Source organism: Marinobacter maroccanus, assembly GCF_002933275.1.
Classification (GTDB): Bacteria; Pseudomonadota; Gammaproteobacteria; order Pseudomonadales; family Oleiphilaceae; genus Marinobacter; species Marinobacter maroccanus.
Genome location: NZ_PSSX01000004.1, coordinates 1 through 230,686, shown reverse-complemented (window position 1 = coordinate 230,686; position 230,686 = coordinate 1). Strand labels below are relative to the sequence as shown.

General features: G+C 58.9%; 198 protein-coding genes (1 of these 198 cut by a window edge). 124 read left to right on the top strand and 74 right to left on the bottom strand.

From position 1 onward, the window contains the following. From KEHDKFFH_RS07130 to pilG, 12 genes are all read right to left on the bottom strand, one after another. Positions 1 to 293, bottom strand: the start of a protein-coding gene (locus KEHDKFFH_RS07130) for a PAS domain-containing protein (protein WP_104321274.1). It extends 715 nt beyond the left edge of the window; 293 of the gene's 1,008 nt are visible here — the first part of the coding sequence; it begins with the start codon at positions 291 to 293; its stop codon lies off the left edge, out of view. A gap of 93 nt (positions 294 to 386) precedes the next feature. Then, complete coding sequence (locus KEHDKFFH_RS07125; protein ID WP_104321273.1) at positions 387 to 1,199, bottom strand: iron chelate uptake ABC transporter family permease subunit; 813 nt, start codon at positions 1,197 to 1,199, stop codon at positions 387 to 389. Beyond that, complete coding sequence (gene znuC, locus KEHDKFFH_RS07120) at positions 1,186 to 1,974, bottom strand: zinc ABC transporter ATP-binding protein ZnuC (protein ID WP_104321272.1); 789 nt, start codon at positions 1,972 to 1,974, stop codon at positions 1,186 to 1,188. The genes KEHDKFFH_RS07125 and znuC overlap by 14 nt, the downstream gene beginning before the upstream one ends. Then, positions 1,967 to 2,458, bottom strand: a complete 492-nt coding sequence (locus KEHDKFFH_RS07115) for a Fur family transcriptional regulator (RefSeq protein ID WP_104321271.1) — start codon at positions 2,456 to 2,458, stop codon at positions 1,967 to 1,969. Before KEHDKFFH_RS07115 ends, znuC begins: the two co-directional genes overlap by 8 nt. A gap of 80 nt (positions 2,459 to 2,538) precedes the next feature. After that, positions 2,539 to 3,000, bottom strand: a complete 462-nt coding sequence (locus KEHDKFFH_RS07110) for a chemotaxis protein CheW (RefSeq protein ID WP_104321270.1) — start codon at positions 2,998 to 3,000, stop codon at positions 2,539 to 2,541. 11 nt (positions 3,001 to 3,011) lie between these two features. Next, positions 3,012 to 4,064, bottom strand: coding sequence for a chemotaxis protein CheB (locus KEHDKFFH_RS07105; RefSeq protein WP_104321269.1), 1,053 nt, complete (start codon positions 4,062 to 4,064; stop codon positions 3,012 to 3,014). Beyond that, on the bottom strand, positions 4,064 to 11,656 hold the full coding sequence (locus KEHDKFFH_RS07100) for an Hpt domain-containing protein (protein WP_104321268.1): 7,593 nt from the start codon (positions 11,654 to 11,656) through the stop codon (positions 4,064 to 4,066). Before KEHDKFFH_RS07100 ends, KEHDKFFH_RS07105 begins: the two co-directional genes overlap by 1 nt. An 11-nt stretch (positions 11,657 to 11,667) precedes the next feature. Then, on the bottom strand, positions 11,668 to 12,567 hold the full coding sequence (locus tag KEHDKFFH_RS07095; RefSeq protein ID WP_064229598.1) for a CheR family methyltransferase: 900 nt from the start codon (positions 12,565 to 12,567) through the stop codon (positions 11,668 to 11,670). 27 nt (positions 12,568 to 12,594) lie between these two features. Beyond that, a complete protein-coding gene (locus tag KEHDKFFH_RS07090) occupies positions 12,595 to 14,670 on the bottom strand; it encodes a methyl-accepting chemotaxis protein (protein WP_192875757.1) in 2,076 nt (691 codons plus the stop codon). Positions 14,671 to 14,761: 91 nt separating this feature from the next. Next, on the bottom strand, positions 14,762 to 15,307 hold the full coding sequence (locus tag KEHDKFFH_RS07085; RefSeq protein WP_064229600.1) for a chemotaxis protein CheW: 546 nt from the start codon (positions 15,305 to 15,307) through the stop codon (positions 14,762 to 14,764). A gap of 20 nt (positions 15,308 to 15,327) precedes the next feature. Then, positions 15,328 to 15,690, bottom strand: a complete 363-nt coding sequence (gene pilH / locus KEHDKFFH_RS07080; protein ID WP_104321266.1) for a twitching motility response regulator PilH — start codon at positions 15,688 to 15,690, stop codon at positions 15,328 to 15,330. A 32-nt stretch (positions 15,691 to 15,722) separates the two neighbouring features. Then, on the bottom strand, positions 15,723 to 16,115 hold the full coding sequence (pilG, locus tag KEHDKFFH_RS07075) for a twitching motility response regulator PilG (protein ID WP_008175635.1): 393 nt from the start codon (positions 16,113 to 16,115) through the stop codon (positions 15,723 to 15,725). A 297-nt stretch (positions 16,116 to 16,412) separates the two neighbouring features. On the opposite strand from pilG, the gene gshB reads away from it, so the two are divergent. From gshB to KEHDKFFH_RS07035, 8 genes are all read left to right on the top strand, one after another. Next, positions 16,413 to 17,366 (top strand): glutathione synthase, encoded by a 954-nt coding sequence (gene gshB / locus KEHDKFFH_RS07070; protein ID WP_104321265.1) that lies wholly within the window; start codon positions 16,413 to 16,415, stop codon positions 17,364 to 17,366. A 48-nt stretch (positions 17,367 to 17,414) separates the two neighbouring features. Next, positions 17,415 to 18,281, top strand: coding sequence for an energy transducer TonB (locus KEHDKFFH_RS07065; protein ID WP_104321264.1), 867 nt, complete (start codon positions 17,415 to 17,417; stop codon positions 18,279 to 18,281). Beyond that, positions 18,278 to 18,844, top strand: a complete 567-nt coding sequence (locus KEHDKFFH_RS07060; RefSeq protein WP_192875756.1) for a YqgE/AlgH family protein — start codon at positions 18,278 to 18,280, stop codon at positions 18,842 to 18,844. Before KEHDKFFH_RS07065 ends, KEHDKFFH_RS07060 begins: the two co-directional genes overlap by 4 nt. After that, positions 18,837 to 19,259 (top strand): Holliday junction resolvase RuvX, encoded by a 423-nt coding sequence (ruvX, locus tag KEHDKFFH_RS07055; protein ID WP_104321262.1) that lies wholly within the window; start codon positions 18,837 to 18,839, stop codon positions 19,257 to 19,259. Before KEHDKFFH_RS07060 ends, ruvX begins: the two co-directional genes overlap by 8 nt. Positions 19,260 to 19,266: 7 nt before the next feature. After that, positions 19,267 to 19,776 (top strand): bifunctional pyr operon transcriptional regulator/uracil phosphoribosyltransferase PyrR, encoded by a 510-nt coding sequence (gene pyrR, locus KEHDKFFH_RS07050; RefSeq protein ID WP_064229604.1) that lies wholly within the window; start codon positions 19,267 to 19,269, stop codon positions 19,774 to 19,776. Between the two features lie 27 nt (positions 19,777 to 19,803). Next, positions 19,804 to 20,817 (top strand): aspartate carbamoyltransferase catalytic subunit, encoded by a 1,014-nt coding sequence (locus tag KEHDKFFH_RS07045; RefSeq protein ID WP_104321261.1) that lies wholly within the window; start codon positions 19,804 to 19,806, stop codon positions 20,815 to 20,817. Next, positions 20,814 to 22,118, top strand: coding sequence for a dihydroorotase (locus KEHDKFFH_RS07040; RefSeq protein WP_104321260.1), 1,305 nt, complete (start codon positions 20,814 to 20,816; stop codon positions 22,116 to 22,118). The genes KEHDKFFH_RS07045 and KEHDKFFH_RS07040 overlap by 4 nt, the downstream gene beginning before the upstream one ends. A gap of 285 nt (positions 22,119 to 22,403) precedes the next feature. Beyond that, on the top strand, positions 22,404 to 23,369 hold the full coding sequence (locus KEHDKFFH_RS07035) for a putative solute-binding protein (protein ID WP_241956454.1): 966 nt from the start codon (positions 22,404 to 22,406) through the stop codon (positions 23,367 to 23,369). A gap of 42 nt (positions 23,370 to 23,411) precedes the next feature. Here the strand turns inward: KEHDKFFH_RS07035 and KEHDKFFH_RS07030 are convergent, their stop codons facing one another. Then, positions 23,412 to 23,684: an HU family DNA-binding protein gene (locus KEHDKFFH_RS07030; protein WP_064229608.1), complete on the bottom strand. Its 273-nt coding sequence runs from the start codon at positions 23,682 to 23,684 to the stop codon at positions 23,412 to 23,414. Positions 23,685 to 23,979: 295 nt separating this feature from the next. Between KEHDKFFH_RS07030 and KEHDKFFH_RS07025 the strand changes: the two genes are divergently transcribed. Together KEHDKFFH_RS07025 and KEHDKFFH_RS07020 are read left to right on the top strand one after the other, a co-directional pair. After that, positions 23,980 to 25,044 carry a hypothetical protein gene (locus KEHDKFFH_RS07025; protein WP_104321258.1) on the top strand — a complete coding sequence of 355 codons (1,065 nt, stop codon included), beginning with the start codon at positions 23,980 to 23,982 and terminating at the stop codon, positions 25,042 to 25,044. A 26-nt stretch (positions 25,045 to 25,070) separates the two neighbouring features. After that, a complete protein-coding gene (locus KEHDKFFH_RS07020) occupies positions 25,071 to 27,134 on the top strand; it encodes a TRAP transporter large permease subunit (protein ID WP_104321257.1) in 2,064 nt (687 codons plus the stop codon). A 21-nt stretch (positions 27,135 to 27,155) separates the two neighbouring features. On the opposite strand, the gene KEHDKFFH_RS07015 is transcribed toward KEHDKFFH_RS07020, so the two are convergent. The 7 genes from KEHDKFFH_RS07015 to mutM form a co-directional block, all read right to left on the bottom strand. Then, positions 27,156 to 27,434: a hypothetical protein gene (locus KEHDKFFH_RS07015; protein WP_104321256.1), complete on the bottom strand. Its 279-nt coding sequence runs from the start codon at positions 27,432 to 27,434 to the stop codon at positions 27,156 to 27,158. A gap of 116 nt (positions 27,435 to 27,550) precedes the next feature. Beyond that, positions 27,551 to 29,086, bottom strand: coding sequence for a phosphoenolpyruvate carboxykinase (locus KEHDKFFH_RS07010; protein WP_104321255.1), 1,536 nt, complete (start codon positions 29,084 to 29,086; stop codon positions 27,551 to 27,553). 172 nt (positions 29,087 to 29,258) lie between these two features. Then, positions 29,259 to 30,113, bottom strand: a complete 855-nt coding sequence (gene hslO, locus KEHDKFFH_RS07005; protein ID WP_104321254.1) for an Hsp33 family molecular chaperone HslO — start codon at positions 30,111 to 30,113, stop codon at positions 29,259 to 29,261. 66 nt (positions 30,114 to 30,179) lie between these two features. After that, complete coding sequence (gene hslR, locus KEHDKFFH_RS07000) at positions 30,180 to 30,587, bottom strand: ribosome-associated heat shock protein Hsp15 (RefSeq protein ID WP_104321253.1); 408 nt, start codon at positions 30,585 to 30,587, stop codon at positions 30,180 to 30,182. A 41-nt stretch (positions 30,588 to 30,628) separates the two neighbouring features. Next, positions 30,629 to 31,318 carry a GMP/IMP nucleotidase gene (yrfG, locus tag KEHDKFFH_RS06995; RefSeq protein ID WP_104321252.1) on the bottom strand — a complete coding sequence of 230 codons (690 nt, stop codon included), beginning with the start codon at positions 31,316 to 31,318 and terminating at the stop codon, positions 30,629 to 30,631. A 95-nt stretch (positions 31,319 to 31,413) separates the two neighbouring features. Then, positions 31,414 to 31,743, bottom strand: a complete 330-nt coding sequence (locus tag KEHDKFFH_RS06990; protein ID WP_104321251.1) for a hypothetical protein — start codon at positions 31,741 to 31,743, stop codon at positions 31,414 to 31,416. A gap of 137 nt (positions 31,744 to 31,880) precedes the next feature. Beyond that, positions 31,881 to 32,693 (bottom strand): bifunctional DNA-formamidopyrimidine glycosylase/DNA-(apurinic or apyrimidinic site) lyase, encoded by an 813-nt coding sequence (gene mutM, locus KEHDKFFH_RS06985; protein WP_104321250.1) that lies wholly within the window; start codon positions 32,691 to 32,693, stop codon positions 31,881 to 31,883. A gap of 139 nt (positions 32,694 to 32,832) precedes the next feature. Here mutM and KEHDKFFH_RS06980 point away from each other — a divergent pair, with 139 nt between their 5' ends. Then, a complete protein-coding gene (locus KEHDKFFH_RS06980) occupies positions 32,833 to 34,011 on the top strand; it encodes a DesA family fatty acid desaturase (protein WP_104321249.1) in 1,179 nt (392 codons plus the stop codon). 79 nt (positions 34,012 to 34,090) lie between these two features. Here KEHDKFFH_RS06980 and rsmD read toward each other — a convergent pair whose 3' ends face one another. Beyond that, positions 34,091 to 34,741 carry a 16S rRNA (guanine(966)-N(2))-methyltransferase RsmD gene (gene rsmD, locus KEHDKFFH_RS06975; protein WP_104321248.1) on the bottom strand — a complete coding sequence of 217 codons (651 nt, stop codon included), beginning with the start codon at positions 34,739 to 34,741 and terminating at the stop codon, positions 34,091 to 34,093. Between the two features lie 161 nt (positions 34,742 to 34,902). Here rsmD and ftsY point away from each other — a divergent pair, with 161 nt between their 5' ends. From ftsY to KEHDKFFH_RS06935, 8 genes are all read left to right on the top strand, one after another. Further along, positions 34,903 to 36,072, top strand: coding sequence for a signal recognition particle-docking protein FtsY (ftsY, locus tag KEHDKFFH_RS06970; protein ID WP_104321247.1), 1,170 nt, complete (start codon positions 34,903 to 34,905; stop codon positions 36,070 to 36,072). 29 nt (positions 36,073 to 36,101) lie between these two features. Then, positions 36,102 to 36,794 (top strand): cell division ATP-binding protein FtsE, encoded by a 693-nt coding sequence (ftsE, locus tag KEHDKFFH_RS06965; protein WP_104321246.1) that lies wholly within the window; start codon positions 36,102 to 36,104, stop codon positions 36,792 to 36,794. Beyond that, positions 36,784 to 37,791, top strand: coding sequence for a permease-like cell division protein FtsX (ftsX, locus tag KEHDKFFH_RS06960; RefSeq protein ID WP_104321245.1), 1,008 nt, complete (start codon positions 36,784 to 36,786; stop codon positions 37,789 to 37,791). The genes ftsE and ftsX overlap by 11 nt, the downstream gene beginning before the upstream one ends. A gap of 192 nt (positions 37,792 to 37,983) precedes the next feature. Further along, the gene (gene rpoH / locus KEHDKFFH_RS06955) at positions 37,984 to 38,844 is read left to right on the top strand and encodes an RNA polymerase sigma factor RpoH (RefSeq protein ID WP_104321244.1); all 861 of its coding nucleotides are present in this window, start codon (positions 37,984 to 37,986) and stop codon (positions 38,842 to 38,844) included. A gap of 244 nt (positions 38,845 to 39,088) precedes the next feature. Further along, the gene (locus KEHDKFFH_RS06950; RefSeq protein ID WP_104321243.1) at positions 39,089 to 40,000 is read left to right on the top strand and encodes an NAD(P)-dependent oxidoreductase; all 912 of its coding nucleotides are present in this window, start codon (positions 39,089 to 39,091) and stop codon (positions 39,998 to 40,000) included. Between the two features lie 7 nt (positions 40,001 to 40,007). After that, positions 40,008 to 40,787, top strand: coding sequence for a hydroxypyruvate isomerase (gene hyi, locus KEHDKFFH_RS06945; RefSeq protein ID WP_104321242.1), 780 nt, complete (start codon positions 40,008 to 40,010; stop codon positions 40,785 to 40,787). A gap of 103 nt (positions 40,788 to 40,890) precedes the next feature. Beyond that, complete coding sequence (locus KEHDKFFH_RS06940; RefSeq protein WP_104321241.1) at positions 40,891 to 41,571, top strand: winged helix-turn-helix domain-containing protein; 681 nt, start codon at positions 40,891 to 40,893, stop codon at positions 41,569 to 41,571. Next, positions 41,558 to 43,048 carry a HAMP domain-containing sensor histidine kinase gene (locus tag KEHDKFFH_RS06935; protein WP_104321240.1) on the top strand — a complete coding sequence of 497 codons (1,491 nt, stop codon included), beginning with the start codon at positions 41,558 to 41,560 and terminating at the stop codon, positions 43,046 to 43,048. Before KEHDKFFH_RS06940 ends, KEHDKFFH_RS06935 begins: the two co-directional genes overlap by 14 nt. Here the strand turns inward: KEHDKFFH_RS06935 and KEHDKFFH_RS06930 are convergent. Next, positions 43,042 to 43,323 (bottom strand): hypothetical protein, encoded by a 282-nt coding sequence (locus tag KEHDKFFH_RS06930; RefSeq protein WP_104321239.1) that lies wholly within the window; start codon positions 43,321 to 43,323, stop codon positions 43,042 to 43,044. The genes KEHDKFFH_RS06935 and KEHDKFFH_RS06930 overlap by 7 nt on opposite strands. Positions 43,324 to 43,625: 302 nt before the next feature. Between KEHDKFFH_RS06930 and greB the strand changes: the two genes are divergently transcribed. Beyond that, positions 43,626 to 44,141 (top strand): transcription elongation factor GreB, encoded by a 516-nt coding sequence (gene greB, locus KEHDKFFH_RS06925; protein ID WP_104321238.1) that lies wholly within the window; start codon positions 43,626 to 43,628, stop codon positions 44,139 to 44,141. 111 nt (positions 44,142 to 44,252) lie between these two features. Then, a complete protein-coding gene (locus tag KEHDKFFH_RS06920) occupies positions 44,253 to 44,714 on the top strand; it encodes a hypothetical protein (protein ID WP_104321237.1) in 462 nt (153 codons plus the stop codon). 9 nt (positions 44,715 to 44,723) lie between these two features. Here the strand turns inward: KEHDKFFH_RS06920 and KEHDKFFH_RS06915 are convergent, their stop codons facing one another. Then, positions 44,724 to 45,041 carry a site-specific integrase gene (locus KEHDKFFH_RS06915; protein WP_104321236.1) on the bottom strand — a complete coding sequence of 106 codons (318 nt, stop codon included), beginning with the start codon at positions 45,039 to 45,041 and terminating at the stop codon, positions 44,724 to 44,726. 133 nt (positions 45,042 to 45,174) lie between these two features. After that, positions 45,175 to 45,435, bottom strand: a complete 261-nt coding sequence (locus tag KEHDKFFH_RS06910; RefSeq protein ID WP_104321235.1) for an acyl-CoA-binding protein — start codon at positions 45,433 to 45,435, stop codon at positions 45,175 to 45,177. Between the two features lie 277 nt (positions 45,436 to 45,712). On the opposite strand from KEHDKFFH_RS06910, the gene tssB reads away from it, so the two are divergent. From tssB to KEHDKFFH_RS06785, 25 genes are all read left to right on the top strand, one after another. Then, complete coding sequence (tssB, locus tag KEHDKFFH_RS06905; protein ID WP_104321234.1) at positions 45,713 to 46,210, top strand: type VI secretion system contractile sheath small subunit; 498 nt, start codon at positions 45,713 to 45,715, stop codon at positions 46,208 to 46,210. A 56-nt stretch (positions 46,211 to 46,266) separates the two neighbouring features. Then, the gene (tssC, locus tag KEHDKFFH_RS06900) at positions 46,267 to 47,748 is read left to right on the top strand and encodes a type VI secretion system contractile sheath large subunit (RefSeq protein ID WP_008175710.1); all 1,482 of its coding nucleotides are present in this window, start codon (positions 46,267 to 46,269) and stop codon (positions 47,746 to 47,748) included. Positions 47,749 to 47,751: 3 nt separating this feature from the next. Further along, complete coding sequence (gene tssE / locus KEHDKFFH_RS06895; protein ID WP_104321233.1) at positions 47,752 to 48,192, top strand: type VI secretion system baseplate subunit TssE; 441 nt, start codon at positions 47,752 to 47,754, stop codon at positions 48,190 to 48,192. 223 nt (positions 48,193 to 48,415) lie between these two features. Beyond that, on the top strand, positions 48,416 to 50,188 hold the full coding sequence (tssF, locus tag KEHDKFFH_RS06890; RefSeq protein WP_104321232.1) for a type VI secretion system baseplate subunit TssF: 1,773 nt from the start codon (positions 48,416 to 48,418) through the stop codon (positions 50,186 to 50,188). After that, positions 50,152 to 51,168 (top strand): type VI secretion system baseplate subunit TssG, encoded by a 1,017-nt coding sequence (gene tssG / locus KEHDKFFH_RS06885; RefSeq protein WP_104321231.1) that lies wholly within the window; start codon positions 50,152 to 50,154, stop codon positions 51,166 to 51,168. The genes tssF and tssG overlap by 37 nt, the downstream gene beginning before the upstream one ends. 20 nt (positions 51,169 to 51,188) lie before the next feature. Then, positions 51,189 to 52,505: a type VI secretion system-associated FHA domain protein TagH gene (gene tagH, locus KEHDKFFH_RS06880; RefSeq protein ID WP_104321230.1), complete on the top strand. Its 1,317-nt coding sequence runs from the start codon at positions 51,189 to 51,191 to the stop codon at positions 52,503 to 52,505. After that, the gene (gene tssJ / locus KEHDKFFH_RS06875) at positions 52,502 to 53,035 is read left to right on the top strand and encodes a type VI secretion system lipoprotein TssJ (protein WP_104321229.1); all 534 of its coding nucleotides are present in this window, start codon (positions 52,502 to 52,504) and stop codon (positions 53,033 to 53,035) included. The genes tagH and tssJ overlap by 4 nt, the downstream gene beginning before the upstream one ends. Beyond that, the gene (gene tssK, locus KEHDKFFH_RS06870; RefSeq protein ID WP_104321228.1) at positions 53,035 to 54,369 is read left to right on the top strand and encodes a type VI secretion system baseplate subunit TssK; all 1,335 of its coding nucleotides are present in this window, start codon (positions 53,035 to 53,037) and stop codon (positions 54,367 to 54,369) included. Before tssJ ends, tssK begins: the two co-directional genes overlap by 1 nt. A gap of 3 nt (positions 54,370 to 54,372) precedes the next feature. Then, the gene (icmH, locus tag KEHDKFFH_RS06865; RefSeq protein ID WP_104321227.1) at positions 54,373 to 55,200 is read left to right on the top strand and encodes a type IVB secretion system protein IcmH/DotU; all 828 of its coding nucleotides are present in this window, start codon (positions 54,373 to 54,375) and stop codon (positions 55,198 to 55,200) included. Positions 55,201 to 55,210: 10 nt separating this feature from the next. Beyond that, positions 55,211 to 57,844, top strand: coding sequence for a type VI secretion system ATPase TssH (gene tssH, locus KEHDKFFH_RS06860; protein ID WP_104321226.1), 2,634 nt, complete (start codon positions 55,211 to 55,213; stop codon positions 57,842 to 57,844). 178 nt (positions 57,845 to 58,022) lie between these two features. Further along, complete coding sequence (locus tag KEHDKFFH_RS06855) at positions 58,023 to 59,594, top strand: sigma-54-dependent Fis family transcriptional regulator (protein ID WP_104321344.1); 1,572 nt, start codon at positions 58,023 to 58,025, stop codon at positions 59,592 to 59,594. Next, positions 59,591 to 60,238, top strand: coding sequence for a type VI secretion system-associated protein VasI (gene vasI / locus KEHDKFFH_RS06850; RefSeq protein ID WP_104321225.1), 648 nt, complete (start codon positions 59,591 to 59,593; stop codon positions 60,236 to 60,238). The genes KEHDKFFH_RS06855 and vasI overlap by 4 nt, the downstream gene beginning before the upstream one ends. 34 nt (positions 60,239 to 60,272) lie before the next feature. Then, a complete protein-coding gene (tssA, locus tag KEHDKFFH_RS06845) occupies positions 60,273 to 61,709 on the top strand; it encodes a type VI secretion system protein TssA (RefSeq protein ID WP_104321224.1) in 1,437 nt (478 codons plus the stop codon). Between the two features lie 32 nt (positions 61,710 to 61,741). Beyond that, the gene (gene tssM, locus KEHDKFFH_RS06840; protein ID WP_104321223.1) at positions 61,742 to 65,335 is read left to right on the top strand and encodes a type VI secretion system membrane subunit TssM; all 3,594 of its coding nucleotides are present in this window, start codon (positions 61,742 to 61,744) and stop codon (positions 65,333 to 65,335) included. Between the two features lie 117 nt (positions 65,336 to 65,452). Next, positions 65,453 to 67,558 carry a type VI secretion system Vgr family protein gene (locus KEHDKFFH_RS06835; RefSeq protein ID WP_104321222.1) on the top strand — a complete coding sequence of 702 codons (2,106 nt, stop codon included), beginning with the start codon at positions 65,453 to 65,455 and terminating at the stop codon, positions 67,556 to 67,558. Further along, positions 67,530 to 68,291: a DUF4123 domain-containing protein gene (locus KEHDKFFH_RS06830; RefSeq protein WP_158253187.1), complete on the top strand. Its 762-nt coding sequence runs from the start codon at positions 67,530 to 67,532 to the stop codon at positions 68,289 to 68,291. The genes KEHDKFFH_RS06835 and KEHDKFFH_RS06830 overlap by 29 nt, the downstream gene beginning before the upstream one ends. A 15-nt stretch (positions 68,292 to 68,306) precedes the next feature. Next, positions 68,307 to 71,729 (top strand): hypothetical protein, encoded by a 3,423-nt coding sequence (locus KEHDKFFH_RS06825; RefSeq protein WP_104321220.1) that lies wholly within the window; start codon positions 68,307 to 68,309, stop codon positions 71,727 to 71,729. 100 nt (positions 71,730 to 71,829) lie between these two features. Then, on the top strand, positions 71,830 to 72,735 hold the full coding sequence (locus tag KEHDKFFH_RS06820; RefSeq protein ID WP_146084195.1) for a hypothetical protein: 906 nt from the start codon (positions 71,830 to 71,832) through the stop codon (positions 72,733 to 72,735). Positions 72,736 to 72,941: 206 nt separating this feature from the next. Continuing rightward, complete coding sequence (locus tag KEHDKFFH_RS06815) at positions 72,942 to 73,136, top strand: type II toxin-antitoxin system VapB family antitoxin (protein ID WP_104321218.1); 195 nt, start codon at positions 72,942 to 72,944, stop codon at positions 73,134 to 73,136. Then, a complete protein-coding gene (vapC, locus tag KEHDKFFH_RS06810) occupies positions 73,133 to 73,534 on the top strand; it encodes a type II toxin-antitoxin system VapC family toxin (RefSeq protein WP_104321217.1) in 402 nt (133 codons plus the stop codon). The genes KEHDKFFH_RS06815 and vapC overlap by 4 nt, the downstream gene beginning before the upstream one ends. Positions 73,535 to 73,693: 159 nt before the next feature. Beyond that, entirely contained in the window at positions 73,694 to 74,143 is a 450-nt protein-coding gene (locus tag KEHDKFFH_RS06805) for a DUF4124 domain-containing protein (RefSeq protein WP_241956446.1), read from the top strand. Between the two features lie 74 nt (positions 74,144 to 74,217). Further along, positions 74,218 to 75,072 carry a DNA ligase gene (locus KEHDKFFH_RS06800; RefSeq protein ID WP_104321215.1) on the top strand — a complete coding sequence of 285 codons (855 nt, stop codon included), beginning with the start codon at positions 74,218 to 74,220 and terminating at the stop codon, positions 75,070 to 75,072. A 115-nt stretch (positions 75,073 to 75,187) separates the two neighbouring features. After that, complete coding sequence (locus KEHDKFFH_RS06795) at positions 75,188 to 75,445, top strand: HP1242/YdcH family protein (protein ID WP_104321214.1); 258 nt, start codon at positions 75,188 to 75,190, stop codon at positions 75,443 to 75,445. A 93-nt stretch (positions 75,446 to 75,538) separates the two neighbouring features. Then, positions 75,539 to 76,852 carry a glycerophosphodiester phosphodiesterase family protein gene (locus tag KEHDKFFH_RS06790; RefSeq protein ID WP_104321213.1) on the top strand — a complete coding sequence of 438 codons (1,314 nt, stop codon included), beginning with the start codon at positions 75,539 to 75,541 and terminating at the stop codon, positions 76,850 to 76,852. Between the two features lie 179 nt (positions 76,853 to 77,031). Beyond that, positions 77,032 to 77,610, top strand: a complete 579-nt coding sequence (locus KEHDKFFH_RS06785) for a porin family protein (protein WP_104321212.1) — start codon at positions 77,032 to 77,034, stop codon at positions 77,608 to 77,610. A gap of 39 nt (positions 77,611 to 77,649) precedes the next feature. Here KEHDKFFH_RS06785 and cysK read toward each other — a convergent pair whose 3' ends face one another. From cysK to KEHDKFFH_RS06770, 3 genes are all read right to left on the bottom strand, one after another. Beyond that, positions 77,650 to 78,621, bottom strand: coding sequence for a cysteine synthase A (gene cysK, locus KEHDKFFH_RS06780; protein WP_104321211.1), 972 nt, complete (start codon positions 78,619 to 78,621; stop codon positions 77,650 to 77,652). A gap of 49 nt (positions 78,622 to 78,670) precedes the next feature. Then, on the bottom strand, positions 78,671 to 81,580 hold the full coding sequence (locus KEHDKFFH_RS06775) for a transporter substrate-binding domain-containing diguanylate cyclase (protein ID WP_104321210.1): 2,910 nt from the start codon (positions 81,578 to 81,580) through the stop codon (positions 78,671 to 78,673). A gap of 68 nt (positions 81,581 to 81,648) precedes the next feature. After that, complete coding sequence (locus KEHDKFFH_RS06770; RefSeq protein ID WP_104321209.1) at positions 81,649 to 82,092, bottom strand: methylglyoxal synthase; 444 nt, start codon at positions 82,090 to 82,092, stop codon at positions 81,649 to 81,651. Positions 82,093 to 82,175: 83 nt separating this feature from the next. On the opposite strand from KEHDKFFH_RS06770, the gene KEHDKFFH_RS06765 reads away from it, so the two are divergent. Beyond that, complete coding sequence (locus tag KEHDKFFH_RS06765; RefSeq protein WP_104321208.1) at positions 82,176 to 82,967, top strand: ATP-binding protein; 792 nt, start codon at positions 82,176 to 82,178, stop codon at positions 82,965 to 82,967. Here the strand turns inward: KEHDKFFH_RS06765 and KEHDKFFH_RS06760 are convergent, their stop codons facing one another. The 3 genes from KEHDKFFH_RS06760 to pdsR are packed head-to-tail and all read right to left on the bottom strand — an operon-like array spanning position 82,968 to position 87,029. Then, on the bottom strand, positions 82,968 to 84,275 hold the full coding sequence (locus KEHDKFFH_RS06760) for a DUF3422 family protein (RefSeq protein ID WP_104321207.1): 1,308 nt from the start codon (positions 84,273 to 84,275) through the stop codon (positions 82,968 to 82,970). Between the two features lie 18 nt (positions 84,276 to 84,293). Continuing rightward, positions 84,294 to 86,324 carry an ATP-binding protein gene (locus tag KEHDKFFH_RS06755; RefSeq protein ID WP_104321206.1) on the bottom strand — a complete coding sequence of 677 codons (2,031 nt, stop codon included), beginning with the start codon at positions 86,322 to 86,324 and terminating at the stop codon, positions 84,294 to 84,296. Between the two features lie 3 nt (positions 86,325 to 86,327). Next, complete coding sequence (gene pdsR / locus KEHDKFFH_RS06750; protein WP_104321205.1) at positions 86,328 to 87,029, bottom strand: proteobacterial dedicated sortase system response regulator; 702 nt, start codon at positions 87,027 to 87,029, stop codon at positions 86,328 to 86,330. Positions 87,030 to 87,462: 433 nt separating this feature from the next. On the opposite strand from pdsR, the gene KEHDKFFH_RS06745 reads away from it, so the two are divergent. The 5 genes from KEHDKFFH_RS06745 (at position 87,463) to KEHDKFFH_RS06725 (ending at position 91,535) form a co-directional block, all read left to right on the top strand. Continuing rightward, a complete protein-coding gene (locus tag KEHDKFFH_RS06745; RefSeq protein WP_241956445.1) occupies positions 87,463 to 89,460 on the top strand; it encodes a marine proteobacterial sortase target protein in 1,998 nt (665 codons plus the stop codon). Continuing rightward, on the top strand, positions 89,457 to 90,047 hold the full coding sequence (locus KEHDKFFH_RS06740; RefSeq protein WP_104321203.1) for a class GN sortase: 591 nt from the start codon (positions 89,457 to 89,459) through the stop codon (positions 90,045 to 90,047). Before KEHDKFFH_RS06745 ends, KEHDKFFH_RS06740 begins: the two co-directional genes overlap by 4 nt. Before the next feature lie 48 nt (positions 90,048 to 90,095). Further along, complete coding sequence (locus KEHDKFFH_RS06735) at positions 90,096 to 90,794, top strand: lysophospholipid acyltransferase family protein (protein ID WP_104321202.1); 699 nt, start codon at positions 90,096 to 90,098, stop codon at positions 90,792 to 90,794. A gap of 94 nt (positions 90,795 to 90,888) precedes the next feature. Beyond that, positions 90,889 to 91,131: a GlsB/YeaQ/YmgE family stress response membrane protein gene (locus tag KEHDKFFH_RS06730; protein ID WP_008175780.1), complete on the top strand. Its 243-nt coding sequence runs from the start codon at positions 90,889 to 90,891 to the stop codon at positions 91,129 to 91,131. Positions 91,132 to 91,133: 2 nt separating this feature from the next. Continuing rightward, positions 91,134 to 91,535 (top strand): MAPEG family protein, encoded by a 402-nt coding sequence (locus tag KEHDKFFH_RS06725; protein WP_104321201.1) that lies wholly within the window; start codon positions 91,134 to 91,136, stop codon positions 91,533 to 91,535. Between the two features lie 69 nt (positions 91,536 to 91,604). Here KEHDKFFH_RS06725 and KEHDKFFH_RS06720 read toward each other — a convergent pair whose 3' ends face one another. Further along, positions 91,605 to 92,258: a DUF2202 domain-containing protein gene (locus KEHDKFFH_RS06720; RefSeq protein ID WP_158253186.1), complete on the bottom strand. Its 654-nt coding sequence runs from the start codon at positions 92,256 to 92,258 to the stop codon at positions 91,605 to 91,607. A gap of 308 nt (positions 92,259 to 92,566) precedes the next feature. Further along, complete coding sequence (locus KEHDKFFH_RS06715; protein WP_064229667.1) at positions 92,567 to 93,007, bottom strand: OmpA family protein; 441 nt, start codon at positions 93,005 to 93,007, stop codon at positions 92,567 to 92,569. A gap of 323 nt (positions 93,008 to 93,330) precedes the next feature. On the opposite strand from KEHDKFFH_RS06715, the gene KEHDKFFH_RS06710 reads away from it, so the two are divergent. Further along, entirely contained in the window at positions 93,331 to 94,779 is a 1,449-nt protein-coding gene (locus tag KEHDKFFH_RS06710; protein ID WP_104321199.1) for a rhomboid family intramembrane serine protease, read from the top strand. A gap of 120 nt (positions 94,780 to 94,899) precedes the next feature. Here the strand turns inward: KEHDKFFH_RS06710 and KEHDKFFH_RS06705 are convergent, their stop codons facing one another. After that, positions 94,900 to 96,354: a hypothetical protein gene (locus KEHDKFFH_RS06705; RefSeq protein WP_104321198.1), complete on the bottom strand. Its 1,455-nt coding sequence runs from the start codon at positions 96,352 to 96,354 to the stop codon at positions 94,900 to 94,902. Positions 96,355 to 96,498: 144 nt separating this feature from the next. Here KEHDKFFH_RS06705 and KEHDKFFH_RS06700 point away from each other — a divergent pair, with 144 nt between their 5' ends. The 5 genes from KEHDKFFH_RS06700 (at position 96,499) to KEHDKFFH_RS06680 (ending at position 104,264) form a co-directional block, all read left to right on the top strand. Next, a complete protein-coding gene (locus KEHDKFFH_RS06700) occupies positions 96,499 to 98,322 on the top strand; it encodes an ABC transporter ATP-binding protein (protein ID WP_104321197.1) in 1,824 nt (607 codons plus the stop codon). 167 nt (positions 98,323 to 98,489) lie between these two features. Continuing rightward, positions 98,490 to 99,077 (top strand): SCO family protein, encoded by a 588-nt coding sequence (locus KEHDKFFH_RS06695; protein WP_104321196.1) that lies wholly within the window; start codon positions 98,490 to 98,492, stop codon positions 99,075 to 99,077. Beyond that, complete coding sequence (locus KEHDKFFH_RS06690; RefSeq protein ID WP_104321195.1) at positions 99,074 to 100,594, top strand: methyl-accepting chemotaxis protein; 1,521 nt, start codon at positions 99,074 to 99,076, stop codon at positions 100,592 to 100,594. Before KEHDKFFH_RS06695 ends, KEHDKFFH_RS06690 begins: the two co-directional genes overlap by 4 nt. A 258-nt stretch (positions 100,595 to 100,852) precedes the next feature. Continuing rightward, positions 100,853 to 103,612 carry an aconitate hydratase AcnA gene (acnA, locus tag KEHDKFFH_RS06685; protein ID WP_104321194.1) on the top strand — a complete coding sequence of 920 codons (2,760 nt, stop codon included), beginning with the start codon at positions 100,853 to 100,855 and terminating at the stop codon, positions 103,610 to 103,612. A 112-nt stretch (positions 103,613 to 103,724) separates the two neighbouring features. Continuing rightward, on the top strand, positions 103,725 to 104,264 hold the full coding sequence (locus KEHDKFFH_RS06680) for a ferritin-like domain-containing protein (RefSeq protein ID WP_104321193.1): 540 nt from the start codon (positions 103,725 to 103,727) through the stop codon (positions 104,262 to 104,264). Between the two features lie 45 nt (positions 104,265 to 104,309). On the opposite strand, the gene KEHDKFFH_RS06675 is transcribed toward KEHDKFFH_RS06680, so the two are convergent. Both KEHDKFFH_RS06675 and KEHDKFFH_RS06670 read right to left on the bottom strand, forming a co-directional pair. Next, positions 104,310 to 106,379 (bottom strand): GAF domain-containing protein, encoded by a 2,070-nt coding sequence (locus KEHDKFFH_RS06675; protein ID WP_104321192.1) that lies wholly within the window; start codon positions 106,377 to 106,379, stop codon positions 104,310 to 104,312. After that, positions 106,366 to 108,159, bottom strand: a complete 1,794-nt coding sequence (locus tag KEHDKFFH_RS06670; RefSeq protein WP_104321191.1) for a sensor histidine kinase — start codon at positions 108,157 to 108,159, stop codon at positions 106,366 to 106,368. Before KEHDKFFH_RS06670 ends, KEHDKFFH_RS06675 begins: the two co-directional genes overlap by 14 nt. 104 nt (positions 108,160 to 108,263) lie before the next feature. On the opposite strand from KEHDKFFH_RS06670, the gene KEHDKFFH_RS06665 reads away from it, so the two are divergent. The 8 genes from KEHDKFFH_RS06665 to KEHDKFFH_RS06630 all read left to right on the top strand — a co-directional run bounded on the left by KEHDKFFH_RS06665 (position 108,264) and on the right by KEHDKFFH_RS06630 (position 116,552). Beyond that, on the top strand, positions 108,264 to 109,952 hold the full coding sequence (locus tag KEHDKFFH_RS06665) for a diguanylate cyclase (protein WP_104321190.1): 1,689 nt from the start codon (positions 108,264 to 108,266) through the stop codon (positions 109,950 to 109,952). A gap of 27 nt (positions 109,953 to 109,979) precedes the next feature. Then, the gene (locus KEHDKFFH_RS06660) at positions 109,980 to 111,128 is read left to right on the top strand and encodes a response regulator (RefSeq protein WP_104321189.1); all 1,149 of its coding nucleotides are present in this window, start codon (positions 109,980 to 109,982) and stop codon (positions 111,126 to 111,128) included. Further along, positions 111,118 to 111,531 (top strand): response regulator, encoded by a 414-nt coding sequence (locus KEHDKFFH_RS06655; RefSeq protein WP_104321188.1) that lies wholly within the window; start codon positions 111,118 to 111,120, stop codon positions 111,529 to 111,531. Before KEHDKFFH_RS06660 ends, KEHDKFFH_RS06655 begins: the two co-directional genes overlap by 11 nt. A gap of 40 nt (positions 111,532 to 111,571) precedes the next feature. Then, positions 111,572 to 111,892, top strand: coding sequence for a DUF2288 domain-containing protein (locus KEHDKFFH_RS06650; protein WP_104321343.1), 321 nt, complete (start codon positions 111,572 to 111,574; stop codon positions 111,890 to 111,892). 12 nt (positions 111,893 to 111,904) lie between these two features. Then, positions 111,905 to 112,273: a PA4575 family protein gene (locus KEHDKFFH_RS06645; RefSeq protein ID WP_104321187.1), complete on the top strand. Its 369-nt coding sequence runs from the start codon at positions 111,905 to 111,907 to the stop codon at positions 112,271 to 112,273. A gap of 31 nt (positions 112,274 to 112,304) precedes the next feature. Further along, positions 112,305 to 113,213 carry a LysO family transporter gene (locus KEHDKFFH_RS06640; RefSeq protein WP_104321186.1) on the top strand — a complete coding sequence of 303 codons (909 nt, stop codon included), beginning with the start codon at positions 112,305 to 112,307 and terminating at the stop codon, positions 113,211 to 113,213. A 103-nt stretch (positions 113,214 to 113,316) separates the two neighbouring features. After that, a complete protein-coding gene (locus tag KEHDKFFH_RS06635; protein ID WP_104321185.1) occupies positions 113,317 to 114,276 on the top strand; it encodes an ABC transporter substrate-binding protein in 960 nt (319 codons plus the stop codon). Beyond that, on the top strand, positions 114,273 to 116,552 hold the full coding sequence (locus KEHDKFFH_RS06630) for a diguanylate cyclase domain-containing protein (protein ID WP_104321184.1): 2,280 nt from the start codon (positions 114,273 to 114,275) through the stop codon (positions 116,550 to 116,552). The genes KEHDKFFH_RS06635 and KEHDKFFH_RS06630 overlap by 4 nt, the downstream gene beginning before the upstream one ends. Here KEHDKFFH_RS06630 and KEHDKFFH_RS06625 read toward each other — a convergent pair. The 3 genes from KEHDKFFH_RS06625 to KEHDKFFH_RS06615 form a co-directional block, all read right to left on the bottom strand. Then, the gene (locus tag KEHDKFFH_RS06625; RefSeq protein WP_104321183.1) at positions 116,522 to 118,138 is read right to left on the bottom strand and encodes a Na/Pi cotransporter family protein; all 1,617 of its coding nucleotides are present in this window, start codon (positions 118,136 to 118,138) and stop codon (positions 116,522 to 116,524) included. The genes KEHDKFFH_RS06630 and KEHDKFFH_RS06625 overlap by 31 nt on opposite strands. A gap of 68 nt (positions 118,139 to 118,206) precedes the next feature. Further along, positions 118,207 to 119,415, bottom strand: coding sequence for an HD-GYP domain-containing protein (locus KEHDKFFH_RS06620; RefSeq protein WP_104321182.1), 1,209 nt, complete (start codon positions 119,413 to 119,415; stop codon positions 118,207 to 118,209). Then, on the bottom strand, positions 119,412 to 120,221 hold the full coding sequence (locus KEHDKFFH_RS06615) for a TatD family hydrolase (RefSeq protein ID WP_104321181.1): 810 nt from the start codon (positions 120,219 to 120,221) through the stop codon (positions 119,412 to 119,414). Before KEHDKFFH_RS06615 ends, KEHDKFFH_RS06620 begins: the two co-directional genes overlap by 4 nt. Positions 120,222 to 120,350: 129 nt before the next feature. Here KEHDKFFH_RS06615 and KEHDKFFH_RS06610 point away from each other — a divergent pair, with 129 nt between their 5' ends. Both KEHDKFFH_RS06610 and KEHDKFFH_RS06605 read left to right on the top strand, forming a co-directional pair. Continuing rightward, complete coding sequence (locus KEHDKFFH_RS06610) at positions 120,351 to 121,184, top strand: polyphosphate kinase 2 family protein (RefSeq protein WP_104321180.1); 834 nt, start codon at positions 120,351 to 120,353, stop codon at positions 121,182 to 121,184. Between the two features lie 17 nt (positions 121,185 to 121,201). Further along, positions 121,202 to 122,473, top strand: coding sequence for a D-amino acid dehydrogenase (locus KEHDKFFH_RS06605; protein WP_104321179.1), 1,272 nt, complete (start codon positions 121,202 to 121,204; stop codon positions 122,471 to 122,473). A gap of 125 nt (positions 122,474 to 122,598) precedes the next feature. On the opposite strand, the gene KEHDKFFH_RS06600 is transcribed toward KEHDKFFH_RS06605, so the two are convergent. After that, a complete protein-coding gene (locus tag KEHDKFFH_RS06600) occupies positions 122,599 to 123,321 on the bottom strand; it encodes a tRNA/rRNA methyltransferase (protein ID WP_104321178.1) in 723 nt (240 codons plus the stop codon). On the opposite strand from KEHDKFFH_RS06600, the gene KEHDKFFH_RS06595 reads away from it, so the two are divergent. Further along, positions 123,320 to 124,594, top strand: a complete 1,275-nt coding sequence (locus KEHDKFFH_RS06595) for a methyltransferase (RefSeq protein ID WP_104321177.1) — start codon at positions 123,320 to 123,322, stop codon at positions 124,592 to 124,594. The genes KEHDKFFH_RS06600 and KEHDKFFH_RS06595 overlap by 2 nt on opposite strands. Here the strand turns inward: KEHDKFFH_RS06595 and KEHDKFFH_RS06590 are convergent. The 3 genes from KEHDKFFH_RS06590 to KEHDKFFH_RS06580 form a co-directional block, all read right to left on the bottom strand. After that, positions 124,551 to 125,030 carry a DUF4124 domain-containing protein gene (locus KEHDKFFH_RS06590; protein ID WP_104321176.1) on the bottom strand — a complete coding sequence of 160 codons (480 nt, stop codon included), beginning with the start codon at positions 125,028 to 125,030 and terminating at the stop codon, positions 124,551 to 124,553. The genes KEHDKFFH_RS06595 and KEHDKFFH_RS06590 overlap by 44 nt on opposite strands. 77 nt (positions 125,031 to 125,107) lie before the next feature. After that, the gene (locus KEHDKFFH_RS06585) at positions 125,108 to 126,307 is read right to left on the bottom strand and encodes an OmpA family protein (RefSeq protein ID WP_104321175.1); all 1,200 of its coding nucleotides are present in this window, start codon (positions 126,305 to 126,307) and stop codon (positions 125,108 to 125,110) included. Between the two features lie 160 nt (positions 126,308 to 126,467). Beyond that, positions 126,468 to 128,789, bottom strand: coding sequence for an ATP-dependent helicase (locus KEHDKFFH_RS06580; protein ID WP_104321174.1), 2,322 nt, complete (start codon positions 128,787 to 128,789; stop codon positions 126,468 to 126,470). 190 nt (positions 128,790 to 128,979) lie between these two features. Here KEHDKFFH_RS06580 and KEHDKFFH_RS06575 point away from each other — a divergent pair, with 190 nt between their 5' ends. The 3 genes from KEHDKFFH_RS06575 (at position 128,980) to KEHDKFFH_RS06565 (ending at position 132,086) form a co-directional block, all read left to right on the top strand. Beyond that, positions 128,980 to 129,357, top strand: coding sequence for a DUF2237 family protein (locus KEHDKFFH_RS06575; protein WP_064229690.1), 378 nt, complete (start codon positions 128,980 to 128,982; stop codon positions 129,355 to 129,357). Beyond that, entirely contained in the window at positions 129,357 to 131,516 is a 2,160-nt protein-coding gene (locus KEHDKFFH_RS06570) for a tRNA(Met) cytidine acetyltransferase TmcA (RefSeq protein WP_104321173.1), read from the top strand. Before KEHDKFFH_RS06575 ends, KEHDKFFH_RS06570 begins: the two co-directional genes overlap by 1 nt. 72 nt (positions 131,517 to 131,588) lie before the next feature. Continuing rightward, a complete protein-coding gene (locus KEHDKFFH_RS06565; protein ID WP_104321172.1) occupies positions 131,589 to 132,086 on the top strand; it encodes an ankyrin repeat domain-containing protein in 498 nt (165 codons plus the stop codon). Positions 132,087 to 132,096: 10 nt separating this feature from the next. Here the strand turns inward: KEHDKFFH_RS06565 and KEHDKFFH_RS06560 are convergent, their stop codons facing one another. Next, positions 132,097 to 133,200, bottom strand: coding sequence for an enoyl-CoA hydratase/isomerase family protein (locus tag KEHDKFFH_RS06560; RefSeq protein ID WP_104321171.1), 1,104 nt, complete (start codon positions 133,198 to 133,200; stop codon positions 132,097 to 132,099). 219 nt (positions 133,201 to 133,419) lie between these two features. Here KEHDKFFH_RS06560 and KEHDKFFH_RS06555 point away from each other — a divergent pair, with 219 nt between their 5' ends. Then, positions 133,420 to 133,755 carry a c-type cytochrome gene (locus KEHDKFFH_RS06555; protein WP_053113218.1) on the top strand — a complete coding sequence of 112 codons (336 nt, stop codon included), beginning with the start codon at positions 133,420 to 133,422 and terminating at the stop codon, positions 133,753 to 133,755. Between the two features lie 24 nt (positions 133,756 to 133,779). Here the strand turns inward: KEHDKFFH_RS06555 and ppnN are convergent, their stop codons facing one another. After that, a complete protein-coding gene (gene ppnN / locus KEHDKFFH_RS06550) occupies positions 133,780 to 135,162 on the bottom strand; it encodes a nucleotide 5'-monophosphate nucleosidase PpnN (protein WP_104321170.1) in 1,383 nt (460 codons plus the stop codon). Between the two features lie 110 nt (positions 135,163 to 135,272). Between ppnN and thiI the strand changes: the two genes are divergently transcribed. Then, a complete protein-coding gene (gene thiI / locus KEHDKFFH_RS06545) occupies positions 135,273 to 136,727 on the top strand; it encodes a tRNA uracil 4-sulfurtransferase ThiI (protein ID WP_064229695.1) in 1,455 nt (484 codons plus the stop codon). A gap of 4 nt (positions 136,728 to 136,731) precedes the next feature. On the opposite strand, the gene KEHDKFFH_RS06540 is transcribed toward thiI, so the two are convergent. Next, positions 136,732 to 137,745 (bottom strand): histone deacetylase family protein, encoded by a 1,014-nt coding sequence (locus KEHDKFFH_RS06540; RefSeq protein ID WP_104321169.1) that lies wholly within the window; start codon positions 137,743 to 137,745, stop codon positions 136,732 to 136,734. A 186-nt stretch (positions 137,746 to 137,931) separates the two neighbouring features. On the opposite strand from KEHDKFFH_RS06540, the gene KEHDKFFH_RS06535 reads away from it, so the two are divergent. Then, entirely contained in the window at positions 137,932 to 139,383 is a 1,452-nt protein-coding gene (locus tag KEHDKFFH_RS06535) for an NAD-dependent succinate-semialdehyde dehydrogenase (protein ID WP_014578583.1), read from the top strand. Between the two features lie 388 nt (positions 139,384 to 139,771). Next, entirely contained in the window at positions 139,772 to 141,937 is a 2,166-nt protein-coding gene (gene uvrD / locus KEHDKFFH_RS06525; protein WP_104321167.1) for a DNA helicase II, read from the top strand. 41 nt (positions 141,938 to 141,978) lie between these two features. Here uvrD and corA read toward each other — a convergent pair whose 3' ends face one another. The 3 genes from corA to arsB all read right to left on the bottom strand — a co-directional run bounded on the left by corA (position 141,979) and on the right by arsB (position 144,973). Beyond that, positions 141,979 to 142,932 (bottom strand): magnesium/cobalt transporter CorA, encoded by a 954-nt coding sequence (gene corA / locus KEHDKFFH_RS06520; RefSeq protein ID WP_104321166.1) that lies wholly within the window; start codon positions 142,930 to 142,932, stop codon positions 141,979 to 141,981. A 39-nt stretch (positions 142,933 to 142,971) separates the two neighbouring features. After that, the gene (locus KEHDKFFH_RS06515; RefSeq protein WP_104321165.1) at positions 142,972 to 143,772 is read right to left on the bottom strand and encodes an undecaprenyl-diphosphate phosphatase; all 801 of its coding nucleotides are present in this window, start codon (positions 143,770 to 143,772) and stop codon (positions 142,972 to 142,974) included. A gap of 130 nt (positions 143,773 to 143,902) precedes the next feature. After that, positions 143,903 to 144,973 carry an ACR3 family arsenite efflux transporter gene (arsB, locus tag KEHDKFFH_RS06510; RefSeq protein WP_104321164.1) on the bottom strand — a complete coding sequence of 357 codons (1,071 nt, stop codon included), beginning with the start codon at positions 144,971 to 144,973 and terminating at the stop codon, positions 143,903 to 143,905. A 90-nt stretch (positions 144,974 to 145,063) separates the two neighbouring features. Between arsB and KEHDKFFH_RS06505 the strand changes: the two genes are divergently transcribed. The 3 genes from KEHDKFFH_RS06505 to arsJ are packed head-to-tail and all read left to right on the top strand — an operon-like array spanning position 145,064 to position 148,073. Then, entirely contained in the window at positions 145,064 to 145,828 is a 765-nt protein-coding gene (locus KEHDKFFH_RS06505; RefSeq protein ID WP_104321163.1) for a metalloregulator ArsR/SmtB family transcription factor, read from the top strand. A gap of 45 nt (positions 145,829 to 145,873) precedes the next feature. After that, the gene (locus KEHDKFFH_RS06500) at positions 145,874 to 146,878 is read left to right on the top strand and encodes an ArsJ-associated glyceraldehyde-3-phosphate dehydrogenase (protein ID WP_104321162.1); all 1,005 of its coding nucleotides are present in this window, start codon (positions 145,874 to 145,876) and stop codon (positions 146,876 to 146,878) included. Between the two features lies 1 nt (position 146,879). Next, positions 146,880 to 148,073 carry an organoarsenical effux MFS transporter ArsJ gene (gene arsJ / locus KEHDKFFH_RS06495; RefSeq protein WP_104321161.1) on the top strand — a complete coding sequence of 398 codons (1,194 nt, stop codon included), beginning with the start codon at positions 146,880 to 146,882 and terminating at the stop codon, positions 148,071 to 148,073. A gap of 7 nt (positions 148,074 to 148,080) precedes the next feature. Here arsJ and KEHDKFFH_RS06490 read toward each other — a convergent pair whose 3' ends face one another. After that, entirely contained in the window at positions 148,081 to 148,707 is a 627-nt protein-coding gene (locus KEHDKFFH_RS06490) for a hypothetical protein (protein ID WP_104321160.1), read from the bottom strand. Positions 148,708 to 148,796: 89 nt separating this feature from the next. On the opposite strand from KEHDKFFH_RS06490, the gene KEHDKFFH_RS06485 reads away from it, so the two are divergent. The 6 genes from KEHDKFFH_RS06485 to KEHDKFFH_RS06460 all read left to right on the top strand — a co-directional run bounded on the left by KEHDKFFH_RS06485 (position 148,797) and on the right by KEHDKFFH_RS06460 (position 157,294). Continuing rightward, positions 148,797 to 149,405, top strand: a complete 609-nt coding sequence (locus tag KEHDKFFH_RS06485; protein WP_104321159.1) for an ABC transporter ATP-binding protein — start codon at positions 148,797 to 148,799, stop codon at positions 149,403 to 149,405. Then, a complete protein-coding gene (locus KEHDKFFH_RS06480) occupies positions 149,392 to 150,189 on the top strand; it encodes an ABC transporter permease (protein WP_104321158.1) in 798 nt (265 codons plus the stop codon). Before KEHDKFFH_RS06485 ends, KEHDKFFH_RS06480 begins: the two co-directional genes overlap by 14 nt. A gap of 99 nt (positions 150,190 to 150,288) precedes the next feature. Next, entirely contained in the window at positions 150,289 to 151,473 is a 1,185-nt protein-coding gene (locus KEHDKFFH_RS06475) for an MFS transporter (protein ID WP_104321157.1), read from the top strand. Between the two features lie 10 nt (positions 151,474 to 151,483). Then, on the top strand, positions 151,484 to 152,605 hold the full coding sequence (locus KEHDKFFH_RS06470) for a tRNA-queuosine alpha-mannosyltransferase domain-containing protein (RefSeq protein WP_104321156.1): 1,122 nt from the start codon (positions 151,484 to 151,486) through the stop codon (positions 152,603 to 152,605). 110 nt (positions 152,606 to 152,715) lie between these two features. Next, positions 152,716 to 156,309 (top strand): pyruvate:ferredoxin (flavodoxin) oxidoreductase, encoded by a 3,594-nt coding sequence (gene nifJ / locus KEHDKFFH_RS06465; RefSeq protein ID WP_104321155.1) that lies wholly within the window; start codon positions 152,716 to 152,718, stop codon positions 156,307 to 156,309. Beyond that, positions 156,302 to 157,294, top strand: a complete 993-nt coding sequence (locus KEHDKFFH_RS06460; protein WP_104321154.1) for a dihydroorotate dehydrogenase-like protein — start codon at positions 156,302 to 156,304, stop codon at positions 157,292 to 157,294. The genes nifJ and KEHDKFFH_RS06460 overlap by 8 nt, the downstream gene beginning before the upstream one ends. 4 nt (positions 157,295 to 157,298) lie before the next feature. On the opposite strand, the gene KEHDKFFH_RS06455 is transcribed toward KEHDKFFH_RS06460, so the two are convergent. After that, positions 157,299 to 157,703 carry an acyl-CoA thioesterase gene (locus KEHDKFFH_RS06455; protein ID WP_104321153.1) on the bottom strand — a complete coding sequence of 135 codons (405 nt, stop codon included), beginning with the start codon at positions 157,701 to 157,703 and terminating at the stop codon, positions 157,299 to 157,301. 197 nt (positions 157,704 to 157,900) lie between these two features. Between KEHDKFFH_RS06455 and KEHDKFFH_RS06450 the strand changes: the two genes are divergently transcribed. From KEHDKFFH_RS06450 to phoU, 5 genes are all read left to right on the top strand, one after another. Next, complete coding sequence (locus tag KEHDKFFH_RS06450; RefSeq protein ID WP_422385686.1) at positions 157,901 to 158,941, top strand: substrate-binding domain-containing protein; 1,041 nt, start codon at positions 157,901 to 157,903, stop codon at positions 158,939 to 158,941. Between the two features lie 136 nt (positions 158,942 to 159,077). Next, the gene (pstC, locus tag KEHDKFFH_RS06445) at positions 159,078 to 160,466 is read left to right on the top strand and encodes a phosphate ABC transporter permease subunit PstC (RefSeq protein ID WP_104321151.1); all 1,389 of its coding nucleotides are present in this window, start codon (positions 159,078 to 159,080) and stop codon (positions 160,464 to 160,466) included. Further along, positions 160,459 to 161,733, top strand: coding sequence for a phosphate ABC transporter permease PstA (pstA, locus tag KEHDKFFH_RS06440; protein ID WP_104321150.1), 1,275 nt, complete (start codon positions 160,459 to 160,461; stop codon positions 161,731 to 161,733). The genes pstC and pstA overlap by 8 nt, the downstream gene beginning before the upstream one ends. Before the next feature lie 11 nt (positions 161,734 to 161,744). Next, the gene (gene pstB, locus KEHDKFFH_RS06435; RefSeq protein ID WP_104321149.1) at positions 161,745 to 162,632 is read left to right on the top strand and encodes a phosphate ABC transporter ATP-binding protein PstB; all 888 of its coding nucleotides are present in this window, start codon (positions 161,745 to 161,747) and stop codon (positions 162,630 to 162,632) included. Positions 162,633 to 162,665: 33 nt separating this feature from the next. Beyond that, positions 162,666 to 163,388: a phosphate signaling complex protein PhoU gene (gene phoU / locus KEHDKFFH_RS06430; protein ID WP_064229722.1), complete on the top strand. Its 723-nt coding sequence runs from the start codon at positions 162,666 to 162,668 to the stop codon at positions 163,386 to 163,388. A 144-nt stretch (positions 163,389 to 163,532) separates the two neighbouring features. Here phoU and KEHDKFFH_RS06425 read toward each other — a convergent pair whose 3' ends face one another. From KEHDKFFH_RS06425 to mnmH, 5 genes are all read right to left on the bottom strand, one after another. After that, positions 163,533 to 163,898, bottom strand: coding sequence for a histidine triad nucleotide-binding protein (locus KEHDKFFH_RS06425; protein WP_104321148.1), 366 nt, complete (start codon positions 163,896 to 163,898; stop codon positions 163,533 to 163,535). A 41-nt stretch (positions 163,899 to 163,939) separates the two neighbouring features. Beyond that, positions 163,940 to 165,235 carry an FAD-dependent monooxygenase gene (locus tag KEHDKFFH_RS06420; protein WP_104321147.1) on the bottom strand — a complete coding sequence of 432 codons (1,296 nt, stop codon included), beginning with the start codon at positions 165,233 to 165,235 and terminating at the stop codon, positions 163,940 to 163,942. A gap of 82 nt (positions 165,236 to 165,317) precedes the next feature. Next, entirely contained in the window at positions 165,318 to 165,875 is a 558-nt protein-coding gene (locus KEHDKFFH_RS06415; protein ID WP_104321146.1) for an aminoacyl-tRNA deacylase, read from the bottom strand. A gap of 170 nt (positions 165,876 to 166,045) precedes the next feature. Further along, a complete protein-coding gene (locus KEHDKFFH_RS06410; RefSeq protein ID WP_104321145.1) occupies positions 166,046 to 166,879 on the bottom strand; it encodes a mechanosensitive ion channel family protein in 834 nt (277 codons plus the stop codon). 140 nt (positions 166,880 to 167,019) lie between these two features. Beyond that, positions 167,020 to 168,123 carry a tRNA 2-selenouridine(34) synthase MnmH gene (gene mnmH, locus KEHDKFFH_RS06405; protein ID WP_104321144.1) on the bottom strand — a complete coding sequence of 368 codons (1,104 nt, stop codon included), beginning with the start codon at positions 168,121 to 168,123 and terminating at the stop codon, positions 167,020 to 167,022. A 133-nt stretch (positions 168,124 to 168,256) separates the two neighbouring features. On the opposite strand from mnmH, the gene KEHDKFFH_RS06400 reads away from it, so the two are divergent. Next, positions 168,257 to 168,952 (top strand): class I SAM-dependent methyltransferase, encoded by a 696-nt coding sequence (locus KEHDKFFH_RS06400; protein ID WP_104321342.1) that lies wholly within the window; start codon positions 168,257 to 168,259, stop codon positions 168,950 to 168,952. Between the two features lie 405 nt (positions 168,953 to 169,357). Here KEHDKFFH_RS06400 and KEHDKFFH_RS06395 read toward each other — a convergent pair whose 3' ends face one another. Continuing rightward, positions 169,358 to 169,741: a VanZ family protein gene (locus tag KEHDKFFH_RS06395; RefSeq protein WP_338418381.1), complete on the bottom strand. Its 384-nt coding sequence runs from the start codon at positions 169,739 to 169,741 to the stop codon at positions 169,358 to 169,360. Between the two features lie 118 nt (positions 169,742 to 169,859). Between KEHDKFFH_RS06395 and cysZ the strand changes: the two genes are divergently transcribed. The 6 genes from cysZ (at position 169,860) to KEHDKFFH_RS06365 (ending at position 177,779) form a co-directional block, all read left to right on the top strand. Further along, on the top strand, positions 169,860 to 170,609 hold the full coding sequence (gene cysZ / locus KEHDKFFH_RS06390) for a sulfate transporter CysZ (protein WP_104321143.1): 750 nt from the start codon (positions 169,860 to 169,862) through the stop codon (positions 170,607 to 170,609). A gap of 16 nt (positions 170,610 to 170,625) precedes the next feature. Beyond that, positions 170,626 to 173,487: an RNA polymerase-associated protein RapA gene (gene rapA, locus KEHDKFFH_RS06385; RefSeq protein WP_104321142.1), complete on the top strand. Its 2,862-nt coding sequence runs from the start codon at positions 170,626 to 170,628 to the stop codon at positions 173,485 to 173,487. A 130-nt stretch (positions 173,488 to 173,617) separates the two neighbouring features. Next, a complete protein-coding gene (locus KEHDKFFH_RS06380) occupies positions 173,618 to 176,068 on the top strand; it encodes an acyl-CoA dehydrogenase (RefSeq protein ID WP_104321141.1) in 2,451 nt (816 codons plus the stop codon). A 17-nt stretch (positions 176,069 to 176,085) separates the two neighbouring features. Then, entirely contained in the window at positions 176,086 to 176,466 is a 381-nt protein-coding gene (gene crcB, locus KEHDKFFH_RS06375) for a fluoride efflux transporter CrcB (RefSeq protein WP_064229731.1), read from the top strand. A 239-nt stretch (positions 176,467 to 176,705) separates the two neighbouring features. Continuing rightward, complete coding sequence (locus tag KEHDKFFH_RS06370; protein ID WP_008172950.1) at positions 176,706 to 176,912, top strand: cold-shock protein; 207 nt, start codon at positions 176,706 to 176,708, stop codon at positions 176,910 to 176,912. Positions 176,913 to 177,083: 171 nt separating this feature from the next. Beyond that, complete coding sequence (locus KEHDKFFH_RS06365) at positions 177,084 to 177,779, top strand: lysophospholipid acyltransferase family protein (protein WP_104321140.1); 696 nt, start codon at positions 177,084 to 177,086, stop codon at positions 177,777 to 177,779. 54 nt (positions 177,780 to 177,833) lie between these two features. Here the strand turns inward: KEHDKFFH_RS06365 and KEHDKFFH_RS06360 are convergent, their stop codons facing one another. Beyond that, the gene (locus KEHDKFFH_RS06360) at positions 177,834 to 178,637 is read right to left on the bottom strand and encodes a dienelactone hydrolase family protein (protein WP_192875755.1); all 804 of its coding nucleotides are present in this window, start codon (positions 178,635 to 178,637) and stop codon (positions 177,834 to 177,836) included. Between the two features lie 157 nt (positions 178,638 to 178,794). Here KEHDKFFH_RS06360 and ald point away from each other — a divergent pair, with 157 nt between their 5' ends. The 13 genes from ald (at position 178,795) to KEHDKFFH_RS06295 (ending at position 195,740) form a co-directional block, all read left to right on the top strand. Next, entirely contained in the window at positions 178,795 to 179,913 is a 1,119-nt protein-coding gene (gene ald, locus KEHDKFFH_RS06355) for an alanine dehydrogenase (protein WP_104321139.1), read from the top strand. Between the two features lie 22 nt (positions 179,914 to 179,935). Beyond that, on the top strand, positions 179,936 to 180,508 hold the full coding sequence (locus KEHDKFFH_RS06350) for a glutathione S-transferase N-terminal domain-containing protein (protein ID WP_104321138.1): 573 nt from the start codon (positions 179,936 to 179,938) through the stop codon (positions 180,506 to 180,508). A gap of 232 nt (positions 180,509 to 180,740) precedes the next feature. Next, positions 180,741 to 182,153, top strand: a complete 1,413-nt coding sequence (locus tag KEHDKFFH_RS06345; protein ID WP_104321137.1) for a carbohydrate porin — start codon at positions 180,741 to 180,743, stop codon at positions 182,151 to 182,153. Positions 182,154 to 182,210: 57 nt separating this feature from the next. Further along, positions 182,211 to 183,455, top strand: coding sequence for an ABC transporter substrate-binding protein (locus tag KEHDKFFH_RS06340; RefSeq protein WP_241956453.1), 1,245 nt, complete (start codon positions 182,211 to 182,213; stop codon positions 183,453 to 183,455). Between the two features lie 6 nt (positions 183,456 to 183,461). Continuing rightward, positions 183,462 to 184,454: a carbohydrate ABC transporter permease gene (locus tag KEHDKFFH_RS06335; protein ID WP_104321135.1), complete on the top strand. Its 993-nt coding sequence runs from the start codon at positions 183,462 to 183,464 to the stop codon at positions 184,452 to 184,454. Then, entirely contained in the window at positions 184,451 to 185,293 is an 843-nt protein-coding gene (locus KEHDKFFH_RS06330; RefSeq protein WP_104321134.1) for a carbohydrate ABC transporter permease, read from the top strand. The genes KEHDKFFH_RS06335 and KEHDKFFH_RS06330 overlap by 4 nt, the downstream gene beginning before the upstream one ends. Before the next feature lie 15 nt (positions 185,294 to 185,308). Further along, the gene (locus KEHDKFFH_RS06325; RefSeq protein WP_104321133.1) at positions 185,309 to 186,925 is read left to right on the top strand and encodes an alpha-amylase family glycosyl hydrolase; all 1,617 of its coding nucleotides are present in this window, start codon (positions 185,309 to 185,311) and stop codon (positions 186,923 to 186,925) included. 51 nt (positions 186,926 to 186,976) lie between these two features. Then, positions 186,977 to 188,110: an ABC transporter ATP-binding protein gene (locus KEHDKFFH_RS06320; RefSeq protein WP_104321132.1), complete on the top strand. Its 1,134-nt coding sequence runs from the start codon at positions 186,977 to 186,979 to the stop codon at positions 188,108 to 188,110. Between the two features lie 31 nt (positions 188,111 to 188,141). Next, positions 188,142 to 189,191, top strand: a complete 1,050-nt coding sequence (locus KEHDKFFH_RS06315) for a LacI family DNA-binding transcriptional regulator (RefSeq protein ID WP_241956444.1) — start codon at positions 188,142 to 188,144, stop codon at positions 189,189 to 189,191. Positions 189,192 to 189,225: 34 nt separating this feature from the next. After that, positions 189,226 to 190,182 (top strand): carbohydrate kinase family protein, encoded by a 957-nt coding sequence (locus KEHDKFFH_RS06310; RefSeq protein WP_241956443.1) that lies wholly within the window; start codon positions 189,226 to 189,228, stop codon positions 190,180 to 190,182. 154 nt (positions 190,183 to 190,336) lie between these two features. Then, positions 190,337 to 190,948: a Yip1 family protein gene (locus tag KEHDKFFH_RS06305; protein WP_104321131.1), complete on the top strand. Its 612-nt coding sequence runs from the start codon at positions 190,337 to 190,339 to the stop codon at positions 190,946 to 190,948. A gap of 215 nt (positions 190,949 to 191,163) precedes the next feature. Then, positions 191,164 to 192,906, top strand: a complete 1,743-nt coding sequence (locus tag KEHDKFFH_RS06300) for an alkaline phosphatase D family protein (RefSeq protein WP_104321130.1) — start codon at positions 191,164 to 191,166, stop codon at positions 192,904 to 192,906. A 107-nt stretch (positions 192,907 to 193,013) separates the two neighbouring features. Next, the gene (locus tag KEHDKFFH_RS06295) at positions 193,014 to 195,740 is read left to right on the top strand and encodes a cation-translocating P-type ATPase (protein WP_104321129.1); all 2,727 of its coding nucleotides are present in this window, start codon (positions 193,014 to 193,016) and stop codon (positions 195,738 to 195,740) included. On the opposite strand, the gene KEHDKFFH_RS06290 is transcribed toward KEHDKFFH_RS06295, so the two are convergent. Next, the gene (locus KEHDKFFH_RS06290) at positions 195,721 to 198,138 is read right to left on the bottom strand and encodes a phosphoketolase family protein (RefSeq protein ID WP_104321128.1); all 2,418 of its coding nucleotides are present in this window, start codon (positions 198,136 to 198,138) and stop codon (positions 195,721 to 195,723) included. The genes KEHDKFFH_RS06295 and KEHDKFFH_RS06290 overlap by 20 nt on opposite strands. A gap of 313 nt (positions 198,139 to 198,451) precedes the next feature. Between KEHDKFFH_RS06290 and ilvD the strand changes: the two genes are divergently transcribed. From ilvD to KEHDKFFH_RS06275, 3 genes are all read left to right on the top strand, one after another. Further along, the gene (ilvD, locus tag KEHDKFFH_RS06285; protein WP_104321127.1) at positions 198,452 to 200,140 is read left to right on the top strand and encodes a dihydroxy-acid dehydratase; all 1,689 of its coding nucleotides are present in this window, start codon (positions 198,452 to 198,454) and stop codon (positions 200,138 to 200,140) included. 89 nt (positions 200,141 to 200,229) lie between these two features. Next, entirely contained in the window at positions 200,230 to 201,180 is a 951-nt protein-coding gene (pbpG, locus tag KEHDKFFH_RS06280; protein WP_241956441.1) for a D-alanyl-D-alanine endopeptidase, read from the top strand. A 19-nt stretch (positions 201,181 to 201,199) separates the two neighbouring features. After that, positions 201,200 to 201,679, top strand: a complete 480-nt coding sequence (locus tag KEHDKFFH_RS06275; RefSeq protein WP_104321126.1) for an asparaginase domain-containing protein — start codon at positions 201,200 to 201,202, stop codon at positions 201,677 to 201,679. A 2-nt stretch (positions 201,680 to 201,681) separates the two neighbouring features. On the opposite strand, the gene KEHDKFFH_RS06270 is transcribed toward KEHDKFFH_RS06275, so the two are convergent. From KEHDKFFH_RS06270 to KEHDKFFH_RS06260, 3 genes are all read right to left on the bottom strand, one after another. After that, positions 201,682 to 202,374, bottom strand: coding sequence for a pseudouridine synthase (locus KEHDKFFH_RS06270; protein WP_104321125.1), 693 nt, complete (start codon positions 202,372 to 202,374; stop codon positions 201,682 to 201,684). A 5-nt stretch (positions 202,375 to 202,379) separates the two neighbouring features. Beyond that, entirely contained in the window at positions 202,380 to 203,408 is a 1,029-nt protein-coding gene (locus KEHDKFFH_RS06265; RefSeq protein WP_104321124.1) for a metal-dependent hydrolase, read from the bottom strand. 62 nt (positions 203,409 to 203,470) lie between these two features. Continuing rightward, positions 203,471 to 204,721 (bottom strand): lytic murein transglycosylase, encoded by a 1,251-nt coding sequence (locus KEHDKFFH_RS06260; RefSeq protein WP_104321123.1) that lies wholly within the window; start codon positions 204,719 to 204,721, stop codon positions 203,471 to 203,473. Positions 204,722 to 204,950: 229 nt separating this feature from the next. Between KEHDKFFH_RS06260 and KEHDKFFH_RS06255 the strand changes: the two genes are divergently transcribed. After that, entirely contained in the window at positions 204,951 to 205,829 is an 879-nt protein-coding gene (locus KEHDKFFH_RS06255) for a response regulator (RefSeq protein ID WP_104321122.1), read from the top strand. On the opposite strand, the gene phoR is transcribed toward KEHDKFFH_RS06255, so the two are convergent. The 5 genes from phoR to KEHDKFFH_RS06230 form a co-directional block, all read right to left on the bottom strand. Continuing rightward, the gene (phoR, locus tag KEHDKFFH_RS06250; protein WP_104321121.1) at positions 205,826 to 207,145 is read right to left on the bottom strand and encodes a phosphate regulon sensor histidine kinase PhoR; all 1,320 of its coding nucleotides are present in this window, start codon (positions 207,143 to 207,145) and stop codon (positions 205,826 to 205,828) included. The two genes, KEHDKFFH_RS06255 and phoR, sit on opposite strands and share 4 nt — an antisense overlap. Before the next feature lie 53 nt (positions 207,146 to 207,198). After that, positions 207,199 to 207,891: a phosphate regulon transcriptional regulator PhoB gene (gene phoB, locus KEHDKFFH_RS06245; protein ID WP_104321120.1), complete on the bottom strand. Its 693-nt coding sequence runs from the start codon at positions 207,889 to 207,891 to the stop codon at positions 207,199 to 207,201. Between the two features lie 342 nt (positions 207,892 to 208,233). Beyond that, on the bottom strand, positions 208,234 to 209,121 hold the full coding sequence (gene ubiA / locus KEHDKFFH_RS06240; RefSeq protein WP_104321119.1) for a 4-hydroxybenzoate octaprenyltransferase: 888 nt from the start codon (positions 209,119 to 209,121) through the stop codon (positions 208,234 to 208,236). 69 nt (positions 209,122 to 209,190) lie between these two features. Beyond that, on the bottom strand, positions 209,191 to 209,769 hold the full coding sequence (locus tag KEHDKFFH_RS06235; protein WP_422385685.1) for a chorismate--pyruvate lyase family protein: 579 nt from the start codon (positions 209,767 to 209,769) through the stop codon (positions 209,191 to 209,193). Continuing rightward, a complete protein-coding gene (locus KEHDKFFH_RS06230; protein WP_104321117.1) occupies positions 209,735 to 210,292 on the bottom strand; it encodes a hypoxanthine-guanine phosphoribosyltransferase in 558 nt (185 codons plus the stop codon). The genes KEHDKFFH_RS06235 and KEHDKFFH_RS06230 overlap by 35 nt, the downstream gene beginning before the upstream one ends. A 265-nt stretch (positions 210,293 to 210,557) precedes the next feature. Between KEHDKFFH_RS06230 and KEHDKFFH_RS06225 the strand changes: the two genes are divergently transcribed. The 3 genes from KEHDKFFH_RS06225 to KEHDKFFH_RS06215 all read left to right on the top strand — a co-directional run bounded on the left by KEHDKFFH_RS06225 (position 210,558) and on the right by KEHDKFFH_RS06215 (position 212,928). Beyond that, positions 210,558 to 210,725, top strand: a complete 168-nt coding sequence (locus tag KEHDKFFH_RS06225) for a rubredoxin (protein ID WP_008173532.1) — start codon at positions 210,558 to 210,560, stop codon at positions 210,723 to 210,725. A 58-nt stretch (positions 210,726 to 210,783) separates the two neighbouring features. Next, positions 210,784 to 211,938, top strand: coding sequence for an NAD(P)/FAD-dependent oxidoreductase (locus tag KEHDKFFH_RS06220; protein ID WP_104321116.1), 1,155 nt, complete (start codon positions 210,784 to 210,786; stop codon positions 211,936 to 211,938). 132 nt (positions 211,939 to 212,070) lie between these two features. Then, entirely contained in the window at positions 212,071 to 212,928 is an 858-nt protein-coding gene (locus tag KEHDKFFH_RS06215) for an acyl-CoA thioesterase (protein ID WP_092030536.1), read from the top strand. Positions 212,929 to 212,932: 4 nt separating this feature from the next. Here the strand turns inward: KEHDKFFH_RS06215 and KEHDKFFH_RS06210 are convergent, their stop codons facing one another. The 3 genes from KEHDKFFH_RS06210 to KEHDKFFH_RS06200 all read right to left on the bottom strand — a co-directional run bounded on the left by KEHDKFFH_RS06210 (position 212,933) and on the right by KEHDKFFH_RS06200 (position 217,223). Beyond that, positions 212,933 to 215,491, bottom strand: a complete 2,559-nt coding sequence (locus tag KEHDKFFH_RS06210; protein ID WP_104321115.1) for an EAL domain-containing protein — start codon at positions 215,489 to 215,491, stop codon at positions 212,933 to 212,935. Between the two features lie 102 nt (positions 215,492 to 215,593). Then, a complete protein-coding gene (locus KEHDKFFH_RS06205) occupies positions 215,594 to 216,040 on the bottom strand; it encodes a flavodoxin (RefSeq protein WP_104321114.1) in 447 nt (148 codons plus the stop codon). A 79-nt stretch (positions 216,041 to 216,119) separates the two neighbouring features. Further along, positions 216,120 to 217,223 (bottom strand): GGDEF domain-containing protein, encoded by a 1,104-nt coding sequence (locus KEHDKFFH_RS06200; protein ID WP_104321113.1) that lies wholly within the window; start codon positions 217,221 to 217,223, stop codon positions 216,120 to 216,122. Positions 217,224 to 217,431: 208 nt separating this feature from the next. On the opposite strand from KEHDKFFH_RS06200, the gene KEHDKFFH_RS06195 reads away from it, so the two are divergent. Next, positions 217,432 to 218,991 (top strand): inorganic phosphate transporter, encoded by a 1,560-nt coding sequence (locus KEHDKFFH_RS06195; RefSeq protein WP_104321112.1) that lies wholly within the window; start codon positions 217,432 to 217,434, stop codon positions 218,989 to 218,991. Positions 218,992 to 219,080: 89 nt separating this feature from the next. Next, positions 219,081 to 219,347 (top strand): hypothetical protein, encoded by a 267-nt coding sequence (locus tag KEHDKFFH_RS06190; protein WP_069182143.1) that lies wholly within the window; start codon positions 219,081 to 219,083, stop codon positions 219,345 to 219,347. 172 nt (positions 219,348 to 219,519) lie between these two features. Here KEHDKFFH_RS06190 and panP read toward each other — a convergent pair whose 3' ends face one another. The 4 genes from panP to KEHDKFFH_RS06170 all read right to left on the bottom strand — a co-directional run bounded on the left by panP (position 219,520) and on the right by KEHDKFFH_RS06170 (position 224,207). Further along, a complete protein-coding gene (gene panP / locus KEHDKFFH_RS06185; protein ID WP_104321111.1) occupies positions 219,520 to 221,196 on the bottom strand; it encodes a pyridoxal-dependent aspartate 1-decarboxylase PanP in 1,677 nt (558 codons plus the stop codon). 188 nt (positions 221,197 to 221,384) lie between these two features. After that, a complete protein-coding gene (locus KEHDKFFH_RS06180) occupies positions 221,385 to 221,729 on the bottom strand; it encodes a DUF503 domain-containing protein (RefSeq protein ID WP_053113183.1) in 345 nt (114 codons plus the stop codon). 142 nt (positions 221,730 to 221,871) lie between these two features. After that, complete coding sequence (locus KEHDKFFH_RS06175; RefSeq protein WP_104321110.1) at positions 221,872 to 223,572, bottom strand: isovaleryl-CoA dehydrogenase; 1,701 nt, start codon at positions 223,570 to 223,572, stop codon at positions 221,872 to 221,874. 2 nt (positions 223,573 to 223,574) lie between these two features. Then, on the bottom strand, positions 223,575 to 224,207 hold the full coding sequence (locus tag KEHDKFFH_RS06170) for a TetR/AcrR family transcriptional regulator (RefSeq protein ID WP_104321109.1): 633 nt from the start codon (positions 224,205 to 224,207) through the stop codon (positions 223,575 to 223,577). Positions 224,208 to 224,479: 272 nt separating this feature from the next. Between KEHDKFFH_RS06170 and KEHDKFFH_RS06165 the strand changes: the two genes are divergently transcribed. From KEHDKFFH_RS06165 to KEHDKFFH_RS06145, 5 genes are all read left to right on the top strand, one after another. Continuing rightward, positions 224,480 to 224,701 carry a hypothetical protein gene (locus KEHDKFFH_RS06165; protein ID WP_091988402.1) on the top strand — a complete coding sequence of 74 codons (222 nt, stop codon included), beginning with the start codon at positions 224,480 to 224,482 and terminating at the stop codon, positions 224,699 to 224,701. Between the two features lie 158 nt (positions 224,702 to 224,859). Continuing rightward, positions 224,860 to 225,882 (top strand): lipase secretion chaperone, encoded by a 1,023-nt coding sequence (locus KEHDKFFH_RS06160; RefSeq protein WP_104321108.1) that lies wholly within the window; start codon positions 224,860 to 224,862, stop codon positions 225,880 to 225,882. Between the two features lie 141 nt (positions 225,883 to 226,023). Beyond that, positions 226,024 to 227,043 carry a porphobilinogen synthase gene (hemB, locus tag KEHDKFFH_RS06155; protein WP_104321107.1) on the top strand — a complete coding sequence of 340 codons (1,020 nt, stop codon included), beginning with the start codon at positions 226,024 to 226,026 and terminating at the stop codon, positions 227,041 to 227,043. Positions 227,044 to 227,094: 51 nt separating this feature from the next. Beyond that, on the top strand, positions 227,095 to 229,236 hold the full coding sequence (gene ppk1 / locus KEHDKFFH_RS06150) for a polyphosphate kinase 1 (protein ID WP_104321106.1): 2,142 nt from the start codon (positions 227,095 to 227,097) through the stop codon (positions 229,234 to 229,236). Between the two features lie 21 nt (positions 229,237 to 229,257). After that, on the top strand, positions 229,258 to 230,547 hold the full coding sequence (locus KEHDKFFH_RS06145) for a DUF945 family protein (RefSeq protein WP_104321105.1): 1,290 nt from the start codon (positions 229,258 to 229,260) through the stop codon (positions 230,545 to 230,547). A 26-nt stretch (positions 230,548 to 230,573) separates the two neighbouring features. Here the strand turns inward: KEHDKFFH_RS06145 and KEHDKFFH_RS06140 are convergent. Next, positions 230,574 to 230,686: transposase (locus KEHDKFFH_RS06140; RefSeq protein ID WP_146084194.1), on the bottom strand; the 113-nt coding region annotated here is incomplete at its 5' end.

Here is a 230,686-nt window from a genome sequence, read left to right as displayed (position 1 = left end):
CGCAGGCCGAGGGACTCGGGGAGAGTGTCGCTAAACAACGCCTGGAGCCAGGCCGAGACGGGCTGGCTGCTTTCGCCCGCTTCCGGCTGATTCGGCACGTTGGCGAGCAGGTGATTGACCAGGGCCTGATGCTGGGCATAGTAACGCGCTTCAGCCAGGGCCATGGCCCGCCGTCCTTCGATCGTTGCGGTGATTCCGGTTACCAGCAGCCCGACTGCGACCAGAACCAGGGGGATCCAGAGCCCTGGCCAAAGTACCGGTTTGCGGAACCGGGCTGGAGCTGAGCTTTCCATGCCGAGCTTCCTTTGCGGCGGGCTTTGCACCCGGGTAAAAGTAACTGCCTTTATCCCTTCACTTTAGACGAGGTGTCGAATTCAGGGAAATATTCAGGCCCGGGCCCTTCCCGCGGCACTGTATACCAGCAGAAAGGCCGCAAAGGCCGTGACCACGATCGAAGGTCCGGCGGGAGTATCAAGGTACCAGGACAGACTCAGACCGCCCGTCACCGCAATGCATCCGAAGATAACTGCCATGGCCACCATAATCTCCGGATTGTGAGCCAGCCGCCTGGCGGTCGCCGCGGGAATGATAAGCAGTGCGGTAATCAGCAGCACACCGACGATTTTCATTGCGACAGCAATGACCAGCGAAAACATCAGCATGAGAACCAGCCGGAGACGCTCCACAGGAACACCCTCAACACGGGCAAGTTCCTCATGGATCGTGCTCATAATTAGCCCCCGCCAGAGCACTGCGAGAAGAAGGAGGATGACTGTGGCGCCGCCATAAATCCAAAGTAGATCTTCGCGACTCATGGCCAACAGATCCCCGAACAGTAAGCCGGTCAGATCCACCCGCACATCCGGCATGAAGCTCAGGGTTACCAGGCCTATGGCTAACGCGCTGTGTGAGAGGATGCCAAGCATTGTGTCTGTTGCCAGGGCTCGCGTACGGGACAGCAGCACCAGTGCCATGGCCAGCACCACACAGGTAATGATGACCCCGACGTTCAGGGGCACGCTGATCAGAAAGCTCAGGGCAATGCCCAGCAGTGCCGAGTGGGCCAAGGTATCGCCAAAATAGGCCATTCTTCGCCAGACCACGAAACAGCCCAGTGGTCCCGCCACGAGAGCAACGCCGAGGCCGCCAATCAGGGCGCGCCAGAAGAAATCGTCCAGAACGGCGTTAATGATGGGCATGGTCACACTCCGCGTGTCCGGATGGGGCGTTGTGAGACTCGCTGTCCACCACATCCCCGTGCAGGTCGTGGCTGTGGTTATGGTGATGGTGGTAAACCGCCAGGGATTCGGCCACCGGCCGGCCAAACGTCTCGATGAACGCCGGGTCGTGGGAGATGTCCGCCGGGTAACCGCTGCAGCAGATATGCTGGTTCAGGCAGATAACCTTGTCAGTGGCCGCCATGACCAGGTGCAGGTCGTGGGAGATCATGATCACGCCGCAATTCAGGTCGTCCCGCAACTGGCGAATCAGGTCATACAGCGACGCCTGACCGTTGATATCGACCCCTTGAGCCGGTTCATCGAGCACCAGCAGATCCGGTTTGCGAGCCAGGGCCCGGGCCAGCAACAACCGCTGTTTCTCACCACCAGACAGATGGTGCACGGAGGCATGTAACAGGTGGCCGACACCGGTGCGGGCGAGTGCGGACTCACATTCGCTGAGCGACCGCCCGCTTAGCAGCATGAACCGCTTGACGCTGAGGGGAAGTGTGGCCTCAAGAGTCAGATGCTGTGGCACGTAGCCGATCACCAGGTTCTTTTTCACCGACACCTGGCCTGCGGACACTTTCTGGATACCCAGGACTGCCTTGATCAGCGTGGTTTTCCCGGCCCCGTTGGGGCCGATAATCGTGATGATATCGCCCCGATGGATCTTCAGGTTGACCCGGTCAACCACAGGCCGTGAGTCAAACTGGACGGTGAGATTCTGCAGGCTGACCAGAGGATCAGTCATGGTCCGGCTCCGCCTGGCAACGGGGGCAAAGGCCGGCTATTTCAAGGGTAGTGTTCTCGGCCCGGAAGCCTTCCTCAGCGGCTGCTTTGCGCACTTCCGTTGAGACTGACGGTGCGGTCAATTCTAGGACATTGCCACAGACGCGACAGATCAGAAACATGCCGGTGTGGTTTTCACCCGCGTGGGTGCAGCCGATAAACGCATTGAGTGAGGCAATACGATGCACCAGGCCGTGTTGTTGCAGGAAATCCAGTGCGCGGTAAACCGTCGGCGGGGCCGCGTTATGGCCATCAGAGGACAGCTCCGCGAGCACATCATAGGCACCCAGGGGCTTATGGGACTGCCAGATCAGTTCCAGCACCCGTTCCCGGATGGCGGTGAGACGGGCATTCTGGCGCTGGCAAATGGCTCGGGCGTCAGTCAGGGCCTGGCTGACGCACGCGTCGTGGTTGTGGGGCCGATAGGGAATGGCTCGGGCTGACATGGTCGGGATCCTGCAAAATTTGAAACATTATAACATTTGCAGGAATGTCTGCCATGCCCGGCAGTGAAACGAACAACCGGTCAGTGCCGGGATTTCACAACCAGGGATTCCAGGTATTCCAGATTCGGGATCCAGGCGTTCTCGCCCTCTACCTCAACCAGCATGAGATCAGCCGGGCCTGGCTCGCCCTCCAGCTTCCTGACCTGTTCCTCGGTCAGACGGGCCTGGCTGGGAATACCCTGGGTAACCAGTGCCATAAACGGGACTTCCTTGTGGTGATCGCCGATGGTGTTGAGTACAACAATCCGACCACGATTGTCGCCCGGAACGGTAAGGGCGCCACCGTTGGCTGCATCGTAGGAGATCACCGGGAGCTGGAGGCCCCGCCAGTCCAGGTAGCCAACCAGCCATTCCGGTGTGTTGGCGCCCGCGTCAGAGCTGGCGTAGTCGACCACTTCTGCAATCGAGACGTTTGGCAGCAACAGTTGCCGTCCGCTCATGGGAATCATGACGCAGGAGAGGGATTGGCTGTTGTCGTTCATTGCTTGTTACCTCAGGCGGAGTCCCGTTTCTGCCGGCTCTTGAGCAGGCAGGATTCTTCAATGGTTTTGACCAGTTCCCGGGCCAGCTGCTCCGGGGTGCCACAAAAACCGGCGCAACCGGTGGCGGCCACGGATTCGGGCATGGAGCTGTTGCCACAGCTTGTGCTCTCCTGCACCCAGATCCGGCTACCGTAAGCTTTCAGCAAAGGCGCCGCAATAGCGCCATCATTGCCCATGCCGGAGAAAAGAATGGCATGGCAGCGCTGGCCATAATGATCAGCGACATTCAGCAAAACCTGATCAATAGAGGGCCCATACGGACCCGGCCAGGCATTGCTGGTTTCTGTCAGCGTGCCCTGTTCGCTCAACTTCCACTCGTGTTCCACCGGGATCAGCACAACATCACCATTCTGGACCTGGTACCCTTCTTCTGCCCGCTTGAGCTGGTAGTGGGCGTGGCGCCCCAGTACCCGGGTCAGAACCTCGGTGAAGTTGCCATCAATGTGCTGGGCATAGATAAAGCCCACGGGCAGATTCGGAGGCAGGTGATCCAGGAACGTTTTTACCGCTGCCGGGCCACCCAATGAGGCGCCCAGGATCCACACTTCCTCGGCCACCGATCCGGGAACAGCCGGTGGAATCCAGTGAGGCAGGTCCGGTGAAGGTGTCGCTGCCGGTGTATCCTGCTCCAGCTGTGCCAGTGTGGCTTCGGAATCCAGCTCTTCCAGATTCCCCAGTTGCTGCTCCAGCTTGCCCAGCAGCCGTCTTTCCCAGCGAAAGTACTCAGTGCTTCCGGGTTTGGGGGCTTCGTCCAGTCCGAACAGCACCGGTGCTTCCGTGTTTTCAAGCAGGTGATCGAACAGTAACGGGTGATCGGCTTCGTCCTCGAGGGTGACCAGCCAGAGGCTGGCATCGGGAAACGCCGGATAGCCCAGCAACCGGTCCGGATCCCCGGAGAAGCACACCTCGAGACCAAACTTGGATGTGGCGGCCTGCAGCCGATGACGCTGCAGGACCACATCCGAGACGATCCCGACCTTTGGCCGGCCGCACTGGCCGGCCATCACTGTCTTCCGGTCAGCCGCTCAATGGTCTCAAGCAGCTCGGTTTCCTGGAACGGCTTGCCGAGATACTCGTTGACACCAATGGCCAGCGCACGTTCGCGGTGTTTTTCGCCGGTCCGGGAGGTGATCATGCAGATCGGAGTTTCCCGCAGGTTATCGTCGTGGCGTACAAAGCTGGCAACTTCGAAACCATCCATCCGCGGCATCTCGATATCCAACAGGATAATGTCCGGTTTGTGATCCTGAAGTTGTGCCACCGCATCCAGGCCGTCTTTCGCGGTGATGACTTCCATGCCGTTACGCTCCAGCAGTCGTGAGGTAACCTTCCGTACCGTAACCGAGTCGTCCACCACCATGACCACGGTGGCCTGTTCCTCGTAACGGGCCGACTCGCGGGCCTTCTCGAGATTGGCCAGGCGCTGACGCTCGGACAGGATGTCGGAACGGATCATGGCCGGCAGGTCGAGAATCACCACCACGTTACCGTCACCCAGAATGGTGGCACCGGAAACACCCCGGACCGAACTGAATTGCGGGCCAAGGGATTTCACAACAATTTCCCGGCTGCCCATCAGGTTGTCCACCTGCAGGGCCATGGGCTGCTCGGCACCGCGCACCAGGATCACCGGCAGCGGCAGGGCCTGCCCCTGCAACTTCGGATGGTGGTCACTGTTCAGCAGGCTGCCCAGATACTGGAGCCGGTATTCCTGGCCGGCGTATTCGTACAGCGGCGCATCCGGCTTGTAGTATTCCTCGAGCTCGTAGGTGCTGACCCGGACAATACCCTCAATGGTGTTCAGCGGAATCGCGTAGAAGTCTTCGCCGGTGGAAACCATCAGGGCCCGGTTCACGGAAACCGTGAACGGCAGGCGCACGGTGAAGGTCGTCCCGCGGCCAACAGCGGAATCGATATCCAGGCTGCCGCCGAGCTGTTTGATTTCACTGGCAACCACGTCCATGCCCACGCCGCGGCCGGAAATCTGAGTTACCTGCTGAGCGGTGGAGAAGCCGGGTTGCAGGATAAACTGCAGGATTTCCCGTTCAGACAGATCCTCATCTTCCCGCAGCATGCCCTGACGGATGGCCTTGTCGCGGATCACCGAAGAGGGAATGCCGGCACCGTCGTCGATCATGCGCAGCACTACGTCGCCGCCTTCCCGCGTCAGTGAAAGCGTGACTTCGCCCGTTTCCGGCTTGCCGGCTTGTTTACGATCGGCCGGGCTCTCGATGCCGTGATCCAGAGCGTTCCGGAGCATGTGTTCCAGGGGCGCGATCATGCGCTCGAGGATGTTCCGGTCCATCTCGCCTTCGGCGTTGCGGACATCGAAGTCCACTTTCTTGCCCAGCTCGCCGCTGATCTGGCGGACGATCCGACGCAGGCGGGGCACCATGGAGGCGAACGGAATCATCCGGGTCTTCATCAGACCTTCCTGAAGCTCCGTATTGATCCGCGACTGCTGTACCAGCAGGGTTTCAGTGTCCCGTACCCGGTCAGACAGAGTCTCTCGCAGGTCCGCAAGGTCCGAGGAGGACTCGGTCAGGGCCCGGGACAGCTGCTGGATGGACGAGTAACGGTCCATTTCCAGGGGGTCGAAGTCGTCGCCGTAATCCGGACCGTGCTCTTTCTCGGCACTGAACAGGATCTGCGCTTCGGTTTCGATTTCCATCCGGCGCAGCTGCTCACGCAGACGTTCGATGGTGGCGGCCATTTCATCGAGGGTATGGCCAAAATCACTGGTCTGCTGCTCAAGCCGGCCACGGGTAATACTGGTTTCACCGGCCAGGTTGACCAGCTCATCGAGTAGCGGTGCGGATACCCGGATGGTTTCCTGGGCCGCCCGCTGGGCTTCGGCCGCCTGTTTGCGGGCCTTGGCCGGCGATTTCCCGGGTTTCGGCGCCGGTGCCACCGGTTTCTCCGCTTTGGCGGGCGTTGTCGGCTCTTCGGGCTTCTTAGGTTCTGGCGCGGTCTGGGCCGGCGCCGGCTGCTCGGTCTTTGCCGGTTCCGGCACGCCCGAGCCGGACTCATAGCCCTTACGGATATCGGCAACCAGGGCAATGATGGCGTCGTGATCTTCGGTAATGGCCTGCCACTGTGATTCATCCGGGGCATTGCCGCCCAGATCAATCAACCGGGTTTCAAAAGCGTGGGCCTTGTCACCAAGCTGGGTAAGTTGGGACAGACGGGCACCGCCCTTGAGGGTGTGCAGTGCCCTCTGGGCTTCCTGGTTGAAGCTGTGGTTTGCCGGCTCCTTGCGCCAGTCCTCAAGCAGTTGCTCGAGCTGATCCATGATCTCGCCGGCTTCCTCCAGGAAGATTTCCAGTACTTCCGGATCGATCGCTTCCTGTCCGGATTCTTCACGGGGGGCTGCGGTCTCTTCGGCGGCGACCTCGTGGGCTGCCTGGAAGTCTTCAATAAGCGCCGTATCAGATTCGGGCTTGCTGCCATCTTCCAGGCTGTTGAGCATGGTCTTGAGGCTGCCCAGTGCCCGATCGCTGAGGCTGAGCAGAGTCTTCTGGTTATTGGAGCCGGAAATCAGCGGATCCAGGGCGTCTGACCATGCCTCTGCCAGGTTGGCAATGGGATCAACATCAGAAAGCCGTGCACCGCCCTTGAGGGTGTGCAGTTCCTGCTGGAGCTGGGTCAGGCCGGTCAGTTCTTCCGGCTCGTCTCGCCACTGATCCAGGCACTCGCTGATAGCGTCGTAGATTTCCAGGCCTTCGTCGAGGAAGATGCCGATCAGGTCGTCGTCACTGGCCTGTGTCAGAGTCTCGCTGAGGCTGGTGGCTTCTGGTGCTTCCTCGGCCGCAGACACCGCTTTCTCGGTCTCGGCCGGTTGTTCCGGTTCTTCCTCACGGGCATCTGAGGGCATCGCCTCGCCCCGCAGGATGGACTGAACGCGGGCGACCAGCTCATCGGCCGGCGGGCAGGGCTTCTGGGTGGCCACTTGCTCGACCATCTGCGCCAGCCTGTCGTGGCAGGCAAACAGCAGGTCATTCATGGAGTCGCTGGCTTCCAGCTGACCTTCCGCAACCTTCTCGAACAGGTCTTCCAGCACATGAGTCAGGTCGCCGATGGCTTCAACGCCGGCCATCCGGGCGCCACCCTTGAGAGTGTGGACATCCCGTTGCAGTTCGGCGGCGATGCTCCGGTCCGAGGGATCTTCGGTCCAGGTGTGCAGGGCACTGCCGGTGGAGTTGATCAGATCGTAGGCTTCTTCCAGGAAGATGCCGACCAGTTCCGGATCCAGGTGGGACAGGTCCGCGACACCGTCTTCTGATTCGCCGGCCTCATCGGCATTGGCAAAGTCGGCCTCTTCCGGCTCATCGACGTCAGGGAGCGGGGCCTGTTCCTCAGTGCCTGATTCGGCTTCGGGTTTTTCGTCCTGACTGGCTACGTTGGTCACCGGACGGGTTCCCGTGGCGCTGTCCATGTAAGCCTGGATTTCGCCAATGAGATCCGGAGCGGGACGTGGCGGCTCCTTGGCCTCAAGATTCTCAACCATACCCGCCAGACGGTCGTGGCAGCGGAACAACAGGTCGGACAGCTCATCGGTGATTGACAGCCGCTGTTCGGTCAGTCCCTCAAACAGGTTTTCCAGTTCATGGGAGAGATCGCCTACGGCCGGGATGTCCGCCAGCCGTGCGCCACCCTTGAGGGTATGCAGATCCCGCTGGAGCAGACGCAGGATGTCCAGGTTGGCGGTATCTTCGCTCCAGCTCTGGAGTGCTTCGGCGGTGCTATCGACGAGGTCGCGGGCTTCCTCCAGGAAGATTTCCGCCAGTTCCTCATCCATTTCATCATCGGATTTGGCCGTTTCCGGGAGCGGCGGTTGCTCGGTTGTTGCGGGCTCTTCACTGGCTGACGTCTCGGTCTCGTCCATCTCAAAGCTGAGATCGATCTCCTCAAGGTCGCCGGTGAATTCCTGCTCGAAGGCATCCGGTTCCTGGCTTTCCGGGGTCTGGGCCTGTTTCAGCCCTTCGAGGGCGGCGACCATGTCTTCGCCGGATTCAGTGGCGAGCCCGGCCGCCACCTGGTCCATCATGTTGATCAGCTGTTCATGAGCGGCCCGCACCGTCTCGAAGAAAGCCTCGTCCGGTGCTTCGTCGTGCTTCGCGGCCTCGTCATAGGTTTCTTTCAGTGCACCCGAGAGCGCGGCGACATCGCCGAGCCCGGCTTCGGAGGCGCCGGAGGTCAGCTGCTCCAGTTCCGAACGCAGCGGTTTCAACGACTCCATCTCGCCAGGGTTGTCTGCCCAGTGATCGAGAATCCGGTCGGCATCAAGAACGATGTCGAGGCCTTCATTCAGGAACAGCTGAACCAGCTGTGACGGTGCCTGCTGTGGATGCTGGCGCGGTGCTTCCTCACTGTGGCTGCGGAGTGTTTCCTCCGTCAGGTGATCCAGTTTTTCAAGGAATGCATCGGTGCCTGGCAGCGAGGCCTGCGGGTTTTCACGAATCTGGGCCAAGCCCTGGGTCAGGAAATCGCAGGCGGATTCGATCAGCGAAAGGACGTCGCGGTTGGCCCGCTTGTTCTGGGCCCGGGATTCCTTGACGAAACGCTCCAGCGGCGTGATCACGGCTGCGATCGGACCGATGCCTGCTGTATGTGCGCTGCCTTTGAGCGTATGCAGGGCCCGGGAAAGATCATCGGTGTAGGCAACGGTGGTTTTGTCGCCCGCTGCCGAGAGGAAGTCTTTCAGCGTCTGCAGGTGGGTCTCGGTTTCGCTTTCAAAAATGTCCAGCAATACCGGGTCGACCGCATCCTCTTCAGAGGCATCGGTCTCTGCGACAGCGGTGCCGGTCTCGCCTTCTGCTTCGGAACCATCCGACTCGGCAGCGGGCATCATGCTGGCATCGGGAATCTCGCCGTTGGCCAGGGCATTGGCGCGGGCTTCCAGATTGGAGGTATCCACCGACGGCGCCCGGCGCTTTTCAAAATCCTCGACCAGGGCCGGCAGATTGGCGGTGACATCCTCCAGCAGGCCGGCAATGTCATCGTTCATGAAAATGCTGCCGTCGATGACGCGGTTCAGCATATTTTCCACCGACCAGGCCAGCTCACCCACGACCAGCGCGCCAACCATACGGCCACTGCCTTTCAGTGTGTGGAAGGCACGGCGGACTTCCGACAGAGCACTGCGGTCATCGTGCTGGCGCAGAAGCATCGGCAGGTATTCACGAATGGTGTCCAGTACCTCACCGGCTTCTTCGACGAAGATTTCGAGTATTTCATCGTCAATCAGGTCGTCTTCGTCGAAGGACTCTTCAGATGCGGCCTCGGCGGTGTCTTTTTCCTCAGTGGGTGACTCTGTTACCTGTGCTTCCTCTTGCGAATCGGCCGCAGTGTCTTCCACCTCGGGAACTTCCGGTGCCTCTCCGGCCTCATCGTCAGTACGACGGGTCGTCGCCATGGCTTCGGCACGACTGATGAGCGCTTCAACGTCGCCTGCAGTCTGGCCTTCCTTGAACTCACGGATCAGCGAGGGAATGCGGGCATTGACTTCGTCCACCAGGTTAAACATGTCGTCGGTGGGGCGAATGGTCTGATCAATCACGCGATTCAGCAGGTTCTCCACAGACCATGCCAGCTCGCCAATACTGGTTGCGCCAACAAGCCGTCCGCTGCCCTTGAGCGTGTGGAAGGCACGACGGACCTCGGTGAGCGCTTCACGATCATCGTGATTCTGGCGCAGCCGGGGATAGAATTCATGGATGGTTTCGAGAACCTCCTCGGCTTCCTCTACGAAAATGCCGAGAATCTCATCGTCCAGAAGCTCCGCATCCGAGCTCTTGGTTTCTTCGGCGGCCGCAGCGGTGGTCTCCGGTTGCTCTTCAACCGACTCTACGACGGGTACATCCTCCGCGGTGGTTTCCGTCCAGGTGGGTTCGGCCCCTACCGGGAAACCGAGGGATGTGAGACTGTCTTCCGCAACTTTCAGGATCGAGTCGTTTTCGCCAATCCCGTCGGCCAGGCGCTCGAGGTAATACTCGATGCTGGTGACCGCATCGGCCAGGATATCCAGCTGCTTCCAGTCCGGAACCTGTTTGCTGCTCAGCAGCACATCGGTAATGTAGCGTTCGGCCGAGGCCAGCATGCCGGCAACCCGATCCAGCGGGATCAGGCTGAGGCCACCGCGAATGCTGTGCAGCAGACCTGGAACGTGTTCAATCTCTCGGGTATCCCATTGCGAGGCAATGAAATTCACGATGGCGGATTTAACCTGTTCCAGGGTGTTCCGGGATTCCCGGAGCAGCGCGCCACTGGCTTCGCCAAGTTCCCTGGAACCAAGGTTCACCGGGGCATCGGAGGCCTCTTCTGAGGACGACTCGTGTTGCCCTTCACTATCCAGGCCGGCGAGACTGGCTTCGACATAAAGCAGCGCGCCGGCGATGTCCATCAGAGTGCCATCATCGACCTGTTCGGTCTGGGCGCTGAGTTTTTCAACCAGTTCGACCTGCTCGGTAACCACTTTCCGCGGTATGCCCAGCCCCAGCACCGCGAGGGTATTGGCCACCTGACGCAGACCCGGCAGCAGGTCTTCAAGCTCACTGTTCTGACGCAGCTCTGAGCGAACAAACAGGTCAAGCTGATCCTTGAGTTTGGCCAGCTCTTCGTTGAGTGCGCCGACAACGGAATGAATGGCATCCCGACCCGGACCGGATACCCGGGTTCGGGCGGCATCAACGTCGTCTTCCGAAGGTAATGCCTGGTTCAGACGGTAGGCGTCCCGCAGGGCGCTGACCTGGGGTGAATCCAGATCCCGGGCACGGGCGACATAGTAGAGCAGGTGTTTGAGCAGCGCTTCCGGGGCCGGTTGCTGAAGGATATCCGCATGCTCGTCGGTCAGTCGGCGGATTTCGCTGTCCAGTTCCCTGAGCAGGGATTTCACCGCAGCATTCACCGGATTGACGTGTGCCTGCAGTGTTTCCACGAACGCACTGGCCGCTTTCCAGAGCTCGCCCCGGGGCGTTTTCTGGCACAGACGGATCAGTCGTTGAATCACCTTCTGCATGTACTCGAAATGGGCATCGAGATCCGCTTCCCGGATGACGCCGGCCAGCGCAAACTGGTACATCTGGCGCAGCTTGCGGATGTGGCCCAGAACCGTCGGGTCTTGCAGGCGCTGGGATACTTTCCCGGTCACGGTGATGCGTGAGGGAGCCAGGTCCGGTTTGAACAACGAGGTATCAGACAGCAGGGATTCGCCGCGGGCGGCCCGGAGGTCGTTGAGCAGTGGCAGCAGCACCATCGGAAAATCGTCCTGGCTGCTGGCCAGATGCTCAAGGTATTGGGGCAGCTGCAGGATGGCCTGCATCAGGACTTCAACGGCTTCGTCGGTATTGGCAACGGTTTCGTTGAGCACGGCCTGGGTGAGCTTTTCCATTTCCTCGGTGAGCAGGGCTGCACCGTAGAGCTCGACCATTTGCAGGGTGCCGTGCACCTGATGGAGATAATTCAGGCAGAAGCGCAGGCGCGCGGTGTCGTCACGATTCTCGACATACGCTTCCAGTGCATGCTGACCCTGGGTCAGCGTGTCCTGTATCTCGCCCCGAACCCAGTCGAGGGCGATGCTGTCATGGTGATTGCCCATAACCACTCCGGTTATTCTTCGTCAGTCTGGCGTTTGATCCACGCCAGCACATGTTCCGAGGGGACTCTCTGTAACCCGGGAGGCTGCCAGTCGGTCAGCTCTCCCTGGCCCAGAACCAGCAACCCCCCGGGCGCCAGCCGCTCTGCAAGTCGCTTGACAATTTCCCGTCGGCGCCAGCGACGGAAATAAATCAGCAGATTCTGGCAGAAGATAATGTTCATCCCGTGCATGGGTGCCTTATCAAGATCCAGAACATTCAGTCTGGTAAAGCACACCCTGTCACGGATGCTGTTCACAATTTCTACGGTATTCCGCTCGGCCGGGCGGAAATACCGGGATTTCATGTCTTCGTCCATTCCCAGCAGTTTGCGGGGATTGAACTGGCCGTTCCTGGCCTTCTCGATCACCGGCTTGCTGATGTCAGAGCCGGTGACACCAAACAGCGGCTGCAACGCCAGCTGACTCATGCATTCATTCAGCACCATTGCCAGGGTGTAAGGCTCTTCACCGGTGGAACATCCAACACTCCAGGCCTCCAGGGGGCGCTTTTTCAGCTGCTCCCGTGGCCGGGTCAGGACATAGTCGGAAACCAGCCGGAAGGCATCGGGATCCCGGAAAAACCGGGTTTCCTGAACCGTGAGCCGATCCACCAGCGTTGACCATTCCCTGATCGCATCGGGCCCGGATACGATTTTCTCGTAATAGGCCTGATAGCTGCTGCAACCGATTTCCCGCATCCGGATGCCGAGATTCGTTTCCAGAAACGAACGGCGCTCGGCGGACAGGGTTATGCCGGTTCGGTGTTCCAGCAGGGTTTGCCACTGGCTGAACTGCGCCTCGTCCATATCCGGGAGTCGGCGCAGTGACCAGATGCCCTCGGCAGGTGACAGGTTGTTATGCATTTGCGCCATAAACCGTCAACAGCCCTGGAACGGAAATCAGCCCACCACCGGAACGTCGCTATCTTCCTCTTCTTCCTGATCCGCCACGTCTTCTTCCGGCAAGGTGAAGCCGGCAACGGAAGACCGCAGCTCGGACGCCATTTCTGCCAGGTTACCGATGGACTTCGCGGTCGCATTGGTACCGGAGGAAGTCTGGGACGTGATTTCCTGGATAACGTTCATGGTGTTGGAAATGTGAGCGGCCGACGAGGACTGCTGACGTGCGGCGTTGGAGATGTTCTGGATCAGTTCCGCCAGAGACATGGATACGTTCTCGATTTCCTCGAGAGCGATACCCGCGTCCTGGGCCAGACGGGCACCACGGACCACCTCGGCGGTGGTGTGTTCCATGGAGATAACCGCTTCGTTGGTGTCCGACTGGATCGTCTTAACCAGCGCTTCAATCTGCTTGGTAGCCGCGGAGGAACGTTCCGCCAGTCGCTGAACTTCGTCCGCAACAACTGCGAAGCCCCGGCCCGCGTCACCGGCCATGGACGCCTGGATCGCTGCGTTCAGGGACAGGATGTTGGTCTGGTCGGCGATGTCGTTGATCAGGGATACGATGTCACCGATTTCCTGGGAAGACTCACCCAGACGCTTGATCCGCTTGGAGGTTTCCTGGATCTGTTCACGGATGTTGTCCATGCCACGGATGGTGTTCTGTACCACTTCCGCGCCTTTCTTCGCGATCGCAACCGACCGCTCCGCAACCGCAGAGGATTCGGCAGCGTTCGAGGATACCTGGTCGATGGACACAGCCATCTCGTTAACCGCGGCGGAGGCGCCGGCAATTTCCTGGGCCTGGTGCTCGGAAGCATCGGCAAGGTGCATGGCCGTGGCCTGGGTTTCCTGGGCCGCGGACGCTACCCGTACGGCGGTACCACGAATCGCCTGCACCAGCCCGCGCATCTGGTCGATCGCGTAGTTGATGGAGTCGGCGATGGCACCGGTGAAGTCCTCGGTTACCGTGGCCTCGGTGGTCAGGTCGCCATCAGCCAGGTCGGCCAGTTCGTCCAGCAGTCGCAGGATCGCGTTCTGGTTCTGCTCGTTCTGCTCCTGGGTAGTAGCCAGTCGGGCCTGCGCTTCGCGGTACAGGGCGAGACCGATGAATACAACGATCGCAACCATGGCGGCCAGGATGGCAAAGGCGAGGGTCGGGCTGACCAGTCGCGAGCCGGACTGGGTCCGGAAGTTCTCGGCCAGAACAGACAGCTCGGAAAGCAGGATCTCGGAATTCTGGAAGATGTCGCTGGCAGCAGTACGAACCTTGAAGAGGTCGGGAGAGGCTTCAAGGATCGCGTCTACGTTCTGGGAAACGAACTGGAACAGTTCATCGACGGCTTCGAGACCGTAAACGGCATCATCATCGTTAACCCTGGAGATGCCCATGGCCGGGTTGCCGTTCAGCTGGCCTTCGAGCACTCGTCCGAACAGGCTTGCATCACGACCGAAACGGTCGGCGGCAATAACCGCGTCCTCGTCACCGGAAAGTACGTTGTTGACCGAGCGAACAATACGTTCCGCCAGCAGGGATTGGCGCTGGGCCAGTGCGATCTGTTCGGCGGGTGCGTCGTTGTCGAGCAGGATCTGTACGATATCGTCGTACTCAACCTGCAACTGCGGGATGGTTTCGTTCAGGGTCCGGGCAACCTCGTGCAGGCCGAGTACCGCATCCTGGGTAGAGAGGATGCTGTCGGCGTTTTCCCGCACGGTGTTCCAGTTTTCCTGAACGCCACTCTGCTGGGCCAGTTCACTCGGTGGCAGACCGGTTTCCGGGTTACCCTCGGTTACGTTGGTCCAGAGCTGCTGGAATTCGTCACGGGAGCGGCGCAGCTGGTTGAAGGCCTCGGCGGTACCGCCGGCAGCCTCGGTCGCGTTCTTCGCAATCTCCTGAGAGAGCACCCTCAGCTCGGCGGTGTTGGCGATGTATTCCTGATCGTTCTGGCTGTCTTTGTTGATAATGAACAGCACGACAACGAGCAGGATGGTGAGTGCGATCAGCGCGGCGATCAGGCCGGCAACCAGCTTGTTGCCTCCCTGTCCCATACTGAGTCTTCCGGCTCTGTTCTTCATTTTCTGGCTCCCGGCCTCTTCAAGAAATTGGCAAGTTTGTTTTTTCGGGTTTCAGGCGGTCAGGGTGATGTTCCTGCCATTGTCACCACCCTTACCACTGTGCGACGTCCAGAAATCGTTCGTCCTCGAGCAGGTCGACGGCCGAAAACACTTTCCAGACTTCCTCGTTGCGTTCATAACCGCCTGAGACAAACGGTCGAACGTTTTCAGGTACGCCTTCAGGCGAATCCTTGAAACTGTCAGTCGCGAAGTACTGCATGCCCAGGACACTGTCGACCACCAGCCCGCTGAAAATATCGCCCTGTTCAACAACCAGCACTCGCCGCTCACGCTGGCTTCGGGATGAGCGGGGAATATCGAAAAAGCCGGCGAGATCAACCAGGGGCAGGAGACGGCCGCGGACATTGGCTGCGCCAAGCAGAAACGGGCGAACCCCCGGTATGTGGGTGAACCGGGGGACATGGAGGATTTCAGTAACTTCGCCCATGGGGGCAACGTAGCGTTCACCTGCGAGAACGAAACCGATGCCGTTCCACAGTTCAACGGCTTCCTGTTGTTCCGGCAGGCCGGCAGCCAGGGACCGGCTGCGTGCGGCGATATCCGTCAGAACAGCAAAAGGGGCGGCCTGGGCGGACATGCGTACTCCACGGTTGGGGATCAGGCAATCAGACTGTTGATTGTTTTGATCAGGTCGTCTTCGTTAACCGGTTTGACCAGGTAACCCTTGGCGCCCTGGCGGGTGCCCCACACGCGGTCAGTTTCCTGATCCTTGGTGGTTACGATGATCACCGGGATGGAAGCGGTTTCTGGTGCGCGGGTCAGTTGGCGGGTTGCCTGGAAGCCGTTGAGGCCGGGCATAACCACATCCATCAGAACCAGATCCGGGGTTTCGGCACGGGCCTTGGCAACACCGTCTGCGCCGTTGTCGGCGGTCAGCACTTCGTGCTGGTGCTTTTCCAGGATCGTGGAAATTTTCTTAACCTCGGTAGGGGAATCGTCAACAATCAGAATGCGGGCCATGGTTTCCTCGATGGTTCTTGGGGTCAGCAGGTTTACTGTTCCGCCTGTGGAACGTATTGGCGGATGGTATTGAGCAGCTCATCCTTACTGAACGGTTTGGTCAGATACTGGTCCGAGCCGACGATACGGCCCTTGGCCTTGTCGAACAGCCCGTCCTTGCTGGAGAGCATGATAACCGGCGTCTTTTTGAAGGAGGAATTGTTCTTGATAAGTGCGCAGGTCTGGTAGCCGTCCAGGCGGGGCATCATGATATCAACAAAAATGATGTCCGGCTGGGAATCGGCAATCTTGGCAAGAGCGTCAAAGCCGTCAGTCGCGGTGATGACCTCACAGCCGACCTTTTTCAGAAGGGTTTCTGCGGTGCGACGTATGGTTTTACTGTCGTCGATCACCATGATCTTCAAATTCTCGAAGTTGTCATCCATTGTCCAACTGCCTTGCGCTCAGCGACTGTCGTTATTTTAAAACGGGGGTTTTAACACAAACCTTAAGGTTCTTCTATAAACCCCGCTCATTTATAGATTATCAATGGCCGGATAAAAAGTATTAGTTTGTGACCAAATGTACTTCTGCCCGCAACGTCACGTAACTGACTGAGGATTTCTCCGGATGCATTTGCAGCTCGGGTACAATACCATCTGATTTCAAAGCATAGCACTTAATGCCCGGTCCGCTCTGCAGACCGGTTCGTGTTTTTAACCCTCAGGAGTGCAGGAACGCCCATGACCGTCAGACTCGGGATCGTGATGGATCCGATTGAAGATATCCACTTCAAGAAAGACAGCTCACTGGCCATGTTGCTGGCTGCCCAGAACCGTGGTTGGGAAATTGAGTACATGGAGCTGCCGGACATGTATCTTGATGGTGGTCGGGCCATGGCACATACCCGCGACCTGACCGTCCACATGGATCCAGAGAACTGGTACAGCTTCGGCCCGAGCCAGGACCGGGCGCTGGGCGACCTGGACGTCATCCTCATGCGCAAGGACCCGCCGGTAGATCGGGAATTCCTGATGGCCACCTATATACTGGAGGCGGCCGAGCAGCAGGGGGCACTGGTGGTTAACCCGGCATCCACGCTTCGCGACTGCAACGAGAAACTCTTTGCCACGCAGTTCGAGGACCTGACACCACCGCTGTTGGTCAGCCGTTCGGCAAGCCGTTTTCGCGAGTTCTATGCCAAACACGGCGACGTGATCATGAAACCGGTGGACGGGATGGGCGGCCATTCGATCTTCCGGATCCGGGAAAATGATTTCAACCTGGGGGTCATCATCGAAACTCTCACCAATTATGGCACCCACCAGGCCATGGCCCAGAAATACATTCCGGAAATCAGCGATGGCGACAAGCGTATCCTGCTGATCGACGGTGAGCCGGTCCCCTATTCCCTTGCGAGAATACCGTCCCACGGAGAAAATCGGGGCAACCTTGCCGCCGGCGGCCGGGGTGAGGGTCGTGAGCTGACCGCCCGGGACCGGGAAATCTGCGAGCGGGTTGCACCGGTGATTAAAGAAAAAGGCCTCATCTTTGTCGGCCTGGACGTGATCGGGGACTACCTCACCGAAATCAATGTCACCAGCCCGACCTGTATCCGGGAACTCGATGCGGCGTTCGGGATCGATATTGGCGGTCTGTTAATGGAAGCAATTGCAAAGCGCCTGGGTCAGGCATAATCCGGTAATGGCGACCGGGCAGGTTTAACGACAGGATCCGTATCAGGAATGGCAGTTCAGGTAAGCGACTTCGACCGGTTTTCCTTCACCCTTTTCATGGCGCTGGCGGTGCACGCCATCGTGGTGCTGGGAATCACCTTTGCGCCTGAGTCACCCCGTTCCTCGGCCCAGACCATGGAAATCACCCTGTCCCAGTTTGACGACGAAGAAGCCCCGGAGAAAGCGGACTTTCTGGCCCAGACCAGTCAGAAAGGCAGCGGCACCCAGGAAGAGGCTCGGGAAATGACCACGCCCCAACCGGCAGAGGTCAGTCAGCCTGAAGTGGCTCAGGTTCAGCCTGAGCCGCCGTCCCAGACCGAGCCGCAGCCGCGCCAGGAAAAACAGGTGGTGCAGACCGAGAGCTCGTCCAGCCAGAAGGTTCAGCAGCCGGAGGAGCGCACCAGGCCGGAAGAGGAGCCTCTGCCGGTGCGGGAGAAAAAGAGCCTGATGGAGCGCAGCCTAGAGATTGCCAGCCTGGAGGCGCGCTTCGATGCCCAGCAGCAGGCCTATGCCCGCAAACCCAGAGTGATGCGCGTTACCGCTGCCTCCACGCTCAAGTCCACCAACGCCTGGTACGTTCAGAACTGGGTGAGCAAGGTAACCCGGGTGGGTAATATCAATTACCCGACTGAGGCGCGCAATGCCGGAATCTATGGCACACTGAGATTGCTAGTGTCGCTGAAAAAGGACGGCACTATTAAAGAGGTGGCTATCCTGCAGTCTTCTGGCAGTACCGTGCTGGACGACGCTGCTATACGCATTGTCAGGATGGCCGCGCCTTTTGCACCATTTCCGGACGAAATGCGGCAAGAGGTGGATGAACTCGAAATCATACGTACCTGGTCCTTCCAGCGTCGGGGGCTGACATCCGGATGACAGCATCAAAGCACTCTCCCCACAGCTTGCGGCACCAATTTCTGGTGGCATCACCCTATCTCGCTGATCCGCGTTTCCACGGCGGCGTCATCTATATCTGCGAGCATTCCGACGACGGGGCCCTCGGGTTGATGATCAATCATCCGCTGGACATTCATCTGGGTGAGATTCTGGAACAGCTGGACCTGCCGGGGGGTGAACTGGATCTGCCGGTATTCAGCGGTGGTCCGGTACAGCCGGAACGGGGTTTTGTGCTGCACCCTCCCGGAACCAGTTGGCAGAATACGGCCAAGGTCACCGACGATGTTCTGCTGACCACATCCCGCGACGTATTGGCGGGCATTGGCCGCGCTGAGGGCCCCGATGAATACCTGGTGGCCCTGGGCTACTCGGGCTGGAGCGAGGGGCAGCTGGAAGAAGAGCTGGGCAGTAACGCCTGGCTGACTTGCCCGGCCACCACTGACATCCTGTTCCGTACCCCCTGGGAAGAACGTTACAAGGCGGTACTCCAGCTTATCGGCATTGATCTGAACCAGCTCAGTGAATCGGTCGGCCATGCCTGAGCCAGCCAGCCGTCGTGTTATGGCGTTTGATTTTGGTACCCGCCGGATTGGTGTTGCCGTCGGCCAGGAATTGCTGGGCACCGGGCAGCCGGTGGCGCTGATTCCCGCTCGCGACGGTATCCCGGACTGGCAGCAGATTGAATCCCTGCTCGACGAGTGGCGCCCGGATCTGGTGGTGGTTGGCCTGCCCCTCAATATGGATGACACCGAGAACGACATGTGTGCCCGGGCCCGCAAGTTCGGCAAGCGTCTGCATGGTCGCTACCATGTGCCGGTCGAGATGGTGGATGAGCGGCTCACCAGCTTCGAGGCCAAAGGTGAGGTGATGGCCGCCGGAGGCAGTCGTGATTTCGGCAGGCACGGGGTGGATGATCGGGCCGCAGTGCTGATCCTGGAAACGTTTTTTACACAGTGAGGAACTAATGACGGCATTGCTTGATATTGATCAGTTGCTGGACCAGATGGAATCCGGGCTGCGTCAGGCGCTTGAGCAACGGGGCGTGGAATCACCGGTTCTGATCGGTATCAGGACTGGAGGTGTCTGGCTGGCGGATGTGCTCAGCAAGCGCCTGGGTATCGAAGAGCCGTTCGGCGAACTGGACATTTCCTTCTATCGCGATGATTTCAGCCGCATCGGCCTGAACCCCCGGGTCAAACCCTCAAGCCTGCCCTTCGATACCGAAGGCCGGGACATCATCCTGATTGACGATGTCATCATGAGCGGCCGGACCATCCGCGCCGCCATGAATGAGATCTTCGATTATGGCCGCCCAGCCAGTATCATACTGGCCACCCTGATTGACCTTGGCGCCCGGGAACTGCCCATCCAGCCGGATGTGGCTGGCAAGACAATGGCGCTGGAATCCCATCAGCGCGTCAAGCTGCGTGGCCCCGACCCGCTCCGTATCGAGCTTCAGGAAGCCGGACAATAAACCTCCGAATCAGATAACAGGCGACCCATGACCGCGAACGACTCCTCCCCGCACCACTTGCAGCTGACCCGGGATGGTCAGTTGCGGCACTTCCTCACCCTCGACGGCCTTGACCGCGCCTTGCTGACCGACATCCTGGATACGGCAGATTCCTTTATCGAGGTCGGTGAGCGAACCATCAAGAAAGTGCCGCTGCTTCGTGGCCGGACCGTAGTGAACCTGTTTTTCGAATCCAGCACCCGTACCCGCAGCACCTTTGAGCTGGCGGCCAAGCGACTGTCTGCGGATGTGCTCAACCTGGATATCAGTACTTCCGCCACATCCAAGGGCGAATCCCTGTCGGACACCCTGCTCAACCTCGAAGCCATGGCCAGCGACATGTTCGTGGTCCGGCACTCCCAGAGTGGAGCGCCGCATTTCATTGCCGAGAGCGTTACCCCGGGGGTCGCCATTATCAACGCCGGTGACGGGCGTCATGCGCACCCGACCCAGGCTATGCTGGATATGCTCACCATTCGCCAGCACAAGGGGCAGTTCGAGGGACTGAAAGTCGCCATTGTTGGCGACGTGCTGCACTCCCGGGTGGCCCGCTCCCAGATCCGGGCCCTCAACGAGCTGGGTGCCGGGGAAGTCCGGGTCATTGCCCCGGGTACCCTGCTTCCCAAAGACGTGGAAAGCCTGGGCTGCACTGTGGAATACGATATGGCCCGGGGGATGAAGGATCTGGATGTGGTGATCATGCTCCGGCTTCAGAAAGAGCGTATGGAAGGTGCATTGCTGCCCAGCGAGAGGGAGTTCTACCGGCTCTACGGCCTGAATCAGCAGAAACTGGCCCTGGCTCACCCGGAATGCATCGTTATGCATCCCGGACCTATTAACCGGGGCGTTGAGATTGAATCGGCAGTGGCCGACGGGCCGCAATCGGTGATTCTGAACCAGGTCACCAACGGCATTGCCATCCGGATGGCGGTCATGTCCATGGCCATGGGTGGGCAGGTGGCTGAACGCCAGCAGAAACTGAGTGAGAGGGGCCAGACATGAGCAGTGTCAACACATCCGGACGCAGTCTGAAAATCACCGGAGGCCGACTGTTCGATGGTCAGGGCGAAGAGCAGGAGAGTACCGCACTGCTGATTCGGGACGGCCGTATTGCCGCGATGGGCGAAGCCGCCGCCCGGGAATCGGCCGACGAGACCATCAGCGCCGAAAACGGCGTGATCACGCCGGGGTTTATCGATCTGTGCTGTAACCTCCGTGAGCCGGGTAATGGCCAGAAAGGTAATATTGCCTCGGAAACCCTTGCAGCGGCCCATGGCGGGTTTACCACGGTGTGCGCCTCGCCGGAGACGTCACCGGTGAACGATTCCAGTGCCGTCACCCACCTGATCCGTGATGGTGCTGCCAGCCGCTCGCCGATCCGGGTCTTGCCCATCGGTGCCATTACCCGGGGGCTTGAGGGCGATCTGCTCAGCGACATGGCCGGCCTGGCCTCGGCGGGCTGTGTCGCCGTGGGTAATGGCTCCCGGGGAGTGCGCAATGCCCGCATTTTGCGCCGGTGCATGGCCTACGCCCAGACCTTTGGTTTGACGGTGATGTTCAGCCCCGAGAACCAGGCCCTGGCCGCCGATGGCTACGCTCATGATGGTCTGGTGACCTCGCGGCTGGGCCTGCTCGGTATTCCGGAAGTGGCGGAAACCGCGGCGGTGATGGAAATGCTGTTGCTGGCAGAGGAAACCGGTGTTCGTCTGCATCTGAGCCAGTTATCCTGCGGTCGCAGTGTTGAAATGCTGGCCGATGCCCGTAGCCGCGGTATTGCGGTAACCGCCGATGTGGCCATGCACCAGCTGGTGTTCACCGAGGACGCCCTGGCGGGGTTTGACAGCCGCTTCCATGTCCGGCCGCCACTACGAGGCGAGAGCGATCGAAAGGCCCTGATTGCCGGTGTCCGGGAAGGCGTGATTGATGCCATCGTCAGCCAGCATCAGCCCCATGATACCGCCGCCAAGCAGGCTCCCATGGCGGCCACCGAGCCCGGCCTGTCCAGTATCGAGAGTGTACTGTCGCTGGGTCTGGAGCTGGTTGAAATGAATGAGCTGGCGCTGCCTGACCTGATCCGTGCGCTGACCACCGGTCCGGCTTCCGTGCTTGGCCAAACGGCCCGGCTCGCGGAGGGTGAAACGGCCGATCTTTGCCTGTTCGATCCCGATGCCTTCTGGACACCAGACTCGAAAACACTGGTTTCGGCCGGTCGTCACGCCCCGGTGACTGACCGCGAATTGCCAGGTATTGTCAGACTCACCCTGTGTGAGGGTCGAAAGGCCTGGCCCCAGCCCGCGATCTGATCCTGTCATACTGTCTGAAAGTGCGGCAGAGGTTGCGGAACCTCTGTCGACACCATCACAGAATCTCTCCCTGTTGCTGAAAAACCCTTGATGGCAGGCACCTGTGCCAACGTATTCTTGTAGCCGTCGCCCTATGGTCGACCAAGGAAAACGTGGCCTGACCGGTACCTATGGATAGTCCGGCGCCCGACAATAATAACCAGGAGTCATCCCGTGAAATCAGCAAATCTCCCCCAGCGGGTAGCCAAGGCGGCTGCCCTCTGTGCCAGTCTGGTGTTCCCCTCGATGGGGCTGGCGCAGGCACAGAATGAGCCTCTGGAACGCAGTTTTTGCGTTTTTGATCCGGTTGGTGCCAATGGCCCCCTGTTTGCCATCACCAAGACCTTCCAGCCGGTTGCCCTGAAAAACGGCATCAAGCTGGAGCTTCGTGCCTACACCGATGAGAAGGTGGCCGCCGAGGACTTCAAGGCGGGGCAGTGCGATGCCGTTCTGCTTACCGGCACCCGTGCCCGGGAATTCAACAAGTTCACTGGCAGCCTTGAAGCCATGGGCGCAGTGCCTGGCGAAGAGGAAATGCGGCTGCTGTATAACACCCTGAGCCAACCCAAGGCCCGGCCGTTCCTGATTGATGGTCCTTACGAAGTGGCCGGCGTGTTCCCGGGGGGAGCCATTTACCTGCACACCCGTGACCGCAGTATCGATTCGGTCGAGAAGCTCCAGGGCAAACGGATTGCTACCCTGGACTACGATCAGGCATCCGTGCGGATGGTTCGCCATGTGGGCGCATCCGTGGTGGGCTCCAATTCCGCGAACTTTGCCGGCAAGTTCAATAACGGCAGCGTTGACCTGGCTTATGCCCCGGCTGTCGCCTACACCCCGCTGGAACTGTACAAGGGCGTGCAGCCAAACGGTGCAGTGGTCAAATATGCCCTGGGGTACATGAACTTCCAGGTGATCATCCACCGGGACCGGTTCCCGGATTCCGCCGGTCAGATGGTGCGCGACCAGGCGATCAAACGCATTGACGAGGCATACGAAATCATCGCCCAGGCAGAGGCGGAGATTCCGGAAGAGGTCTGGATGCAGTTGCCTCAGGAGGACACTGCCGAATACGACAAGATGCTGCGCAAGGTACGCCTGTCGTTACTGGAGGACGGTGTTTACGATGAGCGCGCCATCAAGTTGATGAAAGCGATTCGGTGCCGGGTCGATGCCACCCGCTCCGAGTGTGCCTCCGTTGCAGGCACCTGAGACGGGAATTTATCAGGCCCGCGTCTGCGGGCCTGAGCCTGACTAGCGTATTTCGTCTTTCAGAGCCTTGCCGGCCTTGAAGCCCACAGTTTTACTGGCAGGGATGCGAATGGTCTCGCCGGTTTGCGGGTTGCGTCCATCCCGCGCCTCGCGACTGCGGATATTGAAGGTGCCAAAGCCGATAAGGGTGACATCTTCGCCTCTTGAGGCGGCTGCCGACACCTGGTCGGTAAACGCGGTAATCACTTCGCTGGCCTTGTCTCGGGTCAAGCCTGTGCGGTCGGCAATGGCCGCGGCGAGTTCAGGTTTGCGCATCGGATACTCCTTTTTTTGTATTTATGTTTGTTCAGTCTGGTCCTGGCCGGAATCACAACGACTCACGGTTGCTTCAATCTATAGTGGCTCCTGGCCCATTGTGCAAACCCGTGGGCGGCGGAAGTGTGTGTCATTTGGCGTCATTTGCGGCATCGGTCGCATAAAAACAGGACCTCGTACGCCATAATGCGTGGCTGGTTACAGTCTGTAACAAACCGCTTCGGCCGACAGAGTCTGGACCGTGGGATCGCAGCAGAACTGCATCAGAACAAAAAACGCAAAAGGTGAAGAAGGTATGACCCATTTCCGGAATCCCTCCCGCAAGACGCTCTTTTCCGTGCGCTGTGTACGTAACCTTGTGGCGGCTTTCACGGCCAGTGTTGTCCTGAGCGGCTGCGGCGTGGTCAATCACATGATTTACAAGACCACCGGGGATGTGATGCAGGGCTTTTCCCGGAATCACACGGTGCCCTTTCTGATGGAGAGTAATGACCTGGCCATGGGCTGCGCCATGAGCGAGGCGACTGCGCCATTGCTGATGTCCTTCGGTCGTGTCACCAATGAACCGGACCAGCTGGCGGTAATGCTCTACCTCTCGGCCGGCGGTTGTGCCGAGGAAGAGGCCAGGGAGCATGAGTTGGCTGCCCTTGCCGCCATGCACGCCATGAACGGGAATGCTGCCGAAGATGCCATGATTCGCCAGAAGCGGGCCCATACCGTTGCCGCCCGGCGTTATTACACGGCCTGGCAGCGCCACAATGCCCATTACGGCAATCCCGCGGACGGCGAATGCCCGGATTTCGATGACGACATGGACGAGTTTATCTACATGGCCGGCCTGCTGTCCGGTCTTCAGGCGCTCAATGCCCAGATTCAGTCCACCTCGTCCATTGGCGTACCGGCCAACGTTGGCTCCATTGCCGCCCGTGCCACGAGCTGTCTTGATAATGAAAAATGGTGGGGCGCACCCATGGCTTTGCGGGCAACGGTCTGGGCGATGATACCCGGCGCCCAGCCCGAGGGTGAGGACGCTTTCGAGCGGCTGGCGATTGCAGATGATCAGGGCGAGGTTGCGGGCGTGCGTTTGCCGCACGTGTTCCACGCCATCGCGGCCCTGAACAAGGGTGACGAGGCCATGGTCCGGTCGGTGATCCGCGATCATGCCGAATCGATCGAGAGTACACCGGCCAACGAGGAGTGGCGGTTCGTGGACGCCATGGCCACCGATATGATTGTCGCGGTGTCTGATCGTCTTTGGGTCGAGAACACAGGGCATCGTACGCCCATGGGCCAGCTCGGCACCTTCTGGGATGACCAGCAGGAAGAGGTTGAAACCATGGATCTGGACGATCTGCTGTAACCACTCCCCACCCAGAGTAATCAGTTATGTCGAAGGGCAGTTTTCATCGTAGCGGGCTGGAGTGGTTTTCATCGCTGCCGGCCTGTCTGCTGTTGCTGGCGGTGGTCATCTTCTCCACGAGCAGTGACATCCACAACCAGATGCTGCGCGGGGGCGAGCAGCTCTGGAGTGGCTATTACAAGTTGCGGATGGACCCGGTTCAGCCCACCTGCGACCCGAACCGGGACATTGAGGCGGCGGTAGCTGCCGAAATGGCCGCCGATGCCGAGACGAACGACCCCATGGCGGCGTTGCTGGGCGCCGAGGAAAAAGACCCGGCCGATGTCCGGCTCGCGATCGAACGGGCGGTTGCTGACTGCCGCGAGGCCCACCGGAATTTCGAGAATCTCAGTGACCAGCTGACACCGGGTGTGAAAGCCTATCGGGCCGTCGAACTGTTTATTGCCGACCTGATTGCCTTTGGCCTGGAGTCCCAGCGTTTCATTCTGGTGATCCTGGTTATGTTGTGTGCGGTGACTGCGACCCTGACCCGCCACCATATCGCCATGCGTGCCATGGAGACACGGCTGGATTACACCGTCTCCCATACCCTGCAAACCATCGCCAATGCCATGTTGTTGGGCTCAAGCGCGATCTTCCGCCAATCCAGTTTGGGCTCGGACACTGCTGTTTCATCGGAAGAGTTGTTACTGCACAATTTCTGGATTGTCGGTTTCGCCTGCCTGACGCTGGCCAGCCTTTACCGGCTGTTCCGTGTGCCTGATGATCTTGAGGAAGGCGGAAACCTGAACAAGGCCTTCCTGGCCGTTCCGCTCTACACGGTCATGTGTCTGATATCCGGCACCTATTTCGCCCTGATCGGGCACGCCTCGGGGATTGGGATCTATCTCGGCAAGATGATGGAGCTGTCCGACATGTTCCTGAATGTCGGTCTGTACGTGTGGGTGGGCATGATGCTGAAGCAGACCCGCCTGGCCACCCTGGTGTTCAATGTCTTCCGGCCCTGGCGCATGCCGCCGGAGATGCTGGCGGTTGTGGCTGTTCTGGTTGCTGCCGTGCCCACGGCCTACACCGGTGCCTCCGGCATCTTTGTGATCGCGGCCGGCGCCGTGATCTACAGTGAGCTGCGTGCCGCGGGGGCCCGGCGCCATCTGGCCCTGGCGGCGACCGCCATGTCCGGCTCCCTGGGTGTGGTTTTACGGCCCTGCCTGCTGGTGGTGGTGATCGCCTATCTGAACCGGGAAGTTACCACCGACGAGCTGTTTGGCTGGGGTATCTGGGTGTTCGTGCTGACTGCCACCATGTTCGCGATGGTGGCCCTGAGTGTGAACCGCCAGAGTGAGTTCAACCTGGCGCCTTCTGCAGAGGCCTTCCCGGCGATGACGCAGGCTCTCAAACCATTGATTCCCTACGTCCTGGTAATCGCTGCCGTGGTGCTGTTCTACCGTCTGGCACTGGATGTGAGCATGGATGAGTTCTCGGCGCCAAGGCTGCTGCCTGTGATCATGCTGGCAATCCTTGTGTATGAGCACGTCAGCCTGAAAAACCGGAAAGGAAAAGCCTCGGGGGAAATCAACCACCAGGGGCTGGAACGAAGTCTCCGTGGTGCCACCAACGATACAACGGCGGAAATTGGCGCACTACTGCTGTTGCTGGGCCTGTCGGTCAGCATCGGTGGGGTGATCGAACGGGCTCACCTGATGGAGGCATTCCCGCAGTCGTTTGACAGTGCCTGGTCGGCAATGCTGCTGATGGTGGTGATCCTGGTAATCCTGGGCATGATCATGGATGCGTTCGGTGCGGTGATCCTGGTGACTGCCACGGTCGCCACGATTGCCTACTCCAGTGGCATTCATCCGATCCATTTCTGGATGGTGACCCTGGTGGCATTCGAGCTGGGCTACCTGAGCCCGCCGGTGGCCCTGAACCACCTGCTGACCCGGCAGGTGGTTGGCGAGGCGGAAGTGCTGGCGGCGCAACAGGAAACGGGGACCTTCTATCAGCGCCATGAGCGAATTATCATGCCGCTGATTGCCATGGGCATTTCGCTGGTGCTGGTGGCCTTTGTGCCGCTGTTGTTCTACGCCTGATCCGGTTACCAGGGGCAACCGCTAGCGGTTGCCCCACATCTTCGAGACAGCGACGTCCGAGCCCAGGGTTCCGACAATCACGCATACTCCGCCAATGCCCAGAAACACCAGTACCGGAATCAGGGCGCCGGCCTTGCCGGTGAACACCAGCGCTACGGCAGAGACGTTTGCCAGAAAGAGAAACAGTACCCCCACTACGTTCAGAACGGTTCGATGTGAATCCTTGTAGCTGGGACCGACTCTCCCGGATTCCAGTGGTTTGAGCAGGGGAGAAAAGAGCTGTCGCAGGCGCTGTTTCATGAGGCCATTTCCTTGATTGGTTTCCCTTATCATACAAAAAAAGCGCCGTGCTTTCGCAGGGCGCTTTTTGGTCCGGGGTCAGATAAAAGCATTCATCTGACCCCCTTCTCAGCTTTTCAGCTCAGCTTCGGACCGGCCTCGACGATTGAATCCGCCACGTCGAACTTCTTGAAGTTCTCGACGAACTGGCTGATCAATTCCTGGGCCTTGCCATCGTAGTAATCCGGGCTTACCCAGGTGTTGCGCGGGTTCAGCAGCTCGGTGTCCACGCCCGGAACATGCTTGGGCACGTCCAGATTCAGGGTTGGCAGGTGCTCGGTTTCCACGTCGTCCAGATCGCCGTTCTGGATCGAGGCGATGATGGCGCGAGTGGTCGGAATACTGAACCGCTGACCTTCCCCGTAGGGACCACCAGTCCAGCCGGTGTTGACCAGGAAGACCTTGCTGCCAAACTCGTCCATCCGCTTCATCAGAAGCTCAGCGTAAACGCCGGCCGGACGCGGGAAGAAGGGCGCGCCGAAGCAGGTGGAGAACGTGGACTTCAGCTTGGACGAAGAACCCATTTCGGTAGACCCGACCAGCGCAGTGTAGCCACTCAGGAAGTGGTAAGCGGCGCCTTCGCGGCTCAGGATCGATACCGGCGGCAGAACACCGGTCATGTCACAGGTCAGGAAGACGATGTGCGAAGGCTCACCGGCGCGATTCTCGATCACACGTTTTTCAACATGTTCGAGCGGGTAGGCGCAGCGGGAGTTTTCGGTGAGGGACACATCGGTGTAATCCGGCTCACGGGTCTCCGGGTCGATCGTTACGTTCTCAACGATGGCGCCGAAGCGGATGGCATCCCAGATGATCGGTTCGTTTTTCCGGGACAGGTCGATGCACTTGGCGTAGCAGCCGCCTTCGATGTTGAATACGGTGCCTGGGCCCCAGCCGTGCTCGTCGTCACCGATCAGGAAGCGGTGCGGATCGGCGGAGAGGGTGGTCTTGCCAGTGCCGGAAAGGCCGAAGAACAGGCAGGTCTCGCCGTCTTCACCAACGTTGGCGGAGCAGTGCATGGGCAGCACGTCTTTTTCCGGCAGCAGGAAGTTCTGTACCGAGAACATGGCCTTTTTCATTTCGCCGGCGTAGTGCATGCCAGCCAGCAGAACCTTGCGCTTGGCAAAGTTGATCATCACGCAGCCGTTGCTGTTGGTGCCATCGCGCTCGGGCACACACTCGAAGTTGGCGGCGTTGAGGATCTGCCATTCCTGCTTGTCTGCCGGGTTGTAGCTTTCCGGGCGGATAAAAAGGTTGCGGCCAAAGAGATTCTGCCAGGCGGTCTCGGTGGTCATCTTAACCGGCAGATAGTGTTCCGGGTCGGAACCGACATGAACGTGAGAGACGAACTGGTCTTTCTCGGCGATGTAGGCTTCAACGCGGTCCCAGAGGGCGTCGAATTTTTCAGCGTCGAAAGGACGATTGATCGGACCCCAGTGGATATCGTCCGAGGTGCTGGGCTCCTCGACAATATAACGGTCCTTGGGAGACCGGCCTGTGCGGTCGCCGGTTTTTACGACCAGGGAACCGTTGGATGCCAGTTGGCCTTCTTCACGTGCCAGTGCCACCTCGACCAGTCGTGCTGTACTCAGATCATTATAAGTGTTGCTCACTTCGACCTCGCCCTCGGGATGTCTTAGTGATTGCTCAGGCCGCCCCCCAAAATTGACGGAAATCTGAGCAATCGGGTCAATTCAGGCGCGCTATTATGCCAGAGACGCCGGTAAAAAACGACTGCCCGGAAAGCCTTGCTATCAGCGGTTTCCCGGCGAATCGAACGTATTTCTAGTGTAGCGTATGACCGGTGAAAAGATGATCAATATCATTTCTATCGAAGCGATAGTGAGCGTGACAGAACTGGCAGTCCATCTCGATGGAGCCCTGTTCCTCCAGAATGCTGTAGCACTCTTCACGGCCAATGGCTTCCAGGGCGCCGAGGGTGCGCTCCCGGGAGCAGCTGCACCGGAAGGCGACCGGCTCGGCATCGAACAGCCGCACAGTTTCCTCGTGGAACAGGCGATGGAGCAGGGTTTCGCTGTCCAGTTCCAGCAACTCGCCGGCTTCCACTGTCCGTGCCAGGTGGTTTACCCGGTCCCAGAGGTCTTCGTCTTCCTCTGTTGCACCCGGCAGGCGCTGGAGCATCAGTCCGGCGGCGCCGTTTTCATCGGCAAACAGGAACAGGCTGGTGGGAATCTGTTCCGAACGATCGAAGTATTCCTCAAGACAGCCGCCAAGGGTGTCCTGATCCCGGGGTACCACGCCCTGATAGCGGTTGCCGCGGTTTGGCGTAATCGTGATGGCCATACGGCCTTCACCGAGCAGATCATGGAAACTGTCCTCGCTGACCGCATGCTCGTCGAAGCGGGCCAGCCCACGGATGTGGCGGTCGTGGCTGCACTCGGCCATCAGTGTGCGCAACGGGCCTTCTCCCTGGGCCTGGACCGACAGCGTGCCCTCAAACTTCAGAGTGCTGCTCATAAGAATACTCGCCACCAGGGCTTCCCCGAGGAGTTCCCGAACGGTGTCCGGATAGGGCGCCTGGCTGCCAATTTCCTGATAGCTGTCGGCAAGTTGCACCCAGGCTCCCCGCACCTGGCTGTGTTCAAAAATAAAGCGCTGGAACTGGTCGCGGGCTGCCATGTTGTGTCTCCCGAATACTGAATGCCGGTCTGTTGCACGTTGACTGAGGGCGGGGATGAAAAAGGTTCAGAGGCCGTTCTGTTCGCGAAAGCGCTGGATATCCCTCCGGTCTTTCTTTGAGGGCCTTCTGGCCGGAGGAAGCTGCGCTGCCTGCATGGTCTTCCGCTGCCAGGCCAATTCCTCGCGTTTCTTAACGCTGGCTTCGGTTTCGTGATAGAGCTTTTGAGCTTCGGGCGCACCACGGCGCCGGTCGCTGATGTCATCAACAATAACGATTTTTTCCTGCCAGCCCAGGCGTAGCGTCAGTTTTGCGCCGGTTTCCACCAGCTTGCCGGGCTTGCAGCGCTGGCTGTTGTAATGGACCTTGCCTCCCTCAATCGCTTCCTTGGCCAGGGAGCGGGTCTTGTAAAAGCGGGCGGCCCAGAGCCATTTATCGAGTCTTACACGTTGGTCGTCAGCGGTTGATGCCGTCATGTCTCCTCACCTGATGGGCTTGTGCCCCAATTATAACCCTGTCATGGGCCGGATGGCAGGGGCGAGCGTTGGCGAAGGGCTGGAAGAATTTCATCGAAGTGATGGATACAGGGGATTTCCGGGTGTCGCTGCCGTGCCTCCTGCTGGCTGTCGGGCGCCAGTACTGCAAGGCATTGGCCAATGCCGGCTGCGAGGGCACTTTCCAGCACCGGGAAGCTGTCATCAACCATCAGGGTATTTTCAGCCCGATAGGGCGCCAGGCGCTGGAGATCGTTCCAGAACGACGGATCCTCCTTGGGCTTGCCAAGCTGATGACTGGAGACAATGGCATCCACTCGGGTATCCAGGCCTGTTCGCTGAAGCTTCAGGGCCAGTGGGTCCGGGTGGCAGTTGGTGACGATCACCGACTGGAGACCGGATTGCCTGAGTGCATCCAGAAAATCGGTGACGTGCGGCCGGTAACCAATCCGGTCGCCCACTTCTGCTTTCAGGCCGGTGATGTCCAGGGATAGTCGCTCGCTCCAGTAGTCGGTGCAGTACCAGTTCAGCGAACCACGCTCAGCCATGATCATCGGAATCAGGCGGTCTTTTGCTTCCTGGGGGTGGAGGTCGTAGTGCTCGGCGTAGCGAGCTGGCAGGTGTTCGAGCCAGAAGTGATTATCGAAATGCAGATCAAGCAGTGTTCCGTCCATATCCAGGAACACTGTTTGTAGAGAAGACCAGTCAACCATAGAGCAAAACAGCCTGAAGAATTTTCTTCAGGCTGCCGCAGTTCGCTCGTTGGGGCAAGCCGTGATAGTACGGAGGCTTGTCCGGTGGAGCCGGATCAGTCGCTGGTCTGGACCGTCTCGGGCTTCTTGCCGGTGCGGGTGCAACCAAGACAGCGTACGAAGGTCGCCTTCGCAGGACCCATCACCAGGACCTCACCGGCTTCATCGGCGTTGCCGCCCAGCAGTGAAAAGGGCAGGGATACCAGGTAGACAGCGCTGCCCACAATGGTGGTTGCCAGCAGTGCCGGGCGAACAAAAATCGCGTCGCCGGTCATGGCCAGTGCTGACGGGGTTTCATCCACGGCTTGAGCATGCCCGAGGGATGAGAATGCCAAAAGGCAGGCCGCTAAAGTGGCCACCAGGGTGCGGGAAATCTTGCGGGTCATCGTACTGTCTCCTGAGCTTTTTGGCCCTAAATACCATCCCATTATAAACCTTGGGCGTTAATCCTCTGTTAACTATGAATCATATTTGCGCATTTTCAAACGATTTTTCGTTGCTGAATGTGCCATCTCGTAAGCATTCAACGCTGGCAGCGTGGGCAATAAACCGTTGCGCGGTTGTTCATCCGGATTTCTTTCAGCGAGGTCCCACATTCCTTGCAGCGCTGGCCGCCGCGACCGTACACCAGCAGAGACTGGGCAAAATAGCCGGGCTGGCCATCACTGTTCACAAAGTCTCTCAGTGTGGTTCCGCCCATCAGTATGGCGGCGCTGAGTGTTTCACGGATGGCTTCTGTCAGCCTGTGATAGCGGTCCAGGCTGATTCGCCCGGCTTTGCGTCGGGGGTGAATACCCGATTTGAACAGGGCTTCGTTGGCGTAGATGTTACCAACCCCGACTACTACATGGTTGTCCATGATGAAGGACTTTACCGGCGTGTTTTTGCCTCGGGATAACCTGAATAGCAGGGCGCCGTTAAATTCCGGGGCAAGGGGTTCGGGGCCAAGATGGCTGATCAGCGAGTGCTCATTGGCAGAGTCGGCCCAGAGCCAGCAGCCAAACCGGCGGGGATCGTTGAATCGCAGGATGACCCCTGACTGCAACTGAAGGTCGATATGATCGTGGGTCAGAGGAGGCGTGTTGTTGGTGATGATGCGCAGGCTGCCCGACATGCCGAGGTGAACAATCACGGTGCCCTGGTCCATGTTGAGGAACAAATATTTGGCCCGTCGGTCTATACTTCTTATAACCTGACCTTCCAGTTTCTCGCCAAGATCTGTCGGAACAGGCCAGCGCAGGCTACCGTTGCGCACCGTAACACGGACAATCGTCTCGCCTTCGCAATGGGGAGCAATACCCCGTCGGGTTGTCTCAACTTCAGGTAGTTCAGGCACGGGCGGGAATCTCCGATGGTAAACAGGTAAGTGTAATCAGTAACAATTTTGCATCCAAATGCTGTTGTTGTGGCTTACAGCTGTACGCTAAAGTGGTCGTGTTGGCCTCGGGCCAAAGATAATGATTTGAGGATTTTCTATGTGGTTTAACGGTCTTCTTGACCTGTCGTGGATGCAGCTCATTCTGGTCACCCTCGGAATGACCCACGTCACGATTGTCAGTGTAACGCTCTACCTGCACCGCCACTCGGCGCACAATTCGCTGGATTTGCATCCGGCTCTGAAACACTTTTTCCGGTTCTGGCTCTGGTTGACCACCGCCCAGAACACCAAGGAATGGACGGCTATCCACCGCAAACACCACGCCAAGTGCGAAACCGAGGAAGATCCCCACAGCCCGGTAGTGTTGGGCATTCGCAAGGTTTTGTTTGAGGGCGCTGAACTCTACGCCGAGTCGGCAACTCCCGAAACCCTCGAGCGTTATGGCCAGCGGACCCCGGAAGACTGGGTAGAGCGGAATGTCTACAGCCGCTACAGGATGCTCGGCATCGCATTGATGGCGGTGATCAACCTGGCTCTGTTCGGCGTTCATGGCATCTGGATCTGGGCGGTGCAGATGATGTGGATTCCGGTGTGGGCTGCCGGTGTGGTCAACGGCATTGGTCACTGGATGGGTTACCGGAACTACGAATGTGCCGATAACGCCCGCAACATCAGTCCCCTGGGTATTCTGATCGGCGGTGAAGAGCTGCACAACAACCACCACACCTACCCGAATTCCTCCAAGCTGTCCCGTCGCTGGTTTGAAGTGGATATCGGCTGGGGTTACATCCGTCTGTTCCAGTTGTTCGGGCTGGCCAAGCCCAAGGGCTTTCGTCCGATTGCCCACCATGTACCGGGCAAGCTGGAGGTGGACGTAGAAACCGTTCAGGCAATCGCCAATAACCGCTTCGACATCATGCGCCAGTACCGCAAGCGCGTTATGGAGCCGGTGTTGCGCCAGCAGAAGTCACTGATGGATGATGAAATCCGTCCCCGCTACCGGAAGCTCAAGCAGCTGCTTTCACGGGAAATTACGCTTATCCATCCGAAAGAGAAGGAAACTCTCGAGTCTGTGCTGGAGCGTAACGCGGTGCTGCGCCAGATCTATGAGAAGAGCCACGAGCTGCAGGCGCTCTGGCGTCAGCGTGGGCTCAAGCCTCAGGACAAGTTGAATGCTCTGATGGAGTGGTGCCGGGAGGCGGAAGCCAGCGGTATCCGGTATCTTGAGGAGTTTGCCGAGCACCTCAGAGCGTACTCGCTGCGGCCCTCGGCCTGATCCGGCGCAGAAAATCGACCTGAACCTGCTTCGGCGGTGAATCCGGGGATCAGATGAAAGCTTTCATCTGATCCCTTTTTCATTCCGACCCGGAAATGATCCGGAACAGGGAGTAGGTCACCTGGCCAGCGCTTTTCTGCCGATGTAGCTGCCAGGATGCAGGCACCGCCGGGGTTGGCAATTCGCTCTCGTGTTCCACGTAAATCCAGCCGCCGGGTTTGATCCAGGCCTGCTCGTCGAGCAACGGAAACAGTTTTTCCAGCCAACCCTGACGGAACGGCGGATCCATGAAAACGATGTCGAATGGCGGGCGGTTTCTCTGGCGCAGGTAGCTCTCCACATCTGAGCACACCACCTCACCACCCTCGGATTTCAGCAGCCTGAGGTTGTCCCTGAGCGCCTTCGCCAGGGCCGGGGTGTGATCGACCAGGGTTGCTCGTGCGGCACCTCTGGACAGGGCCTCCAATCCAAGCGCGCCAGAGCCGGCGAACAGATCCAGGCAGTCGCTGCCTGCGAGGTGAAAGGCAAGCCAGTTGAACAGGGTTTCCCGGGTTCTGGCGGGCGTTGGCCGTACGCCACCGGCATCGGGAAAGCGCAGTTTCCGGCTGCGCCAGTCACCGCCGATGATTCGCAGTTCACCAGTGCCGATATTGGTGCGTGCCGGAGCCGCACCTCGACCGGAAGGGGTGCTTTTTGACGGGCTCTGGCTTGTGGATTTTCGGCGCGCCATAGTCGCGGCTCCGGGAGTGTGCTGGGTTCTGGGTATCTGCGCGCATCTTACCGGAAACCTGGCCCGGCGCGATAATCGGGGCGGCCCTCACTTCACCGGGACAGTCTGCTAGAATACCGGCTTTCTTTGTCCCGCCCATTCAGACTGATGGATAGACTTTTATGACGGCAGAGTGGATTTCAATCGGCCTTCTGGCCCTTCTTGTGCTCGTATTTGTCCTGGATATCGCTGGTAACCGAAGCCGGGCGCCACGCCCGAAGCCGGTGCCACAGCGCAAGCCCGAGGTTGCCAAAGGGCCTGCACCTGCGCCGGAAAAAGGCGAGAGTGAAGCGCCTGCCGCCGCCGAGCCGCAACCGTCACCTGGGCCCGCCCCGGCAGAAGAGCCGGAGAAAGCGCCGGAACCCGAGCCCCAGGTCAGCGTTTTCGAGCGAATCAAAAACGGATTGGGCAAGACCCGGGCAAGCCTGACCGGCGGCCTGTCGGACCTGTTTTCCCTGAGCAAGAAAATTGACGAGGACCTGCTCGAGGAAATTGAAACCACGCTGCTGATGGCCGACGTGGGTGTTACCGCCACCTCCGAAATCATTGATTCGCTCACAGACAAGCTCGAGCGCAATCAGCTCAAGGACGGCGAGGCCCTGCGCAAGGCCTTGCGGGATGAACTGCATGGGCTGCTGAAGGACGTGACCAAGCCGTTGCAGATCGACTCCGGAAAGACGCCTTATGTCATTCTCATGGTGGGCGTAAATGGCGTGGGTAAGACCACCACCATAGGTAAGCTCACCAAGAAATTCCAGAACGAAGGAAAGTCGGTCATGCTGGCCGCTGGCGATACCTTCCGTGCCGCAGCCGTTGAGCAATTGCAGGTCTGGGGTGAACGCAACAACGTTCCGGTTGTGGCGCAGCACACCGGCGCTGACAGCGCCTCGGTGATTTTTGACGCCATCCAGTCAGCCAAGTCCCGTGGCGTTGATGTGGTGATTGCCGATACCGCCGGTCGACTGCAGAACAAGGACAACCTGATGCAGGAGCTGGAGAAGGTGGTCCGGGTGATGAAAAAGCTGGACGAATCCGCGCCCCACGAAGTGATGCTGGTGCTGGATGCGGGCACCGGCCAGAACGCCCTGAGTCAGGCCCAGGTGTTCCAGCAGGCCGTCGGCGTGAGCGGCATTACGTTAACGAAACTGGACGGCACGGCCAAAGGCGGTATTGTGTTTGCCATCGCCCGTCAGTTGCAGTTGCCCATCCGGTATATTGGTGTTGGTGAGCAGGTGGACGACCTGCGTAGCTTTGATGCCGAAACCTTTGTGGACGCCCTGTTTGACGAGTAGCCCGGAATCCAGCCGCGCGGAAGCCGCCCATGATTGAGTTTCGCCAGGTCACCAAGCGTTACGACAGTGATCACACCGCCCTGCGGCAGGTCAATTTTGGCCTGGAGCGTGGCGAGCTGGCGTTTCTGACCGGCCATTCCGGCGCTGGCAAAAGTACCCTGCTGAAGCTGATCATGGTGATGGAGCGCCCCAGTGCCGGCGAGGTTGTGGTAGGCGGGCAGGTTCTGAACCGCCTGCCCCGCCGTCAGATCCCCTACATTCGGCGCCACATTGGTGTGGTCTTCCAGAATCACCAGCTGCTGTTTGACCGTACCGTTTTCGACAACGTCGCCATGCCTCTGGAAGTCATGGGTGCGTCGCCCAGAGACACGGGCCGGCGTGTGCGTGCTGCCCTGGACAAGGTGGGGCTGCTGCAAAAGGAAAAAATGAACCCGATGCAGCTTTCCGGCGGGGAGCAGCAGCGCGTGGGTATTGCCAGGGCGGTGGTGAACAAGCCCCCGGTGCTGCTGGCAGACGAGCCCACAGGTAACCTGGACCCGGCCCTGTCTGCCGACATCATGAACCTGTTCGGGCAGTTCAGTCAGGTAGGTGTTACCGTACTGATCGCAACCCACGACATCGCCCTGATTAACGAGATGGGTCGGAGAACGCTGAAGCTGGATCATGGCCGTCTGGTTACCGGCGGCGCCTCGGTTATTGGCGGAGGTGCCAGTGGCCGCTGATTCGCGCAAGAAGTCACAACCTGCACGGGGTGCCAACAAGGCCCGTTCGCCCTGGCGCGAGCAGGCTGAAAGCTATTTCACCCATCATCGCAAGGTTGCCGAGGATAGCGCCCGCCGGCTCTGGCGTAATCCGGTGGCCAGCCTGATGACGTGGACAGTGATGGGGGTTGCTCTGGCTTTGCCGGTGGCATTGCTGTTGTTGCTTACCAGCCTTCAAGGCGTTAGCGCGGGTTGGGAAAGCAGTGCCCGGGTGACCGCCTATATTGAACTGGATGTGCCGCTTGAACGGGCGCGGGTGTTGAGCAATGACATTGCCGGAGACGGCCGGGTGGCCGGCGTCGAGCTGGTTGATCGGGACCAGGCGCTGGCGGAGTTCCGGGCCTCATCGGGCCTGGAGGATGCACTGGATTATCTCGAAGACAACCCGCTGCCGCACACCCTGCTGATTACTCCGGAGGAAGGCGCCCGTTCCACCGAAGGTGTGGAGGGGCTGGTGCGGTTTATCGAGGGCATGGAAGGCGTAGAGCGGGTTCAGGTGGACCTGGGCTGGTTGCAGCGCCTGAACGCCATGACCGATCTTCTTGCCCGTGCCGTCTGGGCGCTGGCGATCCTGCTCGCCGCTGCGGTTGTGCTGGTGATCGGCAACACCGTGCGCCTCTCCATTGAGAGCCGCCGGGACGAAATCCTGGTTGCGAAACTGGTGGGCGGGACAGACAGCTTTGTTCGCAGGCCCTTTCTGTACACCGGCGCCTGGTTCGGGCTCGGTGGTGGGGTTGTGGCTCTTATATTATTGCAAATGTCACTCTGGTGGCTCAGCGGGCCCATAGAGCGGCTGGCAGGGCTGTATCGGAGCGATTTCTCCCTCGACGGTTTGCAGTTTGATGGGGCCCTGGCGTTGATAATTGTTGCGATGCTGCTAGGCTGGCTGGGCGCCTGGGTAGCGGTGAAACGTCATCTGGATGACATGGAGCCGGGTGATATTGCCGGAAGTGGGTGATCTGGATAGCGGTAAAAGCGTATTGAAGAAACAGCTTCTGCTGGCGTAGGTTGAGAGTCAGCAAAGCCACGGTGAAATTTCCAGATAGTTGATTTAAAACGTTTTACTGGAGATTTCGGGAACTTTCAGGGTTCTTGGCGGTCTAAGTGGCAATTGGTATATTTAAGGGCCGTTGGGTTCGGAGGTTAGAGCATGGGTACGAGTTTACAACTGGTTGACAGACTGGTTCCGGGTCAGAATCTCGAGTCTTATATTCAGGCTGCGAGCCGCATCCCGGTGCTCACAGTGGATGAAGAGCGGGAGCTGGCTGAAAGGCTCCATTATGAGGGCGATGTGGAAGCCGCCCGTCAGCTGGTTATGTCTCACCTGCGCTTTGTGATTCACATTGCCCGGAGTTATTCCGGTTATGGTCTGGCACAGGCCGACCTGATCCAGGAAGGCAACGTCGGCCTGATGAAAGCGGTCAAACGCTTCAATCCGGAATACGGCGTGCGCCTGGTTTCCTTTGCGGTGCACTGGATCAAGGCAGAGATTCACGAGTTCATTCTGCGCAACTGGCGGATCGTGAAAGTAGCCACTACCAAGGCCCAGCGCAAGCTGTTCTTCAACTTGCGCAGCCAGAAGAAAAAGCTTGCCTGGCTCAGTCATGATGAGCTGAACGCGGTTGCCGCGGATCTGGGTGTCGAGCCCAAGGTTGTCCGGGAGATGGAAGGCCGCTTGGCTTCCCAGGATACCGCGTTTGACGGTCCGCAGGATGACGATGACGACAACGCCTATCAGGCACCGGCGTATTATCTGGAAGACGCTCGCAGCAACCCGGCAACCCAGCTTGAGAACGCCGACTGGTCCGACGATTCCAACGGTCGTCTGATGCAGGCTCTGGAGCAGCTGGATGAGCGCAGCCAGGATATTCTGCGGGAGCGCTGGTTGTCCGAGAGCAAATCCACGCTGCATGAGTTGGCGGACAAGTACGGCGTGTCGGCGGAACGTATCCGGCAGCTCGAGAAGAATGCGATGAAGAAGATTCGCATGCAGATGTCCGAGGCGGCCTGAGTTATTGGCTAGTCTCTAAAGGCTGGAAAAGTTAAAACGCCACCACCGGTTCCGGTTGGTGGCGTTTTTGTTTGTATAATCGGCTATCTGACTTTTGTGGAAGACGTGCTTGGGTGGCGCCTCCCAAAACACGCTCCTTGCGGCACATCCATGTGGCGCTTGGGCTCCGCCATCCCTGGCTCCGCACAGTTTTGGGAGGCGCCACCCAACCACGCCCCGAACCTTTGAGTAAGGCCAACTAACCATGACCTCGACTAAACCCCATATCGCATTTCTTGGTATCGGACTCATGGGTGAGCCCATGACGCGAAATCTCCTGAAAGCGAGTTTCCCGATGACCTTGTGGAACCGCACGTCCAGCAAATGCGAGCCCTTTTCATCGGAGGCAACCATTGCCGAATCCCCGGCGGAGGCGGTTGCCAACGCGGACGTGGTGATCACCATGCTGGAGAACAGCGATGTGGTGGAGCAGGTGTTGGTGGCTCAGGGCGTGATTGATGCCCTGAAACCAGGGGCGCTGGTAATTGATATGAGTTCCATCCAGCCTTCCGTGGCCCGTCGCCATGCTGAGTTGGCTGCTGAACGGGGCGCTGGCTATGTGGATGCGCCGGTTTCCGGAGGTACTTTGGGCGCGGCTGAGGCTCGTTTGAGTATTATGGCTGGGGGTTCGGAAGCGGATGTGGATCGCGCCAGGCCGGTGTTTGAAGTGCTCGGCAAATGCACGCGGATCGGTCCTGTTGGCGCCGGGCAGCTGGCGAAGTTGGCCAATCAGGCTATTGTTGGAATCACCATTGGTGCCGTATCCGAGGCGCTGCTGCTTGCGGCGAAAGGCGGTGCGGATCCTGCGGCCGTGCGGGAGGCGTTACTGGGCGGGTTTGCCGGTAGCCGGATTCTGGAGTTGCACGGGCAGCGGATGATCGACCGGGATTTTGCGCCTGGCGCGCCAGCGCGGATTCAGCTCAAGGACATGCGGATGATTCTGGATGAGGCCCGTGCGGAAGGGTTAACCCTGCCGCTGGCCCAGCAGACTCATAATGAATACCTGTCGCTGGTGGCCAATGGCCACAGTGATGTCGACCACAGTGGCCTGCTGCTGGAGCTGGAGCATCTGAACGGTGCCCTGCTTGGCTCCCTTGGCCGCGGCCCGAAGGAGTAAATACGCCATGCCCCGTTTTGCTGCCAACCTGTCCATGCTGTTCACCGAAGTGGACTTTCCCGAGCGGTTTGCCATGGCCCGGGCCGCCGGTTTTGAGGGGGTGGAATATCTGTTCCCCTACGCCTATCCCAAAGAGCTGCTCAGTCAGATGCTGAATGACAACAAACTGACTCAGGTGCTGTTTAATCTGCCACCCGGTAACTGGGGTGCCGGTGAAAGGGGCATCGCTTGCCTGCCGGACCGGGTTGAAGAGTTCCAGGCCGGTGTGGATCAGGCGATTGACTATGCTCGCGCTCTGGGTTGCCGCCAGTTGAATTGCCTGGCAGGGCTGAAGCCAGACCATGTTTCCGATGACATTGCCTGGCAGACGCTGGTGGATAATGTCGGCTGGGCAGCGGCCAGGCTGGCGGACGAGGGCATCACCCTGTGCCTGGAAGCCATTAACTCTCGAGTGGACATGCCCGGTTTTGTTCTGGATACCTCCGGTAAGGTGCTCGCGTTGATTGAGCAAGTGGATGCAGACAACGTGCGTCTGCAATATGACCTCTACCATATGCAGATCATGGAAGGGGATCTGGTGCGCTCGATGGAATGCCTGCTGCCCTGGATCGGCCACATTCAATTTGCCGATAATCCCGGGCGGCATGAGCCTGGCACCGGGGAGATTAACTTTTCGAATGTTTTTGAGGCCATCGATGCCATGGGTTATGACGGCTGGGTAAGCGCGGAATACCGGCCCACGGGGGCGACGGGTGACAGTCTCGGCTGGTTTGCAGGTAAGGTCTGACCGTCGCCATTGGCGACACCCTCTTACAAGATCGTAACTGGCCGGGTTGCCAACTTCTTCGTACCCTTGTCGTTACTGTAATCCGCTATCGGGAGGAGAGCCGGTGAAAGCGCTGGTAATCGAAGACGATCAGGACGTTGCAAATTATCTTGTCAAAGGGCTGAAGGAATCCGACTTCGTGGTCGATCATGCGTCCGATGGCAAGGAAGGCATGATGATGGCGGCCAGCGAAGATTACGACATCATGATTGTGGACCGCATGCTGCCGGGCATGGACGGTTTGTCCATCATCAAGACGGTGCGTGCGACCGGAAACCAGGTGCCGGTTCTGATTCTCAGCGCCCTGGGTGATGTGGACGACCGTGTTGAAGGTTTACGAGGCGGCGGGGACGATTACCTGACCAAGCCGTTTTCGTTTACCGAGTTGCTCGCACGTATTGAATCCCTGGTGCGGCGTAATCGTCAGTCTGCAGAGACTGAAACGGTATTGCGGGTGGCGGACCTGGAAATGGACCTGCTGGCGCGGACCGTCAAGCGGGCCGGACAGAACATTGATGTTCAGCCCCGGGAATTCCGTTTGCTGGAATACCTGATGCGCAATGCCGGTCAGGTTGTGACCCGGACCATGCTGCTGGAAAAAGTCTGGGATTATCATTTTGATCCCCAGACCAACGTGATTGACGTGCACATCAGCCGGCTTCGAGCCAAGATCGATAAGGAATTCGATACACCCTTACTGCAGACCATCCGGGGTGCAGGGTACATGTTACGTGAAACTGCTTAGCCAGCTCAGGACCTCGTCCTTCCAGCTAGCCCTGCTGTACATGGTGGTATTTGCCACCTCGGTATTTCTGTTACTGGCCTTTATCTATTGGCGTACGGCGGGGTTCATGACCGCCCAGACCGACGAAACCATCGAAGCGGAAATCGCCGGTCTGGCGGAGCAGTACCGCGGCCGTGGCGTAAACGGCCTGATCACCATCATTCGTGAGCGTGTTGCCCGCGACCCCAACGCCAAATCCATTTACCTGCTGACCACCGACGACTTCCTCAAGCTGGCCGGCAACATCGAAACCTGGCCGGAAGGCAGCCGTTCCGAGAGTGGCTGGATCAATTTCACCCTGAATGAATCGGTAGGGTGGACAGGGCCCGAACGCCTGGCCCGCGCCCGAATCTTCGAGGTCCAGGGTGGCTTGCGCCTGCTGGTGGGGCGTGATGTCGACGAGCTCACCAACCTGAAGCGGGTGATTGAAACCGCCATCAACTGGGGGATGGGCATCACCCTTGCCCTCGCGTTACTCGGTGGTTTTTTGATGAGCCGGAGCACGACCCGGCGCATCGAGGTGATCAACAACACCTCCCGCCGGATCATGAACGGCCACCTGTCCCTGAGAATTCCAACCCGCGGCACCGACGATGATTTCGACCAGCTGGCGGAAAACCTGAACCAGATGCTGGACCGGATTGTGTATCTGATGGAAGGTATTCGGCACGTTTCCGACAGCATTGCCCACGATTTGCGCACGCCCCTGACCCGGCTTCGTAACCAGCTGGAAAACACCCTGATGTCGGTGGATAACGACGAGGCGAGGGAGCAGGCCGGCAGGGCCGTGGCAGAAGCCGACCAGTTGCTGGCTACCTTCAACGCCTTGTTGCGCATCGCCCGCCTGGAAACCCGGGGTAATACCGCGGATATGAAACCCGTGTCGCTGGATGAGCTGGTAACCGATGCCTGTGAGCTCTACGAGGCTCTGGCAGAGGATAAGGACCAGTCGTTTGAGCAAGGTCTTGAAAGCGGAGTGATGATTGAGGGCGACCGGGACCTCCTGTTTCAGATGGTCAGCAACCTGATTGATAATGCGATCAAATACACGCCCGAGCATGGCGTGATTGGCGTTTCCGTTCGGCGGGAGGGTGCTGAAGCAGTCTTTGAAGTTCGGGATAGTGGCATCGGTATTCCCGACGCCGAGAAGGACCAGGTTTTCCAGCGTTTCTACCGGGTGGGCAAGAGTCGCTCGCTACCGGGAAATGGTCTGGGCCTGAGCCTGGTGAGCGCTGTTGCGGAGATACATCAGGGGCAGATTGTTCTGAGCGATACCCACCCCGGGGAAGAGTCGCCGGGGCTGACCGTAGCGGTGAAAATTCCCGCCTTTACCGAAGCCCGTAAACGCATTCGTGCGGCCCAGGCCGAGCAGCCAGCAGATTCAGCGGCCGGGGACACCCGAGCCGCCTCTCAATCCACCGGCGTAAATACTCACTGACTGGCGCGGAACCGGTTGATTCGGGAGATCACCGGGCCGATCAGGGCGTCTTTGCGAGACTCGATTTCGTGGGTAATCCTTTCAACCTGGGAGCGGCGACGGTTCACTCGTACCTGAATGCTGTCCCATTCACCTTCCAGATGCTTCTGCTCTGCCGCCAGAAAAGCAGCAATGTTGTGGCGGTTGATCTTGCCGGTGATTCCGTACTGGTCCAGCCGGTAGCCAATCACATCCACGCCATTAAGTGCCATGTTCAGCAGCTTCTGAGTATTCATGTTGTTTTCTCCGAGAATGGAAACGTTCGAAAAGAATATGAACGCTACGCTATGCTCCGAACCTAGAGTCTGCAACCTAATTCCCAGGGCCAGCGTTGGTAGTTTCCCTGACTAAAAGGTAATTCCTCGGCCACGCCGGTGTAATCCACGCTGTGCATAATTGAAACTGTAGCTTTGGAAGCCTGCAGATTTGTTGCTTGCTTCTCCCTCCAGCACAGCGCTAGCCTTACCCCGTTTTTACGGGGTTTTTTTATGCCCTTCCATTTTCTGATTGCCAACTGGTAGAGGATGTTGCGAGACCAATGACTCAGGTTCCCGGTAATGGCGGCCCTCGCCCGAGATACATCACGCCGGAAGGCGAACGTGCCTTGCGTGACGAACTGCAGTATCTCTGGAAGGTAAAGCGCCCGGAAGTCACCCAGGCCGTGCGTGAAGCCGCCGCTCTTGGCGATCGGTCCGAGAATGCCGAGTACATATACGGCAAGAAGCAATTACGGGAGATCGACCGTCGGGTTCGGTTCCTCAGCAAGCGCCTGGAAGAGCTCACCGTCGTTGACCGTTTACCAGATGACCGGGACAAGGTATTTTTTGGTGCCTGGGTGACGGTGGAAGACGAGGACGGTGAGGAACAGACCTATCGGTTGGTAGGTGCGGATGAGTTTGATCTGAGCAAAGGCTATCTCAGCATCAACTCGCCCCTGGCTCGGGCCTTGATTGGCAAGCGCCTGGACGATGAAGTGAGCGTTCGCACCCCGGAAGGCTGGAAGTCGGTGTTCGTGGTTGGCATTCGTTACCAGGCGCCCGCCGACGACAAGTGAATGATGTCACAAAATTGCCGAGTGCCCGGGCAGGTTGTCTAATTTGTCGATAAACTGATCAAAATTTGTCACAACTGTACGCAGACAGGATCGTCTGCCGGGGTAAATGCCATGGGTATGCGTGGAGACGCGGGAAACGTTCAGAACAGGGTAAGCACGGCACTGATGTCGGCTGGGCTTTTGACAGCAGCTTTTACTGCCGGTGTGGCGGTTGCCCAGAGCAATAAACAAGACAGTGCTTTCCAGTACCAAGAGCGCTCAACCATCCACACCATCCAGCTGAATTCCATAGAAGAGGAAACTCTGGCCAATACCGTTATCGAAGGTGGTCTGACGGCGCCGGCTGCCGGTGTTCCGCTCAAGCCCCGGGTTGAGGACGATTTTTACCTGGATCCGCTGGGCCTTCGCCCCGGCGATAGCCGCACGGACCTGGGTCGCTCACAGATTCCGGTGGAGTTCCGGTTCAGCAATCCCAAGTCCATTCCCGGGCAGACCCACAGCAACAACTACGTGATCCGCCCACCCGAGAACCGCACTTACGACGCTCTGAACATCAATATGAATGAGCGTTGAGACAGGCTATCAGGCTGCGGCACAGCCATTGTCTCCGGCGGGCGTCTTACCCAATACATCTTCATAGAAAAATGTCAGGGCCTGGCTGGCCTGATTGAAACGCGCCCGGGAGACCCGCATGCGATCGCTCAGGTATTCCAGAAACAGCTGGCGGTCTTCATTGGCCAGCGCATCCGGATCTTTCAGATCGCTAAACAGTACGAATCGGGTGATCCAGTGCAGGTAGGTTTGCTCTGAGCGTTGATTGAGCTTGTGCTTGTGGATTGCGTCCTTGACCCGTGCCACCAAGCCTGGCTGGGACTGTTCCAGCGCTTCCGTGATGTCCATAAATAACTCTTGCTGATGAATTGGTCTTGTTATTTTGGGCGCATCTTATGACAAGAGATTTACGAGCGCAAAGCTTTGTAGAGAAAGATTGACTCTGGTCATTTCATGACCAGAGTCTGGGCTGGAAAAGCGATTACTTCACGGCTTCGAGTTTGTCGATGTACTTCTGCATGGCGTCATCGCTGGACATGCCTTTCAGCTTCTCCCAGGCATCAAACTTGGCGCGGCCAACAAAATCCATCATGCCCGGGCGCTTGCCGGACACATCGCCCTCGGTGGCCTGCTTGTAGAGCGCGTAGAACTCCAGTTTCATCTCGTTGGAGGGTTTGAAGTCGCCCTCAGCGGTCTGGATGTAGTTGACGGCTTCATCGAAGCGGGTTTTCAGGTCACTCATGTTGATCTCCTTATGGTTTTACTTTGGTCCTGTTTGTTGGGCGAGTATAGCCACAGCCATAGGCTCCGTCATTGACTGAATCTTCGTAGACCAGCGGCGGGAAGGAAATTCCGGGCATTCTGGCAAAAGCTTGCCCGGGCGCACATTCCGGAAAAGTGCTGGCCAGTTTTTGCTTGAGAAAGGCAAATGATCTGTGTAGAGTTTTGTTCGTTGCGCGCCAGGAGGGCGCGTACAAGGGATTGAACAATTGCAAATGATTTGCACAGGGAGCAAGCGCATGTCTTCAAAAGACGGTTCCGTCGCGCCTAAAGAGCGCATCAATATCAAGTACGTCCCCGCCACCGGAGATCAGCAGGCAGAAACCGAGTTGCCACTGAAGATGTTCGTTGTTGGCGATTTCAAGGGACACGCCGAAGAAACCCCCATCGAAGATCGCAAGGCCATTTCCGTCGACAAGAACAATTTCCGTTCGGTTATGAAGGAAGCCAGCCTGACCCTTTCCACCACCGTGACCAACAAGCTGGATGAGGAAGCCGACGAACTGCCGGTAAACCTGGAATTCCAGACCCTCGATGATTTCTCCCCCGACAGCGTTGCCCGTCAGGTTCCGGAGCTGAACAAGCTGATTGAACTGCGGGAAGCCCTCGTGGCCCTGAAAGGCCCACTGGGTAACGTACCGTCGTTCCGTTCCAAACTGCAGGAACTGCTGGACAACGACGACGCCCGGGACAAGCTGCTGGCCGAACTGGAACTGGCCACCGACAGCAACGAGTAAGCGAGCGCGCGCTCATAATTTCCGACTGAATTCAAAACGTACTAAAGGGATGTGGTATGTCTGATACTGCTGTGCAGCAATCTGCTGCCTCCGAATCCGTCACTGAAGGCTCTCTCCTCGACCAGGTCATGGCCAACAGCCGTATGGCACCGGCGGATGAGGGTTACGATGTCGCTCGCAAGGGCGTGGCAACGTTTATTGCCAACCTGTTGAAAAGCGATGAGAAAGGCCAACCGGTCAATAAGGCTCTGGTGGACCAGATGGTGGTTGAGCTGGATCGAAAGATCAGCGCCCAGATGGATGAAATCCTGCACGCGCCCAAGCTGCAGGAACTGGAGTCTTCCTGGCGTGGCCTGAAGCTCATGGTGGACCGCACTGACTTCCGCGAGAACATCAAGGTGGATATCCTCCACGCCACCAAGACCGAGCTGCTGGAAGACTTCGAGTTCGCGCCGGACGTTACCCAGACCGGCTTCTACAAGCACATCTATTCCACGGAATATGGCCAGTTCGGGGGTGAACCGGTCGGCGCGGTTGTTGGCAACTACGCCTTTACTCCGTCTACACCCGACATGAAGTTGCTGCAGTACGTGTCATCTGTCGGAGCGATGGCCCATGCTCCGTTCCTGTCCTCGGTGGCACCATCGTTCTTTGGCGTTGACAGCTACCAGGAACTGCCCGCCATCAAGGAACTGAAGGCCGTTTTCGAAGGCCCGAAATACGCCAAATGGCGGTCCCTGCGTGAATCCGAAGACGCCCGCTATCTGGGCCTCACTTCACCGCGCTTCCTGCTGCGGGTACCTTACGATCCTACCGAAAACCCGGTGCGCAGCTTCAACTACAAGGAAGACGTATCGGCGGACCACGAGCATTACCTGTGGGGCAACACCGCCTACCTGCTGGCCACCCGCCTGACTGAAAGCTTCGCCAAGTACCGCTGGTGCCCGAACATCATCGGTCCGCAGAGCGGCGGCGCGGTGGAAGACCTGCCGGTGCACCTGTTCGAATCCTTCGGCCAACTGGAAGCCAAGATCCCGACCGAGGTGCTGATCACCGACCGCCGTGAGTACGAAATGGCCGACGAAGGCTTCATTGCCCTGACCATGCGTAAGGGCAGCGACAACGCGGCGTTCTTCTCCGCCAACTCGGTACAGAAGCCCAAGCAGTTCCCGAACACCAAGGAAGGCAAGGAAGCGGAAACCAACTACAAGCTGGGTACCCAGCTGCCTTACATGATGATCGTTAATCGCCTGGCCCACTACATCAAGGTCCTGCAGCGGGAACAGATCGGCTCATGGAAGGAGCGCCAGGACCTGGAGCGGGAGCTGAACACCTGGATACGCCAGTACGTGGCCGACCAGGAAAACCCGCCCGCGGAAGTCCGCAGCCGTCGACCCCTGCGCGCGGCACAGGTCACCGTCTCTGACGTGGAAGGTGATCCGGGCTGGTACCAGGTGTCCCTGGCGGTTCGGCCCCACTTCAAGTACATGGGTGCCAACTTCGAACTGTCACTGGTTGGCCGGCTGGACAAGGATTAATCCGTGTTCCAGCACCCGGCCAGCGAAGGATCGCAGGCCGGCAGCGGCAGCCTGTTCGAGAGACTTGAGCAGGCTGCCGAACCGGCCGCCCAGAGTATGGGAGACGTCACTCAAGTTGTTGAATCCATCAAGCGCCACCTGGTTCGTCTGCTGAATGCCCACCCTGGCAACAGTGCCAGCGTACCGGACCTGGGCCTGCTGGACTTCAATGACGCCACGCTCGGCACCCACGATCTGAGTGTTCAGATCCGTGGCGCGATCCGGCAGTGCATCGAGAAGTTCGAACCCAGGGTGAAGCGGGTGGATGTGGTTAATCTGCCCCAGGGACCCGATCCGCTGCAGCTGCGGTTTCAGGTGACGGTCTATCTGAACGTCGGTGACAACGACGACAAAACAACCATAGATTTGGTTCTGGATGACAAGCGGTATTACCGCGTGATTTAGACAGCAGGGATAGGAGGGGGTGGCGACACTTTTCTTCTGGGAAAAACAACTCGCTTTGCTCAGACATCTTTTTCCCGCCAGAAAAGCATCCCCACCCCCTCCGGCAAACTGAGTGGTATTTGCTCCGGACTGTTTTGAAGGCAAGGATGAGAGCAGGGGTGTGGTTGGTCTTTCCAAAAGACCAACCACACCCCTGCTCGGAGCCAGACAAGGTGCAGTAACGATGAAGTTAAATCGATTTTACAGGGACGAGCTTAGCTTTCTCCGGCTCCAGGGCCGGGAATTCGCGGATGCCCATCCGCAGTTGACACGGTTTCTGTCCGAGCAGAGCACAGACCCAGATGTGGAACGCCTACTGGAAGGCTTCGCCTTCTTGACCGGGAAACTCCGCGAAAAAGTCGAAGATGAGTTCCCGGAAATCACGCACTCGCTGCTGAACATGTTGTGGCCGAATTATCTGCGGCCGGTACCCAGTTGCACGATCATGCGCTATGATCCGCAGTTGCATGCAATCAGTGAGCGCCAGAGGGTAGACCGCCACACCGAGATCAAGAGCCGGCCTCTGGGCGATGCCAATCGCCAGACCCAGTGCCGGTTCCGCACCTGCCGCGCGGTGGACGTATTTCCCGTGAGCGTTGCCGCGGCCCATGCCGAACACTCACGCGAGGTCTCGTCTGTCACCGTGGACCTTGCGCTGCATACCGATCAGCCCCTGTCGTCACTGGGTATGGAAAGCCTGCGCTTTTATCTGGGCGGCGAGAGTCATATCGCCGAAACCCTGTTTCTCTGGCTGAACCACTATCTGGAACACATCGATCTGGTGGTGGGCGACGCTGTTTACCGCCTGCCTGCCTCGCTGTTGCAGCCTGTGGGTTTTGGCAATGAAGAGGCTCTGCTGCCATATCCCAAGAACGCCTACCCCGGCTACCGCATTCTGCAGGAATACCTCAGCTTCCCTGAGGCCTTCCGTTTCGTGGACATCCACGGCCTGGCACGCCGGCTGCCTGCGCTGCAGGCGGACGAAATCAGCCTGCGTTTCCATTTCAGCCGTATCCTGCCGCCGGACGCCAAGGTGCGGGAAGACAATTTTCAGCTCTACTGCACACCGGCGGTGAACCTGTTTACCCATGAAGGCGAACCGGTGGACCTGAACGGCCGCCAGACCGAATACCGGATTTCGCCTTCCAGCCGCTCCCCGGACCACTACGAGGTGTTCAGCATCGAGCAGGTGGAAGGCTGGCTGGAGGGTCGGTCCGGGCGCGGTGAGCCCCGCATCTACACGGCCTTCGAGAGTTTCCAGCATGAGGTGGAACGGGACCGGGGACGTACCGCCCTGTACTACCGGGTCCGGGCCCGGGACAGCGTGCGCGGGGACGGTTTTGATCATTACATGTCATTTGTCCGGGGCGACGAATCCGAGTGCCTGAGCCGGCAAGAAGCGGTTTCCCTGACCCTGACCTGTACCAACCGCCAGTTGCCCAGCCAGCTGGCGGTTGGCGAAATCTGCATGGCGACCGAGAGCACGCCGGCGTTTGCCACCTTCAGTAACATTACCCGGCCCACCGCGACCCTGCGGCCAACCCTGGATGGCAGCCTGTTGTGGACGCTGATCTCGAATCTGTCACTCAATTACCTGTCCATGCTCGATGTGGATGCCCTGCGCACGGTGCTGCGGGTCTATGATTTCCGGGCTCTGGTGGACCGTCAGGCGGAGCGGGTGTCCCAGAAACGTCTGGCCGGCATTACCGGTATCGAGACGGCTCCGGTTGACCGGATGGTCAAGGGCCTGCCGGTGCGGGGGATCCGCTCGGTACTGAAACTGGACCAGCAGGCCTTTGCATCGGAGGGTGATCTTTACCTGTTTGGTACGGTTCTCAGCCAGTTCTTTGCTCTTTACGCCAGTATCAACGCATTTCACCAACTGGAAGTGGTGAACACCGATAATCAGGAACGGTACACATGGACGTTACAGCAAGGTCAGCAGCCGCTGATGTAGCCGAGCTGCAACCCGTTCTGGGCAATGCGCGGCGATACAGTTTTTTCCAGCTGGTGGATCTGATTCACCGGCACCACGGGGATGATCTGGAGCGAAACAGCGACGACCAGCCCTGCCAGGAACGGATCCGGTTTTCCGCCTCCGCGGGGCTGGGGTTTCCTGGCAGCGATGTGGTTTCGGCGCTGTCCCCGGAGCACGAGCATGCCCCGTATCAGATGGAAGTCAGCTTTCTGGGGTTGCACGGCTCACAGTCGCCTTTGCCGGGCTATTACCTGGAGGATCTGGCCTGGGAAGCGGGACAGAATCTGGGCATCCGGCGGCATTTTCTTGATTTTTTCAATCATCGCCTGGTCACGCTGTTTCACCGTGCGTGGCGCAAGTATCGCTACTACGTTCGGTTTCAACCCGGCGCCTCGGACGGCTTTTCAGAACTGATCTTTGCTCTGATAGGACTCGGCGACAGCCGGTTGCGGGAGGCAACACCGGTTAACTGGTCCAAGATGCTGGCCTATTCCGGCCTGATGGCCGGTCGCAGCCGGTCGCCGGAGGTGGTGAGCGGCATCGTTGCCCATTGCTTCGATCTGGACGATGTCAGTATTGAACAGTGGGTCCTGCGCAAGGTGGCCATCGCCGATGATCAACAGACCCGACTGGGCCAGGCCAACGCCTGTCTGGGCAGCGACATATTGGTGGGATCCGCCATTCGGGATCGCAGTGGCAAATTCGTGCTCCGGTTGCGGAATCTCAGCCGACAGCGCTTTGCGGATTTCCTGCCCAATGGCCAGGACCACCAGCGCCTGGTCAAACTCGTGGAGTTCGCTACACGGGAGCAACTGGCCTACGACCTGGAGCTTCAAATGCGTCCGAAAGACATCCGCCCCATGGAGCTGGGGGAAGATGTCCGGCTGGGCTGGAATTCCTTCGTGACCCCGGAAAAGGCTCGGCGCCGACCGGCGGTCCGGATTCAGATTCGCCGGTAAACCCGGCAGGGAAGGCATTCATGGATGAACAACAGGCTGCGGGCCTCAAGCTGACAGTCACCAATCCGACCGTTGCCCGCGGTGGGGCAACCATCGAGCACTGTTTCAGCGTTCGCGGCGGCTCTATCGGTACAGCAGCCAGTGATACCTGGCGGCTATCGTCCCAGCGAACGGGTGCGGTTCCCGGCCACGCGGAGATCCGTTTTCTGGACGGCGGCTTCTGCCTGATTGATCGCAGTGGCCGGACCTACATCAATAGCGCAAGTCAGCCTGTGGGTCGGGGCCGTCGGGCACGACTGAATCATGGCGATACCGTCAGTATTGGTCGCTATCAACTTCGTGCCGAGTTGGCCGAGGCTGTTGGCGACCCGTTGCTTGAGACAGGTGAGGCAGAGCAGGCCGGGCAACTGATTGATGTTGATGAAGGGCCGCTGGTGCGGGCCGAGGACCTGACCAGCCAGACCGAGAACCCGGAGCCGCTGCAGAATTTTGCCCCGGTATCCGGGGAGGCAGTCAGTGATGACCCATTGGCGCCCTGGAGCGGGCAGCCGGACGAACAGAAGTCGGATACTGACGCGCTGATGGCCAGTGAGACCTCCTGGCGCGCCGCTGAAAGGCATGTTTCGGATGAGTACCGTGAAAACCGCGACGTAGCAATGGGCCTACCCGTTCGCAAAGGAGAGAAAGACAGGATGTCTGAGATTGCAAAGAGCGCTGATCGCCGGGAGGCTTCAGATCAGAGCAGCAAACACATCAGTGGCGCCCCCCTGTTGCGGGGTATGGAAGCCGGGCTGGACTTTGCTGACAGCGATGAGATGCGTCTGTTCCTGGAGGAAGCGGGGCAGACTCTGAAGGCGACCGTGGAAGGGTTGTTGGCGCTGCACCAGGGAGAAGACAGCAGGCATCAGGCGCTGCGAACCCGCCTGCAACCCATTGAGGATAATCCACTGCGGTTGGGTGAGGGTTATGAAGATACGGTGCAGACCCTGTTCGCCAGCCACCGTAGCCCGGTTCACCTGTCGGCGCCGGCGGCGGTGCGGGAGAGTCTGCAGAGCCTGAATCACCACCAGCAGGCCACCCGTGAGGCCATCAGCGAGGCGTTGGAGGCCATCCTGCATGCCTTTTCTCCCGAGGCCTTGCTGCGTCGTTTCCATGGTTACCGTCGGGGACTGCGCCAGAACGAGGACGAGGGACGCTGGGCCTGGGATATGTACCAGCACTATTACCGAGAGTTGAAATCCAGTCGTCAGCAGGGATTCGAGCGCCTGTTCCAGGAAGTGTTCGAACAGGCTTACGACCAGAACCTGCGCCAACTACAGAGGGAGAACCCGTTGTGAAGACCTGCAAATGGAGTTTGCTGGCCATCGTCTTCGTGCTTGCCGGATGCAGCACACCCTATAACGCGGTCACCAAAACCGCAAAAGTGCTTTGGGACCCGGATATCCCGGTGGGATACCCGGAGGATTTGCCCAGCCGGGTCGGTCTGACCATGGTGGCCGAACCGGATGTAAACCCGAATGAATCCCTGGCACCCACGCCCATTGCGTTTCAGATCATCGAGATGCGCGACAGCTCACTCTTGATGGCCGGGGATTTCGACCAGCTACTGAGTGACCTCGAGTCGTCACTGGGCCAGAACTATGTCGATCACAGCGATTACTCCCTGGTGCCGGGCCAGTTCAAGTTCATCGAACCCTTTGAAATTGGCAAGGATACCCGGTTCATCGGCGTGATCGCCTTCTATGCCTATCCCAACCTGTCCCAATGGAAGAAGGTGGTGAAGGTGGATCCCATCGGCGGTCGCTACAACCTGCTGGTGAACCTGCGGGAGCGGGAAGTTCAACTCAAGCATTCGGATGACACCTGATGACCGTAACCAATCGAGTGGTCTGGAGTGATGGTCTGTTCATCAAACCCCAACACTTCCAGCAACAGCAGCGATATCTGGAACATCAGATCAATGAACGGGCACTCGCGATCTCAGATTATCTGTATGGCTTCAGCGATCTGGAACTGAACGCAGAGTACCTGAGTTTCGGCCGGGTTGGCCTGGTGCGGGCATCCGGCCTGTTCCCGGACGGGACCCGCTTCAGTCTGCCCCAGGACGACGTGATGCCTGAACCGATGGAAATCACCGATGCCTCAGTGGCCAATCAGGTCGTCTACCTGGCGTTGCCGCTGGGCAGTGAAAGCCTGGCGGAAGTGGAATGGCCGGACGCCCCCGTGGCCGGCCGGTTCCGTGCCGACTCCCGGGAAATCCGGGATCTGCATTCGATCGACGGCGATGCCCATACCATCGATGTGGGCCGCGTGGCGCCCCGCCTGATGCTGGAGCGGGAAGATCGCAGCGCCTATGCGGCCCTGGCTATCGGTCGGATTCTTGAAAAGCGCCCGGACGGAAGCCTGGTGATGGATCCGAACTTCCTCCCCACCATGCTGAGTGTGCGAGCCGCGCCCAGGCTGCAGAGATTTGTCGGTGAAATGGCGGGACTGATGCGGGAACGGGCACGCAATATCGCCGAGCGTGTCGGAGCACCGGGGCAGGGCGGTGTTGCCGACGTGGCTGATTTCATGTTGTTGCAGATGCTGAATCGGGCCCATCCCAGGTTCATGCATCTGGCCCGCCTGCGCCAGTTGCATCCTGAACGGCTGTTCGAAGCCCTGCTTGAACTGTGTGGCGAGCTGGTGACCTTTACCGATGAAGGACGCTTGCCGAGGGAGTACCCGGCCTATGACCACGATCTCCCGGAGGATTGTTTTACCCCGCTCATGCAGGTTCTGCGGCAGTCCCTGAGCACGGTTCTGGAACCGAGGGCCCTGGCTATCCAGCTCCAGCAGCGCCAGTACGGCCTGACCGTGGCCCCGGTCCAGGATGCCCAGTTGGTCCGGGATGCGGAATTCATTCTGGCGGTCAAAGCCGACATGCCACTGGACGATCTGCGCAAGCAGTTTACTCAGCAGTGCAAGGTGGCCTCTGTGGAAAAAATCCGGGATCTCATCAGCCTGCAGCTGCCGGGAATTCCGCTCGCCGCGTTACCGGTTGCACCCCGACAGTTGCCGTACCACGCCGGCTTCGTGTACTTCCGCCTGGACGACCAGAGCCAGGCCTGGCAAATGCTCGACAACGCCAGCGGCTTCGCGTTCCACGTGGCCGGCAGTTTCCCGGGTATGGAAATGCAGTTCTGGGCAATCAGGAGCTAAATCATGGCAGATGCACAGGTAATGGACTTACCCAATGGCAGCAGGAATTCCGGCAGCAGTGCGTTCAGTGATCTGATTTTTGCCGACAGCCGGGCAGCAGCTGAGGGCAACAGGGAAGGCCAGGTTGACGAGCAGTTCCAGCTCAGAGGGTTGGAACATAACCGCCTGATTGACGCCGCCACACCATTGCTCGGCCTGGTGATCAGGATACGCAGGCTGGCGGATTATCGCGCGGTGGAAACCCTCTACCAGCAGGTGGTGGATGAAATCGCTGCCATCGACCGGGAACTGGTGGAACAGGGTTACGACCGGCCGGTTGTTGTCGCCTATCGGTACGTTCTCTGCGCCTTCATCGACGAGGCCGTGCTGGGAACGGACTGGGGCGCCCATAGCGTCTGGTCTCAGCACTCCCTGCTGTCCCGCTTCCACAACGAGACCTGGGGTGGGGAAAAGGTTTTTGCCATTCTTGCCCGGATGGAGCAGGAACCGGCCCGTTATCGCGACATGCTGTCGTTTATCTACCTGTGCCTCTCCCTGGGTTTCGAAGGGCGGTACAAGGTGATGGAAAACGGCCGGGATGAATACGACCGGATTGTCCGTGGCCTGCACGAGCAACTGAAAGCGTTGCAGGAGGAACAGGACCAGCCGCCTCTTGCGGATGCCCGGGCGAACGTGACGCCAACCCGGAACCGGTTGCGCAGCGGCATGCCCGTCTGGGGCGTTGCAGCTCTGTTTGTGGCGGCCATGGCCGGCATCTACTCCCTGTATAACATGGCACTGAACGAGCGCATCACGGACGTATTGCGCGTACTCGACCAACTACCGAAATAAGGACATCAACGTGATTCGGGTAGAACTGCCGGCGCTGATCGGGCGCCTCAACGACATGTCACGCCAGGCGCTGGAAGCCTCCGCCGCGCTGTGCATCAGCCGCCAGGGCGCGGAAATCACTCCGGCCCATTTGCTGTTCAAACTGCTGGAGACACCGTTTTCCGACGTGCGCCAGATTCTGGAGCACACCGGCATTGATCATCAGCAACTGCAACCGCTGGTGGGCGACAGCCTGAACGGAGAGGCGCAAAGCGCTGAGCCCTATCCATCGTTCTCACCGCTGTTGGTGGAACTGATGCAGGATGCCTGGCTGCTGGCTTCCACTGAACTGGGTCACACCGAACTGCGCTCCGGCGTCGTATTCCTGGCCCTGCTGATGAATGCCGACCGATACCTTATGCCCCGGGTGGCACAGGCACTGATGGACATCAACCGTGAGCAGCTGCGCAAGCAATTTGACCGGTTAACCCAGGGCTCCGCGGAGAGGCTGGAACCGAGCGAACAGGAACCCGGGCAACCGGTGGCAAGCGCGGATCTGGACCCGCTCAAACGCTACGCCACCGACTTCACCGGACTGGCCCGGGAAGAAAAACTGGACCCGGTGGTGTGCCGTGACGCCGAGATCGACCAGATGATCGACATTCTCTGCCGCCGCCGCAAGAACAACCCTATTGTGGTGGGCGATGCCGGTGTGGGCAAAAGCGCCGTGGTGGAGGGCCTGGCTCTGCGCATCGTTAACGACGACGTGCCTGACCGCCTGAAAAACGTTGAGCTCTGGACCCTGGACATGGGCGCCCTGCAGGCCGGCGCCTCGGTGAAGGGCGAGTTCGAGAAACGCCTCAAAGGCGTTATCGAAGCGGTCAAAGGCTCCGCTACCCCCATCATCCTGTTCATTGACGAAGCCCATACCCTGATTGGCGCCGGCAACAGCGAAGGCGGCTCCGATGCCGCCAACCTGCTCAAACCGGCCCTTGCCCGGGGCGAGCTGCGCACCATCGCCGCGACCACCTGGCGCGAGTACAAAAAATACTTCGAAAAAGACCCGGCACTGAGCCGGCGTTTCCAGCCTGTGGCGCTGGATGAGCCCACACCCGGCGAAGCTGTCCACATCCTCCGTGGCCTGCGCACCGTCTACGAAAAAGCCCATCAGGTCCTGATCGCCGACAGCGCCCTGAAAGCCGCCTCCGACATGTCTGCCCGTTACCTTGCCGGCCGCCAGTTACCGGACAAAGCCATCGACGTACTGGACACCGCCTGCGCCCGGGTCAGCCTGAATCTGACCATGCCGCCCAGACGCCTGAGCCACGTCCGCAGCGAGCTGCATCAGTTGGCCATGGAACAGAATCTGCTGAGCCGGGAACACACCCTGGGGCAGAGCGTCGATGCCGAACGGGAAAGGGAACTGGAACAGCGCATTGCCGGGATCACTGCTGAATCCGCAGCCCTGGAACAACGCTGGAACGACCAGCGGGAACTGGTGGCACGACTGGTGGAGATTCGGGAACAGTTGCTCACCGGCGAATCCCAGGCACAAGCGGATACCTCTGAATTGACCGATGGGGATACAGAAGAACGCCCGGAGCTGAAAAGCGAAGCCGCCGCCATCGAGCAGGAACTGACTGAACTCCAGGCCGACGAGCCGCTGGTACACGCCCGCGTTGATGCCAGACAGGTGGCCGAAGTCATCGCCGACTGGACCGGCATTCCGGTCAATCGCATGACCACCGACGAACTGGAAAAAATCACCCATTTGCCGGCGTATCTGCAGGAGCACATCAAAGGCCAGGACACCGCCATCGACTGCCTGCACCAGCACCTGCTCACCGCCCGCGCCGACCTGCGCCGCCCCGGCCGCCCCATGGGCGCCTTCCTGCTGGTGGGTCCCAGCGGCGTTGGCAAAACCGAAACCGTGGTACAACTGGCCGAACTGCTCTACGGTGGCCGCCAGTTCCTCACCACCATCAACATGTCCGAATACCAGGAAAAACACACCGTCTCCCGCCTGATCGGTTCACCCCCGGGTTACGTTGGCTTCGGCGAAGGCGGCATCCTCACCGAAGCCATCCGCCAGAAACCCTACTCCGTGGTCTTGCTCGACGAAGTCGAAAAAGCCCATCCGGAAGTCCTCAACCTGTTCTACCAGGCGTTCGACAAAGGCGAACTGGCTGACGGCGAAGGCCGACTCATCGACTGCAAAAATGTCGTCTTTTTCCTCACCTCCAACCTCGGCTACCAGACCATCGTCAACCACGCCGAGTCCCCGGCCAGCCTGGACGAAGCCCTCTACCCGGAACTGGCCAGCTTCTTCAAACCGGCCTTGCTGGCAAGAATGGAAGTGGTGCCCTACCTGCCTCTGGGCGAGGAAACCCTCAACCGAATCGTTGGCGACAAACTCCAGCGCCTGGCGGACCAGATCAAGGCCCGTTATCACACCGAAGTGGAACTTCAGGACGGCCTGATCGATGCCATCCGCAGCCGTGCGACAAGAAGCGAAAACGGCGCAAGGATGCTTGAGTCGATCATCGAGGGTGAGCTGTTGCCGCCGGTTTCATTGGCGTTGCTGGAGAAACTGGCGGCGAGGGAGCCTGTTACGAAGGTCACGTTGGGTGTTGAAGACGCCAGATTCACAGGAATGGTGGTTTAGGATCACTCTAAAGTAGCGCAGCGTGGGGTTATGCTTTCCAAAACCCTGCGGAGCCAAGGATGGCGGAGCGGAGCCTACAGGGATGTATTCACGGCGTGTTTTGGAAAGCATAACCCCACGGTGTGCGGTCGACGAACACAAAAGCATAAAAATCTTAGGGAAGAGAACCATGGGACGGATGCAGATGGAACTGCACACCGGCATCGACCTGGCGGTGGCCCTGATCCAGCAGGACAACCTGCCGGATCTGCTGAAAACCGCCACAAGACAGCTGGAAAACGCCTTCGGACTGACCCGCTGCTGGGCACTCGAACTCGACCTCAGTGGCCGGACCCTGCACTGCAGCGACCTCGCCGAACAGGGCGAATTCGACTGCGGTGACTTCAGCCACCCCTTTGCCCACGTGCTGCAAACCGGCAAAGCCCGGGAACTTACCCGTGCCGCCAGCTACCGCCTGGACCACGTTGGCTTCCAGGCCCTCTTCGAGGCCAGCGACCGGGCCCGTTCTCTGTGGCTCGAGCCCCTCACCGGTAATGATGGCCGAACCCTGGGGGTGCTCGTCCTGTGTCGGGACGAACCCGACTGGGACGGCATTACCGGCCAGCCTCTGTATTGTGGCCTACGGCAACTGCTGGTTCATCAATGGATTACCCAGCTTCAAAGCCGCGACCAGGTCTGGCAACGCCGCCTGCTCAAGCGGTCACTGGATCATCTGCACGACGCCGAAACCGTTCGCACCCGGTGCGAACAACTGGCCCGAACCCTGGTCGGCAACTCCCAGGCCATGACCAGCCTACGGGCCCAGATCGTCCGGGCCGCCGGCAGCCAGCTGTCCGTTTTGGTTCAGGGAGAAACCGGCTGTGGCAAGGATGTGGTCGCCCGCGGTATCCATGAACTGTCCGACCGGGCCGATGGCCCGATGGTGGTGGTCAACTGCGCCGCGATTCCGGATACCCTCCTGGAAAGCGAACTTTTCGGGCATACCCGAGGCGCGTTTTCAGGCGCCGACCACGACAAGCAGGGGCTTCTGGCACAGGCCAACGGCGGCACCCTGTTCCTCGATGAAATCGGCGACATGCCCTTGGCCCTGCAGTCGAAACTGCTCCGGGTGCTGGAGAGTCGTCAGTTCCGCCCGCTGGGGGCCCGCGAGGAACAGCATTCGGATTTTCGCCTGGTAGCGGCCACCCACCAGCCGCTGCAGGCAGGTATTGAAGACGGCAGCTTCCGGCGGGACCTATTTTACCGCCTGAGCCAGTTTCCACTGCGGGTGACCCCCTTGCGGGAGCGCCCCGACGACCTCGAAGCCCTGAGCCGTCACTTTATCCGGTTGTATACCGAGCGTGAGGGTAGCGGGCCCATGGGCATTTCCAGCCACGCTCTGCACCTGCTGGCCGGATACGACTTCCCGGGCAATGTCCGTGAGCTGCGCAACATCATTGAAATGGCCTGCCTGCAGACCCCGGGCGGGGATGATATCCAGCCGGAAGTTCTGAGGATTAATGACCTGTTTGAAGAGTCCGATGGTTGGATCAGCGCACCCTGGGATGCCAGAGACAGAAATCCCGTTGATCTACCCGTTGTGGAAGAGATCCGGGATCTTAAAGCCGCGGCACAGGCCTTTGAAGCGGCGATTATTCGTGAGCGATTGCGCCAGTACGCTGGCAACCGGGCCCAGGCGGCGGAAAGTCTCGGCCTGCCAAAGCGGACCCTGGCCCACAAGTGCCTCAAGTACCAGGTGACAGAGTCATGATTCCCCGAAGAGTGCGATTAACCGGTGGTGTTGCAGCGGCTTTGGCGCTGCTTTCACTGGTGTCCAATGCCAGCGCTGGCCAGCTTGAGGATGCCCGCCTCTGTACCAGTGAGCCCCAGCGACTTGAACGGCTGGCCTGCTTTGACGAGGTTTTTGGCACCCCCCTGGCGGAATCAAACGGGGAACTTGCGGCTCCGGATGCCCGTCGATCCGAGCGATGGCGACAGGCCTACGCCAGCCTTGATGCAGAAAATGCCGGTGCCGGTGTGCTTTACCGGAATACCGGGCGAGCAGCTGGCCAACTGGTGACGGTTCCCGCTTTGGGGATTCAACCTCCCAGGCCTCTGCTGGCCCTTCAGTGCCACAACAACATCACTGAACTCACTCTGATGCTGCCTGAGGCAATGGACGAGGAGCGGGTTCAACTGGGGTTTGGCCGGGGACAGACCGTCTGGCGGGTGCGGGACAACGGTTTCGTGCTCAGCGGCGGCCGGGGACTGCCAGCCATTCGTACCGTGAAAGCCATGATCGACGGCACAGAGGCGCGCATTGACTCGCCCAACAGCCGCATCAATGGCCTGCTGTTTGATCTCTCGGGATACCGCCGGGCAATCGAACCGCTTCGCGAGACCTGTGGCTGGTAAATGCCGGCGGAACACAGCGATTCAGGACAGAAACATGCAGATCATTGAGCAACATCCCTACGTTGAACAGGTTGTCTCACCATTGCCCAGTGATTCGGGTGTGGGGGAAGCCCTCGGAGACGATCCGACGCTGGAGTCTCTGGAAAACGAGATCATGAAGGTGGGCTCTCTGGCCCATACTGACATCGACTGGAGCAAGGTTGAAAACGACGCCCTGACGATTCTCTCGGACCGCAGCAAGGATCTGAAAGTGCTCGGTTTTTTGCTGATCGCCCTGCAGCGTGGCGGCGACGGTGAACGGTTCGCCCTGGCCCTGTACCTGCTGCACCGGGTGCTGGACGAATGGTGGGAGCAGGCCTGGCCCTACCCTGGAGAGACGGGCAAGCGGGCCCGCAAGATGATGTTCACCCAGATGCTCCAGCGCGCCGGCAAAGGCGTAGACGCCCTGGCGTTCGATGGCAGTGTTGGCGACGGTCGGGCGTTCTGCCTTGAACTTCTGGCCAGACTGATGGACCAGGCCGCTGGCCGGGAATTGCCGGAGGAGTCACTGCAGGATCTTAAACGGGCGGTTGAAAACCTGCCCAGGGTTAACGACGCCACGGCAGCCCCCGAACCCCGTCCGCCGGCAGGGCAGGTCAGCCAGGATTCGGGAACTGAAACGCCAGAGCAGAAACCTGCATCGTCGAAGCCTTCCCTGGGGGCACTCACCCTGGACCCGGGCGATGAGCGGGCAACCCGGCAGAGTCTTCTGAAAGTCGCGGACATGCTCACCGAAACCGGGCCGGACCAGCCTCTGGGGTATCAGATTCGCCGTTACGCTATCTGGCAGAACATCACCACGGCACCACCGACACGGGACGGAAAACGCACCGATCTTGCCGCCGTGAGTGCCGATCGGGTGGCTGACTATCGCGAAGCCCTGGAAAAATCGGCGGACCTGGCATTGTGGCAGAAAATCGAGCAGAGCCTGTCGGTCAGTCCATTCTGGCTGGACGGCCATTGGCTAAGTGCCCAGGTAGCAACGGCCCTTGGCCACCACGCCTGCGCAGAGGCAATCCGTGTGTCTGCAAAGGAGTTTGTCGAGCGCCTTGCCCAGTTGCCGGAGCTCACCTTCAACGACGGCACCCCGTTCTTGTCCCGGGACGCCGAAGAGTGGCTCTGGTCCGCGCCGGCGACCGGTGGTTCCGCCGGCAGCGCCAACGCCTGGGAGCAGGCTTATGACAAAGCCCGGGAGCTGGCCGGGCAAAAGGGACTGGCTGCCGGGATGCAACTTCTGGAGGACGGGCTGGCGGAAGCGAGAGAGCCAAGAGACCGCTTTTACTGGCGTCTTGTCAGCGCCCGATTGATGAAAGACGCGGGCCTGAAATCACTGGCCACGCAGCAGATTCAGGATCTGCAAACGCAGGTTCGCGGGCTGGCTCTCGAGGACTGGGAGCCCGCCCTGATCAGGCAGCTTGAAAAGCTGGGTTGATCCCCGGAACACACCAAGGAATAACAGCAGGAATGGACACCATGTGGAGAAAAGCTTTACTCATCGGTCGCTGGCTTCTGCCATACTTCAAAAACGCAGCCCCGGTCACCCTGACACTGGGCGTTATTGCCTTGCTGGTGGCAACCTGGTGGCTGGGGCCACGCTGGGAGCTCAATGGTGAGTTTCCATTGGCGGCCTGGCAGATGCGGGCCCTGGTAACCCTGGGCGTTGTGTTGGTCGTCGCCATGGTGTGGGGCATGATGCTGGCGCGCCGCCTGCGCAAGGTGAACGTCAGGCAGGCCGAAGCGCAGAGGGAACAGGAAGATCCGATTCTGCCCATGGAGCGCAAGCAACAGCGCCTGCTGGATCGCCAGCTGGCGGCCCTGAAAAGCAACCTCCCCGGCCGCAAAGGCATTTACCGGCTGCCCTGGTATCTGGTGATGGGCCTTGAGGATGCCGGCAAGACCAGCCTGATTCAACGGTCCGGGCAGACCTACACGCTCACCAACGTAACCCGCAACAATCGGTTGGATCGCAATGCCTTCGGTTTTGACTGGTGGATCGGCGATGAAGGCGTGCTGATCGATCCGGATGGTGAACTGCTGAGCCAGAGTCAGGGTGAGGGCGCCGGCGCGGAGATCCAGCAGCGTCTTTGGCATCATTTCATCGCCTGGCTGGAGCGAAATCGCCCTCAACGTCCTCTAAATGGTGTGGTGCTGGCCATAGATCTGGCCAGTCTCAGCGTGGCAGACCCCGGCCAGAGGCGGGACCGGGCAATTCTGTTGCGCACGCGCCTGCGGGAACTGATGGAGCAGATCGGCTCCCGCCTGCCCGTTTATGTCACCTTCACCAAGATGGACCTGCTTTACGGTTTTGGCCCGCTGGTGCGGACCCTGAGCAAGCAGGACAAGGAGCGGGCACTGGGCTTTACCTACAGCCTCGAAGGTCAGATGGATAGCGATGATTGGTTGAACCAGTTCGCCGACCGATACACCGCCATGGTTGAGCGGCTTACCGATCGCTTGCCGGATGTTCTGGCCAATACCCGGGACGCTGAGGAGCGGGCAGCGGCCTATTCCTTTACCCGCCAGCTTGCCGGGCTGAAGCCTGTTCTGGAGCATTTCCTGACCGACCTGCTGTCTGCGGATGTGTTCTCGACACCGGCGATGGTTCGCGGCACCTACTTCACCTCGGTGTTGCAGGAGGGAGTGCCGGAAGATGCCTTTGTCTCGGCAGCTGCCGCCAACTACCAGATTGCCGGGCCCATTCAGCCTGCTCAACGGGCAGGGCAGTCCGCCACCCTGTTTACCCGGGCACTGTTCCCCGAGATCATCTATCCGGAGGCTGGCCTGGCCGGTGATAACCGACGGGTGATTCAGTCCCGGCAACGCCGGCTGGCCGTGGCCGCCGTGGTGGCTGTTTGTGCCGGTGCGGGTATGACCGCCGGCTGGCAGCATTTCTTTATCAAGAATGCAGAGGCCGCTGCCGCCGTGGAAGCCCGTGTTCAGGGCTTTATCGATAGCTGGCAGCCGGTGGGCTTTGAACCGGACAGCACCGGCCGGAACCTGCTCGGCCCGCTGGATGAACTTCGTGAGGCAACGCTGGCCTTTGGCGACCATCGCCGGAACTGGCCGTTGCTCAGTGATATGGGCCTGTACCGTGGCCATGAGGTGGGCCCGGAAGTTGAGGAATCCTACCTGGATATGCTGGCATACCAATATTTGCCAGCCCTGATGTTCGGTGTGATGGCCGAGATGGGTCAGGCGCCGGACAATAGCACTGAGCGCCTGGAGCATCTGCGGGTGTTGCGCATGCTGTATGACGCCAGTGGTCGTCGGGACGATATTGTGACCCGCTACATGCAGAACCACTGGCAGGAGGCGTTTCCCGGCCAGAGTGAACTGCAGCAGCGGCTACTGGGTCATCTGGACTATGCCATGGCGCATACCGATCTGGCACAGCTTACTCGCCAGGGCGATGCGGTTGCCGATATGACCCTGGCGCCGTTTCGTAGCAGTGTCCAGTGGGCACAACATGAGCTTGGTCGGATTGCCACGCCAGACCGGGTCTATCGGGATCTGGAAATTGAAGCAGAACAGGAATTCCGGGCACCGTTGGAACTGGCCAGGGCATCCGGGCCGGCATTCAGCACGGTGTTCACCCGGCTGGATGACTATGGCGAGCCGTCCGACTCGGGGGCAGCGGTGGAAGAAGATCCATTGACCATCCCCGCGTTGCTGACCCGGGAGGGACTGGAAAAATGGTTCCTGCGCAAGTCCGGCTTGGTAACGGAGCTGGCTCTGGTGGACGCCTGGGTGCTTGGCCGCCGGGACAACGTTGACTTCAGCAAGGCGGATGAAGCCAGACTGCTGGCCAGTTTGCAGACCCTCTATGCCGAGCACTATGCCGAGGCCTGGCGTACTGCGTTGAGCCGCATCGATATTCAGCGGTTTGAGGACCTGAACCACGGCGTACGTATTCTGGAGAGCCTGACCAGCGGCCACGTGCCCCTGGCAAACCTGCTCGGGCAGGTTCGCGATAACACTCGCCTCGTGCCTTCGGCAGAAGGGGAGAGTACCGCAGCCCGGGAACTTCTGGAGCAGTCGCCCCATTTCCGCATGCTGCAGGATATTGAACGGCAGTTTGCGGAACTCAACCAGTTGACCCGGGAAAATGGCGACCAGCCAACCGGGCTTGAACAGATCATGCTGGTGGTCGGGGAACTTCACGAGTACATGCGCAACATCCAGGAAGCGCCAGACAAGGGCAAGGCTGCGCTGGCCGCCGCCCGGGCCCGCATGGGCCTGCAGGGAGCCGACCCGATCTTCACCCTGCAGCGCATGGCCGCCAACCAGCCTGAGCCCCTGAGCCGACTTCTGACCCGGTTGGCCACGGAAAGCTGGCGAGTGGTTCTGGACCAGGCGGTGGCGCAGCTGGAGCGTGAGTGGTACCGCGAGGTGTATCAGCCCTTCCAGCAGAATCTGGCCCGCCACTATCCGTTCAATCCGGACTCCGGGCGGGATGTTGCACTGCAGGATTTTGAACGGTTCTTTGCCCCGGGCGGCGTACTGGACGCCTTCTATCAGGACAATCTAAAACTGTTCCTGGAGGATCACCCGGAACAGGTGGGCGATGCCCGACGTGCCGGCCTTGTGCGCGGTGCGGTAATGACTTCCCTGGAAAATGCCGACCGAATTCGCAGGGCCTACTTTACCCGGGGTGGTTCCCTCGATGTGGAGTTCGCGCTGGAGCCGCTCAACCTCTCAGCCAACAAACGCCGCAGCGTGGTCAATGTCGACGGCCAGCTGGTGGAGTTCAGCCACGGGCCGCGCCAGAGTATTCCGCTGGTCTGGCCCAATACCCTGCGGGAATCTGTTGAGAGCCGTATTACCCTGGTGCCGATCCAGGTGAACCGTTCACCACGCAGCCTCTCGGAAAGCGGCCCCTGGGCCCTGTTCCGACTGCTCGATAAAGCCGACATTACCGGCGTGAGCAGCAGCGCGGTGGATGTCCGGTTCCGGGTTGACGACGGGGAGATGCGTTATCGCCTCCACGCGGCCAGCAACACTAACCCGTTCACACAGCAGCTACTGGCGGGGTACCGCATACCCCGCAGCTTGTATTAAAATCTTTCAGTACACTAGGGCCGCCCTGATGAGAGCAGGACGTTTTCATCAGGGCTGAGTCTTCGCACAGGATGGTGCGAAAGCCCGGATTTTCTTTTTTCTTCAGGGACCGAAGACATGCCTCAGGCAAGCGAACTGCAATTTACCGCCACCATTGGCGAATACTCCTCTGACCACTTTTCCGTTGTTGGCTTTGCACTGACAGAACGGCTGTCCGAGCTGTTCCAGGGACGCCTTGACCTGGCCAGTACCGATCCGTCTGTTGGCGCCTTGAACGTGCTGGAGCAACCAGTGGATCTGGTGGTCTGGCAGGGCGGGGCACCACTGCGTCGCTTTACCGGCGTGGTCAGCGAATTCGCCCGCGGCGATTCTGGCCATCGGCGCACTCGCTACGAGCTGGTTTTCCGGCCACCGCTCTGGCGCATGGCGCTGATGCACAACAGCCGTATTTTTCAGAACCGGGGTACGGATGAGATTGTGCGTACCCTGCTGGAGGGGCGGGGGATCGTCGATACCGTCTTTGACCTAAAGCGCGGCCCCGAGGAGCGGGAATACTGCGTCCAGCATCGGGAAAGCGACCTCGCTTTTGTCGAACGTCTGGCTGCCGAGGAAGGCTGGCACTACCGCTACCAGCACGGCAGCCTCGATGGTCAGGAAGCGCCTGCCCTGATTTTTGCCGATCACCATCGCGATTCGCCGCGGCTTGAGGCCGTTCCATACAACGGCAAAGCAGGGGGCAGTAGCCGAACGCCTTGTGTGTTCCGGTTCGCGTACCGAGAGCGGGTGCGTCCCGCTTCGGTCGCCATGAAGGATTACACCTTCAAGAACCCGGCCTACGCCCTGATGCATGAACAGTCTGGCGATCAGCTCTTCCAACGGGAGGATTACCAACACTACGACTACCCCGGCCGATTCAAGCAGGACGCCAGTGGTCGGCCTTTTACTGAAGCCAGGCTTGATGCCCTGCGCAGCGACGCCAACACAGCCTTTGGTGAAAGCAATCGCCCGGATTTTGCACCTGGTGCCAGGGCGCCCCTGACCGACCACGACAACGAAGCCATGAATCGCGACTGGCTACTTACGGCGATCACCCACACCGGCTCACAACCCCAGGCCCTGGAAGAAGAGGGTGGCAGCGAACCGACGCGTTACGGCAACCACTTCAACGCCATCCCTGCAGACCGGAGCTGGCGGCCACTGTGTGAACATAAACCCCTGATGGATGGGCCCCAGATGGCGGTGGTTACCGGGCCGGATGGCGAAGAAATTCATTGCGACCAATACGGCCGGGTGAAAGTGCGATTTCCCTGGGATCGCTATGCGTCAAATGATGAATACAGCAGTGCCTGGCTCCGGGTCAGCCAGGGTTGGGCCGGCGGCCAGTATGGCTTCACCGCACTGCCGAGGATTGGCCATGAAGTGATCGTCTCCTTTCTGGACGGCGATCCTGACCAGCCCATCGTCACTGGCCGGACCTGGCACGCCACCAACACGCCGCCGTACGCGCTGCCGGAACACAAAACCCGCACCACCCTGAAAACCAAAACCCACAAGGGCGAGGGCAGCAACGAGCTGCGGTTTGAAGACGAAGCCGGCGAAGAACAGATTTATGTTCACGCCCAGAAAGACCTGGCTCTGCTCACGGAAAACAACCGCACCGAAGTCATCAGGAACGATTGCCACCTGACCGTGGGCAACGATCTCAAGGACCACATCAAAGGCAATGACCACGCCACGGTGGACGGTGAAAAACGGGAAAAAACCGGCAAAGACCGCAGTTTCAATGTCACTGGTACGTTGCACCTGAAAGCCGGTACCGCCTGGCTAACCGACTCTGGCTCTGAGCTGCACATCAAGGCCGGCCAGAAAGCCGTTATCGAAGCGGGTGCGGAAATCACCCTCAAGGCTGGTGGCAGCTTCGTGAAGATCGACCCCAGCGGTGTGGCCATGGGAGGCGCGGCGATCAAACTGAATGCTGGAGGGGCTCCGGGTAAGGGGAGTGGTCAGAAGGTTCAGGTGCCGGAGATGCCTGGATTGGTGACGGCGGCTGGTGGGGTTGTAGCTCCGGCTGAGGTGGCGGAGGTGGGGCAGCGGCCAATTGCCGAACGAGTGGATCGAAATACGCTCCTGACTGCGGCTGCGGAGCGAGCACCAGCAATAAAAACATGCCAGAAAAAACAGGATGGAAGCTGCGATGTCGACAATTGCCCCTGCGTTGCCTAGCCGTGAATGTCTGGAGACATTTCAGGAGGCAATCCGTGAATGGCAGCTTCAGCCGAGCCAGCGTTGCCTTTTGATTATTGATGCGGCCCAGTTTGACGAAAATGAAATCACCAATGCGTTGTATGCTAAATGCAACGAACCGAACTGGTGCTGGTTGTTTGAGAACAGCCCATTGGAGGCCTTCGCTGATGCAGGGCCAGTCATCATTGAGACGGTGGCTGACAGTCCTTTCTGTCAGCATGCTCTGACACTATGGGCTGAGAAGGGATTGTTGTTTCTGTTTACCGACAGTGACGTTGATAAAGCCGTGGTTGGTTTGCGCGGCATGCTGTCGGTTGACCTGGAAACGGCAGGCCCATGTCTGCTCAGAACTTATGACACCCGATTTCTTCAGGTGTTGTCAGCCTGCCAACCCGATCAAATGGCAGAATTAGCTGCTGTCGATAGCCTATGGATTTGGTCTATAGATCTCTTGAATCACGTGCAGTGGTCAGGATTTCAGTCAACAGGCGCGGCTCGACAGATTAAAGCTTATAAAGGTCGTGACTTTGAGCGCTTGCTGAGTTGGGTAGCTGGCTGGCCTGCCTGTTTGCCTCATTTGGCCAGGGATCGGCAGGCAGATGCCACTACGCTCACGCGTTATATCGTCAATCAGTGGCATTCTGGGTTGGCCTGCGACGGCCAGTCAGTGGAGCTCGAGACGCAATGGACAGCGTTTCGCGAATTATCATGAAAAGGATTTCATAGCATGTCAGCGGTTAAAGCACCTTCCTGCGCCCCTTCAGAGACGTTCTGGCTGGAACTGACGGGGCAGCAATCACTTGCCGGTCATGAATATGTTCTGAGCGAAATCGCCGACGACGGCAATGAAGTTGTTACCTCCATTGAGATTTGCGAAAAACACAATGGTCGTAAGGGACCAATTCTCGCGGGCCATGTTGAGCAACCCAAAAAACGCTCGCTGATCCTGCAGCTCAAGGGGGACGAGACAATAAACGTCCCCGTTATCGACGAGGAGTTCATCGGCCCTTACGCTCTGAAAGCCCCTCAGCGACAGTACCAGGATAATCTCATGGTGTCGGTGCATCCGACGCTTTTTTGCGATGCGGGAGAATTGACGCATCCGCGACCCATGAGTGGCTATGAGGAAGCCATCGGCGCACCGGTTCGAACCGGCTGGATCTACGTGTTTTTCAGGGGACGCCTCTGGCGGGAGCTGTCAGTTGTGACAAGTGAGGATGCGGCACCTGTTCTGCGAGATACCCCTGTTGCACAGGCCCGCACAGCCTCTCTCGAAGCGGCCAATGATCGCAAAGCAATTGGCCCCGAGTTAGACGTTATCCACGTGCCTGCTCGCCTGAATGGTACGGATGTATACAGCGATGTTTATCTCGCGTTCAGTGAAACGCAGTGGTCGTGGGAGTATATCAGCGCGCTTGAGCAGGATAGCGGTCTCATAACAACGCGCTGCCGATCCGCCAGAGCGATCCGGGCCTTCCTTGAGGGACAGCCGAGCCTGGATGGCGACTGGAAGCGTCTTGACGAAATGCCGGTCATGCGAGCCCGTGACAGCGCGATAGAAAGCGATTTTACCTTCCCGGGGCAATGGTTACACGACGTCGATGGCGCAAAGTCGCAGCAGGCGCAAGACGCGCTTATTGCCCAGCGTGATGCCATCGAAGCGGATGAGCATGTGGTTGATGCTGACTACTTCCTTGAAACGCCGTCGCTTTATCCGCGCTGGCGCCAACTTCATCTGCAAAACGAGCCATTGCCTACAATCCAGGCTGGCACCGATGTTTTCGGCCCGCTTCGGGACCGCCATCTGATCACATTACACCTTAGAGATTCTTTGCAGGCCGCCCGTCATCTGGCCCAGCAGATGAATGCCGCGCTGGCGCTCATGCTGGCGCTAGTGGACAACGTAAAGAAACGCCCGTTTGGTGTCACTGCTGAGTTGTTCCATAACAACTTTCGTCGTGAAACCCTCCCCGATGGGTCTGCGAACCCTCTTTATATTGACGGGGGCTGGTTTGATAACCGAATCGACGAAAGTGAAGGCGGTCGACTCCAGCGCACACTTTATGATGTGGAAAGAGCTGCTCTACGGGACTTTCTCACAGAAGCTCAAGCGGCACTCGTGCGCTTGCTGAACGACGAGCGGCCACAAAGCCTGACAGCCACGTTGCGGGATCTGTTTGCGCTGGAATCGGGCAACACGGCCGCAGGGTATGTCCAGACCGGGCCGTTGCTGCAGGTGCTGTCATTGCCAGCGCACCGCGCCGACCCACTGGTACTGCCGCAGGAATCTGACGCAAACGGTAATGATGAGGCAGCCAAAATAGCCTTGAAGATTGCTACAGGCGAACATCCTCTGGGTGCCATGCTGTTGCCATTTCAGGACAGCTCGGGAGAGTACCAGGTGGGTGATGCAACCCTGCTCAATCTGAAATCCCTGGTCGAAGCACTGGAAGACCGCAGCCAGGATATGCGAGTGCTGGAACCCAATGTCCTGCGCAGCATGGCGGATCACCAAGAGCAAACCAGGGGGCCAGATGGCCAGGCGATAGCGGGATTCGTTGGTCGTGGGGCTTCGGTTTTCTCCAGTGTTGCCGGTGAAATTTCCCAGTGGTGGCTCACTCAGGTTCAATCTGAACTGACACTGCGGGGGGCAGCATTCACGGCTGACATCAATCGAATCAAGAGTGCCTTTGAAGGATTTGCCGAAGCTGCTATCCCCGGCAGAACCACCTTGCAGATGGAAGGCGCCGATGAAGGGCGTACCTATATTGTTCTTGAAGTGCTGGACGAACAGGGCAATACGTTGACCTCAGGGGCTGCCGTGGGTGCGGCATTGAGGGTGAGTGATTACGATGCGTTCGATGGCGTAGTAAAGCACCAGCCGGTAAAGCGGTTTATGCATCAGGTGACGGCGCATCCGGGCGGGTTGCCGAGTGTGTTGGTGGTTTTTGATGTTTGGAATTTTAGGAATACGGTTCAGGACTTGAGCCCTGAGTCGACAAGTGGCAGAGCCATATTGGGCGTGTTGAGTGCTTTTGCGGATCTGGGTGTGAGCTCAGCGCAATTTGCGACATTGTTGCCTCAACAACCCAGTTGGCTGGAACCTCAAATTGTAAAGTGGAGAAAAGAAGCAAAATGGTTCGCTCGATTGGCGGCGAGCTTCAACACCCAGGATCAATTCGCTCGGGCCGTCGTTAGGAATCAGTTGCAGGCGGCTGGTTGGCTAGCCGGCATGTTTACGACGGCTTTGATGGTAAGCGATTCCGTAAGTTCGTTTGCCAACGGTCGATGGGGAGCGGGCTCTGCCCAGTTAATTAAAGCCGGCGGCGCTGCAACCATGGTCAGTGCCGACATCATCGCTGCCAGATTATTAACCCCAGTCGGTCGTCGGGCGGTTGAGCGCACAGCGGATCAGGCGTTACAGGCGGCCATTGGGCGCCTGGTGCCAGCCGCAGCCCGTTGGACGGGAACTGTGGCATCGGGTTACGTTACAGCATTGGGTTTCGCGATTTATGTTGTGGGTGAGATTGCCTTCTACCGAATGATGGACGATGCCGTCAGCAAGTGGCTGCGCGCGGGACCATTTTCTGGCGATCCTGATGAGCAGACCGATGAGCTGGCCTCGGAATCCAACGCCTACATTGCTCTGGTGAAAGCCATGACGCCGGTATCGCTCCAGCGGATTCCGGATAACCGTGTGGCTGAATGGCTTCAGGCACGAAAGTTGACGGCCTGGCAAAACGAAGCCGAGGCCGTTCTGTCATTCGCCAGCCCGGCCCTGGCTATTACTGGCAAGCCCGCCGACATAGAACTGGTGCTATCGTACGAACAGGAACATTACCGCTTACTGGGTCCAAACCCGGCCGGAGGCTGGCGTACTGGAACGATTGCCAGAAAATCGGGCACCATCCGTCAGGGCATTCAGAACGACTTTGACGAGCAGCGTCAGTCGATTAACTTCATGATCGGTAAGTCGCAGTTATCAGATTTTGTGCCGCAATCGGATTATGAGCGTGTGGAAACCCGTTACCGTGTGAAAAGCCTTTCGCTGACCTTTACGGTTGACGTCTGGAACCGGGGTGCAAAGGAATACCAGAGTCAGGAAGTGACTCATACGATGGAGGATCTGGACGTTGAGTGGCAGGGATAACCAATCAGAGGCCATGAGTGGGTACGCCGAAACAGCTTTTCGGTCTGACTCCATTCCAAAGCAAAGATGTCTGGAAAATCCGGGAGGATTTGCAAAGGCCTTGGAAGCTGGTGACCTTATTGAACGCTTAGTGTGGGCGAATTATGCGGGTTTGAATATCCATGTCAGGCCGAGCTCAGTTGAAACCTATCAAAAGCGTATATCTGGACTTGGCAGAAGGGATTTGGCTGGGCCTAAATGGACTCATAAAAAACAACCGGCTGATTTTATAAAAACTCGTTGGCAGCTCTTATTGATGTTTGCGAGTGGCTTCGCCGACATGTTTTTATTTAAGTTTTGGCTTTTCTGTGCGTTCGCTACATTTCTAATTGTTGTGTTCAAAACTGATATTGTCAGCGGGTTGGTTCACGGCACTTTTCCGATTCTTGTTGTCGTATGCCTCCACCTCTTCTTCCGCTACCCCTTCACCTGGTTCCTGGAACGTAACCCCGATTTCATCGTCAAAGACCTGGGCTGCGGCTTCTTTCGTCCCACTGGTATGGTCAAATTCCGCACCTGGCGGGAGGAAACCTTTGAGGCGCCGTTTATCGAGTTCGACCCTTACATTTCCTACCATGTTCAACCCAAAGGCCCGGTCAGCTACAAGCTACAGCTTCGCCACCGCTACAGCGGTTGGCAGACGGCGGTCGCCGAGGTACACAGCACGCAGAAAGAGGAGCTCTACGCCCACTGGGACGAACTTCAGCGCTATATGGATGTCTCCCATCCCCTGCCGGACATTCCTGCTCTCGAGCCCTACCGACACCTGGACCCCACCACTGCCGAGTATGACGGGGCGGGTAAACGCCAACGCCCTTCCGATTACTGGGCCACGCTGGATCTGGAATGGTGGGAGCAAGAGGGCTACCCCGCCCACATGGAGAAAATCCGGAACTTTCCATGGGACACGCTGGAAGACCAGATGCAGTACAGCGTGTCGAATTTGAACGAGGCGACGATGGCGTAGGCCTCAATGATCTGGCTGATAGGCAAAACGAAGTTGCCAGACTTTATGCCACAATCGGATAAGGAACGTGTTGAAACCCATTGCCAGGTGCGTCGGCTTGGAGCCGCGAAGCGGCGGAAAATCGGTCGCTGTGCAGCCGATTGTTATGCTCTTCCTGAAGTGCTAGATTGTGTATAGGTCCTGTGGTTTATACACATTGGTGCAATATGAGAACTAACATTGTTATTGATGATCAGTTGATGGCCGAAGCCCTCAAAGCTTCCGGCTGCGAAACCAAAAAAGAAGCCGTTGAGCAAGGGCTGAAACTTCTGGTTCAGCTTAGCAAGCAGCAGGAGATTAGAAAGCTGCGTGGCAATATCAAGTGGGAAGGCGACCTGGATGAAATGCGGAGCGCCGGATGATACTGGTGGACACCAGCGTGTGGATCGACTATTTCAAAGGAGTCAAAAACCCGCAAACTGACTTGCTGGATGCCTCAATAGTTCATGGATCTGTCGCTATTGGAGACCTCATATTTCTGGAAATCCTGCAAGGCATCCGCAACGATGGCCAATATCGCCAGACCAAACAAAGCCTGCTGGCGCTTGAGCAGTATGAGATGTTTGGCAAAGACATGGCAGCCAAGTGCGCCGAGAATTACCGAGCGCTCAGAAAGAGGGGCATCACAATTAGAAAGACTGCCGACGTGATCATCGCAACATTTTGCATAGAGAAGAAGCTACCCCTGCTGTTTCTTGATCGCGACTTTATCCCTTTTGTCGATCACCTTGGACTTTGGCCTGCCCTAAGAGGAACATAACCGCGAGAGTCCTCCCATGCCCGAAGATATCCCAAATGGCGCCTTTTGTTCAGTCGTTCACGGAGTTGGTGGGCTCTGCGGTGATACAGTTTTGAGTCGCTTAAGAGCCTTTCGTTCGTAAAGGCGCCAAGGAAGCAATAAGTTGAAAAGGATATCTTTGTGAAAGCATTCGTAGTTTTGATGCTCCTCTGTTTCATCCCAGTCTCAGCAAACGCCGGCGTCTACAAATGGGTCGATGCCAACGGCCAGACCCATTTCGGGGACCGTCCACCGGCTCAGGCGGCATCAAGTGAAGTTGCGGTGAAGGCCGCTCCGGCCAGCGTGGATGCGGGTGCCCGGGAGCGGCATCAGAAGATGACCGAGTTTCTGGAGCAGCAGCAGGAAGAGCGAGAGGCACGTCAGGCAGCCAATGCCAAGGTTGAAGAGAAAGCGGCGAAGCAAGCCGAACTGTGCAGAAAGCTTCGGGCGCGCCTCAAGCATCTGGCGAGCGTCTCAACCTTTTACAACATTAACGATCAGGGCGAGCGGGTCTATGTGAATGAGGCCGAAAATACCCGTATTCGTGAGGATTTCCGGAAAAAGGTGAGGAGCACCTGCGGAAACGACTGATACGCGGTTGATGACCAGGGGCGGAAAGGAAGCTGACCTCTGCAGGAAAAGCAACTGAGAGCAAAGGAATTGCCATGTCTTTTCGATTGTTCAGCGCCGTGCTGCCGGTGCTGATTTCCCTTCTGTTTTCCCCCGTGGCGGTAGCGAAACCGCCCGAGCTAACACTCGCCAATGTGTATCAAAAGGGCATGCCGTTGGACGGCTACTGGGTCAGTGAAAAGCTCGACGGGGTGCGCGCATACTGGACCGGCGAGCGATTTCTTTCCCGTGGCGGTCATGAGTATCGGGCGCCCGGTTGGTTTACCAGAGGGTTTCCGGCGCACCCCCTGGACGGCGAGCTCTGGATGGGCCGAGGCCGTTTTGCGGAATTGTCAGGGGCGGTGCGTCAGGTGGTGCCCGATGATGGCGATTGGCGGCGGATTCGGTTTATGGTGTTTGATCTTCCGGATCAGAAGGCTACCTTCGATCAACGCCTGGTCCGGCTGAGGGCATTGATCGAGAAGGTTGGGTCACCCTATATGGCGCTTGTTGATCAGCAACGGGCGAGCAGCCATGAGAATTTGATGCTGCGTCTGGACGAGGTGGTGGCTGATGGGGGAGAGGGGTTGATGCTGCGGCTGGGCGCCAGTGGTTACCGAAGTGGGCGCTCGAATGATCTGCTGAAAGTGAAACAGTATCAGGATGCCGAAGCGGTGGTGGTTCATCACCTACCGGGCAAGGGCAAATACGAGGGGCTGATGGGGTCACTGCTGGTGGAGTTGGAAGATGGCAGGCAATTCCGGATTGGCTCGGGGTTCAGCGATTCCGAGCGAGCCTCACCTCCAAAACCCGGAACCACGATCACATTCAAATACTATGGCCTCACAGCCACTGGTCTGCCTCGCTTTGCCAGCTTTCTTCGCATTCGGAACGATGAACCTGCGCGGTAATTGGGCATGCAGGCGTGCTGGCGCTTGACGGGGATCAAGACTGACAAGTGCAGCGAGCCATACACTGGAATGAGCCAATTACATCTCATCCCCCACAGTCATGGAGACTGCGCGAATGTCCCTGGAAAAACACGATCTGATTCACGAACTGCCCGAATCCAAAGAAGCCATTCATCTGCTGAAGACCAACAGCACTCACTTCGCCAAGCTGTTTGATGAATATCATGAAGTCGACCATGCCGTTCATCGCATTGAAACCGGCGCTGAAAACACTTCCGATGAGTACCTGGAAAACCTCAAGAAGAAGCGGCTGAACCTGAAGGACCAGTTGTTTACGATGATTCGTGAATACGAGGCATCAACAGCGGGCTGAGTATCACTTAGCCTTCACGAAAACGTCTTTGGGTCGTAACCCTCCTTGTGAACACTGGTGATGCAGTATCATTCATTTCACAAGGAGCTGGTTATGAAGTTACGCAAGATCCTGGGCCTGTTGCTATGCACGGTTGCCCTCACTGTGGCGCAAGCTGCGCCGGGTAAGTCACACCCCGACTCCTGGGTTCCGCCTGGTCTGGATGACTGGAAAGATGTGCCTGCCCAATCCTGGCATAAGCGCGCTGGCGGTAAGCAGCCCATCCATCTGGGGCCAAGGCCGTTCTGGCTGGTTGAAAATATGGATGAGGGCCCGCTGAAGGAGCGCCTGCAGTCCTGCAATGCCCGCCAGCTCAAGCGTTCTGATTTCTCCATCGGCCATCGTGGTGCACCGCTGCAGTTTCCGGAACACACCAAGGAGTCCTACGTTGCCGCAGCGCAAATGGGCGCGGGCATTGTGGAATGCGACGTTGCATTCACCAAGGACCGTGAGCTGGTTTGCCGGCACGCCCAGAACGACCTGCACACCACCACCAACATCGTCGCGGTACCCGAGCTGAACGCCAAGTGCACCCAGCCTTTTGTACCGGCCGATCCAGCTTCCGGCACTCCGGCCCAGGCCGAGTGTCGCACCAGTGATATCACCCTGGCCGAGTTCAAGTCCCTGAAGGGCAAGATGGATGCCTACAACCCCATGGCAACCACGCCGGAAGAGTATCTGGCTGGCACAGCCGACTGGCGCACAGACCTTTACGCCAGCCGCGGCACGCTGATGACCCACAGGGAAAGCATCGAGTTGTTCAAGGCGCTGGGGGTAAAGTTCACCCCGGAGCTGAAATCGCCGGTGGTGGATATGCCGTTTGAGGGTGACTATAGCCAGCAGGATTATGCCCGCCAGATGATCCAGGATTACATTGATGCCGGAGTTAGGCCTGAGGACGTATGGCCTCAATCGTTCAACCTCGACGATGTGTTGTTCTGGGTGAACGAAACGCCCAGGTTTGGCCGGCAGGCGGTTTTCCTTGATCAGTCAGCGCCCACGACTGAAAACACGTCGCTGGCGTACATGGAGAGCCTGAAGGCCCGGGGCGTGAATATTCTGGCGCCGGCCCTCTGGAAAATGCTGACGCTCGACAGCTACGGTGAGATTGTTCCTTCGGAGTATGCTGAGAATGCTCGCACCGCCGGTCTGGATCTCATCGCCTGGACGGTTGAACGCAGTGGCCCTCTGGAAAACGGTGGTGGCTGGTATTACCAGACGGTGACCGATGCCATTAACAACGACGGCGACATGCTTACCGTGATTGATGTACTCGCTCGTGAGGTGGGTGTCATCGGTATCTTCTCAGACTGGCCGGCTACCACCACGTTTTATGCCAACTGCATGGGGATCGCTCAAAGTCGCTGATCCGATCAGGTGCTTCCCTTGGGAGCGCCTGTCTTAAAGAATTAAGGGAATATGAATGAATCTTAGTTGGGTTTTAACCCAACTCTGAGGGAATCCTTTGTAGGGTGAGTTCAGGTAATTGAAAGACAGCTTTCGGTTGCCGGTGAAAGGATATCTGAACTCACCAGGAGGAACGCCTTATGAATTCCGCAATCCGTTTTACCAGTGCCGCACTTTTCACAGCCTCTTTTGTTACCGCGCCCGCCGCTTTGGCTCAGGGCAGCGTGGAGCGGGACCAGTCAGGCCCCTATATCAGCGGCAGCTACGGTGGCTACAAATCCCACGGTGGCGAGTTCGAGGATGAGAACGATCTGCTTGGCGCCGCGGTCGGCTACCAGTTCAGTCCGTTTTTTGCCCTGGAAGCGGAGTACATCGATTTTGGCAACTTTGGTAACGACGATGTGGACGGCAAGATGAAAGGCTTTGGCCTGGGTGCTGTTGGTCGTCTGCCGCTCACTGACAGCTTCGGTGTATATGGCAAAGCCGGTGCCTTTGCTTCTGCTTTCGATGTTGACGCATTCAACGAAAGTGAAACCTACGATGAGGTATCGCCCTTTGTGGGTGCCGGTGTGGATTTCCGGGTAACGCCGGATCTGACGGCATTTGCCGAATATAATCGCTACAACGTCGACATTGATAAAGAGGACTTCAACGGGCAGGTAACCAACAGCGGACCGGAGTTCGATACCGGTCGGGTCGGCCTGAAGTATCAGTTCTGATAAGTGCAAGGCGCAGCGTGAGGCTGCGCCTTTTTACAGTTACTGAACGTTTTCCAGCTCACCAAACCGGTCGGCGAACAGCGCCGAGGAAAGGTAGCGTTCTGCAGTATCCGGAAGCACCACCACAATGTTCTTGCCCTGATACTCCGGCTGCTTGCTGATCCGAACCGCAGCCACCACTGCCGCGCCGCAGGATATACCGCAGAGAATGCCCTCTTCCTGCATCAGCCGGTGGGCCATGTCCATGGCGTCTTCATTGGATACCGCTTCCACCTGGTCGACCAGATCAAGATCCAGGTTTTTGGGTACGAATCCGGCGCCGATGCCCTGAATCTTGTGCGGTGCGGGTTTGGGATCTTCTCCGTTCATCACCTGGCTTATCACCGGGGAATCCGTCGGCTCCACGGCGACGGTGGTAATCTGCTTGCCTTTGGTGCCCTTGATGTAGCGGGATACGCCGGTCAGCGTACCGCCAGTGCCAACGCCGGCCACGAAGATGTCGATTTCACCGTCGGTGTCGTTCCAGATTTCCGGCCCTGTGGTGTCCTCGTGTATTCGGGGATTGGCCGGGTTCTGGAACTGTTGAGGCAGAAAATGGTTGTCCGGGTCGGCGGCAAAGATTTCTTCGGCCTTGGCAATGGCACCGGGCATACCTTTGGCCGGTTCGGTCAGTACCAGTTCTGCACCAAGGGCTTTCAGCACCTTGCGGCGCTCCAGGCTCATGGAAGCGGGCATGGTCAGGACCAGTTTATAGCCCCGGGCTGCTGCAACAAATGCCAGTGCGATGCCCGTGTTGCCACTGGTGGGCTCCACGATGGTCATGCCGGGTTTCAGAGTGCCGCGTTTTTCAGCGTCCCAGATCATGGCTGAGCCGATCCGGCATTTGACCGAATAGGCCGGGTTGCGGCCCTCAATCTTGGCCCAGATAGTTGCGCCTTCGTTGACCCGGTTCAGTTTTACCAGCGGGGTATTGCCAATGGAGAGTGAGTTGTCCTCGTAGATACGTGCCATGGCGTTCTCCTTATCCTTGTGTTTTCCCGCATCTTAGCACCACTTCTGATCAGACCGCTCGTACCTCAAGACGGTTCCTGCCATTCTGTTTGGCCTGGTACAGGGCCTGATCGGCCTGTCTCAGAAATTCTGCCGGAGAGGCCGCCGGGCCCGGAATCCCCGTTGCCAGACCAATGCTGATGGTCAGCCGGATATCATTGTGACCGCATATGTTGCAGGCACTGGCGACGGCCTCCCGGAATGTCTCCAGACGGTTGCGGATTTCATCGCTGTCCTCGTAGCTAGCAAAAACCACGAACTCCTCGCCGCCAAACCTCGATAACCGGTCGGTTTCCCGACGAAAGTGTTTGCGCATGGTATCGGCCAGCGCTTTCAGGCAGAGGTCGCCGGCTTCATGGCCGAAGGTGTCGTTGATGTTTTTGAAGTGGTCGGCGTCGACCATGGCCACCGCAAAACCGGAATGGTGCCGCTGGCACCACTGGAAGCTTTTCCGGAACTCCTGGTCAAAGTAGCTTCGGTTCCCCAATTGAGTCAGGTCATCGGTCACGCTCAGCCGGGACAGAGTCTCGTTGGCAACCGCGAGGTCCTTGTTCAGGCGGCCCAGTTTCCGGTTCCAGTAGATCAGCAGGGCTGTCACCAGGGCGCCGGCAATCAGAAGCTGCCAGATCAGCGTGTAGTCCACTGTCTGTTTCAACTGGATGTTACGCCAGTGGCTCTCCAGGCTGCGTCGCTCTTCCGTGGTCAGGCTGGACACCAGTTTCTGCATAATGCCAAGGAGAACCGGTTCGTCGTCCCGGATGGCAACCGCCAGTGACCAGTCTGCGGGGATTCTGCCAATGACTTTCAGGTCCGCCAGGCCAAGTTCCTGCATGTAGTAGCTGGCGGTTGCCAGGGTCGTGATGTAGCCGTCCAGCTCGTGGTTCTGAAGGCGACGGAGCCCCTCCTGCTCGTTGCTGACTCCGATCAGGTCCATGGACGGATAGCGGGTTTGCAGGAGTTCGGCAAAGGCATAGCCCTCGACAACGCCCACTTTCTGGCCGCGAAGGTCGCCAATCCGTTCTATGAAGGGTGCTTCGATCCGCCCCAGGACTACGTTGGGAACTTCCAGGTAGGACTCGGTGAAATTCATGAATTCAGACCGTTCCGGCGTTTTCATCGCCATGGCCAGCAGATCGCATCGGCGTTCCCGCGCAGCCTGCATGGACTGCTGCCAATTGTCGGTTGGTACCACGTCGAAATGGATTGGCGTGCGCTCGGTGAACAGTCGGAACACCTCTGCGGAAAGGCCAGCATGCTTACCGTTGGAGTCCCGACCCTCAAGGGGTAGCCAGTCGGGGTCGATGCACATGGACACCCGGTTGCTGCGGTTTTCCAGCCACGCCAGTTCTGCTTCGGTCAGGTTTGCCTTGCCAGTGCCGGGCTGTCGGGTTCCGCCGCTGGCGCCAAGCCAGCGGTCTTCGATGGTGCGGATTTCTTCGGCACTGATGGTGGCCAGGGCCTGATCGAGAATGCCGGCCAGTGGCGCAAGGCCCGGGCGTACCCCGAATCGGAGATCTTCACCCGGCAGGCCATCCAGAATCAGTTCCCCGGCGATCCGGACCCCCGGAAGTCCCAGTTCACGAACCCAGAAATTGCCGTTGGGCAGTGCTGCCAGAACCACATCCACCTGGTCCCTGGCGAGGGCTTCGAACATCGCATCCTGGGCGGTGAAAATACGGGCATCATCTCCCAGCGCTTCCTGCAACGGCTGTTCGTAATAGATGCCGGAGCCCAGCGCCACTCGCATACCCTTCAGGTCCTCAAGGGTGTTAAGGGAAAGATCCTGATCCCGGGTGAAGGCCACATTGGGTATGGTGTGATATGGCTCAGTGAAGCGGGTGAAAGCGGTGCGTTCAGGGCGGAACGACATGTTGGCCAGTATGTCGATCTCGCCATTGCGGAACAGTGGCAGCAGTTCGATCCATTGGCCGCCGACGGGAATGACCTGTAGCCCCGTCAGATCCGACAGCCGGTTCAGGATATCCACCGTCAGGCCCTGGATGCGCGTACCACTCTCGAAGCTGTAGGGGGCATAGTCCCGCATCAGCCCGACACGGACCGGGCCGGTTTCCGCAATGAACCGGCGCTGCTCGGGGCTGAGAACAAAATTCCCGGAGCCGGAGAGACTGGCACCGCCAAATTCCTGCCAACGCTCCAGCAATTCGCGTTTGCGCTGGTCCGGGATCTCGGCAAGACCCTGACTGATCCGTTGAAACAAGACTTCATTGGCTTTCAGAACGCCAATGCGGAAGTCCTCGCGGGCAAGATCGCCCAGCGGTGCCTTGCCGGCAATGGCAAGGAAACGAAAGCCGGCCTCGTTGGCGTAATACTGCAGGGTAAGCTGCGGCCCGATAATCACATCCACCCATCCGAAAGCCAGTGCCCGAATCAGGCTGTGCAGCGAGTCGTATGTGTTGAGCGTGATGCCTTTTTCGGTAAGGGCATCGCGGTAATAGATGTCTCGCACAACGCCCACTCTCAGACCCTGAAGGTCCTCAATGCTGTCGACATTCCCGACTGGATTCTGGGTGTCATGCATCAGGTAGGTCTGTCGGATGTGATAAGGCTCGGTGAACAGGATCTGCTCTGCGCGGTCCTGGCGAAAGGAGATACCATCAATCACGTCGAGTTCGCCCTGCATGAAGGCGCCGTAGACTTCTGGCCAGCTGCCGGCCCTGAAGGTGAGCTGCAGCCCGGCCTGTTCCGCGACTTCCCGCAGAATATCAACGGAAAAACCGGAGGCGCCGCGCCCCTCATTGAAGGAATAGGGTTTGTTGTCAGCGACGATGCCGAAAGTAATGGTATCGGATGGCTCTCTGGCCCAGGCCGAAGGTGCGGCGAGCAGGTAGGCCAGTGCGAAAAGAACAGCGGCGGCCACTCTTTTGAACGGGCATTGGCAGGGTATGGCAAGGGTGTTCATCGGAGTGCCGGCGGTCCTTTACAGCTATGCTGTCAGTGTAGTCATAACCGCCGGCCTTGCCTACTGCATCAGGCGCTGACCGAGCGGCCGGTGTAATCGGAGAAGTCGGGTTTTTTCGGCTGATGCTGGTCGTCGGTCATGTAGGCCGAGGTCAGGATGAATTCCGCGGTTGCCCGGTTGCAGGCCACGGGAATGTTCCAGAGAGCGGCAATACGCAGCAATGCCTTGATATCCGGATCATGGGGTTGTGGTTCGAGGGGATCCCAGAAGAACACCAGCAGGTCGATTTCGCCCTCGGCGATCTTGGCGCCGATTTGCTGGTCGCCGCCCAGGGGGCCGCTGAGCAGGCAATGAATGTCATCCCGCTCCAGGTTGTCCCGGAGCAGCCGGCCGGTGGTGCCGGTGGCGTAGAGTTTCAGTGGGGCAAAACGGGTGCGGTTTTCGGCAACCCAGTCCACCAGTTCCTTTTTCTTGTTGTCGTGTGCCACCAAAGCGACGGATTTTACGGCCATTTGGGGTAAAGTCTCCTGTTATCACGGTTTTTACAGGGTCAGTGTTTCACAGCCTGACCCGGGACGGAATAGGAAAGAGGTTTATGTCCGAGACTGCATCCTTTGACTGGCAATCCACACCCGCTGCCGTCTGGCGCCGCCATCGCTCGGGGCTGCGCGCCATCCGTCGGCTCGATCCGGTGCAATGGCAGGATCTGAAGGGTATCGACCGGCAGCAGCAGGACCTGGCCCGCAACACCGAGCGTTTTCTTGCCGGTGAGCCTTCCAACAACGCGTTGCTCTGGGGCTCCCGTGGCACCGGCAAGTCGTCTCTGATCAAGGCGCTGCTGAATCGCTACCAGGAGCGCGGGCTGCGGATGATCGAGGTCGACAAGGATGATCTGGTCAACCTGCCGGAGATTGTCGACGACATCTGCGATCTGCCGTTCCGGTTCGTGATTTTCTGCGACGATCTGTCGTTTGATGTTGGTGAATCCAGCTACAAGGCCCTGAAAAGTGTCCTGGAGGGTTCCCTGGAACTGCCGCCGGAGAACGTGCGGGTGTATGCCACCTCCAACCGCCGCCACCTGATGCCGGAGTTTATGTCTGACAACCTCAAGAGCGAGATGCGCGACGGTGAACTGCATCCGGCAGAGGCCATTGAGGAGCAGGTGTCCCTGGCCGACCGGTTCGGTTTGCAGCTGTCGTTTTATGCGTTTTCGCAGGCGGTGTACCTGCAGGCCGTGGACGCGCTGTTCCTCGACTTTGATGACCGGGAAGGGCTGCACCGGGAGGCGATTCGCTTTGCCACCGCCAAGGGCGTGCGCAACGGCCGAACGGCCCAGCAGTTCTACCGGCAGTTTGCCGGCGACCGGGATCTGGGCAGGCTGAAGTAGCTACTGCCGTTTTGCCATCTTGATGAAATGATGGTGAACCACCCGAACCCCCAGGAAGACCAGGGCCATCACCACCGGAATGGCGATGCCGAGAACCAGGGTCTTGTTGAAGACGACGCCGGCCTCGTACACCGAATCCAGGCCGAACTTGAGCAGGCCGATCAGGTAATAGGTGATGGCCACCACGGAGAAACCTTCCACGGTGTGCTGCATCATCAGCTGAATTTTGGAGCGCCGGTCCATGGAGCTGAGCAGTTGCTGGTTCTGGCTCTGGATGGCCAGCTCCACCCGGGTGCGCATCATGTCTGAAGCCCGGTCTATCCGGCGGGACAGGTCTTCCAGTCGCTCACTCACGGCTTCGCAGGTTTTCACCGCCGGTGTCAGCCGGCGGGTCATGAACTCGGTCAGGGTCAGGTGCCCGGAAAGTTCGTCCTCCCGCAGTTCCTCCAGCCGGGTCAGTACCAGCTGATGATAGGCTCGGGTGGCGGAGAAGCGGAACGTGGAATGGGCCCGGAAGGCTTCAATGCGGGCTGCAATATTGGTCAGCTGGGCCAGCAGTTTTTCCTCGTCCACGTCTTCGTTTTCGGCCAGCGACCGGGTGATCACCGCCAGTCTTTCGTCCATATCGTTCAGGGACGGGGTGATTTCCCGGGCAACCGGTAACGCCAGCAGTGACATCAGGCGATAGGTCTCTATCTCCATCAGGCGCTGGGTCAGGCGGCCCAGCTGGCTATCCGACATGTGGTGGTTCATCACCATGAACCGGCCAAAGCCATCGCTGTGCAGCCGGAAGGTGCCCCATACCCGGGCGGCACCCTCCTGGGGACTCGAGCCGACCAGTCGCATGCCCTCGAAGTGCTTGCGCACATAATCCAGGTCGCCCTCGGTTCCGTCAGCAGCGGGCCGGACTTCCAGGTGGAATGCTGCGATCACCGTACCGGTCAGCTGCTCCAGCCATCCTTCGGGCAGCGGGGTGATACCGGTCTCGGTAAAGGGTGTTTCATCGCCCGCGTCCAGATTGATAAAGGTGTAGGACGCGAACTCCATGTGCATCTCGCGACGCACCCGCAGGGAACCGAAGGTGTGTTCAAAGCAGCCCACCTCGTTTTCCGGCACCGGGTGCCCCATCAGCCGATGGAGTTCCTGAAGATGCCGAAATTGCTGCTCACGCTGCTCCGGGGTTGTCAGCACGGCCATCTGGGTGACCCGAGCCGGCGTCGGCAGCACCTGGAACGGTCGTGAATGCAGCTCGTTATAGAGATCGTTCCGAAGCGGATGAATATCGAGGGAGTCCAGGCGTGCGCTCACGGCGGGAAGTTCCTGTTTTCAAGAATGGATGGCAGGGATAATAACCCGGAAGCTTACGCCGTCAATGCCACCTTGGGTGTGGTTACGGGCTTCCACCCGGGCACCATGGTAGTCGGCAATCAGGCTGACGATCAGCAAACCCTGCCCCAGGTGGCCCTGTTCCTGGCCGTCCCGCATCGAGACAAACGGACTGAAGATGTCGGTGGTTGTGGCTTCCGGCAGTGTCGAACCCTGGTTGAAAACTGACAGGCACAGGCCCTCTGGCGTGGTTTCCAGACCCACCTCAATGAGGCCATCCTGTGGTGTGAAATCCCGGGCGTTGTCCACCAGCTTGTCGAGCAGTTGCACCATCAGCTCTGGAGAGCCGGTGATCGCGCAGCCCGCATCGGGCCCGGAATAGCGGATCTGGTGGCTGCTGTCGAGGGCCTGGTAGGCGGCCGTGGCTTCGGCGGCCACTTCGGCCAGATCAAACTGTTCTTTATCCGCATGGTCCAGGCTCTGTTCAAGGCGAGCTGCTTCGCTCATGCCGTGTAGTATTTGCCGGAGGCGTTCGGTGGCGGCCGCGGCCCGCTCAATGTATTGCCTGCGTTCGTCTTCCGAGTCGCTGTGGTTAAGGTTTTCCAGCGAGGAGCGGACCACCGCGACAGGGGTCTTTAGCTCGTGGGACAGTCTTCTGGAGAAACTCTCCAGGTAGCGGTTATAGCCGTGGAGGCGGTCCACCATCAGGCTGAAGTGCCGCTGCAACTGGCCCAGCTCGTCCTTGCTTCGGGCATCCGGCACTCTGCCGGTGATCCGGCCGTCTTCGTCGATACTGGCGCTGACTGCGCGCTGCAGCCGGGTAATCCGCCAGGACAGCCAACTGGCGTAGCCAAGCAGAACCAGGGTGAGTGCGACAATGATGAGAGTGCTGCGGGCAATGACCGAGCCGAGGGCAGAGCCGGACAGGGTCAGAAGTTGATCCAGTGATTGCTCCAGAATCAGCGTGCGACCACCGAAAACCTCCCGGGTGGTCAGCAGCCAGACGCTGTCATCCTCTTGGCGGACCAGACCTGTCTCCGGGAGCGCCTCAACTGCCACACGGTTGGTGCCGGTTTTGATGGCGGTCGGTTCCGGCTGGTAGAGGCGCACCAGGCCCCGGAGCGCATTGAGACTGATCTGCTCGACCACCTGAAGCGGGCTGAGGCTGTCGAACTCCGGTGTTTTCGTGGCAGAGCCAGACTGCTGTCGCGCGATCACCCAGCCGGCCGGTTCAACCAGACGTACCCGCTGGCCCTGGTTCAGTTGTGGCTCCAGCTGGCGCTCAAGGGCCAGGTTGCGACTGACCAGAACCGGCAGTGGGTCGACCGGCGTGGAGACGCCTGTTTTCTGGTCCTGGCCCCATAACGCCGCAAAGCCCAGGCGGCTGCGGTCGGCGGGCATGGGCAATTTCAGTTCCAGTTGCCAGCCCTCACCGGTGCCCTGCAAAAAGCCGGAGATGCGGTAGTCCGGTTGTCGGTTGGCCTCTTCCAGACCATACAGCTGGCCCGGGGCCGGCGTTCGCAGCAGCCAGGACCTTCGAATAGCGTCGGGGGCAAGGTTACCGGGGGCAGGCTCTAACCAAAGCCTGATCCGGTCATGGGGCTGATCCGGGTTGCCGGGATTGAAGAATACGGGTTGCCGTTGGTTGACTCGGATCAGCAGATACAGGTTCCGCCGGTCGGTCACAGCCTGCCACTGGAGGAATGGCTCGCCGGCTTCCGTGCTGGTCTGGCCTTGCCAGTTTCTTGCCTGGTTCTCCTCGTCATAACCCGGCCAGTCGTCGCCATAACCATCCAGGTTGAGGTTGCCGGCGAGGGGTTCAACGTAGATGGCTGGCTCATCAGGCCTGATAACGGCTGTGCCGATAATCTGGTCGCCGGCGGTCTGGGCCAGTCTCCCGGCCTGGGCCTGCAGTTGCTGCCGGGCCTGTTGCCGGAGGGCGTCGTCCAGTTCCAGAACAAACTGCAGGCCTGCCCAGGGAATCAGCAGCATCAGCAGGCTGGCGACGAACAGCTGGCGCTTGAGGTTCAAGGCTCAGACCTCACGGGCATTCCAGCGATAACCCATGCCGTAGGCGGTTTGGATGCCATCAAAGGCCTCATCCAGTTGCTGGAACTTGCGGCGGATGCGTTTGATATGAGAGGTGACCGTGTTGTCGTCCAGTACGGTGCTGGCCGCTTCCATCAACTGTTCCCGGCTGCGTACATGGCCCGGGTGCTGGACCAGCGAGTGCAGCATCCAGAATTCGGTGACGGTCAGGTCGATGGGGGTTTCGTCCCAGGCGACGGTCATGCGATCCACATTGAGGGTGAGCTTGCCCCGCTGGAGCACTTCGTCCGGCTTCTGGAGGGCTTCGGCCCAGGCATCGGCCCGTCTGAGCAGGGCGGTAACCCGGGCCAGCAGGTGGTCCAGGCTCATGTCCTTGGTGACGTAGTCGTCGGCCCCAAGGCGCAGGCCGTGGACGGAATCTATGTCGCTGTCGCGGGCGGTCAGGAAGATAATCGGCAGGGTCTGGGACAGTGATCGCAGATCCTGGCACAGGGCGAAGCCGCCCTCCGGTTCATCGCCCAGGCCAACGTCGATGATGGCCAGGTCCGGCAATGACTGCCGCAACACCTGCCAGGCCGACGACCGGTCGCCATGGGCGGTCACGCGATAGCCACGGCGTTCGAATGCGGCGCGGTAGTTGTCGCGGATGGCGGGTTCGTCTTCGATCAGTACAACGTGCTTTTTCATGGTGGCGGCTGCTTCCCGTTGCCGGTGTGTGCCTATTTAACCACGGCAGGTGGTGATAACAAGGGCGCAGGCCGTTGTTGCCATAATTCATCATTTTTTGAGGGCGGTTTGTCGCTTTCTGCCATGGGAGTTCCTTTCCGGATTGCTGAAATGGCGGTGTTTTGCACAGTCATGCAGTCACAAGGATTCTCTCATGATGCTCTCTTATTTACGGCTTTACTCCAGTGTTTTAGACAGGAGTTCACCGCCCGGTAGCTCCGCGGTGGCCTCCAAAACACGCTGTGAATACGTCCCTGTACGCTCGGCTCCGCCATCCATGGCTCCGCACGGTTTTGGAAACCACCGCGGAGCTACCTCTGATTTCGCGCGATCTCGGCGACTTCGATTCAAAAGAATCGGTGAGGGCATTAGCCTCTGGCTGGCAGTATTGCTGATGCTGTTTGTTCACCCACTGTATGCCGAAGCCAATGAGGCAGACAACGTCGGCGAGTTGCATTTTGTCGACGGCCAGGGGCAATGGCAGGAACCGGCGCTGGTGCTGGACAGTGAATTCGATATTCAGGTCAGCGGATTGATTGCCGACACCCGGTTGCTGCGCAGTTTCCGCAATACCAGTGAACAGTGGCGCGAAGGCGTTTTCGTGTTCCCGTTGCCCGAGAAGGCCAGTGTCTATGGTCTGACCATGAAAGTGGGGGAGCGGACCATTGAGGGCAAGGTGCAGCCGAAAGAGACGGCGCGTCGGACCTATGAGAAAGCAAAGCAGGCCGGGCAGCATGCGGCGAATGTCGAGCAGCAGCGTCCGAATCTGTTTACCGCCCGGGTTGCCAATATCCCGCCAGGGGAGACGGTTTCGGTGGAGCTGAAGTACCAGCAACCGGTGCAGTATCAGGCCGGGGTGTTCCAGCTCACGGTTCCGACCGCGTTGACGCCGCGTTACATGCCGGGAGCGCCAGTTCGCAATGCACCGGATCAGTGGCAAGGCGGGTGGGCAATGCCGACGAACGAGGTGCCGGATGCCGGTGCCATCAGTCCGTTTACGGTAACCCCGGATGATGTGGCGGCCGACAGCCATCGGGCGGCGATCAATCTGGTGATTGATTCCGGATTGCCGATCGAAAGTGTCTCCAGCCCGTCGCACCGTCTCGCGACCAGTCAGGATGGCCAAATGTTCAGTATTCGTCCCGATGGTGGCGGGATCCTGATGAATCGCGATTTTGTGGTGCGGTGGCGCCCGGTTGCCGGGCTGGAACCCTCCGCAGCGGTTTTTCATCAGTCCTGGCAGGGCGAGGACTACCTCATGGCCATGCTGGTACCGGGCGAGAACGGAACCATGGCGTTACCGCGAGATCTGGTGTTCGTAATCGATACCTCCGGTTCCATGGCGGGCGAATCGATCCGTCAGGCCCGAAGTGCCCTTCAGGCGGGTCTGGACACGCTGACGCCACGGGACCGGTTCAATGTCATCCAGTTCAACAGTCAGACTCATTCCCTGTTTATGCAGCCGGAAGTAGCCACCGGCAATAACCTCGCCCGGGCCCGTCGGTACGTTGACCGTCTGCGGGCCGACGGCGGTACCGAGATGGCGCCGGCTCTGTCCAGAGCCCTGGAAAGTGCCAGTGAGACTGAAGACGGCGCGCGGGTGCGTCAGGTGATTTTCATTACCGATGGCGCGGTGGGAAATGAGGCGGCGCTGTTCCGGCAGATCCGTCAGCAACTGGGCAATCAGCGGTTGTTTACCGTGGGCATTGGTTCGGCGCCGAACCGGCATTTCATGCGTGAGGCTGCCCGATGGGGCCGGGGTACCTACACGGCGATCCAGTCGCCTTCTGATGTAGACGGCCCACTGAAGACTCTGCTTTCCGCCATGGAGTCGCCGGTTCTGACAGATATCCGGGTTGACTGGCCCGGCCAGGAGACAGGCAAGGAGTCTTTCCCGAGGCGGCCAGGCGATCTGTTTCAGGGCGAGCCGCTGGTTCATGTGGTGCGGGGTGTCCCGGCCATGGGGGAGCTGAAGGTGTCGGGTCGCCTTCCGGGTGGCAAGGACTGGACCAGGACGCTGGACCTGCAGCAGGCCGCTTCCGCAACCGGGCTGCATCGGCATTGGGCGAGAGAGAAGATCGACAGCCTGGAGGATGAGGCGAAGGTAACGGGCCGGGAGCCGGATAAGGCCGGCATTACCGGGCTGGCGGTCAGCCACGGCCTGATGTCGGCCTACACCAGTTTTGTGGCCGTTGATTCCACCCCCGCCCGGAGTTCAGGGGTGCCAATGGAATCGGATAATTTGCCCACTCTTCTGCCGGCGGGCAGCCAGGCCGGCATGCTGCGTTATCCGCAGACGGCAACCTCGGCGCCGCTGCTGATCGCGCTTGGCCTGGTCGGGCTGATGTTCTCCCTGGCCATTGTGCTGCTGCAGAGGAGGACACTCTCATGACAAAGCTGCTGCTTCTGTTATTGACCAGCTCTGCTACCTTGTTGGTATTCGGGTTATGGATTCCGCTCAAGGCGGTTATTGCCCAGGAATTGCTGGAGGTTGCCTGGGCGGAAAGCCAGGCCCGGCAGAGGGAATCGCGGCCCTGGCCCTGGGCGGATACCTGGCCGGTGGCTCGTCTGGCTATTCCGGAGCTGAACGACACGATGATTGTTCTGGCCGATACCCACGGCGAGAGTCTGGCATTTGGACCCGGTCGGTTAACCGGTAGCGAAGATCCTGGCGGACCCGTGATCATTGCCGGACACCGGGATACCCATTTCCGCAGCCTTAAAGCGCTGGAGACCGGCAACGAGGTTCGCCTGCAAGGCCGGGATGGCCGGTGGCAGAGTTACCTCGTTGAGGGTGCCCGGGTGGTGGATAGCCGCTCAGAGCTGATTGATACCCAGCGTTTGCCGGAGGGGACGCTTCTGCTGGTGACCTGTTACCCGTTCGACAGTGTCGACGCCGGTGGGCCCCTGCGATACGTCGTCAGGGCCTCGGTAAAGGGCGAGCAAAGGGAACAAATTGACACTGTTGCCGGAATATAAAGTTGGCGTACACTTGTGCGCCAAAATTTGGCTGCAGAGTTTGGTTGCATGGGTATTATCAGAAAACTGCTGGCGTGGCTGAGCGTGCCGATCATCTGCCTGTTCGCGCTGGTGTTCTACGCGGCCAGGCCGTTCAATCCGGATAACAACCGTTTCCTGGCGCGGGCTGTGGCCCGTTTCGGGCGGGCAGTCCTGGGTATGGAACGACCGTTGGAGGGCTGGGAAAACATGCCGCAGGACCGGCCCACGGTTGTCATTGCCAACCACCAGCACAATGACGATCTGTTTGTTGTGGGCGACCTGTTGCCGCCGCGAACCGTAACGGTCGGTAAATCGTCACTGGTATGGGTGCCTTTCTTTGGCCAGGTGTTCTGGCTGGGCGGCAACGTTATCCTCAATCGCGGACGCTCCCACAAGGCCATTGCGGTTATGAAGGCCACCAGCAGTGCCATCGCCAGGGACCGGAAAAGTCTCTGGGTTTTCCCCGAGGGCACCCGCAGCAAGGGCCGTGGCCTGCAGAAATTCAAAAAAGGCGCGTTTCACGCAGCAGTGGCATCCGGAGCGCCAATCACCATGGTGTGTGTGCAGGAATATGCTGATGAGGCGAAAGGCTGGAGCGGCCGCCGTGAATCGGTAGCCATCCGGGTTCTGCCGCCCATCGAAACCGAGGGCCTTACCGCCGAGGATATTCCGGAACTGATGGCCCGATGCCACCGGCAAATGTCTGAGGCCATTGCCGCACTGTAATCCCCTTCCCTGGAAGTGCTTGAAGCACCACTGGAAACAGGGCAGTCTTGCGGGACTGTTGTTTCGTTCAATGACCCTCAGGGAGAGGCAAGAGATGAACCTGATTCTGTTTCTGATTATCGGCGGTGTGGCCGGCTGGTTGGCTGGTCTAATCATGAAAGGCCGTGGATTTGGCATTCTGGCCAACATCGGTATTGGTATTGTCGGCTCGTTTCTCGGCGGTTTCGTATTCCGGCTATTGGGGCTGGCGGCCCAGGGTGCTGTCGGTGAGCTGGTGACCGCAACGGTGGGTGCGGTGCTGCTTCTGGCGATCGTCAGCGCAATCAAGAAGGCCTGAGCATGATCGTACCCGTAACCGGAGTGTTTGCCGCAGTAATCGGCATTCTTTTACTGGTGTTGTCGGCTCAGGTCGTCAAATTTCGTCTGAAGTACAAAAAGGGTCTGGGCACCGCCGACGATCGGGATTTTGAGGCGGCAGTCAGGGCTCACGCCAATCTGGTGGAATACGCCCCTCTGGGTCTGATCATGCTTGCCATCGCTGAACTCAACGGCGTTGCCAGCGGCCTGATCTACTGGACCGGGATGGCGCTGGTGGTTGGCCGCATCCTCCACGCCTTTGGCATGATCAATGGCCGAGGTGGCACCCACTGGGCGCGTATGGTGGGCATACTGCTGACCTGGCTGGCAATCCTGGTGGCTGCATTGTTGCTGCTGTGGAACGTCTGGCAGGTCTATGGCTAAGTCAATAACAGAACGGGGCGGCTCTGGGCCGCCCCGTTCTTGTTTCGATGACCTGGTTTTTACGGTAGATCAGTCCTCAACCTGGCTCTCGTCGTTAAGGATAAGCTCCACTTCTTCCGCATCCAGCACCTGAGGCTCATAGGTCAGTCCCTGTGCCTCGATGACGCTTACAAAGGCTTTCAGGTGGCTTTTTGATCCATCCAGCAGGTTGGAATAGGCAAGAATGATGGCGCGCTCATCGGTTTGATTAATCGCGGCCAGAATATCTCTCATGTCCTTCTCTTCGATCAGGCCCCCTACGAACAGGCCATCAACAAACGAGTTTTTTCCCTTGGCAACCAATTCGTCATACAGGGCCTGAAGTTCCTGATTGGTGAATACGCCGATCGTGTCATTCACTACCGGGTCTTCAACATCAAACTTTTTCAACAGGTAGTCTACGGTGCTGGTATGAGATTCTTCGGACAGCGCGATTCTTGCGAATACCTGCGTTCTGTCGCCCCAGTACTGGTCCATGGTGAGATAAACGTCTCGGGCCAGCTTTTCCTCTTCGCGCATGAACTGCAGATCGCTCACCTCAATGGTGGTCAGATCTTCCGAATCGGCAGTTTCTGCCGATCGACCCCCGCCGTCGCTGTTGCGCGGACCGCCTGCAGCGAATGTGGCGCTGGCAAGGAACATCGAACCAATGAGTGCGGCAGTGGTGAAGGTTTTTGCGTTCATAGTGACCTCTCTAGTCAGGTAACAGTTAAACCCTGGATACATGACTAAGACGAGGAAATTGGGCAAAAGGTTCGTTAAATAAAGGTAAGTTTGCTTTCTTTTTTGTAATTAAGTCACTGTTTTTGCTATATAATAATTTTCACTCTTAATATGGCTAATCCGCTTAATACCATATAAATCAGAATAATTAAGATTCCAGAAAAGCCGAAGATTGGTTCAGTTGTGTGTCTCGTCGCTGGTGAGCGGGCGGCATCCGGCCCCCGCGATGACGGAAGTCCGGGGGCGGTTTTTGTCGTGGTTGCCTCGGCCTAGAGCGCCTGGGCCACATCCAGAGTCCGATATTCCAGTTCAACACGCCGGTTGGCTGCCCGATCTTCCGGGGTTGCCAGAGGACGGGCTGAGCCCCAGTGACTCACAAGAATCCGGGATTCCGCAACGCCTTCCTGCATGAGCATCCGCGCGACCGCGTTGGCCCGCAATCGAGAGAGAAACCGGTTGTAGTCTTCGGAGCCGAAGTTGTCGGAGTGGCCATGAATTCTGACGCTGACCGAAGGATGTTCCTTCAGATACGCGGCATGCTGTTGCAGGAACGCAATGTCATCACTGTTCAGCGAGTGCTTGTTGAAGCCGTAATGGAACTTCATACGGTGCGGGCGCCTGGTTCCGGCTTCAAAGTTGGCTGTGGTGAAGCCGGCGGCTATCGCGGCATTGGCAATCAGCTCCGGGTTATCCAATACGAGTACGGTCATCTGAAAAATCCTTGGTTCGGTATCCGGTTTTTCTTGTTATTCCTGTTCACTATTGGCTGGAGCAGGAACAACGGCAATTGGCGAAAGGTCGATATATGGCCCGGTACAGTCCGTCGATGGAACCGATTGAATGTCATTTCTGTGACATCCCAATGACAGCCGGACCAGTCGTTTGGGCTTTCCCGACTCTGTGGGGTGTGCCACATTTCCGGGATTGACCCGCAACGACCTTTGCGCTGGATTCCATTTGAGCGCGAAAAGAAGGCGTGGGTGTGGTAAAAAACACTCTTTCAGGGACAGATTATGATGAATTGTGACCGCCCATGCTGATTATCCCCGCCGAAAACGCCATTAACTGGAAACGCCCGCCCTGGGTGACCCTTGGCCTGATCATGGCCTGCCTGCTGGTTTTTCTTTTCTATCAGGGGGGCGACAGCCGCAAACTCGAGCAAGCGGTCGAACAATACCTGGCCGCCGACCTTCATGAGCTGGAGGCGCCAGCCTACGAGGATTACCTGCAGCGGCAAATCCAGTTCCAGGGCGAAGAGAGCCGGGTCTACGAGCTCCAGCAGTTTCAGCAACTTCGGGAAGAGAACGAGAACTTCTGGCTGGCCATTAACCTGATGATGGACCGGGAGTTCTACCAATACCTGCTGCAAAATCGCGATGTCATCTGGGCGCCGGCGGAACGCGCGCACTGGCAGGAACAGCGCAGCGCCATCGAACAGGAATACCTCCAGAAACTCAGTGCCAACCAGCTTGGTCTGGTGCCGGCGGATCTGTCGCTGTATACCCTGATTACCTACCAGTTTCTACATGGCGGCTGGGGCCACATCATCGGTAACCTGATCTTCCTGTTCCTGCTCGGATTTACCGTTGAGAAAGCGTTGGGGCCGGGCCGGTACCTGATTGCCTACCTGGTGTGCGGGGCCCTTTCTGGCCTGATGTTTACCGCGGTTTCTGCAGGTAGCTATGTGCCTCTCGTAGGTGCCTCGGGCTCGATCTCCGGCCTGATGGGCATGTACGTAGCCATATACGGACTGCAGAAAATCCGTTTCTTCTATTTCCTGGGCGTCTATTTCAACTACTTCCGGGCGCCCGCTATCGCCCTGCTGCCCGTATGGGTGGGCAAGGAAATCTACGATTACTGGTACGCCGGTGCCACCGGCATCGCCTACATGGCCCACGCGGGTGGCCTGATCGCAGGTGCCGGTCTGGTATGGCTGCTGGGCAAAAGCTGGCTACAGGTGCGGGAAGAATTCTTCGAGCCGGAAGAAGAAGAGCAGGATGCCCGCTTCACCACCGGTTATGCTCAGGCCATGGCCAGCCTCGGCCGGATGGAGTTTGATCTGGCCCGCCGGCAATTCGAGGCCCTGCGTGAGCACTACCCGGAACGCCATATCCTCCTCGAACATCTCTACCAGCTGGCCAAACTCCGCCCGGATTTGCCCGAATACCGTGACCGCGCCAAAGAGTTGATGAACGATGCCCTCAGCCGTCGACAGCCAGAGCAGATGATTGCTATCTGGCAGGAATACCTGGGTAAGGGGGAAAGCTATCAGCCGTTATCGGCGCAGGACCACAACCGGGTGTTGTTTACCAGCCTGAAACAGCATGACCTGAAAGCTGCCGAGAAAGCCTTTGAGCGGCTGAAAAGCACCGGCGATGAAATGCTGACAACCGAGGCCTGCCGTTTGCTGGTTGAAGAGTTTGAAAAGCGCCAGATGGCGCCCAAAGCTCGTCATTATCGTCAACTTCTTCAGGCCGGCTAGCCTCGGGGCAGCAGGGTATGGGAGGGGCTTCCCAAAACACGCTGTGAATACATCCCTGTACGCTCGGCTCCGCCATCCATGGCTCCGCACGGTTTTGGGAAGCCCCTCCCATACCCTGCGTCAGTCCTGGGCAGAAAACGTTGCTTTCGGTCCCTTCAAAGGCTCTTTATTCTGCGCCTGCTCCAGATAAACCTTAATCTGTTCATGCAGCGGATGATTCACGCACTTTTTCTGGATAAACGTCAGGAAGGCTGTCGCCTTTTCCCACTGGGACAAACCGTTGGCCAGGGTCTGGGCCACCAGCAGGTAGGCCGGGGCCAGCTGTTCGCTGTCCGGGAAGCGCTTGTGGAAATCCTGCAGTACCCGTAACGCCGGCTTGAACTGGCCCCGGTGGTACAGGGCTCGGGCGCAGCGCACCGACAGGTCCGGATCCTCCAGTTTGAAGCCAGGTTCCGCCTGTTGGAGCGTGTTCAGTACACCGGCGATGCCTTCGCCGTCGTTGCGGTCGGCCAGCCAGCCCAGAATGCGTGGGTGGTAGCGGTAGAGCTCGTCGGTGTCCTGGCGAGCCGTCAGTAGCTGGTACAACTGGCCGATTCTCAGGGCGTTGTCCCGGTCCCGCTTCAGCGCTTCCTTCAACATGCTCTGCACCCGATCGTAGTTGCCGTCTTTCAGGTTCATGTCGATATCGGCATCGAAACGGGCGCTACGGTCGCGCTGGTGGGTGTCCTGGCCGGCGGTGTCATCCTGGATATCCGAGGCGAATCCCAGCTCTTCCTGATACTGGAACAGCAGGTAGCCCAGCATGTGGAACAGGATCAGTGTGAAGGTACTGTTCAGGAAACCGGCCAGGGGCTGGGCAACCCAGAACGGAAAGTGATTTACGGCGAAGTCCTGGGCCGCGCCGGAGGCGAGGGTAAGCAGGATCAGGTAGCCGTAGAGCAGGAAATAGGGGGTGCCGATTCGCGAGATCAGCACCGCCAGATTCATCGGATTCACCGCCGCGCCCACCGAGCGCTCCATGGCCAGCACCATAATGCTGGCCGGCAGCGCCAGAATGACAAACGCCAGCGCCAGCAGCATCAGGATGGGGCCGCCGAGCATGGCGGCCGCGCCTACCAGCCCGCCCATCAGCACGAATACCAGGAACTGCAGGATGACAATATCAAAGCCGCTACCGGTAAAGGCAACGGATACGGCCGGCGGTTTCAGGTGACCTTCAGCGGTGTGGTTGATGACCGCATAGGTGTACTTGAAGAGGGCAAGCGCCAGCACCAGCCAGATCAGAATGCCAATCAGGTTGGCGGGGGCTACCACCGGCACCAGGGTACAGATGGCAATAACGATCAGCGGGTCGGTATGGAACGGGTAGCGGAAGAACGCGCCGAGTCGCTGCCAGAAGGGGACCACCTCGGTGGCGGCGCCCAGGTATCGCATGGCCTTGCTGCAGTGGGGGCACAGAGCCCTGCGCTGGCGGGTGTCGGCATCGGGCATGCAGCGGCTGCAGTAGTGAATCTGGCATTCTCCGCAGTGCCATTTGGCAGGGTCGCCAGGGTGATAGTGGCAATCGTGTTTCACAGGTGCTTGTGTCCTGGTCCATCAGAAAATCGATGGCTCATGATGACAGATGTCGGTTTTGAGCGCAGCAAACCAGTTAACAGGTAGACTATTGTCAGTTCCCGGGCGTATCCAACCGGGCACATTTCATTATCCGGAGGTTGCTTGGAACACCCCCAGAACAGCGTAACCGGTATCGACACCCGTGAAACCCGGCAGCAGTACACCTGGCGGGATATCTTCGGTCTTGCGCTCAAGCACAAGCCCCGACTGGTGCGCGCCAATCTTCTGGCGATCATGGCCACCGTTATGAGTGTGCCGGTGCCCCTGCTGCTCCCGGTTCTGGTGGATGAAGTGCTGCTGGACGAGCCTGGCCCGGTGTTGCCGGTTATGGATTCGTTACTGCCGGGGAGCTGGGAAACACCGGTGGTTTATATCGGCCTGATGGTTGTGGCCGCATTTCTGCTTCGGGTCGCAGCGCTGTCGTTCAACGTTCTGCAGTCCCGAGAGTTTTCCAAGGTCTCCAAGGATGTGGTGTTCCGTATCCGTTCCCGGTTGCTGGGACGTCTGCAGCGGGTGGCCATGTCGGAGTACGAAACCCGCGGTTCCGGTGGGATCAGCAGCCACTTTATTACCGATCTGGATACCGTTGACCAGTTTCTGGGCACCACCATCAGCCGGTTTCTGGTGGCCAGTCTCACGGTATTCGGTACCGCCCTGGTGCTGCTCTGGGTGCATTGGCAATTGGCCCTTCTGATTCTGCTGTTCAATCCCCTGGTGATCTTCGCCACGATTCTGATCGGCAAGCGGGTCAAGGAACTGAAGCGCCGGGAGAACAGCGCTTACGAGGAGTTCCAGGGAGACCTCACCGAAACCCTGGATGCCATTCACCAATTGCGGGCGGCCAACCGGGAAAAACATTACCTGCGCCAGCTGATCGACCGCGCCCGTAACGTACGTGACCACGCCATACAGTTCGAGTGGCGCAGCGATGCCGCCAGCCGGGCCAGCTTCGCCCTGTTCCAGTTTGGTGTTGATGCTTTCCGGGCGGCAGCCATGGTGACCGTGCTGTTCAGCGACCTGAGTATCGGCATGATGTTCGCCATTTTCGGCTATCTCTGGTTCATGCTGACGCCGGTTCAGGAAATGCTGAACATGCAGTATGCGTGGTTCGCCGCCAATGCCGCCCTGGCACGGATTAACCGGTTGCTGGATCTGAAAGAAGAACCCCGCTATCCGGCGCTGGAGAACCCGTTCCGCGACCGTCATACCGTGGGGCTCACCCTCCGGAACATCCACTTTGGCTACGGCGAAGAGGAGGTCCTTCGGGGCATCAACCTGGAGTTGGCGCCCGGCGAAAAAGTGGCGCTGGTGGGCGCCAGTGGCGGCGGCAAGTCCACCCTGATTCAGGTCATCCTGGGCATGTACACGCCCCAGCAGGGTGAGGTGCTGATTGATGGCGTGCCGGTTCAGCGTATCGGCTTGCCGTGCCTTCGCGAACACGTGGCGACGGTGCTCCAGCACCCGGCGCTGTTCAACGATACCGTTCGCCAGAACCTGACTCTTGGTAGGGACAAACCCGACGCCGCACTCTGGGATGCCCTGCGAATTGCCCAGCTGGACACCACGGTGGCGGCCATGCAGGACCAGCTCGATACGGTGATCGGCCGCCAGGGCGTGCGGTTGTCTGGCGGCCAGCGTCAACGGCTGGCCATTGCCCGGATGATCCTGTCCGAACCCTCGGTGGTAATCCTGGATGAAGCCACCTCCGCGCTGGATGCGGAAACCGAGTTCCAGCTCCATCGGGACCTTGAAGCATTCCTCAAGCAGCGCACCACCCTGATCATTGCCCATCGCCTCAGCGCCGTTAAACAGGCAGATCGCGCCTGTGTTTTCGAAGACGGGCGAATTATCGAGGAGGGTCATCACGATGAACTGATCGCCCGGGAGGGGTTGTATGCTCAGCTCTATGGCGAGCGTCAGATGTAGCCCGCCCCTGAACCTTACTTTTTATTACAACAAAAACTGATCTGTCGCTTTTCACGTCCGTAAAAGGTTGCAAATGCAAGTATTCGGTCGGGGTGCTGCGTAATGCACCTATAGTCCGGTCTACATTTTCTCTGCAAACTTGCGGCGCTCTCAGACGGACAGGAAAAGTGAACAGGAAAACTACCAGTATTCTGCTTTTTGCCACAGCCTTCCTGATGGCACTGGCGCTCCCGGTGATGCCGTCGCTGCTCAACAACACCGGCTTTTACGGCATGTCGATCAATGAGCCGGGAGAGGACCTGAATGGCTACCAGCCTCCCAAGAATGGCCTTGCCGTTATTTTCTTTGGTTATCGCCAGTGCGGAACCGTTTGCCCGGTCCAACTGGTCAACCTGTTGGATCTGAGCCAGCGGTTGAAGGATGCGCCAGTGGAGTTCCTGTTTGTCACCCTTGATCCGGATAACGATACTCCCGAAGCGCTGCAACAGACCACGGCAAGCCTTGGAGAGGCATTCAGATCCTACCGGCCTGATACTCACCAGTCTGCTCAAAAACTGGCTTCAGCTTACAACGATTTCGCCGTTAAACAAGGTGGTGCATCGAACGATTCGATTGCCCACAGCGCAAGGCTGCATGTGGTGACACCAGACTTCCGGAGGAAGCTGATATACACCACGCCGGACCTGAATCTTGAATTGGTTGAACAGGATCTTCGCCGCTTACTGAAAGCAAACACTAGCGAGAGTGCTACATGACCACAGCGGTAAACAGTCAGTCTTATGAAGTTGAAATCCGGGAGCGCACGGATCGCCAGGTGTTGTTGATCCTGCTTGCTCATATCCCGGTGGTCGGCCTGTTGGTCCCGATGGGCTACGGGACGACAACCTTTGCGCTGGTCGCCTCTTTACTGGTAGGCGGCATTGCGGCGGCCGGTTATGTCACCATGCGCGGAACACGGGCTCTGTCCTCGTTGTTTGCTGTCTGCCTGATGCTGTTCTCGGCCATCATGATCCAGGCCCAGATGGGGCGGATTGAAATGCATTTCCACATCTTTGCCGCCCTGGCTCTGGTGATCATTTACCGGGATTGGCTACCGGTGGTGGTAGCCGCTGGCACCATAGCCGTTCACCACCTGGCTCTGACAGGCCTGCAGCTTAGCGGTGCATCCTTTGGCAATATGGCGTTGATGATCTTCAACTATGACTGCAGCTGGTCAATTGCGTTTCTGCACGCCGCGTTCGTGGTTTTCGAGGCGGCGATCCTGGTGTTCTTCGCGATTCGAATGGGCGCGGAGCAAAAGCAGTCTATCCAGATAATAGAGATCATTCGCGGGTTCGATTCCAACAACGACCTGACGGCCCGTCTGGATGACGCCGACAAGAGCGTGACTGCCGGTTCGTTCAATAACATGCTGGAACGGTTTGTCGAATTGATTGCCCGGCTCAAAGAGTTGTCAGAACAACTACGCTCAAACGCCGATGAAATGACCAGTGTCAGTGACACGACCACGCAGATCGCCAATGAACAGCAGGTGCAGACCGATCAGGCGGCGACGGCAACCAACGAAATGTCTGCCAGTATCCAGGAGGTAGCCAGTAACGCCCAGCTGGCGTCTGATGCGGCCAATAATGCTTCTGCCGCCGCCAACCGGGGCGGTGAAGCCATGGCCAACGCCTCGAAACTGACCGAGGCAACCGATGAGGCACTTGCGAGCAGCGCCAAAAGGGTCGATGAGCTGGGCGAAAAAATAGAATCCATTTCCTCTGTCGTCGGCTCCATCAATGCAATCTCCGAGCAGACCAACCTGCTGGCCCTGAACGCCGCCATCGAAGCCGCGAGGGCTGGAGAACATGGTCGTGGATTTTCAGTGGTAGCGGATGAAGTGAGGGCGCTTTCTCTTCGCACCCAGGAGTTTACCGACCAGATTCGGACGACAGTAGGCGAATTGAGTGACATCTCCGAAGCCACCAAGGCGTCCATGGAGATGGGACGGACCCGCTCTACCGAATCCACACGGGCCATGCGGGAAACCGGCGAGGCAATCCGCGAGGTGGAAGCCGCCATCAGCGAGGTGTCCCGAATGAACTATCAGATCGCCTCGGCTTCAGAGGAACAGGCAGCCACGTCGCTTCAGATCAACGAGAATATTCATTCCATCGCCAACCGCAACAACGATGTGGTGTCCGAGGCAGAGCGGGTCAGAACGATGGCAACAGGGCTTGAGTCGGTCACGGAAAAACTGAATGAACTCGTGAAACTCTATCGCATCTAACCCCTCCAGAACCTGACGTCGGAGAGCCAAAGGAATCTCCGACGTTGGTCTGATATTCACCGCACTGATGCCGAACATTCATCGGCCCGCGGTTGAACTCTCGTTAATTGCTGCAATAGTTAAAGGTGACTTCACGCTGTGGAGTCCTTTCATCAGGCTATGGCCCGTTACGGAATTTTTTCCGGGTTGATGCGTTGCTGAAAGGGCTTCGAGAGAGCCTTCCGGAATACGCGGATAACGACGAAAAGGAGGCACCACATGTCGAACGAAAGTCTCAGCAAAGACAGCCTGAATACCCTTTCCAGCCTGGAGGCTGGCGGTAAAACCTTCCATTACTACAGCCTGCCCAAGGCTGCAGACACGCTCGGCGACCTTAACCGCTTGCCGTTCTCACTCAAGGTGCTGATGGAGAACCTGCTGCGCAGCGAAGATGGCACCACCGTGGACAGAAGCCACATTGATGCCATGGTGCAGTGGATGAAGGATCGCCATTCCGACACTGAAATCCAGTTCCGGCCGGCCCGTGTCCTGATGCAGGACTTCACCGGCGTGCCTGGCGTTGTCGACCTGGCCGCCATGCGCGAGGCGGTGAAGGCCGCCGGTAAGGATCCGGCCATGATCAACCCGCTGTCGCCGGTGGATCTGGTAATCGACCACTCGGTGATGGTGGACAAGTTTGGCGATGCGTCCTCGTTCAAGGACAACGTAGCCATCGAAATGGAGCGCAACCAGGAGCGCTACGAATTCCTGCGTTGGGGCCAGCAGGCCTTCGACAACTTCCGTGTGGTGCCACCGGGTACCGGCATTTGCCACCAGGTGAACCTGGAATATCTGGGCAAGACCGTCTGGCAGAAAGACCAGGACGGCAAGACCATCGCCTACCCCGACACCCTGGTGGGCACGGATTCCCACACCACCATGATCAACGGCCTGGGCATCCTCGGCTGGGGCGTGGGTGGTATCGAAGCCGAAGCCGCCATGTTGGGGCAGCCGGTGTCCATGCTGATTCCGGAAGTGGTGGGTTTCAAGGTTTCCGGCAAGCTCCGTGAAGGCATCACCGCCACCGACCTGGTGCTGACCGTCACCGAAATGCTGCGCAAAAAAGGCGTGGTCGGTAAATTTGTGGAATTCTACGGCGACGGCCTGAAAGACATGCCGGTGGCAGACCGGGCCACCATCGCCAACATGGCTCCGGAATACGGCGCCACCTGCGGCTTTTTCCCGGTGGACGAGCAAACCATCAAATACATGCGCCTGACTGGCCGCGAGGAACAGCAGCTGGAGCTGGTGGAAGCCTACGCCAAGGCCCAGGGGCTCTGGCGCGAGCCCGGCCATGAGCCGGTTTACACCGACAACCTGGAACTCGACATGGGCGAAGTGGAGGCCAGCCTGGCCGGCCCCAAACGTCCGCAGGACCGGGTTGCCCTGAAGAACATGAAATCTTCCTTTGAGCTGTTGATGGAGACCGCCGAAGGCCCGGCAGAGAATCGTGAGGCCAACCTGGAATCCGAAGGCGGCCAGACGGCTGTTGGCGTCGATGACAGCTACGAGCATCATGCCAGCCAACCGCTTGAAATGAATGGTGAGAAGAGCCGGTTGGACCCGGGTGCGGTGGTGATTGCGGCCATTACTTCCTGCACCAACACCTCGAATCCGAGCGTGATGATGGCGGCGGGCCTGATCGCCCAGAAGGCGGTTGAAAAAGGTCTGGATACCAAGCCCTGGGTCAAGACATCCCTGGCGCCTGGCTCGAAAGTCGTGACGGATTATCTGAAGGTGGGCGGTTTTCAGGACGATCTGGATAAGCTGGGGTTCAACCTCGTGGGCTATGGCTGCACCACCTGCATCGGTAACTCCGGACCTCTGCCTGACGCCGTTGAGAAAGCCATCAGTGATGGCGATCTGACCGTAGCGTCGGTGCTCTCCGGTAACCGTAACTTCGAAGGTCGGGTACATCCCCTGGTGAAAACCAACTGGCTGGCGTCACCGCCCCTCGTGGTTGCCTATGCGCTCGCAGGCAACGTTCGTCTGGACCTCTCCAAAGATCCACTGGGAACGGACAAGGAGGGCAATCCGGTTTATCTGAAGGATCTCTGGCCAAGCCAACAGGAGATTGCCGAGGCGGTCGAAAAGGTGAAGACCGACATGTTCCGCAAGGAGTACGCGGAAGTCTTCGATGGCGACGCCACCTGGAAGTCCATCAAGGTGCCGGAAAGCAAGGTGTATGAATGGTCCGACAAGTCCACCTACATCCAGCATCCCCCGTTCTTTGAAGGCCTGAAGGAAGAGCCGGATGCGATTGACGATATCAAGGACGCCAACATCCTGGCACTGCTGGGCGACTCGGTGACCACCGACCATATCTCACCGGCCGGTTCCTTCAAGCCGGACACCCCTGCCGGTAAATACCTGCAGGAACACGGCGTTGAGCCGAAAGATTTCAACTCCTATGGCTCCCGCCGGGGTAACCACGAAGTGATGATGCGCGGCACCTTCGCCAACGTGCGCATCAGGAACGAGATGCTCGACGGCGTGGAAGGTGGTTTCACCAAATTCGTACCCACAGGCGAGCAGATGGCCATCTACGATGCTGCCATGAAGTATCAGGAGCAGGGCACGCCCCTGGTGGTCATTGCCGGCAAGGAATACGGTACCGGCTCAAGCCGGGATTGGGCGGCCAAGGGTACCCGGTTGCTTGGTGTGAAAGCCGTGGTGGCCGAATCTTATGAGCGCATTCACCGCTCCAACCTGATTGGTATGGGCGTGATGCCTCTGCAGTTCCCGGAGGGTACCGATCGCAAGAGCCTTAAACTTACCGGTGAGGAAACCATCAGCATTGAGGGCCTGTCTGGCGAGATCAAACCGGGCCAGACCCTGACGATGACGGTGAAGTACAAGGATGGCTCTACAGAAACCTGTGAGTTGAAATCGCGGATCGATACCGCGAACGAGGCCGTTTACTTCAAGCATGGCGGCATCCTCCATTACGTTGTCCGGGAGATGCTGCGCACTGCCTGATTTAGTGAGTGCGTTGGTAAGGCATGGCGGTCCGCCGCTATGCCGAACCCACCCGCAACGGCCAATTCAGCCAAATTTCAGTCAAATCATAGAGAGAAACGAGAGAGACTATATGACCGATCAACCGTTTCTGACGGACGTCAAAACCCTCCGCGAAAGAGCTCGAAAGCATATTGAAGAGGGAGCTCTGACGGAGGGCTATGGCGCCAACCGCGACAATGTCGTGAAGATCCTCAATGAGGCGCTGGCGACCGAGATTGTCTGCACGCTGCGTTACAAAAGCCATTATTTCCGTGCCGATGGCATCAACGCCAATGTCGCTGCCCAGGAGTTCCTGGAGCATGCGGACCAGGAACAGCAACACGCTGACTGGCTGGCAGAGCGGATCGTGCAGCTGGGTGGCAAGCCGAATTTCTCGCCGGAAGGGCTGTTGACCAGATCACATGCGGAGTTTGTCGAAGGCGAAACGCTCCGGGAAATGGTGGTCGAGGATCTGGTTGCCGAGCGGATTGCCATCGACAGCTATCGCGAAATTGCCCGTTACCTGGGTGACCAAGACCCGACGTCCCGGCGGATTATCGAGGAAATCCTGGCCCAGGAAGAAGAGCACGCCGACGATATGGCCGGTCTGCTGGAAGGGCTGGATAGCTGAACCTCGTGGGCCATTAACGCCAGTAACCAGCAAGGGCGCTGCCGGTCAGGTGGCGCCTTTATTGTCTGCGTCGGCCAGGGGCAGGCTCAGCCAGAAGCAGGTGCCTTTGCCCTCTTCGGAGTCGAAGCCGACTTCCCCTCCCATGGCATGCATCAGCTCCCGGGTGATGGCCAGGCCCAGCCCGGTGCCTTCCTTGCTGCGTGATGATGACGCGTTTGCCTGGGCAAACTTCTGGAATATCCTGTCCCGAAAACTCTCTGGCACGCCGGGCCCACGATCCCTCACTTCCAGTCTTATCCGAGTTCCGGATTGCCGAATGCCGACATCCACGATGTCGCCCTCCGGCGAGAACTTGATGGCATTGGACAACAGGTTGGACAGGGCTTGTGTCAGCCGAGTGCCATCGAAACTGGCGCGGACCCCGGGATTGGCGTTGCTCAGCTGGATCTCAATGTTGTGCTGGTTTGCAAGTGGCTGGATTTCCTCCAGTGCCGCCCGCACCGCGTGTTCAAGGTCCTGCACTGAGGCATCAATCGTCATATTGCCGGTAACCAGTTTCTCAATATCCAGCAGGTCATCAATCAGTCGCCTGAGCTGATCGGTGTTGCGTCTGGCAATGTCCAGCATTTGCGTGGTTTTCTGGGTAACTGGCCCGGTGGCGCCACCCAGAATCAGCCCCAGAGAGCCCGAGATGGAGGTCAGCGGTGTTCGCAGTTCATGGCTCACCGTGGAAATGAACTGGTTTTTCATTTCATCAATCTTGTGGCGTTCGTGCACGTCGGATATATAGCCATGCCACAGGATACTGCCATCAGGCAGTGGTTCAGGCCGCGCGAGTCCTTCCACCCAGTGCCAGCCACCGGTCTTCCAGCGGATACGATACTGATGCTGCCATTGCTCAAGTGACTCTGCAGAACGCTGGATGGATTCCGCTACTCCCGCCAGATCGTCCGGATGAATCCGGTCGAACACAGGGGAGGCGTCCGAGGCTACTTCCTCCCCCAAAACCCCATAGATGTCCTGAATGCCAGGGCTGGTGTAGGGAAAGCTGCTGTGTCCGTCGGGCCAGAGGCGATACTGGTAGAGCATGCCGGGAGTCTGGGTCACCAGCTTATTGAGGGTTTCCGTATGCTGCTGCTGGTATATGGTATCCGCGACCCAGCGTGCCAGTAACGTGACGAACATGCGCTCGGTGGCGCTGAACTGGGTTTGTCTTGGCTGTCTGGAGGAAAAATTGATGGTGCCGAATATCTCTCCGTCAATCCAGACAGGGGCAGCCAGGTAGCTTTCCAGCCCGAAAACCCGGTAGCAGATGTGGTTGCGATAGGCCGACTGCCCCATATGATCAATGGCCAGCACCTGTCCGGTCGCCACCATCAGTGAGCAGTAGGTGCGCTCCAGGGGAATGGTGGTTCCGTTGGTGAGGGTGTCCTGCAGGTGCGTGAAATGCCAGTGCACCGTGTAGGCGCCGCCTGTTATCCGGCTGACGATACCGGTCTCCAGTCCCAGGTAGTTGCAGGCGATTTCCAGGGCCCGTGTCACTCTCTGGCTAGCATCTCCCTGGGTGTCCAGAGCAATTTCAGTAAGTAGATTCAGCGCCCGGTTACGCTCATCGTAAAAGTTGCCCAGCTCACCCAGCCCGAACTCCCGCTCAACCAGATCGGCGAGATCCCGCAGGGTGGCTTCGTCGTCATCGGAGAACGATCGGGGTTTGCGATCAATCACACAGAGAGTGCCAACGCGATGGCCGTGGCGGTCGTGAAGCGGCGCACCAGCGTAGAACCGGATGTTGGGCTCGCCGGTTACCAAAGGATTGTCCACAAATCGCTCATCGTTCAGGGCATTCTCGATGACGAGGGACTCTTCCCGCAGAATGGCATGGCCACAGAAGGAAATATCCCTGGCTGTTTCCGGAGCTTCCAGTCCGTGCCTTGATTTGAACCACTGTCGGTTGCTGTCAATCAGCGAAACCAGCGCAATCGGAATATCGAAGGTGCGTGCGGCAAGACGGGTGAGCCGGTCAAATCGCTCTTCCGGCGGCGTATCCAGTAGCTTCAGCTCGTCCAGGGCACACAGCCGATGCGCTTCATCCGGTGGCAGGTCAGGGGTTTTCATGGCGCTCTCCAGTTTCCGGCACTTCGGTATCCGCAGCCGGCAATTCCACCCAGAAATGGGCACCGTTGTCATAATAATAGCCGACCTCTCCGCCCATCAGTGTTGCAAGCTCCCGGGTAATGGCCAGGCCCAGGCCGGTGCCTGCCCTGGCCCGGGCTGAGCCGGACTCCGCCTGGGCAAAACGCTGGAAAAGCCGGGGCAGAAAGTTTTCCGGAACGCCCTTGCCCTGATCCGATACGATAATCCTCACCCGGCCAGGTGCGACGGCGTCGGATCGGATCCTGACAGTGCCTTCCAGGGGAGAGAACTTGATGGCATTGCTGATGAAATTATCCAGGATTTGCCGGAGCCTGGACGGGTCTGCGAGGACGAATTCTTTTGCGCAAATCCCCAGCTTCAGGGCTATGCGGTAGTGCTTCGCCATGGCCTCGTTGCCATCGCAGGCATCCCTGATAGCACTTGCAGGATCAACTGTCTCCAGATCTATGGGCATTTGCCCCGCCATCGCCTTATTGAAGTCCAGCAGGTCTGAAATCAGCCGTTGCAACTGTTCGCTGTTTCGAAAGGCAACGTCGACCATCGAGTCAGCTTTATCTGGCAGTTTGCCCGCGGCGCCTGAGCGCAGAAGTTTCAGTGAGCCATTTATTGAGGTCAAAGGAGTGCGCAGCTCATGGCTAACGGTAGACACAAAGTCGTCTTTCATGACGTCCAGCGCCTCCCGTTCCTTCATAAGCGTGTTGAAGGCGCGGGCGACGTTTCGGACCTCTGGCGGGCCTCGAAGAGACAGCCGGTTTGCCGCAAATCCTTCCCTGGCCATTTCCCGTATCCTGAGCGACATTTTTTCCAATGGACGGGTTGTTGCCCGGGCGAGTAACCAGGCGATGGCTGAAAGTACCAAAAGAGCTACGGCACTGGCGGCAAGGAACTTGTCGAAAGAGGCCCGTGCCGGTTGTGTTGCCTGTTTATAGGGCACTGCTTTGAGAAACATCCAGCCCACGCGTTCCAGATGTCGCGTGGCGTAGATCCACTTTTTACCGGAATGGTCGGAAACAACGCCCGAGGTCTGGCCGGACAGTGCCGCATCAATAATCAGATTTTCCCCGGGTGGTGGCAGATCGGGCATTGGATTGGTACCGGAGAGAGTGTCCACCTGCACAAAATGGCCGGTATCGATGACTTTAAACAGGGCTTCGGAAGAAACATCTTCCTGTTTCGGTATGATTCCGGACTCGGCAAGATTGATGATGCCGCCGACGAACCCCAGTAAATTCCCCTCGTCGCTTTTGATGGGATAAAGGAAAGAAAGTAGTGGAAGTCCTGTTGTCCTGCCGATAATCGGTCGGCTGATGACGGGTTCCCGAGTTTTGTAGGCTTCGCGAAAGTGTGACCGGTCAGCGTAAGAGGTGCCGATACGGCCAGGCACATAGATATTTTCAGCGATTGCAACACTGTTCTCATCGAAGACCAGAAGGCCGGCCTGGAAGTACTCGGAAAGACGCAGCTGCCGACCGAGCAGGCCTTCGATGCGATCTTGTGGCAGTCGGTTCGTACCATCCGTCATAGTCGAAGCGAACGCACCCAGAGACTGTATGCGTACCTGGAGATCCTGATCGACTCGATTGGCTACGGATGCGGCGTCTAGAAGCTGGCGCTGGGTGAGAACGTTTTCAAAATCCCGGATCAGCTCGTTGTAGGCGGTCGCTGAAAGAACGACGACGGTCAGAAAACTGCTAAGGACAGCGATCAGTGCAACGCGGCTGCCAATGGAAAGATTCCTCAAATTTAGTCCTTCAACTCGTAGCCGGAACAGTTCAAACGTGGTTTCATTACCGAGAGAGTAATGGAGTTTTTGGGTGTGGCAAATAACCTTTCAGGAGTATACGTGTGGCCTTGGACTCGACAGGCAAGATTTCTTCGCGGCTGGAAGTGCTCAGGCAACGATTTCTCGAGCGGGCCAAAGAAGACATTAAGCACCTGCGAGCACTGGCGGAAAAAACCCGTTGTGGTGAGTTCTCGGCCGATGGACTGTTGTTCTGCTACCAAAGCCTGCACAGGTTGTCCGGTTCTGCTGGTACCTTCGGCCTGCCGGAGCTCGGTGAAGCTGCCAAAGCTCTGGAGAAGCAGTTAAAAGTTCAGGCTGAGGAGCTTGGCGCTCTTGATGATGCCTTTACTCATCCCGTCGATATTCCGGAAGGGTTTGCCGATGGAATAGACGCGCTGGCAGAACTTGTTGAAGTTAAAAGTCAGGCCGTTGCCCAGGCTGGCAACTACACTGAGGAGCCCACGACCTACAAGGGTAGTCAGGGCATGCAGGTGAGCGTTCTGCTCGTGGAAAAGGGAGATGAACGCCTCGCGAAGCTGGAGAAGGAGATGGCGCCATATGGCTTTTCCTTCACCAGCGTAAGCAGTGATGATGCCGGCGCGCTGGGCAACGCATTGGCGCAAGTCCGTGGAGCAGCGGCCATTTTGTGTCGGGAATCCGCTCTTTCAGATGTCATGTCCGTACGAAACAAGTCTTTTGAGGAAAGCTCCCGTCGTCGCCTGCCTGTCATTTGCCTTGGCAGCGATAATTCTTTCCAGAACCGTTACAGAGTGGCCGAGGCTGGAGCTTTTGCATTCTTCCCGGATCCGGTGGACATACCTGAGCTTGCCGAAAGGATTGAGTCGCTGGCCATTGAACGCAGCGCCAATGTACAGGGGCGCGTGCTGATCGTTGAAGATGATGCTGAACTGGCCGAGCACTATTGTCTGGTGTTGCAGGCGGCCGGTATTGAGGCGCAAGCGGTGTCAGAGCCTCTTCACCTGATGGCCAGTCTTGCAGACTTTGAGCCGGACATTGTTCTGATGGATGTTCAGATTGGCGATTACTCCGGTGTTACGCTTGCCCGGCTGATTCGGTTCGAGCCACGGTGGTTGAGCCTGCCAATCATCTATTTGTCTTCCGAGGACGATCCGGAGAATCAGCTGGAGGCGTTGTCGAAGGGCGCGGATGAATTCCTGATGAAGCCGGTCTCGGACAGTTATCTGGTTCGGTCGGTGCGTATTCGTTGCTTCCGGGCCCGTCAGCTTTCCGAGCTGATGAATCGGGATAGTTTGACCGGCCTTCTGAAGCACTCATTGATCAAGGAAGAGGTTGAAAAAGAGCTGGCAAGATGTCGCAGGAGTGGTTACCGGTCCTGTGTTGTTATGCTTGATCTCGATCATTTCAAAACGGTCAACGATACCTGGGGCCACTCGCAGGGTGATATCGTGATCCGTACCCTCGCCAATCTGCTGAGGAATCGGTTGCGGGAGACAGATATGATCGGACGCTATGGCGGCGAGGAATTTCTGGTGGTTTTGCCTCAATGCGAGGTTTCTTCGGCCACAGAGCTGATTCGTGGAATTGGTGAGAGCTTTTCCGAACTTTCTTTCGTGGCGGGAGAGTCCAGCTATCAGGTTACTCTCAGCGCAGGCATTGCGGCGATAAATGACTTCACCAACGGTGAGGATGCCCTGAATGCCGCCGATCAGGCTCTTTATGAACGTAAACGGTCTGGTCGTAACGGAGTGACCGTTTACTCTTCCAAATAATGTCCGTTGTACGTCTAGGGTAGTCATTTGAAAGCGCTGATTCTTGAGGACGATGATCTCATCGCCGAGTTGCTGGAAACTGTCGTTGCGGGCCTGTACTCGGGCGTGTCTGTTGTGCTGGCCGAGACTCTGGGTGAGGCGCTCAGTCAGGTAAAGAATAACCGGTTCGACCTGTACATAGCCGATAGAAATCTTCCGGATGGATCGGGTCTGGAGCTGGTCAGGCAAGTACGTCAACTGGATCGTGATGTTCCCATTGTGATGGTCTCCGGCCGCTCTGATCGGGAGTCTGTGTTGCAGGCCGCTCATTACGGGATCGACGGTTACATGACCAAACCCTTCGATGTAGCGAGCCTCCACGAACGGCTTGGAAAGCTACTGAAAATCGAGCAGACCGCCGAAGCGCCGGACCTTGAAACATTGCTCCGTGATTCCCTGGAGGAGGTGATTCAGTTGCCCTCCGATCTGGATCCTTCGGATATTCTCGACTTGATCAGTCGCCAGGGTGATCTGTCTGCCGCCCAGTTGGCTGAACGCTGGCGAGAGGAGGCCAGCCTGACCGCCCGCTTGCTGGATGTGGCCAACAGCAGCTCTTTCAGGCGCTCCGGCAAGCCCGTTGAAACTCTGAAAGATGCGATCGGGTCGCTGGGCGTACCTCTTGCATTGAACCAGGCTTTGGCGTTGTCGCTGGACGTATCCAACAAGCTGCAACATGAGCCGCTGCGCGAGCTTGCCAGAGCCCACCACGAAGCCGCTTTGCAGGTGGCTAAAGAGGCCCAGCGACTGGCGATCAGGCTGAAGAAACAACCCGTTCTGCTCCAGAAAGCCGGATTGCTAAGCCGCCTGGGCGAACTCGCTGTTCTCAAGGTACTCAACCAGTATGCTGCAGCTGGGGGTGAGGTCGGAACGGCAGAGGCGGAAAAGGTCCTCGAGAGCTGGGCGCAGGCTTATGGAAACCGGCTCAAGATCCAGTGGCGATTGCCTCTGGGAGTCAGGGAGCTGATCGGTGCCGTTCATTTTCTGCCCAACGATTGCACCCGTGAAGAACGGCTGATCATGCGCGCAGCGTCCATGTTGGCGGCAGGCGAGCAAGATTCCGAGGAATGCCGCAGGCTGATGCGGCGTATTGGTATGGAAGCCGAAGAAAAAGAGCGGGAGAAAGGTCATGGAGAGTAACCAACCTGTCTTGCCCCGGAAGATCCTGTATGTTGAGGATGATCCGGATATTCGTGCAGTCGCGGAAATTGCCCTGGAGGATGTCGGCGGCTTTACAACCGCGATCTGTGAGTCCGGGGCTGAGGCTGTGGAGAGAGCCCCCGGGTTCGAGCCTGAGCTGATTCTGCTGGACGTTATGATGCCGGGAATGGATGGCCCCACGACGATGCAGGCTCTCCGTAAGCTGGATGGACTGGAAGCAGTGCCTGTGATCTTTATGACGGCCAGGCTGCAGAAATCCGAAATCGAGGAATATCAGGCGTTGGGCGCGCTTGGTGTCATCCCGAAGCCCTTTGACCCCATGAATCTTTCAGAACAGATTGCTCAGATTCTGGCAGATGCGGACGGGCGCGATTTCCGGTAGTCTGGCCAACCTGAGCCCTGTTTTGATTGATGAGGTACCCATGTCATCCTCCCCGTCCCGGGACGAACTGAAAGCCAAACTGAATCTCGAGACTTCCCGCATCCGCTGGCATGAACTGCAGACTTACTTTGCCCGGGGGCAGGTGGTGCGGGTGGCGCCCGATCTGGACCTTCTGGAAGTCGCCAGCGAGCTGACCGCCGACAACAGGCCCCGTTTCGAACAGTGGATGAACGAGGGCCAGGTAGGCGAGGTTGCACCAGACATCGCGCAAGCCTGGTACGACCGCAATGCCGAGCTCTGGGCGGTGGTCATCGCGCCCTGGGTACTGGTTCAGGACAGGTCTGGTCATGTCCTGCACTGACACCCTGACGTCATGAAGCTTCACTATTTTCATGGCCGCAGCCCGCTTCGGGACCTCGTGATGGTGAAGGAGAACCAGCGGATTGAACTGCATATCAGGCCTGTCGGCGATGCTCGCTGGGGGCTGGTGGCTCTGTCGGGCCCAGACAAGGGCCGACCGGATGGCCAGTTCTGCCGAGGTCCCTGGTCAACCCAGGCTCGTGCCGAATCCGTTCTCAGAAGCGTTGCCGGCACCATGATGGGAAAAGGTTTTGAGCCCTGTCCAGCCGATTATGTGGTCTGGTCCGTGACGGCCCAGCGCCTTGCGCGAACCATTGGGATGCCTGACGATGCCCCCGCCAGCCCCGAAACCGATCCTGACCAGTTCAAACCCCTGATCTGATAACCTCCCTTATCCGTTTTTAGAGGACACTATGCTGACCGGAGCCCTGCTCATTCTTGCTCCCCTGTTCCTTGGATTTGCCATCGCTCTGGAGAATCGCAGGGCCATGACCATCATCCATTACACGGTAGAGGGCCTGGTTTATTTTATCCTTTTGCTGCTCGGCCTGGGGCTTGGCCAGATGGAGGGGCTGGCGGCGCAACTGGGCGGCATGGCGGCCCAGGTAATGGCCCTGGTGTTGGTGCTTTTTGTCGCCAACATGTTCGGGCTATGGCTGTTTCACCGCTGGCAGCCAATGTCGGTTGAGCGGGTTGAAGGCAGTGTCAGCCCTGGCTACCGCAGGCTTTTCCTGGCCGGCCTGAAGCCGTTGGTGGCAGTGATCGCCGGACTGCTGGCCGGATACTACCTGTTGCCGGACATGCCCATGGCGGAACAGCTGGCCACCTGGGCGCTGATGTTTCTGTTGTTCCTCATAGGTCTCCAGTTGCGTAATGCCGGCCTGTCGTTGCGCAAGCTGCTGATGAATCGTCAGGGTCTGGGGATCGCACTGGCTCTGACGCTCAGTTCCCTGGTGGCCGGGGCGCTGCTGATACCTTGGCTTGGGCTGCCCTGGCACGATGCCCTGGCGGTGGCCTCCGGGTTTGGCTGGTATTCGCTGTCCGGTATTGTGATTGGCGAAGCCCTCGGGCCTGCCTGGGGCGGGGTTGCCTTCCTCAACGATGTGCTCAGGGAGATCGTTGCATTGGCCATTATTCCCCTGCTCATCGCCAGTCGACCGGCAATGGCCATTGGTTACGGTGGCGCTACCGCCATGGACTTCACTCTGCCGGTGATCCGCAGCAGTGGCGGGCTGCCCTGTGTGCCGGTGGCCATCGCCTCCGGTTTCCTGTTGTCTTTCCTGTCACCGGTGTTGATGGGGGTGTTCCTGTCTTTGGGTTAAATTGACGCGGTGCAATGCAAACTGCGGTTTTACGGGTAATATGTGAAACAGTAAACTAACGTTTATTGACAAATGTTAATGTCTTGGCCCGGTCCGGATCCTGATGCAACGCCGTGAATTTTTTGGTTTTTCGATAGCAGCCGGACTGTCCGCGGCGGGATTGCCGGGTTGCAGCGATTCCGGCCCTCTGAAATTCGGCATTCATCCCTGGATTGGTTACGAACCGCTCTACCTCGCTGACGATTTCAACTGGCTGCCGGAGACGGTTGCGCTGGTACCGGGAACGTCCGCCAAAGATTCCATGGAAGGGCTGCTGTCAGGGACCCTTGAAGGGGCGGCGCTGACTCTGGATGAAACCATACGAGTCTGGTCGAGAGGGCTGGAACTGGTCGTGGTCGCCGTTGCTGACGTGTCTGCGGGTGCCGATGCACTGATGGTCAAGCCATCGATTACTGAACTGGCTGACCTGAAGGGGCAGCGGATCGCGGTGGAGCTGGATGGTGTCTCGGGCGTTATGCTGTTCAAGATCCTTGAGGTAGCGGGGCTCGGTCCCAGCGACGTGATAAAAGTCGACTTGCCGGTGAGCCAGCATGCACAAGCCTGGTCCCGCGGTGACGTGGACGCGTCCGTGTGCTACGAGCCAACCGCCTCACTCATAGAGAACGCCGGTGGCGTCAGGCTCTTCGATAGTAGCGACATTCCGGAAACCATCTTCGATTTGCTGGTGGTGACCCGGAAAGCAGCAGACAGAAATTCCCGTGCGGTTCGCGACCTGATAATCGGACATCTTACCGGTCTCCGGCATCTGGTGCGAAGCATGCACGACTCGGTTTACCGGATTGCCACCCGTCAGGGGATCAGCCCGGATGAGGTCCGGGCGGCGCTCGCCAGCGTCATGCTGCCGGACCTGGCCGCAAACCAGCGTTACCTCAGAGCAGCCGGCCCCATTGAAACGATGGCCGACTCTCTTTCCCGACTGATGCTTGCCGAGGGCATGATTGACCGGAACCCGGGCATCGAGCGTTTGTCAGATCCTTCGTTTCTGCCAACGAGGGTCCCTTGAACGTTCGGCGCTGTGTTTTCAGCCTGTTGCTGCTGATTGCCACGGAGTTGCTGGCGATTGCAGAAGTCAATGCTGATGAGACACTGACTCTGGGCGTATTTGCCTACCGGCCAGACCATGTACTTCAGGAACGCTACCAGCCCCTGGCCGACCATCTGTCCCGGGAAACCGGGATCCGTATAAGGCTGGAGGTCCTCAACCAGGAGAATATGAGCCGGGCGATCGCCGCCAACCGGCTGGACCTTTTTCTCACCAACCCCAGTCATTTTCTGTTGATCCGCAGCGAGCGAAGTCTGACCGGTGTGCTGGCTACCCTGGTCAGACGATCCGGCGAATCCTCGACCGCGAGCCTTGGTGGCGTGATTTTTACCAGGGCAGGGCGTAACGACATTGAGCATCTTGCTGATGTCCGTGACAAGACGATTGCCTCGCCCGGTGTTCATTTCCTGGGTGGCTACCAGACCCAGGTTCTGGAACTTCTGGACGCCGGTATTGATATCCGGCGAGTGAACCTGATTCGCTTTCTGGGCACTCATGACCGGGTTGTTCGCTCAGTACTGTCAGGTGATGCCGACGTGGGTTTCATCCGCACCAGCATTCTGGAACAGCTGGCGCAGACGGACCCTGATCTGTTTACCAGGGTGAAGGTTCTGAACCGTCAGCGGCTGGCTGGTTTCCCCTATGTTGTTTCAACCCGTCTTTACCCGGAATGGCCCCTGGTGGCGTTGCCCCATGTGAATGAGCGGGCTGTGCGAAGGATTGCGTCGGCGCTTTTTGCCATCGAACCGGAAGATGATGTTGCGCTGGCGGTTGGCATTGCCGGCTTTTCGCCGCCCGCGGATTACCAGTCCGTCGAATACCTGGCACGGACGCTGCGCGTTCCGCCTTACGATCAGGTGCCGCAACTGACCTGGGTCGATGCTTTGCACCAGTATCGGCTCTGGGTTTTTACCATACTGATCCTGGTGATGCTGCTGGTTGCCACCTCTCTATGGCTGGGCAGGAGCAAGAGACAGCTGGCCTCGGAACAGAGGCGTCTGCGCCAGCTGATTCGGAGTTGGCCGCAAGCGGCATTACTGATCCAGGGCGGCCTTTTCAGCGATACGAACCGGGCTTCTGTCGATCTGCTCAGGTACACCTCCAGTGAATCGTTGATTGGCAAGGATCTGGCGGTCTTTTCGCCCGAATACCAGCCCGATGGTCAGATCTCCCGCCAGAAACTGGCGCCCATGCTGGCCCGGGTATCGGAGGGTCAGGTCGAGCAATGCGAATGGGTACTGAACCGCTCTGACGGCACCGAAGTCTGGGTTGAGCTGACTATGGCCCCTGTGCACACCGAGGATGAGCCGGAAGCGTTAATTCTCTGTTCACTGTACGACATCACCCGGCGGAAACGGGCAGAACAGCGCCAGCGCCTGGCAGCGAGCGTATTCGAATATGCCCGCGAGGCCATTTTCATTACCGATAATCACGGCATCGTGATTGATGCCAACGATGCCTACCTGGCGATTACCGGTCGGCCACGCAATCGGGCCATTGGGCGTCTGCCCCCCTTGCCGGTGGATGAGGGCACCGGCATTTTCGCCAGTGCCCGTTCCCAGGGTTTCTGGTCTGGTGAATTCGCAAGTATAAGGAACGATGGTGAGCCGATCACTTTGGCGGTGACCCTCAGCAGTGTTCGTAGCGATCATGGCGAGATCTCGCATTTTGTCGGTATTTTCAGTGACATCAGCCGGCTCAAAGAGCAGGAACGAAAGCTGCGGGTCATGGCTCACTACGATGCCCTGACGGGACTGCCAAACCGGGTCCTGTTTGCCGACCGATTGCAGCAGGCCATGGCGCTGACCCGGCGACAGAGTGGCAAACTGGCGGTGGTTTACATTGACCTGGATGAGTTCAAGCCGGTAAATGATGCCTTTGGCCATGAGGCGGGCGACCAACTGCTGGTCGAGATCGCAACCCGAATGCGTGCGGAACTCCGGGAAGAAGACACTCTGGCGCGGCTGGGCGGTGACGAGTTCGCGGCCATTGTCATGAACGTTCAGGATGACGCATCCCTGGAGAGCTTGTTGGTTCGTCTGCTGGCCCGGGTGGCAGAACCGGTCTGGGTCGCCGATCACAGCGTCGAGGTCTCGGCCAGTATCGGCTACACGCTGTTCCCGCAAGTCGGGGATCTGGATGGAGACCAGCTGTTGCGGCAGGCGGACCAGGCCATGTATCAGGCCAAGCACGAGGGCCGTAACCGCTATGTCCGGTTCGCTGAGCCTTTTGCGTGAACATCCCCATTGAGCAGCTCGGTTGCTGGCTGCCAGGCTAGCGATTTTTGCCACTGGTCCAATAATCTGCGCACAGAGCTCAGCGTATCAAGGGTGCGCTCCCCGGCGATGGCCGAAAACTCACCTCTCACGATCATCGCGAGCATACGCGACTTGAGCATATGGTACGTTTTTTCAGTATCGGCAAAGGTGGTAGGCGCGGGTTCGCCAGCCTCCAGAAGAGTCCGTAACTGCTCCGTGTATTCATCCATTTGTTGGGCAAGCGGAGCCAGTTGGCCAAGCCTTCTTGCTTCATGCAACTGCAGTAGGGCAGGCGCCAACCCTTGCGCCTCGGTCAGGTAACGACAGGTTCGTATGGTCTCGGTGAGGGCATCTACTGTGGTCGGGTGCATCTTTTCGGCGCGCAGCTTCGAAATGTAATCGGTGATTGCATCATTGAGGTTGCGACAGGCCTCGGATTTGGGGCGAATCTGGGTTGGCTGAAGATCTTCGCGGTCGAGGCACACCCTTAAAAGTCCCCGAGTGAGTCCGATCAGCCGTTTCATTTCCTGATCCACAGCGCCGATGGCCAGTTCCGGGGTGGTTACCAGAGTGTTATCCAGGAACCTGGGTTCGGCGTTGTCTTCTTCCTTACTGCGAAACAGCCGCCCGAGAAACCGTGCGAATTGTGGTATGAAGGGCAGCATGATGAATGCCCCGAGGACATTGAACAGGGTATGGAAAAGGGCCAGGGATACCGCGACGTTGGCATCAAGTGTCAGCCAGTCTGCAAGCAATGCCACCACCCAGAGCATAATGGGCAGAACGAGCAGGGCAATAAGACCCGTGACCGCGTTGAACAGGATGTGGCCGATGGCCAGCCGGCGGGCGTTGGCGGTTGCTTTGAGGGCAGACAGAGCGGCTGTTGATGTCGAGCCGAGGTTCGCGCCGATGACCGCTGCTGCCGCACTGTTTAGTGGTATCAGTCCGCCTGCGGCTGCGGTCAGTACGATTGCCAGTGAAGCGCTGGAGGACTGAGTCAGAACGGTCGCCAGAAAGCCGATCAGAACGAACGTGGGCAGCCCGTAGCCGGAATCCATCAAAACGTTGCTGTCGAGGCCACCCGCCAGCGTTTCCAGAGACGATTTCAGGATTGAAAGACCCAGAAAAAACAGGGCAAATCCTGCCAGTGCCTGGCCCAGAGACCGGTTTCTCGGATTTCGGCTGATCATCTTTACGCCGACACCCGTAGCCAGAAGCGGTAAAGCCAAGGCTTCGATCTTGAAGCCAAAACCGACCAGGCTCACCAGCCAGCCGGTCATGGTGGTGCCGATATTGGAGCCGAAAATAACACCCAGGGACTGTGCCAGGGTTAACAGACCGGCGTTTACAAAACCGATGGTGGCGACGGTCACCGCGCCCGAGTGCTGAACAATTCCGGTGATGAGAAACCCGGCCGCCAGGCCGCGCAAGGGGGTCTTGGTCCAGTGGCCCAGCATATGGCGCAAATGATGCCCTGCCGCACTCTTCAATCCGTCGGTCATCATTTCCATGGCCAGAAGAAACAGGGCAAGGCCGCCGAGAACCTGAAAAAGCGTTGCGATCATGTGCGAGCTATCGATCTGGAATAAGTCCCTTTGAGCTTAGCAGAGTACCCGAGGGATGCTATTTGTGGTCAGAGCAGGAATTTCCGGACATCGATCTTGTAGGTTTCAGGATCCACGGCACGAAGAATCCGGTCCTGAGTGCCCGGCTTGGCGAGATCAATGGTATCCACCGTGATAGGCATGCGGAATTTGGTATGGTACATCACCCGCACGGTTGGCAGTCTTTGATCACTTTCGTTGGCCTCGACCACCACGCCAAGACGACCGCTTTCCAGCAGAACCAGAGAGCCCACCGGATAAAGGCCCAGGCAGCGGATAAACTGTTTGACCAGAACCGGATCAAGATGGCTGCCGCTCCATTCCAGAAGCTTTTTCAGGCCCTGTGTCGGCGTCATGCCCTTATGGTAGACCCGGTCTGCCGTGATGGCGTCGTAGACATCGCTGATCGCGACCATGCGACCGTATTCCGAGATCTCGTCGCCCTTCAGGCCTTCCGGGTAGCCCGTGCCGTCCAGGCGCTCATGATGTTGCGCCGCCGTAATGACAGTGAGCTCACCAATGCCCTCGGTGGTGGCAAGAATGTCCCGTGAGTGACGGGCGTGGAGCTTCATCACTTCGAACTCTTCGGCGGTCAGGCGACCGGGTTTGTGCAGGATCTCATCGGGTGTGAGGATCTTGCCCAGGTCGTGGAGCAGGGCGCCCACGATGGTCTGGTGCAGGACATCGGAAGACAGACCCCGGTAATTGCCGAACAGGGACATAAGCACACTCAGGTTGACCGAGTGTTCCAGCAGATAATTGTCTTTCTCCCGGATTCGTCCCAGACAGCTCAGGGCGTTGGCATTCCGGAGCACGGAATGCTGCAGTTCGTCCGCCAGCTGATGGATGGGGGCCACATCAATGGCACCGCCAACCTTGGCGTGATTCATGAATTCGCCCACCAGCCCCTGAGCCTGACTGTGAACCTGCTGGGCAATCACCATTTCTTCATCGAGCGGAACATGGGGCCGCAGGCCCGGCGTCAGTTCCCCCGCCTGTTGCAGGGCCGACTCGTTCCGGCGATCCACTTCCGCGGCGGTTTCGGCATCCTGGGTATCAAGGCCTTTCGAGGCATCGATGTAAACGAATTCCACCCCCATACGGCGGATTTTCTCTATGGTTTCCTCTTTTTTGATCACACCCCGCTTGCGCTGGGTGTTGTGGGGAATCCAGTCGTTGTTCAGGTCGGTTATGTACATGCCGACCTTGAGTGCGGAGATGGGGACGCGTTTGATCATTCGCCGGGGAAAAACGTCCTCAGGCTGTTCTGATACGTCTTACCAATCACCTCTTCCAGAGGCAGCTCTTTCACCTCCGCAATTTTCTCGGCGACAAAGGGCAGGTAAAACGGTGCGTTTTCCTTCCCGCGGTAGGGTACCGGGGTCAGGAAGGGTGAGTCGGTTTCCAGCAGAATCTGCTCAATCGGCGCCATACGCACGATATCCCGTACATTCTCGGCCTTGTTGAACGTGGTGATGCCGTTGAAACCCAGGCACCAGCCCTGATCCAGAGCATATCGGGCAAGCCCCGGGCCGGACGTGAAGCTGTGGATCACGCCCCGGCGTTTGAGGGTATCCTCAAACTCACCCAGGATGGCAATGGTGTCCTCGTCCGCTTCACGGCTATGGATAACCACGGGCCGATCCGTGTCACAGGCAATCTGCAATTGACGCCGGAATACCTCGCGCTGCACGTCCCGGTCGGCGTTGTCGTAAAAGTAGTCCAGACCAATTTCGCCCACGGCAACGATCTTCTCATCCCGTGCGTGGGCTCGGATTTCTGCTTCCACGTCGTCGGAATAGCTTTCGGCATCGTGGGGATGGATGCCCTGGGTACCATACACCCAGGGTGCTACCTGGCTGAGTTCGCGTACCCTGGCAAGGTTGTCCGGGGACACCGCAATGGTGATCACCTTCTCGATATTGACCCCTTGTGTCTGCTCAAGGGTTTCCTCCAACGGGCGGTCCTTGAGGTAATCCAGGTGACAGTGGGTTTCAATGATCGGGTGATCGAATACGGGAATCTCGCGACGTTTTTTACTCATTGCCGGGTACTACACTCCATCGCAACCTGCGTCCAGGCTGCTATTCTGTGAATTCGTTCTCGCAAGTTTACCAGCTTGTGCGATTGTTGACCTGTATTACCTCCATAGGGAGTTGCACGGAGCACCTTGATGAAGCTGTCGGCGTTTGCCAGTTCGTTCCTTTTCGACCCCGGAAAGCCTCGGTTCCGGGATTACCCGACATTACTGGACAGCGATGAAGCGAAGCTGCCCGGTCTTGAGGCCAGCCTGGAACAGATCGGTGAATACCAGCGCCGGCTCTGGGCCAATCAGGCCAGGGCGGTTTTGCTGGTCACCCACGGCCCGGATACCAGCGGCAAGGACAGCCTGATCCGAACCCTGGCGACCTTTGCGGACCCCGCCGGTTTCCATGCCTGGTCGTTCAGCCGGCCGAAGGGTGCCGAAACCCGCCATGATTTTCTCTGGCGGGTCACGTCCTTTCTGCCTGGCTTTGGCGAGATGGTTGCATTCAATCGCAGCCATCATGAGGCGGTGATTGCCGAGCGGGTATGGCCGGTCCATGAGCCCGACAGCTATAACTGGGAGAACCGTTACCGCTCCATCCGGAACTTCGAGCATCATCTCGTGGAAGAGGGCACCACGGTCATCAAGATCTGGCTCAACCTTTCGGAAGATGAACACCGTCAGCGCCTCCTGAAACGCCTGGACAAACCCCGGAAACGCTGGAAGTTCGACAAATCTGACATCGATGGCTGGGAGAAACGCCGCCAGTACGAGTCTTTCGCAGAGGAGGCCCTGGCCGCGACTCATACAGAAGATGCGCCCTGGTTCATCGTGCCGGGTGACCGGAAACCTCAGGCCCGTGCCATTGTTGCGGCGATACTGGCGGAACAGCTGAAGCAACTGGCGCCGGACTACCCGAAAGAAGATGAAAACGTGTTGAAAGAATACCGACGCCTGTTGGCAAAGAATGGTGTGAAATAAACGCAGTGGAGGAATGCATGCACATTGTTGTAGTCGGTGGCGGCGTAGTGGGAATGACCACGGCCTACGAGCTGAATCGCAGGGGCCACCAGGTGACTGTGCTGGAGCGCCATTCACTGGCCGGCAACGAGACCAGCAAGGCCAACGCGGCCCAGCGATCCTATGGCGTGGTCTACCCCTGGGCCGATCCCTCGATGGTGTTCAAGGCGATACCCTGGATCCTCAAGCAGGACGGCCCTTTGAAACTGCGGTTTCCGCCGTCCGTGGAAACGCTGAAATTCATGTTCGCCACCCTCCGTTACGCCTGGTCGCCGGGCCTGTTCGGACTGAATCGCCGGGCCATGTTGCGCCTGGGCATCCACAGTCGGGAACGGTTTCTGGCTCTGGAAAAGGAGCTTGATCTTGCCTTCGACGGAGACCATCAGGGCCTGCTGCACCTGGCCAGCACCCCGGAGGCACTGGAAGGCTACCGGGTTACCCATGAGTTGCTGAACGAGCTGGGCATCCCTTCCCGTTTGCTCACTCCGGAACAGGTGCGCGAGGCCGAACCCGGTATGGTCGGCAACGGCCCGCTCTACGGTGCCCTGAGCTACGACACCGACGGCACCGGGGATTGTCATCAGTTCTCCCGGGAGCTGGCGAAAGCCTGCGAGGCAAAAGGTGTGGTGGTCCGCTACAACGTGGAAGCGGAAAAGCTGATTGCTGATGACCACAAGGTCAGTGCCATTTCGCTCAGAACCGGCGAAGGCACGATGGAAACGCTCGAAGCTGATGCCTTCGTAATCAGCGCCGGATGCTGGTCCAACCATCTGGTGCAGCCTATGGGTCTGGAGCTGCCTATTTATCCGGTGAAAGGCTACAGCCTGACGGTCCCGATGAAAGACCCTGAACGCGGTCCGGCATCGACCATTCACGACGACAACTACAAAGTGGTTTCCACCCGTCTGGGGAACAGACTACGGGCTACGGGTTTCGTCGAGCTGGCGGATTTCAATCGGGATATTCCGGAGGCGAGGCTGGCGACGATCCGGAAATCCGTCGAGTCCCGTTTCCCCGGCTGTGCCGACCTCGACGCCGCAGAAACCTGGACCGGCTTTCGCCCCATGACCCCCGATGGCCCGGCTATTATCGGGCGAGGCCCCCGTGAGAATCTTTACCTCAACACCGGCCACGGCACCTTCGGCTGGACCCTGTCCGCCGGCAGTGCAGACCTCATTGCCCAGGTGATCGATGGCGAGGATCCCATCCTTTGCCTGGACGCCTTCCGCCCGGGAAGATTTCAGGAATAGTTTCTATAGCTAGGAGCGCGTAAAAGGCCCGGGAGCCGGACGGATAAGCCTTCCCGGGATCGTCGAAAACATGGATGTTTTCGTCGAGCGTACAGGGAGGTATTCACAGCGTATCCCGGGAGGGCTTATCCGTCCGGCTCTTTCTCAGAAGCTGAGCGCGCCTGAGAGTAAACCGTGCGCTCAATGTTCGAGCAAAGCGTATGAACAAACCCGATATCCCGATCAGACAACAACGGCAGTCGCTCAAAAACCCACTGGGACAGCTTTCCCTCAGGCGGTGTATCCAGTCCCGGCAGCAAGGTTTCGAGCCGACCGCGGAGGGCGCCAAGACGATTTTCGTCGGTAGGCTCAGGCTGGTTATCCATCGCTTCTGCAAGCCCCGACATTTCCCAGGCGTAGAGCATTACGGACTGGGCGAGATTCAGAGAGGGGTAAGCGACCTTCATGGGAATGCCCGTCAGCAGATCGCACAACGCAAGTTCATCGTTCGATAAGCCCCGGTCTTCACGCCCGAATACCAGGGCGGCCGTGGCCACGGATGAGCCCTTAGTAGCCAATACTTCCCGCAAGCCTGAGGGTGTGTGCCAATCCTGGCGCTGATGCCGCGTCTTGGCGGAGGTGCCCATCAGCAGGTCTACGGAGTTTCTTACCGCTGCCAGATCGGGGAAAATGCGCGCATTGTCCAGGATGTGGTCGCTGCCGTGGGCCAGCCAGTGGGCTTCCGGGCGGGTGTGCAGGTCGGAATTGACCAGCCAGAGCTCACCGAAGCCCATGGTGCACAGGGCGCGGGCGGCCGCTCCGACATTTTCCGGAACCTTGGGTTCAACAAGTACAAAGGCCAGTTGCATGACGTTACCTCCGGCGGCGAGTTTACACCACGGCGCGGAATCTTTTTACCAGCGATGGCAGCAGTTGAACGACTGGCTGGTACAGCACCGGGAGTTCTGGCAGCCCGCGCCGTTCATGACACCGGAGCCGGCCTGGGCAAAACGTTATCCGGAACTGACCGCGATGCTGGCGGAGCTTACCGATGCCGAATGCCGGCATCTGGATGACGCCCCGGTGGAGCTGGCGGCCCGGGCATCCCGGTGGTTGCCGTCCCTGGAAGGCTATGCCGATATGGTGCAACTGCCGGAGCTTTTGCCGTCAGCCGAGGAGGTATCAAAGGTCACCCTGCCGGAAATCCGGGCCACAGATATGCCCGGCCGGAAGCGACTGCAGTCGGGTGCCTTTGCCGCCGCACTGGCGCCACTGGAGCATTCCGCCCTGGACTGGTGTTGCGGCAAGGGCCATCTGTCCCGGACATTGGCGCCGCTCTGCTCCGGTGAGATACAGGGTTTCGAGTGGAACCCGGAGCTGGTGCATGACGGAAACCGACTGGCCCGACACTTCGGGGATCGGGTATCGATCGCCTGCCAGGATGTCATGGCCTCCGATCTGGCGCTTCCTGACAGTTACCACGGCGTTGCCCTCCACGCCTGCGGCGATCTGCATCGGCAGCTGCTGAAACGGGGCAGCGAGGCCGGATTGCCAAGGCTGAGTTTTTCTCCTTGCTGCTACCACCTGACCGATCAGGACATTTACCGGCCTATTTCCAGGCGGGCATCGGCCTATCAGAAGGTGCTGAAACCGGGCCGAAATGACTTGCGGCTGGCGGTTCAGGAAACGGTAACGGCGCCGGCGCGAGTGCGCGAGCAGACTCAACGAATCAGCCAGTGGCGGCTCGGGTTTGATGGTCTGCAGCGTTCCCTGCGAGGGCGTGACGACTATCTTCCGGTGCCTTCTCATCCCGCGCGGCTGCTGAGCGAAGGCTTTCCGGCTTTCTGTCATTGGGCGGCGGCGAAAAAGCAGCTGGAGCTACCCGAAACGGTCGACTTTGATTTCTGGTTGGCGTTTGGCGAGCGTCGGCTGGCGCAGGTCCGCCGCCATGAGCTGGTCCGGCACCTGTTCCGGCGGCCGCTGGAACTCTGGATGGTGCTGGATTACGCGATCTTCCTGGAAGAACAAGGCTATCGCGTAAAACTCGGTCAGTTCTGCGACCGGGCGCTGACGCCCCGTAATCTGCTGCTGGATGCAGTCAGGGTTTCCGGTACTCCACCCGTTCAACACAGCCGTCCCTGAAATACACATAGGTCAGCTCATAAAGCGCACCGTAATAGCGGGTCTGGTAGATCCAGACTTCCTGCGGGCTGGTGTAGGTTTCAGGCGGATTGCCGAAGGCCCTGCGAACATGCTCCCGGGTCATGCCCCGGACCACCTGCTCCCGAACCAGATAACGGCGTAAATCGGTGGAGTTGATAAACCGGCAGCTGCCGGCCTCTTCTTCCGGTTCCGGCTCTTCTGCCTGTTTCTGGGGATCAGGTGCCTCCTGCGCTGGCAGGTTCTGATTGAAACTGCCGCCAATGCGGTTATCCCGTAACTCAACCGATTCGGCGTCCTCTCCGCAAGGCTGGTCGGCGAAGACGGTATTGCCGTCCTTTTCGCAGCGAAAAACCTGGGCCTGTGCCGGTACGGCCAGAACAGAGAGGGTAAAGATCAGGGCGGAGGCTCTGAGCATCGGTTCCTCGCGTATTGTCAGAAACAGAAAAGGCGCCCGCAGGCGCCTTTTCAATTCATTCAGGTAGCGACCGTTATTTAACGGCGAACCTGAATGCGCGCTTCAACCCGGCGGTTGGCAGCGCGGCCTTCCGCAGTGTTGTTTGAAGCGATTGGAGCTTCCTCACCGTAACCCACGGCGTTCACCCGTGACGGATCAACACCCAGTGGCCCGGTCAGGCGACCGGCAACGGCTTCGGCCCGGCGCTGGGAAAGTGCACGGTTGTAGTCGGCAGCGCCGCGGCTGTCGGAATGGCCGGCGATTTCCACGATGGTTTCAGGATTCTCATTCAGGAAATCAGCCACCCGACGAATCTCTGAATCGAAGGTATTCCCGATGACAGAGCTGTTGGTCGGGAACTGCACTTCGATGGTGAAGGTCTCGATGGTTTCAACCACACCCTCACAGCCGGAGGCATCCACCTGGGCGCCCGCCGAAGTGTTGGGGCACAGGTCCTGGCTGTTCACAACGCCGTCGTTATCGCTGTCCAGTTCGCAGCCACGGTTATCAACCTCGGCACCACGAGGCGTGTTCGGGCAGTCGTCGCGGCGATCTACTACGCCGTCGCGATCGCCATCTGGTTCGCAACCGGTGCTGTCAACGGCAACTCCTGCAGGCGTGCCGGGACACTGATCCCGGGAATCAGGAACACCGTCACTGTCGGAATCCATGGGCTGAGGTGCGGCCTGCGCGATGGTCCGGGTAAAGGCGAAACTGATACCGAGAGAAACCTGGGTGTCGAAGGTGCTTTCGTCAATGCCGTGGAACTCACGGAGGTCGCCGCGCAGTGATACGGCGTCGCTTACGTTGTAGCGGAAGCCGGTACCCACGTTCACGCGGGTTTCGTCATGATTGCTTCCGGCTGTTCTGGGGCCCAGGGGATCTGTGCCGAAGTCTGCATGGCCGGCGCCCAGAGATACGTATGGGTTCCAGGCTTCGTCCGGGCCGGCAAAGTAGTAAGTACCATCGACCCTGATCTCTTCAAACTCGGATTCGCCGGCCACGTACTTGCGATCGGCATCGGCGCGTGAGTACAGCGCCTCAACTGACCAGTGGGGGCGGAAGCGGTATTCAACACCAACCCCGAAGGTGCCGGTCTCGCTCAGATCGCGCTTGTCGTCAAACAGCTGGAAAGCGGCAAACGGGTTGATGTAGACGGTTTCCTGACGGTCGGCGATGGCCGGGGTTGCCAGAGTGGCGGCCAGGACGGCCGCGGAAATTGGACGCATGACGTTCATGCAGAACCTCCTGTTCATTGTCGTTGTGGTACCGCACTTCCTCATGAAAAGTGCTTGTATACTCGGAATTTAGGCTAGTAGGCCAAAAAAGACAAAAAAATGATACGGATTGTTACGTCCGCAATTGTACCCAGTTGACCTTTACGTGCCGGAAGTCGTTTCAGGCCAGAGCCGTAAAATACAGGTGAGCGCTCTTCTTGCTGAAATTGAGGATTTCGCCGTTGTCGAAATGTACTTCGAACGAGCTTCCATCCTCGGAAACCACCAAGCCGGGGCCAAAAATGGCGTGGCTTAGACGCTTCTGATGCCAGAGTGGTTCCATCGAATTTGCAGATGTTGCCGCCTGGCCTTCCAGAGTGACGTTCTCCCGGTCGGCATAGCGCTGGCTGACCGGCGTGAGGGGCGCGGTCAGGCGGATGATTGAAGTCTCGGCCGGGATTCGCTCGTCCAGCCAGCGCCCGAACTCCTCGGCCAGCCCGAAGCAGAATTCCTCCACAAACCGGCTTGGGCCCAGGTCGCCGTCCAGATGCGGTTGCTTGCTGGCAGGGCGGGTAATCAGATGCAGCTGCTGGCGGGTTCTTGTCATGGCCACATAGAGCAGCCGCCGTTCGCTCTCCAGGAATCCTCTGGCATCGTCTTGGGGCCGCGGGCTGTAGGGCAGGTATTTCTCCTGCAGGCCGGGAATAATCACCGTCGGCCATTCCAGACCTTTGGTGCGATGAATGGTCGAGAGCAAAACGCCCCCCTGCTGCTTTTCGCCCGCTTGTTGCTTCAGCGCTTTCAGATGCTCCAGCGCGCCTTCGGCGGTAACATCCAGGCTTTTCAGGTACTGCCGGAACCCCTGCACGGTATCAATGCGTTCTTCAGCGCTTTCATGGGTCAGGGCCAGGCTCCGGATGCCTTCATAGAGATCTGTATGCTCGGCATAGACACTGATCAGCCCTGCAACCGGACCCCCATAGCTGCGAAGTTGAGCAAGCACCTCGCCCAGTTTCCGCAACTTACGGGCCGCCATTGGGGCCAGAGCGTCGAAATCCATCGCCAGCAACCGCTCGTGCCAGCCGCCGGAAAACCCCGCCAGGAACCGTGCCAGTTGCTCAAGCTCGGGCTCTTTCAAGCCAACGTGGGGAAAACGCAATAACTGCCGAGCCAGTTCCAGCCGATCCTCGTCCGGCAGGTTTTCAAGCTTGCCGGTCACCACCATCAGCAACGCGGTAATCGCCTGCACCTCCCGGCTGAACAGGGCGCCCTTGCCGGCATCAATGCGGTAGGGAATCTGCCGCGCCAGCAGCTTCAGCTCAATAGGAACACTCTGACTCCAGACTCTGAACAGAATGGCCGTCCCTGCAAGAGCCGGTTCCGACTGGCCCTGAAGAATCTGCAGCACCGTATCGGCATCGCTCTCCGCCCTATGCAGGGTGATCTCAGTCCCGGGGGTTGTGGGATGGGAGTGACAAAGCACATCCTTGCGCCCGGTGTTGTGGCAGATCAGGTGGTTCGCCAGCAGCGCCACCCGGTGGCCATAACGGAAGGTATAGCTGAGGGTCTGCTCCAGCGGGCTTTCGAACTCATCGCTGAACCGCTTGAGGATAAACTCGGGCTTCGCACCCCGGAACTCGTAGATCGTCTGGTCCGGGTCCCCGACCACCGTCACCCGGGCCCGGTCCCCGGCCACGTAGCGCAACAGCAGATGCTGGATCTCATTGGTGTCCTGGTACTCATCCACCAGAATCAGATCCATCTTGTTGCCCACCAGCCGCTGTAACGGCGGATTCTGGTGAATCGCCATCACCGGCTCGTACAGCATGTCGGCATAACCGATCCGCCCCTGGTTCTTACGCCACTGCTCAAAACTGTGGAACAGATCGATGAGGTATTTGTGCTTGTCCGAATACCCCAGCTCCTCAAACACGATCTCAGCCGGCGACAGCGTTGTTTTCACCAGATCAATAAACCCCGTCGCCGTCTCGACAAAATCCTTCTTGTTGCGCCGTATCTCATCCGCCAGATCCTCCGGCGCCAGCCGACGGGTTAACTGCCAGGCCTGAAAACTGATCTCCTGCTCGGTCAGAATCTTGTCGGAAAACCCCGGCAGATAGCCCTCCCGCACAAATCGTTTGTACAGCCGCAAGCCCATGGCGTGATAGGTCCGGATCTCCGGCAACGCCAGCCCACTCTGAGCACACACCTCCTGCAGCTTGCGCTCGAAATCCACCCGGGCGCTGCGGTTGAACATCAGCACCAGCATCCGGTCCGGATCATGCCCCTGTTCCAGCAGATACCGAATCCGCCACGCCAACGTCGACGTCTTGCCACTGCCGGCCACGGCGGTAATCACCGAATGCTCATAGCCGGCGGTAATAATCGCCCGCTGTTCATCGGTGAGGTAATCCGGAAGGTTGCTGGTATCAGAAATTTGGGGTTCGGTCGGCATGGCCGGTATTGTAACGGCCCGCTGGTAGAGCGGATACCGCTGCCGCATAATTGAAAGTCCTCATTATGGCTGTTGGACTATAACTCACAGGTACGACAGTGAGTTGGGATAAGCCTTTCCAAAACTGTGCGGAGCCATGGATGGCGGAGCCCAAGCGCCACATGGATGTGCCGCAAGGAGCGTGTTTTGGAAAGGCTTATCCCAACTTACTGCCTCCGAAACTTGAAGGTCTGGAAAAATGGAAATAGCAGAATCCGTAAACGTACTGGGCGAAAAACTGGAAACCTGCGGCAAAGACCCGATTACCGGCTTCTACCGCGATGGCTGCTGCAATGTCGGCCCCGATGACTTTGGCCTGCACGCCGTCTGCGCCGTAGTCACTGCCGAATTCCTCGAATTCTCCAAAGCCCAGGGCAACGACCTCAGCACCCCCAGGCCAGAATTTGGCTTTGAGGGACTGAAGCCGGGCGACAGCTGGTGTCTGTGCGCCGCCCGCTGGCAGGAAGCCTTTGAAGCCGGCAGCGCGCCACGGGTGCGCCTGCGTGCCACTCATCAGGCGGCCCTGGAAAAGTGCGCCCTCGACGACCTCAAAGCCCACGGTGCCGACCTTAGCTGATGAGCCACCCAGGAACCGAAGCTGAGCCGGATACGGCGGCGTGGCGCGAGCTGCAAGCCAGCCTTGCCGCCAGAGGCGAACGCCGTCTGGTTCTGCTGGAGGGCAATCGGGAAAACAACCTCAGATGGCTCTCGGGCCTGCTACCTGAGCTCGAACTTCAAACCGGCGTCTGGACCGGACCGGCAGATCAGAGCCCTGATCCTCGACTGACCCCCATTGCGGTCTCAGAGGCCCGGCAATGGCTCGGCCGTGAAGTTTCCATGATTATCTGGGATGGCTGGCAAGGAAACCCACCGGATGCCTTCGCGGCCCTCTCAGGGGCATTGACCGCCGGCGGCCTGCTGTTCTGGTTGATGCCGCCGCTGGCTGAGTGGCACCGGTTTGCCGACCCGGATTACCGCAGAACCGGTCTGGACAATGGCGGGGCACATCCCTTCGCTGCCCGGATGGCCGACATTCTTGCCGACCATGACGCCGTGATTCGCATCTCCACCGGCAGTGCGACATCGCCCTTGCCGGCCATGCCCCCCGTACCGGAGCAAAGCTTCCGAATCGGAACAACCCGTGGCCAGGAACAACTGGTTCAGCGCCTGGTCCGGTTTGGTCTGGGCCGAAGACGCCGACCATTGGTTGTCACGGCAGACCGGGGCCGGGGCAAGTCCGCGGCTCTGGGTATGGCGGCAGCGGAATTGCTCGAGAAAGGCAGGCAGGAAATCGTCGTCACCGCGCCGTCGGAACAGAACGTAGATACCCTGTTCCGCCACGCCCGCGAGGCTCTCGCAGAAAAGCTGGACGAAGCCAGTCCCCGGATATTGACCACTCGATCAGGTGGCCGCTTGAGATTTGTTCCGGTGCGCGAATTACTGGCTTTGCGACCGGAAGCCGAGGTGGTCCTGGTGGATGAGGCAGCAGCGATTCCGGCACCGCTCCTGAAATCGGTTCTGCTGGGCTGGCCCCGGGTAGCGTTTGCCACCACGGTGCATGGTTACGAAGGCGCCGGCCGCGGTTTCGCCATTCGCTTTCGACAGGTTCTGGAGCAATCAACGCCTCACTGGCAGTCGGTAACGCTGACCGAGCCGGTGCGCTGGGCCGGGGGTGATCCACTGGAAGCCCTTATCTCCCGGCTCTTTCTGCTGGCCGCGGATGGCAGTGGTTCAGCCGCCAAAACCGAAAGCAGTACCGGGGAACTGGTCATCGAACCCTGGCAGCCGGCAACCGCCGGTGATGAGCCGCTGTCCAACGCCTTTGGTTTGCTGGTGGATGCCCATTATCGCACCAGCCCTGCAGATCTTCGGCAATGGCTGGACGACACTGCTGCCCGGACCTGGCGGGCGCGGATTGGCGACCGGACGGTTGGAATACTCTGGTGTGCGCTTGAAGGTGGGCTTTCGCCTGAGCTGGCTGAACAGGTCAGCTTGGGTACCCGTCGCATTCGCGGGCATCTGCTGCCGCAATCGCTGGCCAGTCACAGCGGCTACCCGGAAGCCGCCGCCCTGAAGGCTCTCCGGGTTGTCCGCATTGCGATATCAGACGACGCCCGGCGGTCAGGTATTGGCAGGTGCCTGGTGGAGGCTGCACAGGCGTATGCCGCCAAGCAGGGTGTAGATTACCTCGGCACCAGTTTTGGTGGCAGCGCCGACCTGCTGGCCTTCTGGCAGAGTTGCAGTCTCCATGTCGTCAGGGTGGGTTTGCAACAGGAGGCTTCCAGTGGTGAGTATCCGTTGCAGATGATCAAAGGCATCTCGCAGCCCGGCCAGGAAATGGAAGGACGTATCCGCACCCGACTGTCTGGCCACTGGCTTACCCTGGTGCCGGACAACTGGCCGGGGCTGGAGCCGGAAATGCTCGCGGCGATCACGGCTGACCTGCCTCCGGGGCCGGCGCTGGATGCTGATGATCTGCGGGATCTTCGCCATTTTGCCAATGGCCACCGGGGCTTTCGGGTAATGGTGCCAGTGTTGCGGAAGCTGAGTCAGGGGCCGGGGATCATGGCGTGGTTGAAGAGCCGTGAAGAGCTTCCGCTGTGGTGCCAGGGTGTTCTTCAGGGGCGGCCCTGGTCCTCGCTGCAGGACGACCGACTCTGTCTGGGCCAGAGAGAAGGCGAAGATCGTCTGCGGCAAGTGGTTCGTGATCTTCTGAAGGATGGCCCGGGTTTGTGACTCGCTCGATTTAATTTCCGTCGGTGTCTGCCCAGAATAGGCCCCCGTATTCTTTCTCAGAGACTGTTTGTTATGGCCAAGGGAACCGGCGCCCTCCGTTTTTTGCTAATTTTGCTTCCGCTTCTTGCTTTCCTGTCTGCCTGCGCTTCCCCGAACCAACCGGTTGCTCTGAGCCCCGAGGCTCTCGCCGAGGCGGATGCACTTCTGATTTCAGCCGCAGGGGATGGTGAAAAGCGGCGCGTGCAGTTGTTGTTGTCTGCTGGTGCCGATGTAAACACCAGTGACCGGAACGGCTATACCCCCGTCATGCGGGCTGCAGAGAACGGCCATCTGTCGGTGGTGAAGGTTTTGGTGGCAGCCGGTGCCAACGTCAATGTCAGCCAGGGGGGTGAGTCCCTGTTGATGAAAATCGTGGCCAATGGAGATTTGCTGACCGCAGAAAGGCTGGTGGCGGCCGGGGCCGATGTGAATTACCGGGCCAGGGACGGCCAGACCGCGCTGGACATCGCCCGGGCCACCAATAACCGGGATCTGGAAATGCTGCTGGTGCAGGCGGGCGCGCAACTCTAGTTCCCGAACGCTATTCCAGCCCCATCGGATCGGTTTCGTCATCCCACTCCGGGGTGAAATGGGCCGCAACGACATCCTCTGGTACATCGGCAATCGTCGGGTAACTCCATTTTGGCTGGCGATCCTTGTCGATGGCCAAGGCTCGTATGCCCTCGGCCAGGTCCGGCCGGCGGATGCATTCCGAGACCAACGCCAGCTCCATTCGGAATGCGTCCTTCAGGGACATCTGCTGTGCTTTTTGTAGTTGTGTCCAGACCAGCCAGGCCGACACGGGGCATCCGGTTCTCAAAGTGTTCATGCAGGCATGCCACCAGTCGCAGTCCACCTCCGCCGTGAGCAGCTGATCGACGATCTCCGGCAGTTCATCGCCGGCGCTCAGCCGGGCAATCCGCTGTTCGTGTTTTGCAAGATGGCTGGGTGGCAGTGCCCGGTAATCCGGTGTCTGAACCTGATTGAGCAAGCGGAAAAGGCGGTTGTCGTCGGCAGCGGTTTGCCCGGTCCAGCGTTCCGACGCCAGTCGGTCCAGCAGACGGCCCCGGTCTTCCGGCAGAATGGCCATGTCCGCAAGGCCGACCCGAAGTGCATCGCTTACGTTCAGGCGAGCACCGGTCAACCCTATGAACAGGCCGAGTCGGCCGGGCAACCTTTTCAGAAACCAACTGGCGCCCACATCCGGAAACAGGCCGATGGTGATCTCGGGCATTGCCAGGGTGACATCTGGTGTCACCAGCCGATACCGGCAGCCGGCAAATACGCCAAGTCCACCGCCCATCACCACGCCGTGGGCAATGCCAAGCACAGGTTTCGGGAACCGGTGAATGCTGTAGTCCATCCGGTATTCGCGGTTGAAAACGCGCGCTGGTTCTTCCCGGTCCCGGGAGGTGAGCATGGTATCGTAAAGTTCCCGGATATCACCGCCGGCGCAGAAGGCTTTCTCGCCCGCCCCCTGAATCACCACGATGCAGATCCGGTCATCGTCGGCCCAGCGGTCAAGGATTTCCTGGATCTGCTCGATCATGTGCTCGGAAAGTGCGTTGAGCGTGCCTGGGGAGTTCAGCGTCAGAACACCAATATGGCCTTCGCGACAGGCAAGTTCCTGGGCCTCTACAGACATTGACGATATCTCCGGAGAATTAAAACAATCTTGGATTCGGAATCGAACGTACTTTCACCTTATTAGCCAGAACAGAAAAGAGGACGAACGTCGAAAAGACGTCCTTGACCTATCGCATTTGAGGTTCCCCGGCTCTGTGCTATAAGTGCTAGTCAGTTTACTGTCCGGCTTCCGAACCGGTCTGAAAATCTTGAAAACGATGATGAGAGGGTAATGACAATGAATCTGAAACACTACGCTGTTGCGGGAATTTTTGCGCTTGGCGCTGCTGTACCTGCAGTAGTCTCTGCCGCGGATGCCGAAGCTGGCAAGGCCAAGGCTGCGGTCTGTGCTGCGTGCCACGGCCAGAATGGTCTTGCGCAGATCCCGACCTATCCGAATCTGGCGGGCCAGAATGAGCAGTACCTGGTATCGGCCCTGAAGGCGTACAAGAACAAGCAGCGTTCTGGTGGCCAAGCCGCGATCATGCAGGGTCAGGCTGCTGCCTTGAGTGACACGGATATCGCCAATCTGGCGGCCTATTACGCCAGTCTTCCCGCAGACGGCGGCAAGTAAGCTCTACAGTGTCAGCGAGGCGGCTCAGGCCGCTCCGCTGACGATGCGATAGCTCGGTCTGTAGGCCGAGGAGCCCGGCAGCTTCATGCGATTCTGGGCTACAAACTGCTCAAGCATGGCCTCAAGCGGTTTTATCAGGCTGGGGTCACCGGCAATTTCGAACGGCCCCTTCTCCTGAACCTGCCGTATACCACCCTCCTTGACGTTCCCTGCCACGATGCCACTGAAGGCTTTGCGCAGATTCGCGGCGATCAGGTGTACGGGCTGGTCCCGGTGCAGCTCCAGCGCCCGCATGTTGTTGTGATTTGGCTCGAAAGGTAACTGGAACACCGGGTCAATCTTCAGCATCCAGTTGAAGTAATAGGCGTCCTGCATGGCGCGCCGGAACGTCTCTACCTCTTTCATGCCCTTCTTCATGGTCTGGGCCACGCGCACCGGATCGTCGATGATGATTTCGTATTTGCTCGCGGCTTCGTCCCCAAGGGCGTTCCGGATGAACTTGTCGATCATCTCGAAATATTCCGCGTTCTCCTGCCGGCCGGTAAACACCACCGGGAAGGGCAGATCGGCATTGTCCGGATGCAGCAGGATGCCCAGAAGGTACAGAATTTCCTCAGCGGTGCCGACACCGCCGGGGAACACAATGACGCCGTGACCACAGCGGACGAAGGCTTCCAGGCGTTTCTCAATGTCGGGCATGATCACCAGTTCATTGACGATGGGGTTGGGGGCCTCCGCACCAATAATGCCCGGCTCGGTGATGCCAATGTAGCGGCCGTCTTTTACCCGCTGCTTGGCGTGGCCAATGGTGGCGCCTTTCATGGGCCCCTTCATTGCCCCCGGACCACACCCGGTACAGATGCTCAGAGCCCTGAGACCCAGTTGATGACCCACTTCCTTGCTGTACTGGTACTCATCGTGTCCGATGGAGTGGCCACCCCAGCACACCACCAGATCCGGTTGCCGCCCGGCCTCAAGCACCCGGGCATTGCGAAGAATGTGGAAAACATAGTTGGTCAGGTCTTCCGGGTCGTCCCTCCGGAAACCTGCGGCTGACTGGGGGATTGAATGGGAGTAGATAATATCCCTCAGGACCGAGAACAGGTGTTCACGGATGGCCCGAAGCATCTGTCCGTCAACGAACGCATGTGCGGGCGCGTTGATCAGTTCCAGTTTCAGGCCCCGGGGCTGCGGTACCAGGCGGACATCAAAGTCAGCATGGGATTCCATCAATGCCTGACAGTCATCAGTTTCTACCCCGGTATTCAGAACCGCCAGGGCGCACTGGCGAAACAGCCGGTAGAGACCGCCTTCGCTGCGGTCCTTGAGGCGGTTGACCTCGTGATTGGAGAGAATTTCAAGGCTGCCCTCGGGGGAGACCAGGGCATTGATGGTGGTTTCCTGCATTAACGGTGAAACTCCTGAGTGTTGCGGAAATGCCCGATTTTGAGGCACGCAGTCAAAAGGGTAGACTAAGGCCTTTCTGTACAATACGCCACCCGACAAAATTCCGATTTATGAAACTGCTTATCCGTCCCGCTCCAGAAGTTGCCATCAAGAGTAAACCTGTCCGTCGTCAGCAGATGCGTCACCTGCGGCAGAACATCCGAAAATTGCTGGCACGGCTGGATCCTGAAATTCGCGTGGAAGGCAGCTGGGATCGGGTGGATGTAGAGGTGCCTGACAACCGGGGCCTGTCAGGCCCTGCCCTGGAGGCGCTTTTGCGCATACCGGGCATTTCCACGATTCAGGAAATCGGGGCGTTTCCGTTTATCAGCCTCGAAGATGTTGCCGACAAAGCCGTTGAAGCTTTCGCTGACCGGTTGAACGGCAAAACATTCGCGGTAAGGGCCCGTCGTCATGGTGAGCACAACTTCCGCTCCATTGATCTGGAACGGACGGTGGGCGCCGCCCTGATGCAGGCATCGGAGGCCAGGGGGGTTGATCTGAAATCGCCCCAGGTTGAAGTGCGGATTGAGGTCCATGGCGATCAGTACCACATCGCCCACCGCAAGCACCGGGGATTGGGCGGCTATCCGCTGGGCAGTGTCGAAAACGTGCTGACTCTGATTTCCGGGGGGTACGATTCCTCCGTGGCCGCCTACCTGATGATGCGTCGCGGCCTTCGCAGTCATTTTCTGTTTTTCAACCTGGGAGGCACTGCCCATGAGGTGGGTGTGCGCCAGGTGGTGCACTACCTTTGGGACCGTTATGGCGCTTCCCACAGCGCCAAGTTTATCTCGGTACCCTTCGAGGGCGTGGTTGCCGAAATCATGCGATCGGTGAATCACCGTCACTGGGGGGTGGTGCTCAAACGCCAGATGCTTATGGCGGCTGCCGAGATTGCCCGCAAGAACAACGCAGTCGGCGTAGTAACCGGCGATGCAGTGGCCCAGGTATCGAGTCAGACCCTGAGCAACCTCAACGTGGTAGACAGGGCCAGTGATGAAGTGGTCTTGCGACCTCTGGTGTCCATGGACAAGGAATCCATCATCCGCATCGCCCGGGAAATTGGCACCGAAGTCTATGCCCGCAACATGCCCGAGTACTGTGGCGTAATCTCCCAGAAGCCTGCCACCAGAGCCAAACTGCACCGCGTGGAGGAAGATGAGGCACTGATGGACGCTTCGGTGCTTGCCAGCGCGATTCAGGCCCGGGAGGAGACGCCGGTGAACCGGTTGCTGGAGACGACCGTGACGCCTGAGGAAGTGGAGCTGGTGCAAACGCCATCGGTGAATGATGTGATCATCGACGTGCGCCACCCCTCGGAGGGCGAGCAATCACCGCTGAAGCTGACCAATAACGAAATCCTGCAGATCCCGTTCTACGAGCTGAATCAGCAGCTACCGGAGCTGCCGGCGAACCGGCAATACCTGCTTTATTGCGACCGAGGCACCATGAGCCGGATGCATGCCGGGCATCTGAAGGCCGAGGGGCACGAAAACGTGAAGGTCTACGTGCCCGCCGCCTGAAACCTCAGCCTGCCAGACCCTTGAAAAACTGTTGGACGTTCTCGCTCAGGGCGTCCAGATCGTACCCGCCTTCCTGCACCACCAGCGTTGGCAGCCCCAGCTGACGCACGTGGGTGCTGAGTTTGCAGAAGCCTTCGGAGGATACCGACACCTTGGCCTGGGGATCGTTCTTGTAGATATCGAAACCGAGAGCAAGGATCAGGGCATCCGGCTGGTAAAGTTTGATGGCTGCCAGGGCTTCGTCCAGTTTCGCGAAGAAATCCTCTTCCGTTGAGCCGTGGGGCATAGGCATATTGATGTTGTAGCCGAAGCCTTCTCCCTCGCCCCGCTCGTTTTCAAAGCCGGTGACTACCGGGTAGAAGTTGGTGGGGTCGCCGTGGATTGAAATGTAGAGCACATCGCTACGGTCGTAAAAGATCTCCTGGATGCCCTGACCATGGTGCATGTCGGTATCCAGAATCACGATCCTGGGGAACCGGGCTTTCATGTGCTCAGCGGCAATGGCGGCATTGTTGAGGTAACAGAAACCTCCGGCGGCATCACGGCGGGCATGGTGCCCCGGCGGGCGACAGACCGCGTACGAAGTACGGTCACCGGCAATCAGCGCGTCGGCGGCACCCAGCGCGCTCTGGGCCGACCAGTAGGCGGCATGCCAGGTGTGCTCGCCAATCGGACAGCTACCATCGGCCTGGTATCGGGCTGCCTCGGCCAGAATGCCAGTCAGGTGATTGGGGGAACGGACAAAGATATTCGAGATGACCTCATCGCCCCAGTCGTCCATCTGTTTCCAGCGCCGATGGGCGGATTCCAGAAAACGCAGGTAACCCAGATCGTGAACTTTCGAGATCGGGCCCGCACCCTGGTCCGCAGGCTGCAGCACAGAGATACCCATTTCCTTGAGTCCGCCCAGCATTTCACCGGTTCGAGCGGGAATCTCCTGGGGCTGGCGCATCTGTCCCCGGGTAAAGTACGTCTGTGGAATGTGCTCATCCTGCGCGTGATGGAAAAATGCCTTCATTGTCCGGTCTCCTGGGTGTCTGATCCCCCGAGTATAGGCACACTCAGGCGATGATCAAAAGCCTGCCCTTGACTTTACAGGTCGGGATACAACATCCACTATGAAAGACATAAAACACTGACGCAACCAGATTACCTGGACTGCGCCCCACACGGGGGCGGAGCCAATCACAGAAGAGGAGCCGAGATGATCGAGTCACCCCTGCTGGAAAAGCTGACCGGCTATATCGGTGGTCGCTGGACTGACAATGAGCATGGCAACACCTTCGATGTTTACAACCCGGCAACGGGCAAGGTGATCGCCCAGGTCGCATCCATGTCGGAAGACGAAGTGAACGCCGCCGTAGCTTCCGGCAAGTCGGCACTACGACTGACCAGTCCCTACAGTATCGAGACCCGCCGTAAGTGGCTGGAAGACATCCGGGATGCGCTCAAGGCCAACAAGGAAGAGGTCGGTCGTATCCTCTGTATGGAACACGGCAAGCCGTTGCAGGAGGCCCAGGGTGAAGTGGATTACGCCGCCGGGTTCTTCGATTACTGCTCCAAGCACATCCAGGCCCTGGATGCCCATACCATTCCGGAGAAGCCGAAGGACTGCACCTGGACCGTCCACTATAGGCCCATTGGTGTCACCGGCCTGATCACGCCCTGGAACTTTCCCATTGGCATGATTGCCAAGAAGCTTTCGGCTGCGTTGGCGGCAGGCTGCCCGTCGGTCATCAAGCCGGCCAGCGAAACCCCACTGACCATGATTGCCCTGTTCAGCCTGATGGACAAACACACCGATATCCCGGATGGCATGGTTAACCTGGTGATGGGCAAGGCCAGCGTGATTGGCAAGGTTCTCTGCGAGAGCCCGGACGTACCCATGCTCAGCTTCACCGGTTCCACCGAAGTGGGCCGTAAGCTGATCGTCGATACGGCAGATCAGGTGAAGAAACTGGCCCTTGAGTTGGGCGGCAACGCACCGTTCATCGTCTTCGACGATGCCGATCTGGACGCTGCGGCAGACAATCTTATCGCCAACAAATTCCGCGGTGGCGGCCAGACCTGTGTCTGTGCCAACCGGATCTTCGTGCATGAGAAAGTGGCCGATGCCTTCGGTGAGAAGCTTGCCGAGCGGGTCAACAAAATGACCGTCGGTGACGGCATCAACGGCGACGTGGATCTTGGCCCGCTGATCAACCAGGCCGGCTACGACAAGGTTAAACGCCACGTACAGGACGCCCTTGAAAAAGGTGCCACCCTGGTCGCCGGCAAGAAGCCGGAAGATCTTGGCAACGATCTGTTCTTCCCGCCCACAGTGGTACACGGTGTAAACCGGGATATGTGCTGCTACCAGGAAGAAACCTTCGGCCCGCTGGTACCCATGGCCCTGTTCCGCACGGAAGAGGAAGTCATCGAAGCCGGTAACGACACCGAGTTCGGCCTGGCCTCCTACGTGTTCACCAACGATGCCGAACGCGCCCAGCGCGTGGCTGCCGGCCTTCGCTTTGGCCACTGTGGCTGGAACACCGGCACTGGTCCGACACCGGAAGCGCCGTTTGGTGGCATGAAAGCCTCCGGCATCGGCCGTGAAGGCGGCCTGGAAGGTCTGTTCGAGTTTGTGGAAGCTCAGACAGTGCCGCGAGGCTTCTAAGTTATAAGCCCTCAGCCTTGGGGGTGTCGCCCGGGGGAGGTTCCCCTTCAGGACACGCTACGAGCACCCGCACGCGGGTCCAGCCTGCAATCGCAGATTGCAGGCGTTCGGCTGTCGCATGAAGCTTTGCTTCATAAGCGCTCCGCCTCACCCATGTGCGCTTGACTGTGGCCATCCATGGCCACAGACAGTCCTGAAGGGGAACCTCCCCCGCGCTCTTTCTGACGGGGGTGAAGGTTTTTAAAGTTTTCACGCCTGCCACAACGTAGGTCGGATTAGCAAAGCGTAATCCGACAAACAACGACAAAACATCCCCACCCGGAAATCCCGCTTTTCTCCTGTTATACTCGTTAACCTGTTTATTTGACCAGTAGCGAACCGATTTTCTATGGACGTCTCCCACATCATCGATCCGTTGAACGATGCCCAGCGTGAAGCTGTTACCGCTCAGAACGATCACCTTTTGGTTCTGGCCGGCGCCGGAAGTGGCAAAACCCGCGTTTTGGTTCATCGGATTGCCTGGTTGATGACCGTGGATCGGGTGCCGCCCACTGGAATCCTGGCGGTAACCTTCACCAACAAGGCCGCCAAGGAAATGCGTTATCGCATCGAGCAGATGATGCAGATTCCTGCCCGTGGCCTCTGGTTCGGCACTTTTCATGGCATCGCCCACCGGCTGCTGCGTTCGCACTGGAAAGACGCCGGCCTGCCGGAGAACTTCCAGGTGCTGGACAGCGACGACCAGCTGCGGCTGATCAAGCGGGTGATGCGGGAAAACCAGATCGATGAGAGCAAGTGGCCGCCGAAGCAGGCCCAGTGGTTTATCAACAGCCAGAAGGACGAAGGGCTGCGGGCGGATCATATCCAGGAGAATCCGGGCGATCATTTCCTGTCGATCATGCTGAAGATCTATCGCCAGTACGAGAAGCTCTGCCAGCAGGGTGGCCTGGTGGATTTTGGCGAGCTGCTGCTGCGTTCCCACGAACTCTGGCTGCATCGGCCTGAGCTGCTGGCCCATTACCAGAGCCGGTTCCAGCACATTTTGGTGGACGAGTTCCAGGACACCAACACCATTCAATATGCCTGGCTGCAGGTGCTGGCCAGCAATCGAGTGCCAATGACCGTGGTCGGGGACGACGACCAGTCCATCTACGGCTGGCGGGGTGCCAAGGTTGAGAATATCCAGCAGTACCAGCGGGATTTTCCCAATGCCCGGCTGGTGCGACTGGAGCAGAACTACCGCTCCACCCAGATGATCCTGAAGGCGGCCAACGCGGTGATCGCCAACAACCAGGGTAGACTGGGCAAGGAGCTCTGGACGGACGGCCCGGAAGGCGAACCAATAAGCCTCTACGCAGCGTTCAACGAACAGGACGAAGCCAACTACATCGCCGACAGCATTTCTGCCTGGGTTCAGGACGGCAACCTGCGCAGCGAATCCGCCATTCTCTATCGCTCCAATGCCCAGTCCAGGGTGCTGGAAGAGGCGCTGATGCGCCAGGGCATTCCCTACCGGGTGTACGGGGGCCTGCGATTCTATGATCGTCAGGAAATTCGTAACGCCCTGGCGTATCTGCGGCTGGTGCAGTATCGCCGAGACGATGCAGCGTTTGAGCGGGTGGTGAACGTACCGCCCCGTGGCATTGGCGCCAAGAGCCTGGCGGAGCTTCGGGAATTCGCGACCGAGCAGAGTATCTCATTGTGGGAATCCGCCGAGCGGCTGCTGGAAGCCGGGCAGGTGAAAGGCCGGGCCAAAACCGGGCTGCAGTCATTTATTGCCATTATTGAAAATCTGTCCGGCATGGTGGGAGATGCCTCCCTGCATGGCTTGATGAAGCAGACGATCGAGGACAGCGGCCTGAAGGACTATCACGCCAGCGAAAAAGGCGAGAAAGGCCAGGCCCGCGTGGAAAACCTCGAGGAACTGGTCAATGCGCTGTCAGACTATGAAGTGGAAGACGGTGTCGACCCGCTGGCGGAATTCATCGCCCAGGCCGCTCTGGATGCCGGTGAATCCCAGGCGGAAGATCATGAAGACAGTGTCCAGCTGATGACCCTGCACTCCGCCAAGGGCCTGGAATTCCCGCTGGTGTTCCTGGCCGGTGTGGAGGAGGGGCTGTTCCCCCATGGCATGTCCCTGGAAGAGCCCGGTCGCATGGAAGAAGAGCGCCGTCTGGCCTATGTGGGTATCACCCGGGCCATGAAAAAGCTGGTGCTCACTTACGCCGAATCCCGGCGCCTTTACGGGCAGGAGAAATTCAACGCGCTGTCTCGTTTCGTTCGGGAGATTCCGGGCGACTTTTTGCAGGAAGTGCGGCTCCGCAATACGGTGACCCGCCCGGCCATGGTCGAGCGCCCGAATGAGAGCATGTTCAGCCAGGATTCGGTCCAGCAATCCGGTTTCAGCCTGGGGCAGCGGGTGCGTCATCCCAAGTTTGGCGAGGGTATCGTGATGAATTCCGAGGGCACCGGGCACCATACCCGGGTGCAGGTGAACTTTGATGAGGGCGCCAAGTGGCTGGTTCTGGCCTATGCGCCATTGGAAGCATGCTAAAGGTGGGGGTCAGATGAACTTTTCATCTGACCCCCTGGTCGTTACAGCCAGCCTTTGCGCTTGAAATACCAGTAGGGCGCAAACGCCGCCAGAACCATCAGTCCCAGCGCTGCCGGGTAACCGGCGATCCACTCCAGTTCGGGCATGTGTTCGAAGTTCATGCCGTAAATGCTGGCAATCAGCGTGGGTGGCAGAAACACCACTGCGGCAATCGAGAAGATCTTGATGATCTGGTTCTGCTCGATGTTGATGAAACCCTGGGTGGAATCCATCAGGAAGTTGATCTTGTCGAACAGAAAGGTGGTGTGGGACATCAGGGTTTCGATATCCCGATTGATCTCCCGCAGCGTTTCCCGATGCTCGCCTTCGTTGCGCAGGTGGCGAAGCAGAAAGGAAATATTTCGTTGGGTATCCATCAAACACAACCGGGTTTTTCCGTTACTGTCTTCCAGCCGCGCGAGGCGATTGATCGCCTCGTCCAGTTCGGCTTCCTCATCTTCCAACACCAGGTAGCTGACATCCTCAAGCTGTCGGTGCAGGTCCTCCAGCCCGTCGGCGTGGTTCTCCACTTTCTGCTCCAGCAGAGTGACCAGCATTTCGGCCGGATCCCGGGCTTCTACCTGCCCTCTGCGGGCCCGCATCCGCAACAATCGGAAATCCGCCAGCTCGCTTTCCCGGATCGTGATAAGGCAGTCGTTCTGCAGTATGCAGGCGACAGAGACGGTATTGTGACGACCATCTGCCAGGTTCAGAAAAAGCGAATGAACATGCACACCGGCCTGGTCTACGAAACAGCGTGCTGACGCTTCAATTTCCTCAACATCGTCGAACTCGGGAATATCGGTTTCCAGAAGCCTCTGGAGGATCTTCCGCTCGTCGTCGTCCGGCTCGCAGGCATCAATCCAGTCAGCTTGCCTCAACAATGCTGTCGGGTCCCCCTCTGGGATGGTCAGCTCCTTGATAAACCCGTCAACAATCCTGAAAAACCTCAGCATGCACGTGCTCCCAACAGTTTGATTGCTTCAGGAAGGAGTCTAGCGCATCAAGACCGCATAGATGACGATGGCCAGAATTACCCGGTAAATGACATAGGGCCACATGCCTACCTTGTTGAGCCACTTCAGGAAGAAGTGGATCGCGGTAATGGCCATCAGGAACGAAGTTACCCCGCCGATCAGAAAGCCGCTCCAGTCGACGATTACATTCGAAGTCGCAACTTCCAGAAGTTTTACCGCCGATGCCAGCACGATAATGGGAATTGCCAGCAGAAAAGAGAATCGGGAGGCGGTTTCCCGGGTCATGCCCAGGAACAGGCCGGCGGTGATGGTAACGCCGGAACGGGAGGTGCCGGGGACCAGGGCCATGGCCTGGGCAATGCCGACCAGGACGGCGTCTTTCCAGTTCAGTTTGTCGAGGGTGCGCTGGCGTTTGGGTAGCCAGTCCGCGAGGCCCAGCAGCAGGCCGAAGAACAGGGTGGTGAAGAAAATGACTTCCACCGCCCGTAGTTCGTTGTCGATCATATCCAGCAGTGCCAGGCCGGCCAGGCCGGCGGGGATGGTGCCGATCACCAGGTACCAGGCCAGGGCGCCCTGGCCGACGATTTTGCGCTGGCCAATGGAGATCAGTCCGTCCCGGGCGATGCCAAAGACATCCCGCCGAAAATAGAGCACAACCGCCAGTAAGGTTCCCACGTGCACGGACAGATCGAAACCCACGCCCTGGTCGGTCCAGCCGAACAGTGCCGGTGTGAGGATCAGGTGGGCGGAGCTGGAGATGGGCAGGAATTCGGTCAGTCCCTGGAGGAGGCCAAGGAAAAGGGCCTGGAAAACGTCCATTGCTTGGGTTCCATTCGGTTCAGTGCGTCAGAAATCTGAGCGCGATATTAGCAGGGTGTGGGTGGGGTGAACAGATGACGCGGTTGATGCCAGTAACTGGATTCAGCTTCCAGGCCCTGGCAGGTTAGTCCTAGGCCGGGAATCGGTCCCGGGTGCTGTTGGCAATGCGCACCAGAACAAGCATCAGCGGTACCTCCACCAGAACCCCGACGACGGTTGCCAGGGCGGCGCCGGATTGCAGGCCGAAGAGGGCAATCGCCGCGGCCACGGCCAGTTCGAAGAAGTTGCTGGCACCAATCATGGCGCCAGGCGCCGCGATACAATGGCGTACTTTCCACAGCCTCGCCCAACCGTAGGCCAGGAAGAAAATCAGAAAGGTCTGAACAATCAGCGGCACGGCGATCAGCACGATGTGCAGGGGATTGTTCAGGATAACCTCGCCCTGGAAGGCGAACAGCAGCACCAGCGTGACGATCAGCGCTGCCGGGGTGACCGGGCTGAGCCGCTTCATGAAGACATCGTCGTACCACTGCTGACCGTGGCGCGAAATCAGGGCGCGACGGGTCAGGTAGCCGGCTGTTAGCGGAATCACGATGTACAGGACGACGGACAGCAACACGGTATCCCAGGGCACCTGGATGTCCGAAATGCCCAGCAGGAAAACCACAATGGGCGCGAAGGCAAACAGCATGATGATGTCGTTAAGCGATACCTGCACCAGAGTGTAGGCGGCATCGCCTTTGGTCAGGTAACTCCACACGAACACCATGGCGGTGCAGGGCGCCGCACCCAACAGGATCGCCCCGGCCAGGTATTCGCTGGCCAGTCCCGGCGCGATCCATGGTTCGAACACCACCATCAGAAAAAACCAGGCAATGGCAAACATGGTGAAGGGCTTGATCAGCCAGTTGACGATGGTCGTGATCGCCAGTCCCTTCGGCTCTTTTCGCACGCCCACCACCGCACTGAAATCAATCTGCGCCATCATCGGGAAAATCATCGCCCAGATCAGAATGGCGATGGGGATGGAGACCTGCGCGTATTCGAAGCGGGACAGAGTCTCGGGCACTACGGGCGCGAACTGGCCCAGCGCAACGCCGACAATGATGGCCAGAGCCACCCACACCGACAGGTACCTGCCGAACAGGTCCATGCCTTTGCCGGAGCCTTCCGCCTGCGCTATGTCTGGGTTGGTGGTCATTTTTTGCCGGATTCCTTTACTCATGAAGATGCCGGATCTATTATGCACAAAAATAGATATGTACAAAACCGAATATACGGAAATTCAGATATGAAACGCCGCGTTTTGTTTGTCTGTACCGCCAACAGTGCCCGTTCCCTGATGGCAGAAGCCTCGCTCCGGGACATGGCCGGAGACCGGTTTGAAGTGGCCAGCGCCGGCACCGAGCCAACCAGGCCCCACCCGATGGCACTGCAGGTGCTTGAGGAAGCCGGCATCTCCACTGAAGGATTGCATAGCAAGCAACTGGCCGATGTGCAGGGGCAATACTGGGATTACGTGATCACCCTGTGCGAGAAAGCCGCGAACGAGTGCGGTACGGTTTGCCAGCCGGCCCAGCAGATTGCCTGGGATTTTGCCGATCCGGTACCGGCAAACCGCCACGCCACGTTTGCCCTCACTCTTAAGGAAATAAGAGAGCGCATTGCGTTGTTTGCGCTGGTACACCAGAAAGAAACCGGAGCGAAACCTGCCAGCTATGACCCGGTCACGGTGTTCAAGGCACTGGCCGACGAGTTCCGTCTTGCGGCTCTGTTACTTATTCGCAGCCAGGACCAGCTCTGTGTCTGCGAGCTTACTGAAGCGTTTGAGGCGCCCCAGCCAAAGGTCAGCCGGCATCTGGCGACCTTGCGGGATGCCGGCCTGCTGGCCACGGAACGTCGGGGCCAGTGGATCTACTATTCCCTGAACCCGGGAATTCCACAGTGGCTGGCCCGTGTGCTGGATGAAACCGCCAGCCATAACGGCCGATTGATAGAGAACCCGCTTGCGCGATTGCAGGCCATGGCAGACCGCCCGTCTGTCCAATGCCTGTAATCCTCACGCTGTCTAATGTATGCACAGTTTCATCAGGAGCACACCATGAGCAAGATCAAAGTAGGCATAAATGGATTTGGCCGAATCGGTCGTCTGGCCTTGCGGGCCGCCTGGGGCTGGCCAGATATGGAGTTTGTGGCCATCAACGACCCGGGTGCCGATACCGCCACACTGGCCCACCTGCTCAACTTTGACAGCATTCATGGTCGCTGGAGCCAGGAAGCCACTGCGGACGGAACGGATATCGTTATCGAGGGCCAGCGCATTCGCGTGACTCACAACCGGGGCATCGGTGAAACCGACTGGTCCGGCTGCGATCTGGTGATCGAGGCCAGTGGCGTGAACAAGAAGGTGAGTGCCTTGCAGGCGTACCTGGACCAGGGCGTGAAACGGGTCGTGGTGACGGCTCCGGTAAAAGAGGCAGGCGCAAAGAACATCGTCCTCGGTGTGAACGATGATATTTTCGACCCGGCCAATGACCGCATTGTGACCGCTGCCTCCTGCACCACCAACTGCCTGGCGCCGGTGGTGAAGGTAATTCATGAGAAGCTGGGCATCAAGCACGGCTCCATCACCACGATTCACAGCCTGACCAACACCCAGACCATCATCGATGCGCCTCACAAGGATCTGCGCCGAGCGAGGGCCTGCGGCAGTTCACTGATTCCCACCAGCACCGGTTCAGCAACGGCGATTATCGAAATATTTCCGGAATTGGAAGGGCGCCTGGATGGCCACGCCGTGCGCGTGCCGCTCACCAATGCGTCGCTGACCGACTGCGTGTTTGAGGTGGAATCGGCTACCGACAGGAACATGGTAAACAAGCTGTTGAAAGAGGCCGCCGAGGGAGAACTGGACGGTATTCTGGGCTACGAAGAGCGCCCGCTGGTGTCCATTGACTACAAAACCGACCCGCGTTCGTCCATCGTCGATGCCCTGTCTACCATGGTGGTCAACGGCACCCAGGTGAAAATCTACGCCTGGTACGACAACGAATGGGGCTACGCCAACCGCACCGCGGAACTGGCGCGCAGGGTGGGCTCTGCCTGATATGACCGCCGCCATCCGACAGTACCTGGTGATCACCGGCAACTACTGGGCCTTTACTCTTACGGATGGAGCCCTGCGGATGCTGGTGGTGCTGCACTTCCACCAGTTGGGCTACTCGCCTCTGGAAATCGCCCTGTTGTTCATCTTCTACGAATTCTTCGGGGTGGTGACCAATCTGGTCGGAGGTTACCTGGGCGCCCGCATGGGGCTGAACCGCACCATGAACATCGGGTTGTTCCTGCAGATCGTGGCGTTGGGCATGCTGGCGGTACCGGCGGCCATGCTCACGGTGCCCTGGGTGATGGCAGCGCAGGCATTGTCCGGCATTGCCAAGGATCTGAACAAGATGTCCGCCAAGAGTGGCATCAAGTTGCTGGTGCCAGATGAGCAGCAGGGAACCCTCTACAAGTGGGTGGCGATTCTCACCGGCTCCAAGAACACCCTCAAGGGTGTCGGCTTCTTCCTCGGTGGTGTGTTGCTGATGGCAGCCGGCTTTACGGGTGCGGTCATTATCATGGCGGTTGCGCTGGGACTGGTCTGGCTGGCCAGCCTGTTTCTGCTGGGGCAGGACCTGGGCAAGAGCAAGGCCAAGCCGAAGTTCAGCGAGATCCTCTCCAAAAGCCGGGCCATCAATGTGCTCTCGGCGGCGCGGATGTTCCTGTTCGGTGCCCGGGATGTGTGGTTTGTGGTGGCCTTACCGGTCTACCTGCACACGGTTTTTGGCTGGGACTTCTGGAAAGTGGGCGGCTTTATGGCCACCTGGATTATCGGCTATGGTTTTATCCAGACCACTGCCCCGCGCATCACCGGCAACATGGAAGGCAAACAGCCTGCTGTGCTCTGGGCAGCAGCGCTGGCGCTGATTCCGGCAGCGATTGCCATTGGCCTGACGGCGGGCTGGTCACCCCAGTTCGTGATTGTTGGTGGTCTGCTGTTGTTTGGCGTGCTGTTTGCCGTCAACTCGTCCCTGCACAGCTATCTCATCGTCAGCTATGCCCGTGGCGATGGTGTGTCGCTGGATGTGGGTTTCTATTACATGTCGAACGCTGCCGGGCGTTTGCTGGGCACCATTTTGTCGGGCTGGGTCTATCAGGCTTATGGCCTGGAGGCCTGCTTGTGGATATCGTCCGGACTGGTGGCCATGGCCGCGCTGCTGTCCCTGATGTTGCCGGAGCGGCGGCCAGTGGCAGCCTGAGCACGCTTCAAAACCGAATGGCCAGCCCTGCGGCGGCTTCCACCTGCAGGTAGCCGCTGCTGTCGAATCTGAGTTCGCAGCCGCCGGAGCAGAACGAGGAACCTCCGGAATTCAGGGCGGTGTACACACCGCGCAGATCCAGCCGCAGACGCAGCTGGTCTGTCAGAAAGAACTGATAACCGCCACCCAGAGACAGGGCGGCCCGATGATGGGTTTCGTACCCCGAATCGTCCGGTTCGAGCCGGGTAATGCCGAACACACCAGAGACAAACCCGCCGTGATTCGTGCCGCCCGGGAAATATAACCCGCCGAACTGGAGCTGGTAGATGGTCAGGTCGATGGAATCCACGCCCGGTGCGAACAGACCAATGTCCAGTCTGGCCGAGGTGCTCTGCCGCCCGAAATAGAGTTCTCCCTGTTTGCCCGGTTCCGCCAGATCAAAATTGAACACCAGCCCCTGGCTGGCGGAATCCCGGAAGTCGATCTGGTCTGAAGTGCTGGCGCCGGCGGTCTCGATATCCACCGAACTGCTCATGCGAAAACCTGCAAACGGCGCCAGGCTGACGTCCGCTGCCACCGGGGGGGCGATCAGTGCAAATGCCAGTGTGAACGTGAAGAGGGAGCGAAGCTTCATACATCCGCGGCCTGTGTGGCTGGTCGTTGGCAGGGCAGTGTGCAATGGTATAACCGTTATGAACGTTGGCGAGCCCTGGTGATGCTATCTTGACAGATTTGGTGCTGGAAAATCTCAGCGTTGGCACTCTGAGTAACGTATCTTTGAGGATACCCGGTGGACAGGTTGTTTGTCTGTCCGGCCCCTCGGGCAGTGGCAAGAGCCGTCTGCTGCGGGCCGTCGCCGACCTGGAACCACATGGCGGCAGGGTTTCTCTGGGTGATACCGCCCAGTTGGATGTTCCCGCACACCAATGGCGACGCCGCGTGGTTATGGTACCGGCAGACAGTCAATGGTGGTTTGATGAGGTGGGTTGTCATTTCCCGGTTGATGCGAAGGCAAGATTGCCGTCAGCGCTGGGCTTCCCGCCAGAGGTGATGGGCTGGTCGGTGAGTCGGCTATCCTCTGGTGAACGACAGCGGCTCGCGCTTTGGCGGGCCCTGGTGCTTGAGCCAGAGGTTCTGTTATTGGACGAACCCACCGCCAATCTGGATAACGACAGCACGGAAGCCATTGAGACCTGGCTGCTCGATGAGATCCGGAGGCGGCAGATCGCGGTACTTTGGGTCGCCCACGATCCTGGCCAGATTCACCGTGTTGCAGATAGCCACTACCGGATTCACGGCACCAGGCTGGAGCGCGCTAATGGAAGTGATTGATCTGGCCTGGTGGAAGCTGGGCCTGGCGGCCCTGCTGATTTTGGCACTGGCCGCTACCGGCTATCTGGCCCGGCTCGGTATTACCCGGAGCCTGCTGATTGCAGCACTCCGCACGGTCATTCAACTGGCGTTGATCGGGCTGGTTCTGGAGGCACTGTTCGCATCCTCTGCGTTCTACTGGATTGCGCTGCTGGCATTGGTCATGCTGTTGGTTGCCGGCCGGGAAGTGGTCGCGCGCCAGGGGCGACGATTACGGGGCTGGTGGGCGTTCAGTATCGGTACGGGGGCGATGTTTGTGTCGTCCTTTACCGTGACCATCCTGGCCCTGACTGTCGTGATCGGCCCCGAACCCTGGTACGCCCCGCAATACGCCATCCCGCTGCTCGGTATGATGCTTGGCAACACCATGACGGGCGTGAGTCTGTCGCTTGATCGGTTGAACGACTCGGTCTGGCGCCAGCGTGCCGTCATCGAAAACCGCTTGATGCTGGGTCAGACCTGGCAACAGGCGCTGGAGGATATCCGGAGGGACGCCATGCGCAGTGGCATGATGCCCTCAATCAACGCCATGGCCGCTGCCGGTATCGTCAGCCTGCCCGGCATGATGACCGGCCAGATCCTTGCGGGCAGCCCGCCGGCAGTGGCCGTCAAATACCAGATACTGGTGATGCTGATCATCACCGTGGGCACCGGCTTTGGCGCTTTGATGGCGGTTTCCTGGGGAGGCCGCCGGCTGTTCGATGATCGTGAACGTTTGCGTCTGGACCGGTTGGTGAAGACCTGAGGAAGGCATCTCCAGGGCATCAGACACCAAAGTAGCATGGGCGGAACGCGCCTCCCGAGGCTAGGCTTGGTTCATCGCTCGCATACAAAGAAAACAACAATGATCGACCTGCTAAGACGCTACCCCTTGCCCGTAATTGTACTGGCCCAGCTGTTCGGAACCTCGCTCTGGTTCAGTATCAACGGTGTCTGGCTGTCGCTGGCCAGTGAGCTGGGCCTGACGGAAACCGATCTGGGCCGGCTGACACTGGCGGTGCAGGCGGGGTTTATCGCCGGCACACTGACCATCGCCGTGACCGGCCTGGCGGACCGCTTTGGCGCCAGCCGGATCTTTGCTCTCTCAAGCCTGCTGGGTGCCCTGGTTAATGGCGGGTTTATTTTTGCCGCAGGTGCTCCTCCACTGGATTTCCTCCTGCGATTCGCCACCGGTCTGTGTCTTGCTGGCATTTATCCCCTGGGTATGAAAATGGTGATCGCCTGGACCCCGAAATACGCCGGTGCGGCACTGGCCTGGCTGGTGGGCATGCTTACCCTTGGCACGGCATTGCCTCATCTCATGCGCGGCGCGACCCTGGGTATGCCATGGGAATGGCCTCTGATGGCCGCATCTTGTCTCGCCCTGGCCGGAGGGTTGCTGGTGTTCTTGCTAGGCGACGGGCCGCATCTGCCGAAAAGCAGTGGCCGCCTGCCCCTCAGCCAGGGTCTGGCGGCGTTGCGGATACCAAGGTTCCGGGCGGTGGCCGGTGGCTACTTCGGTCATATGTGGGAACTCTACGCCTTCTGGACACTGACACCCCTCCTGATCGGCCGGGAACTGCAGCGCCTCGGGCAGGGTGATGCATGGGTTCCCTGGCTGTCGTTCGCGGTGATCGGCATTGGCGCTGCCGGCTGCGTTGGTGGCGGCCGGCTCAGTCGCACTCTGGGGAGCGAATGGGTGGCCCGGCGGGCTCTGATGATATCTGGCGCCTTCTGTCTTCTGTATCCCTGGATGAACGGACTGGCTCCGGTCTTGCTGATTGTGTTGCTGGTTGTCTGGGGGATTGCGGTGGTGGCAGATTCGCCACAGTTTTCGGCTTTGGCCGCGGCAACGGCGCCGAAGGAATCGGTGGGCTCTTCCCTGGCGGTGATGAACGCGGTCGGGTTCGGGCTGACCCTGCCGGCCATTTGGCTGACCAGCGGGTTATGGGGGCAACTCAATGTCTGGGTGGTTCTGCTTCTGTTCCCGGGGCCTGTGCTTGGCTTGTGGTCGCTGTCCAGGGCACGACCTGACGCCCAATCTGGTTAATAGGGTGAGCATGATTAAGCCCGATGGTTCCAGGCCGAGAGTACTGGTGCTCTCCGGATATGACGCCGCTAGTCACAAGCGTTGGCGTGAGCACCTGGCGGCGCTGTTGCCGCAATTTCACTGGCAGGCCCTGGCATTGCCTCCGAGGTTCTTCCGCTGGCGTATCCGGGGCAATCCACTGAGCTGGCTGAATGAGCCGCTCCTACAGGAACGATGGGATCTGATTATCGCGACATCCATGGTGGATCTGGCCACCCTGCGGGGTTTGAACCCGCGTCTGGCCAGTACACCCTGCCTGCTTTACATGCATGAAAACCAGTTCGCCTTTCCGGTATCCAGCGGCCAGAACGCCAGCGCCGATCCGCAGATGGTGAACCTCTACAGTGCCCTTTCTGCCGACTGTGTGGTGTTCAACAGTGGCTGGAACCGGGACAGTTTTCTGGGCGGTGTTGATTCGTTCTGCCAGAAGCTGCCTGACAGAGTGCCAGAAGGGCTGATAGAAACTCTGCGTGACAAGTCCCGGGTGATACCGGTGCCGATTGAAGACCGGTTGTTTTCCGATCGCCCGTCAATGGTGGATCGGAGCTGTCCCCACCTGCTCTGGAACCATCGGTGGGAATACGATAAAGGACCCGATCGCCTGCTGAATTTCCTGCAGGTGCTGGAACAGCGCTCGGTGCCGTTCCGGCTGAGCGTGGTGGGCGAGCGATTTCGCAGTTATCCGAAGGCATTTGACCGGATTCGGGAACAGTTTGGTCCCTGCATCGAACACTGGGGATTCCTGGAGAGCCGTGAAGGCTATGATCAGTTGCTGTGCCAGGCGGATATGGTTGTCTCCACGGCAATGCACGATTTCCAGGGGCTGGCAATGCTCGAAGCCATGGCGTCCGGTTGCGTACCTCTGGCGCCGGATCGGCTTGCCTATCGGGAATACGTGCCGGAACCGTGTCGCTATGACAGCTATGAACAGGATGCAGAGCGAGAGGCGGAAGCTGCTGCCGACAGGCTCGAAGCCCTGCTGGGAAAAGGCGCTTCAGCCTGTCCGCCGGAAGGTTGGCGGGCATCCACGCTGGCCGGAGACTATCAGTCGTTGTTTGACGAGCTGATCAAAACCGGGACAGGCAGGTCCTGATCCTGTTTTCCCCCCAAACCTGTCTCAGATCAAACCCGCCCCCTTGCGGTTGTCACCGTCGATACTAGACTCAAAGCTGTCTGCCGGCCTCACCACAGGGAGTCGTGGCCATGGAGTTCCATACCCTCGACGGCAATGAAGCGGTGTCCTCGGTGGCTTACCGCCTGAGCGAAACCATTGCCATCTATCCGATTACGCCCGCCTCGGTGATGGGCGAGCACGCCGATGACTGGGCGGCTCTGGGAAAACCCAATCTCTGGGGGCAAGTGCCCAGTGTCGTCGAAATGCAGTCCGAGGCCGGTGCCGCCGGTGCCATGCACGGAGCGCTGCAGGCCAGTTCCCTGGTAACCACCTTTACCGCCTCCCAGGGGCTGCTGTTGATGCTGCCCAATCTGTACAAGATTGCCGGTGAGCTGTCGCCGTTCTGCATGCACATTGCCGCCCGCAGCATTGCCACCCATGCCCTGTCCATCTTCTGCGACCATTCCGATGTGATGAGTGCCCGTGGTACCGGTTTTGCCCTGCTGGCCTCGGGATCGGTTCAGGAAGCTCAGGATATGGCCGCGATCGGCCACGCGGTAACCCTGGAAAGCCGGGTGCCGGTGATGCACTTCTTTGATGGCTTTCGCACCTCTCACGAGATCTCCAAAATTGCTGCCCTTAGTGATGAGGATCTTAACGCCCTTGTGCCCCACGAAGGGTTGGAGGCCCATCGAAGCCGCCGGATGACGCCGGACCGGCCCGTGGTTCGGGGCACCTCCCAGAACCCGGACGCCTTCTTCCAGGCCCGGGAGGCCATCAACCCGTTCTATGAGGCGTTTCCGGAAAAGCTTGAAGCCGTAATGGACCGGTTTGCCGGCATTACCGGCCGCCAATACCGGCTGTTTGACTATGTCGGCCATCCCGAGGCCGACCGGGTGGTCATCCTGATGGGTTCCGGGGCCGAATGCGCCCATGAGACGGTGGAGTGGCTGCTGGAGCAGGGCGAAAAGGTCGGGGTCCTCAAGGTGCGCCTGTTCCGGCCCTTTGCTACTGATCGTTTTCTGAGCGCTTTGCCGGATTCGGTCGAGCACCTGGCAGTTCTGGATCGCACCAAGGAACCCGGAGCCCAGGGTGAGCCTCTGTTGCTGGAAGTCAGCGGCGCTTTGATGGAAGCCTACAGCCGGGGCGATCGCAAGGTGCTGCCCCGGGTGATCGGGGGCCGCTATGGTCTGTCTTCCCGGGAATTTACCCCGGCCATGGTGTGCGCCATTTTCGACGAACTGAAAGCCGAAGCGCCGAAAACCCGGTTTACCGTTGGCGTGCGGGACGATGTCAGCCATCTCTCCCTGGACGTGGACAGCGAGCTGGATATTGAATCCCCGAAAACCCGTCGGGCGCTTTTCTTCGGTCTGGGCGCTGATGGCACCGTCAGCAGCAACAAGGCCAGCATCAAGATTTTGGGCGAAGGCACGGACCTGTTTGCCCAGGGCCATTTTGTCTACGACTCCAAGAAATCCGGCGCCACCACGGTATCTCACCTGCGGTTTGGCCCGCTTCCCATTCGCTCCAGCTACCAGATCAACAGGGCCCAGTTCGTGGCGATTCATGCGCCCCAGTTCCTGGAACGGTTCGATGTGCTGGAACATGCTGCCGAGGGCGCCACAGTGCTGCTCAATGTGCCCTGGGCAGTCGACGAGGTCTGGGACCGGTTACCCCTTGAGGTTCAGCGGGTACTGGTCGAGCGCAAGGCGCACCTGTTTGTGATTGATGCTGCCGAAGTGGCGGAAAAAGCCGGGCTGGAACGGCGGATCAACACGGTGATGCAGGTCTGCTTCTTCGCCCTGGCGGATATCCTGCCCCGGGATGAGGCCATTGCCCACATCAAGGAATCCATCCGCAAAACCTGGGGCCGCCGCGGGCCGGAAGTGGTGCGCCGCAACGTGGAAGCGGTGGACTCGGCGCTCGACAATCTGCATGAGGTGCCGGTACCGGACAAGGTAACGGCAACCCGCAGCCGACCACCGAGAGTGCCGGAGGATGCGCCGGACTTTGTCCAGAAAGTCACTCGCCTGTTACTGGAAGGGCAGGGGGACAAACTGCCGGTCAGTGCTTTTCCGCCGGACGGTACCTGGCCAACGGGGACCAGCCAGTATGAAAAGCGAACCATCGCCCTGGAAATCCCCATCTGGGAATCCGACCTCTGCGTGCAGTGCAACTTCTGCGCAATGATCTGCCCGCACACCGCGATCACCAGCAAGGTGTTTGAGCCAGAGGCGGTCAAAGGGGCGCCGGAAGCGTTCGAGGTGGTGCCGGAAACCCAGACCTCGGAGCTGGAGGGGCTGGACTACCGCATTCAGGTGGCCCCTGATGACTGCACCGGTTGCGGCCTGTGTGTCGAGGTCTGCCCGGCAAAGGACCGGACCCAGCCCAAACGCAAAGCCATCAATATGCAGCCCATCGAGCAGCACCGTGAGGTGGAGGCGGACAACCTGGCGTTCTTCCGGCAGTTGCCGGATGTGCCCAGGGATCGCATCCCCCGTGATTTCAAATCCCTGCCGCTGCTGATTCCCCTGTTCGAATATTCCGGCGCCTGTTCCGGCTGCGGTGAAACGCCCTACATCCGGCTGCTGACCCAGCTGGTGGGGGATCGGCTGATGATCGCCAATGCCACCGGCTGCTCCTCGATCTACGGTGGCAATCTGCCCACCACGCCCTACACGGTCAATGCCGACGGCCGGGGGCCCACCTGGAACAATTCGCTGTTCGAAGACGCGGCGGAACTGGGAATGGGCATGCGTCTGGGTCTGGACAAGCTTGTGGGTCGGGCCCGGCAGTTACTGGACGGATTCCGGGGACAACTGCCTGAAGCGCTGCACTCTGAGCTGACCAGCGCCTGCACCACCGTTGATGAATCGGCAATGGCATCGCGGCGCACAGCGATTGAGCAGCTTCGCAGCTGGCTGGCGGACCAGCAGGGGGCAGAGGCCCGGGAGCTCGACAGCCTGGCCGACGAGCTCTGCCCGAAAAGTGTCTGGGTGATTGGTGGCGATGGCTGGGCCTACGATATCGGCTACGGGGGGCTGGACCACGCCCTGGCCTCGGGCCAGAACCTGAAGCTGCTGGTACTCGACACCGAAGTCTATTCCAACACCGGCGGCCAGCAATCCAAGGCCACGCCCATGGGGGCGATTGCCAAGTTTGCCGCCGCCGGCAAGGCTACCCGCAAGAAGGATCTGGGCCTGCTTGCCATGAGCTATGGCCATGTCTACGTGGCCCAGATCGCCATGCAGTCCCACAGCAACCACACCACCAAGGCCCTGCAGGAAGCGGAGAGCTTCGATGGCCCGGCGCTGATCATTGCCCACAGCCCCTGCATTGCCCACGGTTACGACCTGGTGCATTCCCCGGCACAGCAGAAGCGGGCGGTGGACAGCTGGGCCTGGCCGCTGTACCGGTTTGATCCCCGGCGTATCCACGAAGGGCTGCCGCCCCTGCAACTGGACTCCCTGCGCCAGAAAGTCACCATGAAAGCCTACATGCAGGAAGAAGCCCGGTTTCGGATGCTGGAGCTGAGGGATCCCCAGCGCTACGAACAGCTGGTGGCGGCAGCTTCGGAGGCGGCCACTGAACAGCGGGAACTCTACAAGCAGCTGGCGGGGATCCACTTCGAGCCCCACGAATCTTCCGACGCTGACAACGACAAGGGTGAACGTCATGACTGAGCTGGCAACCCGTTGGCTGGGGCTGGAACTCCGTTCGCCCCTGGTGGTCGGCGCCAGTCCGCTGACCGATGATCTGGATGCGCTGAGAGCCTGTGTTAAGGCAGGGGCGGGTGCCGTGGTCATGCACTCGCTGTTCGAGGAGCAGCTGGTGGAGGAGCAGATGGCTGCCCACCGATTTATCGACTCCCGCATCAATATGGACGCCGAGGCCCGTTCGTTTTTTCCGGAATCGGAAGTATTCGAGATGGGATCGGGCAGCTACCTCCAGCGGCTGGAATTGTTGCGCCGGTCGCTGGATGTCCCGATAGTTGCTTCGCTCAACGGTATCTCGACGGGAGGCTGGACCGCTCATGCCCTTGAGCTGGAGGCCGCCGGCGCCCATGCCATCGAGCTCAACCTCTATGATCTGGCCACAGATCCTTCTGAGACCGCCACCAGTCTTGAACAGCGCCAGCAAGCGGTGGTCCGCTCAGTGGTTGAGCAGGTGAGCATCCCTGTCAGCGTCAAACTGTCGCCGTTCTATTCGGCATTACCGGCATTTGTGGCCGGTGTTGAAGCGGCAGGCGCTCGGGGGTTGGTGCTGTTCAACCGGTTTTATCAGCTCGAGATGGATCTTGATGAGCTGGAATTGAGCCGGGAAGTGGTGCTGTCTTCCAGCGCCGAGCTGCCGTTGAGGTTACACGCGGCGGCCATGCTGTATGGCCAGACATCCCTGGAGATGGCGGTATCGGGTGGCGTGCACAGCGGTGATGACGCGGCCAAGGCGATTCTGTCCGGGGCGACCGCTGTTCAGGTGGTGTCTGCCATCCTGGCGAACGGCCCCGGGGCGCTGGAGCAAATACACGACGGACTGAACCGGCGACTGTCTGATATGGGCTATCGTGATCTGACAGAGGCGCGAGGAGCACTTTCAATGGCAAAGGCGCCCAATAGTCGGACCTGGGAGCGCCTTAACTATGCCCGCCTGCTGCATGGCTGGAAATGAGAGCCTAAAGGTTCTGTTCGGGGACTTCCCGGATTCGACCGTGCTCATCAATGGCGACATAGACAAACAGGCCCTCGGTCACCTTGCGTGGATGCTTCGCGGTACGGTCGAGCGTCCACACTTCCACGCTGATTTTCATGGAACTGCGGCCGATATCCACGAGCTCGCAGTAGCAACCCACCTGCGACCCTACCCGTAAAGGTGACAGGAACTCCATCCTGTCCATGGCCACGGTGGCATTACGGCCCTGGGAAATACGTCCGGCCATGGTGGCAGCAGCGAGATCCATCTGTTTCACCAGCCAGCCGGCAAAGACATCGCCATTGGCATTGGTATCGGCGGGAAGAGGAATGATCTGAAGGGTGAGATCACCGCGGGGCGTGGGTTTATCGTCGTCTAACGCTGTCATAATACTGCCTTCTTGCGAGCCTGGAATTGTTTTAACACGCATGGTAACGGGCTGAAGCGCCGCTGCAAGCAAATTTGAACATTCCGGACTATATTTCAGAAGCTGTAACAAAGTTGTCACAGAGTGCTATTAGTCTGCACCCATCGGTAAAACACATCCGACACAACGTCCAAACCGAATAATGGAGACTTGACGTGATGAAACTGAACAAAGCACTCGCGACTGCAGCACTGGCCGGCTCCGTAGCCGCCATGTCTGCACCGGCCATGGCCCGTGACACCATCAGCATCGTGGGTTCCTCAACTGTTTATCCGTTCGCCACTGTTGTTGCCGAGCGTTTCGGCACCAAGACCGACTTCAGCACACCCAAGCTGGAATCCACCGGTTCTGGCGGTGGTATGAAGCTGTTTTGTCAGGGCATCGGTACCCAGCACCCGGACATCACCAACGCTTCACGTCGCATGAAGACTTCCGAGTTTGAGCTGTGCCAGAGCAACGGTGTTACAGACATCACCGAGTTCCGTATCGGTTCTGACGGCATCGTGATTGCCAGCTCCAAGAATGCTGAAAACCTTGAGCTTACGCTTGAGCAGCTGTTCCTGGCCCTGGGTTCCAAAGTTCCGGTCAATGGTGAGTGGGTAGCTAACCCGAACAAAAACTGGAGCGATGTTGACTCCAGCCTGCCGAACAAGCCGATTCGTGTGATGGGTCCTCCTCCCACTTCTGGTACCCGTGATTCGTTCAACGAGCTGGCCCTGGCCGCTGGTTGCGATGAGCTGCCGGAAGCCGCCGACCTGAGCAAGGACGAGCACGCCTCTATCTGTGAAAGCGTTCGTGAAGACGGCGCCTTTATCGAAGCGGGCGAGAACGACAACCTGATCGTTCAGAAGCTGATCGGCGACACCAACATGTACGGTGTGTTCGGCTACAGCTTCCTGGAAGAGAACGCAGACCGTCTGCAGGCGGCTACCCTGAACGGTATGGTTCCGACTGCCGAAGCAATCGCTGCTGATGAATACCCGGTCGCGCGCTCACTGTTCTTCTACGTGAAGAAGGCGCACATCGGCGTGGTTCCAGGTATCAAAGAATACGTTGATGAGTTTATCAGCAACGCGGCCATGGGTCCGAACGGCTACCTGAAAGACGTAGGCCTGATCGTGCCCCCCCGTGACGCCCTGATGGACCTGATGGATAAGGCCGAGGGTATGCGTAACCTGACCCTGGACGAGCTCAAGTAAGCCAGCGGTTCGGAGAATACAGAGGTGCGGGTCCCGAATGGGGTCCGCACCTTTTGCACGTTTGGACGATCCGATGCCAGTGTTCATGTGAATCTGTACACTGTGCATCTATTTGAAGTCGATAACAGGAATTTTCATGCAACCGGCTAATCTTCTCTTACTGACTCTGGTGCTGGCGATCGTGGCCTATTGGCTTGGTTATGCCCGCTCCCGGTCGTTGGCGATGCCGCTGGGTGGGATTCGTCACCTCAAATCCCTTCCATTTTATTACGGAGCCAGGGCGGCTTTGTGGAGTGGCATTCCAGCCTTGATCGTTCTCGGTTTGTGGGCGGCATTCCAGGGCAAAGTCATACAGCTGATTGTAATTGGCGGCCTGCCGGACGGCATGATGCCCGCGAGCCAGGGTGAAGCGAGTCTTCTGCTGAGCAAAATCAGTAACGTTGCCAGCGGTGCACTGCCTCCGGGTTTCGCTGAGGCACCTATTGTTGATGCCGCGGAGAGGCTTAAGGCGCTGCAGGCCCAAAGCCGCTTGCTGATGTCCGCACTTGTAATCTCGGTGGCCGTGCTCGCCGGATTCCTCGGCTGGTTGCGAATCCGACCACGCCTGAATGCCCGAGCCCAGGTCGAGTCCATTCTCAAGTGGGTATTTTTCGCCTGCGCAGCCCTGGCTATCCTGACCACCGTCGGAATTATTTTCTCGGTAGCCTTTGAGACGTTCCGATTCTTCGAGAAGGTGCCGTTTACCGAGTTCTTCTTTGGCAGTCACTGGAGCCCGCAGACCGCCCTTCGGGCCGATCAGGTTGCTTCTCAGGGTGCATTCGGCATGATCCCCCTGTTTACCGGCACCCTCCTTATCTCCGCGATCGCCATGACTGTGGCCGTGCCGGTAGGGCTGCTGTCGGCGATTTATCTGTCCGAGTATGCCGGCAAGAAGGTTCGCGGAGTGGTCAAGCCGTTGCTGGAAATGCTGGCCGGTATTCCTACTGTGGTTTATGGCTTTTTCGCCGCGCTGACCGTTGCGCCGTTCATCAGTGATCTGGCTGCTTCCATGGGTATCGAGGCGTCTTCCCAGAGTGCCCTGGCCGCAGGTGCCGTCATGGGTATCATGATCATTCCGTTCGTGTCGTCCCTCTCGGATGACGTGATCAATGCCGTGCCCCAGGCCATGCGGGATGGTTCTCTGGCGTTGGGCGCCACCCAGTCCGAGACCATGAAGAAGGTGATTTTCCCCGCCGCACTGCCCGGCATCATGGGTGGTATTCTTCTGGCGGTCTCCCGGGCTATTGGCGAGACCATGATCGTGGTCATGGCGGCAGGGCTGGCGGCCAACCTGACCGCCAACCCGCTGGAAACCGTTACCACAGTGACTGTCCAGATCGTGACCCTGCTTACCGGTGACCAGGAGTTCGACAGCGCCAAGACGCTGGCCGCCTTCGCATTGGGCGCCATGCTCTTCCTGGCAACCCTGCTGCTCAACGTCATTGCACTGAAAATCGTACGCAAATATCGGGAACAGTATGACTGATCAACGTTCACAGGCGGAGATTGTTCGCCAGTCGCTCAAGCGCCGCTACCGCAAGGAACGCCGGTTCCGTGCCTATGGTGTTCTGGCTATCGCCATTGCCCTCGGGGCCCTGCTAACCCTGTTCACCGATATCATCGGCAAGGGTTATACCGGCTTCATGAAGACCACCATCACCATGGATGTTCAGCTGGATGGTGAAATGATGTATCTGGACGATCCCACGGACGAGCGCCAGATAAAGATGGCCGATTTTGTGGAGCCCTTGATTCAGGCGCTGATCAAGGAGATACCCGGGGCAACTGAAGAGCAGCGGAACCAGGTACGCGAACTCATCAATCCCTATGCTTCGGTGGCTCTGCGAGATGCGCTGAAGGCGAACCCTGAATGGTTGGGCACTACCCAGACCATGACATTCCTCAGTCACACCGACGTGGATGTGTATGTGAAGCATGCGGGCGATGCCGCCTATTCGATCAAACTGAATGACCAGCAGAAAGCCTGGGTGGACGAGCTGCAGGAGCGGGGCGTTATCGAGACTTCCTTTAACGACGTGTTCTTCAGTGGTGGCGATTCCCGTGATCCTTCCAAGGCTGGTATTCTTGGTGCCATTGTCGGTTCGCTGCTGACCATGTTCGTTACCCTGATCCTGTCGTTCCCGATCGGTGTTGCCGCGGCAATCTATCTGGAGGAGTTTGCTCCCCAGAACAAATTCACCGACTTCATCGAAGTCAATATCAACAACCTGGCTGCGGTTCCATCCATCATCTTTGGTCTGCTCGGCCTTGCGGTGTTTATCAACCTGTTCGGCATGCCGCGCTCGGTTCCGGTGGTTGGTGGTCTGGTGCTGACGTTGATGACCCTGCCGACCATCATCATTTCCAGCCGGGCCGCAATCAAAAGCGTACCGCCCTCGATCCGCGAGGCAGCGGAAGGTATCGGCGCCTCCAAGATGCAGGTGGTTCTGCACCACGTACTGCCGTTGGCTATGCCGGGCATGCTGACCGGCTCCATCATCGGTATGGCCCAGGCACTGGGTGAAACCGCACCGCTGCTGCTGATCGGTATGGTGGCGTTCATCGTGGATGTGCCCGACGGCTTCTTCGATTCGGCTACGGTTCTTCCGGTGCAGGTATTCCTGTGGGCCGGCAGTCCTGAGCTGGCCTTTATTGAACGTGCGTCGGCAGCCATCATGGTGCTGTTGACCTTCCTGATCAGCATGAACGCATTGGCCATCTGGATGCGCAAACGTCTCGAGCGCCGGTGGTAAGGAGAATCAAGATGAATAGTGTGAATACAACCATTGCCAGTGAAGTTAGCCAACCGGACGAGGTCGCCGTGCCAGTTCAGGAATCAAAACCCGCTGAAACCGTGATCGAGGAAGGTAAGACCGTTGGTAAGCCGTTCTCCGACGATCCGAAATTCAAACTGCGTGACGTCGACGTGTTCTACGGCGACACCCGTGCGATCAAGCAAATCAGCCTGGATATTGGCCGTAACGAAGTCATCGCCTTTATTGGACCGTCTGGTTGCGGTAAATCCACCTTTCTGCGCTGTCTGAACCGCATGAACGACAGCATTGATATCTGTCGTGTGAAGGGGTCCCTGCATTTGGACGACCATGATATCTACGATCCCAAGCGTGACGTGGTTGAACTCAGAGCCCGGGTTGGAATGGTGTTCCAGAAGCCCAACCCGTTCCCCAAGTCCATTTACGACAACGTGGCCTACGGCCCCCGCATCCACGGGCTGGCCAATCGCAAATCGGATCTCGATGAAATCGTGGAGAACAGCCTCCGTAAGGCCGGTCTCTGGGAAGAGGTCAAGGATCGCCTGGACGCCAATGCAACCGGTATGTCTGGCGGCCAGCAGCAGCGTCTGTGTATTGCCCGTGCGATTGCAGTGAGCCCGGAAGTTGTACTGATGGATGAGCCCTGCTCGGCGCTGGATCCTATTGCCACGGCTAAAGTGGAAGAACTGATTGCCGAACTGTCCGAGAGCTACACGATCGTTATCGTGACCCACTCAATGCAGCAGGCGGCCCGGGTATCCCACCGCACGGCCTACTTCCACCTGGGACACCTGGTGGAAGTAAACGAGACCAACAAGGTATTCACCTCGCCGGAACATGAACTGACCGAGTCCTACATCACCGGCCGTTTCGGCTGATTCCGGACCTGAGGAATTTTGGAGAAGAACAGTATGCCTACTAAGAAGGACGACGTTTACGGGGATCACATCTCCCACAAGTTCAATGACGAACTGATGGAGCTCAAAACCGAGTTCCTGAAAATGGGCGGCATGGTAGAAGCCCAGGTCGAGAATGCCATTCAGGCGTTGGTGGATGGCGATGGCCATCTGGCTGACGAGATTCGCGCCAACGACAAGAAAGTCGACAAGATGGAAGTGGAGATCGACGAGGAAGCCACCCTGATCATCGCCCGTCGGCAGCCGACGGCACGGGATCTGCGTCTGGTGATCTCGGTGATCAAGATGGTCGCCGATCTGGAACGTGTGGGTGATGAGGCCAAGAAAATCGCCAAGCTGGCCATCAAACTGCAGGAAGAGGGCCAGGCCCCGCGCGGCTACGTGGAAGTGCGCCACATCGGCACCCACGTGCTAAGCATGCTTCACGATGCCCTGGATGCCTTTGCCCGCCTGGATTCCGAGCAGGCACTGCGGATCATGAAGGAAGACAAGCGCGTCGACGAGGAATATCAGGCGGCGGCTCGAACCCTGCTGACGTTCATGATGGAAGATACCCGCAATATCTCACGGTGCATGTCCGTGATGTGGGTGCTTCGCGCCCTGGAGCGGGTAGGTGACCACGCCTGCAACATCGCCGAGAACGTGATCTTCATGGTCAAAGGCGAGGACGTTCGTCATACGCCTGTGGAAGAAGCTGAGAAAGTCGTCGGTCGCTGATTTTTCCAACTTCGGTGGAGGGCCGGTAATGCTGTTTGGGACTATCTTTCGCCAGGGATGGCGAAAGCTAAGCGCGCATGGATGCCTTGAGCGTGTCCCAAACAGCATTACCGGACCGCTTGCCGGCACCCAAGTTTAAAACAATCAGGCCTGCTTCATTTTGTCGGTATACGGAGGCCAGCCCAGCGGCTTGCCGGCAAGAACGTGCAAGTGGATGTGGAACACCGTCTGCCCCGAATTTTCCCCGCAGTTCATGACCACACGATAGCCATCGTCGGCAAACCCCTTCTCCTTGGCAATCTTCGCTGCCACCAGATACAGATGCCCCACCAGCTCCCGATCATCTTCGGTGATGTCGTTGATGGTGGCGATGGCCTTCTTCGGGATGACCAGGAAATGCACAGGCGCCTGCGGGTTGATGTCACTGAACGCCAGGGCGATGTCGTCTTCGTACAGGATGTCTGCGGGGATTTCCCGGTTGATGATCTTGGTGAAAATCGTCTCTGACATGATGGCTCCTTTTGGATTGTCCTTGCGATAGTTGTTGGGCGTTAGAGCTGGTTCAGGCCCGGGATCCGGGAGGTTATCTGTCTCACCACGGCCGGCAGTTCCTCGTCGATGCCCATGGCGTAGCGGGCCACCCGGTTGCGGGCGAAGGGCAGGGCGCGGACGGCGCCGAGGCCGAGGTTGCGCAGAAGGTGGACCGGTGGAATCTCGTTGCTGAACAGTTGGTAGAACAGATCCATGGTCAGCATCATTCTGCGGTTCGCCGGCCGGCGCTGTTGTTCGTACAGGTTCAGCCACTTCGGGTCGGCCAGGTCGTCACCGGCGCGCTTGGCCTCTTTGAGGGCTGACTGAAGGGCTTGGGCATCCTGGAAGCCCAGGTTCACCCCCTGGCCGGCCAGGGGATTGATGGTGTGGGCAGCGTCACCGGCCAGGACCACTCGCCCGGTGTGGTACTGTTTGGCGTGCTGGCGGGCAATGGGAAACGAGGCCTTGCTGTCGATGTGGGTCAGCAGTGGCAGACTCGTGGGAAACGATGACTGGATCTCGCTCATCAGGGTACTGTCGTCCAGCGATTGCAGGCGCGCCAGCTCCTCCGGCGAATCGTACCAGACCAGGGAGCCCCAGCTTTCGCCGGGATGGTCGGGGCCGGCGCTGTGCAGGGGCAGGAAGGCCCGGGGGCCGGAGGGGTGGAAACCCTGCCAGGTAATGTCCTCAACTGGCCCCTGATAGCGTACCGAGATGACCATTGCCTGCTGGTCATACTGGTTCCGGGTGGTGCCGATGCCGGCCAGATCGCGGATTCTGGATTGGGCGCCATCGGCTCCGACTACCAGAGCTGCAACCAGCTCGCGGCCATCATCCAGGGTAACAGTAGCTGCATCGCCGGACTGCGCCAGTGAGGCTACACCCTGGCCCTGGAGCAGGGTCACCTGGGGGCAGGCCTCGGCGGTTTGCCAGAGCGCTTGTTGAGTCACCGAGTTCTCGACGATGTGTCCCAGGTGGTGTGCACCCAGCTCGATGGCGTCGAATTGAACTTCAGCCAGTTTTCTGGGCACCAGGTTCTGCAGTGGGTAGCGGGTCTCATCCCATACGGCCAGGCGTTTGTAGGGCGTTGCCCGCATGCGAAGGATATGATCCCAGGCGCCCAGGCTCCGAAGATAGCGCTCACTGCCTGCGCTCAGGGCAGAAACCCGGATGTCCGGGGTGTTGTCTGGATCAAAGGCGGGCGGCGGAGCCCGGTCAACCAGGGCAACGCGGAAGCCATTCTGGCCGAGGCCAGTGGCGAGGGCAGCACCGACCATGCCGGCACCAACTACCACAATATCAAAGGCTTGTGTCATATCGGTTTCCTGTCTGATGCCCCCAGTTTACGCGATGGTGGCAGCCAGACAAGAGACCGGGATCAAGCCGGCAGGGAAACCCTCAATAGCCAGCCATCCCGGATACCCGTGGCTCGGCAGCGTCGTCAGGCCGGCGACGGCCCTTGACCAGCCAGGCGGGTTTCTGGGCTCCGGGTTTGTTGAAGCCCTGGTTCAGGACCATGGGTTGCACCAGAGTCAGGAAATCCGAGGTTTTCATGTGCACCGATTCGCTGTGACTGCCTGCGGCAAACGCCAGCTCTGGCTGTTCGGTCAGAGCTTCGGCACAGTACACGGTCATTCCGAACAGGTTGCCAAAGGGGGGCATGGCGCCTACCTCGCAATCCGGGAAGCGATCCTGGAATTCCTGCTCATCGGCGAGATCAATGAAGTCGGTGTCCAGGATGCGCGATAGCCGGTCCCAGCGGATTCGCCAGGTCGCTGGCATCACCAGCATTGCCATTTTGCCATCCAACTCGATAATCACCGTTTTAACGACTCGGTCGCCGGCAATCTTTACGTGGTGGGCAAGTTCCTGGGCGGTATACGCAGGAGGGTGGGAGAGGCACATGTATTCCACACCTGCCTCATCGAGGAATTCCTTCAACTGCTGTACCGGCATAGTGACAACCTCCTACCAGCAATGACAGCGTTCCGGAGCCTGTGTTGATCAGATTGCCTGGCCCCGATGGCCTGGCGGGGTCGGTAAACCCCGCCATTAATGGTCAGCTTAGTTGAGGTTACGCAGTTTGCGAGTAACCGGATGTATCAATGAGAAACCGATCGCGAATCTCAGTCGGTTTTAATCATATGCACATCGCGCTGGGGGAACGGGATACTGATACCCTCGGCGTCGAACGCTTTTTTCACCTTCTCGTGCATGTCCCAGTAGAACGGCCAAAGGTCGGCGGACTTGGTCCAGGCCCGCACGGTCAGATCGACAGAACTTTCGCCCAGAGCGCCAACCACGATGAGAGGCTCGGGGTCTTTCAGCGCGCGCTCGTCCTCTTCAATGAGTCGCTTGCAGACGGCCTTGGCCTTGTCGATGTCGTCGCCGTAGCCGATGCCGAAAGTCATGTCGCAACGACGGGTCTCATAGGCGCTCAGATTGGTCAGGCTGGCGTTGGCCAGTTGACCATTCGGGATCACGATCCGGCGGTTATCGAAGGTGTCGACAATGGTGTAGAGGATGGATATTTCACGGACGGAGCCCAGGTAGCCCTGGGCGTCGATGACATCGCCGACCTTGAACGGCTTGAAAATCAGGATCAGCACGCCGCCTGCGAAGTTGGCAAGACTGCCCTGCAGCGCAAGGCCGACCGCCAGGCCGGCGGCACCGACAATGGCGATGAAGGATGTGGTGGCAATGCCAACCATGGAAGCAACGGAAATCAGCAGCAGAATCTTGAGGATGACGCTGAGAAGGCCGCAGAGAAATTTGTTCAGGGTGGGGTCTTTCTTACCCAACTTGTTATCGAGTACGTTGACAAACCGGTTGATCAGCCACATGCCCACAATCAATGTGACAATGGCCAGCACGACTTTCGGGGCGTAGGTCATAACCAGGGACATGGCCTGATTCATGAGTTCCGAGGCACCGCCCTCAGCGCCGAATAGATCTTCCATAAAGGACTCCTTGTTCGTTGGTATTTTTCATAAGTGTCGGATTAACGGACAAAATCCTGCAACAACCTGATTCGTCTACATCTGTATATAGCAGACAAATGTCAGGGATGTGTATCGCAGGCCAAATATTCAGTCAGTTGCTACGCAATTGAGCGTTCACTGGCCCAATCGAGAATGGTCTGTGGGCCTCCGCGGACAAGAATCCGGCCCTCTTTCTGGCTCAGTTGGTAGTCATACATGGGGTCGTAATAGTCCTGGAGCAGCGCCTGAATCCAGGCGTGATGTGCGCCAGTCTGTCCGGTGGTTTCCTGCTGCACAAGCGCCTCTTCCATCAGACCGCGCAGCTGCTTGTGACGCTCACCGCCCAGGCGCTTGCGAATGCGATCAATGGCACTCAACAGGTAGTCCCGGAAATTCAGCCAGCCCGCTTCGGCCCCGTCGCGGTTCACGTAATCCGCGAACATGCCTTCAACATAGTCTTCCCGGATGATGGCAACGCGTTCTTCCATGGGTTGCTCAAGAATCAGCAACGGCGACCCGGCCATGCGATCCTTGAGCGATTCGGGCAGGGCGCAGCGCCCCACCAGGCGACTTTCATCTTCCAGGTAGATGGGGCCGCCGGTGTGATGATGAGCCTTGAGCATGGCCACGGCCAGCCGGTTCTCAAAATCGATCTGCGAAGGTTGAGGTGTCACCTGACGCCCGAAACTCGAGCCCCGGTGGTTGGCAAGGCCTTCAAGATCCACCGGATTCGGTAGCTCTTTCAGAACCCGCGTTTTGCCGGTACCGGTGCGACCGCTGAGAATACGAAATTCGCCGGATTCAATCTGCGCTTCCAAACTGTCGATCAGAAACCGGCGCAGCGCCTTGTAGCCGCCTTTGACCAGCGGATAGTCTATGCCGGCCTCCTGGATCCACTGTTGGGTGAGCCGGGAACGCAAGCCGCCCCGAAAGCAGAACAGATAACCCTCGGGATGGCGGGCAACAAAGCGCTTCCACTCTTCAATCCGCTGGGCCTTGATGTCGCCGGATACCAGCTGATGGCCCAGCTCAATGGCCTTGTCCTGGCCTTTTTCCTTGTAACAGATGCCGACCCGGTGGCGCTCATCATCGTTCATCAGCGGTGCGTTTTCGGTGTTCGGAAAACTGCCACGACTGAACTCCACCGGTGCCCGCACGTCCATCAGTGGCACGTCGTTCAGGAACAGGGAAAGGTAGTCGTCGGTGTCGGGTCTGCTTGCCATTTCAGCGGTAAACCAGTTGTCAGATGGAGGCGGCAGTATAGCGGAAATGGCTGTTTTCTGCTTGTGGCGGCCTGTTTCCCGCCAGGGTCATGGGTACAATAACGCCTTCGTTAAATCCGAGGTTGGATACCCCATGTCAGCAGACTGTCTGAATCAGCACCTGCGCAAAACCCTAGCCCGGGGCCGGGTGGCTGTGTCCCGCCCCGCCGGCTGTGAGCGAATCGCCCTGTATCTCTTTGATCCGACGGTTCTTGAAGGGCCATTGTCCCATGAAGAAGCCCAGGCGGTGGTTGCCGAACCTGCCTACTGGTCGTTCTGCTGGGCCAGCGGCCAGGTGCTCGCCAGCTGGATTCTGGACAACCCCTGGTGGGTTGAGGGCAAGCGGGTCCTGGATTTCGGTTCCGGATCCGGAATAGTGGCCGTGGCTGCGGCGATGGCCGGAGCAAGGGAAGCCATCGCCTGCGATATTGATCCGGCAGCGCTGGATGCAGCCAGTGCCAACGCGGCTCTCAATGGCGTTTCCGTTGGCCTTTGCCGTGACTGGGCAGATCGCCCGAAGGATCTGGATGTGGTGACAGCGGCAGATGTGCTCTATGACCCCGAGAACCGGCCGTTGCTCAAGGTGTTTCGGCAGGCGGCCCCCAGGGTTTTGCTTGCCGATTCCAGGATGAAGGTGTTGGGCGACAGCGCCTATCAGAGGCAGACAACGATTGAGGCCCGGACCTGGCCGGATCTGAATGAATTCGAGGAGTTCAATAAGGTGCGCATCTATCTGGCCGGAGTGACCAGCGGGGAGGCTGAGGCAGAAATGGTGGACGTAAAAAAATAAAGGGCAACCATGCGGTTACCCTTTCTCGGAACAGGTCGGCGCATCCTTGCGCATTGGGCAACAGCCATGTTGCGAGATCCTTGAGCCACTCCGTGGTGCCGGCATCCGAGCCGGCTATCCGAATAGTTATCCCTTAAGCGAGGCGTCCATGTGTCCTTGCCTCTCCCTGCAATCCGTGCCGGGGTGCATCCAGTGCGTCGTCCATTTCCCTGTCATCCTTGATGTAAACACTATACCAATTGGATTTTGACAAACGTGTGAACTATGCACGCGTCCCAGTTGAGGTCAGTGCGGGCTTATCCAATAAAGTATGTTTATCAGTCAGTTAGGTTTCGTCTAAGGACGCCTTCGCACCACTGCGCACGCGATTTCACCGCAAGATCTCACGTCTTTGTAAGATATATCTCACAGAGATCCTGGCGAATTTCGCAAATCCGGTTTTCTGGCTTTGTGAATGCCGGGCCAGGGAAGGAGGCCGATAGCGATGCCCGCGCCGTCTGCAGCCAGATCTGCCAGGGAAAATTCCCGGTAGGGCAGGTTTGCCTGGATGAGTTCGATCCCGAGGCCAAAGCCCAGCAGTGCCGGTGCAAACCAGATCGCTCGAAGTTCCGGCCAGGCCAGGCGAGTCAGTATGGTGAGCTCAAGGAACGCGATCAGATGGTTAACCTTGTCACTTGAGGATGAGGGAACGGGGTAAGGATTGTCCGTTGTCGCAAGAAACCCGATGGCCAACACGGAAACCACAAAAGCTGCCCGCCAGAGGGGGCGGTATTGCAACAGGCTGGTCATTTGTTGTTTCAAAGTATCCATCGGGGAAGTCACTGAGCGTTCTCGGGCTGTGGGAATGTTGTCAACATGATATGCTTTGCGCCCCGTCATTGTCATTGAAGCGGAGGTCCTGCCAGCGATGCTCAAGGGTAATTTTTTTCGTGGACTGGGCTATCTGGGTGAAGGTTTCCGCCTGATTCGTCAGCCCGGCCTGCGGCTGTTTGTCATTATTCCCCTGATTATCAATATTCTGCTCTTCGGCTTGCTGTTCTTTTTCATGGGAGAGCTTTTTGCCGGCCTGATTGCCGCCGCCATGGCGTGGCTGCCGGACTGGGCCTGGCTCCAGGCACTGGACTGGCTGTTCTGGATTCTCTACGGCGCGGTCATCGTGCTGATGTTGGCCTATGGCTTCGTGATCGTCGCCAACCTGATTGGCTCCCCGTTTTACGGCTACCTTGCCGAGCTGACGGAAAAACATCTGACCGGTCAGGAGGTGAACACCGACGACAGCTGGGCCTCCATTATCAAGGACATTCCCCGCGCACTCTGGCGTGAGGTTCAGAAGATTCTGTATTACCTGCCCCGCGCCATCGGTCTGCTTATCATCGGCCTGATCCCGGTTGTTAACCTGGCTGCAGCCGTTCTGTGGTTTCTTTTCAACAGCTGGATGATGGCCCTGCAATACGTGGATTATCCCGCAGACAACCATAAGGTCAGCTTCCCTGCCTTGCGGCGTTTGCTGGGCGACACGCGGTTGTCTGCCTTCGGGTTCGGCTTACCGGTGGCATTGGCCGCCATGGTGCCGGTACTGAACCTGTTTGTGGTGCCGGCGGCGGTGTGCGGGGCAACGGCTTACTGGGTGCGTGAGAACGGCGCCACAAGAACTTAATTGGTCTGGAGGTTTCTTGGATACATCGGAATTTGTTATTGGTCAGCGTTGGGTCAGCCACAGTGATACCGGCCTGGGGCTCGGAATTGTCACGGATATCTCCGGTCGCCGGGTAACCCTCGGTTTTCCTGCCGCCGATGAGGAACGCACTTACGCGATTGATAACGCACCTCTGTCCCGCATCATCTACCAGCTGGGCGAGGAGATTGAGGCCTTTGACGGCGAGCGGTACATCGTTCGCGCGGTCGAGGACATCGGTGGTGTACTCATGTACCACGGAGACGATGGTACCGACCTGCATGAAATCTCCGAGGTAAAGCTCGCAGGCTCTGTGAATTTTTCAGCGCCGCACCAGCGGCTGTTCGCGGGCCAGTTCGATCGCAACGGCGCCTTTCGGCTGAGGTATGCCACGCTTCAGCACATGAATCGCCTGCGGGCGTCCCCCGCCCAGGGCCTGATCGGCGCCCGCACCCAACACCTGCCGCACCAGATCTACATTGCCCATGAGGTTGCCCGGCGTCATGCGCCACGGGTGCTCTTGGCCGATGAGGTCGGCCTCGGCAAAACCATTGAAGCAGGGTTGATCCTGCACTATCAGCTGCACACAGGGCGTGCAAAGCGCGCTCTTATAGTGGTGCCGGATTCCCTCACCCATCAATGGCTGGTGGAAATGCTTCGGCGTTTCAATCTGCGTTTCTCGATCGTGGATCAGGGTCGCTACGATGCCCTGAAAGAGCAGGAAAGCGACGTTGATGCCCTGGTTAACCACATTTTTGGCGACGAGGATGCGGTCAATCCCTTTGAGAGCGAGCAGCTGGTGCTCTGCAGTCTCGATTTCCTGAAGAAAAGCCAGAAGGCGCGGGACGATGCCCTGAAGGCCGAATGGGACCTGATGATTGTAGACGAGGCCCACCATCTGGCCTGGAGCCCGGAAGAAGTCAGTCCGGAATACCAGATCGTTGAGGAATTGTCGGCGATCAGCCGGGGTCTGCTGTTGTTGACGGCGACGCCGGAGCAGGTGGGTGTTGCCAGCCACTTCGCGCGGTTGCGGCTGCTCGATCCGGCCCGTTTCCATGATCTGGAAGCCTTCCGGAAAGAGGAAGAGCAGTACGAGACGATTAACGCTGTTGTCCGTCGCCTTCTGGACGAAGAATCTGAAATCAGCACCGAAGACCAGAAATTGCTACAGGACTGGCTTGGCGAAGAGCTGGATCAGCTACTGGCCGGAGATAACCCGCGGCAATCGGTTATCGATGCCTTGCTGGATCGACATGGCACCGGGCGGGTGCTGTTCCGGAACACCCGGGCGGCGATCCAGGGATTCCCCGAGCGCCGTCCCAACCCGGAACCTTTGCCGTGCCCGGCCATGTACGAAGGCCAGGCTTCAGGTATTCAGGGGCTGACCCCCGAGCAACTGGTCCCCGAGGAGCAGTGGCTGGCCGACGATCCGCGGGTGGCGTGGCTTGAGAAAAAGCTGGTCAGCCTGCGTCCCGCAAAGGTCGTTGTCATTTGTGCCAGCGCTGAGACCGCCATGGCCCTGGAGCATTATCTTCAACTGCGGGCCGGCATCCGCAGTGCCGCCTTCCATGAGCACCTGAGTCTGATCGAGCGAGACCGGGCTGCCGCCTATTTTGCCGACACGGAGCAGGGTGCCCAGGCACTGATCTGTTCTGAAATTGGCAGCGAGGGCCGTAACTTCCAGTTTGCCCACCACCTGGTGCTCTTCGATCTACCCGCCAATGCCGATCTGCTCGAGCAGCGCATCGGCCGGCTGGACCGGATCGGTCAGACCGAAGCCATCGATATTCATGTTCCCTACCTGCGTGATACCAGCCAGGAGGTGCAGTTCCGCTGGTTTCATGAAGGTTTGAACGCTTTCGCCGAAAGCTGCGCCGTGGGTGTTGCGGTTCAGGAAACGGTGCAGGCCCAGTGGCAGCAGGCTATTGATGGTGATGCCAGTGTCTCCGACGAGCTGGTGAAAGCCTCTGAAAACGAGGCAAAACGCCTGAAAACGCTGCTGCAAAATGGCCGCGATGCCCTGATCGAGCTGAATTCCTGTCGCCCTGAGGTAGCCGGGGATCTGATCGCAGCTATAGAGGACGAAGAAGCCGAGGCCCGGGTTCGCGATTACATGATGGAAGCTTTTGACATCCTCGGTGTGGATGTCGAGGACCATGCCGATCACTCCGACATTCTGCGGCCCGGCGAACAATACCAGGCCGGTCATGTGGCCGAGTTGCCGGAAGACGGGATCACCGTGACCTGGGACCGACAAAACGCTCTTGAGCGGGAAGACCTGGCCTTCATGAGCTGGGAGCATCCGATGGTCACCGGGGTGATGGACTCGGTCACCAGTTCCGGTCTTGGCAAGGCCGCCCTTGCCAGCCTTTCCGTAAAGGCCCTGCCTCCCGGTACGCTGCTGATGGAAGCCCTGTTCACCGTGCACTGCCCGGCGCCAGAAGCCCTGCAACTGACCCGCTACCTGCCGGTATCGCCGTTGCGCCTGTTGGTGGACGTGAATGGCAAGGAACTCTCGGGGGCGTTGCCCCACGACCGCCTGAACGAGATGTGCTCGAATATTCGCCGGCGCACGGCCCAGGCCATCGTGCCCCAGATCCGGCCCCAGGTTGAAACCATGGTGGATCACGTTGAGCGGTTGTCCGAGCCTCACCTGGAGCCCCTGAAAGCCGGTGCACTTGAGCAGCTCACTGCCAGTTTTGAGCCGGAGATCAGAAGACTGGAAGCGTTGCAAAAGGTGAATCCGGCGATCCGCAATGAGGAAATCGACTTTTTCCGGAACCAGTTCGCGGCGGCGAGAGAGGCCATAGGCCATGCCAGCCTGGCTCTGGAAGGTATTCGTGTGATTGTGACCTCATAAATTGGGGTCTGACGGCCGTAACTGGCTGACTGTGCGGCATTTGCTGGTCAGCCCTCATCTGATGCGGTACCGTAAACGTAACGAATTGTAGTCTTCGAATTTTCCGAACCATGGATGACAGAGAGAACCTATGATGACTTTCATTCTGTTTGTAGTAGCACTGGCCGGTTTGCTGATTGTGATGCGGCGCGAGTCAGGTGCAACTTCCGCGATCGGTGTGATGGCGGTAACTGGTCTGCTGTCCCTCATCTTTGCCTCTGGCTGGCTGGCTCTGTTGCTCTTTATTGGTGCTGCAATCACAGCAGCCGCCGGCCTTCCGGGTTTCCGCCAGAGCTGGCTGACTCCCCGCATCTTTGCGATGTTCAAGAAAGTCGCCCCCAAGGTTTCGGATACTGAAAAAGTGGCCCTTGAGGCAGGGACCGTGGGCTGGGACGGTGAACTGTTTACAGGTCGGCCCGACTGGCACAATCTGCTGATTAACCGTAACACGGGCCTGACTGAGGAAGAGCAGGCTTTCGTCGACAACCAGTGCGTCCAGGCGATTTCCATGTGCAACACCTGGGATGTGGCGGTTGAACGGGCTGATTTGCCCAAAGAACTCTGGGACTTCCTCAAGAAGGAAGGTTTCTTCGGAATGATCATTCCCAAGGAATACGGCGGTCTCGAATTCTCTGCCAAGGCGCAGTCTGCAGTTCTGCAAAAACTGGCGTCCAACGAATCACTGATGGTGTCTGTGGGCGTTCCAAATTCTCTCGGTCCGGGTGAGCTGCTTGTAAAATATGGCACCGAGGAACAGAAAAACCACTACCTGCCGAGGCTTGCTGACGGTCGCGAAATTCCGTGTTTTGGTCTGACAGGCCCAAGGGCTGGTTCGGATGCGACGTCACTTCCGGACACAGGTATCGTTTGCAAACAGAAAGTCGATGGCAAGGAAGTTGTCGGTATCCGGCTCAACTTCGAGAAGCGCTGGATCACTCTGGCGCCCATCGCCACGGTTGTCGGGCTCGCCTTCCGTATGTTTGATCCGGACGGGATCCTTGGCGAAACCGAAGACTACGGTATTACCTGCGCACTGATCCCCAGGGACACCAAGGGTATGGAAATCGGTCGTCGTCATTGCCCGATTGGCAGCCCGTTCCTGAATGGCCCGATCAAGGGTAAAGATGTCTTCATTCCGCTGGATTACATCATCGGTGGTGTGGATATGGCCGGTCAGGGCTGGCGTATGCTGGTTGAGTGCCTGTCGGTAGGTCGCTGCATCACCTTGCCGTCCGGTGCAGCGGGGGCGGCTGCGTCGGCTGTCGGCACCGCTGGCGGTTTCACCCGTATCCGCCGTCAGTTCAATACGCCGGTTGCGGATATGGAAGGTGTGCAGGAGCCGCTGGCACGTATCGCCGCCAAGACCTATATCTCTCAGGCGGCTGTGAACCACACCGCCAACATGATTGATAAAGGCGAAAAGCCGGCAGTGCCATCTGCGATCCTTAAATACCACCTTACCGAGTTCCAGCGCGGTGTATTGACCGATGCAATGGATGTCCATGGCGGCAAGACCGTGACACTTGGCCCGCGAAACTATCTGGGCATTGGCTACAGCGGTGCTGCTGTCTCTATCACCGTTGAGGGTGCCAACATCATGACCCGCAGCCTTATGATCTTCGGTCAGGGCGCCATTCGCTGTCATCCCTATGTGCTCAAGGAGCTGGCGGCCAAGGACAACGATGATATCAACGCGTTTGATGATGCCTTCTTCGGTCATGCCGGCCTGATTTTCGGCAATGCAGCCCGCGCGTTTACCCAGGCCCTGGGTCTTGGTCGGGCAGATGTGCCGTTTGACAGCGCCAGTCGCAAGTACGCCCAGGCTGTCGCCCGTTTCAGCGCGGCCTTTGGCCTGTGCTCGGATGCGGCGATGACCACCCTCGGCAGCGAACTGAAGATGCGGGAGCTGATCTCAGCACGATTGGGGGATATGCTGTCCAACCTGTATCTCGCTTCTATGGTGCTCAAGAACTGGCACGAGACTCAGCCGGTAGAGGGTGAGAAGGAGGTAATGGAGTACAGTCTGGGCATGCTGCTGCATCGCACTGAGGAAGCCCTGGATGAATTTCTCCAGAACCTGCCGAATCGCGCCGTGGCGCTGGTTCTGCGCGGTATTACCATGCCGCTCGGCCGCCGTTGGGGTAGCCCTCAGGACGGCCTTGCGCGCAAACTGGCTCGTGCAATATCCACCGACACGCCTATCCGTAACAAGCTGATAGCCAGCGTCTGGCACACCGATGGCGAGGGCACCGTGGAGAATCCGGTGGCTCGCTACAATGGTCTGCTCAAGGACTACGACAAGGCCGAGCAGCTTTACCGGAAAGCGACCAAGGCCTACGCCAAGGGTGAATTGCCGATGACCGCCTTGCATCCGGAAGAGCGATTCGAAGCGGCCCTGAAGGCTGGTATCTATACCAAGGAAGAAGCCGATTTCATGCGCCAGTATGAGACCGTGGTACTCGAGATGCTGACGGTCGATGACTTCCCGTTTGATGAGTTTGCGCGCAACAAGGAGACAGTGATTGACCACAACCCCGCCTGACAAGGAAATGCCCTGACATGTGGTTGTCGTTTCTTGCAGTCAGTGTTGGCGCCGTGATCGGCGCCAACCTGCGTTGGGCGCTGGGTTTGTGGCTGAATACGACCTACCATGCCGTTCCTTACGGAACCCTGGTTGCAAATCTCAGCGGTGGCTGGTTGATCGGCTTGCTGATTGGCTACTTCAGCCATGGCACCACGCTGGCGCCGGAATGGCGACTGTTCGCAATCACCGGCCTGTGCGGTGCCCTGACCACTTTTTCCACGTTCTCGCTGGAGATGTTTGCGGCAATCCAGGAGGGTAAATGGGCCATGGCCATTACCGGTATTCTGGCTCACGTGGTTGGCTCCATCCTCATGACTGCGCTGGGAATTTACACCTTCGGCCTGGTGAAGGGGTGATGGGTACCACTACCTACATTTTTTCTTGAAAATGCCCTTGGCAAGCTTCGGATTCAGGAGTAGAGTGAAGGGCGTAGGAAAGATTCAGCAAAGCATTTCATGAATAAGACGTACCTCCGCAGTTAGTAGTGACCGTCCTGTTTTTGATTCCGCGAGTTCTGTATTTCCGCAAAACGCCGACCTGACACCATGAAGGTGAGAGGCGGCAGATAATATGATTGATTTCAGGAAGTTTAAGTATGTCTACTACTACCGGTACTGTTAAGTTCTTCAACGAAGCAAAAGGCTTTGGCTTTATCACTCGTGAAGGCGGCCCGGACGTTTTTGTTCACTACAGCGCTATTCAGGGCAGCGGTTTCAAAACTCTGGCAGAAGGCCAGCAGGTTGAGTTCACCGTTACCCAGGGCCAGAAAGGTCCTCAGGCGGAGAACGTTGTTGCCCTGTAATCCCTGATGGATTCGGCAATAACCGCCAAAAAGGCAGCTTCGGCTGCCTTTTTTAATGTCTGAAAATAGGCATTACATGATGCCCCGCTTTTGTCATTATCCCCTCTTTGTGTAATCTTTACCGGCCTGCTGCTCGTTTAACCGGAAGTCGAGATCTCCAGGAATCATTACATGCTCCGACTGCTAAAAGCTGCCTGGATCCTGTTCTGGGCCATACTGCTCACCCTGATTCTGTTTTTCCCGATCGTGATTGCTGCCCTGCTTGGAAAGCGTGGGGACGCCGCGTTTCATGGCACCCAGATCTACGCCTGGATCATCCTGAAGGTTTGCGGTATCCGCCTGAAAGTGCGTGGCAAGGAAAACATCGAACCGGGCCAGCGCTACGTAATTCTGAGCAATCATGCTTCCTATCTTGATCCGCCCGCACTGGTGCTGGCCCTCGGTCTGCAGTACCGGTGGGTGATCAAGAAGGAGCTGCGCAAGGTGCCCCTGTTCGGATTGGCTCTGGAGACGTCCCGGAACCTGTTTATCGACCGCTCCAAAGGCAGCGACGCGCTGGAAAGTATCAAGCGCGGTGTCGACCAGCTTCCGGACGGCACCAGCATACTGATTTTTCCGGAGGGTACCCGTTCGTGGGATGGCAAGTTGCTGCCTTTCAAGAAGGGTGGTTTTGTCATTGCCCAGGATGGTCAGCTACCGATTCTTCCGGTAACCATCTGCGGCTCCCACCAACGTTTGCCCAAGGGTAGTGCGGCGTTCAGCAGCGGTGAGATTGAAATAGTCATCCATCCGCCGATGGCTTCCGGGGCTTTGCCGCTGGACGATTTGATGACGGATGTTCGAAACAGCATCGCGTCTTCCCTCTGAAAAACAAAAACCCGGCCTCCAGGCCGGGTTCCGGTTTTCGGAGGGGTACATGTGTTACTGAGCGAAAATGGCCTCATAGAAACGCATGGTGCCTTCCCAGGAGCGGTTCGCGGCTTCTTCGTCATAGCCAATCGGCATGCCGAATTCCTCAGCGACCTTGTCGGCTCCGGGGTTGGTGAAGGAGTGCAATACTCCGGGGAAGCTCACCAGCGTGAGGTCGACTTCCGCATCCTGCATCTCTTTCACCAGGCCGGCGACCTGCTCTGAGGGAACCATCTTGTCGGCACCACCGGTGTACACCTGAACCCTGGCCTTCACGGTTCCGGCTTCCGCGGTGATAGGGCTGCCAAGCGCGCCGTGGTAGCTGACGACGCCGTCCAGATCCACGCCCATACGTGCCATATTCAGGACGACTGCGCCGCCAAAGCAGTAGCCTTGTGCGGCAATGCGGGAAGCATCAACACTTTCATGATTCTGCAGAATTTCCATTGCCTTCATAAAGCGCGCCTTGACCTGGTCCATGTCCTTGGTCGCTTCCTGCATGAACTTCTGGGCGGTATCGGGATGGTCTGCCTGTTTGCCGGAGCCATACATGTCCAGGGCAAACGCCGTGTAGCCGGATGCCGCAAGCCGCTCCGCCTGACCCCGCGCGAATTCATTGTGGCCCCACCATTCATGGACCACCAGAACGCCCGGACGCTTCTCTTCGAACTCATCATCCCAGGCCATGTAACCGGTGAAGGTGGTTTCACCGACCTTGTATTCGACGGTCTTGGTTTGCATTTCTGCCAGTGCCTGCGTGCTTGCCAGAGTGAGTGAGAGGGTTGCGGCTGCCGTTGTTGCTTTCAGGGTTGTCATAATCTGTCCTGCTCCTTTTGGGTCGGATTGTCTTTTTGTCCGGAATTCTACGCCCGGAACTGGTAAACCGATGCAATCAGTTGCCAATCCAGTATAGGACCTTTTGACTACACTACAGTCAGAGACTTGCTAATCCGGACTGTTTTGGAGGTTGTCTATGAAAATCGGCGTGCCCAGGGAAATCAAGAACCGCGAATACCGTGTAGGGATGACGCCGGCTGCTGTTCACGAGCTGTGTGGCCACAATCATGAGGTTTTTGTTGAAACCGGGGCTGGCGCTGCCATCGGGTTTTCCGACGAGGATTACCGCCAGGCGGGAGCCAGTATCCTTGGTACCGGGAGGGAGGTTTTCGACACGGCCGAGTTGATCGTCAAGGTCAAGGAGCCCCAGGCCGAAGAGCGGGCCATGCTGAAGCCGGAACACACTATCTTCACCTATCTCCACCTGGCTCCGGACAAGGCCCAGACCGACGATCTGGTGAAGTCTGGAGCTACCTGTATAGCCTATGAAACGGTCACTGATCGTGCGGGCCATTTACCCCTGTTGGCACCGATGTCGGAAGTGGCAGGGCGTATGTCGATCCAGGCCGGCGCCCACTGTCTGGAGAAGGCCATGGGTGGGCGCGGCGTCCTGCTGGGCGGCGTGCCTGGTGTCAGCCCGGCCCGGGTCGCGGTGGTCGGTGGTGGTGTCGTTGGCCAGAACGCCGTTGCCATGGCAGTAGGTCTTGGCGCCCAGGTGACGGTGCTGGATCGAAATATGGAGGTATTACGACATCTGGACCATCTCTACGGCAACCGCATAACCACGCTGTTTTCCACGGCCCAGACCCTCGACCAGGCGGTAACCGAATCGGATCTTGTCGTTGGCAGCGTTCTCATTCCCGGAGCTTCGGCGCCCAAGCTGATTACCCGTGACATGATCCGTCGCATGCCGGAGGGGAGCGTCATCGTAGACGTTGCCATCGACCAGGGCGGCTGTGCTGAAACCTCCCGGGCAACCACCCACGACGATCCCACGTATATTGTTGACGGTGTGGTACATTACTGCGTGGCGAATATGCCGGGTGCCGTAGCGCGTACCTCCACGCTGGCGCTGAATAACGTTACCTTGCCTTTTGTGGCGGCCCTGGCCAATAAGGGTCCGGACCGGGCGATGAAGGAAGATCCACACCTCAGGGCCGGGCTGAACGTGGCTGCCGGCAAGGTGACCTACAGGGAAGTGGCAGAAGCGACCGGGCACCCATACACAAACCCTGAATCCCTGTTGGGATCCTGAGTGTGAAACCCTCGGAGAAACCATGAAACTGATCGGATCTACCACTTCGCCTTACGTTAGGCGCATTCGAATCCTGCTGGATGAGGAGCCCTATGAATTCGTCAATCTCAATATTTATGGTGAAGGTCGGGACGAACTGCGGCGTAATAATCCGACACTGAAAATTCCGGTGCTCGAAGACGCCGGTCAGGAAATCTATGACTCCCGTATCATTGCCCGTTATATCAGTGCCAAGCAGGGCCGTGACCCGCTGACCTGGGACCAGGAGAACCAGCTGACCATGGTCGACGGTGCCAACGACTCCGCGGTCACCATGTTGCTCTCGGAGAAGTCCGGCATTGATACCGGCGAAGACCTGATGTTCTATAACCTCCAGCGTGAGCGGATCATGACTACCTTACGCACGCTGGCTGCGATGGTGGAGGACGGTCAGTTCGAAACCTGGAATTACCCCGCTATCTGTCTGTACTGCCTGGTGGACTGGCTGGACTTCCGGGATCTGGTGGACTTCTCGGGTGTGGAAAGCCTGTTGTCCTATCGTGACAGCCGCAGGGATTATCCGTGGGTTACCGAGACTGATCCCCGCAACTCCTGATTCCGGGCGGCCGGCAACGGCTGGCCGCCGATCTCATAATTTAAGTTTAAATTAAGCCTTCTGAAAGGTTGCAGAAGCTATTCTGTGCTTTTATCTTTGGTCATTACTTAATCATTTAAGTGCTCATTCCGGACTCTGGTCCGATTTTTTTGAGTTACTATCTTAATGCATTAAGTTTCAAATAAACTGCAGCTACAACAGACCTTACAAAAACAATACGAGGTTCCAACAAATGAATTCTGGTAAGACTCCAATCCGTAATCCCCTTGCCGTCGCAGTCTCTCTGGGCCTGCTGGTCTCGCTGCCCCTGGCCGCCCAGGCCCAGGACAGTGTGGAAGAGCGACTTGCCGCGCTGGAAGAAAAACTCGCTGAAGTGGAGCCCCAGGCCACCGGCGCTGAGGGATTTTCTTTCAACACCTACGCACGTTCTGGCCTGTTGCTGAATGGCGACCTGCAAAGTGCCCCGGGCAGCCCGTACCTGACCCCTGCCGGTTCTGTGGGCGGCGCGGTAGGCAGACTGGGTAACGAGCCCGACACTTACCTTGAGGCAATACTCAACTACAAGCAGGAAGCTGAAAACGGCACCAAATCCCACTACCGCCTGATGATCGCCGATTCCACCACCTCCAGTAACGACTGGACGGCCGGTGACGGCGCCCTGAACGTTCGTCAGGCCTATGTGGAATTCAGTGATCTTGCCGGTTTTTCCGGAATCTTCCGGGATTCTGCGATCTGGGCCGGTAAACGGTTTGACCGCGACAATTTCGACATTCACTGGCTCGACAGTGATTTCATCTTCCTCGCCGGCCTTGGCGCGGGCGTTTACGATGTGAAGTTTGCCGAATCGGTGAAATCCAATTTCTCGCTCTACGGCAGAAGCTTCATTGACTTCCCTTCCGACCCGCAGACAGCATCCGAAACCTCAAGCACCGACAGTCTGATCCTTACCGCCAACAACTATTTCGGCAACGTTCAGTGGATGCTCAACGGCATCAACGCCCAGGATAACGAGACCCGGGTTGTGGGCGGCGTACAGGAAGCGGCAGATACAGGTTTTCATACCATGCTGGCCTACCACGCCGGTGACTTCTTCGGCCTGTCCGATGGCAACTTCAAGGTGGCAGTGATGCATGGCCAGGGCCTGGGTGCCGAGGCCAAGAACATCGGTGCCGACGGCGACCTGCATGAGGATGCGGTCAGCACTCGTCTGGGGATTTACGGTACCACTTACCTGGGCGAGAACTGGCGTATTGCCCCGGCCATCCTGGCGGAAACCAGCGAAGACCGCTACATCAAGGGGGATGAGTACCAGTGGCTGACGTTCAACACCCGGCTGGCCCACGAGATCGGCAGTAACTTCGAGATGCAGTATGAGGCCTCCTGGCAGACCATGGATATCACACCGCTGGGCTATGCCGGTCGCAATTCAGTAGATGGTGACTACTCCCGGTTTACCGTAGCCCCCACATTCAAACCCCAGGTCGGTGGCTTCTGGAATCGGCCGGAGATCCGGGTGTTTGCCAGCTACTCCACCTGGGATGACGAGCTGGACGGCTATGCCACCGGCGACGCCCTGGGCGAGGCCGACACCGACTTCACCAGCGGCCAGTGGACCTTTGGTACGCAAATGGAAATCTGGTTCTGAAACCGACAATAACAAACCGAGGTGATTAACATGTCCAGATTCAATCGAAACCTGTGGATGGCCGGCAGCCTGGCGGCTTTTGCCTTTGCTGGCGGCGTGCAGGCCAAGACCATCACCATCTCCTGTGGCGCCGTGGGTGCCGAGAAGCAGCTTTGTGAGGAAGGCACCCAGGCCTGGGCAGATCAGACTGGCCACGAGGTCAAGGTGGTTTCCACGCCCAATTCGGCGACTGAACGACTTTCGCTGTATCAGCAGCTGCTGGCGGCCCAATCCGAGGATGTCGATATCTTCCAGATCGACGTGGTCTGGCCGGGCATGCTGGCCCAGCACCTGGTGGACCTCTCGGAATACACCAGCGGTGCCGAGGATGCCCACTTCGAGTCCCTGGTCCAGAACAACACCGTGGACGGTCGGCTGGTGGCCATGCCCTGGTTTACCGATGCGGGCGTGCTGTATTACCGCAAGGATCTCCTGGAAAAGTATGACCAGCAGGTTCCGGAAACCTGGCAGCAACTGACCGATTCTGCTCGCGTGGTAATGGCCGGTGAGCGTGAAGCCGGTAACGACCGCTTCTGGGGATTTGTCTGGCAGGGCAGGGCCTATGAAGGTCTCACCTGCAACGCGCTTGAATGGGTTGCCTCCCATAACGGTGGCACGGTGGTGGACGCCGAAGGCAATGTCACCATCAACAATCCCCAGGCCCGGGAAGCGCTGGCGCTGGCCAGCACCTGGATTGACGACATTTCCCCGCGCAGCGTGCTGAACTACACCGAAGAAGAGGCGCGGGGCGTGTTCCAGTCCGGCAATGCGCTGTACATGCGTAACTGGCCCTACGCCTGGAGCCTGGCGCAGAGCGATGACAGTCCGGTCAAGGACAAGGTCGGCGTCGTGGCACTGCCCAGAGGTGGCGAGCAGGGCACTCATGCCGGCACCCTGGGAGGCTGGCAGTTGGCTGTTTCCCGTTACTCCGCCAACAAGGACGAAGCGGCGGATCTGGTGCGGTTCCTGACCAGCTACGAGGAGCAGAAACGGCGGGCGATTCAGGGCAGCTACAACCCCACCATTCCCGGCCTGTATGAGGATGAGGAAGTTCTCACCGCAGTGCCCTTCTTTGGCGAACTGTTCGAAACCTTCAAGAACGGTGTGCCCAGGCCTTCTTCTGTCACCGGTGAAAGCTATGGCAGGGTCAGCAATGCGTTCTTCAATGCCACCCATCAGGTGCTTTCTGGCGAGGCGGAGCCAGAGCAGGCGTTGAATGGTCTGGAGCGTCAGCTTCAGCGTCTTGGCCGCCGGGGCTGGTAACCGGCCATGGCTCATACCACACCGGCACCTGTAGAAACGGCCGCGGGCGGCAAGTCGCCGGCCCGGGCACTGCCCGCCAAAAGGCAAGCCAGCCGGGTGCGCCGCCAGCGCCTGCGAGCGGCATGGCTGTTCCTGATACCCATGCTGGTGGTGCTGGCTGCCGTGGCGGGCTGGCCACTGATGCGAACCATCTGGTTCAGCTTCACCGATGCCAGTTTCTCCAATATCAGCGAGTACGGCCTGGTGGGCTTCGAAAACTACCTGGTCTACGACAACGGCGCCTGGTACGGCGTGTTGGCGGACCCGACCTGGTGGAATGCGGTGTGGAACACGCTGTTCTTCACGGTGGTGTCGGTGGGTATGGAAACCGTGCTGGGTCTGATCATCGCGTTGACCCTGAACGCCCAGTTCCGCGGTCGGGGCTGGGTCCGGGCTGCGACCCTGATTCCCTGGGCGGTGCCAACCATTGTTTCGGCCAAGATGTGGGGCTGGATGCTCCACGACCAGTTCGGGATTATCAATGAGATGCTGCTGGGCATCGGCCTGATTTCAGAGCCACTGAACTGGACGGCCAACGCCGATCTGTCCATGTGGGCGGTCATTATGGTCGATGTCTGGAAAACCACGCCGTTTATGGCCCTGCTCACGCTGGCGGCCCTGCAGATGCTGCCCTCGGACTGCTATGAGGCGGCAAAAGTGGACGGCATTCATCCGGTACGGGTGTTTTTCAAGGTCACCCTGCCGTTGATCCTGCCGGCGTTGATGGTCGCGATCATTTTCCGGGTGCTTGATGCCCTGCGGGTATTCGATGTGATCTACGTGCTGACATCCAACAGTGCGGACACCATGTCCATGTCGGTCTATGCCCGGCAGCAGCTGGTGGAATTCCAGGATGTCGGATACGGTTCAGCTGCTTCCACGGTGCTGTTCCTGGTCATCGCCCTGCTGACCATCAGCTATCTCTATCTCGGCCGCAAACAGATCGGGGGTGAGGCATGAACCGCAAATTGCTGAAGAAAATCGCGGCGAAAACCGGTTTTACTGTCCTGCTTGCAGGGATCCTGTTGTTTACGGTGTTTCCGTTCTATTACGCGATTGTGACCTCGTTCAAGAGCGGTTCCGAGCTGTTCGATGTGACCTGGTGGGTGAGCTCGTTCAATTTCTCCAATTACCTGTCGGTAATTGGCGACGGCTCGTTCGTGGGTAGCATCTGGAACTCGGTACTGGTGTCCTTCGCCACGGTGATCATTGCCATGGCCTTTGGCCTGACGGCGGCCTATGCCCTGGGGCGGGTGCAGTTCCGGGGCCGGAGTGCGGTGTTGATGATTGTGCTCGGGGTATCGATGTTTCCACAGGTGGCGGTGCTCTCCGGGCTGTTTGAGGTGATCCGGGCCCTGGACCTTTACAACAACCCGCTGGCGCTGATCTTCTCCTACACCATCTTCACGTTGCCGTTCACGGTCTGGATTCTGACCACCTTCATGCGGCAGCTGCCGAAGGAACTGGAAGAGGCCGCCATTGTTGACGGTGCTTCGCCCATGACCACGCTGTTCAAGGTGTTTATCCCCTTGATGTGGCCGGCCATGGCCACAACCGGTCTGCTGGCGTTTATCGCCGCCTGGAACGAGTTCCTGTTTGCACTCACCTTCACCCTCACTGACGACCAGCGCACGGTGCCTGTCGCCATTGCCCTGCTGACCGGCGGCTCCCAGTACGAGCTGCCCTGGGGCAATCTGATGGCGGCGTCTGTGATCGTCACGGTGCCGTTGGTGTTGCTGGTGCTAATTTTCCAACGTCGTATCGTATCCGGCCTCACGGCGGGTGCGGTGAAAGGTTAATTGAGGAGTTATTGTATGACCCAGTCACAGCCCTGGTGGAAAGGTGGCATTATCTACCAGATCTATCCCCGCAGTTTTCTCGACAGCAACGGGGATGGTATTGGCGATCTGAAGGGCGTTACCCGGAAACTGCCCTATGTCGCCTCCCTGGGCGTGGATGCTATCTGGCTGTCTCCGTTCTTTACCTCACCCATGAAAGACTTCGGCTACGACGTCTCTGATTACCGCGGGGTCGATCCGATCTTCGGAGACATGGATGACTACCGGGCGCTGGTGGCTGAAGCCCATCGCCTGGGCCTGAAGGTGATCATTGACCAGGTGCTCAGCCACACCGCTGAAAACCATCCCTGGTTCGAGGAAAGCCGTTCCAGCCGGGACAATCCTAGGGCTGACTGGTTTGTCTGGGCCGACCCCAAACCCGACGGCACTCCGCCCAACAACTGGCTGTCCATTTTTGGTGGCAGCGCCTGGGCCTGGGACAGTCGCCGGGGCCAGTATTACCTCCACAACTTCCTGGCCAGCCAGCCGGACCTGAACTTCCACAATCCGGCGGTGCGCCAGGCCCAGCTGGATAATATGCGGTTCTGGCTGGAGCTGGGGGCGGATGGGTTCCGCCTGGACACTGTGAACTTCTACTACCACAGCCAGGGACTGGAGAATAATCCGGCCGTTCCCGCTGGTGAGAACAAGACCTTTGTTGCCAAGGGTGTGAATCCATACACCTATCAGCGCCACGTGTACGACCTCAGTCAGCCGGAGAACCTGGCGTTCCTGGAGGATCTTCGTGCCCTGATGGACGAGTATCCGGATACCACCCTGGTGGGTGAGATCGGCGACGACCGGCCACTGGAGCGCATGGCCGAGTACACCCGGGGCAGCAACCGCCTGCATATGGCCTATTCCTTTGACCTGCTCTCCGACCAGCAAGGCCCTGAGTGGGTTCGGGATGTGGTGCGTCGGTTTCAGGACGGCCTCGGCGATGGCTGGGCCTGTTGGGCCCTGAGCAATCATGATGTGGTGCGGGTGGTGTCGCGCTGGGGAGAGCGCGCCGAGGATCCCCACGCCTACGCCCGGGTGCTAATGGCCGTGCTGCTCTCGCTGCGCGGCAGCGTGTGTATTTACCAGGGCGAGGAACTGGGGCTGCAGGAAGCCTGGGTGCCGTTCGAGGCTTTGCAGGATCCTTACGGCATTGAGTTCTGGCCGGAGTTCAAAGGCCGGGATGGTTGTCGTACACCCATGCCCTGGACCCCGGAAGCCAACGGTGGATTCACCACCGGCACGCCCTGGCTTCCGGTTGACCGCCACCACCTTGAGCTGTCGGTGCAGAGTCAGGAAGACAACCCGGACTCCACCCTGAACAGCATTCGCCGGCTGATACGCTGGCGGCAGAATCAGCCGGCGCTGGTGCAGGGTGAGCTGGAGCTGATCGAGAACACCGGCGATGCGCTTTGCTGGGTTCGCAGGGCAGAGGAACAGTCCATGCTCGTTGCGCTCAATGTCACTGGCCAGGAACTTCGCATCCCGGTGCCCTGTGACATCGACCGGATTGCAACCGGCCATGGCTTTACTGGCTATATCGACGGCGGCGACCTGGTTCTGCCGCCTTATCAGGCTTTATTTGCAGAGTTGTAAAACTTCGCGTCGCCCGGCCCTGACCGGGCGACTAACAGAGGAGTCTCCACCATGGCATGTGTGGAACTGAAAAATATTAACAAGACCTTTGGACAGATTGAGATTCTGCCGTGCGTGAACCTGCGCATTGAAGACGGCGAATTCGTGGTATTTGTCGGCCCGTCGGGTTGCGGCAAGTCGACCATGCTCCGGTTGATTGCAGGGCTGGAGGACCCCTCCAGTGGGGATATCGAGATCGACGGCGAGGTGGTCACTGACCAGTCACCGAAAGAGCGGGGTGTGGGCATGGTGTTCCAGTCCTATGCCCTGTATCCCCACATGTCGGTGTATGAGAACATCGCTTTTGGCCTCAAGCTGGGCAAGGCCAAAAAGAACAAGATCCGCGAGTGGGTGGAAAAAACCGCCGAAGTCCTGCAACTGGAGAAGTTGCTGGACCGCAAACCCCGGGAGTTGTCCGGTGGCCAGCGCCAGCGGGTGGCGATTGGCCGGGCCATGGCCCGGGAACCCAAGATCATGCTGTTCGACGAGCCGCTGTCCAATCTGGACGCCAGTCTGCGGGTGCAGATGCGTACGGAAATTGCCAAGCTCCATGACCGCCTGCAGTCCACCATGATTTACGTCACCCACGATCAGGTTGAGGCCATGACCCTGGCTGACAAAATTGTGGTGCTCAACGGCGGCAATATCGAACAGGTTGGTACGCCCTACGAACTTTACGAAACTCCGGCCAGTCTGTTTGTGGCCGGATTTATCGGTTCGCCGAAAATGAACCTGATGCCCGGCAGGGTCGCAGGGGAAACCGGTGCATCGGCAACGACTATTGATATCCGGGGTCTGGGACAAGTGACCGTCAACCGGGAGACCTCCGGCCTGAAGGATGGCGATTCTGTGACCGTGGGCGTTCGCCCGGAACACTTCAGCCTGGCGTTGTCGGGGCCTGATCACGGGCTGGAAGTGGTTAACGTTGAGTATCTCGGGAACGAGGCCTATGTCTATGTCGAGCTGCCCGGAATGCAGGAACTCATGGTTGTACGCCAGCCGGTGCCCTGCGAGGTTCAGACCGGACAGCGCGTCGCGTTGACCACCGAGCCTGAACTGGTGCATGTGTTCGATGCCAGTGGCCGGGCCCTCGGTCCTTTCCAGGCGGAATCTGAGGCGACTGAACAGCTGGCGGCAACCCAGTGAAATCCGAAAACCGAGGGCGGGAGAGACGAGTGTGACAGAGAAGCCCAGGCGTCTGACAGTGAAGCTGATGGCGGAGAAACTGAATGTTTCCACCGCCACCATCTCCAATGCCTTCAATCGGCCGGATCAGCTGTCTGAAGGCCGTCGCCGCTGGATTCTGGAAGAGTGCAAGCGTCTGGGCTACATGGGGCCCAACGCTGCAGCCCGAAGCCTGCGAACCGGGCGAACCGGCAACGTTGGCGTGATGCTGGCGGACAACCTGGCCTACAGCCTGACCGACCCGGTGGCCAGTGAATTTCTGCATGGCCTCGCGGAGGTTCTTGATCGACGCCACATGAACATGCTGCTGCTTTCGAGTCAGGACGATGACGAGCATCGGAGCCGGCTCCAGGAATCCATGGTGGACGGATTTATTGTCTACGGCTGGTTGAAGAAAGGCAGAACCTATGACCGGCTGCTCCAGCACGGCAAAACCATGGTGGCGGTGGATTTTGATCTGGAAGGCTGTACCTGGGTCAACATCGACAACTATGAGGGTGCCCGCCGAAGCGCTGAACATGCGCTCCGACAGTCCCCTGAAAACGTCGCGATTCTGGGTCTTCGTCTGGTGGATACCGACCGTGTCTGCCGGATCCGCGACCGGGAACTGTTCAACGAAGCAAGGGCGATTTCCGTTCGCCGGCTTCACGGTTATACCGATGCCCTGGAAGCCGCTGGCTACCAGGTGCCTGCCGAACGAATCTGGTCCACTCCCACCAATACCCATCAGGACGCCTACCAGGCGGCGCGGGAAGCGTTGACCAGCAGCCCCAGGCCGGATCTGTTGCTGTGCATGAGTGACCGGATTGCCCTGGCTGCCATTCAGGCCGCACTTCAGATGGGGCTGAGAGTGCCGGAGGATGTCCGGATCGTCGGTTTTGACGGTATTCCCGAGGGCGCCAACATTCATCCGTCGCTGACCACGGTCTATCAGCAGAGTGCCGAAAAGGGACGTATCGCCGCCCGGATTTTCCTGGGAGAGCAGGAAGACGCCAACGTGCTGTTGCCCACCTGTCTGCTGGTGCGCGAAAGCTGCCCCTGACATCTGATCACTTCATACAGCAAAAGAGCCCGCCATGATGCCATTTGACGTACTCTGCTTCGGTGAAGCCCTGATCGACATGCGCGGTGAAAATGTCGACGGGCAACTGCGTTTTGTACCCCAGCCCGGTGGCGCCCCCGCCAATGTTGCTGTCGGTGTGTCCCGGCTCGGCGGCAGGTCCGGGTTTGCCGGCCAGGTCGGTGCCGATCTTTTTGGCAACCAGATCCTTGCCTCGCTGGCCGGGTTCGGTGTGGATACGTCGCTGCTGGTGCAGGCCAATAATGCCAACACCGCGCTGGCCATGGTCGCCCTGGATGACGCCGGTGAACGCAGCTTTACCTTCTACCGGAATGCCACGGCGGATCTGTTGTATGAGCCGGAACAAATGCCGGACAGCGCTCTCGCCGGTCAGCCGATCTTTCACATCTGTTCAAACACCCTGACGGAGCCGGTCATTGTGGAAACGACCCTGGCCCTGGTGGCCCGGGCGCAAAAGGCGGGTTGCCTGGTGAGTTTCGATGTCAATTACCGCAAGCCACTCTGGCCAGATCCGGAGCGGGCACCTGAGCAGATTCGTGCCTTTGCCCTGGAAGCAGACCTGGTCAAATTCAGTCGGGAAGAGCTGACGGCGCTTTACGGTGACCAGGGCGATGCCCTGGTTGAAGAGCTTCGTGGTCAGGGTGTTCAGTTGGTGCTGGTTTCTGACGGCCCTGATGCTCTTCAGGCCTGGACGGGTGACGGCCAGCTCACAATTGTGCCGCCCCAGGTACGGGCGGTGGATACCACCGCTGCCGGCGATGCCTTTGTAGCCGGGCTCCTGTACCAGTTGGCCAGTCAAGGGGTGACAGCGGAAAGGCTCGGCCCATGGCTTGCCCAGCCAGCCAGTCTCGACCGGGCTCTGGAGTTCGCAACCCGTTGTGGTGCGATTGCTGCAACCCGGTTCGGAGCCTTCGATGCCTTGCCGTCAAAAGCCGATTTGCAGGACCTGTGAATCAGAGCCCACATCTCAGACTGGATTTTGATCAATTTCCCTTTCCCGATTGCTGTTCTTGACTATAGTTAAGGGTAAGGAACGGCTTCTGATCTGACAGTTTCCGCTTTCCGTACGAACATATACCAACAATAGAAAAGAGAGGGGGTCATCCATGCTCCTGTCACATGCGTTCGGTCTCTTCACCCATCCTGATGAAGAGTGGGCTTCCATACGAAAAGAACATGAAACACCACGCCGGGTCTATGTCGCCTATGTGCTGATTCTGGCGGCCATTGCACCTATCTGCGCTTACATATCGACGGCCTATTTCGGCTGGACAGTCGGCAATGAGCGGCTGATCAAGCTGACCGAGATCAGTGCAATGCAGCTCAGTGTGCTTACCTATCTGGCGATGCTGGTGGGCGTCTTTGCACTGGGCTATGCCATCAACTGGATGGCGAAAACCTATGGCGCCAAGGAAGAGCATGTGCCCTCCAACGGCATTGCCTTGGCCGCATACTCCTGCACGCCCCTGTTCCTGGCGGGCTTTGCCCTGCTGTATCCGGTGCCCTGGTTCAACGCTATCGTCTTCCTGGTCGCTGCCTGTTACGGGGCTTACCTGATGTATGACGGGCTGCCGATTGTCATGGGTATTGAAAAGGAACAGGCCGTCATGTACGCGGGGGCGTTGCTGACTGTTGCCCTGGTGATCCTTGTATCCACGCGGGTTGGTTCGGTCATTCTCTGGAACTTTGGAGTGGGTCCTGTCTTCATAAGCGGATAGGCCGAATCCAAACGGAACGCCAAGGGGAGCCACGAGCTCCCCTTTTTTATGGATTCTGGCATTTACCGCGTGCTTGTCGTGATTTGCCATCCCCCTGTCGTAATTTGGCAATGCGTTCTTAACGAAGCCCGACTAGGTTCTTCTGTTGGAGTAGTAACGGCGCCGACGGCAGGAAGCCGATGCTACAAAGGACTAACGCAGGGGATGACATAACAATGAAACGACTGACACGACGGGATTTTCTAAAGGCATCAGCCATGGGCATGGGGGCAGTGGTGGTCTCTACCGGCCTGGCAGGCTGTGTGCTGGACAGCTCCGATAAGCGAACAATCAGCTTCACTCATGGTGTGGCCAGTGGTGATCCGCTTGCCGACGGCGTCATGCTCTGGACCAGGGCAGCGCCGGTGAATGATGGGGCCCCTGTCGGCGTAGCCTGGGAGGTGTCGACGGATGAGGCTTTCGAGAACCTGGTGCATTCCGGCACGGCAGAGGCCGCTGAAGCCCATGATTTTACCGTCAAGGTGGATGTGCGCGGACTGGCGCCCGGGCAAACCTACTATTACCGCTTCCAGACAACGGACCGTCAGTCACCGGTGGGTGTAACCAGGACACTGCCTGAGGGCAGTATCGACTCGGTGCGCCTGGCTGTGGTGTCGTGCTCGAACTACCCGGCCGGTTACTTCAACGTCTACCGGGAAATCAGTAAACAGACTGAGCTGGATGCCGTGGTGCATCTGGGTGACTACATTTACGAGTACAGCTCCGACAGCAGCAGCTATGCGGCCCAGGATGCACAGGCGCTGGGCCGTACCTTCCCGGAGGACAACAATCTTGAGCTGATTGAACTGGTGGATTATCGCAGGCGTTACGCCGCATACCGGGCAGACCCGGATCTCCAGTCCCTGCACGCCCGGGTGCCGTTCATCGTTGTGTGGGACGACCACGAGGTGGCCAACGACACCTGGGAGGAGGGCGCTGAAAACCATAATGATGGGGAAGGCGATTTCACCGAGCGCAAGCTCAATGCGCTCAAGGCCTATTTCGAGTGGATGCCGATCCGTCCTGTGTTCGAGGGCAGCGAAGAAGCCATTTTCCGGACCTTCCGGTTCGGCAATCTGGTGGACCTGCACATGCTGGATACCCGCATTATCGGTCGCGACCAGCAACTGGACTACATGGACTACTTCACGGGAGAAGGGCTGGATGCCGCCCGCTTTACAGCGGATGTCGGCAGTCAGAACCGCACCTTGCTGGGCGCGGAGCAGTTGCTCTGGTTGCAGTCTTCCCTGAACTATTCCACCGCCACATGGCAGGTGCTGGGGCAGCAGGTACTGATGGGGCGGATGAATCTGCCGGCAGAGCTTCTTGTGGGTATCGCCACGGAGCAGTTTGAAGGCCTTCCGGAAACACTTGCGGAACTGGCCCAGCTCAAAGGCCGCGCCCTCGCAGGTGACCCCTCTCTGACTCAAGAGGAGTTGGCACGGATCAATACCGTCGCGCCTTACAACCTGGACGCCTGGGATGGCTACCAGTATGAACGGGAAGTGGTTCTGGGTACCGCCAAGGCGCTGAACAAGAACCTGGTGGTGCTGGCGGGGGATACCCATAACGCCTGGGCCAACAATTTGAAAGACAGATTCGGGGACCAGATTGGCGTGGAGTTCGCCACAGCCTCGGTGACATCACCCGGCCTGGAGGAATATCTCGGCATCCCGGATGACATGATTCAGGGTGCGGAACAAGCCATCAGTCTGCTGGTGGATGATCTGGACTACCTGAATGTGAATCAGCGTGGCTACATGTTGGTTACCTTCACTCCGGAAGAAGCTCGGTCGGATTGGTATTTCGTGGACACCATCAAGTCACAGGATTACCAGATCGATGCGGCACGAACCGCTTCTCGCAGGGTGTTGCCCGGTGCGGGAAATCGTGCAGTGCAGAACGTAACCATCGGATAAGGTTCCGGCTCGTCCGTTAGCTACTCTGTCCTTGATGCAACGCAAACCACCCCGGATGCTTTCCGGGGTTAAATGGTGATGTTGCAATGGCAGGGAGCTTTCAGGGTATGTCCGAATCGGTGGAACAGAAAGGCAGCGAAAGTCAGCAGCTGGAGCTTGAGTGGCATGTACTTCAGCCGGCTGATGTCCGGGAGAAGCTGAAGGCAGAGGCGCCTCTGTCTGATGAGGAGGTTCGCCATCGCCTGGCCAGCCACGGCCCCAACGCGCTGCCGGAAGCTCGTGCAAGGGGGCCGTGGGCGCGGTTGGGCCGGCAGCTCAAAAATTTCCTGATTTACGTGTTGGCCGCGGCGGCAGTCATTACCGCGAGCCTGGGCCACTGGGTGGATGCAGGCGTTATTCTCGCCGTCGTGGTTGTCCAGACCCTGGTGGGTTTTATTCAGGAAGGCAAGGCGGAGCAGGCCCTGTCGGCCATTCGGCACATGCTGGCGCCCAAAGCCAGGGTGGTGCGGTCTGATGGCCAGCACCAGATAAACGCTGCGAATCTGGTTCCGGGCGATACGGTGCTGTTGGAGCCCGGCGACCGCGTTCCTGCTGATCTTCGTCTGGAAAAATCCCACAACCTGAAAATCGATGAGGCCATTCTCACGGGTGAGTCCGAGGCCGTTGAAAAATCGACGGAGGCGGTAACGGCAGACGCCCCGTTGGGTGACCAGTCCGGGATGGCATTCTCCGGCACCATGGTGGCGACCGGGACTGGTCGCGGTGTGGCGGTTCGAACAGGCGCCAGGACAGAAATCGGCCGTATTTCCGGCCTGCTTGCCCGGACCACAACCCTGAAAACCCCCTTGCTGGAACAGATGGACAGGTTTGCTCGAATCCTGTCCATCGTCGTTATTATTGCCGGCATAGCGATTTTCGTCGGCGGTTCTATGTTCAGCGCCCTGCCGTTCCGGGAGCTTTTCATGGCGGTGGTTGTCCTTACGGTGGCTGCCATTCCCGAGGGTTTGCCGGCGATTCTCACCATTACCCTGGCCATCGGTGTGCGCCAGATGGCCCGTCGTCAGGCCGTGGTCCGTCGAATGCCGGTTATCGAAACCCTGGGTGCGGTGTCGGTGATCTGTTCGGATAAAACCGGAACCCTCACCCGCAACGAAATGATGGTAACCCGCGCGGTGTTGTCCGGTGTCCGGCTGGAGGTGTCCGGCGAAGGCTATGATTTTGATGGTTCGGTGAGCGGCGAACAGGGACATTCGTCGGACTCCGTCCTGCTGGACGAACTTGCCCGGGCAGCGGCCCTTTGTAACGACGCCCATGTCCACCATGATTCCGGCCGGGTCAGGATCACTGGCGATCCCATGGAGGCCGCGCTTTCAGTGTTCGCCCGCAAAGCCCGGTTCGATGTCGACAGCAGTGCCGCCGACTGGCCCCGGAAAGATGAAATACCTTTTGATACCCAGAATCGCTTCATGGCCACGCTGAATCATGATCATCACGGGCATAGAGTGATTTACCTGAAAGGCGCGCCGGAGCGGATCCTGGATATGTGCGCCAGCGAGGTTGGCGAATCCGGGGATGCCGGGGAACTGCGCCGGGATTTCTGGGAACAGGTCATTACAGAAATGGCCTCGGATGGTCTCAGAGTGCTGGCCCTGGCCCGGAAACCGGCAGAGCGGGGCATTGGTGAACTGGCCATTGAGGACCTTGAACAGGGTGCCGAGCTGCTCGGCCTGGTCGGGCTTCTGGACCCGCCCCGGCAGGAGGCCATTCGGGCGATTGCCGAGTGCCACGATGCCGGAATCCGGGTCAAGATGATTACCGGTGATCACGGGATAACAGCGGGCGCTATTGCCCGCAAGCTGGGGCTGAAAAATACCGAGCGGGTACTGACCGGTAAGGAGCTGGACCAGCTGGATGATGACCAGCTTCGCGATCTCGTTGGTGAGGTGGATGTCTTTGCCCGGACCAGCCCGGAACACAAGTTGAGACTGGTAACCGCACTTCAGGCCCTGCACGGCGTTGTGGCCATGACCGGGGACGGGGTGAACGATGCCCCGGCACTCAAGCGGGCGGATGTCGGGATCGCCATGGGGGTGAAAGGCTCGGAGGCGGCCCGGGAAGCGTCTTCAGTGGTGTTGCTGGATGATAACTTTGCCAGTATTGCCGCTGCCGTGCGTGAGGGCCGAACTGTTTATACCAATCTCAAAAAAGGCATCGCCTTTATGTTGCCGATAAATGGGGGCGAATCCATCAGTCTGATCACAGCCTTGCTGTTGGGGCTGACGTTGCCAATTTCTGCCTTGCAGATTCTCTGGGTCAATATGGTCAGTTCGGTGGTTCTGGCGATGACGCTGGCGTTTGAACCCGCGGAGCCGGATGTTATGAAACGCATGCCCAGAGCCCGGGATGAGTCGTTGTTGAAGGGGTTTGTGGTCTGGCGTGTGGTGTTTGTTTCCTTGCTGTTCCTGGTGGGGATTTTTGCGGCCTGGTATTGGGCCATTCACCACTACGGCGATGAGAATACGGCCCGAACGCTGGCGGTCAATACACTGGTCGCCATGGAGATGTTCTATCTGTTTGCGGTGCGTTACCTGGATTCGGCATCAATTACCCTGCGGGGTGTGCTGGGCACACCGATTGTGCTTCTGGCCGTTGCAACCGTGATTGCGTTGCAGATGCTGTTTACCTATATGCCCTGGTTTAACCACACCTTCGGCACACAGGCACTGAGTCTTGAAATGCTGGGGTTCGCAATTGCAGCCGGGGTGGCTGTTCTGGTGATTCTGGAAATAGAAACAGCGTTGAGAAAGCGCCTGCTCAGGGCAGGCCCCGGGTAATTACCGCCGGATCGCCCCGACCCTCCACCGCCGCCAGCTCGGCACTGGAAAGCCACTCTCCTGGTGGCTTGTCCATGACGCTGGCACAGGCGGCCAGGGCATGGCCCCAGGAACATCCGTTGGCGAACAGCATGCCGGCTTCATTCAGGGTGCCACCGCGGTTGATGTAACCCAGAACCCGGGCCTGTGAGGGTTCCGGGAACAGGGGAGAGAGATGGCCCCGGAATACCTCAGGGCGCATGTGCGTGAGAGCAACCCGTCGGTGAATGCGATGGGGGCACAGGCGTTCCCTCTCGAATTCCGACAGGCAGACCTGGGCTTCCATCGTGTCTCTTGGCTGGCGGAATCGGCCGGGCTCCTGGATGTAGACCAGCCGGAAGGGTGTGCCGGTCTCCCGCAGGCGTTCACATGCCCGTATGGCTTCGGATAACTGATAGGCGCCATTGGCCATGAGCAGCAAGGGCTCGCCAGGGGAGGTGTCTTCGTCCACCACCAGGGCACCATGCCTGGCCAACTGTTCTGCTTCCCGTGTGTCAAAGACACAGGGGCGCTCCCGTTTCGGGATCACCATACAGGTGATCTTGCCCCTTTCACTGAATACCGATGGCAGCGTCGCCAGGGTGCTGTTGTAGTCTGCCGGAAACAGGACCCTGGATACGTCGTTCATTTCCGCGAGCATGCTCTCGCAGAAGGTGGTGTCCTGGTGGGATTGCTCGTTCTTGCCGTTCTCCCAGGTATGTGAGGTGGCAATAACCGGCAGGCCAAGCCAGCGCGCCGGTCGGCCCACTTCTTTCTGGTGCCGGGCAAAAATCAGCTCCTGGCGGATGGCACCGAGCATCTTTACGCAGAAAGCCTCATAGCTGGCTACCAGATTCAGCCCCGCCTTGTTGGCCAGGCAGGCCGATACCACGGCTTCTTCATTGAGCGCGGTGATGATCCTGCCATGGACCGATTCCTGGTCGCTCTCGGGATCGTTTACCCGGTGCTTCAGATCGTCCAGGACGCCGCCGAGCCGGTTGCTTGCCAGCTCGTCCGGATTGCCCACTCGCGCCCTGAGTCCGGGGTTTTTTGCCACCAAAGCCCGGAAAAAATCATCCACGGCTTTCATAGGCGACGTGCGGTCAGAATTAGCCGGTAGCCGGGGGATCACGGGATCCGGCGGATTACGGGTCGCGAGGGCATGATCCCGCTCCAGGGGGCGTGATTGCGCGGCGTGCTGGTTCAGTTGAGCGACACAGCTCTGAAGTTGATTGGGAGCTACCCACAATCTGGCTGCATGTTCGTTAAACAGCTCCCTGGCCCGGGCGTCCATGCGCGGGTTTCCGGGCAGTGGCAGGTTGTGGGCCGCATTGCTGCTGGCGCCAAAGAAACCATACCCCTTGGTGGTCTCCGCAATGCCATAGGGCACCCGAACGGGATAGCTGCTTTCGCCCCGGAGTGCGGCCTCGCCATTGGTGGCAAGGGCCTGCTCCATTTCATACAGGGCACAGACAAAGGCTGCAGGATCCCGGCCGTCAAAACGGAAGGGTACGAACCCCCTGTGCTCAAGGTGTGCTTCAAAACGTTCAAGGCCCTCGCGAGTACCCAGCTCCGTGCGCTGTTCGATTCGACGACCGTTGGCAATCATGACCGGCATGACGGCTCCGCAATCCTCGGCGCGCCACCAGCGTGGGATCCAGTCGCTGCCGCGCTGCTCTTCGGCGGCGCCGTCTGAAAGAAAGGCGACCAGAGATTCGCCGGGCAGGGGCATGTGGGCATATTGGAGTTCGGCAAAGCCCAGGTAACCCCCTTCCAGAATGCCGCCGGCGGTGTGTGGATTGACATGGCTGCCTAGGGGGGCGGCCATGGTGCCGTCCGGCTTCTGCCGGTAACTGTAGAAATCGGCCACCAGAGTGGAGAGCCCGTCAGGCCCGCGGTAACGCTCCGCCTGTTCCGGATGCAGGTTTCCGGTGAGAACATTCAGGGCATCCACAGCTGCCACGCAGTGCCCCTGGCCCATCAGCCAGCTGCGTGTGCGCCCGGTCAGATTGTTCAGGGCCAGATAGCCGGCATAAGCCGGCACCATGTTCAGTGCGCCGCCGGTGTGGCCTTCCGGATTGGTTTTGAAATCCTGAGGCGCCAGGGGCTGACCGGAGACATCGACCTTTCGGGCATAAGTCATATGAACCACCAGCCACAGCCCGGCGCTGGTCAGCCGGTCCAGATCGGCAAGCCTGCGATAAACGGTGGCAGCGTCCGGCTGGTGCCCGGCGGCAACCAGGTGCTCTGCCAGCATCCTGGCCTGATGTTTTGTGGTTTCGTTGTGCTGGATGACGCCATAGCCGTCGCACCAGCGCCGGTAATCCGGGCAGTCTGACGCGGTGTGATCCACCGGTGCTGTTTGAATGGGCGATGGCATGAGGTGCTTCCATGGTGTCAGTGTGTCAGTGGATTTTAAAACCACCTTTGGCTAATGCCATTGATGCAGGTCAGTCGGAAATACATCTTTTCTTTGAAGCGATTTGCCCCGCGATCGCAGGCCGGAGGGTAGCCCTCGCCAAAATACGCTGTGAATACATCCCTGTACGCTCGGCTCCGCCATCCATGGCTCCGCACGATTTTGGCGAGGGCTACCCTCCGGCCTGCACCAGAGCTTGGATTAGACCTCCCATTGCCGAATGCCATGGTTTCTGAGAGTCTGTTCCGATAAGCCATCTGTAAAGGAGACTCCCATGACGCAAGACAAGAATCAGGACAAGCGCCGGAAATATTCGGCACCGGTGGTCGATGGCATTGGCAAATCCGCCAGTCGCGCCATGCTTCGTGCGGTCGGGTTTACCGATGAGGATTTCAAAAAGCCCCAGATCGGTATTGCGTCTACGTGGAGTAACCTTACGCCCTGCAATATGCACATCAATCAGTTGGCCGAAGAGTCGGCCGCCGGCGCTGATGAGGCCGGCGGCAAATCGCTGATCTTCAATACCATCACGGTATCGGACGGTATTGCCAATGGTACCGAGGGTATGAAGTACTCCCTGGTGTCCCGGGAGGTGATCGCCGATTCCATTGAAACCGTTGCCGGCTGTGAAGGATTCGATGGCCTGGTGGCCATTGGTGGCTGCGACAAGAATATGCCCGGCTGCATGATGGGGCTGGCTCGCCTGAACCGGCCTTCGGTATTTGTCTACGGTGGCACCATTATGCCCGGTGAGAACCATACCGATATCATCTCCGTTTTCGAGGCCGTGGGTGCCCATGCCCTAGGTGACCTGGACCTGATTGAGGTCAAGCAGATTGAGGAAACCGCGATCCCCGGGCCGGGCTCCTGTGGCGGCATGTATACCGCCAACACCATGGCGTCGGCCATTGAGGCCATGGGCATGAGCCTGCCGGGCAGCTCGGCCCAGAATGCGGTGTCAGACACCAAGGCGGCAGATTGTCGTGGTGCCGGGGCCGCAGTGCTGAATCTGCTGGAGAAAGACATCAAGCCCAGCGACATCATGACCCGTAAAGCCTTTGAGAATGCCATCACGGTAGTGATCGCCCTGGGTGGCTCCACCAATGCGGTGCTGCACCTGTTGGCCATGGCCAGCACGGTCGGTGTGAACCTGAAACTGGAAGATTTTGTCGAGATTGGCAAGCGGGTGCCGGTGCTGGCGGATTTGCGCCCGAGTGGCCATTACATGATGTCGGAGCTGGTCGCCATTGGCGGTATTCAGCCGCTGATGAAGATGCTGTTGGACAGGGGGCTACTGCACGGTGATTGCCTGACCGTAACCGGCCAGACCCTGGCGGAGAACCTGGCCGATGTGGCGCCCTATCCGGAGGGGCAGGACATCATTCATGCCTTTGATAATCCGATCAAGGCGGACAGCCATCTGCGCATTCTGTTTGGAAACCTGTCGCCCACCGGCGCGGTGGCCAAGATCACCGGCAAGGAAGGCACACACTTCACCGGTCGAGCCCGGGTATTCCATTCGGAAGAAGAGGCCCAGGAGCGAATTCTGGACGGCACGGTTGTGGCCGGCGATGTGCTGGTTATCCGCTATGAAGGTCCCAAAGGCGGCCCGGGTATGCGGGAGATGCTCAGCCCCACCTCCGCCATTATGGGTAAGGGCCTGGGTAGCGACGTGGCATTAATCACCGATGGTCGGTTTTCCGGTGGCAGCCACGGGTTTGTGGTAGGCCATATCACACCGGAGGCGGCCGAAGGTGGTCCCATTGCGCTGGTTGAGGATGGCGACACCATCACCATTGATGCCGTCAGCAACCGGATTGAGCTGGATGTCTCCGATGAAGAGCTGGCGCGCCGGCGCCAGGCCTGGCAGACTCCGCCTCCACGATTTACCCGGGGCGTCCTGGCCAAATATGCCCGTACCGTAAGTTCCGCATCCAACGGGGCCATTACCGATCTGCCATGATCTGATGATACCGGGCAATCGCTGCTATAATCCGCCGCTGGCGAGGCAGTCATTGCCCGGACAGGAAATAAGAAAAGAGGCTTTGAGGTATGGGTATCCGGAGTATGGCCATTGGTTGGGTGTTTTTGCTGGCGCTGCTGCCCGGGGTTTCCCTGGCCCACCAGCAGGAGGCATCAGTCAGCGCATCGGGGTCTTCGAGGGAAGCTGGCCCAAACCTGGCGTCGGTGAATGCTGCGGTTGCCGTGGCCGGTGATAATGAGCTGATTTTCGGCAAGAATGCCGATCGATCCGTACCCATTGCCTCTGTCACCAAGGTCATGACCGCGTTGGTTGTGCTGGAATCCGGCGAGCCGCTGGATGAATGGCTGACCTTTCATGAGCGGCATACGCCCGCCGCCGCCAATGCCTATAGCCGCATCCGCATTGATTCAGAGATGCGTCGCAAAGACGTACTACGCATTGCGCTGATGTCCTCCGAGAATTTTGCCGCCTACACCCTGGCCCGCAGCCACCCGGGCGGATTCGGCGCCTTTATTGAGGCGATGAACGCCAAGGCCGTGGCTCTGGGAATGACCGGCACCCGGTTTGTTGATCCCACCGGGCTGTCGTCGGAGAATCTTTCAACCGCAGCAGATCTTGTGAAGCTGGTAAACGCTGCGGCTGACTATCCGGAAATCCGGGAATACTCCACCACCGGTTATTTCCGTGGGCAGTTCCGTCAACCCCGTTACAGCCTGTCGTTTGGAAACACCAACGCCCTGGTTCACCGCGATAGTTGGGGTGTGGCCCTGAGCAAAACCGGCTATCTCTCCGAGGCTGGTCGTTGCCTGGTGATGGTCTCGAAGATGAACGGCAAGGAAGTGGTTACCGTTCTGCTGGATTCCCTCGGTACCCGCTCGCCCATGGGCGATGCCGGACGGATCAAACGCTGGCTTGATACCGGAGCCCGGGGTTCCGTGGCTGCTGCGGCGCGGCGCTACGAACAGGAAAAGAACGCGGCCTACGCGACCGCAGGCAACAACACGGTCAGTGTGAACTGACCCTGAAAGGAATCCCGCCATGATCCAGATTTTCACCACCGGTGGCACCATCGACAAGGTGTACTTCGATGCCAACAGCGAATTCGAGGTGGGGCACAGCCTGGTGCCGGAGCTGCTTTCGGAATCCAATATCCATGAGGGCTATCGCCTGCGGGAACTGATGCGCAAGGACAGTCTCGAGATGAACGATGAGGATCGCCAACGGGTACTGGCGGCAGCCAGGGAATGCGATTGTGACCGCATCGTTATTACCCACGGTACCGATACCATGGCGGATACGGCCGCGGTGTTGGCCAGCCTCAAGGACAAGACCATTGTACTGACCGGCGCCATGCAGCCGGCCCGCATGCGCCGTACCGATGCGGTGTTCAACGTCGGGTTTGCCTGGGCCGCGGTGCAGTTGCTGCCGCCGGGGGTCTATATCGCCATGAATGGCGAAGTATTCGAAGCCGGGGCAGTGCGCAAGAACCTGCAGGCGCAACGTTTCGAACGGACCTGAGCTCAGGCCAGGCTGTCTTTTTCCTGGCAGGTCAGTTCCCGGTATTCACCGGGTCTTAACGCTGTATCCAATTCAACCTGACCGATACGCAGTCGATGCAGCGCCTCGACGTGATTGCCAACCGCTGCCAGCATCCGCTTGACCTGATGGTATCGCCCCTCCGAAATCGTAAGCTCAATGATCCGCTCTTCCACAGCCCTCACCCGGGCCGGCCGAGTTGGCTTCGGGTCGTTGTGTAAATCCACCCCACGTTCCAGTTGTTGTGCCGCTGCGTCGGTCAGTGGTTCGCTCAGCGTTACCCGGTAGGTTTTGGGGCAATCAGTTCGCGGTGAGGTGACCCGGTGGGACCAATGGCCATCGGTGGTGAGCAACAGCAAACCGGTGGTGTCTGCGTCCAGGCGACCGGCAATGTGGAGGTTTCGGGTGATATCTGCAGGCAACAGATCCAGCGCCGTTGGGTGATTACTGTCGGTTGTCGCACTCACCACGCCAGCCGGCTTGTTCATCATCAGGTAGCGCTCGCCCGGCAGGTTCAGCAGGGTGCCCGACAAGGTCACCCGTTCCGAGCCGGCCAACTGGGTGTTGGCGCTTTTACAAGTTTGCTCATTAACCGTTACCTCCCCGCGGCTGATGGCCCGTTTGGCCTCCTTTCGGGAGAGCTCGGTACTGTTGGCAATAAACTGGTCCAGTCGCATGGTATTCAGCAGCGCTGTCCCGGTGCCGGCGAACTCAGGCTGGCCAGGCAGAGCACCGGGGTCTCTCCAGTCATCCGGGACCAGAGCAAAGCCAGTGCTTCGGTGTTCACATCGGGGCGCGGGGTCCGGAAGCTGGCTGTGGGATCAATGCCGCTGCCATTCCGGGTTGCCAGAACAAAGGTAAAAGGATGAGCGCCAGGGATGCCCAGCCGGATGTCGGTGGCCGTGATGCGGTCGCCGACCTGGTCGTAATCCAGGAAGCCCCGGGTAAACCATTCCAGGCGCTGGGCCTCGGGCAGGTCCGACACAGCCTTCGCCAGATCCGGGCGGCGTGGAAAATATTCAAGATTCAAGGGTGTATCACCGTCCAGGAAGCCGGTAACAATCTCTACCCGCTGATCACCCTGCAGAGCCGTGGCGCGCCACAGCAGGGTGTTGAATGGCATGGGTTGAACCAGCAGATCGGGGTTTTCAAGCCCGGCTTCTGCGAGTGCCGGTTGCACACGTTGGGTAATGACCTGTTGGGCCAGGACACTCCAGCCCAGGTACAGGGTGGACAGGGCCAGTCCCGCAAATATCGCTGATTTAGCCGGCGGCCGGGCCAAGAAAAACAGGCAACCGGCAAGCAGGGGCAGGGTATAGAGCGGATCGATTATAAAGATGCTGCTGATGGCCACGGGTGGCCCGATGGGCCAGAACAGCTGGGTGCCATAGGTGGTAAAGGCGTCCAGCAGCGGGTGGGTGATCAGGATCAGGCCGGTCAGGGCGAGCCATCGCTGGAAACCCAGTTGCGGTTTCCAGCGCCAGAGTAACCAGGCGAGGGCCACCGCAAGGGGTGCAAGAATGAACAGTGAGTGGCTGAACCCCCGGTGCTGGGTGAAATTGGCCACCGCTGTTCCGTAATCGATGACCACATCCAGGTCCGGCAATGTGCCCAGCACAGCGCCCGTCAGCAAAACCGAGCGGCCAAGGGCCTTGCCGGCGACGGCGCCGGCCAGGGAGGCGCCCAGGGCGGCCTGGGTTATGGAATCCATGTCAGATCAGTCTCGCGTCAGAATAGTTACCTGCAATAGTAGGCCGCCGGCTCTCTGGTGGATCACTGGCCTGCAGGTATCCCCAGCTGCGCCAGAACCGATTCACCAGGATAGCCATCGGCCACCAGGTTGTTGGCGGTCTGAAACTGCCGTATTGCCGACCGGGTTGCCGGGCCCATGATGCCATCGGGCTTGCCTGGCTCATACCCCCGTTGCTGAAGGGCTTGCTGCAGACTGATGATGTTGTCACGGGACAGTGCCGGGGCATCCTCGGGTGGCGGGTTCTGCAACGTTCCGGCGCCGGCAATCCGGTCTGCCAGGTGCCCAACCGCAATGGCGTAGAATTCGGAGCGGTTCCAGCCCATGATCACGCGGAAATTGTCGTAGGCGAGAAACGCCGGGCCTCGGTGTCCTGCAGGTACCACCAGGGCGGCATCAATCGGTTCACGGGCCAGCGCATTGCCAAAGGCATCCGTAATCCCCATTTTCCGCCATTCATCCAGTGGCAGGCGCCGCCCGTCCGCCAGGGAATAGTCGAAATTCTCGGGCAGAAGCACCTCGCGCCCCCAGCGATAGTCGCCGTTCCAGTTCATGGATTCCAGGAATCTGCCGGCAGACATCATGGCATCCGGCAGGCTGTTCCACAGATCCCTGCGACCATCTCCATCGGCATCGACAGCGTGTTTCAGGAAGACGGTGGGCATGAACTGGACGTGGCCCATGGCGCCGGCCCAGGAGCCTTCCATCTGGTCAGCCGCTATGGCGCCTTCATCAATGATGCGCAGGGCGGCGATCAGCTGCTCGGTAAAGAAGGTGCTGCGGCGGGGATCGCAGGCCAGGGTTGTCAGGGAGCTGGGTACCGGCATCTTGCCGAAATAGCTGCCAAAATTGGTTTCCAGGCCCCAGAAGGCCACCAGATAGGGTGCAGGTACGCCGGTTTCCCGGGTGACTCTGGCAAGTAGGCCCTGGTGTTCCTGCAGTAGTTCGCGGCCCTTGCTGACCCGGGCATCGTTGACCCGCCGGTTCAGGTAGTCGGCGAACGTAGTGGTGAACTCCGGTTGCCGACGGTCCAGTTCGATCACCCTTGCCAGATGCTGAACTCCGGACATCACCTCGCTGGCGGTCTTGCTGCTGACCCCGGCGGCAATGGCCTGGTCCTGAAGCCGGGCCTTGCACTCAGCAAACCCGGCCGGCTCAACCTCAGAGTTGTCCTGGGCGAGGGCCGGCAGGGATAGAAATGACAGAAAACCGGAGAAAAACAAGCCGCGGGTAAGGCCGCCGTGGCGAAGAATCCTTGCAGGTCGGGTCAGCACACAAAACCTCTATCAGGCTGATGGTGGTGGAATAGTCCTGGGCCCATGTTAGCGCGTTTTCCAGCCGGAGAAACACTGCTCGGGGCCCGGTGGAGTGACAATTCTTTAACCTCACGGTTCCCGGGAAATGGTGATTGTGGTCTTTTTGTTGCCGGCAGGTTCCTGGCGTGGGTGTTTGTTCTATAGTTGGACCATAGAAACGGGTTGTGGATAGGGGAAGGTCTGAACTATGGCAATGCTGAAAGCGCTGGTGGTGGATGACGCCAGCTTTGTACGTGATCTGGTCAAACGAACCGTGCGCCAGCGTTTTCCGGTGATCGAGACAACCGATGCCCAGAACGGTCGGCGAGCCCAGTCGCTGATGTCGCGAACCGCGTTTGACTTGATCCTGTGCGATTGGGAAATGCCCGAGATGTCGGGGCTGGAGTTGTTGCAGTGGATGCGCCAGCAGCCCCAGTACGAAAACGTACCCTTTATCATGATCACCAGCCGGGGTGACAAGGATCACGTGATTGAAGCGGTCAAGGGGGGCGTTTCCGAATACCTTGGCAAACCATTCAGCCCCGAGGGGCTGAGCAAGAAAATCATCAAGGTGATGGGCCGCAAACTGAAAGACGCCATGGATCGGAGCGGCAAGTCCATGGCCAGCCCTGCCGATGTCTTCAAGGAGTCGGCCAACCTGCTGACCCGTAAGCCGGAACCCATGGCGGATAACCCTGTCGCTTCAACCTCGTCGTCACCTTCACCGGCAGCCCCTGCGGCAACGCCCAAACAGGCCCCGTCCCGCGGTTCGATGAGTCTTGCATCAGTGCGCTTTGCGGAAAGCACCCTGAAATCGGTGGTCAAGGATATCAATCTCACTGAAGTGCGGGTGATTGCCAAGCGCGATCAGGTGTTTCCGGGGATTCTGGACCAGGCGGTGGTCGACATTGAGACAGGCGAAGGCCAGATGGCCCGCCTCAATGGCTACGTGCACCAGTTGCAGGCGGTGGACAAACGCCAGGACACCGATTTTGTCAGCGTCACCATCCGGTTTGTCGATGAAGACCCGAAAAAGCTTGAGGATTTGTCGCGGTTCGTCGCCCGTTTCCGGGCGGGGATGCGCTAGCTTTCCGCTTTCTCCGGGATGCGTTCGACCAGTCGTTCCCGGGGGAAATGGCAGATAAATTCACTGCCCTCGCCAATTCGGCTGCGAATCTCCAGGTTGCCATCGTGGTTGAGCAGCACGTGTTTGACGATTGCCAGGCCCAGACCGGTGCCGCCGGTGTCCTTGTGGCGGCTGGGATCGGCCCGGTAGAAGCGTTCCGTCAGGCGCGGTATATGGACCGGGTCGATGCCGATACCGGTGTCCTTCACCGACAGGTGGGCGCCTTCCCGGTTGGTGGACCAGGATACGCTGATCTGACCGTTTGCCGGCGTGTATTTCACCGCATTGAAGATCAGGTTCGAGAATGCGCTGCGCAGCTGGCTTTCGTCGCCTTTCAGCAGTCGATAATCGCCGATATGTACCGTAATCTCGTGCTGTTTTTCGCCACTGAGTGCCCGGGCGTCATGGCAGATCTGAGCCAGCAACTGGTCTACGTCCGTGAGCGTGTCGTTGACCGTCTGTTCCCCGGTTTCGATTCGTGACAGAAGGATCAGGTCGGTGATCAGGGCTTCCATCCGGGATGACTGGGCGGCCATGGTGTTGATCGCACGGCGCCACTTCGGTGGCAGGTCGGCGGCGTTGTCCACCAGGGTTTCGAGGTAGCCGCTGATGACCGTAAGGGGTGTTCGCATCTCGTGGGAAACATTACCGACAAAGTCCCGGCGCATCTGTTCTAGCTGGTACAGCCTGGTCACATCCTTGGCAACGATCAGGCGGTCGTCATCACCGAACAGGCTGATCTGGATCTGCAGGTGAATGTGGGGCTTGGCCGGCGAATGGATCTCAAGGGGTTCACGGTAATTCCGGGAGTCGAAGTAGGTCTTGAAGGCCGGGGTGCGGATCAGGTTGTGAATGTACTGGCCCTGGTCCGTGTTGCGCCGGAAACCGAGCAGGTACTCGGCGGAGCCGTTCCACCATTCCATGGCCCCACGGGAGTCGGTCATGATCACACCATCACGCATGGCATTGGTGGACTCTTGCACCCGGTTGATCTGGGCTCTTAACCGGTCCTGGGTTCTCAGGTGCGTCTGGTGCAGTTTGTGCAGGTTGTCGAAGATATCCCCCCAGAGCCCGATGCTCTGGGGTGCTTCGTCGGTGGCGCTCGGATTGGCCAGCCACTGGTAAAGGCGCCGGGCCTGAACCAGAGTCCACCAGAGGTAGACAATCAGCCCGAAGGTCAGGCCGTAGACAGGTTCACCGAAATAAAGGCCAACCAGGGTGGAGCCAATCAGGCCACCGATAATGTAGCGCAGGTATCGTGACCAGTTGTGCTGCATCAAAAACTGCCTTGTGTCCGTTCCGGGGCTGATGCTCAGCTGGCCGGAGTTACTTACGCGGCTCTGGTCGAGAAGCGGTAGCCGGTTCCCCGTACCGTCTGGATCAGGTGGTCGTAGTTGTCGCCGAGAGCCTTGCGGAGTCGGCGGATATGAACATCGACTGTTCTTTCCTCAACATAGACGTTGCCGCCCCAGACCTGGTCCAGAAGCTGGGAGCGAGTATATACCCGTTCCTGGTGCGTCATGAAGAACTGAAGCAGTCGGTACTCGGTGGGACCCATGGTGAGGGCTCCCTCCTGGGTGGTGACTCGATGACCCACCGGGTCCAGAGTCAGACCTTCCACTTCAATCGGGCTGTCCACGCCCGGCGGCGTCGCGCGCCGCAGGACCGCTTTCAGGCGGGCAACCAGCTCCCGTGGGCTGAAGGGTTTGGTGATGTAATCGTCGGCACCAACCTCCAGACCCTGGATCTTGTTGTCTTCCTCAACCTTGGCGGTGAGCATGATAATGGGAATGTCGGCGGTCGCTTCCTCTTTTTTCAGGCGACGAGCCAGCTCCACGCCACTGGTGCCGGGCAGCATCCAGTCGAGGAGCACGAGATCCGGGTGTTTGTCGACAATCAGGGCATGGGCTTCCCGGGCGTCCGCTGCCTCCAGATAGTCATAATCCGCCATTTCGAGAGCCACGGCGATCATCTCGCGGATCGGGGCCTCGTCATCGACGATCAGGACAGTTTTTCCAGTCATGAGCTATTAACCTGTGTCAGACCTTGGTTTGTTGCCAGTGTCCCGCCTGGCTACTTTCTTAAGCTACTGCTCACCTCTGAGGGTTCTGAACTAGGCGCCAGTCTGCAGGTGTGGTGGTTCCACATCAAAGACTGGTAACGCGGGCTCAGAGCCCTCAGAGGTGAGCCCTTCGGGAGCTTTTGAAAAGCCGAATAGCGTTGTTGTGCTGTCTCGATTTGGAACCACCAAACCTTCATCAGCACGCCTAGCTCTTCGGCTTTTCAGAAGCTCAGTAGCTTAAGAAAGTAGCCAGGCGGGACACCGCTCATTACAACGCCCAAGTGTTACAAGTATATGACAGGTTCAGCTGACCATAAGATCAATTACAAGGCCGGCAAAAACGGCAAAGCCGGCCCAGTTGTTATTGAGAAACGCCTTGAAGCAGCCCTCACGTTCCCGTTCCCGTGCCAGATACTGGTGGTAAACGAACAGGCAGGCCATGGCCACGACGCCCAGGTAATAGAATGTGCCCAGTTCGGCACGATGGCCCACCATGATCAGGATCAGAACCACCATGCCCTGGAGCATGCCAATGATCGCCTTATCGGCGTCGCCGAACAGGATGGCCGTGGACTTGATGCCTACTTTCAGGTCGTCGTCCCTATCCACCATGGCATACAGGGTGTCGTAGGCAACGGTCCAGAGGACGTTGGCCGTGAACAGGAGCCAGGTGAGCTGGCTCAGTTCGCCCGCTTCCGCCGCCCAGGCCATGGGGATGGCCCAGGAAAAGGCCGCGCCCAGGAACAGCTGCGGCAGATGGGTGTAACGCTTCATGAACGGGTAAATAAACGCCAGCAACGCACCGCCGAAGGACAGGTACAGGGTCAGGGGGTTGGTGAAAAGAACGACCATCAGGAAGGAAACCAGACACAGGCCGGCGAACAGCGCTACCGCTTCCCAGGGTTTTACCCGGCCGGCGGTGAGCGGGCGATCCTTGGTGCGTTTGACATGCTTGTCCCAGTCGCGGTCGGCAAAATCGTTGATGGCACAGCCGGCAGCGCGCATGAAGAAGACACCCAGGGTGAATATAATCACATTGCCAAGCCCGGGGCTGCCGTCGCCCGCCAGCCAGAGGGCCCAGTAGGTCGGCCACAGCAGGAGCAGGGTTCCGATTGGCCGGTCGATTCTGAGCAGGCTGGCATAATCGGCCAGCCGGCGCTGGATAGGTTCTGGCACAGCGTCAGGCAGCATGGCGTGCGTCCGTCTGGTGTTTTTCGAATTGAATAAGTGCAGGGATTATAGCCAGTCGCAGGAGGCTGGTTAAAGCGTGTTCCGCTGAAACAGTGCTGGCAGCAGGTATTCGCCAACCAGCAGGGAGCTGTTGTGGCCACTGAACAGGGAGCGTCTTGCCAGTTCTGGCTGGCCGGGTATGCCCGGTTTGCAGAGGCCGGTTTCCAACGGGCCCCGTTGCCAGTGGGGGCTGGTGAAGAGATAGGCGCCCAAAGGCCGGTTGCCCAGGTGCAACAGCCGTCGTCCCTCGCCTTCCAGGCACCTCAGGGGAATGACCGTTCTGGCCAACACCCAGGGCTGGTTGTCACCACAGAGGCAGACTTCCCGTATCCAGGCGTTCTGGCGGTGAGGAATGTGCAGGCGCCGGGCCTCTTCCTGTGTCGGCGTTGCAAAACCCTCACGGCGGACCTCGACGTGAAAGGAGTGGCTGCACTGTTTTTGCAGCGCGCGGGTAAACGAGCCCTCCACCTGCAGCCAGTAACGGGCCGGCCCGTGAACCTCGGGGTTCCGAAGGCCGGCAGCCGTCAGTGATTGGTACCAGCCCGTCGGGGGTATGCTCAGACGACTTTCGATGTCAGAGACCCTTGACCGCATAGATGCCAGGCGCATTGCGCCAGTAGCCCTTGTAGTCCATGCCGTAGCCGAACAGGAAGCGGTCCTCCACTTCCAGGCCAGTGAAGTCGGCCTTCAGATCCCGGCGGGCTTTACGGTCATGTTGCTTGTCGACCAGAACTGCCGTCAGTACCTCACTGGCACCGTGGGCACGGCAGTAGTCGGCGATGGCGCACAGGGTAGTGCCCTCATCGAGAATGTCATCGACAATCAGGATGGTGCGGCCGTTCATATCGGCCTCGGGCTGGAGCTTCCACTCAAGGATGCCACCGGTGGTCTCCTGACGGTATCGGGTGGCGTGCAGGTATTCGGCCTGGACCGGAAACCGGAGCCGGGGTAGCAACTGTCCGGTAAGGATCAGCCCGCCGTTCATTACGCAGAATAACAGGGGATTACTGTCTTTCAGTCGGGCGGTAATATCGTCGGCCAGGTTGCCGATTGCAGTCTGTACCTGCTGTTCATCGACCAGGCAGTCGGCTTCGGCCATTACCTGGTTCATTTCGGCGACGGTATCGGTCATATCGGTCGGTCCTGTCGTAAAACGGGCGATTATACCGGAGAGGGGCGGCAGAAGGGAGGGGCGGCTCCTGTTGTCAGATCTGTAATTGTGGCTATTGGCAGAAAACCCCGAATGGGTCCGTCGGCATTGGCATTGGTCAATTCGGGAGCGATGGGTATGATGGCCTGATTCGACAGTTGTTCGTATCTGTAATGCGAACAAAACACTTGCGTGCATTATTGTCTGACAATTAATATTGCGCCCGGATGATATTGGGAGAAAACCTATGAAGAAGTGGCAGTGCGTGGTTTGCGGTCTGATTTACGATGAAGCCGAAGGCTGGCCCGAGGACGGCATTGAGCCGGGAACCAAGTGGGAAGACGTTCCGGAAGACTGGGTCTGCCCGGATTGTGGTGTCGGCAAGGAAGACTTCGAGATGATCGAGATCGGCTGATATTACCTGGCACGGCAGGTGAATCCCGCCAAGGTTTGTTAAATACAGGAACGCGGTTATGACTGAACAGGCCCCCATCATTATCGTTGGCACCGGTTTGTCCGGCTATTCGCTGGCACGGGAAATCCGTAAACAGGACACGGACACCCCGGTTCTGATGGTGACCGCCGACGACGGCGTGAGTTACTCCAAGCCCATGTTGTCCACCGGCTTCACCAAGGGAAAGGATGCCGACGGGCTGGCCCAGGGCGGGACCGACGCCATGGCGGAGCAGTTGAATGTCCGGATCCGGACCTTTGCCACAGTTACCGGCATTGATGCCGACGCCCACGAACTGATTCTCGGTGATGAGCGACTTGCCTACAGCAAGCTGGTCCTGGCCTGGGGCGCCGATGTGATCCGGCTCGGCCTCGACGGTGATGGTCAGGAGCATGTGTTCTCGATCAATGACCTGATGGATTACCGCGCCTTCCGGGAGGCCCTGGGCGAGGGCAAGCGGGTGGCGATCATGGGGGCCGGTCTGATTGGTTGTGAGTTTGCCAACGACCTTCGCAACGGCGGTTACGAGGTTGACGTGATTGCACCCTCCGAGGGTGTGATGCCCGGATTGCTGCCCGAGGCTGCGGCCAATGCCGTCCAGCAGGAGCTGGAGAGTCTGGGGGTAGGTTTTCATCTTGGAACCGTGGTTGACCGTGTCGACCACAAGGGAAATGGCGTCAGCCTGACCCTTGCCAATGGCGAAATACTGGATGCGGATCTGGTATTGTCTGCCGTTGGCTTGCGTCCGAGGACCGATCTGGCCCGGGCTGGCGGGCTTGAGACGGCCAGGGGCATCGTGGTCAATCGGGCTCTGGAGACCTCGGCGCCGGATGTCTACGCACTCGGTGACTGCGCCGAAGTAGACGGTCACGTCCTGCTTTATGTGTTGCCGCTGATGGCCTGTTCCCGGGCGCTTGCCAAAACGTTGCTCGGTGAGCGCACCGAAGTGAGCTATGGCACTATGCCGGTGATGATCAAGACGCCCTGTTGTCCCACGGCGGTTTGCCCACCACCGTCCGAAGCCGAGGGCAGCTGGGAGGTTGAGCAGGATGGCACCAACGTCAAGGCGCTGTTCAAGAGCCCCGGGGGCGATGTCCTGGGGTTTGCGGTAACCGGCAGCTTTGCCATGGAAAAGCAGGCCCTGTCCAGGGAAGTGCCGCCGATACACGGCTGACGCTCCTTACCATTCCACAGCCCCGGTTCCACGGGGCTGTTTTGTCACTGCCGGCGACGGCTTTTCATTGCGAAATTTCGCCGCTTGCGGTAGAAAACTCCTTCGTGTGCTAACGAAATCACAGGAGCAGGCATGCTTGAGGTAACCAAGAAACTGGTGGAGTTGCTGGATCTCTCGCCCATCGGTGACGACCATTTTCAGGGTGACAGCGAGGATCTGGGCTTTCCCAACGTGTTTGGCGGGCAGGTTCTTGGCCAGGCGTTGATGGCCGCCAGTCGAACCGTTGAAGGGCGCCTCTGTCATTCCCTCCATGCCTACTTTCTGCGCCCGGGCAATCAGGATATGCCCATCGACTACGAGGTCCAGCGCGTTCGCGACGGTGGCAGTTTCTCGGTGCGTCGGGTGATTGCCCGCCAGGATGGCAAGGAAATCCTGACCGGCTCCATGTCGTTCCAGGTGGCCGAGGAAGGTTTCGAGCATCAGCTGACCATGCCGGATGCGCCGGACCCGGAAACGCTTCGCTCGGAACAGGAATGGGGCCAACTTCTGGCGCCCCAGGTGCCGGAAAAAATGCGGCCGATCCTGACCCGGGACCGCCCTATCGAGATCCGGCCGGTAAACCCGGTCAATCCCCTGAAGCCGGAGAAGCGCCCGCCCCACAAGCAGAGCTGGTTTCGTGCCCAGGGGCACCTGCCGGACGATCCTGTGCTTCACCGCTGCCTACTGACTTACGCATCGGACTTCCAGTTTCTCGGTACTTCCCTGAACCCGCACGGCCTGACGTTCATGAGCAAGGGGTTGCAGGTGGCCAGCCTGGACCATGCCATCTGGTTCCACCGGGATTTCCGCATGGACGAATGGCTGCTTTACGACAAGGACAGCCCCAGCGCTTCGGCCGGGCGGGGTTTCAATCGCGGCAATTTCTTCAACCAGGACGGTGTGCTGGTGGCATCCACCACCCAGGAAGCCCTGATTCGTCAGAGGTCCTAGGCGGCTACCCCAGCTTGCGCTGGTCCGGTTGCTGATGGTTCCGGTCCAGCCAGTCCATCAGTTCATCGAACGGCAGCGGCGGTGTCAGCAGGAAACCCTGGATCATGTCGCAGCCCATGTCCCTGAGCAGATTGGCGGTGACTTCATCTTCCACACCCTCGGCCACCACCTGATAGCCCAGGCTGTGGCACATATCAATGGTAGTCTGCACAATCACCCGGTCTTCTGCCTCGGTGATCAGCTCGGTAACCAGTGAGCGATCAATCTTGACCTCGCTCGCAGGTAGCTGCTTGATGTAGGACAGTGAGGAATAGCCGGAGCCAAAGTCATCAATCGATACGGGAATGCCGGTGGCGCTGAGTGATTTCAGCGCCCGCAGGGAGTTGGCCGGGTCCTGCATCATGGAGGTTTCCGTTACCTCAAAAATAATCGAACCCTGATGGCTGTGGTAGCTGTTCATCAGACGCTGGACAAAGATGGGAAAGTCCGGTTCCCGCAGATTGTTGGGCGAAATATTGATGGATACGTTCAGGGGCCAGCCGCGTTCCAGCAGCCGTGAGCGCAGCTCCATTGATTGCTCAAGTACCCATCGGGTCAGCGGTTTGATCAGCCCGGTTTGTTCCGCAAGACTGACAATCTCATCGGCGCGGACCGGTTTCGCCCGGCCGGGCCACCGAATCAAGACTTCAACGCCGACTATCCGGTCTGTTTTCAGGCTCTGCTTGGGCTGCATGAACAGCACAAGCTCGTTGGTGTCCAGGGCGTGTCGCAGCTCCGAAACCAGGGTCAGCCGGTCCGCACTGTAGGAGTCTTTCATGGACTTGTAATAGGCAATGCCCCGCTCACGCGCCGAATCCGAGCCCTCGGCGATCACTGCTCGGCGTATCAGGGTATTGGCATCGGTGCCATGGTCCGGAAAAATTGCCACCCCAAGCCTTGGGTCCAGGGGAATCTGCATGCCCAGATAGTCGATCGGGTACCGTATGCCTTCCAGGGCCTTGAGAATGGCCCTGGGCACGGAGCCTGTGGCATCGGCGTCGACGATAAACGCGAAGGTCTGAGGATCCAGTGATGCCAGGTAGAAATCCCGCTGGTCACTCTGCTCCACGGGCATGGCGCCCGGCAGTTCCCGCGCCACGGCATTGTAGTGCTTGGACGCCAGTTCCAGAATCCGGTCACTGTTGCGGTGCCCGAGGGTTTTGGTGACCGACTGCAGGTTGTTCAGGTGGATAATGGCAACGCCATAGCGTCGCTCGGGGCTGCGCAGCATCAGGTCGTTCAGCATCATCTCAAGGCTGCCGCGATTGGGAAGTCCGGTGAGGGGATTGTGCAGCGCATGATCCATCAGTTTTAACTCTGCCGACCTCCTTGCCGCCAGGGCCTTCAGTTCTGCTTCCCGGGCGTCCACTTTGTCCTGCCGTTCCTGGTAGAGCCGTGCCGCTAACGCCAGCGTGAGCAGAATGGCTTCCAGTGCCGATCCGATCTGCATGCCGTAGGTGGTGACAAAATTGTTGGGCAGCAGGCCGTATTTATTGGCCGCGGTAATGGCACTGCCCAACGTCAGTGCCGCCCAGGCCACCGTGTAATAGCCGGCCTGTGGGTTTCCCTTCCACCATTGGACTGGACCCAGGACAGTGAGCAGCAGGCAGCTGGGTATTGCCAGGGCTACGGTCAGTCGACTGCCGGTGCTGTAATCGAGAAAGAACGTCATCAAGGCAACCACGGCATTCAGTGAAATCATGAATAGCACGAGCCGATTCAGGACAGGGCCTGTGTGCGTCAGTTTCAGGAATGAGCGGGAGAACATCAGTGTGAACAGCAGGGAAAAAGGTACAGCTAGCAACATGATCTGGTTTTGCAGAGCAGGACTGTTCGGCCAAAGAAACTGAAATGTGGCACCGTTCAGGCTGCCTATCAGCAATAGATAGCCCAGTGTCGAGAGCACATAGAGCAGGTACACCGGCTCTCGGAGAGCGGCGAAGATAAACAGGTTGAAGAAAATGACCGTGATCAGGATGCCGTAGTAGACCGCGTGCATCTGGTCTTCAGTGGATGAATGCTCGAAAAAAGTCTGGGCGTTCCAGAGTCGAACCGGAATCTGCATGGCTCCCTCGGTGTGCACCTCCAGCAGAATCTGGTACTCGCTGGCGATGCTCTGTTCGAAGGGGAACAGGAAATGCCGGTGCAGAATAGGCCGCTGATCGAAGGGTACATGGTCCCCGGTCACTATGCGTCGGGCAATGCGCCCGTTTTCCAGCAGATGGAAGGTGAGTTTGTCCAGTTGTGAGTAGCGGACTTCCAGCAGATTGATAGCGGCAGGGTGGGCCACCGGAAACCGAAGCCAGACGGTATCCCGGATGTAACCGAAATTCGGGCTTTCTTCCTCGAGGGTTTGCCAGTCACTGGAGGCAAGGGCTTCACTGGCTGTCAGGTTTTCATCCGGGGCGGCGCGCAGATACTCGATCTGCGGTACATAGGAATCCTCAGCCCCCAGTGATGGGGCAGCCAGACCCGATAACAGCAGCAGTGTTATCAGTAAACGAAGCCAGAAAGTGGATGCCACGTCGTACCGTTTGATTGTCGTTGTCCAAAGGAGTATGGCGTGTCGCCTTTGGCGGCTCAAGTCACCGGCAGGGCCTGTTTGGCAAAATTTTGTAGCCAGGACTCAGATCTGCTCAAGCCATGACCGGACCCAGGGCAGGGCTTCGGCTTCCGGCTCCATGGTTTCCAGGGCATCAATTCGAAGCGTGTCTCCCACCTTGCGGGCAGCGGTTTCGTAAAGCGCTTCCTCGACCAGGTCGCCGGCGCCACAGAAGGTGTCACCGTAGGAGCTGTCACCCAGCACGATTATGCCAAATGGCCGGCCGGGCTGTTGGGGCAGCTGGTCCCGAAGGTCCAGATAGAAAGGCAGTAGATTCGCTGGCAGTTCACCCTGCCCGGTTGTGGATGTGCACACCAGAAGCGGATCATTGTTCGAGGTGATGTCGTCCAGGGCCGGATTTTCCAGCACGGTCACGTGGTGCCCCTCGCCTTCCAGCTGCTTCTTGATGGCTCTGGCCGTCAGGAGTGCGCCACCGTAGACGCTGCCCACCAGGATTCTGATTGATGTCATAGGTTACCTGTTCGCTGCCGTGGAAATGACCATACGGTTATTCGGTGGCGCACGATCATAGCGGGAGTGCTTTGCTGCCTCAAGGTGAGCGGATGGGTGAGGACTCCTTTTCCTGGCTACGAACCCGCGGTGCTATCCGGTTGCGCCCGGATTCCTTGGCATTGTAGAGGTTCAGGTCCGCCTGTTTGAGCAGATCATCAAGTGAGCGGGCCTTGGCAATGGAGCAGACACCGGCGCTGATGGTCACCGGTAACGACTGATCCCTGAACCGGAACGGGTGCCCGGCAACTTGAGACCGCAATCTTTCAGCCAGTGTCAGGGCCTGGAGCAGGGAAGTGTCAGGCAATAGCACCAGAAATTCTTCGCCGCCCCATCGCGCCGCGACATCCGCCTGCCGAATCACGGTTCGCATCAATGCAGCGAACTCCCGCAGGACATCGTCGCCAGCGTCGTGCCCGAACTGGTCGTTGATCTGTTTGAAAAGATCGAGATCGATCAGGGCAATGGAGAAGTGATGGCCGGAGCGCTGGTAGCGGGAAAACTCCATGGTCAGGCGGTTCTGCATGTCACGGCGGTTGGCCAGCCCGGTGAGCTCGTCCGTCCGTGCTGCATGCTCGTGGGTTTCCGCAAGGGCCAGAAGTTCATTGCGTGCCTTCAGACGGCTGGCTTCAAGGACAAAGCAGAAAATGGATTCAAAGGTCAGGGCAGCGAAAAAACGAATCTTGAAATCCATGCTGTATTCCGCGGACACCAAGGGCAGCCCGGGAAACTGGAATACCACGACCGCAATCAGATAGCAGAATAGCAGAACGGCCGTACCGGTTTTCAGGTCGGTCAGGTAGAACAGCAGCGGCGGAAAGACGTAGAACCAGAGTGGCCCGGTGTTGCTCTCGCCGCCGGACGCAATCAGGTAGGTGAAAAGCAGGCCGACAATAACGATCATCCCGGCTTTCTGGCGTGCGCGGTTACCGGTGCTGGCAAAGTGCAGCATATTCACGGCAATCAGACCGATGAAGGACCAGAGCACCCAGGCATGGGTTGTGTGTCCGGCGAACCAGGCCTTGGTACCGATGCCAACCAGAAAAGCGATAGCGGTTGCCGAGAGCCAGGTAAGCAGACGCGAGACCTGGGCGTCTTCCCGTTCGCCGGCAGCAAGCTGCCCGGAGGAAGGAGAGTGAGGCATGGGAACCTTATTTTGCTGTTTTTGTAATTTTTACACTTATTTTCGGAATTATGAGTCAATTTAGTGCGTTTTTGCACTCCCGTCTGTGATTTGGTTAGTCTGTGTGAATTGTGACCGTTTTATTTCATTTTCATGTCAAAAATTTTATAGTTGCCGCGCGACAGAGCTCGCCCCCAATCCTCACAGACTAAACGAGACCTGATCTGTTATGGCCCGTTCGAGCGGATTCCTGGATACCCTTCTTACCAGCCCTACCACGGAACGATACAGGGTCGGCATCAGCCTGCTTTTTTTACTGGGCGTGTGGCTGACTGTCGGAGCATTCAGTCAGGGAATGCCCAGCAGCATGTTGCTAATGGCCGCCGCGGTCATTGGCGGTTACATGGCGATCAATATCGGCGCCAATGACGTTGCCAACAATGTTGGCCCCGCCGTGGGTTCCGGGGCTTTGTCCCTGGGTGCGGCTGTCGTTATTGCCGCCATTTTTGAGGCGGGCGGTGCGATTATCGCGGGCGGTGACGTGGTTTCCACCATCAAGGGGGGCATCATCGACCCCTCCAGCCTGGAAGACGGTCGGGCGTTCGTCTGGCTGATGACCGCCGCCTTGCTGGCGGGCGCGCTCTGGCTGAATCTGGCCACCTGGATGGGTGCGCCTGTGTCTACAACCCACTCCATTGTTGGTGGCGTTCTGGGCGCCGGTATCGCCGCCGGTGGCTGGGGAATCGCAGACTGGGCGGTGATGGGCAAGATTGCCGCCAGCTGGGTAATTTCGCCGGTTCTCGGTGGTGCGCTGGCAGCCCTGTTCCTGTTCGCGATCAAGAAGACCGTGCTATATCGGAAAGAGGTCATTCCGGCAGCCAGGACCTTTGTTCCCTGGCTAGTGGCAATCATGGCCTGGGCTTTCGGAACCTATCTGATGATCAAGGGCGTAAAGAAAATCGTCAAAGTCGATTTTCTTGAGGCGACGCTGATCGGTCTTGCTGCGGCTGCCGTCGTCTTTTTCATCATGCGCACCCTCGTGGGCCGCATGGCATCGACCATGGAGAACAGTTCGGCGGGTGTGAATACCCTGTTTACCTGGCCGTTGATCTTTGCTGCCGCCCTGCTGAGTTTTGCTCACGGTGCCAATGATGTGGCCAACGCCATTGGTCCGCTGGCGGCCATCAATGATGCCCTGTCTGCCGGGGCGGTTGTGACCTCTGCGAGCATTCCGCTGTGGGTGATGATGGTGGGTGCCCTGGGTCTGGCCGTTGGCCTGATGCTGTTCGGGCCGCGCCTGATCAAGACCGTTGGCAGTGAAATCACCGAACTAGACAAGACCCGTGCCTTCTGTATTGCTCTTTCGGCGGCGCTTACGGTGATCCTCGCGTCCCAGCTGGGCCTGCCGGTCAGTTCCACCCACATCGCCATTGGCGGCGTGTTCGGCGTGGGCTTCCTCAGGGAGTACCTGAAGTCCAACTATGCAACCCAGCTGCACAAAATCATGGAGCACCACGATCCTGCCGAGCAGGAGCGTCTCAAGCCCTTCCTGGATGATTTCCGTAATGCCTCGGTGGAGGAGATGGAGAATCTGCTCAAGCAGGCCAAGAAGAAAAAACAGGTGCCTCTGTCCAAGTCCGAGCGCAAGCGCCTGAAGAAGATCTACCGGGAAGAAATGGTGAAGCGTTCGCACCTGGTGCGCATTGCGGCGGCCTGGATCATCACTGTGCCGGCGTCTGCCATCATGGCGGCGATCCTGTTCTTTACGCTCCGGGGCTTGTTGATCTGACCGGGCTGGTTGTATAAACCGAGTTTGGTCATACTATCTTTCAAAAGGGGTGGCTCACCCCTCAAGCCTATTTGTCCATGGAGTGAAGTATGAGTTCATCCGTTGAAAGCCGTCAGGCGAAGATGATTGATGAGCTGAGGACCTTTATCAAGAAGGTTCTCAGCGATCCGACCATTGCCGTTAAATCCATGGAGATCGCCCGCAAGCATCGTGGTCAGCCGAATGCCGAGGAGCTGATTGCACAGGAGATCAGTGCCAGCACCAATATCCGGATTCCGGAGAACTGGAGTGAGGCGGATAAGATGTTCCTGGATATCATCCATGATGTTCTGGATGATGAAGAGGCGCTTTACTGAGATTCCCCTAGGTTACGGGGCCTAAAGCCTCGGGGAAGAGCCAGCAGGGTGGGTGTTTCGAAAACACGCTCCTTGCGGCACGTCCCTGTGACGCTTGGGCTCCGCCATCCATGGCTCCGCACAGTTTTCGAAACACCCACCCTGCTGACTCGCCAAACTTGTTGAATCGCCTTCAGGCCTGTCTCACGCTCGGCGTGGTCTGTTTCAACACAGCATCCGCCATCTGGTGCAGGATGCTGATCTCATCCTCGATACCTTCATCCCGCGACAACTCTCTCTGCTCGGCAAGAATGTCTGCCAGGATTTCCCTGGTGGTCAACGGGTTGGCCAGTACCACCCGGAATACGATGCACGGGAAATTGAAGTAGCGGGCCGGCTCCAGCCGGGTCCGTGACACGAATGCCTTGCCCCGTTCCCGTTGGGTTTTCTGGATGAACTTGGTGATCCGGTTCAGGCAGGTGTTGAGCTTTTCCGCCTGCAGGGGATCGGCAATGGCCAGGGCTTCCTGGACGTTTTCCGGGCAGTAGCGGTAGGTCAGGATGTTCAGTTCGGGTTTGGTAACCAGCTCGAAATCCGGTTCTGCTTCGATCATTTCCGCGAAGGTCTTGGCCTTGTCGATGCCCTGGTCTATCAGGATCTCGTAGCCTTCCCGGGCCAGGATTTTCAGGCCGGAGTGGATCAGCATGGACATGCCAGGCCGGGAGCCTTCCAGGGTAGTGCTGCCGAGGTCCCGTGAGCCCTTGCGGATGATGTACTGGGCGTGGTGTTCCACGGCGCTGGCCAGGCTCGGGTCGCGGAAAACGACCAGGCCTACGCCCATGGGTACGTAGAGCTGTTTGTGGGCGTCGAAGGTGACCGAGTCGGCCTTTTCGATGCCGCGCAGCAGATGTTTGTAGGTGCGGGAGAACAGCGTGGGCCCGCCCCAGGCGGCGTCCACGTGGAAGTGGGCGCCGAATTCCCGGGCGATGTCGGCCATGGCATCCAGGGGGTCGACGTTGCCGGTTTCGGTGGTGCCGGCCACGCCGCAGATGGCCATGACCTTGATTTTCTGGCGCTGCAATTCCAGGCACTTGTCCCGCAGGGCGTCAGTGTTGATGCGGTTTTCGTCGTCGGTATCCACCGGTATCAGGGATTCGCGGCCCAGGCCGAGCACGTCGGCGGCTTTGCGCAGGGAATAGTGGCCGCGGCGGGAGACGACGATGGCGGCGCCTTCGTAGCCGTAGTATTTCAGGGCCCGGAACAGGCCTTCCTGGTGCAGGCCCCGGAAGCTGCCTTCAGCCGGGAACGCCCGGTTGCGGGCGACCCACAGGGCGGTGAGGTTGGCGACCGTGCCGCCGGAGCACATGGCACCGAGGGCGTAACGGGGGTCGTGCATCCACTTGCGGTAGAAGGCGCCGTCTTCCTGGTACACCAGGCGGTGGATCATGCCCAGGACCTGGCGCTCCATGGGCGTGAACGCCTTGGAGGTTTCGGTTTTGACCAGGTTCTGGTTCAGGGCAATCATGATCTTGGACAGCGGCAGCATGAAGTAAGGCAGCGCTGAGGTCATGTGCCCGATAAAGGCCGGTGAGGCGGTGTGAACGGAATTGGCCACCAGTTTGTCGAGCAGAAACTGGGCCTGTTCAGATACGAAGACGGGCTTCTCGGGAATGCTGTAGTCGGAGAAGTCTTTCTCCACATCCGAGAGGTCCCGTTCAACCGCAACGATGTGCTCCTGCAGAAAGCCTGCAAGATTGCGGGAGATGTTCTGGTCAATCCGGCTCAGCGTCGATTCCGGCGCCTCAGGCACCGTGAATACGCGATACATGGCCTCTACCGAGGCCTGGGCGGATTTTTTCTTTCCGGTCATAGGCGCCACTCACAATCAGTGGTCATCCGAAGGGCCGGTTCCGGATGCCCTGCGGATACGGCCGGCACATAAGTCCGGCATTAATTTCTGGTCACCTGCCGCTGGCAGGCGCACTGGCATCCCTGAGGGGGCGTAGTATACGGCCTGGCGACAGCTTACGCCACACGGCCCCTGCCCGGGGTTTCCGGTCAGAGTATTTCCCGGTGTATGTCCAGTATGGCAGCATCCACGCGTTCTTCGATGGCTTTTTCAATCTGGTCCAGCCGTTGGGTGATCTGCTGGGAGGAGGTGCCCAGGGCGGCTATGGTCCAGGTGGCGCAGTCTAGGGCCTCCTGGTCGGCGGTTTCGGCAACGGCCAGGTCGGGTTCTTTGCCCCAGACGGCTTTCAGGGCTGTGAAGACCTTGCGCTTGGCTTTGAGGTCGTCGCAGCCGTAGAGCTGGAAGTGCAGGGTCAGTACGCCCACGTGGGGTGTGATAACCGGCTGCTGGGGCTTTTGGCCTTCCCTCAGGAGTTTTCTCAGGGCTTCTGACATGTTTGGTTCGCCAGGCTTGAAATGGGCGGAAAAGATGTCGGATTACGGCTTCGCCTAATCCGACCTACTGTCCGGGTAAAAGTTAACCGTAGGTCGGATTAGCCGAAGGCGTAATCCGACAGATCTGTCTAACAGCGACCACTTACCCTACTACAGGCGTTGCCCGTTTGATAATGGCTGCCGGATCGGTGCCCGAGGGCAGGTTGCCGTAGTTCATGCCGCCATTGGATTGCAGTCTCGAGGCGCAGAAGGCGTCGGCGACAGCGGTATCCGAGTGGCGCAGCAGCAGGGAGCCCTGCAAGGCCAGGGCCATGCGGTCGACCAGGTTGCGGGCACGGTACTGGAAATCGCTGATGTCGGCGAAGTCGTGTTGCAGCTGAGCCAGGAACTGGTCGAAGCGGCGATCTGCACCTTTTGCTTCGGCGGCCTCCTTGAAGAAGGCGTCGAGGGTTTCCGGCTCTTTTTGCAGGGCGCGCAAGGTGTCCAGGCACTGGACGTTGCCGCTGCCTTCCCAGATGGCGTTGACCGGTGATTCCCGGAACAGCCGCGGCATGATGCAGTCTTCCATCACGCCGCTGCCGCCGATGCATTCCATGGCTTCGTAGGCGTGGTTCGGGGTGCGTTTGCAGATCCAGTACTTACCGACGGGGGTGGCCAGGCGCGCCAGCAGGCGTTCGTGCTCCTTGTCCTGGATGTCCAGGGCGCGGGCGATGCGCATGGTGTAGGCCAGTGCCGCCTCGCTTTCCAGGGCCAGATCAGCCAGGACATTCTGCATCAGGGGCTGGTCAATCAGGCGGGCGCCGAAGGCGCTGCGGTGACGGCAGTGGTGGCTGGCCTGGGCGATGGCCTGGCGCATGCCGGCGGAGCTGCCGATCATGCAGTCGAAGCGGGTCATGGCCACCATTTCAATGATGGTGGGTACACCACGGCCTTCCTCGCCCACCATCCAGGCCAGGGCACCGCGCAGTTCGGCTTCGCTGGAGGCGTTGGCAACGTTGCCCATCTTGTTCTTCAGGCGCTGGACCTGCCAGGGGTTCTTGGTGCCGTCCGGGCGCCAGCGGGGCATCAGGAAGCACGACAGTCCTGACTGTGTCTGAGCCAGTACCAGGAAGGCGTCGCACATGGGGGCAGAGACGAACCATTTGTGGCCCACCAGCTCATAGGCCTGGCCGGGGCCTCCCGAGCCGACCGGATAGGCTCTGGTGCTGTTGGCGCGAACGTCGCTGCCGCCCTGTTTCTCGGTCATGGCCATGCCAATGGTGACCGAGGTTTTCTGGCTGTCCGGCAGATTACGGGGATCGTAGCTGTCGGCCAGTATCCGGGCCTCCCAGTCCGCCGCCAGCTCCGGCTGTTTCCGGATCGACGGGATGGCGGCAAAAGTCATGGTCACGGGGCAGCAGTGGGCGGCCTCCACCTGGGAGTGCATGTAGTACTTGGCAGCACGGGCAACGTGGGCGCCCTGGCCGGGATGGCTCCAGGGACTGCTGTGCAGGCCGTTGTCGAAAGCGATGCGCATCAGCTCGTGATAGGCCGGATGGAAGTCCACTTCATCAATGCGGTGGCCATACCGGTCGTGGGTATTGAACACCGGTTTGTTGGCGTTGGCGCGAAACCCCAGGTCAATGGTTTCCGCGGCCCCGGCCAGGGCTCCGAAGGCCTTGAGGTCCTCGGCGGCTTTACCGGCACCTTCCCGCAGGGCGGCTTCCTGCAGGGCAATATCCTGTTCGAACAGGTTGTAGCTCTCCAGGGCCGGCGGCTGATTGAAGACCTCGTGGGTGGTGGCCAGGTAGCGGTCTTCCTGGTCGTTTGATGGCATCTCTGGCCGGGGCTGCGGCGCGTTCATGGCTACCTCCTGGTGCCGGTCAACCCCTGCATACAAAAGCGGATGATGGAATTGACCAGCGGGTCATTGTTGTCTTCTGTTGCGCTGTTTTCCTGGCTGGTCTGTGTTGGTGACAGTGGGCCAACCAGGCTTTCCGCGATGGCGCCGACCAGGCATGTACTGCTCTGGCGAGCGTCCTGATCCGGGATGCATTCTTCTTCAATGCCTTCGCGGATCGCTTTCTCGAACAGGTTGGCGTAGGCCTTGCGGTACGCCAGCCGTTCCTCCTCAACTTTCGGGTCCACCGGCTCGGCGATCAGTGACCACGCCATTTGCGGACCTTTCAGTGCCCGCTCGGCGAATTGTCTGAGCGCCCGCTCCAGCCGTTCGGCGCCGTTTCCGCCGGATGCCAGGGCTTCGGCGACCTTGTCGACCTCCCGTTGGGTCGCCAGTCGGAAAATTTCGGCGAACAGGTCTTCTCTGGATTCGAAATGCCGGTAAATAGTTCCTGTGGCAACGCCGGCCAAGCCGGCGATACGGGTCACCCGGGCGCTTCTGAAACCGCCTTCGGCCACGCACTGATAGGTGCAGTCCACGATCCGTTTTCGCGCCTCGGCCTTACGCTGGCGCATTTTCTCCGTTTCTCGATAGGCCATTCCGGCTCCCTATAAGTAGTGAATCATTATTCATTTCTTGTGTCAATTTTTTGAGCTACAGGCGATTATAAAATTTCCGCATACAATTCAATTACTTGTTGATAGTTACAAAAAATTACAAAAAAGGCGTTGCCAGTAAATAGCGTGGTCACAAAAAGCAGATTATAAAGACGCCAAGACGAAGCCGCAGGCGGTCGTTCGTCGATACGGAGTGAGGTTCCCTGTGGGGTCGCAGCACTCGACCATCTGTTTTCGTTGATGGAGAAAAGATTATGAGTGAATTCGACGAAAGCAACCTGGAGCAGTCCGGAAGCTGGACCAGCGACAATGACGACAACCATTCCATAGCCGGCCGTGCCCGCGTTCGTGCACAGTTGCAGGCAGACATCGAAGCGTTCCTGAGCCAGGGCGGAAAGATCCAGGAAGTGGATACTTCCTTCCGTTCTGATACACCGCGCAAGGTGGAAGTGGGTTTTAACAACCGCTCCCTCTGAACGTACAGACGGCAGTCCGGGGCGCTCCGCCCCGGCTCCGTTTTTGATCCCTGTCTCGGTATGACCTGTCAGCGTCGTTTATCCTCTTTCATTATCATTTTGCGCCGTTAGCCTGGGCAAATCGCCAGTCACCCGATAATCCGGACCCCTCTGTGGTAATGAAGCCCCGCATCCGTCTTTTCCTTGTTTTGCTACTGATCATAGCAGCTGTCGGCAGCTTCTGGATGATGACTGCAGACCGGGTCGCCGTTGACGACCCGGTTGCTTCGGCGCCGGTTGACGAGCCCCCGATATCCGTAAGCCAGGAGGAGGGCGCTGCTGCGCCGTCCGAGCTCGTCAACAAGGCCTCTTCAGTCCGTGTTCCCGAACAGTTGCCAGCCTCGCTGGCAGGCACGTCAGTCCCGGACGGTTGGGCCCGGACGGACCGGCTCGGCAATCTCATCCCGACCCCCCATCTGCGGCAGCTGTTCGAGTATTTCCTGTCAGCTCTGGGAGAGGAATCGCTGCAACAGTTGGTGGCGCGCATTGAGACGGCTCTGTCGGCCCTGGAAGAGCCGGCGAGATCCCAGGCCCTGGCAACCCTTGGAAACTACCTGGAATACAAGCTGGCTGTTTCTGATCTGGAACAGAGCTACGGAGAGGTGTCCGGACTTGGCGCCAGGGAAATGCAACGGAGGATGGCAGAGATCCAGGCCCTGCGCCGGACCTGGCTGGATGCCGATACTGCCGACGCTTTCTTTGCCGACGATGAGGCAGTGGACCGTTTCCAGATTGAAAAGCTCAGAATCACAAGCGATGACAGTCTGACTGAAGAGCAGAAGGCCGAGGCACTGCGCCAGGCCGAGTCTTCTCTGCCGGAACCTCTCCGGAAGGCCAGGGAGGAAACTCGCCGGTTTGCGGACTATGAACAGGTACGCCAGGAGCTGGCGGATGATCCCCGGGCGCTTGCGGCCTGGCGTCAGGAGGCTTTTGGTGATGCTGCGGCGGACAGGCTGGCCCGGCTTGAGGAGGAGCAAGAGGAATGGAATCGCCGCTGGCAGGCCTACGCCCAGGAGCGGGACCGGTTGTTGTCCTCGGGGCTGGCCGAGCCGGAACGCCAGAAAGCGCTGCAGCGGCTCAGAGCCCGCCACTTCAATGAAACCGAACGGATTCGTGCCCAAGCGTTGGATTCGATCCGGTAATCAGCCTGTCATTTAATCGCTTTATCCTGCTGAGGGAGTCTGCAACCAGCGGCGTTGGCCGTGTATGATGGCGCAAAGGGCGCCCGGCGAGTGCCGCGACGATCCATCAGACTTTTTGTTTAGCCATTCAGGAGGTTGTCAGTGCCGATTCCGACTCCCCGTGCTTTTCCCGCCACCCGCCTGCGCCGTAACCGGGCCAGTGAGTTCTCCCGTCGCATGGTTCGGGAAAACCAGCTCACGCCGGACAACCTGATCTATCCGGTGTTCGTGCTGGAGGGTGAGGGCCAGCGGGAAAAGGTGCCTTCGATGCCGGGGGTGGAGCGTCTGAGTATTGATCTTCTGGTGGAACAGGCCGCGGAGCTGGTGGAATTGGGTATCCCGGCCATTGCCCTGTTTCCGGTAGTTCCGGCTGAGAAGAAGAACCTGTCCGGCTCCGGGGCCTGGGATTCGGACGGTCTGGCCCAGAGAGCGATTCGCGCTCTGAAAAAAGCCCAGCCGGAACTGGGTGTGATTACAGACGTGGCGCTGGACCCATTCACCACCCATGGCCAGGACGGCATCATCCACAACGACGGGTATGTTCTCAATGACGTCACCGTCGAGGCGCTGGTCAACCAGGCGCTTTCCCATGCCGACGCCGGCGCCGATGTGGTGGCACCGTCAGACATGATGGATGGGCGGATTGGTGCCATTCGCGAAGCCCTGGAGAACGGTGGCCATGTGAACACGCGGATCCTGGCCTATTCTGCCAAGTACGCATCAAGCTATTACGGGCCTTTCCGGGATGCGGTGGGCTCGGCGGCCAATCTCGGCAAGGGTAACAAGGCCACCTACCAGATGGATCCGGCCAACGGAGACGAGGCCTTGCATGAGGTCGCCATGGACCTGGCCGAAGGCGCGGATATGGTGATGATCAAGCCCGGTATGCCGTATCTCGATATAGTGCACCGGGTTAAAACGGAATTGCGAGTGCCGACATTTGTTTACCAGGTCAGCGGCGAGTACGCGATGCACATGGCAGCGGCCCAGAATGGCTGGCTGGACGGCGATGCGGTGATGATGGAAAGCCTGATGGCCATGCGCAGGGCCGGAGCCGACGGAATCCTGACCTACTTTGCCGTGCGCGCGGCCCGATTGATGCGGGATCGTCGGCACGGATAAGCCAAACACGCCATTTGCCAGCAGTGGCGAACACACTGGAATCGAGGAATCATGACAACGGAAACGGCGAAGAATCAGACGGCAGGGGATGACCGGAGTGTGCCTGCGCCGGTAGATGTGCCCCCGGTTGGTGAAGAGATCAACCTGGATGCCAATGAAAACTACTTTAACCGGGAACTGAGCCAGCTCCAGTTTAATTACCGGGTACTCAAGCAGGCGCTGGACACGACTCACCCGTTGATCAACCGTCTGATTTTCTGCTGCATCTTCAGCAGCAACATGGACGAGTTCTTCGAGATTCGTGTTGCGGGTCTTCGGCAGCAGATGAAATACGGCCGGGAAACCGTTGGTGCCGATGGCATGATGCCGGACCAGGCCCTGGCGGAGATCAGCCGTGTTGCCCACGAGTATATCCGGGAGCAGTACGACATAATCAACAATGTCCTGATTCCCGAGATGGAGCAGGAGAACATTCATTTCGTCCGTCGTCGGGAGTGGACGCCGGAGCAGGCGGAGTGGGTGCGCACCTATTTTGAAGAGGAAATCCTGCCGGTGGTCAGCCCCATCGGACTGGATCCGTCACATCCGTTTCCACGCCTGGTCAACAAGAGCCTGAACTTTATTGTTGAACTGGATGGCAAGGATGCCTTCGGCCGGGAAACCGGCATGGCGATTGTGCCGGCGCCCCGCTCCCTTCCGCGTCTGGTGCGGCTGCCTGATGATGTCTGCAACGGTGGCGAGAACCTCGTTTTCCTGTCGTCCATGATCCACGCCCACGCCGATGAACTTTTCCCAGGCATGGAAGTGAAAGGCTGCTATCAATTCCGGCTGACACGTAACGCCGACCTTGAACTCGAGGATGACCTGGAAGATCTTGCCTCGGCCCTTCGTGGTGAGCTGCTCAGCCGCCGGTTTGGTGATGGGGTGCGCCTGGAGGTTGCTGACAACTGCCCGGAGGAGCTGGTGCAGTTCCTGCTCAAGGAGTTCGGTCTGACCGAGCGGGATCTTTACCAGGTGCATGGCCCGGTCAACCTGACCCGGCTGATGGCGGTCGGTGGGCTGGTGGACCGGCCGGATCTGACCTATTCTGGCTTTTCGCCGTCGATTCCCAAGCAGATTCGCAGCAAGGAATCGATGTTCGACGCAATCCGCAAGCGCCCGATTCTGTTGCTGCATCCCTATGAGAATTTCAGCCCGGTGGTGGATCTGCTGCGCCAGGCCGCCAAGGATCCCCAGGTTCTGGCAATACGGCAGACCCTCTACCGCACCGGGGCCGATTCGGAAATCGTGGAAGCCCTGGCAGATGCCGCACGCCGTGGCAAAGAGGTTACTGCCGTTATCGAGCTTCGGGCCCGTTTCAGCGAGGCTGAAAACCTGGAGCTGGCCAGCCGGCTGCAGGAGGCCGGGGTGATCGTGGTGTACGGCGTGGTCGGCTACAAGACCCACGCCAAGATGATCCTGATCGTCCGTCGCGAAGAGGGGCGGCTGCGTCGTTATGTCCACCTGGGCACCGGTAACTATCACGCGGGTAATGCCCGCCTGTACACCGATTACAGCTTCATGACCTGTGACGAGTCCATCGGCGACGACGTCAACAAGCTGTTCCAGCAGTTGACGGGCATGGGCAAGGCTCTGAAGATCAAAAAGCTTTTCCATTCGCCATTCACCCTGCACTCGCGCCTGCTCAGCCTGATTGAGCGTGAAGCCAGCTATGGCGAAAAAGGCCGGATTATCTTCAAGTTCAATGCGCTCACCGAGATCCAGCTGATCAAGGCGCTTTACCGGGCCTCCCAGGCGGGCGTGAAAATCGATCTGATTATCCGCGGTATCTGCTGTTTGCGTCCCGAAGTGCCGGGCCTCTCCGAGAATATTCGGGTAAGGTCCATCATCGGACGTTTCCTTGAGCATACCCGGGTCTACTACTTCGGCAACAATGGCCGCCCGGATGTTTATTGTTCCAGCGCCGATGGTATGGAGCGGAACCTGCTTAGCCGTGTTGAAACCGCTTTTCCCCTGGATGATCCTGAGCTCGCTGCCAGGGTCAGGGAAGATCTGGATACCTATCTGGCCGATAATTGCCAGTCCTGGGTCTTGCAACCGGACGGCAGCTATATCCAGAACCAGCCCGGTGACGACGAAGAGCGCCTGGCCTCCCAGCTGGTACTGCTGGAAAGGCTGACCGGAAAGACCTGATTCCTCAACTGGAGAACGCGTTTGAATGCCAAATGGATGATTGCCGGCGCCGGTGTGCTGGCTGTGGCCGGTGGCCTGCCCTGGGTCGTAGGGTACGTCACTGAGCAGCAGTGGCAGCAGGCAACGGCCGAGGTGAACAGTGCCCAACCGTTTCTTCGCATGGAAACCGAAAACTACCAGAGGGGCATTCTCGGTGCCCGGCTCAATGGTTCGGTCAACCTGAGGAATCCGGAAACCGGAGAGTCCCGACAGTTTGCCTATCGTGCCACGGTGACCCATGGGGTGACCGGCAGCCTGATGGATTTTGAGCCCGAGGGAGGCTGGTCTTCAGGGGATCTGGACTGGTCTTCCGGCGAGGAGCCAAGGCTGACTCTGGAAACCCGGCTCTGGGGCACTGCAGTACTTGAGCTCGAAGCGCCTGAGGTGAGCATCACTGACGCGGATACCGGGGAAAGCCTGGCTTCGAGTGGCGGTCTGGCAAGAATCGAGATCAGTGATGCAGGCTCGCAAGCGGATGCTCTGATGGTCTGGCCGGCCTTAACCCTGTCTGGTCCGGATGTGGATATTCGGGTCAGTGACTTCCGCCTCGAGCAGACCATGAGCCATCTCACGGGTGAGGTCTGGACCGGCTCCGGCGAGATTGTGGTGGACTCGGTTGCGGTGACACCGGTTGCGGACGCGCCCTTCACGCTCCAGGAGATTTCGGTACGCAGCAGCAGTGAGCCAGTCAATGATGGCGAACGCCTGGATTCGCGAATGGCTTTCGAGGTTGCCGGCGTTGCAACGGCCAATGAGCGGTATGGCCCTCAACGGCTGGTGTTCGCTTTGTCAGGGCTGGATGTGGCGGCCTGGAGCGGGCTTACCGAAAGCCTGTCATCGCTGCAGGCCCTGGCCCTGAGCCAGGCCTCTGGTGGTCCACAGCAGGTCGAACAGCAGATGGCCGCCATGCAGCAGGTAAACACGGCCCTGCGTGACCTCGCCGCTGCCGGCTTCTCGGTTGGTTTCCCGGAACTGACCGTCACCACTCCGGAAGGTGTGGTGGAGGGCAGTGCAAGTATTTCCCACCCGGAGCTGACAGCGGATCAGAAGGGCGAGATGCTGATGGTGATGCAGCGGCTGACCGGCGAAATGGACCTTAGCCTGCCACTTGCGCTCGCGGAGGAGTATCCCGAATTCCAGCTGCAGCTGGCGCCTCTGATCAAACAGGGGCTGCTGGTTCAGCAAGGCGACCGGCTGGTGCTTGATGCCAGTATGAAAGACCTGATGCTGGACGTGAACGGAGTGGAGATCCCTCTGCCGCCTTTGCTTTGAAGCCTGGTTTAGTGCCAAAAAAAGGTTCATCGCGCTTTACCGGGAAACGCTGCTTTTATCTTTAGGAAGAAGTAATCGTTGTCCCGGTAGCCATAAGCCATCCGCTTGATCACCTTGATCTTGTTGTTCATTCCCTCCA

Bases quoted from the DNA above. Each gene is read 5' to 3' on its own strand.
- KEHDKFFH_RS07125 (WP_104321273.1), bottom strand. From the start codon at position 1,199: ATGCCCATCATTAACGCCGTTCTGGACGATTTCTTCTGGCGCGCCCTG.
- znuC (WP_104321272.1), bottom strand. From the start codon at position 1,974: ATGACTGATCCTCTGGTCAGCCTGCAGAATCTCACCGTCCAGTTTGAC.
- KEHDKFFH_RS07115 (WP_104321271.1), bottom strand. From the start codon at position 2,458: ATGTCAGCCCGAGCCATTCCCTATCGGCCCCACAACCACGACGCGTGC.
- KEHDKFFH_RS07110 (WP_104321270.1), bottom strand. From the start codon at position 3,000: ATGAACGACAACAGCCAATCCCTCTCCTGCGTCATGATTCCCATGAGC.
- KEHDKFFH_RS07105 (WP_104321269.1), bottom strand. From the start codon at position 4,064: ATGGCCGGCCAGTGCGGCCGGCCAAAGGTCGGGATCGTCTCGGATGTG.
- KEHDKFFH_RS07100 (WP_104321268.1), bottom strand. From the start codon at position 11,656: ATGGGCAATCACCATGACAGCATCGCCCTCGACTGGGTTCGGGGCGAG.
- KEHDKFFH_RS07095 (WP_064229598.1), bottom strand. From the start codon at position 12,567: ATGGCGCAAATGCATAACAACCTGTCACCTGCCGAGGGCATCTGGTCA.
- KEHDKFFH_RS07090 (WP_192875757.1), bottom strand. From the start codon at position 14,670: ATGAAGAACAGAGCCGGAAGACTCAGTATGGGACAGGGAGGCAACAAG.
- KEHDKFFH_RS07085 (WP_064229600.1), bottom strand. From the start codon at position 15,307: ATGTCCGCCCAGGCCGCCCCTTTTGCTGTTCTGACGGATATCGCCGCA.
- pilH (WP_104321266.1), bottom strand. From the start codon at position 15,690: ATGGCCCGCATTCTGATTGTTGACGATTCCCCTACCGAGGTTAAGAAA.
- pilG (WP_008175635.1), bottom strand. From the start codon at position 16,115: ATGGATGACAACTTCGAGAATTTGAAGATCATGGTGATCGACGACAGT.
- gshB (WP_104321265.1), top strand. From the start codon at position 16,413: ATGACCGTCAGACTCGGGATCGTGATGGATCCGATTGAAGATATCCAC.
- KEHDKFFH_RS07065 (WP_104321264.1), top strand. From the start codon at position 17,415: ATGGCAGTTCAGGTAAGCGACTTCGACCGGTTTTCCTTCACCCTTTTC.
- KEHDKFFH_RS07060 (WP_192875756.1), top strand. From the start codon at position 18,278: ATGACAGCATCAAAGCACTCTCCCCACAGCTTGCGGCACCAATTTCTG.
- ruvX (WP_104321262.1), top strand. From the start codon at position 18,837: ATGCCTGAGCCAGCCAGCCGTCGTGTTATGGCGTTTGATTTTGGTACC.
- pyrR (WP_064229604.1), top strand. From the start codon at position 19,267: ATGACGGCATTGCTTGATATTGATCAGTTGCTGGACCAGATGGAATCC.
- KEHDKFFH_RS07045 (WP_104321261.1), top strand. From the start codon at position 19,804: ATGACCGCGAACGACTCCTCCCCGCACCACTTGCAGCTGACCCGGGAT.
- KEHDKFFH_RS07040 (WP_104321260.1), top strand. From the start codon at position 20,814: ATGAGCAGTGTCAACACATCCGGACGCAGTCTGAAAATCACCGGAGGC.
- KEHDKFFH_RS07035 (WP_241956454.1), top strand. From the start codon at position 22,404: ATGGGGCTGGCGCAGGCACAGAATGAGCCTCTGGAACGCAGTTTTTGC.
- KEHDKFFH_RS07030 (WP_064229608.1), bottom strand. From the start codon at position 23,684: ATGCGCAAACCTGAACTCGCCGCGGCCATTGCCGACCGCACAGGCTTG.
- KEHDKFFH_RS07025 (WP_104321258.1), top strand. From the start codon at position 23,980: ATGACCCATTTCCGGAATCCCTCCCGCAAGACGCTCTTTTCCGTGCGC.
- KEHDKFFH_RS07020 (WP_104321257.1), top strand. From the start codon at position 25,071: ATGTCGAAGGGCAGTTTTCATCGTAGCGGGCTGGAGTGGTTTTCATCG.
- KEHDKFFH_RS07015 (WP_104321256.1), bottom strand. From the start codon at position 27,434: ATGAAACAGCGCCTGCGACAGCTCTTTTCTCCCCTGCTCAAACCACTG.
- hslO (WP_104321254.1), bottom strand. From the start codon at position 30,113: ATGGCAGCCCGCGACCAGTTCCAGCGCTTTATTTTTGAACACAGCCAG.
- hslR (WP_104321253.1), bottom strand. From the start codon at position 30,587: ATGACGGCATCAACCGCTGACGACCAACGTGTAAGACTCGATAAATGG.
- yrfG (WP_104321252.1), bottom strand. From the start codon at position 31,318: ATGGTTGACTGGTCTTCTCTACAAACAGTGTTCCTGGATATGGACGGA.
- KEHDKFFH_RS06990 (WP_104321251.1), bottom strand. From the start codon at position 31,743: ATGACCCGCAAGATTTCCCGCACCCTGGTGGCCACTTTAGCGGCCTGC.
- KEHDKFFH_RS06980 (WP_104321249.1), top strand. From the start codon at position 32,833: ATGTGGTTTAACGGTCTTCTTGACCTGTCGTGGATGCAGCTCATTCTG.
- rsmD (WP_104321248.1), bottom strand. From the start codon at position 34,741: ATGGCGCGCCGAAAATCCACAAGCCAGAGCCCGTCAAAAAGCACCCCT.
- ftsY (WP_104321247.1), top strand. From the start codon at position 34,903: ATGACGGCAGAGTGGATTTCAATCGGCCTTCTGGCCCTTCTTGTGCTC.
- ftsE (WP_104321246.1), top strand. From the start codon at position 36,102: ATGATTGAGTTTCGCCAGGTCACCAAGCGTTACGACAGTGATCACACC.
- rpoH (WP_104321244.1), top strand. From the start codon at position 37,984: ATGGGTACGAGTTTACAACTGGTTGACAGACTGGTTCCGGGTCAGAAT.
- KEHDKFFH_RS06950 (WP_104321243.1), top strand. From the start codon at position 39,089: ATGACCTCGACTAAACCCCATATCGCATTTCTTGGTATCGGACTCATG.
- hyi (WP_104321242.1), top strand. From the start codon at position 40,008: ATGCCCCGTTTTGCTGCCAACCTGTCCATGCTGTTCACCGAAGTGGAC.
- KEHDKFFH_RS06930 (WP_104321239.1), bottom strand. From the start codon at position 43,323: ATGAATACTCAGAAGCTGCTGAACATGGCACTTAATGGCGTGGATGTG.
- greB (WP_104321238.1), top strand. From the start codon at position 43,626: ATGACTCAGGTTCCCGGTAATGGCGGCCCTCGCCCGAGATACATCACG.
- KEHDKFFH_RS06920 (WP_104321237.1), top strand. From the start codon at position 44,253: ATGGGTATGCGTGGAGACGCGGGAAACGTTCAGAACAGGGTAAGCACG.
- KEHDKFFH_RS06915 (WP_104321236.1), bottom strand. From the start codon at position 45,041: ATGGACATCACGGAAGCGCTGGAACAGTCCCAGCCAGGCTTGGTGGCA.
- KEHDKFFH_RS06910 (WP_104321235.1), bottom strand. From the start codon at position 45,435: ATGAGTGACCTGAAAACCCGCTTCGATGAAGCCGTCAACTACATCCAG.
- tssB (WP_104321234.1), top strand. From the start codon at position 45,713: ATGTCTTCAAAAGACGGTTCCGTCGCGCCTAAAGAGCGCATCAATATC.
- tssC (WP_008175710.1), top strand. From the start codon at position 46,267: ATGTCTGATACTGCTGTGCAGCAATCTGCTGCCTCCGAATCCGTCACT.
- tssF (WP_104321232.1), top strand. From the start codon at position 48,416: ATGAAGTTAAATCGATTTTACAGGGACGAGCTTAGCTTTCTCCGGCTC.
- tssG (WP_104321231.1), top strand. From the start codon at position 50,152: ATGGACGTTACAGCAAGGTCAGCAGCCGCTGATGTAGCCGAGCTGCAA.
- tagH (WP_104321230.1), top strand. From the start codon at position 51,189: ATGGATGAACAACAGGCTGCGGGCCTCAAGCTGACAGTCACCAATCCG.
- tssK (WP_104321228.1), top strand. From the start codon at position 53,035: ATGACCGTAACCAATCGAGTGGTCTGGAGTGATGGTCTGTTCATCAAA.
- icmH (WP_104321227.1), top strand. From the start codon at position 54,373: ATGGCAGATGCACAGGTAATGGACTTACCCAATGGCAGCAGGAATTCC.
- KEHDKFFH_RS06855 (WP_104321344.1), top strand. From the start codon at position 58,023: ATGCAGATGGAACTGCACACCGGCATCGACCTGGCGGTGGCCCTGATC.
- vasI (WP_104321225.1), top strand. From the start codon at position 59,591: ATGATTCCCCGAAGAGTGCGATTAACCGGTGGTGTTGCAGCGGCTTTG.
- tssA (WP_104321224.1), top strand. From the start codon at position 60,273: ATGCAGATCATTGAGCAACATCCCTACGTTGAACAGGTTGTCTCACCA.
- tssM (WP_104321223.1), top strand. From the start codon at position 61,742: ATGGACACCATGTGGAGAAAAGCTTTACTCATCGGTCGCTGGCTTCTG.
- KEHDKFFH_RS06835 (WP_104321222.1), top strand. From the start codon at position 65,453: ATGCCTCAGGCAAGCGAACTGCAATTTACCGCCACCATTGGCGAATAC.
- KEHDKFFH_RS06830 (WP_158253187.1), top strand. From the start codon at position 67,530: ATGTCGACAATTGCCCCTGCGTTGCCTAGCCGTGAATGTCTGGAGACA.
- KEHDKFFH_RS06825 (WP_104321220.1), top strand. From the start codon at position 68,307: ATGTCAGCGGTTAAAGCACCTTCCTGCGCCCCTTCAGAGACGTTCTGG.
- KEHDKFFH_RS06815 (WP_104321218.1), top strand. From the start codon at position 72,942: ATGAGAACTAACATTGTTATTGATGATCAGTTGATGGCCGAAGCCCTC.
- vapC (WP_104321217.1), top strand. From the start codon at position 73,133: ATGATACTGGTGGACACCAGCGTGTGGATCGACTATTTCAAAGGAGTC.
- KEHDKFFH_RS06800 (WP_104321215.1), top strand. From the start codon at position 74,218: ATGTCTTTTCGATTGTTCAGCGCCGTGCTGCCGGTGCTGATTTCCCTT.
- KEHDKFFH_RS06795 (WP_104321214.1), top strand. From the start codon at position 75,188: ATGTCCCTGGAAAAACACGATCTGATTCACGAACTGCCCGAATCCAAA.
- KEHDKFFH_RS06790 (WP_104321213.1), top strand. From the start codon at position 75,539: ATGAAGTTACGCAAGATCCTGGGCCTGTTGCTATGCACGGTTGCCCTC.
- KEHDKFFH_RS06785 (WP_104321212.1), top strand. From the start codon at position 77,032: ATGAATTCCGCAATCCGTTTTACCAGTGCCGCACTTTTCACAGCCTCT.
- cysK (WP_104321211.1), bottom strand. From the start codon at position 78,621: ATGGCACGTATCTACGAGGACAACTCACTCTCCATTGGCAATACCCCG.
- KEHDKFFH_RS06775 (WP_104321210.1), bottom strand. From the start codon at position 81,580: ATGAACACCCTTGCCATACCCTGCCAATGCCCGTTCAAAAGAGTGGCC.
- KEHDKFFH_RS06770 (WP_104321209.1), bottom strand. From the start codon at position 82,092: ATGGCCGTAAAATCCGTCGCTTTGGTGGCACACGACAACAAGAAAAAG.
- KEHDKFFH_RS06765 (WP_104321208.1), top strand. From the start codon at position 82,176: ATGTCCGAGACTGCATCCTTTGACTGGCAATCCACACCCGCTGCCGTC.
- pdsR (WP_104321205.1), bottom strand. From the start codon at position 87,029: ATGAAAAAGCACGTTGTACTGATCGAAGACGAACCCGCCATCCGCGAC.
- KEHDKFFH_RS06745 (WP_241956445.1), top strand. From the start codon at position 87,463: ATGCTGTTTGTTCACCCACTGTATGCCGAAGCCAATGAGGCAGACAAC.
- KEHDKFFH_RS06740 (WP_104321203.1), top strand. From the start codon at position 89,457: ATGACAAAGCTGCTGCTTCTGTTATTGACCAGCTCTGCTACCTTGTTG.
- KEHDKFFH_RS06735 (WP_104321202.1), top strand. From the start codon at position 90,096: ATGGGTATTATCAGAAAACTGCTGGCGTGGCTGAGCGTGCCGATCATC.
- KEHDKFFH_RS06730 (WP_008175780.1), top strand. From the start codon at position 90,889: ATGAACCTGATTCTGTTTCTGATTATCGGCGGTGTGGCCGGCTGGTTG.
- KEHDKFFH_RS06725 (WP_104321201.1), top strand. From the start codon at position 91,134: ATGATCGTACCCGTAACCGGAGTGTTTGCCGCAGTAATCGGCATTCTT.
- KEHDKFFH_RS06720 (WP_158253186.1), bottom strand. From the start codon at position 92,258: ATGAACGCAAAAACCTTCACCACTGCCGCACTCATTGGTTCGATGTTC.
- KEHDKFFH_RS06715 (WP_064229667.1), bottom strand. From the start codon at position 93,007: ATGACCGTACTCGTATTGGATAACCCGGAGCTGATTGCCAATGCCGCG.
- KEHDKFFH_RS06710 (WP_104321199.1), top strand. From the start codon at position 93,331: ATGCTGATTATCCCCGCCGAAAACGCCATTAACTGGAAACGCCCGCCC.
- KEHDKFFH_RS06690 (WP_104321195.1), top strand. From the start codon at position 99,074: ATGACCACAGCGGTAAACAGTCAGTCTTATGAAGTTGAAATCCGGGAG.
- acnA (WP_104321194.1), top strand. From the start codon at position 100,853: ATGTCGAACGAAAGTCTCAGCAAAGACAGCCTGAATACCCTTTCCAGC.
- KEHDKFFH_RS06680 (WP_104321193.1), top strand. From the start codon at position 103,725: ATGACCGATCAACCGTTTCTGACGGACGTCAAAACCCTCCGCGAAAGA.
- KEHDKFFH_RS06675 (WP_104321192.1), bottom strand. From the start codon at position 106,379: ATGAAAACCCCTGACCTGCCACCGGATGAAGCGCATCGGCTGTGTGCC.
- KEHDKFFH_RS06655 (WP_104321188.1), top strand. From the start codon at position 111,118: ATGGAGAGTAACCAACCTGTCTTGCCCCGGAAGATCCTGTATGTTGAG.
- KEHDKFFH_RS06650 (WP_104321343.1), top strand. From the start codon at position 111,572: ATGTCATCCTCCCCGTCCCGGGACGAACTGAAAGCCAAACTGAATCTC.
- KEHDKFFH_RS06645 (WP_104321187.1), top strand. From the start codon at position 111,905: ATGAAGCTTCACTATTTTCATGGCCGCAGCCCGCTTCGGGACCTCGTG.
- KEHDKFFH_RS06640 (WP_104321186.1), top strand. From the start codon at position 112,305: ATGCTGACCGGAGCCCTGCTCATTCTTGCTCCCCTGTTCCTTGGATTT.
- KEHDKFFH_RS06635 (WP_104321185.1), top strand. From the start codon at position 113,317: ATGCAACGCCGTGAATTTTTTGGTTTTTCGATAGCAGCCGGACTGTCC.
- KEHDKFFH_RS06625 (WP_104321183.1), bottom strand. From the start codon at position 118,138: ATGATCGCAACGCTTTTTCAGGTTCTCGGCGGCCTTGCCCTGTTTCTT.
- KEHDKFFH_RS06620 (WP_104321182.1), bottom strand. From the start codon at position 119,415: ATGATCAAACGCGTCCCCATCTCCGCACTCAAGGTCGGCATGTACATA.
- KEHDKFFH_RS06615 (WP_104321181.1), bottom strand. From the start codon at position 120,221: ATGAGTAAAAAACGTCGCGAGATTCCCGTATTCGATCACCCGATCATT.
- KEHDKFFH_RS06610 (WP_104321180.1), top strand. From the start codon at position 120,351: ATGAAGCTGTCGGCGTTTGCCAGTTCGTTCCTTTTCGACCCCGGAAAG.
- KEHDKFFH_RS06605 (WP_104321179.1), top strand. From the start codon at position 121,202: ATGCACATTGTTGTAGTCGGTGGCGGCGTAGTGGGAATGACCACGGCC.
- KEHDKFFH_RS06595 (WP_104321177.1), top strand. From the start codon at position 123,320: ATGACGTTACCTCCGGCGGCGAGTTTACACCACGGCGCGGAATCTTTT.
- KEHDKFFH_RS06600 (WP_104321178.1), bottom strand. From the start codon at position 123,321: ATGCAACTGGCCTTTGTACTTGTTGAACCCAAGGTTCCGGAAAATGTC.
- KEHDKFFH_RS06590 (WP_104321176.1), bottom strand. From the start codon at position 125,030: ATGCTCAGAGCCTCCGCCCTGATCTTTACCCTCTCTGTTCTGGCCGTA.
- KEHDKFFH_RS06585 (WP_104321175.1), bottom strand. From the start codon at position 126,307: ATGAACGTCATGCGTCCAATTTCCGCGGCCGTCCTGGCCGCCACTCTG.
- KEHDKFFH_RS06580 (WP_104321174.1), bottom strand. From the start codon at position 128,789: ATGCGGCAGCGGTATCCGCTCTACCAGCGGGCCGTTACAATACCGGCC.
- KEHDKFFH_RS06575 (WP_064229690.1), top strand. From the start codon at position 128,980: ATGGAAATAGCAGAATCCGTAAACGTACTGGGCGAAAAACTGGAAACC.
- KEHDKFFH_RS06570 (WP_104321173.1), top strand. From the start codon at position 129,357: ATGAGCCACCCAGGAACCGAAGCTGAGCCGGATACGGCGGCGTGGCGC.
- KEHDKFFH_RS06565 (WP_104321172.1), top strand. From the start codon at position 131,589: ATGGCCAAGGGAACCGGCGCCCTCCGTTTTTTGCTAATTTTGCTTCCG.
- KEHDKFFH_RS06560 (WP_104321171.1), bottom strand. From the start codon at position 133,200: ATGTCTGTAGAGGCCCAGGAACTTGCCTGTCGCGAAGGCCATATTGGT.
- KEHDKFFH_RS06555 (WP_053113218.1), top strand. From the start codon at position 133,420: ATGAATCTGAAACACTACGCTGTTGCGGGAATTTTTGCGCTTGGCGCT.
- ppnN (WP_104321170.1), bottom strand. From the start codon at position 135,162: ATGCAGGAAACCACCATCAATGCCCTGGTCTCCCCCGAGGGCAGCCTT.
- thiI (WP_064229695.1), top strand. From the start codon at position 135,273: ATGAAACTGCTTATCCGTCCCGCTCCAGAAGTTGCCATCAAGAGTAAA.
- KEHDKFFH_RS06540 (WP_104321169.1), bottom strand. From the start codon at position 137,745: ATGAAGGCATTTTTCCATCACGCGCAGGATGAGCACATTCCACAGACG.
- KEHDKFFH_RS06535 (WP_014578583.1), top strand. From the start codon at position 137,932: ATGATCGAGTCACCCCTGCTGGAAAAGCTGACCGGCTATATCGGTGGT.
- uvrD (WP_104321167.1), top strand. From the start codon at position 139,772: ATGGACGTCTCCCACATCATCGATCCGTTGAACGATGCCCAGCGTGAA.
- corA (WP_104321166.1), bottom strand. From the start codon at position 142,932: ATGCTGAGGTTTTTCAGGATTGTTGACGGGTTTATCAAGGAGCTGACC.
- KEHDKFFH_RS06515 (WP_104321165.1), bottom strand. From the start codon at position 143,772: ATGGACGTTTTCCAGGCCCTTTTCCTTGGCCTCCTCCAGGGACTGACC.
- arsB (WP_104321164.1), bottom strand. From the start codon at position 144,973: ATGACCACCAACCCAGACATAGCGCAGGCGGAAGGCTCCGGCAAAGGC.
- KEHDKFFH_RS06505 (WP_104321163.1), top strand. From the start codon at position 145,064: ATGAAACGCCGCGTTTTGTTTGTCTGTACCGCCAACAGTGCCCGTTCC.
- KEHDKFFH_RS06500 (WP_104321162.1), top strand. From the start codon at position 145,874: ATGAGCAAGATCAAAGTAGGCATAAATGGATTTGGCCGAATCGGTCGT.
- arsJ (WP_104321161.1), top strand. From the start codon at position 146,880: ATGACCGCCGCCATCCGACAGTACCTGGTGATCACCGGCAACTACTGG.
- KEHDKFFH_RS06490 (WP_104321160.1), bottom strand. From the start codon at position 148,707: ATGAAGCTTCGCTCCCTCTTCACGTTCACACTGGCATTTGCACTGATC.
- KEHDKFFH_RS06480 (WP_104321158.1), top strand. From the start codon at position 149,392: ATGGAAGTGATTGATCTGGCCTGGTGGAAGCTGGGCCTGGCGGCCCTG.
- KEHDKFFH_RS06475 (WP_104321157.1), top strand. From the start codon at position 150,289: ATGATCGACCTGCTAAGACGCTACCCCTTGCCCGTAATTGTACTGGCC.
- KEHDKFFH_RS06470 (WP_104321156.1), top strand. From the start codon at position 151,484: ATGATTAAGCCCGATGGTTCCAGGCCGAGAGTACTGGTGCTCTCCGGA.
- nifJ (WP_104321155.1), top strand. From the start codon at position 152,716: ATGGAGTTCCATACCCTCGACGGCAATGAAGCGGTGTCCTCGGTGGCT.
- KEHDKFFH_RS06460 (WP_104321154.1), top strand. From the start codon at position 156,302: ATGACTGAGCTGGCAACCCGTTGGCTGGGGCTGGAACTCCGTTCGCCC.
- KEHDKFFH_RS06455 (WP_104321153.1), bottom strand. From the start codon at position 157,703: ATGACAGCGTTAGACGACGATAAACCCACGCCCCGCGGTGATCTCACC.
- KEHDKFFH_RS06450 (WP_422385686.1), top strand. From the start codon at position 157,901: ATGAAACTGAACAAAGCACTCGCGACTGCAGCACTGGCCGGCTCCGTA.
- pstC (WP_104321151.1), top strand. From the start codon at position 159,078: ATGCAACCGGCTAATCTTCTCTTACTGACTCTGGTGCTGGCGATCGTG.
- pstA (WP_104321150.1), top strand. From the start codon at position 160,459: ATGACTGATCAACGTTCACAGGCGGAGATTGTTCGCCAGTCGCTCAAG.
- pstB (WP_104321149.1), top strand. From the start codon at position 161,745: ATGAATAGTGTGAATACAACCATTGCCAGTGAAGTTAGCCAACCGGAC.
- phoU (WP_064229722.1), top strand. From the start codon at position 162,666: ATGCCTACTAAGAAGGACGACGTTTACGGGGATCACATCTCCCACAAG.
- KEHDKFFH_RS06425 (WP_104321148.1), bottom strand. From the start codon at position 163,898: ATGTCAGAGACGATTTTCACCAAGATCATCAACCGGGAAATCCCCGCA.
- KEHDKFFH_RS06420 (WP_104321147.1), bottom strand. From the start codon at position 165,235: ATGACACAAGCCTTTGATATTGTGGTAGTTGGTGCCGGCATGGTCGGT.
- KEHDKFFH_RS06415 (WP_104321146.1), bottom strand. From the start codon at position 165,875: ATGCCGGTACAGCAGTTGAAGGAATTCCTCGATGAGGCAGGTGTGGAA.
- KEHDKFFH_RS06410 (WP_104321145.1), bottom strand. From the start codon at position 166,879: ATGGAAGATCTATTCGGCGCTGAGGGCGGTGCCTCGGAACTCATGAAT.
- mnmH (WP_104321144.1), bottom strand. From the start codon at position 168,123: ATGGCAAGCAGACCCGACACCGACGACTACCTTTCCCTGTTCCTGAAC.
- KEHDKFFH_RS06400 (WP_104321342.1), top strand. From the start codon at position 168,257: ATGTCAGCAGACTGTCTGAATCAGCACCTGCGCAAAACCCTAGCCCGG.
- KEHDKFFH_RS06395 (WP_338418381.1), bottom strand. From the start codon at position 169,741: ATGACCAGCCTGTTGCAATACCGCCCCCTCTGGCGGGCAGCTTTTGTG.
- cysZ (WP_104321143.1), top strand. From the start codon at position 169,860: ATGCTCAAGGGTAATTTTTTTCGTGGACTGGGCTATCTGGGTGAAGGT.
- KEHDKFFH_RS06380 (WP_104321141.1), top strand. From the start codon at position 173,618: ATGATGACTTTCATTCTGTTTGTAGTAGCACTGGCCGGTTTGCTGATT.
- crcB (WP_064229731.1), top strand. From the start codon at position 176,086: ATGTGGTTGTCGTTTCTTGCAGTCAGTGTTGGCGCCGTGATCGGCGCC.
- KEHDKFFH_RS06370 (WP_008172950.1), top strand. From the start codon at position 176,706: ATGTCTACTACTACCGGTACTGTTAAGTTCTTCAACGAAGCAAAAGGC.
- KEHDKFFH_RS06365 (WP_104321140.1), top strand. From the start codon at position 177,084: ATGCTCCGACTGCTAAAAGCTGCCTGGATCCTGTTCTGGGCCATACTG.
- KEHDKFFH_RS06360 (WP_192875755.1), bottom strand. From the start codon at position 178,637: ATGACAACCCTGAAAGCAACAACGGCAGCCGCAACCCTCTCACTCACT.
- ald (WP_104321139.1), top strand. From the start codon at position 178,795: ATGAAAATCGGCGTGCCCAGGGAAATCAAGAACCGCGAATACCGTGTA.
- KEHDKFFH_RS06350 (WP_104321138.1), top strand. From the start codon at position 179,936: ATGAAACTGATCGGATCTACCACTTCGCCTTACGTTAGGCGCATTCGA.
- KEHDKFFH_RS06345 (WP_104321137.1), top strand. From the start codon at position 180,741: ATGAATTCTGGTAAGACTCCAATCCGTAATCCCCTTGCCGTCGCAGTC.
- KEHDKFFH_RS06340 (WP_241956453.1), top strand. From the start codon at position 182,211: ATGGCCGGCAGCCTGGCGGCTTTTGCCTTTGCTGGCGGCGTGCAGGCC.
- KEHDKFFH_RS06335 (WP_104321135.1), top strand. From the start codon at position 183,462: ATGGCTCATACCACACCGGCACCTGTAGAAACGGCCGCGGGCGGCAAG.
- KEHDKFFH_RS06330 (WP_104321134.1), top strand. From the start codon at position 184,451: ATGAACCGCAAATTGCTGAAGAAAATCGCGGCGAAAACCGGTTTTACT.
- KEHDKFFH_RS06325 (WP_104321133.1), top strand. From the start codon at position 185,309: ATGACCCAGTCACAGCCCTGGTGGAAAGGTGGCATTATCTACCAGATC.
- KEHDKFFH_RS06320 (WP_104321132.1), top strand. From the start codon at position 186,977: ATGGCATGTGTGGAACTGAAAAATATTAACAAGACCTTTGGACAGATT.
- KEHDKFFH_RS06310 (WP_241956443.1), top strand. From the start codon at position 189,226: ATGATGCCATTTGACGTACTCTGCTTCGGTGAAGCCCTGATCGACATG.
- KEHDKFFH_RS06305 (WP_104321131.1), top strand. From the start codon at position 190,337: ATGCTCCTGTCACATGCGTTCGGTCTCTTCACCCATCCTGATGAAGAG.
- KEHDKFFH_RS06300 (WP_104321130.1), top strand. From the start codon at position 191,164: ATGAAACGACTGACACGACGGGATTTTCTAAAGGCATCAGCCATGGGC.
- KEHDKFFH_RS06295 (WP_104321129.1), top strand. From the start codon at position 193,014: ATGTCCGAATCGGTGGAACAGAAAGGCAGCGAAAGTCAGCAGCTGGAG.
- KEHDKFFH_RS06290 (WP_104321128.1), bottom strand. From the start codon at position 198,138: ATGCCATCGCCCATTCAAACAGCACCGGTGGATCACACCGCGTCAGAC.
- ilvD (WP_104321127.1), top strand. From the start codon at position 198,452: ATGACGCAAGACAAGAATCAGGACAAGCGCCGGAAATATTCGGCACCG.
- pbpG (WP_241956441.1), top strand. From the start codon at position 200,230: ATGGGTATCCGGAGTATGGCCATTGGTTGGGTGTTTTTGCTGGCGCTG.
- KEHDKFFH_RS06275 (WP_104321126.1), top strand. From the start codon at position 201,200: ATGATCCAGATTTTCACCACCGGTGGCACCATCGACAAGGTGTACTTC.
- KEHDKFFH_RS06270 (WP_104321125.1), bottom strand. From the start codon at position 202,374: ATGCGACTGGACCAGTTTATTGCCAACAGTACCGAGCTCTCCCGAAAG.
- KEHDKFFH_RS06265 (WP_104321124.1), bottom strand. From the start codon at position 203,408: ATGGATTCCATAACCCAGGCCGCCCTGGGCGCCTCCCTGGCCGGCGCC.
- KEHDKFFH_RS06255 (WP_104321122.1), top strand. From the start codon at position 204,951: ATGGCAATGCTGAAAGCGCTGGTGGTGGATGACGCCAGCTTTGTACGT.
- phoR (WP_104321121.1), bottom strand. From the start codon at position 207,145: ATGCAGCACAACTGGTCACGATACCTGCGCTACATTATCGGTGGCCTG.
- phoB (WP_104321120.1), bottom strand. From the start codon at position 207,891: ATGACTGGAAAAACTGTCCTGATCGTCGATGACGAGGCCCCGATCCGC.
- ubiA (WP_104321119.1), bottom strand. From the start codon at position 209,121: ATGCTGCCTGACGCTGTGCCAGAACCTATCCAGCGCCGGCTGGCCGAT.
- KEHDKFFH_RS06235 (WP_422385685.1), bottom strand. From the start codon at position 209,769: ATGCGCCTGGCATCTATGCGGTCAAGGGTCTCTGACATCGAAAGTCGT.
- KEHDKFFH_RS06230 (WP_104321117.1), bottom strand. From the start codon at position 210,292: ATGACCGATACCGTCGCCGAAATGAACCAGGTAATGGCCGAAGCCGAC.
- KEHDKFFH_RS06225 (WP_008173532.1), top strand. From the start codon at position 210,558: ATGAAGAAGTGGCAGTGCGTGGTTTGCGGTCTGATTTACGATGAAGCC.
- KEHDKFFH_RS06220 (WP_104321116.1), top strand. From the start codon at position 210,784: ATGACTGAACAGGCCCCCATCATTATCGTTGGCACCGGTTTGTCCGGC.
- KEHDKFFH_RS06215 (WP_092030536.1), top strand. From the start codon at position 212,071: ATGCTTGAGGTAACCAAGAAACTGGTGGAGTTGCTGGATCTCTCGCCC.
- KEHDKFFH_RS06205 (WP_104321114.1), bottom strand. From the start codon at position 216,040: ATGACATCAATCAGAATCCTGGTGGGCAGCGTCTACGGTGGCGCACTC.
- KEHDKFFH_RS06200 (WP_104321113.1), bottom strand. From the start codon at position 217,223: ATGCCTCACTCTCCTTCCTCCGGGCAGCTTGCTGCCGGCGAACGGGAA.
- KEHDKFFH_RS06195 (WP_104321112.1), top strand. From the start codon at position 217,432: ATGGCCCGTTCGAGCGGATTCCTGGATACCCTTCTTACCAGCCCTACC.
- KEHDKFFH_RS06190 (WP_069182143.1), top strand. From the start codon at position 219,081: ATGAGTTCATCCGTTGAAAGCCGTCAGGCGAAGATGATTGATGAGCTG.
- panP (WP_104321111.1), bottom strand. From the start codon at position 221,196: ATGACCGGAAAGAAAAAATCCGCCCAGGCCTCGGTAGAGGCCATGTAT.
- KEHDKFFH_RS06180 (WP_053113183.1), bottom strand. From the start codon at position 221,729: ATGTCAGAAGCCCTGAGAAAACTCCTGAGGGAAGGCCAAAAGCCCCAG.
- KEHDKFFH_RS06175 (WP_104321110.1), bottom strand. From the start codon at position 223,572: ATGAACGCGCCGCAGCCCCGGCCAGAGATGCCATCAAACGACCAGGAA.
- KEHDKFFH_RS06170 (WP_104321109.1), bottom strand. From the start codon at position 224,207: ATGGCCTATCGAGAAACGGAGAAAATGCGCCAGCGTAAGGCCGAGGCG.
- KEHDKFFH_RS06165 (WP_091988402.1), top strand. From the start codon at position 224,480: ATGAGTGAATTCGACGAAAGCAACCTGGAGCAGTCCGGAAGCTGGACC.
- KEHDKFFH_RS06160 (WP_104321108.1), top strand. From the start codon at position 224,860: ATGAAGCCCCGCATCCGTCTTTTCCTTGTTTTGCTACTGATCATAGCA.
- ppk1 (WP_104321106.1), top strand. From the start codon at position 227,095: ATGACAACGGAAACGGCGAAGAATCAGACGGCAGGGGATGACCGGAGT.